Genomic DNA, 223,852 nt, shown 5'->3' with positions numbered 1-223,852 from the left:
ATCTCCGGGCGAGAAACGCGTGAGGGCCGGCGGTCCGCCGCCCGGACCTTGCGGCAGGGCGGGGCCGGTGCCGCGTACTTAAGGCGCGGAGGCCGGCCGTGAACCGGGAGGCGATCGAAGCCTTCGCGGCCGAGTCGCGCGGCGGCGCCCGCCTGCTCGGGCTCGACCTCGGCACCAAGACCATCGGGCTCGCCCTCTCGGACGTGCAGCGCCGGATCGCCTCGCCGCTCGAGACGATCCGGCGGGTGAAGTTCACGCCGGACGCCGCGGCGCTCGCCGCCATCGCGACCCGGCACGGCGTCGGCGGGCTGGTGGTCGGGCTGCCGCTCAACATGGATGGCAGCGAGGGCCCGCGGGTGCAGTCGACCCGGGCCTTCGTGCGCAACCTGAAGCCCATCCTGCCCCTGCCGGTGCTGTTCTGGGACGAGCGGCTCTCCACCGCGGCCGTCACCCGCACCCTGCTCGAGGCCGACGCCTCCCGGGCGCGCCGGGGCGAACTCGTCGACAAGCTCGCCGCCGCCTACATCCTGCAGGGCTGCCTCGACCTGCTGGACGGGCTCAGGGACGAGGGCGACGCCGGCGACGGCTGAGGCGGGCCGGCCGGAAGCGCGGCGAGGCGCACCGCCGGCGAGGTCCAGATCATCAGCGCCTGGAGCCCGAAGGCCAGGACCGCCAGGACGAGGCAGGCCTCGGCGCCGGCGAGCCCGCCCACCAGCGCCGCCAGCGCCGCGCCGAGCGGCCGGGCGCCCTGCGTCATCACACTGAGGCCCGAGACGCGGCCGAGGAGGTCCGCCGGCGTCACCGCCTGGCGCAGGGTCGTGGTGCTGATCACCCACAGGATCGGGCCGGCGCCGAGCAGGAACAGGCCGAGCCCCGCCAGCGCCGGGCTCGGCACCAGGATCGTCAGCGCCACCGTGGCGGAGGCGGCGAAGCCCGCGAGCGGCCCGATGCCCACCACGGTGCCGAAGCGCAGGCGGCGCAGGATCGCCGGGGCGAGGAGCGCGCCCACCATCATGCCGAACCCGTAGAGGCCCAGGATCACCCCGATGCCGGCGGCGTCGCTGTGCAGGTGGCGGGCGGCGTAGGGCACGAACACCGCGAGCAGCAGGAAGAACGCGGTGTTGAACACGATCTGGGTTGCCAGCACCGGCCGCAGCAGCGGATGCCGGAACGCGAAGGCGGCGCCCTCGCGGATCTCGCGCGCCGGATGGCGGCGGGGCGCCGCCGGGCGCGCCGGCTCGGCGAGCCCCGCGAGCGCCAGGGCGGCCGCGAGGGAGAGCGCCACCGCCACCCCGAAGGCGGGCGCCGCCCCGGTCCAGCCGACGAGGGCGCCGCCGAGGGCCGGCCCGCCCGCGAAGGCGACCGTGCGGGCAAGCTCGATGCGGGCATTGGCGGCGCCGAGGCCGGCGGGCGGGACGAGCGCCGGCACCAGGGCCGGGCCGGCGACGCTGAACACCACCGTGCCGCAGGCCGACAGGAAGCCGAGGCCGGCGAGAAGCGGCCAGCTGGCCTGGCCGGTCGCGGCCAGGAGAAGGATCACCGCCAGGGCCGCGGCCCGCACCAGCTCGGCCGTGGCCATCAGGCCCCGGCGCGGCAGCCGGTCGGCGAGGAGCCCCGCCGGGATCGCCGCGACCAGGAACGGCAGGGTGAGCGCCGTCTGGAGCAGCCCGGCCTCGCCCTCCCCTACCCCGAGGCCGAGCACGGCGACGATCGGGATCGCCGCGAGCGCGATCTGCTCGGCGGATTGCGCCGCGAGGTTGGCGGCGGCGAGGCGCGTGAAGGCGCGGGGCATGGGGGTGCGGGGCAAGGGGGTGCGGGGCATGCGGATGGGGAGCATGGAATTCGGTCCGGCGGAAGGTCGAGCGGGACCGTGAAGGATTTCCATGGGCGGCCGAAACCCGGTTCTTGCGCTCCAATCCCCGCCGGCCGGCTCTCCCCGGGGCGCGCGACCGGCCGCACCCACGGATCGCGGAATCCTCGATCTCAGGCAGCGCGTTACCCCGCACAGCGGCTTGATGTCGATCACGGACAATCAGTTATTCCGCCGATTTTTTCGTCGTCGCGAACGGTCAAAATAAATAATTTTTACCGCTTCGCTTGCGATTTATCGGAATTTGAATTATTGATCAGGGATCGATTTTTGGCCTGACCACCGAGCCGCTCGCCGCGTTCACGCCGGCGCCCGCTCTGCCACTCTCTCCAAACCTGTCGATTGAGACGAGACTCGGCACCGTCGATCGCGTGCCGTGCTCCTGGATACGCTTGCAGACTATGGATACGACAATGAACATCGGCACCGTGAAGTGGTTCAACGTGCAGAAGGGCTTCGGCTTCATCCAGCCGGATGACGGCGGCAAGGACGTCTTCGTGCACATCTCCGCCGTCGAGCGGTCGGGCATGCAGACCCTGTCCGAGGGGCAGAAGATCTCCTACGAGATGGAAACCGACCGCCGCAGCGGCAAGCAATCCGCCGGCAACCTGCGCGCCGCGTAAGCGCGCCACGATGGGATGCGGATCGACCGATCCGCATCTCCCGTCCTGCGCCGGAGCGCAGGCCCGATCTCCAACGGATTATTCTGGGTGAATTTTACCTTCCGTTCGCATTCCACGTTCCCCGACGCAGCGATCGAACCCGCTACGTTCCAGGTGCAGCAGATCTGGCAGCAGGTCGACGACCAGCAGCGCGAGGTCAGCCACCTCATCGACCGGACGTACCGGTATCACTCGGTCCGGGAACTGCGCTGGCACCTCGCCGACCGGTTCGCACGCCCGATCCGCTCCCTCGCCCTGAGCCGGGTCTGAGCGATGGGCCAATTCAAGGAAGCACCGCTCGGCGACCGGCTGGGCACGGCCGCTGCGGCCCGGCAGGCCATGCTGGGCCGGTTCCAGGTGCGGCGCGCCGCGGACGACCCGGCCCTGGCGGCACGGCGCGCCGAGCGGCAGGCGGTCGCCATGGCGCGGACCGCCCGCCTGGCCGAACGCGCGGCCGAAAGGGCCCTCCAGGACGCCGCACGGCTCGCCCAGGAGGCCGAGGCGAAGGCCGAGGAGGCCCGCCAGCGCGACCTCGCGGCGGCCGAGGAAACCCGACGCGCCGCCGAGGCGGCGCTGGCCGCCGAGGCGCGACAGGCCGACCAGAAGGCGGCGCGGGATGCCCGCTACGCAGCCCGCAAGGCGCGCCGGCGCGGCTGACCGGACGCAGGTCCAGAGTCCCGAGAGGATCGTTCCATGTCGCACAAGTTCAAGCTGCACCAGCGCGTGCAGATGGTCCGGTCCGGATCGTCCGACGCCTTCGCGAGCGATGTCGACGTCTTCGAGATCGTGCGGCTGATGCCGGAGGACCGCAGCGGGGAAGCCGCCTATCGCATCAAGTCCGTGCGGGGCGAACGTGCGGTCCGCGAGAGCGAGATCGTCGCCCTGCGCTGAAACCGCGGGCGGGACGCGAACGCGATCGGCAGCGGGCCGCCGCGCGGCCCGCTGCCGATCGTCGTCGCTCCGGAATGCCGCGCGTCAGTTGCAGCCTTCCTTGTGCACGGTCTTCGAATTGCCCATCCCGTCCTCCTTGTGGACGGTCTTCGAGCCGCAATCGACGCTGCCGGTGGTGATCTCGCGACGCTCGACGATCCCCTCGCGATGCTCGACCGCGATGCCGGGCGCCCGGTCGCGATGGATCACGGTGGTCTCCTCGGCCTTCGCCGACATCGACAACCCGGCCAGGATGACGGCAGCCGCACCAGCAGCGAATACAGTCCGCATGGGTGATCTCCTCTGTTCTTATGGGACTAACAACGCCGGCTCCGCAGGTGAGTTCCGGTCTTTTCGGACCTGCATCGACCCCAATAGCCTGTCTTGAAATTCTTTCTCATCGGGCGGCGCGGCGTACACCGCCGCGACCGTGCGGGCCCCGCCAATAGACTGGTGAGTGCGTGACCGGCGGGGCCGCCGCCGGGGGCTGCCGGCGATCCGCCTGATGATGCTGCGTGCGAAGACGACGCCCGGAGACCCGATGCGTCTGACGATTTCCGCCTGATCCGTTCGAATAAAGATCGAGCGAGTCCCCCTCCCCAGGCGATCCCGGGCTTGCCCGGCATCGCCTGGGGAGGGGATCCCGCGTCTTGCTCGTCTGTGAATAGATCAATCTGAAATCGTATCACTTCGTCGGATCGACCAGCGTCAGCTTGCCGGTGAAGGGCTGGTCCTGCTTCGTGGTGGCGGTGCAGCCATAGGTGTACTCGCCCGGCGCGATCGTGCGCAGGCGGATCTCGCCCTTGCCGTTCGGCTTGACCAGGTAGGCGTCGTTGCTCGCCACGTGGACCACGTCGCCGTCGTGGTGCAGCACGTTCTTGTTCTGGAAGATCTGCGGCGCGGTGAGGGAAACCTGCGTGCTCGTCTGGTTGGTCACGTGCAGGTCGACGTTGCTCTGGGCCGGCAGGCGCAGCTCGGCGGGCGCGCAGCGCGGCACGCCGTTCTCGCTCGTGATCGTCACCTCGACCGGCGGCATCGCATCGGTCTTCGGCGGCGGCAGGTCGTTGGCGGCGCGCGCGCCGCCCGACAGGGCAGCGGCGAGCAGGGTGGCGGCGGCGGCGGCGCGGAGGGACGGGATCATCGGGGTCTGGCTCCTCTCGGGGGGTATGGCGTGAGGCCAGAACGCCAGGTTGCGCCTGATGTTTCCTCGCCCGAGGCGCTCCGCCCGCGGCGCGATGCCCGCCTGGGTCGATGCCGGCCCCTCGTCTCGCGCAGGACGATCAAGCGATAACAATTTTCCCCCGGGCGGACTTGCGGGAGACCGACCATCTCCGGATGAAGCGGACAATGCCGCGCTTCGTCCATTGCGTCGGCGCTGCGTTGCAGCAAGGATGCGCCCGAACGACCACGGGGACCCGAGTGATGATCATCGACCGCCGCGACGCCCTCAAGCGGGCCGGCCTCCTCGCGCTCGGCACCGCGGCCTGGACTCCGGCGGCGCTGACGCGGGCCGTCCTGGCGCAGACTGCGCAGGCGCCGCGGCGCGGCGGCGTGCTGACGGTGCAGCTCAACGGCGAGCAGCGGGTGCTCAACCCGGCGATCCGCGCCTCGACCGGCGTCTACGTCATCACCTCGAAGATCGTCGAGCCGCTGGTCGACCTCGACCAGGACGGCAAGCCCGCGGGCGTGCTCGCCACCGCCTGGGAGGCGTCGCCGGACGGCAAGACCGTGACCTTCCGCCTGCGGCCCGGCGTGACCTGGCACGACGGGAAGCCCTTCACCTCCGCGGACGTGCAGTACACCGCGATGGAGATGTGGAAGAAGTACCTGAACTACGGCACGCAGCTGCAGCTCTACCTCGAGGCCGTCGACACGCCCGATGCCCACACGGCGGTCTTCCGCTACTCCCGGCCGATGCCGCTCAACCTGCTGCTGCGGGCGCTCTGCGACCTCGGCTACGTCGCGCCCCGGCACGTCTTCGAGGGCACCAACGTGCTCGAGAACCCGGCCAACACCGCGCCGATCGGCACCGGCCCGTTCAAGTTCGTCGCTTACGAGCGCGGCCAGCACGTCATCGCCGAGCGCAACCCGGCCTACTGGCGCGAGGGCTTTCCGTATCTCGACCGGATCGTCTGGCGCTTCATCACCGACAAGGCGGCGGCCTCCGCCGCGCTCGAGACCGGCCAGGTCCAGCTCTCGACCTATAACGCGCTCGCGCTCGCCGACCTCGACCGGCTGAAGTCGGACAAGCGCTTCACCGTGTCGAGCAAGGGGCTGGAGGCCAACGCCTTCAACAACACGCTCGAGTTCAACACCCGCCGCAAGGAGCTGGCGGATGTCCGGGTGCGCCGGGCGATCGCCTACGCCATCGACGTGCCGTTCTTCATCGAGAACTTCATCTACGGCCTCGGCAAGCCGGCGACCGGCCCGATCCCGTCCTCCTCGACCGCCTTCTACCCGGACAACGCCCCGCCCTACGCGTTCGACCCGAAGAAATCGGCCGCCCTCCTCGACGAGGCCGGGTTCAAGCGCGGGGCGGGCGGCACCCGCTTCTCGCTCAAGCTCGTGCCGATCATGAACGGCGAGGACGTGCCCCTGCTCGCCACCTTCATCCAGCAATCGCTCCAGGCGGTCGGGATCAAGGTCGACATCGTCAACCTCGACACGGCGGGCGCCCTCTCCACCGTCTACCGCGACTGGAACTTCGACCTCGCCACCGGCTGGCACCAGTATCGCGGCGACCCCGCGGTCTCGACCACGGTGTGGTACCGCTCCGGCTCGCCGAAGGGCGCGCCCTGGACCAACCAGTACGGCTGGCAATCCGACCTCGTCGACCGCCTGACCGACGAGGCGGCGAGCGAGCTCGACCCGGGCAAGCGCAAGGCGCTCTACGCCCAGTGGGTCAAGGCGGTGAACGACGAGATCCCGGTCTGGATGATGACCGAGCGCACCTTCCTGTCGGCGACGAGCAAGCGCCTGCACGGCGACCACAACACCCCGCGCTGGGGCTCGGGCGACTGGCACGACGCGTGGATCGAGGGGTGAGACACGCGTTGACGAAGGGCGCGGCGCCCGAGGCCCACCCATGACCATCCTCCTCCTCGCGCTGCGCCGCCTCGCCGCCAGCCTGCCGACGCTCCTCGTCATCCTGGCGGGGCTCTTCCTGCTGCTCCAGCTCGCCCCCGGCGACACCGTCGACGCCCTGATGGCCCAGATGGGCGGCGGCGACCCGGCGACCGCGGAGGAGCTGCGCCGCTATTACGGGCTCGACCTGCCGGCCGCCGCCCAGCTCGCCCGCTACCTGTGGCGCCTGGTGCAGCTCGACCTCGGCCAGTCGGCGATCTACGGCAAGCCCGTCGCCACGGTGATCGCCGAGCGGCTGCCCGTGACCCTGCTGCTGATGGGCGCCTCGCTCACGCTCGCCTTCCTCGGCGGGACGCTGCTCGGCATCCTCGCCGCGCGGCGGATCGGGCACTGGCCCGACACGCTGATCTCGACGCTGGGCCTCGTCTTCTACGCGACGCCCTCGTTCTGGTTCGGCCTGATGGGGATCGTGCTGTTCGCGATCCGCCTCGGCTGGCTGCCGGCCGGCGGCTTCGAGGAGGTCGGCGCCGGCTACACGGGCCTCATCCGCATCCTCGACATCGCCCGCCACCTCGTGCTGCCGACGCTGACGCTGGCGCTGGTCTTCCTCGCCACGTATCTCCGGATCATGCGCGCCTCGATGCTGGAGGTGATGAGCCTCGACTACGTCCGCACCGCCCGCGCGAAGGGGTTGGGCGAGACCGGCGTGATCGTGCGCCACGCGCTCCGCAACGCGCTGCTGCCGATGGTGACGCTGGTGGGGCTGCAGGCCGGCACGATGCTCGGCGGCTCGGTGGTCGTCGAGAGCGTGTTCGCGTTGCCCGGCCTCGGGCGGCTGGCCTACGAATCGGTGGTGCAGCGCGACCTCAACACCCTGCTCGGCATCGTGTTCGTCTCGGCGCTCCTCGTCATCACGGTCAACTTCGCGGTCGATCTCGTCTACGGGCGGCTCGATCCGCGCATCGCGGCGGGGCGCTAGAGGCCATGGCGGCTCTCCGGCGCTACCTGCGCAACCCGGCGGCCTTGCTCGGCGCCGTCCTGCTCCTCCTCGTCATCGCGGTCGCCCTCGCCGCGCCTCTGCTGTTTCCCAAGGACCCGCTCGGCCTCGCCGGGCGGCCGCTGCAATGGCCCTTCGTCAACCCGAAGGTCTGGCTCGGCACCGATGCGAGCGGGCGCGACATCGCCGCCCAGGTCTTCCACGGCGCCCGGGTCTCGCTGCTGATCGGGCTCGTCGCGACCGTGATCGCCATCGCGATCGGCATCGCGGTGGGCGCGGTGGCGGGCTTCTACGGCGGGATCGTCGACGACGCCTTGATGCGGGTCACGGAAGCGTTCCAGACCCTGCCGAACTTCCTGCTGCTCCTCGTGCTGGTGGCGGTGTTCGGCTCGGACATCGCCACCGTCACGGTGGCGATCGGCCTCGTCTCCTGGCCGGCCCCGGCCCGGCTGACGCGGGCCGAGTTCCTGACCCTGCGCAACCGCGAATTCGTCCAGGCGTGCCGGGTGCTCGGCATGGGCGATGCCCGCATCATCGCCCGCGAGATCCTGCCCAATGCGCTCCCGCCGGTGATCGTCTATGCCAGCGTGGTGATGGCAGTGGCGATCCTGCTCGAGAGCGCGCTCGCCTTCCTCAACCTCTCCGACCCGAACGTCGCCTCCTGGGGCAACCTGATCGGCGCCGGGCGGGGCGTGCTGCGCACGCAATGGTACGTGTCGGCGATTCCCGGCGTCGCGATCCTGGTGACGGTGCTGGCCGTGTCGCTGGTCGGCCAGGGCCTCAACGACGCCCTCAACCCGCGCCTGCGCGGCCCCGCCCCGGTGAAGGCCGCGCCATGATGGATCGCTCCGCGGGCCCCCTCCTCTCGGTGGAAAACCTGTCGGTCCGCCTGCCGCCGGGGGCCGACCGCAGCCACGCGCTCGCCGGCGTCTCCCTGTCGCTCGCCGCCAACGAGATCCTGTGCGTCGTCGGCGAGTCCGGCTCGGGCAAGTCGGTCCTCGCCAACACGGTGATGCGCCTCTTGCCCCCCGGCGTCAGCCCCGATGCCGGCCGGGTGCTGTTTCAGCGCCGCGACCTCGTCGCGGCCTCCGAGGCCGAGATGCGGCGCCTGCGGGGTGCTGCGATCGGCATGATCTTCCAGGAGCCGATGACGGCCCTGAATCCCCTGCGCCGGGCCGGCGACCAGATCGCCGAGACCTTCCGCATCCACACCCGCCTGAGCGCCCGGGAGATCCGCGAGAAGACCCTGGCGCTGCTGACCGAGGTGCGGATGCCGGATCCGGCCGCCGCGCTGCGGGCCTACCCGCACGAGCTGTCCGGCGGGCAGCGCCAGCGGGTGATGATCGCGATGGCGCTGGCGCTCGAGCCGGCGCTCCTCATCGCCGACGAGCCGACGACGGCGCTGGATGTCACCACCCAGGGGCGCATCCTCGGGCTGATCCGCGACATCCAGAAGCGGCGCGGCATGGGGGTGCTGTTCATCACCCACGATTTCGGCGTGGTGGCGGAGATCGCCGACCGGGTCGCGGTGATGCAGGCCGGGCACCTGGTCGAGGTCGGGCCGGCGGAGGGCGTGCTCAACCGGCCGCAGGCGCCCTACACGCAGGCGCTGATCGCCGCGGTGCCGCCGCTCGTGCCGCGCGCCGCGCGCGCCGGCACGGCGGCGCCGGCGATCCTGACGCTCGACGGTGTCTCCAAGACCTACCGCAAGGGCGGCGGGCTGTGGCCGGGCCGGGCCCGGGTCACCCACGCGGTGAAGAACGTGAGCCTGTCGCTGCCGCGGGGCACGACGCTCGGCATCGTCGGCGAATCGGGCTCCGGCAAGTCGACGCTGGCGCGCTGCATCGTGCGGCTGCTCGATCCCGACACCGGCACGATCCGCCTCGGCGACACCGATCTCGCCGCGCTCTCGCGCCGGGCGATGCGCGCGGAAGCCCGCCGGGTGCAGATGGTCTTTCAGGACCCCTTCGCCTCGCTCAACCCGCGCCGCCGCGCCGGCGAGCTGGTGGCCCAGGGGCCGATGCTGCGGGGCGTCCCGCGCGCGGAGGCGCTGGCGAAGGCGCGCGCGCTGTTCACCCTCGTCGGGCTCGATCCCGCCGCCATGGACCGCTTGCCCCATGAATTCTCCGGCGGCCAGCGTCAGCGCATCGGCCTCGCCCGGGCGCTCGCCGTCGACCCCGAGGTGCTGGTCGCCGACGAGCCGGTCTCGGCCCTCGACGTCTCGGTCCAGGCGCAGGTCCTGGCCCTGCTCGACTCCCTGCGCGACCGGCTCGGGCTCTCGATGCTGTTCATCACCCACGACCTTAGGGTCGCCGGCCAGATCTGCGACCGCATCGCCGTGATGAAGGACGGCGCCGTCGTCGAGGCCGGCCCGACCGCGGAGGTCTTCACCGCCCCCCAGGCCGCCTATACCCGCGCCCTCCTCGATGCGGTGCCCGGCCGTGCCTGGATCCCGGGGCGCCCGCACGCCCCCGCCGCCTGAGAAGGAAACCCCATGGCCCTCACCCTCGACCACCTCGTCATCGCGGTCGCCGACCTCGACGCCGCCTTCGCGGATTATTCCAGCCTCGGCTTCACGGTGATCCGCGGCGGCGAGCACCAGAACGGCATCACCCACAATGTGCTGGTGGTGCTGGAGGACGGCGCCTACCTGGAGTTGATCGCGTTCAAGAAGCCCGAGCCCGGCAACCGCTGGTCAGAGGTCTATCACCGCGCCGGCGAGGGCTTCCTCGACCACGCGCTCCTGCCCGGCGACATCGATTCCGACGTGAAGGCGGCACAGGGGCGCGGGCTCGACATCGCCGATCCGGTCGCGGGCGGCCGGTTCCGGCCGGACGGCGCCCGCCTGGACTGGAAGACCGCCCGGGCGCCGGGCTCCGACGTGCCGTTCCTGTGCGGCGACGTCACGCCCCGCAGCCTGCGGGTGCAGGAGGGCGACGTGCGCCGGCACGACAACGGCGTCACCGGGGTCGCCTCCCTGACGGTGGCGGTGCGCGACGTCGAGGCCTCGCGGGCCCGCTACGCGGCGCTCCTCGGCACCGGGGCCGAGGCGCCGGTCGTCGAGGCCGAGATCCTCGGGCAGCCGGCCCGCGCCGCGACCCTGCCGCTCGGGCACGCCACCACCGTCACCCTGGCGAGCCCGACCGGCCCGGACGGGATTCTCGCGGCAGCGCTGGCGGCGCGGGGCGAGGGCCCGGTCGCGGCCGCCTTCCGGGGGAGCGGAACGTCGGGCGACCTCGACCTGCGGCTCACCCACGGGGCGCGGCTCGCGATCGTGGCGGCCTGACCGCCCGCATGGCCTGACCGGCCGCGTGGCCTGACCGGAAGCCGGCCCTCAATGCAGGGTCGGCAGGGCCGAGGCGAAGGGCACGACGAGGACACCCTCGTCGCGCTCGTCGCCGACGCAGACGAACCAGTCCGAGAAGTCGACCGGCCCGTAGGCGCTCGCCATCATGGTCCGGGCCACGTCAAGGGCGTGGTCGCGGGCCTCGTCGAGGTCGCCGACATCCGCGCCGCGCAGGTCGAGAAAGAGTTCGTCGGCGTAGCCGCAGTGGAAATAGAGGTGGGTCATGGCTGGATACTGCCCTGAAGATCATGGCGGCATCCTGCCGGGGATGAGGCGGCCGCGTCCGTGCGCCGCGTCACATGCGCGCGCGGGCCGGTTCCTGGTGCCGGCCGGCGAGGCCGCGGCCGATCTCCAGGAGCAGCATGTCGGCGAGGCTGCGCAGGAACGGATCGCCGCACTCGTCGACGGCGCGGCGGACGGCGAGGCCGTGGCCGGCGGCGCGCTCGAGCGGGTGGAGGTCCCCGGCGGTCATGTCGATGACGACGCCCCGTCCCTCGGCGGGCCGGCCGGCCTCGTCATGGGCGCAGCGCCCGCAGGACAGGACCCAGCGGACCGCGCCCTCCGCCGACAGGAGGCGGTAGGGCACGACGTAGGACCCGCCCTCCTCGGCCGCCTGCGCGATGCGGGTCGAGACCGTCTCGCGGTCCTCCGGATGGATGCGTTCGAGCAGGAGCGGGATCGGCGCGCCGCGACGCAGGCTGACCGGGTCGACTCCGAAGAAGGCCGCCATGCGGGCATCGCCGCACAGGATGTTCCGGCCGATGTCCCACCGCCAGGTCGCGACCGCGTCCTGCGCCTCGCAGGCCGCCGCCAGCCCTCCGGGCGGAGGCTCCGCCCCTCCCGCTCGTCTTCCCAGCACGCATACCTCCGCCGGCACGTGTTCCAGGGCCGGGAAAGCTGCCCGACCAAGGGGAACTCCTGCAACCCATACGAGCATCAGTAGGTTTATGCCCGTTCGGCGTCAAGCATGAGGGTTCGGCTCGGCGGCAGCGCGGAGATTCCGCCGCGCCGGCGTCCAGTCCAGGCGACCCGCGGCGGCGGCGCATCGCCGGACCGGGCGGCCGAGAGTTTCGGCGGGTCAGTCGAATTGTATCGGTCGGCGCATGATAGCTCACGCCCGCGCCCGCCTGTGCAGGATCGATGCTGCGGCCGGGCTCGCGCGAAGCCGGTCAGGATCGCCTCTCGCGCCCCGCGCCACCCGGGACCTGCGCGGGCGACATCGCTTCAGCGATTGCAGCCGACGCAGATGCCGGCATCGATCCGGTCGTCCTCGCGCTCCTGACGCGTGCGGTCGTCGATCCGGCGCTCGAGGCGCGCGTCGCCGCTGCCGGGCCGCGGCATCGTGCGGCCGACCGAGCTGGTATTGGGCGCCGTGATGGTGGAGCGGGGCCCGCTCCCGGTGCCGGTCTGGTCGGGCAGGCCCTGTGCCGAGGCCGGAGACGCGGCGGCGAGGCCGACCAGGACGGCGAGGGCGAACGAAGGTTGAGCGCGCATGGCGGGCTCCTGCTGCGAGAGGGTCCCGGGGCCGGCGTGCGGCCGCACGCTCGATCCACCCCCGCTCAGTCTAACGCGGCAGGGCAGCGGCCGTTGCGCCGCACCCGACCGGATCAGGTGCGCCGCCGGGGCTCCGGGAGATCGCGGTGATCGGCGCGGTAATCGGAATGACGACCGAACACGCCGGCGACGACCAGGACGGCAACGAGCCCGAGGGCGATCAGGAACACCTGCATACCAGCTCCTTCGCGCGGAGACGGGTCGCGACCGGACCCCGCGCCACTCCCTTTCAAGATCCACGCCACCTTCTGCGGGTGGCCATAGCCGCCGCTCCGTGACACCGGGACGACAGGCCGAGCACTCTGCCCGGAAGGCGGACGGGATGCCAAGACGTCATCCCCCGGACCGCCTCATCCGTTGGTCCAAGATCTGCTGGTCCAAATTCGTGGGTCCAGAATCCGTTCGCCCAAGCCGGACCCGCCCCAAACCGACCCTGAGCCGATCCTGCGCCGAGCCGGGCGGGAACGCCGGCTGCCCTCTGCCGTTGCCCCGGTCCCACGCCGTCGAGAGACCGGAAACCCCATCATGCCGACTCGCCCCACGCTCCTCGCACTCGCCTCCCTGGCCGGCCTCCTCGCGCTCGCCGACACCGCTTCCGCCCAGGGCATCAACAACGGCACGGGTGCCGCCCCGTCCTCGAGCGGCAATACCGGCTCCGGCATGGCGAGCCAGCCGCCCGGCACCGGCATCGGCGGCAACAACCCGGGCAGCATGGGCTCGACCGGCTCGCAAGGGTCGAGCGGCGGCAATATGGGGCCCGGCCCGACGGTGCAGCGCGACGGCCCGACCGGCAGCGGCGCGCCCGGCACCGGCCCGGGCGCGCAGAAGACCGGCACGGCGCGCTGAGGCGCCGCGCCGCCGGTCCGCGCCGGCTGCCATTGTCGCCGCGGACCGCCGCCCCTACGAGATGACGGCAATCAGGCTCGCAGGGGGACCGCTCATGCGCATCACCGCCATCCGCGACAGCGTGGCGCCGATCAAGTCGGAGATCGCCAACGCCTGGATCGACTTCTCGACCATGACGGCGAGCGTGGTCGCGGTCGTGACCGACGTCGTGGTCGATGGCCGCCCGGTCGTCGGCTTCGGCTTCAACTCGAACGGGCGCTACGCGCCGCAGGGGCTCCTGCGTGAGCGCTTCATCCCGCGCCTGCTCGCGGCGGCGCCCGAGGATCTCCAGGACGAGGACGGGCTGATCGACCCGCACCGGGCCTGGGCCGCGATGATGAAGAACGAGAAGCCCGGCGGCCACGGCGAGCGCTCGGTGGCGGTCGGCGTCCTCGACATGGCCCTGTGGGACGCGCTCGCCAAGGCGAAGGGCGTGCCGCTCTGGCGCCTGCTCGCCGACCGCTACCGCGGGGGCGAGGCCGACCCGACCGCCTGGGTCTACGCCGCCGGCGGCTACTACTATCCGGGCAAGGGCCTCGACGCCCTCAAGGACGAGATGCGCTCCTATCTCGACCGCGGCTACAGCACCGTGAAGATGAAGGTCGGGCTGGTGCCCCTCGCGGAGGATGTCGCCCGGATCGAGGCGGTGCTCGGCGTTCTCGGCGGCGACGGCTCCCGGCTCTGCGTCGACGTCAACGGCCGCTTCACCCTCGAGGAGGCGATCCGCTTCGGCCGCGTGGTCGCGCCCTACGGCCTGCGCTGGTACGAGGAGCCGGTCGATCCCCTCGACTATCTGGCCCATGCCGCCCTCGCCACGACCTATGACGGCCCGCTCGCCACCGGCGAGAACCTGTTCTCGCACCAGGACGCCCGCAACCTGATCCGCCACGGGGGCCTGCGGCCGGACCGGGACATCCTGCAGTTCGACCCCGCCTTGTCCTACGGGCTCGTCGAGTACCTGCGCACCCTCGAGGTTCTTCGCGCGCATGGCTGGTCGCCGCGCCGCTGCGTCCCCCATGGCGGGCATCAATTCGCCCTCAACATCGCGGTGGGCCTGGGCCTCGGCGGCAACGAGAGCTACCCGGACGTCTTCGCCCCCTTCGGCGGCTTCGCCGATTCGGTGCCGGTCAACGACAGCCGGGTGGCGATGCCGGACGTGCCCGGCATCGGCTTCGAGGCGAAGAGCGCGCTCTACGCGGTGATGCGTCCGCTGGAGCGGGCGTGAGCGCCCGGCCCGCCCTCCTCTCCGACCTGCCGTCTCTCCTGGCGCTCTTCGCCGCCTCCGAGGTCAGCGCGGTGGCCGAGCCGCCGGCGCGGGCCGAGCGCCTGTGGCGGGAGACGCTGGCCCATCCGGGCGTCACCGTGTTCGTGTCCGAGGAGGGCGGGTGCATGCTTGCGACCTGCATGCTCGTCACCGCCCCGAACCTCCTGCGCGGCGGCCGGTCCCACGGCTTCCTGGAGAACGTCGTCACCCATCCCGCTCACCGGGGCCGCGGGCATGGCCGCGCCGTCGTGCGGGCGGCCCTCGCGCAGGCCTGGGCGAGCGGCTGCCATCACGTCCTGATGCAGAGCGGGCGGGCCGATCCGCGGGTGCACGCCTTCTACGAGAGCCTGGGCTTCGTGCCGGGCCGACGGACCGCCTATGTCGCGCCGCGGCCCGCAGGCCCGGCCGGCTGATCGCCGGCAGGTCTCGACGGGCGCCTAGGACACCGCCCCGGCGAACTTCTCCAGCTGGCCCCACGCCTCCGGCCCGTACTTGCCCTTCCACTCGGTGTAGAAGCCGGCGGCGCGCAAGCGATCCTGGAACGGCGCGGCCGGCGCGTCGTTGATCGCGAATCCGGCCTTGCCCAAGGCCTCGCGCATCGCCAGGCCCTGGCTCGCGATGTCCCGGCGCTGGTCGAGGGCGGCGGCGTTGAAGTGGCGGGCGAGCACCGCCTTCGCGTCCTCCGGCAGGCGCGACCAGGTCCGGTTGCCGGACATCAGCCAGAACCCGTCCCAGATGTGGTTGGTGAAGGACAGGTACTTCTGCACCTCCGCCAGCTTGAAGCTCGTGATGATGGCGAGCGGGTTCTCCTGGCCGTCCACCACCTTCGTCTGCAGGGCCGAATAGGCCTCCGAGAAGTTGAGGGCGACGGGCGCGGCGCCGAGCGCCCGGAAGGCGGAGGTGAACAGCGCGCTGTTCGGCACCCGGAGCTTCAGGCCCTCGAAATCGGCCGGCCCCCGGATCGGCCGTACGCTGGTCGTGGTCTGGCGAAAGCCGTTGTCCCACATCCGCTCGAACGGCACGAGGCCGGCCTTGGCGATCTCGCCCCGGATATAGGCACCGAGCTCGCCGTCGACCGCCGGCCAGACCTTGTCGTAGCCGCTCCACGCGAAGGCGATGTTGATCAGCGAGGCCCGCGGCACCAGCGTCGCGAGGTTCGAGGAGGATTGCGCGAACATCTCGAGGGCGCCCGAGCGCAGCTGGCTCAGCATGTCGGTATCCGAGCCGAGCTGGCCGTTGGGGAAGATCGCGACCTCGACGGCGCCGTTCGTCTCCTTCGCCACCCGCTCCGCCGCCTCGCGCAGGCGGATCGTCGCCGGGTGGGTGTCGGGGGTGACCACGCCGCATTTGAGCCGCAGGCCTCCGCCCTGTGCCCGGACCCACGGGGCCGGGAGGATCGCCGCGGCGGCGCCGGCGAGCAGGGTGCGGCGCGTGAGGTGGTGCATGGTGTCGGCCTCCCGGATGTCCCGCGCGTCCGCGGCTGCGCTCCCGCGCCGATGCACCGCGGAGCGTTCTGATTCGATGAGAACCCTAGGCAGGTTCACCGGCCTGCGCCACCGCCCGGGCCGAACTCGCTCAGCACCAGGTCGACGAAGCGGCGCAGCTTCGCGGTCGGGCGGCGGTCGCGCAGGGTCAGGAGATGCATCGGCCGCGACGGCGCCTCCCAGCCCGGCAGGACGCGCACGAGGCGGCCCGAAGCGAGGTCGTCGCGCAGGGCCGTCTCGACGCCGAGCACGATCCCGAAGCCGTCGAGGGCGGCGCGGAGCAGCGCCCGGAAGTCGTTGATCCGCAGCCGCCCGGCGGCGGGCGCCTCGACGGTGTCGCCGGCCCGGGTGAAGCGCCAGAGCGAGTCGCGGCCGCGCGGCCAGTGGGCGAAGTCGAGGCATTGATGCCCGGCCAGGGCCTCGGGCGAGTCCGGCGCGCCATGCGCCGCGAGGTAGGACGGCGCCGCGCAGGCCACCAGCCGGTAGGGCGCGAGCGGCCGGGCGACGAGGGCCGAGTCACCGAGCGGGCCCAGCCGGATCACCGCCTCGAACCCCTCCTCGACGAGATCGACCATACGGTCGGTGAGGCTGAGATCGACCTCCGTCTCCGGCCAGTCCCGCAGGTAGCGGGTGAGGAGCGGCACCAGGCTGTGGCTGCCGAAGGTCACCGGGGCGTTGATCCGCAGGGTGCCGCGCGGATGGGCCCGCGCCGCCTCGGCCAGGGCGTCCGCGGCTTCCGCCTCGGCCAGGACCACCCGGCAGCGCTCGTGATAGGCGCGGCCGAGCTCGGTCAGGCTCTGGCGGCGGGTGGTGCGGTTGAGGAGCCGCGCCCCGAGCCGGCTCTCGAGGAAGACCACGTGCTTGGCCACCATCTGGGGCGACATCCCGAGGGAGGCCGCCGCCGCCGCGAAGGAGCCGAGATCCGCCGCGGCCACGAACACCGCCATGCTGGTGAGCCGGTCCAAGATTGCCACCTCCTGGTTGGGAATGTCACCGCATACCGGCGATTTATCGCGAAACAACGCTGAGTTACGCAAGGCGCATCGTCAACCGCACGAGGAGAGACGCCATGCGGATCGGGATCATCGGGGCCGGCTATGTCGGCCGGGCCGTCGCCCAGCACGCCGTCGCGCACGGGCACGCGGTCATGGTGGCCAATTCCCGCGGGCCGCGGAGCCTGTTCAGCCTCGGCGTCGCCCTGGGCTGTCGGATCGGGACTGCGGCGGAGGCGGCGGCGTTCGGCGAGGTCGTGGTGGCGGCGATCCCGCTCCACGCCTACGAGACGCTTCCCGGCGCGGAGCTCGCCGGCAAGGTCGTGCTCGACGCGATGAACTACTACCCCGAGCGGGACGGCCCGATCGCGGCCCTCGACGCGCGGCGGGCGACGACGAGCGGGCTCGTGGCCGGGCACCTGCCCGCGTCCCGGATCGTCAAGGCGTTCAACGCCATCACGGCGCAGGACCTGGAGGCGGACGGCCGGCCGGCGGGTGCGCCGGACCGGCGGGCCCTGCCGCTCGCCGGCGACGACGCGGCGGCCAAGGCGGCGGCGGCGGAGCTGGTCGATCAGTTCGGCTTCGATCCGGTCGATGCCGGCAGCCTGGCGGAGAGCTGGCGCTTCGAGCGGGCGAAGCCCGCCTATTGCGTCCCCCTCGACCGCGACGGCCTGCGCCGGGCCCTCGCGGCGGCCGAGCGCGACCGCGAGGTCGCGCCGGGCTCCTGGCGGAAAGACCTCCGGCGCACGGCCCCGGCGGGCGCGGCAAGCTGACCGGTCACCGCCCCCCGAGCGCCCGGGCCGGCGCGGTGGCGAGGTCCACCGCGCCCTCGGCGGTGGTGCCGATGCTCTCGCCGAGGCTGCGCAGGTGCTCGCCGTAGGTCTCGCGGCTCTGGGGATCGACCACCGCGACGGGGGCCGAGACCGCGAGGCCGGCGGCGGTGCCGACCGTGGCGGCGGCGCCCGCCGTCATCTGGACGATGCGGTCGCCGAGGCCGACGCGGGAATCGGTGATGGTCTGGCCCTGCGCCAGGCGGTTGCCCAACAGCGCCACGAGCTGCGGGCTGCCGGCGAACTTGCCGTGGTTGAGGGCGTCGTCGCCCTTCATGGCGGTCAGGTTGAGGACCGCGATGTTCTCGCGGGCGAGCTCGCTGCGGTAGGGCTCGCTCGTCGGGTCGATGGCGCCGAGGCGCGCGCCGGAACTGCCCCAGACCAGGCGCGAGACCGCGAGCGCGTTGTCGTCCTGGGATACGAACAGGCTGAGCCGCGGCCGGGACGGGCCCATGTCGCGAAAGGCCTCGCGGGCGAGGTCGACGTCGACGTCGGGGGCGGCCAGCACCACGTCGCGGATCTTCTGGGCGACGCGCCCGTCGCGGATCGCCATCTGGCGCAGGGATTCGAGCACCAGCCAGTTGCCCATCGAGTGGGCCAGCACCGTGACCTCGCTCACCTCCGGGCTCCGGGACAGGCGCCGCAGCACGGCCTCGAGGGCGTTGCGCGAGTAGTTGGTGCTCTCGCGGTCGTAGCCGTAGGCGAGCACGCTGCCGCGGGACGGCCAGGTGAACAGCACCGGCACCACCTCGGCCCGGGTGTCGTGCACGATCTGGGCGAAGCGGTAGACCGCGTCCTCGAAGCGGTTGTTGAAGCCGTGGACGAAGACGAGCACGTGACGCTTCCCCGTGCGCGCGGCGCTGCGGCGCAGGCGGTCGGTGGCCTCCGGCTGGTCGAGGGCCTCGGCCTTGAGGGTCACGAAGTCGGTGGCGGGGTTGCCGGGCAGCTCCTTGGGCCACTGAACCGTGCCGGGCCGGCGCACCGAATCCGGCGGGATCGAGACCGTGATGTCGGCATAGGACAGGGCCGGCCCGCGGTCGCCCGAATACATCTCGCCCGGGTTGGCGGCGGTCTTGCGCGTGGTCGCGACCAGCATCTCGACCCGGGACGCCCCCGGCACCGTGGCGGCCACCGGCGCCAGCACGCCCCGCGGCGTGCCCGCGCAGGCGCCGAGCCCGGCCGCCAGAGCGATCACCGCCGGCACCCGGCCCCGCACCGAACGTCCCCTCACCAAAAGCTGCTCCTCACCTTAGCGCTCCCCGGCGGGGAACCCTGCGGCACCCGGCGAGTCCTTGCATCCGATTCTCGAGGATACGTCTTAACGATGAGCCAAACCGATGCGGCGCCAATGGGGCGGCGGGGCCGTGGCGGCGATCCCGCGCCGCTTGTGGCCGCCGGGGCACGCTTCCGCCGAACCCGGCCCCCGGCCGGTTTCCAGGACGGCCGGAAATGCTCTAGAGGCTGCCGTCGCACTCCCCCGGCGCTCCCCTGGCGGACCGGGATATCCCGCCGCGTCGGTCCATGGTCGCCCCCCTCCCCCTCTCGATCTTCCTCATCGCCCACAACGAGGCCGACCGCATCGGCGCCACCCTCGCGGCTCTGCGCGACCTGACCGACGACCTGATCGTGGTCGATTCCGGCTCGACCGACGGGACGCGGGAGCTCGCCGCCTCCTTCGGCGCCCGGGTGATCCGGCGCGACTGGCCCGGATACGGGCCGCAGAAGCGCTTCGCCGAGGAGCAGTGCCGGCACGTCTGGATGCTGAACCTCGACGCCGACGAGGTGGTGCCGCCGGAGCTCGCGGCCGAGATCCGCCGGCTGTTCGAGGCCGGCGAGCCGCCGCACCCGGCCTACGCCATCGGCATCGCCGAGGTGTTCCCGGGCGAGACCCGGCCGCACCGCCTCGCCTACACCCTGTGGCCGGTGCGGCTCTACCGCCGCGACCGCGGCCGCTACTCGCCCTCGCCGGTGCACGACCGGGTCGATCTCGACGCGGGCGCGACGGTCGGGCGCCTCAGGGCGGTGATCCACCACTTCTCGGTCCGCTCGCTCGGCGACCAGCTCGACAAGCTCAACCGCTATTCCGACCAGCAGGCCGACGACCTCGCGGCCCGCGGCGTCGAGATCCCGACCTGGCGCCTGTTCGTCGAGCTGCCGGGCAACTTCCTCAAGGCCTATTTCGGCCGTCGCCACTGCGTGCGCGGCGCCTACGGCTTCCTGACGGCGATGAACTACGCGATCTCGCGCCACCTGCGGGTGGCCAAGCATTACGAGCGCCGGATCGGCGCCGGCAATCCCCGGCCTCCGGGTCGACGCGGAGGGCGCTGACTGTCGTTCGGTTAACCTGTGTTGGGGCGGGGCCGGGGGTGCGGTGCGAGGCTGGCGGCCCTTCCGACGGCAGATCGCGCGACGCGCCGGCTGCCGCCCCTCCGGCGACAGGCATGCCCCCGGCGCAGACACGAGCCCAAAAGGCGCCAGGCGGGGCCGGGCCAACGCACGACATCGTGGTGATCGGCGGCTCGGCCGGGGCGGTCGCGCCGCTGCGGGCGATCCTGGCGGGCCTGAGGCCGGGGAGCGAAGCGGCCTATTTCGTGGTCCTGCACACGGCGAGCGGCGGGAACCTCGCGGCGCGCATCGGCCCGGCGCCGGGGCCGCTCCCCCTGGTGCCGGCCGAGGACGGCATGGCGATCCGGCCGGGCCGCGTCTATCTCGCGGCGGCGGACCGGCACCTCCTCGTCGAGCCCGGCACGATCCGCCTCGGACGCGGCCCGCGGGAGAATACCAGCCGGCCGGCGGTCGACGCGCTGTTCCGCTCCGCCGCCCTCGCCTACGGGCCGCGGGTCGTCGGCGTGCTGCTGAGCGGCCTGCTGCACGACGGCGCGGCGGGCCTCGACGCCATCAAGGCCTGCGGCGGCCTCGCCCTGGTGCAGGATCCGGACGAGGCCGAAGAGCCCGGCATGCCACGCAGCGCGCTCGCCACGGTGCCGGCCGATGCCTGCGCGCCGAGCGCGGGCCTCAGCGCGGCGCTGAGCGATCTGATGGCCCGGCCGGCCGGCCCGCGCGGCGCGGGGCCGGAGGACCTCGCCCTCGAAGTCGCGATCGCGGCGGGCCGCACGACCTCGGGCGAGGCGATGGGGCGGGCGGCCGACCCGGCCCCGATCACCTGCCCGGATTGCGGCGGGGTGCTCTCTCAGGTGCGGGCCGGGCGCGTGCTGCGCTTCCGCTGCCAGGTCGGCCATGCCTATACGGCCGAGGCCCTGGCGGACACGCAGGAGGACACGCTCGGGGACGCGCTGCGGCTGGCCCTGCGCATCGTCAAGGAGCGGGCGGAGCTGGTCGGCCGCATGGCCGGCGACGCCCGTCGGCGCGGCAACACCCTGGTGGCCGGCATGTACGAGGAGCGGGCCCGCGAATACGACGGCCACGTGCGCACGATCCGGCGGGCCCTGACGGTGGAGTCCGACGATCGAGAGGCCGGGGCGGAGCCGGAGACCGGGCCGGCCGGCGGCCCGGCCTGACGCAAGGGCCCCCGGACGAAAGTCGGGGATCGTCGCGCCTCGGCCTGACAGCACTGTCCTGGATGCGTATCATCGTGAACGGTAAACGCTCACCGTCCGCCGCCAGACACCGGAGACGATCCCTCTTGGCCAGGAAGACCCGCGCGGAATCGGGAGCCCCCCGGGAGGGGGGCAGGGAGAGGGGACGGTCGCCGGAGCGGCTGGTGGTGGTCGGCGTCGGCGCGTCGGGGATGGCGGTCGAGTCCCTCGAACGCTTCCTCGCCCATCTCCCGGAGATGCCGGACGTCGCCGTCGTGGTGGCGCTCCAGCAGCGCGAGACCTTCGACGCGGCACGCTGGCGCACGGTCCTGTCGCGGGCCTCGACCCTCGCGCCGGCCCCGGTCGAGGAGGGCGCCGCGGTCGAGCCCGGCCGGATCTACCTCCTGCCCGAGGAGGGCATCGTGACCCTGGCCCAGGGGCGGTTCCGCCTCGGGGGGCCGGGCGATGCCAACGGACGGGGCAGCCTCGACACCTTCCTGGTGGCCCTGGGCGAGGATCGGGGCGCCGGGGCCGTGGCGGTGGTGCTCGCCGGAACCGGCAGCGACGGCACCCTCGGGGTCACCGCCGTCAAGGAGGCGGGCGGCCTGACGCTCGCCGAGCCCCACGGCGACGAGGGTCCCTCCGCCAGCAGCGCCGCGGCGCTCGCCGACCACGTCGTGTCCCCCGAGCAGATGGCGGACCGGATCCTGGCCTATGCCCGCCATCTCGGCCGCGGAACCGACGCCGAGCGGAACGCGGAAGCCGAGATCGCCGGCGAGGCGCTGATCCGCATCGCCACCATCCTGCGCAACAAGACCGGGCACGACTTCCACGGCTACAAGCAGAACACCTTCCTGCGCCGCGTCCACCGGCGGATGCAGGTCGTGCAGATCGAGTCCGTCGAGGCCTATGTCGAGTTCCTGCGCACCGATCCGGACGAGGTGCAGAACCTGTTCAACGACCTGTTGATCGGGGTGACGCAGTTCTTCCGCGACCACCGGGAGTTCGAGCTGCTCGAGACCGAGGTGATCCCGCGGCTCTTCTCCGGCAAGGGCTCGGGCGACCAGGTCCGGGTCTGGGTGCTCGGCTGCGCCACCGGGGAGGAGGCCTACTCGATCGGCATCCTGATGCGCGAGCACATGGCCAAGCTCGACGTGGTGCCGCAGGTCCAGATCTTCGCCACCGACATCGACGGGCGGGCGCTGGCCTCCGCCCGGGTCGGGCGCTACACCGAGGCGGTGGCCCGCCAGGTCCGTCCCGACCGCCTCGGCCGCTGGTTCGTCAAGGAGGGCGCGACCTACTGCGTCGTCAAGGAGCTGCGGGAGATGTGCATCTTCTCGCAGCACAACGTGATCAAGGACGCTCCGTTCTCGCGCCTCGACCTCGTCTCCTGCCGCAACCTCCTCATCTACCTCAACGGCGACCTGCAGAACCGGGTCATCCCGCTGTTCCACTTCGCCCTGCGGGCGGGCGGGTTCCTGTTCCTGGGCAATTCCGAGAACGTCACCCGGCACGCCAAGCTGTTTTCCCCGGTCGACCGGCGCTACCGCATCTTCCGGCGCCTCGAGAGCGCCACCCGGGTCCTGCCCGAGTTCCCCCTCACGGTGGTGGCCGACCGGCGCCAGGCGGAAGGCGGCGGCGCCTTGCGGCCGCGGGCGATCGAGAGCAGCCTCGCCCGCCGGGCCGAGCGGGTGGCGGAGCGCTACGCCCCGGCCTACGTGGTGGTCGACGAGGCCTACGACGTCCTGCACTTCTCCGGCCGCACCGGGCGCTACATCGACCCGGCGACGGGAGCGGCGAGCCTCAACCTGCTCAACCTCGTCCACCGCGACCTGCGTCTCGACCTGCGCGCCGCCCTGCTGAAGGCGGGCGCCGAGCACCGGACCGTGAAGGCCGAGCGCACCGCCATGGGCACCAACGGCGAGCGGCGCCTCGTCACCCTGGTGGTCGAGCCGGTGCCCGGGACCGACGGCCCGCCGAGCTTCGTCGTCCTGTTCCAGGAGGGCGAGACCCTCGACGGCGACGGTACCGAGGAGCCGACCCCGACCTTCCTGCGCGACGAGCACGTGCAGCGCCTCGAGAGCGAGCTGCGCCTGACCCGCGAGCGCCTGCAGGCCACGATCGAGGAGCTGGAGAGCACCAACGAGGAGCTGAAATCCTCCAACGAGGAGTACCAGTCGATCAACGAGGAGCTGCAATCCGCCAACGAGGAGCTCGAGACCTCGAAGGAGGAGCTGCAATCCGTCAACGAGGAGCTGCAGACCGTCAACGGCGAGCTCGGCCACCGGGTCAACGACCTGGGCCGCGCCAACAGCGACCTCAAGAACCTGCTCGAGAGCACCCAGATCGCCACGGTGTTCCTCGACAACGAGTTCCGGGTGAAGAACTTCACCCCGGCGGTGACCGACATCTTCCACCTGATCGAGTCCGACCTCGGCCGGCCGATCACCCACATCGCGGCGCGCATCCTCTATCCCGAGCTGCCCGGCGACGTGCGCAAGGTGCTGCGCACGCTCGGCACCATCGAGCGCGAGGTCGGCAACCCGGAGACCGGCTCGCGCTACCTCGCCCGGGTGCTGCCCTACCGGTCGATCGACAACTTCATCGCCGGCGTCGTCATCACCTTCCTGGACATCACCGCCACGGCCCGGGCCGAGCGGGCCCTGCGCGAGAGCCAGGAGCGCTTCCGCCGGATGGAGCGCATCGTCCCGGCCTTCCTGTTCACCGCCGACGCGGAGCTCAACTGGCTCTACGTCAATTCGCGCTTCTACGAGCATACCGGTCTCGAGGACGGACGGGCGCTGGGCCTCGGCTGGATGTCGGTGGTGCACCCGGACGACGTGGAGGAGAACCAGCGCCGCTGGCAGCGGGCGGTCGCCAGCAGCGAGGCGTTCGAGCACGAGTTCCGCATCCGGGCGGCTTCCGGCACCTATCGCTGGTTCACCGCCCGGGCCGAGCCGACGGCCGACCCGGATGGCGGCGCGGTCACCTGGTTCGGCTCCTGCACCGACAGCCACGAGCGGCGGATGGCCGAGGACCGCCAGCGCCTGCTGCTCACCGAGCTGCAGCATCGGGTGAAGAACATCCTGGCGGTGGTGCGGTCGGTCGCCAACCGTACCGCCGAGGGCACGGGCTCGCTCGCCGATTTCGTGATGCATTTCGACGGCCGGCTCGGGGCGCTGGCCCGCACCCAGAACATCCTGACCCGCAGCCCGGACGCCGCCACCGACCTCGCCGAGCTGATCGGCGAGGAGGTGCTGTCCCACGCGGTGCGCGACGGGGGCCAGGTGACCCTCGACGGTCCCGAGGTGCGGCTGCCGCAGAAGACCGCCGAGACCCTGGGCCTCGTGCTGCACGAGCTCGTCACCAACGCGATCAAGTACGGCGCGCTCGCCCGGCCCGAGGGGCGGATCGCCATCGGGTGGCGCCTCTACGGCGTGGGCGCCGAGCGGCGCCTGCGGCTCGAATGGCAGGAGAGCGGTGTCACGCTGCTCGCGGCCGCACCGACCCGCCGCGGCTTCGGGCGCGAGCTGATCGAGCAGGGCCTGGTCTACGAGTTCGGCGCCACGACCGCCCTGGAATACCGCCCGGGCGGCGTGCGCTGCGTCATCGAGCTGCCGCTCGGCGCCTCGCGCCCGCCCGGCGATCCGCCCGCGGAGGCCGACGATGCCGGTTGAACCCCTCGCCCACGTGCCCGCCGGGCCGGACGCCGTGGCGCGCCGGCTGTCCGGCTACGCGCCCCTGAACCCCGACGACGAGGCGCTGCTGCGGCAGATCACCGCCCGTCCGGCGCTGGTGCCGGCCCGCACCGAACTCGCCCGCGACGGCGAGGCGGCGCCGCGCCCGCAGGTGCTGGTGGAGGGCTGGGCCTGCCGCCAGCGCTTCCTGGCCGATGGACGGCGCCAGATCATCGTGGTGCTGCTGCCCGGCGACCTGATCGGCATCGGCGAGCGCCGGCGCCCGCTGCCCTACGGCTCCGTGACCACCCTGACGCCCGCCCAGGTGAGCGAGGCCGGCTGCCTGCGCGAGCGCGCCGCGTCGTCCGGGACCTCGCCGGAGGGCGAGACGGGCCTCGCGGCGGCGCTGCGGCAGGCGCGGGAGATGGAGGAGCTGTGGCTCGTCAACCAGGTGGTTCGCCTCGGCCGCCAGACCGCCTACGAGCGCGTCGCCCACTTCCTGCTCGAGCTGCGCGAGCGCCTCGCGGCGGTGGACCGGGTGCAGGACAACCGCTTCACCTTCCCGATCACCCAGGAGGTCCTGGCCGATGCCCTCGGCTTGAGCGTGGTGCACATGAACCGCACGATGCAGCAGCTGCGCCGGGACGGCCTGATCGAGCAGCGCGCGACCGCGATCACCCTGCGCGACGTGCCGGCCCTCCGCTCGGTCGCCGATTACGGCGGCGGCCAAGGCGCCTGACTGCCCTCCACGACGATCGCTGCGCGCCGTGGATCTTCACATAAGTGATGGATCGGCGCGCGAAAGCGAAGCAACCTTGCAAGTGTTGCGGCAATTCTTGCCCGACCGTCCCTGTTGGCCCGGTCTCGACCGGGTGGACGACCAGCGGGGATGTTGCTGAGGCCCCCAAGTCGACTTCACCGCCCTGCTCGCTCCCGCCGGCAGGGCCTCTTTTTGCGCGCAAGGCCCCGCGGCCGCCCGCACGCCCGGAGGGCGACGAGGCCGCCGTGAGAGGCACCCGACGGGCGACGATGCCGCGTTGCCACCGGCCCGGATCCTTCCCATCCTGCCCATACGTCCTCGACGCCGCGCGGGGTCCGTCGCGGGCGGGACGGCGGCATCTCGTTCAGGCGTCCTCGGCGGAGATGGCCTCGGCCGGACGGTGAGGGGGGGATCGGGCGTGGAGGATTACCGGGCCGAATTGCTGCGCCAGGTCCGCCTCGGCGACATCGCCACCGGCGAGGCGGCGGGCGCCTGCCTGCCGGGCCTGCTGCGCCGGCTGCGCCACCACGAGGTGCGGGCCGGCGCCGCGCCCCACCCCTTCCGCCTGTACCATCTCTGGCGCCGCAACAGCCTGCGCCGGCAGGTCGCCGAGGCGCGCTGGCACGTCGAGCAGGGCCGCGCCGCCCGGATGGGCGAGCTCGCCTCGCGGCGCTGAGAACGCCCCGCGCCGTTCCAATCATGATCCGCCGGTCTCGCGCGACCGGTGCCGAAGCGGGGACCGCTCCGGCGGCGATCATGGTGCGAGAACGGGAGCCTGAGCCGCATCGCGCCGCGCCGGGCTGCTCACGCGCAGCTCTCCGCGATCAGCCGGCGCACGAAGCCCGCGCACTCGGCCAGCTCCGCCGTCTCGACGTACTCGTCGGCCTTGTGGGCGCGGGCGATGTCGCCGGGGCCGATGACCACCGAGGGGATGCCGCCGAGGCTCTGGAACAGGCCGGCCTCGGTGCCGTACGACACCTTGGCGTGGCCGTTGCGGCCGGCGAGCCGCTTGGCCAGGGTGACAAGGGGCGCGTCCGGGGCGATGTCGAGGCCCGGATAGTCGATCACCGGCTCGACCGCGATGCCGCAGGCGGGGTCGCGCGCCTGCATCTCCGGCACCAGCACGTCGTTCGCGTAGGCCAGCACCGCATCGGCGAGGCCGCGCGGGTCGTCCGCGGCGATCGCCCGGAACTCGAACCCGACGGTGCAGCGGTCCGGCACGATGTTGAGCGCGGTGCCGCCCTGCACCAGGGCGGTGAGCCCCGTCGTGTGCGGCACGTCGTAGAGGTCGTCCCGGGCGCCGTCGCGGGCGAGCCCCTCGGCGGTCAGCCGCACCCGATCGATGAAGCGGGCCGCGTACTCGACGGCGTTGACGCCGGCCGGCGCCAGCGCCGAGTGGCAGGCCCGCCCCCGGAAGGTGACCTTGGCGCCGTACTTGCCCTTGTGGCCGGTCACCACCGCCATGCCGGTCGGCTCGCCGACGAAGCAGCCGAGCGGCGCGATCCCGCGCGCGCGGAGATGGGCGATGAGCGGCCGGACGCCGAGGCAGCCGACCTCCTCGTCGTAGGACACCGCGAGGTGCAGCGGGCGCGCGAGGGGGGCCGCCGCCATCTCGGGCAGGAGCGCCAGGCAGACGGCCAGGAACCCCTTCATGTCCGAGGTGCCGCGGCCGTAGAGGCGCCCGTCGACCTCGGTCAGCCGGAACGGATCGTGGGTCCAGTCCTGGCCCTCCACCTGCACCACGTCGCTGTGGCCGGAGAGGACGTAGCCCGGCCGGTCGGCCGGCCCGACGGTGATCCACAGGGCCGCCTTCTCGCCCGTCCCGTCGACGACCCGCTCCACCGCGGCGCCGTGGCGGCGGCAATACGCCTCGACGAAGTCGACGAGGGGCAGGTTCGTGGCGGAGCTGACCGTCTCGAAGCCCACGAGCGTCGCGAGAAGCTCGGTGGCGAGGTGGTCCTTGGGATCGAGGAGAACCTTGGGATCGGGACGGGGGGACGGCGTCATGACGGGCGTGGCGACCTGGCGGAGGGAGGCGGGATCGGGACGAAGCGCGGCGCGTGCACGGCCGATGCCACCGCGCGACGGCCGTCGCGCCTCTTCCTTATGCCGCGTTCCGGAGAGCGCGGACAGCGGGCGCGACGCGCGTCCGGTACGGGGATGCCCCGCCTACTGGGTGAGATCGAGGAAGTGCCGGCCTTCGCGGTCGTCGATCTCGATGATCCACAGATCGGAGTCGAACCGGATCTCGCGGGCGAGCCGGGTTTCGACGTCGGGCGGCAGGGCCTCGCGCATCAGGGTCTCGAAGCGGCGTCCGCCCTGCTCGCCGCCCTCGAACAGGGACTGGGGCGCCGGGCCGTAGAGGTCGGCCCGCCCGTCGAGGCGGTCGACCTTGACGAAGATCGCTCCCGCCTCCGGCGCGCCGCGCCGGCGCTGCACCGCGCTCACCCCCTCGACCGCGCAGCGCCGCAGGTGGGCGGCGACCCAGAAATCGGAGCGCAGGCGGGCCATCGGGCAGGAGATCCTCGAGAGGGCGTCGGGTATCCGGGTGCCTCATAGGACAGCGCCCGATCGCGGGGCAATCGGGCGCTGCATCGGGCGATCGCTATCGGGTGCCGGCCGGCGTCACGACGCCGGCGCGGTGGCCGCGTCGAGGGCGGCCACGTCGGCCCGCTCGCGCCAGTCCTCGACGCCGTGCTGGCGGGCGAAGCGCAGGGCGGCGGCACGGACCGCCCGCTCCGGATCCCGGGCGCGGGTGATCTCCACGGTCCCGACGGTGAACGGGACCCCGAGGATCTGCTTGGCGAACAGCACGCGGTACTGCGACATCGTCCGTCTCCCTAGGCGATGGACCGCGTCGACGACGGAATGGGTACCCGCTCAAGGTTCCCGAGGCGACCTCGCCGCAGCCGATCGGCCGGGCCGGGTGCGGGGCGCCCCAACGGGATGCGCCCTGCCCACGAGGGAACCGATCGATCGCGATCGGAGGAAAAGTATCGGCGCCTGTCGCGCCGGAGCAAGCCCGTATTTCAGACTGCCCTCCTCTCCATGTGGCGATGATCTCCGCTAGCGGAAGGCGCCTCACGGGCGTGTGATCGCGGCGCGGTCTCCTGGCGTCTCACCCCGGCTGCCCATGCGCCTCCGTCATGTCCGCAGGGCGGGGCCGCCGTGCGGGGCTGCCCCGTGCGGCACCGCAAAAACCCGCTATCTCGTGCCGCACGAACCGCCCGACCGCGCTCACGCAGGACGCGTCATGCCTCCGTTTCCCGCCGCGACCCGCCTGAGCCTCGGCCTGATCGCCGGCGGGGCGGTGGCCAACATCTACTACAACCAGCCCCTGCTCGGCCTCCTGGTCCAGGCCTTCGGCCACGACGCCTCGGTGCTGGTGCCGACCGCGACGCTCGCCGGCTACGGCCTCGGGATCCTCGCCCTCGTCCCGCTGGGCGACGCCCTGCCGCGGCGCAGCCTGATCGTCGGCCAGCTCCTGCTGCTCGCCGCCGTGCTGGTCCTGGCGGCGGCGAGCACGAGCCTGCCGGTCCTGGTGCTGGCGGGCTTCCTGATCGGGGTGCTGTCGACGGCGGCGCAGCAGGCGGTGCCGTTCGCGGCCGAGCTGGCGCCGGACGCGGTGCGGGGCCGGGTCGTCGGCCAGGTGATGACCGGGCTGCTGCTGGGCATCCTGCTCGCCCGCACCGCGAGCGGCTTCGTCGGCGCCTTCGCCGGCTGGCGGGCGGTGTTCGCCGGCGCGGCCGGCCTCGCGACGGCGTTCGCCGGCCTCGCCTGGTTCGGCCTGCCAAAGGTGCGGCCCGCCGCGCGCCTCGGCTACCGCGCGCTGATGGGGTCGATCCTCGACCTGGTGCGGCGCGAGCCGGTCTTGCGCCGGGCCGCCCTGTCGCAGGCGCTGCTGTTCGCCGCCTTCAACGCGTTCTGGACCACGCTCGCGCTCCTCGTCGAGGCGCCGCCCTTCGGGCTCGACCCCGCGGGAGCGGGCCTGTTCGGGGTGATCGGGGCGGCGGGCGCGCTATGCGCGCCGATCGCCGGGCGCTTCGCCGACACGCGCAGCCCGCGGCCGGTGCTGATCGGCGGCGCGGCGCTGACGCTCGCCGCCTTCGCGGTGTTCGGGCTCCTCGGCGGCCGCTCGCTCGCCGCCCTGGCGGTCGGGGTCCTGCTCATCGACATCGGCGTCAACGCCGCGCTGATCGCCAACCAGACCCGGGTCTACGCCCTGGCACCCGGGGCGCGGGGGCGGATCAACACCGTCTTGTTCACCGCCATCTTCACCGGCGGAGCGATCGGCGCCTCGGCCGGGACGCGGGCCTTCGCGGCGGGCGGCTGGCCGGCGCTCTGCGCGGTCGGCGGCGCCTTCGCGGCGGCGAGCCTGCTGGTGCCCCTGCTGGAGCGCCGCCCGCGCCCTAGGTCCTGAGGAGCCCTCCAGACCGAGCCCGCCCCTGTCCAGCGCCGCCGCCCGCCTGCTCGCCATCGACACGATCTACCTCGAGCCCGCCGCGACGGAGCACGCCCGCGGCCGCGAGATCCTCGACCGGTTCCCGGACGCCCGGCGGATCGAGGTCGCCTCGCACTGGAACATCCCGGAGCTGCACGGCAATGCCGGCTCGGTCGAGGACTGGGTGCGGATCAAGCGCTCGACCCTGGTGCTCGGGGTCAAGAAGGGACTGACGTCGCGGCCGAACGGGCGCAGCGCCCATTTCATCGCGCCGTCGAGCTCCAACGGCTGCGCCATGGCCTGTGCCTATTGCTACGTGCCGCGCCGCAAGGGCTACGCCAACCCGATCACCCTGTTCGTCAACACCCCGGCCATCGGCCGGGCGATCCGCCGCCACGCCGCCGCGCAAGGCCCGCTCCCAGCCCCCGACCAGATCGACGACCGGCTCTGGGTCTACGACATCGGCGAGAACGGCGACCTCTCGGTCGACGCGCTGGCCTGCGACAGCGTGCGGGACCTCGTGGCCTTGTTTCGCGACGTCCCGAACGCCAAGGCCTCCTTCGCCACGAAGTTCGTCAACCCGGACCTCCTCGCCTACGCCCCGGCGGGCAAGACCCGGATCCGGTTCTCGCTGATGCCCGAGCGGATCGCCCGGGTGGTGGACGTGCGCACCTCACCGATGCCGGAGCGGATCGCCGCGATCGACGCGTTCGTGGCGGCGGGCTACGAGGTCCACGCCAACTTCTCGCCGGTGATCCTCTACGAGGGGTGGGAGGAGGACTGGCGGGCGCTGTTTCGCGCCCTCGACGCCGGGATCGGCGCGGCCGCGAAGGCGCAGCTCAAGGCCGAGATCATCTTCCTCACCCACAACGCCGCCCTGCACGCGGTGAACCTGCGCTGGCACCCGAAGGCCGAGGCGCTTCTCTGGCGCCCCGACATCCAGGAGACCAAGCGGTCCGAGGGCGGGATGGAGAACCTGCGCTACCGCACCGGCTGGAAGGGCCGCTGGCTCAGCCGGTTCAAGGCGCTGCTGGCCGAGGAGCTGCCCTATTGCGGCGTGCGCTACGCGTTCTGACGGCAGCCCTGGCTCCGCGTCACTGCGGTGGGCCCGGTCAGTGCGTCCAGGGCGCGGTGCGGTTGTACTTGAAGTTGTCCGAGTAGGAGAGGCCCTTGCGCAGGGGCTGGTGCGGCTCCTCGACCCGGTAGGCGATCCCCTCGCGGGTGGCGTAGGCGATCGCCTCCTCCTTGGTGTCGAACTCGAGCCGCACCTGCTGCAGCATGTCGGAGGACGAGGTCCACCCCATCAGCGGCTCGGTCTCCCGCGGGCTCGCCTGCTCGAACTCCAGCGTCCACTGCTTGGTCCGGGCGAGGCCGGACTGGCTCGGATCCTTGGCAGGGCGGAAGATGCGGGCGGTCGACATCGCGGGCTCTGATCCGTGGAGTGGATGGTCGGGGCGGCCGGATTCGAACCAGCGACCCTCTGGTCCCAAACCAGATGCGCTACCAGACTGCGCTACGCCCCGACGCGTTCACGTGCTCCCGGTTCGTAGTGAAAATCCCCTCGAGGCGCAAGACGAGTGCCGCGGCTGCGGCCGGGCGCGAAAGCGCCGCATCGGCGCGCCTTGTGGGCGCGGGCCCCGGGGGTTAGGGCCGGCCGTGGGGCCCGTCCTGGCGGCCCGCCGGAGACGTCAGAGGCGATGATCGGCAAGCTGAAGGGGGTGGTCGATTCCTACGGCGAGGATTTCGTCATCCTCGACGTGCACGGCGTCGGCTACGTGGTGCATTGCTCGGCCCGCACGCTCCAGCGCCTGCCCAGCCCCGGGGAGGCGGCCGACCTCGCCATCGAGACCCACGTGCGCGAGGACATGATCCGCCTCTACGGCTTCCGGTCCGACGCGGAGCGCGAGTGGTTCCGCCTGCTCCAGACCGTGCAGGGCGTCGGCACCCGGGTCGCCCTCGGGGTGCTCTCGGTTCTGGAGCCCGGCGACCTCGCCACCGCCATCGCCACGGGCGACAAGGGCGCGATCGCCCGGGCGCCCGGCGTCGGCCCGCGCCTCGCCGCCCGGCTGGTGGCGGAGCTGAAGGACAAGGCCCCGGCTTTCGCCCCGGTCGACCCGGCCCTGATCCAGCTGACCGGGGCGGTGGAGGCCAACACCGCGCCCCAGCCGGTGGCCGACGCGATCTCGGCCCTCGTCAATCTCGGCTACCCGCAGGTCCAGGCCTCGGCGGCGATCGCGGCAGCGCTCAAGAGCGCCGGCGAGGGCGCGTCGGCCCTCGAGGCCAAGACCCTGATCCGGCTCGGCCTGCGCGAGCTGGCGCGCTGAGGGCCCGCAGGCTCTCGCTCAGGGATGCGGCTCCGGGAAGCCGTGGCGCCGGTGCAGCGCCTGCAGGATCGCGTCCTTGTCATCCACGAAGCGCAGGCTGCCGTGGCGGCCGGTCGCCAGGATGTCCGGCGCGTCCGGAGCGAGGACGAGGAGGGGCAGCGACTGGTGCGCCTCCCCCACGAGGGCGACGAGCGCCCGCCGCGGCCGCGGCCAGGGCAGGCGCGTCACGTCGAGGCGCCGCGCGAGGTCCGGGAAGCTCCCGAGGACCCCGTCCAGCAGGGCGCAGTGCCAGCAGTAGAACCGGCGGCCCGGATAGGCCGGGTCGGCGAAGCCGGGCTCCAGCAGGAAGAGATGGTCGCGGCCCGTGTCGCTCACCGTCCCGGCTCACACGTCCTGGCGCGGCAGCATCCGGTCGAGGAGGCCGTCGCGGCGCACGACCAGATGCCAGGCCGTCGCCAGCACGTGCAGCACGACGAGCGTGTAGACCGCATACTGGCCGGCGAGGTGGACCTGGTCGGCGAGGTCGGCCAGGTCCTTGTTCTTCTCGATGAAGGGCGGGATCGGGAAGAGGTAGAAATACTGGATCGTGCTGCCGAAGGCGGCCGAGAGCAGGAGCCCGCTCAGCGGCATCAGCAGGAACACGAGGTACAGCAGCCAGTGGTTGATCCGCCCGAGGATCGTCAGGGCCCGGGGCACGTAGACCTCGGGCGGTGCCGGGTGCCAGGCGCGCCACAGGATGCGGACGGCCACGATGACGAGAATCGTCAGGCCGACCGACTTGTGCATCTGGAAGAAGAAGCCCTTGGACGCGGAATCCCGCGGCAGGCTCACGGCGATCCAGGCGAGCGGCAGCACCGCCAGGACCAGGGCGGCGGTGAGCCAGTGCAGGGCTTGAGCGATTGCGGTGTATCGCGGCTGCTCGACGCGGGCGATCTTCACCGGCGCGCGGGTGGACAAGTCGAGCATCCGAGACGTTCCCCAGGGTCGCGTCGTCGCCACGGCCCGGGGACGATCGCGCCGACAGGCTAGACTGTCGGCTGGGCGCGGTCACCCTGGAATATCCCGAAAAGTCGGGGATAGACGCCGGGTGGCGTCAGATCGCCGCCGCCGGGTCGCCGCCGAGGGGGTTGCCCTCGTCCTCGTTGCGGGTGTCGCGCCGGCGCCGGCGGCGCCCGCCCCCGGCGAGCGACTGGGCCAGCGCCCGGAACGGCGCGGTCAGGCGGCGCACGTCCTCGGCCCGCTCCATGAAGCGCTCGCCGTTGCGGATCTCGCGGTCGAGGGCCGCCATGGTGCGGGCGAGCGCCGGGTCGTCGTCGTCGAGCCACGTCTCCATGGTGCGCGCGAAGGCGATCACCACGCCCTGGAGCTTCAGGCGGCCCAGCGGCCCCTCGGTGCTGATGCCGGCCGAAGCCAGCATGAAGCGCTGCGAGTTGAGCGCCACCTGGTTGAGGGCCGCGAGCGACAGGGGATCGCCGCGCAGCGCGAAGGCGATGCGGCGCAGGGCCGGCTTGTAGGGATCCATCGCGTCGAGGCGGCGCATCAGCACGTCGAACAGCCGCTCGCGGGTCGGCTCGTCCGCGAGGTCGTCGCTCGCGCCCTCCAGCACCTGCTTGTCGATCATCCGCGAGAAGCCGCCGAGCACCGCGCCCTTCGACGGGTAGCAGTCGCGGAACTCGGCGAGGCTCACGCCGGCCTCGCGGGCGATGTCGGCAATCTCGATGTCGCTCCAGGGCTGCTCGGCGGCGAGCCGCATCAGCGCCTCGACGATCGCCTCCCGCGGCGGCAGGCGGGCGGCTTCCGGCTGCGCGCCGGACGTCGCATCGTCAGACGTCTTGCCGTCGGACACCTTGGGGGTGCGGGCCATGGATGGACGCTCCGATACCGGTTGAGGCGGACGGGAGGGCGAGACAGGCCGTCCCGGGGCGGATCGTCCGCCCTTTTCCGCTATCTAGGTATCGTCCGCATCTCCGGGCAGGGGCCGCGGCGACGCGCCCGCCCCGGGCGCGTCAGCCCGCCAGCTCCTCGGCCCGCCGCTTGGCCGCCGCCACGGCGTCACGCATCAGGGGCTCCAGGCCGTCCGCCGCCATCAGCACGCCGAGGGCCGCCGCCGTGGTGCCCCCGGGCGAGGTCACGTTCCGGCGCAGGGTCGCCGCCTCCTCGGGGCTCTGGCCGAGGAGTTCGCCCGCCCCCGCCACGGTCTGCCGGGCGAGGCGCCCGGCGACCTCGGCCGGCAGCCCGGCGGCGACGCCCGCCGCCGCCAGGGCCTCGGCGAGGAGGAAGACGTAGGCGGGCCCGGAGCCCGAGACCGCCGTCACGGCGTCGATCAATTCCTCGCCCTCGAGCCATTCGACGAGGCCGACGCCTGCGAGCAGCGCGTGGGCGGTGCGGCGCTGCTCCTCGCGGGTCTCCGGCGAGGCGGCGGCACCGGTGGCCCCGCGGCGGATGCTCGCCGGCAGATTCGGCATCGCCCGCACCACGGCGCGCGCGCGGGGCAGGCGGGTCTTCAGGTCCGCGATGGTCTTGCCGGCGAGCACCGAGACCACGAGGGTTTCGGGTCCGACGAGCGGGGCGAGCGCCGCGGCGGCGGCCTCCAGGCCCTGCGGCTTGATCGCCAGAACCAGGGCCTCGGGCTCGGCGGGCGAGGCCGGATTGAGGGCGACGCCGTGGGCGGCGCAGAGCTCCGCCATGGCGGGCGCCGGGCTGGGGTCGATCACGGCGACACGCGCGCCCGGCAGCCCGTCGGCGAGCCAGCCCTCCAGCAGGGCGCCGCCCATCTTGCCGGCGCCGACCAGGACCAGCGAGGCCGGGAGGGAAGCCTTGCCGGGCGCCGGCCCGCTCACGCCTCGCCCTCGGTCTCGAACAGCACGGCGTCGAGGGCCTCGCGGGCGGTCTTGCCGGCCCAGATCACGAACTGGAACGCCTGGAAGTAGCGCTCGCAGGCCTCGACCGCGGTCTTGAGCATCGTCTCGCACTGGCCGTGCGTCGGCTCGGCGCCGCCGGTGAGCAGGAGAGCGTGGCGGAACATCACCACGTGCTCGCTGTTCCAGAGGTCGAAATGGCCGACCCAGAGCTGCTCGTTGACCAGGGAGACGAGCCGCAGCACCTCGTTGCGCCGTCGCTCCGGCACCTTCAGGTCGAAGGCGGAGGCGACGTGCAGCGCCTCCACGTCCTCGATCCACGTGAAGGCGACGTGGTACTCGGCCCACTGGCCGGCCACCGCCACCGACATCTCGTCGGTCTCGGCCCGATCGAAGATCCAGTCGCGCAGGGAGGCGAGGCGCTCGACGACATCGAGCGGGTGCTCGGCGCGGGTCAGGTCGTCGATGTTGAGCTGGGTCATGGCGATCCAAGTTTGGCTCGTCCGAGCGGGAAAAGCTGCGTCAGCGGACGCCGCGGCGTGTCGTCTTCAAGGCAGATCGCGACCCGAGCACGGTCAGGACGTGCAGGCGATAAGCTCAGTTTCCGACTTGTCTTCCCCCAGAGCGGCTGCGAATCAGTGCGTCACCCACTATAGCCCGGGCGAGTCCGCGGACTCAAAGCGGAAAGCCGAGGCGCCGGCGGCACGCCGCCGGCTATCCACCGAAGCTTCCTGTGCACAAGGGCGCACGGCAGCCGGCCGGGCGGTCAGGCCGTCGCGGTGCCGCCGGAGGCCGCGCCCCTGGCCTTGGCGGAGGCCGGCTTCTCGGACGGCTTGGCTTCGGACGGCTTGGCTTCGGACGGTTTGGCCTCGAGCGCCGCGACGCGGGCCGCGAGCGCGTCGTTCTGGGCGCGCAAGGACGCGACGAGGTCGCGCAGCACCTCCACCTCCTCGCGAGTGGCGACGTCCATGTCCCGCAGCATGCGCTCGATCTGCGCCTTGACCATGGTCTCGGCCTCGCGGCGCACGCCCTGGGCCGCGCCGGCCGCGTCGGTCATCAGGCGGGCGAAGTCGTCGAACAGGCGGTTCTGCTGCATGAGGATCCTCCGGGGCTGGTCCCGGCGCACAGGTTTAGTGCATTTCGCGGCCGAATGGGCCCCGGTCCGGGCTCCCCTTCGCGCGGAAATGCGGCACCATCACGAAGGCCGGCTGGCCCGCGCGGCACGGACGGCGATGCCGCAGGTGTCCGCCGGTTGCGCGACGATGTCGCGTGCCGGGTCCAGCAACACACGGATGCATATTGATGGCTTCAAGCAAAACCCTGTCTCGGGCATAAGGCGGGACCGTGAGCACGACACCGCACATCCTGATCGTCGAGGACGATCGCGAGATCAGCACGCTGGTCGCCCGCTATCTCCGCGGCAACGATTGCCGCGTCTCCATCGCCGGGGACGGCCGCGAGATGGATCGGCTGCTGGCCGATTCCCGCGTCGACCTGATCGTGCTCGACCTGATGCTGCCGGGGGAGGACGGGCTGTCGATCTGCCGGCGCCTGCGCGCCGCCTCCGGCATGCCGATCCTGATGCTCACGGCCAAGAGCGAGGAGATCGACCGGATCGTCGGGCTCGAGATCGGGGCCGACGACTACCTGGCCAAGCCCTTCAACCCGCGCGAGCTGCTCGCCCGCATCCGGGCGATCCTGCGCCGCGGCGCGGCGGCCCAGGGCCGGGACGACGAAGGGGTGCGCCGCCACGCCTTCGCGGGCTTCGTGCTCGATGCGGGCCTGCGCCAGCTCCTCAACCCGGAGGGCGCGCAGGTGGCGCTCACCGGGGCGGAGTTCGACCTCCTGCACGCCATGTGCCTGCGGCCGGGCCGGGTGCTCTCCCGCGACCAGCTCCTCGACCTGACCCAGGGACGCGCGCCCGGTCCGTTCGAGCGCAGCATCGACGTGCTGGTGAGCCGCATCCGCCAGAAGATCGAGCGCGACCCCCGCAACCCCGAGATGATCAAGACCATCCGCTCGGGCGGCTACCTGTTCACCCCCGAGGTGGTGTCGACGTGACCGGGCGGGGGCCCCTGCCCAAGCGCATCGCCGGGCAGCTCGCGCTGCTGGTGGTGGCGGCGATCGTGGTGACCAACCTCGTGGTGACCGTGGCCTTCGTGCTGCTGCGGCCGGAGCTGCGCCGCTCCGACGAGCGGCCGAGCGCGCTCGCCAACCGCCTCGTCACCGTCGTCCACATGGTGGCGGCGGCCCCCGCGGACGACCGGGCCGACGTGGTGGCGGCGGCCCGCCACAGCGCCTCGGCCCTCCACCTCACCCTGCTGCCCTCCGACACGCCGAACGCGCCGTCCCCGTCGAGCGCCGACGTGCCGGAGATCACCGGCCTGCGGGCCGCCCTGGGCGCGGGCTACGGGGTCGCGGCGGAGCACATGCCGGCGGGCGCGCTGCATCTGCGCATCGCCGGCCCCGACGGCCTGCAGCTCGCCGCCGACCTGCCGCCCCTGCCCCTGCCCCACCCGCCGCTCACCAGCGCGGTGCTCATCACACTGGTCTTCCTCGCCCTCTCGCTCACCCTGCTGTCGATCTGGGCGACGCGGGCGCTGACGGCGCCGCTCGCGCGGCTGGCCGAGGCGGCGGAAGCCTTCGGCACCGCCACCGAGCCGCGGCCCCTGCCCGAGCGCGGCCCCGAGGAGGTGCTGGCGGTGTCCCGGGCCCTCGGCCGGATGCGCGACCGGGTGCTGCGGCTGATCGACGACCGCACCCACATGCTGGCGGCGATCAGCCACGACCTGCGCACCCCGATCACCCGCCTGCGCCTGCGGGCGGAGTTCCTGGACGACGAGGCCCTGCGCCGGCAGTTCCTGCGCGACCTCGACCAGATGAACGCGCTGGTCGAGGCGGCCCTGTCCTTCGTGCGCGACGGCCAGTCCCGCGAGGGCCTCGGCCTCGTCGACCTCGCCTCGGTGGTGCAGACCGTCTGCGACGGCTTCGCCGATATCGGCGAGGCGGTGCGGGCCGAGGAAGTACGGGACGAGGACCTGCGGCCGGCCCTGGTCCGCGGCTCGTCCGGCGAGCTGCAGCGGGCGTTGACCAACCTGATCGACAACGCCGTGAAATATGCCGGCGGCGCTACCGTGCGCCTCGTCGAGACGGGCGCGCAGCGCGTCGCGGTCGAGATCCTGGACGAGGGGCCGGGCATCCCGGAGGAGGAGCGCGCCCTGATGCTCCAGCCCTTCGTGCGCGGCGACCGCGCCCGCACCCTCAACGAGGCCGGCGGCTTCGGCCTCGGCCTGTCGATCGCGAGCGCCATCGCGCAATCGCATGGCGGCGTGTTCACCCTCGAGAACCGGGTGCCGCAGGGCCTCTGCGTCCGCCTCGAACTGCCGCGGGCCGCCGGCGCGGTGCCGCGCCAGCCGGCGACCCGGGCCGCCTGACGAGCCGCGGCCCGAAACATCCGGCCAAGATGTAACCCGCCATTGCGCCATGCTGCGGCGCAACGGCCGGAAACGCTCGGCCTCCGGCGGCGCAAGAACTCTTAAGCTTCGGGGGCGGCAGGCTGGCGCGCGTCGGGGACGGTCGACCGTCCCCGCCATGCGCGATCCCCCTACCCGAGATCCCCCGATGACGACCCTCTCCGCCTCCGGCACCGCCACGCAGCCGCTCGGTTCGCCTCCCGTCAACGCGCCCAAGTCGGGGGCGCACAAGCAGCGCCTCCTCGACCGGATCTCGGCGCAGCAGCAATCCGGCGCCCTCAGCGACACCGATGCCGGCGCCCTCGCGAGCGCCGTCCAGGACATCGACCAGGCGATGCAGGGCGCCTCCGGCTCCGGCGGCGGCAACCGCCTCGATCCGTCGCAGGCCAGGAGCCGGATGGACGACCTGATCGGCGCCGAGGTCGACAAGGGCACCCTGACGAGCGGCCAGGCCACGACGCTCAAGAGCCTGCTGTCCTCGCACAAGCCCAGTGGCCCGGGTGACCCGGAGGGTGCGGGCGGTCCTCCGCCCGCCGACGCGGCGGAGGGCACAGCCGCGACGGCGGACACCTCCTCCGCTACCGCCGCGAGCGCGAGCGACCTGCTCTCGAGCTTCCTCAAGCAGCTGCAGGACGCGCAGTCGCTAACCCAGGCGAGCGGCTACGGCGCGACCGGCAGCGGCGTCGCGGCGACGACCAGCCAGGCGGCGGTGTTCGACTTCCGGGTCTGAGCCCGCGGGACGGCGCCCTCGCGGGATCCCCGGCTTTCTGGGGGAGAGCCGAGGATCGCGCGGGGCGCCCCCGAGCCTCGCCGTTTGCCGGCGCCCGCGTCATGACCGACACTCGGGCCCTGCGACCGCCACAGGACCCGATCATGCGCCTCCTCCACGACGGCTACTTCGACCAGGGCCTCGACGCCGACCCGGAGCTCGCCGCCTCGATCCGGGGCGAGCTCGTCCGGCAGCGGGACGGGATCGAGCTGATCGCCTCGGAGAACATCGTCTCGCGCCTGGTGCTGGAGGCGCAGGGCTCGGTCCTCACCAACAAGACCGTCGAGGGCCTTCCCTACGCGCGCTACTACGGCGGCGCCGAGCATGCCGACGCGATCGAGGCCCTGGCGATCGCGCGGGCGACGCGGCTGTTCGGCTGCCGCTTCGCCAACGTGCAGGCCCATTCCGGCTCGAACGCCAATGCGGGCGTCTTCCTGGGCCTGCTCGCGCTCGGCGACACGATCCTGTCGATGGGGACCGAGGCCGGCGGCCATATCAGCCACGGCCACCCGGCGACCCTGACGGGGCGCGACTACCGGATCGTGCGCTACGGCGTCGACCGCGACAGCGAGCGGGTGGACCTCGAGGCGGTGGCCCGTCTCGCCCGCGAGCACCGCCCCCGGATGATCGTCGCCGGCGGCTCGGCCTATGCCCGCGCCCTCGACTTCGCGGGGTTGCGCGCCATCGCGGACGAGGTCGGGGCCTTCCTGATGGTCGACATGGCGCATGTCGCCGGCCTCGTCGCCACCGGACTCTACCCGCATCCCTTCCCGCATGCCCACGTGGTGACCTCGACCACCTACAAGTCGCTGCGCGGCGCCCGCGGCGGCCTGATCCTGTGGGACGACCCCGCCCTGTCGGACCGGATCAATCACGGCCTCTTCCCGGGGGTGCAGGGCTCGGTGATGATGCATGAAGTGGCCGCCAAGGCGGCCTGCTTCGGCGAGGCTTTGCGGCCCGAGTTCAGGGCCTACAACCAGGCGGTCCTCGACAACGCCCGGGCGCTGGCCGGGAGCGTGGCCGAGGGCGGGATGCGCCTCGTCGCCGGCGGCACGGATTGCGGGCTGATGCTGGTCGATCTCACGCCGCTCGGCCTCACCGGCGACGTGGCGGCCAAGGCCCTCGAGGCGGCGGGGCTCGCGGTCAACAAGAACCAGATCCCGTTCGACACCCGCCCGCCCGAGGCCCCCTCGGGCCTGCGCCTGTCCTCGAATGCCGGCACCGCCCGGGGCTTCGGCACCGAGGAATTCCGGCAGGTGGGCCGCTGGATCGCCCGGGTGGTCGCCGCGCCCCACGAGCGGGCCGGGCTGGCGGCGGTGCGGGGCGAGGTCCTGGCCCTGTGCCGGCTTTTCCCGATCTACGGCGAGGCCTGAGCCCCGTCGACGACGCCGCCGATCAGGTTGCGCCCGAGCAGGAACTCGGCGCTGAAATCGGTGCGGATCAGCGGCTCCATCGCCACCGGCCTGGCCAGGACCTCGGCCTCGGCGCGGCGCGCTGCCAACGCGGCGGTGCGGTCGACGGCGCGGAAGCGGATGCGCGTGCCGCCCTGCGCCTGGGCGAGCCGTCCGAGATCGGGGCCGATCACGGTGGCGATCTTCGGGTAGCCGCCGGTGGATTGCCGGTCGGCCATCAGGACGATCGGCCAGCCCTCGCCGGGCACCTGGATCGCCCCCATGGCGATGCCGTCCGAGACGATGTTGTAGCCCTTGGCGTGGGTGAGCGGCGTGCCGTCGAGGAAGCAGGCCATGCGGTCGCCCTTGGTGGTCACCGTCCAGGGCCCGGCCAGGAAGGCGGCGATCTGATCCTCGGCGAAGAAATCGTCCTGCGGGCCCAGCAGCACCCGGATCTCCTCCGGCGGCCGGACGAGCCAGGGCGCCAGGAGGGCGTGGGGATCGGCCGGGCCGGGGCGGCTCTCCGCCACCGCCAGCCGGTCGCCGGCCCGCAGCGCCCGGCCGTCGAGGCCGCCGAAGCCCGAGCGGGTATGGGTCGCGGTCGAGCCGAGGGTCGGCGCGAGGTCGAGACGGCCGGCTACCGCGAGATAGGCCCAGGCCCCGGCGCGGCCCGCCCGCAGGGTGAGGCTGCTGCCCGGCTGGAGCGTCAGCGCGCAGGCCGGCGGCAGGGATGCGCCGTCGAGGCCGATCCGGAACGCGCCGCCCGCGACGGCGACCCCGAGGGGCCCGCCCTCGGCCGTCACCTCGACGCCGCCCAGCGACACCTCGAGCGCGGTGGCGCCGAGGGGATTGCCGAGCGCCCGGTTGGCGGTGGCATGGGCGAGCGGGTCCATCGGCCCGGCGGCGGTGATGCCGTAGCGCAGGTAGCCGTGGCGGCCGCCATCCTGCAGGGTCACGCCGGGGCCGGCCGACAGGATGCTGAGACGCGGGGTCATGCGGCCTCCTGGCGATGGGCGACGACCTCGCCGGACGCGGCGCGGCGCTCGAGGGCCGCGAAGGTGGCGGCGTCGATGGGGTCGAAGCGCAGGGTGTCGCCGACGGCGACCGGAAAGGGGTCTGGCCGGTGCGGCGCGTAGAGCCGCTCCGGCGTGCGCCCGACGACGTACCAGCCGGTCGGCATCGGGAAGGTGCCGACCGCCGCGAGGCCGCCGCCGATCAGGAGGGCGTTCTCCGGGTGCGGCGGGCGCGGCGTGGCGCGGCGCGACACCGCCAGTGCCGAAGGCAGCCCGCCCAGATAGGCGAAGCCCGGGGCGAAGCCGTACATGTAGACCCGGTACTCGGCCCCGGCATGCAGGGCGGCGACCCGCTCGACTGTCAGCCCCGTCGCCTCCGCCACCGCGGCGATGTCCTCGGCGAAAGCCGGGTCGTAGCAGCAGGGCAGCGTCCAGATCGCGGCGCCGGCCCGCGCCGCGCCCGGCCGGGCGGCGAGGGACAGGATCCGCTCCGCCAGCGCGTCCCGGTCGAGCACCAGGGGATCGTAGTGGATCATCAGCGAGCGGTAGGTCGGGACCGTCTCGCGCAGGCCCGCCGGCGGCTCGGCCCGGAGCGCGTCGTCGAGGGCGAGCACCCGGTCGTGGATGGCCGGATCGACGGTGGTGCCGAACTCCGCCACCAGGGCGGCCTCGCCGGCGTCCAGAAGGCGGGGCGTCTCCATCGGGTCAGGCCCGGAACGGCGCGAGGCGCACGCCGGCGCTCTCGAGCCGGGCGCGGACGGCCCGCGCCGTCGCGACCGCATGGGCGGAATCGCCGTGGACGCAGACCGAGCGGATCGGCGTCGGCAGGCGCCGGCCGCTCGCCGCGATGATCGCCCCCTCCTGCACCATGGCGAGCACCCGGTCGGCGGCCTCGGCCTCGTCGGTGATCATCGCGCCGGGCTGGCCCCGGGGGATCAGGAGCCCGGCCTCGGTGTAACCGCGATCGGCGAAGATCTCCTGGTGCACGTCGAGGCCCTGCGCCTCGCCGGCCGCTCCTTGCGCGGTGAGCGCGATGGCGAGCAGCGCCAGCGACGGGTCGACCGCCTTGACGGCCCTGGCGATGGCATCCGCCACGTCCCGCTCCACCGCCGCCAGGTTGGCGAGCGCCCCGTGCGCCTTGACGTAGGTGAGGCGGTGGCCCGCATAGGCCGCGAGCCCCGCCGCCGCCCCGACCTGGTAGGCGACCAGGCGCTCGATCTCGCCGGGGGTGAAGGGCAGCACCCGGCGGCCGAAGCCCCAGAGGTCAGGATAACCCGGATGGGCCCCCACCGCGACGCCGCGCTCCCGCGCGATCGCGAAGGCGCGGGCCATGATCTCGGGGTCGCCCGCATGCAGGCCGCAGGCGACGTTGGCGGAGGTCACCACCTCGAGCATCGCCGCGTCGTCGCCGCAGCGGTAATCGCCAAAACCCTCGCCGAGGTCCGAATTGAGGTCGATGGACAGCATGCGGGCACTCCGGGAATTCGACGGACGCCCGTTTCCTGGCACCGCCCCGCCGCCCCTGCAACCCGCGGGCCGCGCCGGCCCGGTTTGTTCCCCATGCGTCCCGTTCCGGCCGGAGCGCCTGACGCTTTCGCCGACGTTCAGGCCGCTCCCGTGCATGCTTGCCGGTTCACAGCGCGCTCACAACGCCAGGGCGCCCGTTTCCGAAGTCAGAGCGCCAGGGCGCCCGTTTCCGAAGTCAGAGCGCCAGGGCGCTCTTGGCCAGCCAGAGCACGCCCCAGCCGAGCAGGCCGAACCACGCCAGGACCAGCGGGACGCCGACCGCCAGGGCGAGCATCACGGCGACCTGACGCAACCTGGTCTCGTACGATGCGAGGATGCTTGCGGCCTGTCCCACTGCGGAGGCCTTCGTGTCGAATTGAGTCATCGCTGCTGGTCCCGGAGACGTCATGGCACCACGGTGGCAAGCGGCGGGCCCAAGATGAGGGAACGAAGCAAACGCGGATCGGGGCGTCGTGCCGGCCCGGGAACGAGGGAGGACGGATCCGGTTCCCCTGCGAAGGTATGTCAAGGTGACGCAGAGTGCCGGGCCGGGCCGCATCGGTCCCGGGATGGACCGGCGTGAGACAGCCGCGCAGCGTCCCGGCTCCTGAATCCCGCTCCGGCCCGTGGACGCCGCCGATCCGCCCCGCTACCTTCCGTCAACACGGTCAGGTTGCGACGGCCCCGCTCGGCTGCGGCCCGGCACCGTTCCGCGGCCGCGACGCCGGGCAGGCCCTGCCTGCCGATCCGGAGGTGCGATCATGCGTGTCGGGATGCACCGGTCAGTCGGCCTCGCCCTCGTCATCGGCCTCCTGTGCGCGCCGGCGGCGCGGGCGCAGGACCAGGCCGCCCCGGGCGGGCGTCCGTGGAGCGACCCGCCGGCCAAGCCCGCCGAGGCCCCGGCGGCGGAGGTGAAGACGCCGGCGCCGCCCGTCCCCGCCGCGAAGCCGGCGCGCATCGCTGCCACGCCCGCCCGGACCGCGCCGCGGCAGCGAAGCGCGGAACGGTCCGCGCCCGTGAGACGGGCCGCCGCCTTCCGCCGGGAGCGGGTGGCGTCGCGGCCGGTCCGGAGATCGGTCGTCGCGGCGCCGCCCCGGGCCGCCTTCCGGCCCGCGGAGCCGCGGCCGGTACGGTTCGCCCGGCCCCTGCCGCCGCCGGACCTGCACGGCGACCGCGACATCGACCTCTGGGTCGATGCCCGCGCCGACCGGATCCGCCGGGCCCGGGACGGCGGCTTCCTGGTGATGCGCCGCACCACCATCGAGGACCCGATGGGCCGCCGGATGCAGATCCTGCGCCCCTTCGACGACGAGGACGAGTAGCGCGCGCTCACAGCCACGGCCGCAGCGCCAGGTGGCCGCCCAGCAGCAGCAGGCCGACCAGGAAGGCGCGCCGGAAGGTCGGGGCGGAGACCCGGCCCCGCAGCCACTGCCCGGCGGCCATGCCGATGAGCGCCGGCGCCAGGGTGGCGAGGGAGGCGGCCCCGGCCGCCAGCGGCAGCGCGCCCTCCCGGGCGAGGCCGGCGGCGAGCGCCACGGTCGAGACCGTGAAGGACAGCCCGAGCGCCTGGATCAGCCCGTCCCGGTCGAGGCCGAGGGCCTGGAGGTAGGGCACCGCCGGGATCACGAAGACCCCGGTCGCCCCGGTGACGAGGCCGGTGAGGAGGCCGACCACCGGCGACAGCCACGGCTCGGCGCGCGCCGGCACCCGTACCGTCAGGCCTGCGAGCCCGACGAGGGCGTAGGCGACGAGCGCGGCGCCGAGCGCGCCCGCCGGGCCGGGCCCCCTGGTCCCGGCGATCAGCCCGGCGCTCGCCAGGGTGCCGAGGGCGACCGCCGCCATCATCGGCCACAGCCGCCGCAGCAGGCCGCCGAACCGCGGACCGGCGAGGAGCTGCCAGACATTGGTGACGAAGGAGGGCACGATCAGCAGGGCCGCGGCTTCGGCCGGGCTCATCACGGTGGCGAGGAGCCCGACCGCCACGGTCGGCAGGCCGAGGCCGATCACGCCCTTGACGAAGCCGGCGAGCAGGAAGGTGGCGAGGATCGCCGCCCAGCCGAGGGGGCCGGCGCCCCCCGAGAGGAGATCGGTCACGGGATCGCGTCAGTCGCGGCCGATCATGTCCCGGAGCATCGTCTCCGGGCTCGGCAGCGGGCGGGCGACGGTCTCGGCCGCGTCCCGCGGCGAGACCGATGCGTCGACCGGACGCCCCTCGAGGAGGAGGCCGGCGGCCAGGATCGCAAGGGCGAGGGCGACGAGGCCGACCGGGCCCGGCCCCCCGGTCTTGAGCGGAATGCGCGGCGGCACGGGGCTGGTCCTCCGGTTGGGATGCCGCCAGCTTGAGCAGTGGCGCAGGGTGCGACAAGCCGTAAGGGGCGAACCTTGCCTTCGTGCGGGCCAGAGGCCCGCGCCCGGGATCAGCAGGCCGTGCCGCCGGCGAGATCCCGCAGCAGGCGCATCGCCTCCTCCGCCCGCGCGACCGGCACGAACAGGTGATCGTGGTGGACGGCCGAGACGGCGTTGACGGCGATGCCGGCCTCGGCGAGGCGCTGCGTGACCGCGGCGAGGAAACCGACGGCCGCCAGGGAGGAATGGACCGCGAGGGTGATCCAGCGGCACGGGAAGGCGCCCGGCAGGCCGGCCCGCGCGGCCTCGTCCTCGGTAAGGATCAGGGTCAGCCCCTCCGCCTCGCGAAAGGTTAGCACGGGGGCGAGGCCCGCCGGCACCCTCCCGTCCGCCACGAGGACGAAGACGTAGGTCCCGGGCCGCAGCTCCGGCCGCATCCCGGACAGGAGACGCCGCAGGTCGGTCTCTCCGCTCACGCCGGCGAGCCGACGGCCAGGGGCTCCAGCACCCGCCGCAGGGTTTCCGGCAGCGGCACCGGGCGCTGCGTGACCCGGTCGACATAGACGTGGACGAAGTGGCCCTGCGCGGCGGCCTCCTCGTCGTCGTTGCGAAACAGCCCGACCTCGTAGCGCACGCTCGACGTGCCGCGATGCGCCACCCGGATCCCGGCCGTGACCCGGTCCGGGAAGGCCATCGAGCGGAAATAGCGGCATCCCGTCTCGACCACGAGGCCGATCACCGGGCTTCTCGCAATCTCGAGGGCGCCGTCGGCGATCAGCACGCTGTTCACCGCCGTGTCGAAGAAGGCGTAGTAGACCACGTTGTTGACGTGGCCGTAGACGTCGTTGTCGGCCCAGCGGGTGGTGATCGGCACGAAACGCCGGTAGGCGGCGCGGGTCTCGGGGGGCGTGCGGCCGCTCAACGGATTGCCTCGTGGAGGTTCGGGGAGTGCCGGAACCTAGGCCGGCCCGGTGCCGCCGATCAAGCGACCCTTACGCCCCGAACGTCTCAGGGTCCGGCCCCATCCGCCCGGCCGGATCGTCGAGGCCGGCGATCCGGGCGAGGTCGTCGGCGTCGAGGCTGAAGCCCGACACCTCGCGGTTCTCGCGGATGCGGGCGGGCGTCGCCGATTTCGGGATCGCCACGGTGCCGGCGTCGAGGTGCCAGCGCAGGACCACCTGGGCCGGGGTGCGGCCGTGCTTCCCGGCGATCGCCTGGATGACGGGATCGTCCAGCACCCCGCCGCGGCCGAGCGGCGCCCAGGCCTCGGTGACGATGCCGGCCTCCCGGTGGAAGGCGCGGAGCGCGGTCTGCTGGAAGCGCGGATGCAATTCGACCTGGTTGATCGAGGGCGTCGAGCCGGTGGCGTCGATGACGCGCTTCAGGTGCTCGACCGTGAAGTTGCAGACGCCGATCGAGCGGGCGCGGCCGTCCTCGCGCAGGCGCATCAGGGCGCGCCAGGTGTCGACAGTCGCCCCGCGCTGCGGCACCGGCCAGTGGACGAGGTAGAGGTCGACATGGTCGAGGCCGAGGCGGGCGAGCGATTCCTCGCAGGCCCGCAGGGTCTCGTCGTAGCCGTGGCGGTCGTTCCAGACCTTGGTGGTGACGAAGACCTCCTCGCGCGGCAGGCCCGAGGCGGCGATGGCCCGGCCGACGCCGGCCTCGTTGCCGTACATCGCCGCGGTGTCGATGAGGCGGTAGCCGGCCTCCAACGCCGCCCCGACGACCGCCGGGGCCTCCTCGTCGGCGAGCCGCCACACGCCGAAGCCGAGCTGCGGGATGCGCTTTCCGTCGTTGAGGGTCAGGACGGCGTCGGACATGATCGGGACCTCGCGCAGGGACGAGGTCCGATCTGGAGCCGACGCCCCGGATGTCGAGCCCGGCCCTACTTCACCAGCGGGCAGCCGCCCTCGCCCATCGGCCGGAAGGCCTGGTCGCCCGGCACGGTGGCGAGCAGCTTGTAGTAGTCGTACGGGCCCTTGCTCTCGGCCGGGGCCTTCACCTCGAACAGGAACAGGTCGTGCACCGCGCGGCCGTCCTGGCGCACCGTCACGGTGCCGAACAGGGGATCGTTGATCGGCTTCTCGCGCATCGCCGCCACGACCTTCTCGCCCTCGATCGTGCCGGTGTCGCGCACCGCCCGCAGGTAGGCCAGGGTGGAGGAGTAGACGCCGGCGTGGTTCTCGGTCGGCATCCGGCCGTTCATGCGCTCGCCGAAGCGCTTGGCGAAGGCGCGGGTGCCGTCGGTGCGGTCCCAGTAGAAGGCGCTGGCGAGCTGCAGCCCCTGCGCCGCCTTGAGGCCGAGCGCGTGGGTGTCGGAGAGCTGCACGAACAGGGCGGCGAGCCGCATCTCCGGCATCACCCCGAACTCCGCCGCCTGCTTGACGGCGTTGATCATGTCGGCGCCCGTGTCGGCGAGCGCCAGCACCTGCGCCCCCGAGCCTTGCGCCGAGAGCAGCGGCGAGGCGAAGTCGCCGGCATTGAGCGGGTGCTTGCTCGAGCCCTTGACGGTGCCGCCGGCCGCCTTCAGCGCGACCGTGGCGTCGCGCTCCAGCGCGTGGCCGAGCGCGTAGTCGACGGTGACGAAGTACCACGATGCGAGCCCGCGCCCGGCGATCGCCCGGGCGGTGGCCGACCCTTGAGCCCAGGTGTCGGAGACCCACTGCACCGTCGTCGGCGCGCAGGCCTTGCCGGTGAGGTCGGAGGTGAGCGCGCTCGAGGCGAGCGCCACCCGGTGGCGCTCGCGCATCAGGTTGGAGACCGCCAGCGCCACCGCCGAGTTCGGCAGGTCGACGATGGTCGAGACGCCGTCCTGGTCGAGCCAGCGCCGGGCGGTGGCCAGCCCGATATCGGGCTTGTTCTGGTGGTCGGCGGAGACGACCTCCACCTTGAGCTCGCCGGCCTCCTTGGCGAAGTCCTCGACGGCGAGCTGCGCCGCGGTCACCGAGCCGGTGCCGGCCTGGTCGGCGAAGGGCCCGCTCATGTCGCTGAGCACGCCGATCTTGATCGGCGCCTTGGCATCCTGCGCGAGGGCGGACGTTCCGCAGGCGAGGGCGGCGGCGAGCGACAGGGCGAGGCCGGCGGCGCTGGCGGCCGTTGAGCGGAACGACATCGGGGAGACCTCCAGAGTTTCTTGTCGGGGCGTGTTCGCGGCGTATCCCGGCCGCATCGGGGCCCTGTATGTCAGGCGCCCGGGGCGGCGTCGATGCGGATCGGGCGGCGTGGTCGAGAATCCTGTTGTCGCTTGGAGGTGGGTGGACCAGTCGGTGCCATCCCTGATTCGAGCATGCGCCGGCACGTCTGACCGGACGCGGCGCGGATCCCCGGCTTCTGGTCGCGGCCGTTGCTTTCACGAGGCTCAGGCAAGAATGGCGACCGGCTCCCACACGTGACCCTCACCCCCTCTGCGCATCGGTTTCACACATGTCGGTCTGACAGGTCTCGCCTTTGAAAGTAGCGCGCCTCTCCTCCCCAGGCGATCTCGGGCACGCCCGAGATCGCCTGGGGAGGGAAAAGTGCGCGTCCTCACAATGGGCTGGGCTTCAGAAGCGATGGGTGAATCTGCAAGCCCCTCTGTGGCGGAGGGTTGGGGGCGGTCAGCCGATGGGGACGATCTCGTCCGCTGCCACCATTGCTCCTTCGTGATCGAACCGCTAAGCTTCCGTCCGACGGTTCCCTTCGGGGATCAAAAGGGAACGCGGTGAGGGCTTGCCCGAGGCCGCGGCTGCCCCCGCAACTGTGAGCGGCGAGCCTTCCATCACCTGAGTCACTGGGGACCTGAACCCTCCCTGGGAAGACGATGGCGGGCGCTGACCCGTGAGCCAGGAGACCTGCCGTCAGCCGTGGTCACACGCGAGCACGTCGGGCGGGGTGTCCTGATGGGTGTCGAGGCGTCGGCGCAGGCCGTCGTCGCGCCGTCGTTCGCGGTGACGTGCCACAGCCTCGTGCCGTCCCGCCATGCCTGCCGCCGCCCTCCCCCGACCCGCCGGTCCGGCGCGCGTCCCGCGCCCGGCTCGCCCGCCGCGTCGGCCTGGAATGCAGATATGTAACTTTATAACGTTACATATCTGGCGAGAGCGGGTAGGGATGGGGCGACTGCCTGCTTCGGACTCTCTCATGCCCGCGCGCCGCGCCCGCCGCTCGACCACCTTCGCCGCCAGCCTCGCCGCTCCGCTCTTCGCCGCCGCGCCCGGCGCCGCGGACGACATCGCCCTCGACGTCATCGAGGTCGCGGGCGGCCGCAACCGCGAGGCCGCCCTGGGCCTCAACCTTGCGACGACCTCGCGCTCCGGCAGCCGCCTCGGCCTGACCCCGCTCGAAACCCCGGCGAGCCTCGACATCATCGCGGGCGAGACCATCCGGGCGCGGGGCCAGACCACGATCGAGGAGGCGGTGACCCAGAACGCCGTCGGCATCACCAGCGTCGCGGCGCCCGGCAACGGCAACCTCGCCTTCACGGCCCGGGGATTCGCCGGCCCGAGCTCGGTGCAGCAGCTCTATGACGGCACGCGGCTCTATGTCGGGGCCGGCACCGTCACCTTCCCGTTCGACACCTGGTCGGCGGAGCGGATCGAGGTGCTGCGCGGCCCGGCCTCGGTGCTCTACGGCGAGGGCGCCATCGGCGGCATCATCAACGTGGTGCCGAAGAAGCCGGTCTTCTCCCCTGTCGGCGAGGCACGGGCGGCGATCGGCCAGGACGGCGTCGCGCGCCTCGCCCTCGACAGCGGCGGGCCGGTCAGCGAGGCCATGGCCTACCGGTTCAACCTCAGCGGCAACCGGGCCGGCGGCTGGGTGCGGCCGGACGGGGATTTTCGCAATCTCGCCCTCTCGGCCGCATTGACCTGGCGGGCGACGCCCGACCTGAGCGTCACGCTCTCGCACGACCTCGGCCACAACGAGCCGACGCGCTACTGGGGCTCGCCGCTCGTCGGCACCCGGGTGCCCGACCGGCTGCGCTTCACCAACTACAATGTCCAGGACTCGCAGATCGCCTGGTTCGACAACTGGACTCAACTGCGCACCGAGTGGAACCCGAGCCCGGACATCACGGTGCGCAACACCGCCTACCGCCTGTCCACCGAGCGGCACTGGCGCGACGTGGAGCAATACACCTACCAGCCCGCGACCGGCCTGATCCGGCGCGACGACTACATCGAGATCGTTCACCGCGAGGAGCAGATCGGCAACCGCCTCGATGCGACCTTCCGGGGCAGCCTGTTCGGCCTCAAGACCACCTCGCTCGTCGGCTTCGACGTCAATCACATCGACTTCCGGCGCGACAGCAATGCGCCCTTCGGCGGCGAGAGCTTCGTCGATCCGTTCATCGTCGCGCAGGGCCGCTTCATCAACCTCGCGGGCACCCGCACCGACATCGTCTCGCGCACCCGCCAGGCCTCGGTCTTCGCCGAGAACCGGCTCGAGCTGACGCCCCAGCTCGCCCTCGTGACGGGTGTCCGCTACGACGCGCCCACCGTGTCGGTGAGCCGGCCGCTCGCGGCATCCCGCTTCGAGAAGACCTTCGACTCGGTCAGCTACCGGGTCGGCGCCGTCTACACGCCGGTGCCCGACTTCGCGCTCTACGCGCAAGTCGCCACCGCCGCCGACCCGCTCGGCAGCCTGGTCACCACCAGCGTGGCGCAATCCCAGTTCGGGCTCGCCACGGGCGAGCAGGTCGAGGCCGGCGCAAAGGGCCTGTTCGACAATGGTCGCGGCGAGTGGACCTTCGCCGCCTACCACATCCGCAAGGACAACCTGCTGACCCCGATCCCCGACCGGCCGACGGAGGTCGCCGCGGTCGGCAGCCAGTCGTCGCGCGGCGTCGAGGTCGCCTTCGCCTACCGGCTGTCGGAGGCCTGGCGCATCGAGGCCAATACCGCCCTCTTGCGGGCCCGCTACGACAATTTCTCGCAAACGATCGACGGCGCGCTGGTGTCGTTCGCCGGCAGGGTGCCGGTCGACGTGCCCCAGCGGGTCACCAATGTCTGGCTCAGCTTTGCCTTCGCGCCGGGCTGGGTGGCACGGCTCGGCGTCAACGACGTCGGGCCGGTCTTCAGCGACTTCGCCAACGCGGTGCGCCGGCCGGGCTACACGCTGCTCAACGCCACCCTGGACTGGCAGGTGACCCCGACCTCGCGCCTGTCCCTGCGCGGCACTAACCTCACCGACCAGCTCTACGCGGTGTCGGGCAACAGCAATTCCTGGCTGCTCGGCCGCCCGCGCTCGGTCGAGCTCGCCTACCACGTCACGTTCTGATGCGGACCGCGGTCAAGCGCCTGAAACGGTGGCTGCATCTCGGCCACCGCTGGCTCGGCATCGTCACCGGGCTCCTCGTCGTCGCCTGGCTCGTCTCGGGGCTGGTGATGCTGTTCGTCGGCTTCCCGGCCCTCACCGAGGGCGAGCGGCGGGCGGCCCTGCCGCCGCTCGCCCTCGCGGCCGTGCGGCTGACGCCGCAGGAGGTCCTGGAGCGGGCAGGCCTCGCGGGCTTTCCGGCCCGCTTCACCCTGGCGATGCGGGGATCCGAGCCCGTCTATTGGATCACCGGTCCCGAGGGGCGCCGCCGCGCGCTCTCGGCCGTGACCGGTGATCCCGTCCCGCCGCTGACCCCGGAGGGCGCCGTGGCCCTCGCCGCCACCCACCCGGCGGCCAGGCAGGTCAGGGATCTCGGCCCGGTGACCCGCGACCAATGGACCGTGACCGCGCGCTACGACCCGCTGCGCCCGTTCCGGCGCGTGGCCCTCGGCGACCCGGCCGGGACCGAGCTCTACCTGTCGGTGCCGACCGGCGAGCTCGTCCTCGACACCACCCGGGCCGAGCGGGCGTGGAACTGGATCGGCGCCGTGACCCACTGGATCTACCTCACGCCCCTGCGGGCCCGGGAGGGGCTGTGGCGCGACGCGGTGCTCTGGCTCTCCGGCCTCGCCCTTGCGGCGGGGGCGAGCGGCACGCTCCTGGGCTTCCTCCGGCTGATGCGCGGCCGGCTGACCCCCTATCGCGGCTGGGCCGCCTGGCACCACCTCGCGGGGGTGGCGGGCGGGCTCGTCCTCGTCACCTTCCTGCTGAGCGGCTGGCTGTCGATGAACCCGCGCGGCTGGTTCGGCCCGCGCGCGCCCGACGCCGCCATGCGGGCGGCCTATGCGGGCCAGGCGGCACCGGTCTTTCCCCTCGGCCTCGACGCCCTCGCGCGGGCGCCGGCCGGCACCCTGGCACTCGATCTCGCCTGGATCGGCGGCCGGCCGCTCGTCACCGCGCTTGGACGCGAGGGCGCCGGCCCGTGCTGCGGCACCGCCCTGACGGAGGAGGAAGTCGTCGCAGCCGGCCGGGCGATGCTGCCGGGGGCGGCGCTCCGGTCGGCGACCCGCCTCGAGGCGCCGGACGATTACTGGTACGACCGGAGCGGGACACCTCCCCTGCCGGTCCTGCGCCTCGGCTTCGACGATCCGGCCGCGACCTGGATCCACCTCGACCCCGTCACCGGCGCGATCCTGGGGCGGATCGACCGCAGCGGGCGGGCGAGCCGCTGGCTGTTCGACGCGCTCCACACGCTCGATGCCGGTCCGCTGGCGCGGCATCCGGTGGTACGGCAGGCCGTGGTCGGCGCGGCGAGCGCCCTCGGCCTGGTCATCGCGACGAGCGGCGTCGTTCTCGGCTGGCGCCGGCTACGCCGCCGCCACGCCTGACCGCGCGAACAATCCCCACCGATCTGGCGCGACGGACGACAATGCGCGAGCAAATCGCGATCACAAGGACGCCGAGCCCGCAGCCAATTCGGCCGAACCCACGAGGGTCCGACCTCCCGAATGCATCACCGGTCCACGCCCTGTTCGATCGAATACGCTGCCGGTCCCGACCGTATCGATCGAAAAGACGGTGACAGGTGGGAACGCGATCGGATCACAGGATGGGATGGGCCTCGGTGCAGATCGATTGATCGAATTGAGCACGATCGTCTGGGCTGAGGACAACACTCATAGACGCCGGCGCGCAAGGCAGGCCGGGTTCGACCCGGCGCGATGATGAGGCTGTCGCGGCTCACGCCACCATCGGTTGCATTGTCCCGATTCGACTGTGGTTGGCTTCGGTCTCTGGACGGCTCGACGTGCCGACGGTTGCCGGCGTTCGACCAGAGCGCGCGCTGAACCATGCTATACAACCAAGAAACAAATCTAGTGGTGAAGCAACACGCCAGTCGAGGCTATGACCCGGCAAGCTATGCCACTGTGACGACACGCGAAAATCTCGGAATGGGTGCATCGGATTCAGACACCGATAACTTTCGCACTGCATACTTGCGCCACCGAAGCCGCTGGACGAGCCGGGATGGCCCTGTACCTGAAGCAATTTCCTCGATTCCTGGCCGAGCGCCGCGGACCGGTGATCCTCGGCCTGCTCGTGGTCGCGCTCCTGTGGCTGGGCGTGGCGGTCAAGCACGGGAGCGACGTCAGGAGCGCGCTGCAGGATTCCGAGCGCACCACGCACAACTTCGCGATGGTGTTCGAGGAGAACGTCCTGCGCTCGATCGGCGAGATCGACAAGTCGCTGCTCTATATGCGGCGCAGCATCGAGAACCGCGCCGGCCGGGAGGATTACGGCACGATCGCCAACACGACCGATCTCCTGAGCGAGATCATCGTGCAGGTGGCGATCATCGGACCCGACGGGGTGATGCGGGCGACCAATGCCGGGCCGCAGCCGCCCCCGCCGACCGACCTCAGCGACCGCGACCATTTCCGCGTCCATGTCGAGAGCCCGGACGACATCCTGTACATCAGCCGTCCGGTGATCGGCCGGGCGAGCGGGCGGGTCTCGGTGCAGTTCAGCCGGCGCTTCCGCGGGCCGGACGGCCGCTTCGGCGGCGTCGTGGTGGCCTCGCTCAACCCGAGCCACCTGACCAAGTTCTACGACAAGATTGACCTCGGCACTCCGGCCTCGATCTCGCTCATCGGCAGCGACGGGGTGGTGCGCTCGAGCGGCGGCGTCGGCGGCGGCTTCGGGGTCGGCGCCGACCTCACCCGTACGGAGACCTACGCCAAGATCCGCTCCGGCCGCTCCGGCACCATCACCGTCGAGCGGCCGGACGGGGCCGAATCCCGGCTGGTGACGATCCGCAAGGTGCGCGAGCATCCCCTCTGGGTCAGCGTCAGCGTGCTGGAATCCGAGATCTACCGGGACGCCCGCGCCACCCTGCGGATCGACGCCGTGGTGGCGGCCCTGCTGACGCTCCTCGTCGGGGTCGCGGTCGAGAAGCTCCTGCGCATCGAGGCCAAGCGCTCCGAGGCCGAGGCCCGGGTCGCGCGCCTGGCCTCCCTCGACCCGCTGACCGACCTGCCGAACCGCCGCGTCTTCCGCGCTTCCCTCGAGGCGCGGGCCGAGGCGGCGCGGACGGCACCCGACGCCGCCTCCTATGCGGTGATGTTCCTCGACCTCGACCGCTTCAAGCTCGTCAACGACACGCTGGGCCACAAGGTCGGCGACAGCCTGCTGCAGGCGGTGGGCGACCGGCTCGCGGCCGCCATCGAGCCCGGCCAGGTGCTGGCGCGCCTCGGCGGCGACGAGTTCGCCCTGCTGGTGCCCCGGGCCGGCGACAGGGCCGCCCTGGAGGCGATTGCGCAACGCATGGCCGACGCGGTCGCGCCACCCTTCGAGATCGGGAGCCACCAGATCCGCTCGAGCGTCAGCATCGGCATCGCGGTGGGGCCCGAGGACGGCGGATCAGCCGACGACATCCTGATCGCCGCCGACCTCGCGCTCTACGCCGTCAAGGCGGGCAAGCGCGGCACGTTCCAGTTCTACGACCGGCAGATGAGCGCGGGCCTGGAGGAGCGGCGCCAGCTCGAGGCCGACCTTCGCCGGGCGATCGAGCGGGAGGAGCTGGAACTGCACTACCAGCCCTCGGTCGTCCTCAAGACCGGCGAGATCGCCGGGTTCGAGGCGCTCGCCCGCTGGCGCCACCCGGTCCGGGGCAACGTGCCGCCCTCGCTGTTCATCTCGATCGCCGAGGAATGCGGCCTGATCCACGCGATCGGCGAGTGGTCGCTCACTGAGGCCTGCCGCCAGGCCGCGACCTGGCCCGAGCGGCTGAAGATCGCCGTGAACCTGTCCCCGGTGCAGTTCGCCGGTCCCGACCTCGTCGGGATGGTACGCGGCGTGCTGGCCCGGACCGGCCTGCCGGCTCATCGCCTCGAGCTCGAGATCACCGAGCAGATGCTGCTCGACAGCGGCGAGGCGACGCTCGCGACCCTGCGCGACCTCAAGGCGCTCGGCCTGCACGTCGCGATGGACGATTTCGGCACCGGCTACTCGTCGCTCAACTACCTGAGGAGCTTCCCGTTCGACCGCATCAAGGTCGACCGCAGCTTCGTCACGGGCCTCGGCACCGGCGCCCCGAACACCGCGATCGTCCGGGCCGTCATCGACATCGCCCGGGTGCTCGGCATGCGCACCACCGCCGAGGGGATCGAGACCGCCGAGCAGCACCAGGTGCTGGCGCTCCTCGGCTGCGACGAGGTGCAGGGCTACCTGTTCAGCCGGCCCGTCCCGGCCGAGGAGGCGCGGGCGCTGATCGCCCGCTGGTGCGCCGAGAACCGCAAGGCCAAGACCCTGGCGGCGTGAGCGGTCTCGTTCGCCCTGCCGATCGTCGAGCGCTTGGTCTCAGAGCCTGTTTGACTGCCGAGAACGGTATCACATGGGCCAGATCTATCCCGTTCACGACCTCATCCTGAGGTGCGACTGAAAGGAGCCTCGAAGGAGGGCTCCAGACATCACAGTGGTTGCTGGAAGCCTCCTTCGAGGTCAGTCGATCTTCAATCGACTGACTCCTCAGGATGAGGTTGAGGGTGGGATAAATTTGCCAGGCACGTCAAACAGGCTCTCACACGGCCACGTTTCACAGCATCATTCCGGACTCCGCTGCGCGGCCCCGGAATGACCCTGTGGATCTCCATCGCCGGTCGCGGGCGTGGCGGAGGTCCTACCGCGTCACCGGCTTCTGTCTGACCGACGCCCATTTGCGCAGCCCCCGCCCGATCGCCCCGCCGGGGAGCCGCAGGCGCGCGTGGCCGCCCCGCCTGGTCCAGGTCTCGTGCCAGAGGAGCAGCCCGCCCGCCGCCACCACGATCGCCCCGCCGGCGACGAGGTGCAGATTCGGCACCTCGCCGAAGACCAGGAAGCCGAGGCCCATGCCCCAGACCAGCATCAGGTAGTAGAACGGCGAGACCGCGGTGGCGGGCGCCGAGGCCAGCGCCCGGGTCCAGAGATACTGCGCGCCGACATTCGAGGCGCCCAGGAGCCCGAACAGGGCGGCGTCGGGCAGGCTCGGCCAGCGGAAGCCGAAGACCAGCAGGGCCGCATGCGCCGCCGCCATGACGGCCATCTGCCAGATCAGCAGCGTGCCGGCCTTCTCGGTTTTGGCCATGCCCCGCACCGCCACCGTGACGGTGCCGTACATCACGGCGTTGCCGAGCGCGAACAGCGCCCCGACCTGGAGCGAATCGGCGCCGGGATGCGTCACCACCAGCACCCCGAGGAAGCCGACCAGGAGCACGCCCCAGCGCACCGGGTCGGAAGCCTCCTTGTGCCAGAGGATCGCCACGACGGCGGCGAAGAGCGGGGCCGAGAACCCGATCGCCGTCACCCCTGCGAGCGGCATCAGCCCGAGCGCCAGCACCGTGAGCGTCTGCGAGATCGCCTGCGACAGCCCGCGGGCGACGTGCGCCCCGGGCTTGGCCGTACGGAACACCGCGAGGCCCGTCGCCGGCAGCATGAAGGCGCTGACCAGCCCGAAGGCGATCGAGGAGCGCAGGAACATCACCTCGCCGACCGGGTAATGCGCGACGAGGTGCTTCGAGAACGCATTCGACAGGGTCAGCAGCAGCGTGGCGCCGATCATCAGCGCGATGCCGAGGGGGACGTTGTCGGCGGCGGAACGGACGGTCTTCGGCCCGTCGGCCGGCGGGCAGGCGGCGTTCTTCATGGCGATCTCCGACGCAAGGCGAAACGGCGTGCGGCGGCCCCCGCGGGGCTCCATCCCGATCAGGCGGCGGGCTGGGCGACCGGCCTGGATTCCGACTTGGCGGCGGATTGGGCGTCCATGAACCAGGGCTTGACCCCGACGCCCCGGCGCAGGGAGTACATGTAGAAGATCGGCATCGTGGCCGGGAAAAGGTCGCGGAACTCGCTGCCGTTGAAGGTGACGAAGACCGCCTCCGGGAAGGCGGCCGCGACGGCACGCTTCTCGACCATGTTCATGCGGTGGTAGTCGAGTGCGCCCTGCTCGGTGGAGCCCTCGCCGCGGTACCACTTGGCCGCGCAGGCGATCAGGCTCGCCAGGATCTCGCCGGAAGGCTCCTCCCCGGGCATGTCCGCACCGATCTCTCGGGCGAACGCGACGACGTCGCTGAGCCGGGTGCTGGCGAATCCGCGGGCTTGCGCTGCGGCATCGATGGCGCCGAAATAGGCATCCGCCGCCTCGGCCGGGTGGCCGTTGAGGGAGGCGTGGGTGTCGGTGAAGATCAGACGGAACACCGCCCCTGGCGCGTAGGCCTGGCGCACCCGCTCAGCGAGCTGGCCGAGATAGTCGAGGCAGGCGAGGTCGGGCGCGGCGATCCCGGCGCGCGGGCCCTTGCCCCAGTACAGCACGAATTCGAGCGGGCGCCCGGCCCGGGCCGCCGCCTCGACCACCGGCACCAGCCGCTCGGCGTTGCCGGGCTGCTCGCGCTTGAACGCCCAGGTGTTGAACGACTTGATGATCAACTCAGGATTGAATTTTGCGGTCGGAATCGCGCCGTTCCGGGATTTCTTTCGTCCAGATTCCGTCATCTCGGGCCAGGCAACCGATTGTACAAGACCGGTTCCCCTACGATACCCCTGCCGCATCTCTTTCGCCCCCTGCTCGCCCGTCACCGTAAAACCAGCAATAGACTTGTCCAGAGTGCACATGTTTGGCGCCTGCTCGTCGTCCCGGATGCGCGATAAGTGGGTTAACGACTTGCTAAAGTCAATCGAATTGCTACCAAATAGTTAACGTGATCGCAGAGATGCATCTTCGCCGGCTAGGGACCTTGGCCTTGCCGGAACGCGCGCGTCCAACCGCTACGAGCATGGCCGCGCTGGACGCGATCTTGCCTTACGGTCACGGTCGCACCGTGATGGGGCGGCGCCTTCGCAAGGCGCGACGAGGGAGGCTGACGGGGAGGCTCATGGACCTCAACAGCATCACGGACGTGGTGGCGCCCCGCGCGCGGGACGCCCTGCCGGCCTGGCGGCCGGGCGATGCCTGGCTCGCCGGCGGGACCTGGCTCTTCTCCGAGCCGCAGGACGGGATCGGCCGGCTGGTCGACCTGCCCTCCCTCGGCTGGGACCCCATCCGGGTGACGGCGGAGGGGCTGGAGATCGCCGCGACCTGCACCATCGCGGCCCTCGACCGGGTCGAGCTGCCGGCGCCGTTCACGGCCGCGCCGCTCATCGGCCAGTGCTGCCGGGCGCTCCTCGGCTCGTTCAAGGTCTGGAACGCCGCGACGGTGGGCGGCAACCTCTGCCTCGCCCTGCCGGCCGGGCCGATGATCGCGCTCGCGGTCGCCCTCGACGGCACCGGCCTGATCTGGACGCCGGACGGCGGCGAGCGGCGCCTTGCCGTCCGCGACCTCGTGCGCGGGCCGCAGGACACGGCCCTCGCGCCCGGCGAGATCCTGCGGAGCATCCATCTGCCGAAGGCGGCGCTCACCCGCCGCACCGCCTTCCGGCGCCTCTCCTTGAGCCCCAACGGCCGCTCGGGCGCGCTGGTGATCGGGACGCTCGACGCCTCCGGCGCCTTCGCGCTCACGGTGACGGCCTCGACCCGGCGCCCGGTGCGGATCGATACGCCCGGCCTGCCGGACGCCGACGCGCTCCGGGCGGCCCTCGCCGGCGCGGTCCCGGACGGGCTCTGGTACGACGACGTCCACGGCGCACCGGACTGGCGCCGTCACGTCACCGGCCTCCTCGCCGAGGAGGCCCGGGCCGAGCTCGCGGGAGGCGGCGCATGAGGCTCACCGTCAACGGCCACGCCCACGAGGTTTCGCCCCGGCCGGGGCAGTGCCTGCGCACCCTGTTGCGCGAGCTCGGCTGGTTCGGCGTCAAGAAGGGCTGCGACGCGGGTGATTGCGGCGCCTGCACGGTGCACCTCGACGGCGAGCCGCTGCATTCCTGCCTGGTGCCGGCCTTCCGGGCGGCCGACCGGAGAGTGACCACGATCGAGGGCCTCTCCGGCCCCTGCGCGCCGGGCGACGGCGTGCCGGAGCATCTCCACCCGGCGCAGGCCGCCTTCGTCGCCGCGCAAGGGTTCCAGTGCGGCTTCTGCACCCCCGGGATGGTGATGACGGCCTGCGCCCTCGACCAGGGCCAGGCCCGCGACCTGCCGGCCTCGCTCAAGGGCAATCTCTGCCGCTGCACCGGCTACCGGGCGATCGCCGACGCGATCGCGGCGATCCCTGGCGTGATCGCGGCGATCCAGGGCGGGATCGCGGGGAGCGCCGGGTCGGTGAGACCGTCCTGCGACCGCAGCCCGCCGGCCCCGGCCAGCGCCGCCGTGGTGAGCGGCCGGGCGCGCTACACCCTCGACCTCGACCTCCCCGGCGCCCTGCACCTGAAGGTGCTGCGCTCGCCCCACCCGCATGCCCGGGTGCGGCGCATCGACCCCGCCGCCGCCCTGGCTTTGCCCGGCGTGGTGCGGGTTCTCACCCACGCGGACGCGCCGGACCGGCTCTTCTCGACCGCCCGGCACCAGAACCCCGCCGACGACGCCAGCGACACCCGCGTGCTCGACCCGGTCCTGCGCTTCGTCGGCCAGCGCGTCGCGGCGGTGCTCGGCGAGACCGAGGCGGCGGCGGAGGCCGGCTGCCGGGCGCTCACCGTCGAGTACGAGGTGCTGCCGGCCTGCCTCGATCCCAAGCGCGCCCTCGATCCCGACGCCCCCCTCGTCCACGGCGCGCGGCCGACCGGGGAGGACGCTCCCCCGCTGCACCCCCACCCCAACCTCGCCGCCGAGGCGCATGGCGCGATCGGCGACGTGGAGGCCGGGTTCGCCGCGGCAGACGTGGTGCACGAGGGCACCTACACCGCGCAGCGGATCCAGCACGCCCATCTCGAGACCCACGCGGCTCTCGGCTGGCGGGACGCGGACGGGCGCCTCGTCATCCGCTCCAGCACCCAGGTGCCGTTCCTCACCCGCGACGCCCTCTGCGCCCTGTTCGATCTCCCGCGCGACAGGGTCCGGGTCGAGTGCGGCCGGGTCGGCGGCGGCTTCGGCGGCAAGCAGGAGATGCTGACCGAGGACCTGGTGGCGCTCGCGGTGCTGGCCACCGGCCGGCCGGTGCGCTGGGAGCTGACCCGCACCGAGCAGTTCACCGCCACCACGACCCGCCACCCGATGCGGGTGCGGGTGCGCCTGGGCGCACGGGCCGACGGCACCCTGACGGCGATCGCCCTCGACGTGCTGGCGAATACCGGCGCCTACGGCAACCACACCGGCGGCGTGCTGCATCACGGCTGCAACGAGGTGATCGCGGTCTATCGCTGCGCGAACAAGCGGGTCGACGGCTTCTCCGTCCACACCCACACCCTGCCGGCCGGCGCGTTTCGCGGCTACGGCCTGAGCCAGACCATCTTCGCGGTGGAATCCGCCATGGACGAGCTCGCCCGGGCGCTGAACCTCGATCCGTTCGAGCTGCGCCGCCGCAACGTGGTGCGGCCCGGCGACCCGCTGGTCTCGACCAGCCTCGAGCCGCACGACGTGCAGTACGGCAGCTACGGCCTCGACCAGTGCCTCGACCGGGTGGCGGCGGCGCTCGCCTCCCCCCCTCCGCCGTCGCCGCCGGGCTGGCGCACCGGAACCGGCATGGCGCTCGCCATGATCGACACCATCCCGCCCCGGGGCCACCACGCCGAGGCCCGGATCGCGCTCGACCGAGACGGCCGCTACGCCCTGCGCGTCGGTACGGTCGAGTTCGGCAACGGCACCTCGACGGTGCATGGCCAGATCGCGGCGGAAGCCTTGAGCACCACGCCGGACCGGATCGTCCTGCACCAGGGCGAGACCGATGCGGTCGCGCACGACACCGGCGCCTATGGCAGCACCGGCATCGTGGTGGCGGGCCAGGCGACCCTGCGGGCCGCGCAGAACTTGGCCGAGACTCTGCGCGCCCGCGCCGCCGCCCGCCTCGGCGTCGATCCGGACACCTGCCGGCTCGACGGCGACGCCGTCGCGGCCGGGGACGCCCGGATCCCGCTCGCCGCTCTCGGCCCCGCGGAGGCGGTCGGCCACGCCGACGGCAGTCCCCGCTCGGTCGCCTTCAACGTCCAGGGCTTCCAGGTCGCCGTGCGGCCGGAGACCGGCGAGGTGCGCATCCTCCGGAGCGTCCACGCCGCCGATGCGGGCCGGGTGATGAACCCGGTGCAGTGCCGCGGCCAGATCGAGGGCGGCGTCGCCCAGGCGCTCGGCGCGGCGCTCTACGAGGATCTGCGGATCGACGCGGAGGGCCGGGTCGCGACCCCGAGCTTCCGCACCTACCACATCCCGGCCATCGCCGACCTGCCCCGCACCGAGGTGATCTTCGCCGACACCCACGACGCAATCGGGCCGCTCGGCGCCAAGTCGATGAGCGAGAGCCCGTTCAACCCGGTGGCGGCGGCCCTGGGCAATGCCATCCGGGACGCGACCGGCGCGCGGCTGACCGCGACGCCGTTCACGCCCGACCGGATCTACCAGCAGGTGAGTGCCGCAGGGGGCGGCGAGGAGGAGCGATGGACCTGAAGCGCGACGACGGCCTAACCCGGCAAGGTGACGCCTCGCGAGGCGGATTTCTGGAGCGCACCTTCGCGCTCTCGGCCCACGGCACCACCGTGCGCACGGAGCTGCTCGCCGGGCTGACCACCTTCCTGACGATGGCCTACATCATCTTCGTCAACCCCAACATCCTGGGCGATGCCGGGATGCCGAAAGGGGCGGTGTTCGTCGCGACCTGCCTCGTCGCGGCGATCGGCTCGCTGGTGATGGCGTTCTACGCCAACTACCCGATCGCCCTCGCCCCCGGCATGGGGCTCAACGCCTACTTCGCCTACGTGGTGGTGCTCCAGATGGGCTACACCTGGCAGGCGGCGCTCGGGGCGGTGTTCATCTCCGGCCTGTGCTTCATGATCGTCACGCTGACGGGCCTGCGCCGGATCATCGTCGAGGGCATCCCGCGCTCGATGCGCATCGCCATCACGGTCGGCATCGGGCTGTTCCTGGCGATCATCGCGCTGAAGAGCGCCGGCGTGGTGGCGGCGAGCCCGGCGACCTTCGTGACGCTCGGCGACCTGCACAAGCCGAGCACGGTGCTGGCGGTCCTCGGCTTCCTGATCGTCGCGGTCCTGTCCGTGCGCAAGGTGCGTGGCGCGCTGCTGGCCGGCATCCTGACCGTCACGGCGCTGAGCTTCATCGTCGCCGACAACACCTTCCAGGGGGTGGCCTCGCTGCCGCCCTCGATCGCCCCGACCTTGTTCGCCCTCGACATCTCGGGGGCGCTGTCGGCGGGCCTGCTCAACGTGATCCTGGTGTTCTTCCTGGTCGAGCTGTTCGATGCCACCGGCACGCTCATGGGCGTCGCCAACCGGGCGGGCTTGCTCACCGAGGGCAAGATGGAGCGCCTCGACAAGGCCCTGATGGCGGATTCATCCTCGATCTTCGTCGGCTCGCTGCTGGGCACCTCGAGCGCCACGGCCTATCTGGAGAGTGCGTCCGGCGTCGAGGAGGGCGGCCGCACCGGGCTCACCGCCGCCACCGTGGCCCTGCTGTTCCTGGCCTGCCTGTTCTTCGCGCCGCTGGCCGGCTCGGTCCCGGCCTACGCCACGGCCCCGGCCCTGTTCTACGTCGCCTGCCTGATGCTGCACGAGCTGGTCGACCTCGACTGGGACGACCTGACCGAAGTGCTGCCGGCCTGCGTGACGGCGCTGCTGATGCCCTTCACCTACTCGATCGCCAACGGCGTCGCCTTCGGCTTCATCACCTACGCGGTGATCAAGCTGCTCACCGGCCGCGTCCGCGAGGTGAAGCCGGTGGTGTGGGTGATCGCGGGCGTGTTCCTGTTCAAGTTCGTGGCGTCCGGCAGCGCGCATTGACGGGCGCCGCCGGAAACCCTCCCCCCTCTGCGGGGGAGGGTGCCCCGCGGAGCGGGGCGGGAGAGGGGACGCCGCTTCCGGAGAGGTCGTGACCTCGATGAAGGGCGCCACGGCCTTCATCGTCGCGCTGCCCCTCTCCCGGCTCACTGCGTTCGCCACCCTCCCCCGCAGAGGGGGGGAGGGTTCTCGCGGCCGTCCTGAAACGGGCGCTCTCAGTACTTCCGCACCAGGCTCACCAGCCGGCCCTGGATCCGCACCCGGTCCGGCCCGAGCACCCGGGTCTCGTAGGCCGGGTTGGCGGCCTCCAGCGCGATCGACGAGCCGCGGCGGCGCAGGCGCTTGAGGGTCGCTTCCTCGTCGTCGATCAGCGCCACCACGATGTCGCCGGTATTGGCGGTCTCCTGCCGGCGGATCACCACGAGGTCGCCGTCGAGGATGCCGGCCTCGATCATCGAGTCGCCGCGCACCTCCAGGGCGTAATGTTCGCCGCTGGCGAGGAAGTCCGGCGACATCGCCACGGAGCGGCTCTGGCTCTGGATCGCCGAGATCGGCGTGCCGGCGGCGATCCGGCCCATGACCGGCACGCTGACCGCGTGGCCGTTCTCGTCCGGCGCCGTCGCCATCGCGGGGATGCCGGCCGGCCGCTTCGGCTCGTGGGCACGCCCGCCCTCGACGACGCTGGGGTTGAAGCGCACCACCTCGGCGCCGGTCCCCGGGGTCGCCGGTCCCGCCGCCGCGTCGGGCAGGCGGATCACCTCGATCGCCCGCGCCCGGTTCGGCAGGCGGCGCAGGAAGCCCCGCTCCTCCAGCGCCGTGATCAGGCGGTGGATGCCCGATTTCGACTTGAGGTCGAGGGCGTCCTTCATCTCGTCGAAGGACGGGGGTACGCCCGTCTCGCGCATTCTCTGCTGAATGAAGCGGAGCAGGTCCAACTGCTTACGCGTGAGCATGTGACACTCTCATCCCCGCGCTGCCGCGCTCCGGAAACAAATCGCGAACATGGTAAGCGTTCCGCAAGTGTTCCGCAAGCGGGTCTGCAACGGCGGCGCGAGACCGCAGCAACGGGTGTGATGGGCCGGGATTTCGCGGGGCGCAGCCGGCGCGGAGTCTTCCGCCGCGCCGGCTCAAGGCCTACGCCTCACCCCCGCCCCTTGCGCCCCTTGTATTTCGGCCGCTGGCCCGGGAAGCCCTGCGTCGAGCGGCCGGTCGGACGCTCGGCATAGGTGAAGGGCACCTCGCGGTCGGTGCCCGGGCCCATGTCGTCGAGGTCGGGCTCGCGGATGCGGGTGCCTTCGTCCGAGACACCCTTGCCGCCCGGGCCGTAGCCGAGGGGCTCCGCGCCCAAACTCTCCGGTCCCCTGCGCTTGCGCCTGGCGCCGAAGCGGCCAGCCTCGCGCTCGACCTCCGCCTGGCCGGCCATCGGGTCGTCCGCGATGGCGAGCTCGGTGGCCTGGAGGCGCTTGAGCTCGTCGCGCAGGCGCGCGGCCTCCTCGAAGTCGAGGTCGGCGGCAGCCGCCCGCATCCGCTTCTCGAGGTCGGCCATCACCGCCTTGAGGTTGTGGCCGACCGTGACGGCGGACTTGGCGAGCCCCGTATCGACCTGGACGTGGTCGCGCTCGTAGACGCTCTCCAGGATGTCGGCGATGTTGCGCTTCACGCTCTGGGGCGTGATGCCGTGCTCGGCGTTGTAGGCGAGCTGCTTCTTGCGCCGGCGCTCGGTCTCCGCCATCGCCCGCTCCATCGAGCCGGTGATCTGGTCGGCGTAGAGGATGCAGCGGGCCTCGGCGTTGCGGGCCGCCCGCCCGATGGTCTGGATCAGCGAGGTCTCGGAGCGCAAGAAACCTTCCTTGTCGGCGTCGAGGATGCCGACGAGGGCGCATTCCGGGATGTCGAGGCCCTCGCGCAGGAGGTTGATGCCGATCAAGACGTCGAAGGCGCCGAGCCGCAGGTCGCGGATGATCTCGATCCGCTCCAGGGTGTCGATGTCGGAGTGCATGTAGCGCACCCGCACGCCGTTCTCGTGCAGGTACTCGGTCAGGTCCTCGGCCATGCGCTTGGTGAGCGTCGTCACCAGCGTACGGTAGCCGGCGGCCGCCACCTCCTTCACCTCGCCCAGGAGGTCGTCGACCTGGGAGCGGGCCGGGCGCACCTCGATGACGGGATCGACGAGGCCGGTCGGGCGGATGACCTGCTCGGCGAAGACCCCGCCGGTCTGCTCCAGCTCCCACTTCGCCGGCGTCGCCGAGACGTGGATCGATTGCGGGCGCATCGCGTCCCATTCCTCGAACCGCAAGGGTCGGTTGTCGAGGCAGGAGGGCAGCCGGAAGCCGTATTCGGCGAGCGTCGCCTTGCGGCGAAAGTCGCCCCGGTACATGCCGCCGATCTGCGAGATCGTGACGTGGCTCTCGTCGGTGAAGACGAGGGCGTTGTCGGGCAGGTACTCGAACAGGGTCGGCGGCGGCTCGCCCGGCTTGCGGCCGGTGAGATAGCGCGAATAGTTCTCGATGCCGTTGCAGGCCCCCGTCGCCTCGATCATCTCGAGGTCGAAGGTGCAGCGCTGCTCCAGGCGCTGGGCCTCGATGAGCCGGCCCATCCGGGTCAGCTCCTCGACCCGCCACTTCAGCTCGTCCTTGATGCCCTTGACCGCCTGCTGCAGCGTCGGGCGCGGCGTCACGTAGTGGCTGTTGGCGTAGACCTTGACGAACTTCAGCGTGTTGATCGTCTTGCCGGTGAGCGGATCGAACTCGGCAATCGACTCGATCTCGTCGCCGAACAGGCCGATGCGCCAGCCGCGATCCTCCAGGTGGGCCGGCCACAGCTCGATCACGTCGCCGCGCACCCGGAAGGTGCCGCGGGCGAAGTCGGACTGGATGCGCTTGTACTGCAGCGCCACCAGGTCGGCCACGAGCTGGCGCTGCTCGATCTTCTCGCCGAGGCTGACCGTGAACGACATCGCCGTGTAGGTCTCGACCGAGCCGATGCCGTAGATGCACGAGACCGAGGCGACGATGATGACGTCGTCGCGCTCCAGCAGCGCCCGGGTGGCGGAGTGGCGCATCCGGTCGATCTGCTCGTTGATCGACGACTCCTTCTCGATGAAGGTGTCGGAGCGCGGTACGTAGGCCTCGGGCTGGTAATAATCGTAATACGAGACGAAGTACTCCACCGCGTTGTCGGGGAAGAACGACTTGAACTCGCCGTAGAGCTGGGCCGCCAGGGTCTTGTTGGGGGCGAGGATCAGGGCGGGACGCTGGGTCTCCTCGATGACCTTGGCCATCGTGAAGGTCTTGCCCGAGCCCGTCACGCCGAGCAGCACCTGGTCGCGCTCGGCACCCTTCACGCCGGCGACGAGCTCGGCGATGGCGCGGGGCTGGTCCCCCGCCGGGGTGAAGTCGGATTTCAGCCGGAACGGGACGCCGCCTTCGGATTTCTGCGGCCGCTCGGGGCGGTGAGGGCGCCACAGCTCGCCGTTCTTGAACAGCGGGTTGCCCTCGGTGAGGAGCTTGGTGAGGGCATCGACCGTGGCCGAGACGCCCTCGCTCGCCAGGGACGCGCGCTCCTCCACCGCCTCCGCGTCCGGCTCGCGCAGGCCGAGGGCCTGGGCCAGCGCCGGATCCACGTCGGCGGCCGTGCCGTGCGCGAAGGCGGCCTGCGGCGCCTCGCCGAAGCCGTCCGGGGCCGGGGCTGCCGCCCGCCGGCCCGGGCGGGCGGACTTGTCCGCGCGCTTGGTCCCGGGCCCGTGCTTGCCCTCGGACGCGGTCTTGCGCGGGCGCCCAGGGGCGGGCGGCGCGGGCGGCTCGACGGCGGGCAGGCGCTCCCGGTTCAGCGCCGGGTTCAGCAACTCGGCGAGGAAGGGGTCCAGCGGCTTCAGCTCGGGCTTCGAGGCCTTGCCGGTCGACGGGCGGGGCTTCTTCGGGGCGGGCATGATTCCGATATGGCAATCCCGGCCGGGGCCGGAAAGAGCCTTTGTCAGCGCACCTTGGTCAGCGCACCTTGGCGACCGCCAGGACGCTGCCCTCCAGGAGCACGAAGCCGATGCCGGCTTGACGCAGGGCCCCGATGGCGGCGTGGCGGCTGCGGGCCGCCGTCCCGTCGCCCCCCTCCTCCAGGCGCCGGACGGTCGAAAGGGAGAGGCCGCTGGCGCCGGCGAGGTCCGCCATCGACCAGTCGAGCAGGCCGCGGGCGGCGCGCAGATGCGCGCCCTGGACCGCCTGCTCCAGGCCGCGCCGGACCTCGCCCGACGGTGTCGGCCGGACCCCGTCGACCCGGGAATTCAGGCTGACCCAGCTCTCGATCCGGCCCTCCCCGTCGCGCACCGGCACGAAGACGCCCCGGAACCGGCCGGACTCGCCGCCGACGAGGGCCAGGTGCTGCTCGGCCACGAAGGGCTTCTCGGCGGCGAGCAGGGCCGCGATGTGGTCGCGGGCGCGCTCGCGCTCCTCCGGGACGATGACCCGGGTCCAGTCGTCGTGAAAGTCCTGCTGTTTCAGGCCGGTGAGGCTCAGGAGCTCCCGCGACGCGATGCGCAGCGAGGATGAGTAGGGCGAGGCGTGGGTCCAGGCCTGCGCCTGTTCGAACAGGGCCCGCCGGCGCCGCTGGTCCTCCCGGCGGAGGCCCGCGAGGCGCTCGGCATCGGTCACGTCCATCATGACGCCGGCGACCGCCCGCGGCCTGCCGTCCGGCGTGAAATAGGCGGCGCCCCGGTTCGCCATCACCCGCAGCGACCCGTCCGGCCGGATCACCCGCACGGTGTGGTCGTTGAAGATCCCGGCCCGCATCACCTGGAGGTTGCTCTCGATGATCGGCCGGTCCTCGGGATGGACCAGGCCGAGAAAGAGGCCGTAATCCGCCCGCACCGCACCCGGCTCGAAGCCGAGCAGCCGGAACAGCCCCGGGGACCAGGCCTGCTCGTCGGTGGCGAAGGTCCAGGTCCAGCTGCCGGTCAGACCCTGGGCCTCGATCAGGCGGAGGAACTCCCGGTCCGGGAAGTCGAGGATGTCCGCGCCGGCATCGGGCTGCCGGATCGCGTCCGCCGGGGGACCGGAGGGCGGCACGCGCCGGGTCACGACAGCCTCGCGGCGGCCGGCGCCGCGGCGGCGAGATCCGGGATGGCGGGCTCTCCGATGGTCGGCGCCTCGGGCAGCGGATCGTCGATCCCGAGCGGGGCGGGCAGGTCCCGGTCCCAGGGCGGGTCGGCGAAGCGGCGCGCCGCGAACTCGACCATCACCCGGACCTTGGCGGGCGGGCGGCGGCGGGAAGGCATCACCGCGTGGATCGGCAGCGTCGGGATCGGCCCGAGATCGAGCGCCACCAGGCTGCCCCGGCGCAGGGCCTCGGCGACCAGGAAGGTCGGCTGGTAGATCACCCCGAGCCCGGCGGCGGCGGCCGCCACCAGGGCCGCGCCGTTCGAGGCGCGCAGCGAGCCCGCGACCGTCGCGGTGCCGCCCTCGAAGCGCCAGCCGTCGCTGCTCGCCAGGGTGTAGCCGAGGCAGTTATGCGCGGCGAGGTCCGCCGGGCGGCGCGGACGGCCCTGCGCCGCCAGATAGGACGGCGCGGCGCAGACGCACATCCGGCACCGCGCCAGCGCCCGCGCGACCAGGCTCGAATCCCGCAGGTCGCCGATCCGGAGCGCCAGGTCCCAGCCCTCCTCGATCAGGTCGACCGGCCGGTCGTTGAGGCCGAGCTCCACGGTCAGCGCCGGATAGGCCCGGCCGAACTCCGCCAGGGCGGGGGCGACCTGCAGCACCCCGAACGAGACCGGCACGTTGAGCCGCAGGGTGCCGCGGGGCTCCGCCGCCTCGGCGCCGGCCGCCGCCTCGGCCTCGTCGATCTCGGCCAGGATGCGCTCGCAGGCCTCGAGGTAGCGCCGTCCGGCCTCGGTCAGGGTCATGCGGCGGGTGCTGCGGTGGAAGAGCCGCGCCCCGAGCCGGTCCTCGAGGGCCGCGACGTGCTTGGTGACGCCGCTCTGCGACATCCCGAGGGCCCGCGCGGCGGCCGAGAGACTGCCGGTCGCGGCGACGCGGACGAAGATGTGCATACCGGTCAGCCGATCGGGCATGACGCGATCTCACTCTCTGGGTGTGAGGTGCTGGTCAGGGATGCCGGATTTCCCGACGTTTCGAAAGGGTGCAGTCTGCGCAGGACGCCGGGCGAGGCCGCGGGCGCCCATGCCGGAGGCAGGACCATGACCCAACCGATCGACCCGCGCACCCGCATCGGGCACGTCCACCTGCGGGTGGCCGACCTCGACCGGGCGCTGGGGTTCTATTGCGGGGTGCTCGGCTTCGCGCTGACGCAGCGCTACGGCCCCCAGGCCGCCTTCGTGTCGGCGGGCGGCTACCACCACCATATCGGGCTCAACACCTGGGACAGCGCCGGCGGCTCTCCGCCGCCGCCCGGCAGCACCGGGCTCTACCACGTGGCGATCCTCTACCCGACCCGGGCGGCGCTCGCCGACGCGCTGGCCCGTCTCGACGCCGCCGGCATCCCGCTCACCGGCGCGAGCGACCACGGCGTCAGCGAGGCGCTCTACCTCGACGATCCGGACCGCAACGGGGTGGAGCTGTACTGGGACCGGCCCGAGGACGCATGGCCGCGGGACGCCGCCGGCGGCCTGCAGATGGTGACCCGCCGCCTCGACCTCGCGTCCTTGCGGGCGGAGGCTACCCGGCGCTAGCGGTTCCGGCCTCGGGATTGCGGAAATACGGCTCGACCGGGCCCTTCAGCTTCACGGTCATCGGGTTGCCGAAGCGGTCCTTGGCATTGCCGGCGGCGAGACGGACCCAGCCCTCGCTCACGCAATATTCCTCGACGTTGGTCTTCTCGACGCCCTTGAAGCGCACGCCGACGCCGCGCTCGAGCAGGGCGGCGTCGTGGAAGGGGCTGCGCGGGTCGGTGCTGAGGCGGTCGGGCGGGGTGTCGGTCATCACAGGGGACCTTTCGGGATTTCCGGGCGCCCCAGGTAGCCGCTCCGGGCGGCGCTGCCAATCCGCCTGCCGCCGCCGCTGCACTTTGGAACTTACATAATTCGGAGCATAATATAGATGACCGAGTCGAGATAGAAATCTTCCAATATTTCGATCTGATCTTGAGAATGAGCGCGGCTTGCGGCATTGAAGGCGTGCCGACCCCCGGCACGATCCGACATTGAGGCCGCGATGGCGCGAGCGTTGATCCTGATTCACGGCTGCGCGGGCTGGATGGCGGACGCGCTGCTGCCGGTCCGGGAGGGCTGGCCGCCGGTCGGCCTGCCCTGGGAGCGGCTGGTCGGCCTGCTCAGCGAGACGAGGAGCACGCGATGATGATGCATCAGCGGGAGCGCCTGCGGGCCGAGGCCGAGGCGCGGGGTCAGTCCGCCCTCGAGCACGCCCTGACGGCGGCGTTCTGGGAGGCGCTGGAGCGGGGGCCCCTGCCGCCGATGGCGGCGCTCGAGGCCGCCGCCCGCACGGTGGGGACGCTCTACCGCCAGATCGCCTCCCTGCACGGCCCGGCGCCCCGCTGCGGCTGCGGCTGGCAGCCCGAGCCGGACGAGGACCTGATCCGCCTCGAGGCGATGCTCGCCGCGGCCCTGATCGAGCGGCCGCGGCCGGCGCTCGCCGACCTGCCGGTGGCGGGGCGGGCCTGAGGCGGGCTTCCGGCCGGGGTCGCGGGCTGCGAGCCGGGTCGCCCGATGGCCTCGGCGTCGAGTCCCGCGCCGGAGCGGCGACCGCTCCGGCGCCGGAGGGTCAGCGCGGCGCCGTGCCGTCCGGCCGGTTCGACGGCATCCCGCCCGGGGCGGCCGGGTAGGCGGTGCTCGGCACCGAGCCGGTCTGGCCGACCGAATTGCTCGGAGCCGTGGTGCGGCTCGCATCCGCCGCGCCCGAGGGCCCGGGCGCGGCCGGGCAGGGCGCGCCCGACGGGCAGGCCGCGTGGTCGGTGGCGACCGGGCGGCCGTCCCGCCCGGCGGCCGGCTGGCCGCCGGGGCTGCCCGGATAGGCCGCGGCCCCGCCGGGCTGCGGCGCCGGGGCGGCGGGGGTGGCCGAGCCCTGGGCGAGGGCCGGGCCCGGGGCAAAAGCCGCGAGCAGGGCGAGCACGAGCGGGCGCATCAGATCTCCCGCCGCTGCATCGCGCCGGCGATGTGGTCGGCCTGGCGCAGGGCGAGCGCCACGATGGTGAGGGTCGGGTTGCAGGCGGCCCCCGAGGTGAACTGGCTGCCGTCGGAGACGAACAGGTTCTTCACGTCGTGGGTCTGGCCGAACTTGTTGACCACGCCGTCCCGGGCCTTCGCGCTCATCCGGTTGGTGCCCATGTTGTGGGTGCTCGGATAGGGCGTGACCGGGTAGGTGACGGTGGCGCCGACCGCCTCGTAGATCGCCGCGCCCTGCCTGTAGGCGTGGTTGCGCATCGCGACGTCGTTGGGATGGTCGTCGAAGTGCACGCTCGCCACCGGCATGCCGTGCTTGTCCTTCACCGCGGGGTCGAGGGTGATGCGGTTCGTCTCCTGCGGCATGTCCTCGCCGACGAGCCACATCCCGGCCATGCGCGGGTACTGCTCCATGGCGCTGGTGAAGGAGCGGCCCCAGGCGCCGGGATTGAGGAACGCCGCCATGAACGGCACGCCGAGGGAGAGGGTCTCCATCTCGTAGCCGCCGGCGAAGCCGCGCTTCGGGTCGTGCCGGGCCTCGTCGCGGACGATGCCCGCCATGGTGGTGCCGCGGTACATGTGCACCGACTTCTCGAACACGCCGTAGACGCTGCCGGTCATGTGGCGCATGTAGTTGCGGCCGACCTGGCCCGAGGAATTGGCCAGCCCGTCCGGAAACAGGTTCGAGGCGCTGTTGAGCAGGAGCCGCGGGCTCTCGATCGAGTTGCCGGCCACCGCGACGATGCGGGCCTTCTGGCGCTGCAGATTGCCCTTCTCGTCGGCGTAGACCACGCCCGTCACCTTGCCGGACGCGTCGTGCTCGATGCGGATGACCATGCAGTTCGGGCGGACCTCCAGGTTGCCGGTCTCCTCGCCGCGGGGGATCTCGGCGATGAGCGTCGACCACTTGGCGCCCGACTTGCAGCCCTGGAAGCAGAAGCCGATCTGCTGGCACGCGCCGCGGTCGTGGCGCTCCTGGCTGTTGATCGCCATGCGGCCGGTATGGACCTCCTTGTAGCCGACCCGGCGCGCCCCGGCCTCCAGCACCTTGAAGTTGTTGTTGCCCGGCAGGCCCTGGATGCCGTTGGTGCGGGTCACGCCCATCCGGTCCTCGGCCTTCTCGTACCAGGGGTCGAGCTCGGCCCGGGTGATCGGCCAGTCGAGGAGGTTGGCGCCCGGCATCGCGCCGTAATGGTCGCGGATGCGGAACTCGTGCTCCTCGAAGCGCAAGGACGCGCCGGCCCAGTGCACCGTCGAGCCGCCCACCGCCTTGACGATCCAGGCCGGCAGGTTGGGGAAGTCCCGCGCCACCCGCCAGGAGCCGGAGGTGGTGCGCATGTCGGTCCAGGCGAGCTGCGCGAAGCTCGCCCACTCGTCGTTGACGAAATCCTCCATGTTGTGGCGGGCGCCCGCCTCGAGGATGACGGTGCGGATCCCCTTGAGCGCCAGCTCGGTGCCGAGCGTGCCGCCGCCGGCGCCCGAGCCGACGATGACGACGAGGCCGTCGTCGTTCAGGTCGAATGTGGCCATGGTTTCCTCCGGTCCGCGCGGCCGGTCGCGGCCGGGCCGGCGCGGTTATTCGTTGATTGTTCTTCGGTTGACGATGGATCTCAGCGGCGGGCGCGGCCGGTCAGACCTTCGGCAGCCAGTCGATGTCGTTGAAGCCGCGGTTGATGTAGCCGCCCTTGTCGGCGGACGGGCCCTCGTAGCCGAATTTCGGCCACAGCTCGGGCTGGTTGTAGAGCGACACGACCAGGTCGGAGCGGATCTTCTTGAAGAAGTCGGTGTGGCTGACGCCCTCGAGCACGGCGACGCGGTCGGCCTCCCAGCCGATCTGCACGTAGTTGAGCTTGTGGCGGGCCTGCGCATCCTCGTCGAGGCGGCGCACCCCCTGCGTCAGCAGCGCCTTCACGGCCGGATCGGCGGCGGCCTTGCCGTCCCAGGGCTTGATCGCCGTGATGTAGTAGACGTCGGCGAGGAAGTCGTGCGGGTAGATGTCCCGCGCCATCTTCACCAGGGTCTTCAGCTCGGCCGGCGCCAGCGCCGCGCCGTTCTCGGCCCAGGCCTCCGAGACCTGGAGCCCGGCGCCGGTGGCGATGGCCGCGGCGGGCGCCGCCACGGCGGCGGTCTGCAGGAAGCCGCGGCGGCTGAACCGGGCGCGCGGATCGACTTCTCTCATCGGGTGTCTCCTCTCTGGATATTTTTCTGGTGTCGGTGCCGTCCGGCCCGGGGCGCGTCTTGGCGCGCTTCCCGGCCGGCGGTGTCGGGATGCGTCAGCCGAAGCGGCCGCCCTTCTGGATCACCTCGATCTTGTAGCCGTCCGGATCGGTGGCGAAGAAGAAGCGGGCGAGCGTCTTGCCCTGGTGCTGGAAGTCCTTCACCGGGGTCGCCGGCAGGCCCTCCCGGGTGAAGCGGGCGTGCTCGGCGTCGACGTCGTCCACCACCACCGCGAGGTGGCCGTAGCCGTTGCCGATCTCGTAGGGCTCCGAGCGGCCGAAATTGACCGTCAGCTCCAGCTCGAACGGCGAGGACGGGTGGCGCAGGTAGACGAGGGCGAAATCGTCGAAGCCGATGCGCTCGGCGAGCTCGAGGCCGAAGGCGCGGGCGTAGTAGGCGCGGGAGCGCTCCTCGTCGAGGACGCGGATCATCGAGTGGACGGGCTTGGCCATCGGCGGCAGGGACCTCGTTGCGCTTGCGGGCCGCGCGACCGCGGCCGCCCGGGTGTCGTCGGGCCTTAGACTAGCTCCAGGGAAGGCGCCGGGGTGGTAGCGGGATGTGACGCGCCCCGCCCGCGGGGCGGCTCCCGCGCCATCGGCGGAACGCGCCGCGCCAGACGAGCTGCCCGACGGCGCGTCGCACCGGCTATCTCCCCCAGAGAAATTTCCCGGCTTACGCGGCCTGCCGCCGTTTCCGATCAGATTTCATTCCATCTTGTCGCGTGCGCGAGGACACATCGCGGCGGTGCTGGCCCACCTATATCCCGATCACCGCAACGGATGCAGGCCATGAACACCGACCTGCATCGGCAACAGGAGACTGAATACCATATGAAGACCCGCATCGCCGCCGTCGCCACCGCGCTCGTCCTTGGCGTCGCTCCGATCTCGTCCGCCATGGCATTCAGCGCCAACTCCCCCGCCCGCCCATTCTGGAGCCAGACCGTCGAGGGCCGGGACGTCGAGACCACCGGCTCGCTCGGCTCGGCCAATACCAGCGTGCCGTTCTACGGCGCCTGCCCGATGAGCTCGGCCGCCGAGGGCAACGCCAACCAGCAGAACTTCCCGGTCAAGCAGTACGGCCAGACCGCCGGCGGGTATCGCTGCTGAGGGGGCCAGCGATGAGCGAGATGCGCTTTCTGCGCGCCGTGTCCTACGGCATGATCGGGGTTCTGGTCGGCGGCCTCGCCATGACGGTCATCGGCACCGCCAACGCCCTGTTGAACCTGTAACCTCGACGAAGAACCGCCTCCGGGCGGTTCTTTGCGGTCGGGCGGGACCGGCCACGGGCCGTCCGGGACGGAACCGCGGGCTGCCGGGCGCTTTGCCCAGCGGAACCCCCGGAGATCGCCATGCCCCTGCTCGTCCGCCTCGTTCCCGCCCTCCTCCTTGCGGGCAGCCTCGCGGCCGGCCCCGCCCTGGCGATCTCGGACCGCCGCGACCAGCCGACCCGGGCCGATGTCCCGGAGGGCGGCCGCGGCGATCCCGGCGTGGCACCGCCGCAGGCGCTCAAGCCCGACACCAAGGTGATGCCCGGCGGGACCGGCCTGACCGGCAACACCGGCGAGCGGACCGACCCCCTCGACCGCCTCGATCCCCGGGACCGGCGCGCCACCGGCGGCGGCGACGGCGCCGGGGACCGCCGCTGAAGGCAACCGCGGCGGTCGATCGCGGTTAACCAGCGCGCAATGTGGCGCGCGAGGGGAGAGGCGCGATGGGTCTGCTCGATCAGGTCATCGGTTCCGTGCTCGGCAACGTCCTCGGGGGCGGGGGCCGACACGAGGGGGGCCAGCACGGGGGCGGCTCCGGGGCGATGTCGCCCCTCGTCAAGGCGCTGCTGATGCTGCTCGCCGCCAAGGCGATGCAGGGCGGCTTCGGCGACATCTTTGGCGGCGGACGCCGGCCGGCCCCGCAGGGCGGGCCCGAGGACGGCTACGCGCCCGATCCCCGCGGCTACGGCGCGCCCGATCCGCGGGACGAGGCGCCCCGCGGGCGGCGCGGCGAGGATCCGAACAATCCCTATTCCGACCTCGCCGGGATGCTCGACGGCCCGGGCGGCCCGTCGCCAGGTTCTGGACCCTCCCCTGCCGGCGGCGGGATGCAGAACCCGTTCGACCAGGGCGCCGGCCCCTATTCCCGCCTCGACCGGGAGCAGCCGGACGACGCGCCGGGCGGCGGCGGCCTCGACCAGCTCATCGACCGCTTCCGCCAGGGCGGCCTCGGCGAGCTGATCGAGTCGTGGATCGGCCCGGGCCACAACCGGCCGATCCAGCCGCATCAGCTCGCCCAGGCCCTCGGGCCCGACACGGTCGACACCCTGAGCCGCCAGACCGGGCTCGGCCGCGACGACCTGCTGGCACAGCTCGCCCAGGTGCTGCCGGGGGTGATCGACGGCCTGACGCCCCAGGGCCGGCGCCCGAGCCACGACGAGATGCGGGGCTGGTGACCCCTGCGGGGCGTCCGGGTACGTTTCCGGACGCCCGTGAGAAGAAGGAGGTCGCCGCGATGGCCTACGAACTCTACTACTGGCCGGGCATCCAGGGCCGGGGCGAGTTCGTCCGCCTCGCCCTCGAGGAGGCCGGCGCCACTTACGTCGACGTCGCCCGGGACGAGGGCATCGACGCCCTGATGGCGGGCCTTGCGGCGGAAGGGCCGGGGCGCCCGCCCTTCGCGCCGCCCTACCTGCGCGACGGCGACCTGGTCGTCGGCCAGACCGCCGCGATCCTGCTCTATCTCGGGCCGCGCCTCGGCCTCGTCGGCGAGAGCGAGGCCGACCGGATCTGGACCCACCAGATCCAGCTCACCCTCGCCGATGCCGTGGCGGAGGCCCATGACAGCCACCACCCGATCGCCTCCGGCCTCTATTACGAGGAGCAGTGGCAGGAGGCCGCCCGCCGGGCCGCCGACTTTCGCGAGAACCGGATCCCGAAATACCTGGGCTGGCTCGAGCGGGTGCTTGGCTCCAACCCTGCCGGTCCCCGCCACCTCGTCGGCGACCGCCTGAGCTACGCCGACCTCTCGCTGTTCCAGCTCGTCGAGGGCCTGGCCTACGCCTTTCCGCAAGCGACCGAGCGGGCCCTCGCCGTGACCCCGAAGGTGGTCGCCCTGCACAGGCTCGTCGCCGCCCGGCCCCGCATCGGTGCCTATCTGGGGAGCGACCGGCGCACACCCTTCAACGAGGACGGGATCTTCCGGCGCTACCCCGAGCTTGACGGTTAGGCGGGAGTGAAGCGACCGCAGCGTGACGGGAAATTGTCCAGGCGGTTGCCCGCGGCCCTCCCGGCTGTCTCTCCCTCGCCACAGCCCCGGGGGCCCTGTCAGACTTCTCTAAACCATTGATTTTCTAGGTATTTATGGAAGCGTCGTTGCCTCGATGCAACAGCCTGTGTTCGTAAGTGAACACCTTACGGCTACGCTTAATGGAAAATTAACCATCTGGGCGCCAGAGTCGCCTTAACAAATCGTACACCAAACCGCGCCTCAACGCGGAAGCCAGGCCGAAACGCGAGTCCACAGCGAGAGCCCGGCAGCAATCAAAAATCATCGACTCCAACAAACCCGTCACCATGACTGGAGACGGGACAAGACAACTCGTCAAAAAATCTTGGGGGCTGACGTGTACATCGTCGTCGACGAGCGGGAAAACGTGGCTGCGCACTACGTGGAGGGCTTCGGGGTGGAGGGCGTGGCGGCCCGGGGGCTGGACGTGCGGGACGTCCGGACCTGGATCGACGCGACGCCGGCCGGGGACCTCGAGGCGATCCAGGGCTTCGTGATCGGCGACTTCGCCGACCGCACGGCGTTCACGGCGGCCCTGCGCAGCCTCTCCCGGGCGCCGATCATCGCGCTCAACGAGACGCGCTCCCTGGAGCAGACCCTCGCGCTGTTCACCGCCGGCATCGACGACGTGGTGCGCAAGCCGGTCCACGTCCGCGAGATCATCGCCCGGGCCGGTGCGATCCGCCGCCGCACCAACCGCAGCGAGGTCAAGCCCGCGAGCACTCCCGACCGCAGCGGCCGGCTCACCGTCCACACCGACGGGCGTGACCCCGAGATCGACGGCGAGAGCCTGATGCTGCCCCGGCGCGAGCGCGACATCCTCGACTACCTCGCCCGCAACCGCGGCCGGCCGGTGAGCAAGGGCCAGATCTTCAAGGCGGTCTACGGCGACCTCGACACCGCCGTCGACGAGAGCGTGGTCGAGGGCCACATCAGCAAGCTGCGCAAGAAGCTGCGGATGCGCCTCGGCTACGACCCGATCGAGGCCAAGCGCCTGGCCGGCTACACCTTCGTCGGCTGACGCGACACCCGCCATCACGGGAGCGCGGCTCGACTCCCGGCCGTCGCCCCCTCCCCCGTCCACGCCGCCCTGAGCACGAACACCCGGATCGCCGAGGAGAGGTTCTGCTCGCCCCGTTCCGCGTCGATGCGGCCGACCAGCGACTGGACCGAGAGGTCGCGCGCGGCGGCGATCTGGCGCAAGGCCTCCCAGAACGGCGCCTCGAGGGAGACGCTGGTGCGGTGGCCGGCGATCACCAGGGAGCGCTTGAGGAGCCCGCCCTCGGGCAGCGGACCCGGCGGCGGATCGCGCCCGGGCAGGCTCATGCCTCGGGATCGGGCGTCTCGAGCCGGTGCCCCTCGTGCCGGGCCTTCTCCAGGCTCTTGCGCGCCTCCTCCCGGGTCTTCGCCGCCTTGGGGCGGCCGAAGACGACCCGGTTCTCGGTGGCCTGAGCCTCCCTGGCGGCGCGCTCGCGGGCCTTGCGGACCTGCTTCAGGTTGATGATCTCGGCCATGCCCCGATCCTCCGCGCCCCGCCACGATGATGGAACGCCCCGCGCAGCGTTCGGCTGCACGGGGCGGGCTTCAGCTTGCGCTCATTCGGCGCTCGGCGCCAGCATGTCCTCCGGGCGGACCACCGCGTCGAACTGCTCCTCGGTGACGTAGCCGAGGCGCAGGGCCTCCTGCTTCAGGGTGGTGCCGTTCTTGTGCGCGGTCTTGGCGATCTCGGCGGCCTTGTCGTAGCCGATGGTCGGCGCGAGCGCGGTGACGAGCATCAGCGAGCGGCTCATCAGGTCGGCGATGCGGTCGCGGTTCGGCTTGATGCCGACGACGCAATTGTCGGCGAAGCTCACCGCCGCGTCGGCGAGGAGCCGCACCGATTGCAGCACCGCGTTGGCGATCACCGGCTTGTAGACGTTGAGCTCGAGATGGCCCTGGCTGCCGGCCATCGACACGGTGGTGCCGTTGCCGACCACCTGGCAGCACACCATCGTCATCGCCTCGGCCTGGGTCGGGTTGACCTTGCCGGGCATGATCGAGGAGCCGGGCTCGTTCTCGGGCAGCGAGATCTCGCCGAGGCCGGAGCGGGGCCCCGAGCCCATCAGCCGGATGTCGTTGGCGATCTTGAACAGGCCGCTCGCCAGCGCGTTGAGCGCGCCCTGCGTGAACACCAGGGCGTCGTGGGTCGCCAGCGCCTCGAACTTGTTCTCGGCCGAGGTGAAGGGCAGCCCGGTCAGCTCCGCCACCTTGGCGGCGAATTTTTCCGCGAAGTCCGGGTGCGCGTTGAGGCCGGTGCCGACGGCGGTGCCGCCCTGCGCCAGCGCCAGCACGCCCGGAAGCGTCGCGCCGACGCGGGCGCCGCCGAGCGCCACCTGGGCGGCGTAGCCGGAGAATTCCTGGCCCAGCGTGACGGGGGTCGCGTCCTGCAGGTGGGTGCGGCCGATCTTGACGATCTCGGCGAAGTCACGCGCCTTGGCGTCGAGGGCGGCGTGCAGGTGCTGGAGGGCCGGCATCAGCCGGTCGTTGATCTCGCGCGCCACCGCGATGTGCATCGCGGTCGGGAAGACGTCGTTCGAGGACTGGCCGCGGTTGACGTGGTCGTTCGGGTGCACCGGCGACTTGCCGCCGCGCTGGCCCCCCAGGCGCTCGTTGGCGAGGCTGCCGATGACCTCGTTGGCGTTCATGTTCGACTGGGTGCCGGAGCCGGTCTGCCAGACCACCAGCGGGAACTCGCCGTCGTGCCGGCCCTCCACCACCTCGGCCGCCGAGGCCGCGATCGCCTCGGCGAGCTTCGGATCGAGCACGCCGAGGTCGCGGTTCACGAGCGCCGCGGCCTGCTTGACGAGGCCGAGGGCGTGGACGAGGGGCGCGGGCATCCGCTCGGTGCCGATGCGGAAATTCTGGATCGAGCGCTGGGTCTGGGCGCCCCAGTAGCGGTCCGCCGGGACTTCGATCGGCCCGAACGTATCGGATTCCGTGCGGGTGGCTTTCTCGGTCGGCGACATCATGGCCTCTTTGGCGGTGCGAAACGGCGCCTACTTAAGCCAAGAGCGGCGATTGCGCGATGCCCCGACGGGGTCCGAATCACGTGCGCCGCATCGGCCCGTTCCTCGAGGAGTCCGGATGCTCTCGCGCGCGGCGGCCGTGGCCGCCCCCTTCCGTCCTGCCGTGCCCCCGCCGCGCACCGAGCCGATGGGGCTGTTCAGCTTCCTGCGCGCGGCCCGCGCCAACCCGCTGACCACCTGGTACGCCGAGCATTTCGAGCAGCCGATCGTCGCCGGCGAGGGCGCGCTGGGGCGCGTCACGGTGATCAGCGAGCCCTCCGCGATCCGCCACGTGCTGGTCGACAACGCCGCCAACTACCGCAAGGACGACCTGCAGCGCCGGGTGCTGGCACCGGGCCTCGGCAACGGGCTCCTCACCGCGGAGGGCGACGAGTGGCGCCTCCAGCGCCGCACCCTGGCGCCGATCTTCTCGCCCCGCCACGTCGCCGGATTCGAGGCGCCGATGTCGGAGGCCGCCGCCCGCCTCGCGCGCCGGCTCAAGCGCCGGGACGGCCAGAGCGTCGACGCGGCCCTGGAGATGACCCGCGTCACCCTCGACGTCCTCGAGCGCACGATCTTCACCCACGGCCTCGCCCGCGAGCCCGACGCGCTCGGGCGCGCCATCACCCGCTACTTCGAGGCTCTGGGCCCGATCGATCCCCTCGACGTGTTCGGCATGCCGAACTGGGTGCCGCGGATCGGCCGGCTCAAGGCGCGCCCGGCGCTCCGCTTCTTCGCCGAGGTGGTGGACGAGCTGATCGAGCGTCGCCGCGCCCTCGTCACCGCCGGGGAGGTGGCGCCGCACGACCTCCTGACCCTGCTCCTCAAGGCGCAGGATCCGGAGACCGGCCGCGGCCTCTCCGATCTCGAGGTGCGGGCGAACCTCGTCACCTTCATCGGCGCCGGCCACGAGACCACCGCCAACGCGCTGACCTGGACGCTCTACTGCCTGTCGCAGGACGAGGCGGCGCGCGAGGCCGTCGAGGCCGAAATCGACGCGGCCTTCGCGGGGAGCCCGGCCCCGGGCACCGACGTCCTGCCCCGCACCAGGGCGGCGCTCGAGGAGGCGATGCGGCTTTTCCCGCCGGTGCCGTTCATGAGCCGGCAGGCCCTCGCCGAGGACCGGATCGGCCGGATCAAGATCCCGCGCGGCTCGCTGGTGACGGTCGCTCCTTACGTGCTGCACCGCCACCGCCGGCTCTGGGACGAGCCCGACGCCTTCGTGCCCGAGCGCTTCCTGCCGGAGAACCGCGCCCGCATCGACCGCTTCGCCTACCTGCCGTTCGGGGCCGGCCCGCGGATCTGTATCGGCGCGAGCTTCTCGGTGATGGAGGCGACCCTGGTGCTCGCCCACGTGCTGCACGCCGTGCGCCTCGACCGCTCGCCGGAGGCCGGACCGGTGGTGCCGCTGCACCGGGTGACGCTGAGGCCGGAGGGCGGGTTGCGGATGCGGGTGACGGCGCGGGGGTGAGACAACTCCGCCGACATTTCACACACGCTCCATGTCATTCCGGGGCCGCGAAGCGGAACCCGGAATCCAGACGCTCAGGTGATCCAAGAATGAGCGGAGAACGTGCCGCTCCATCCTGAGCCACTTGCGTGTCTGGAACCCGGGCTCCGCTCTGCGGCCCCGGAATGACGTGGAGAATGCCAGAAACGTGCCCGGTAGACCGAGCAGCCGCCGCGCGCGCTCAGCTCTTCTTGCGGAACGCGTCCAGGCTGACCACCGAGGCGCCCTCCTGCGGGGCGTCGGTGCGCTCGGCGGCCTCGTCGGTCTTGGCCTCCGCGTCACCCGCCTCCTTGGCGGGCGGCTTCGCGTCGGCGGCCTTGGCGGCGGCAGGCACGATCTTCGGCAGGTTGCTGCCGATGGCCGGGACCTTCGGGGCGGCCTCGCTCGGCTCCGAGCCGGCGCCGCGGATCGCCCGCAGGGACGAGGTGCCGGCCGGCGCCGCATCCTCGCTGGTGGCGGTCCCGTCGCTCAGCTCGAACTTGAGGCCGAACTGCACCGAGGGGTCGAAGAAGCCCGTCACCGCCTCGAACGGCACCAGCAGCCGCTCCGGCACGCCCGAGAAGGACAGCCCGACCTCGAAGGTGTGCTCGGTGACGCCGAGGTCCCAGAACTGGTGCTGGAGGACGATCGTCATGTCCTGCGGGTACTTCTCCCGCAGGCGCTGCGAGATCCGCACGCCGGGATAGTCGGTCCGGAACGAGACGTAGAAATGATGCTCGCCGGCCAGGCCGTCGCGAGCCGCGTCGCCCAGAACCTTGCGCACGACGTTGCGCAGGGCGTCCTGCACCAGGAGATCGTAGCGAATCAGATCGTCTGCCATCAACCGTCGCTTGCCTGGCGCCGCATCGCTCGCGGGGAAGGGAATTCGAAGTGGAGGCTTCTGTTGCCAGGTGCCTCCGAACCCCGCCTATGCGGTGCTACCCGCTAGGACTTCGTTTGGTCTTGGGGACCGCTTACGCGGCCACCGCCACCGGAGCAAAGTTGTCGTTGGCAACTATTGCATTGGCCCGATAACGGCGGAACCATGCCGAGCGAAAGCTCAACCTTTACGCCCTCGTCGATCCTATTTCGCCCCCGCCGAAACCCGGACCGTGCCGGACGATTCGGGCTTGGGTGGAGGCGCCGGGTACCGCCCCCGGGTCCGATAGGTTTATTTCGAAGAACGTTTATCGCCATAGCCGGCCTCGCGACCGGCAAGGCGAATATAGAGGGTCCCGTGCCGCTTTTGAAGCCCGCCGCGCGCCAATCTGCGTCCGTTTCGCGAACCGATGCGCCGGCGCCCCCGGACGGGGAGCCGGACGGGGCGATCCGGCCCGCCCGCGGCCACCGGCCCGGGTGGGCCGTGGCCGGCGCGATCCTGCGGGTGCTGCTGCTTCAACTGGCCGCGTTCGCGCTCGTGTTCGGGGCCGTCGCGGCGTCGAGCCGCCTGCCCGTCCCGCCGCGGGCGCTCCTGCCCTTTCCGGGCTTGAGCGGGAACGAGCGGGCGCTCCTCGCCCTCACGGTGCTGCCGCACGCGGCCCTCGCCCTCCTGGTCCTCGCCGCGTCCCGGCTGCGGCCCGGCGCGCTGGGTTTTCGTCGGCCCGCCCTGCCCCGCCGGGCGGTGCTGCTGATCCTCGCCTGGCCGCTTCTGCAGATCGCCTGGACCGCGGGGCTGCTCGTCGCCTCCGGGCAGGCGCCGGCCCGGGCCTGGCGCCTGTCGCCCTTCCTCACCGGCGGGGTCTTCTGGATCTGGGCGCTGTGGCTCGTCGTGCTGGCGCCGCTCGCGGAGGAGATGCTGTTTCGCGGCGACCTCGTCGGGCGGCTGCGCCGGGTCCTGTCCCCGGCCGCGACGGTCGCCGCCGCCACGCTCGTCTTCGTGCTCTGCCACGCCGAGCGCGGGCTCCTGCAGCCGGTCTCGGTCCTGCCCCTCGGGGTGGCGCTCGCCGTCCTGAGGCTGTGGACCGGCAGCCTGTGGCCCTGCATCGCGCTCCACGCGGCGAGCAACGGCGCCGTGGTGCTGGCGCGGGTGTGGACCACCGGCTGATTCCCGGATCCGGGCGCTCACGCTCGGCCGGCGCGCGCGCTATCCTGCCCGGCTCCTAGCCTGGGCGAGGCGGGAACCGTTTCGCCGCCCGGGCATAGGCCCCCCTGGAGCCCGCCGGGCGCCGCGAGGCGCCCCGGGCCGTTGTCTCGCGGAGGATGTCCGCCATGCGCCCCTATCACGATCTCCTCCAGCGCATCCTCGACGACGGCGTCGAGAAGCACGACCGGACCGGCACCGGCACCCTGTCGGTGTTCGGCCACCAGATGCGCTTCGACCTCGCCGAGGGCTTCCCGCTGGTGACGACGAAGCGTCTGCACCTGAAGTCGATCATCCACGAGCTGCTGTGGTTCCTGGCCGGCGACACCAACGTCGCCTACCTGCAGTCGAACGGCGTGACGATCTGGGACGAGTGGGCCGACGAGCACGGCGACCTCGGGCCCGTCTACGGCCGGCAATGGCGGAGCTGGGCCAAGCCGGACGGTGGCAGCGTCGACCAGATCGCCTGGGTGCTCGACGAGATCCGCCGCAACCCCGATTCGCGCCGCCTCGTCGTCTCGGCCTGGAACCCGGCCGACCTCGACCGCATGGCGCTCGCGCCCTGCCACTGCCTCTTTCAGTTCTACGTCGCCGACGGCCGGCTCTCGTGCCAGCTCTACCAGCGCTCGGCCGACGCCTTCCTGGGGGTGCCGTTCAACATCGCGTCCTACGCGCTCCTCACCCAGATGATGGCGCAGGTGCTCGACCTGATGCCGGGCGACTTCGTCCACACCCTCGGCGACGCGCATCTCTACTCCAACCACGTGAACCAGGCCCGCGAGCAGCTCTCCCGCGACATCCGCCCGCTCCCGCGCCTGCGCCTCGACCCCTCCGTGCGCTCGCTGTTCGACTTCCGCTTCGACGACATCGCCATCGAAGGCTACGACCCGCACCCGGCGATCCGGGCGCCGGTGGCGGTGTAGGCATGCCCCCGCCCCGCCTCACCCTGATCGCCGCGGTGGCGAGGAACGGCGTCATCGGCCGCGACAACGCGCTGGTCTGGCGCCTGCGCAGCGACCTGCGGCGCTTCCGCGCCCTCACCATGGGCAAGCCGGTGGTGATGGGGCGCAAGACCTGGGACTCGATCGGCCGGCCGCTGCCGGGGCGGCGCGCGATCGTGCTGACCCGCGATTCCGCCTGGCAGGCGCAGGGCGCGGAGCGGGCGGCGAGCCTCGAGGAGGCCCTGCGGCTCGCCGGCGACGCGCAGGAGGTGATGGTGGCGGGCGGGGCCCAGATCTACGCGCTGGCCCTGCCGCGGGCGGATCGGCTGTACCTCACCGAGGTCGACGCGGCGCCCGAGGGCGATGTCCGCTTCCCCGCGATCCCCGCCGGTTTCGAGGAGATCGCCGCCGAGTCCCAACCGGCCGGTCCGGAGGACGACCACGCCTGTCGCTTCGTCACCCTCGCGCGGCACGTCTGAGGCGGGCAAACCATCTCAACGCGCGGGTGCGGCGATGGAACTCCCGCGGCCGGGCGGAAACCTTGAGAATTGGGCCGGCGCCGGAGGTTGCTTTCGCGGGGGCCGCAGCCGATATCGCAAGGGAGCGAGTGCCTGAGCAATGCGAGTGCCGCGCGGGACGCGAGAGACAGCGCGGGGCGTGCCGGCCGGGAAAGGACGTGGGCGAGCATGCCTTGGAGCAATCAGAGCGGCGGCGGCGGCGGAAGCGGCGGCAACGGGGGCGGTCCCTGGGGTAACCGCGGCGGCAATGGCGGCGGGCCCTGGGGCGGCGGCTCCGGCGGCGGTGGCGGCGGTCCGTGGGGCGGCGGCGGCTCCGGCGGCGGCAACCAGCCGCCGGACCTCGAGGACCTGCTGCGGCGCAGCCAGGACCGGCTCAAGAACCTGATGCCCGGCGGCGGCTCGGTCGGCACCAAGGGCGCCATCCTGGCGGTGCTGGTGGTGCTGGTGCTGTGGCTGCTCACCGGCTGGTACACGGTGCTGCCGAGCCAGGTCGGCATCAACACGGTGTTCGGCCGCTATACCGGCCAGTCCGGCGAGGGCCTGCGCTACAACTTCCCCTATCCGGTCGGCGCCGTCGTGAAGCCGAATGTCGGCGAATCGCGCAGCATCCAGGTCGGCTACCGCTCGGGCGCCGGCGCCCAGCGCTCCCGGGACGTGCCCGAGGAGAGCCTGATGCTCACCGGCGACGACAACATCGTCGACATCGACTTCGACGTGCAGTGGCGCGTCAACCCGGCCAAGGCCGAGGACTTCGTGTTCAACCTCCAGAACCCCGAGGGCACCATCAAGTCGGTGGCCGAGAGCGCGATGCGCGAGGTGGTGGGCCGACGCCAGATCCAGGCGATCCTGACCACCGAGCAGTCGAGCGTGGCGCAGGAGGTCCAGCAGATCATCCAGAAGGCGCTCGATTCCTACGGCGCCGGCGTCCTCATCAACGTGGTGCAGCTCCAGGGCGTGAGCCCGCCGGCCGAGGTGCGCCAGGCCTTCGTCGACGTGAACGCGGCCCAGCAGGACGCGGCGCGCGCCCGCAACGAGGCCGAGACCTACGCGAGCCGCGTGGTGCCCGAGGCGAGAGGCCGCTCGTCGCAGGTCCTGCAGCAGGCCGAGGCCTTCAAGTCGCAGGCCACCGCCGAGGCGACCGGCCAGGCCCAGCGCTTCCGCGAGGTCTACGAATCCTACAAGCTGGCGCCCGCGGTCTCCCGCGAGCGCATGTTCCTCGACACCATGGAGAAGGTGCTGGGCGGCGTGAACAAGGTGATCATCGATCAGGGCCATGCGGCGGGCACCGGGGCGGCCGCCGCCGGCGTGGTGCCGGTCCTGCCGCTGCAGGACTTCGCCAATGCGGGCCGTCCCGGCACCGCGGCCCAGGGGAGCGCGCGATGAACGGCAACGTCCTGCGCACCGGCCTCGTCGTCCTCGGCGTCCTCGTCCTGGTGCTGATCTACGCCTCGGCCTTCACCGTGAGCCAGACCCAGCAGGCCCTGGTGCTGCAGTTCGGTCGCGTGCGCACCGTGCTGAACCAGGCCGGCACCGACCGGCCGGGCCTCTACTTCAAGCTGCCGTTCTTCGAGAGCGTGACGGTGTTCGAGAAGCGGCTGCTCGACCTCGACCTGCCGGTGCAGACCGTGCTCTCGGCCGACCGGCAGAACCTCGAGGTCGACGCCTTCGCCCGCTACAAGATCAGCGACCCGCTGCGCTTCTACCAGTCGGTGAACAACGTCCAGGTCGCCAACCAGCGCCTGTCGAGCTTCACCAACGCGGCGATGCGCAACGTGCTCGCCAGCGCCTCGCGGGACGCCATCGTGCGCACCCAGCGCGAGGCCCTGATGAACCGCATCCAGGAGGAGGTGAACCGGCAGGCGAAGAATCTCGGCATCGAGATCATCGACCTGCGGCTGACCCGCGTCGACCTGCCGGCGGCCAACTCCCAGGCGGTCTACCAGCGCATGCGGACCGAGCGCGAGCGCGAGGCGGCGGACCTGCGGGCCAACGGCGCCCAGGTGGCGGCGACCATCAAGGCCCGCGCCGACCGCGACGTGACGGTGCTGCTGGCGGAGGCGAACCAGAAGGCCGACCAGCTCCGCGGCCAGGGCGAGGCGGACCGCAACCGCATCCTCGCCGACGCCTTCGGGCAGGACCCGGACTTCTTCGCCTTCTACCGCTCGATGCAGGCCTACGAGAAGGGCCTGAGCGGGCCCGAGACCCGGCTGGTGATCAGCCCCGGCTCGGAGTTCTTCCGCTACTTCAACGACCCGCAGGGTCGGGCCCGCCCGGCCGCGGCGCCGGCCCCCGGCCAGTAGCCGGCGGCGCCGGCCGAGCGGGGCCGGGACGCGACGATGTTCGAGCGCCCCGCCCCGGCGGGGCGCGCTTTTGTGACTGTGACGGCGGGCGCGGTGCCGCCCGCGCCGCGGAGACGACACAATGCGACCGGAGGGGGGAACCAGGAGAGCGGCGAGCGCCGCCCGCCGGCGGCGGCAGCGCCGCGTTCGGCCGTGAAGGATCTCGTCGCCGCCCTCGGCCTGGCGCTCGCCATCGAGGGCCTGCTCTGCGCCGCCTTCCCGGCGGCGATGCGCCGGGCGATGCAGGAGGCCTCCCAGACCCCGATGGAGCGGATGCGCCTCGTCGGCCTCGCCTCCGCGGCGGCGGGGGTCGTCGTGGTCGGCATCGTGCGCCTCCTGCTCGGCTGAACGGCCGCGGGTGGTTTGCCGGGACTTGAACCGGTTCGCCGGGAGACGATCTTAAGGGACGCTTCCGGCCCGACGCCGGGGCCGCCCGGGCGCTGCGGGGTTCCACCGCCGGTGCCGGGCCGTACGATTTCGATTCAGGACGATCCTGCCCAACGAGGTTCACACGATGGCCGCTTCCTCGCGCCGTAACCCCGCCTTCGCGAGACGGCGCCTGCCCGCCCTCGCGGGCGCGCTCCTCGCGCTCTCCGTCGGCACCGCGGCCCTCCCGGACGTCGCCCTGGCCAAGGGCCCCGAATCGCTCGCCGACCTCGCCGACCAGGTGACGGACGCGGTGGTCAACATCTCGGCCTCGACCACCGTCGAGGCGCGCGGCCGCACCCTGCCGCAACTGCCGCAGGGCACCCCGTTCGAGGACCTGTTCGAGGAGTTCTTCAACCGCCGCGGCCAAGGGGGCGGTCAGGGCGGGGGAGAGAGCCAGCCGCGGGCGCCGCGCCGCTCGAACTCGCTCGGCTCCGGCTTCATCATCGATTCCGCCGGCATCGTGGTCACCAACAACCACGTCATCGGCGATGCCAACGACATCCAGGTGATCCTGCATGACGGCCGCAAGCTGAAGGCCGAGATCGTGGGCAAGGATTCGAAGATCGACCTCGCGGTGCTGCGGGTGAAGCCCGATCCGGACCGGCCCCTGAAGTCGGTGCCGCTCGGCGATTCCGAAAAGATGCGGCCGGGCGACTGGGTGATCGCGATCGGCAACCCGTTCGGCCTCGGCGGCTCGGTCTCCGCCGGCATCGTCTCGGCGCGCGGCCGCAACATCGAGTCGGGTCCCTACGACAACTACATCCAGACCGACGCGGCCATCAACAAGGGCAATTCGGGCGGTCCGCTGTTCAACATGAACGGCGAGGTGATCGGCATCAACACGGCGATCCTGTCGCCGACCGGCGGCTCGGTCGGCATCGGCTTCGCGGTCCCGACCGCCACCGCCGGCCCGGTGATCGACCAGCTGCGCCAGTTCGGCGAGGTGCGTCGCGGCTGGCTCGGCGTGCGGATCCAGAACGTCGACGACACCACCGCCGAGGCGCTCGGCCTCAAGGGCGGCGCCCGCGGTGCCCTGATCGCCGGCGTCGACGACAAGGGCCCGGCCCGCACCGCCGGCCTCGAGGTCGGCGACGTGATCACCAAGTTCAACGGCGTCGACGTCAAGAGCTCGAGCGACCTGCCCCGCATCGTCGCCTCGACCCCGGTCGGCAAGGTCGTCGACGTGACCACCGTCCGCAAGGGCCAGGAGCAGACGAAGCAGGTCACCCTCGGGCGCCTGGAGGACACCGACAAGCCGCAGCAGCAGGCGAATCTCAGCCGCCCGCAGCCGGAGGCCGACGTCACCCGACAGGCGCTGGGCCTCAACCTCTCGGGCCTCACGGACGAGGCGCGCAAGCGGTTCGGCGTGAAGGACAGCGTCAAGGGCGTGCTGGTCACCCGGGTCGACCCGAACTCCAACGCCGCCGACAAGCGCATCCAGCCCGGCGACGTCATCGTCGAGGTCGGCCAGGAGGCGGTGAACGCACCGGCCGACGTCACCCGCCGCATCGACCAGATCAAGAAGGACGGCCGCAAGTCGGCGCTCCTCCTCGTGTCGAACAAGGAGGGTGAGGTGCGGTTCGTGGCGCTCAGCCTGGAGTGAATCCCGGCTTTTCTGCGAGCGCGTCAGGTTCGGGCGCTTCCCCGCTCCTGATGGACCTACGATCCCCACTTCACCGCTGGGGTTCAACCAATTCCCCTCCCCCTTGTGGGGAGGGGAAGCGAGCCACCTTCAAGCGGAAGAACAATCAGGCCGAATTGTGTGAATCCAGTAGCCTGCGTGGAAGAAGGGGTTCTCGCGTCTTCCCCTATGTTTTGATGGCACGAAGACAATAGCAGCGAACTCTATTTGACTGAGCGAAGTTAGCGCCCTCACGCCCCCGCCCGATACCGCTCCGGCCGGCTGCCATCCTCGTCGGTAAACCCGTAAGTCCGCGCCAGGTCGGCCACGTGCAGCACCTGGCCGGCATGGGCCCCAATGCCGGGATCCCCCGCGAGCGCCGCGAGCGCGCGACCGGCATAGAGCGGGCTCTCCCCGGCCTCCCCCGCCATGCCGGCCTCCACCACCCGCTCGGTGCGCACGAGGCCCGGGGCGAGGGCCAGCGCCGTGACGCCGTAGGGCCTCAGCTCCTCCGCCATGCCCAGGGCGATGCGGTTGGTGGCGGATTTGGCGAGGTCGTAGAACAGGTCGCCGAGATAGCTGTCCGTGCCGAAGGAGACCAGCGCCAGGAGCCCGCCCTTCGCCGAGACCATGGCGGGCGCCACCGCCCGGGCGAGGATCAGGCCGGCGAGCGGCCCGGTGTCGAGGCCGTGGCGCAGGGGCGCGAGGCCGCGGCGCCAGAAGGCGGTGCCCCAGGCGGCGCCGTCGGGGTAGCGCACGCCGTCATAGCCCTCGTTGCCGCCCCAGACGCTCGACACCGCGACGTCGATGCGGCCGAAGCGGCGCAGCACCCAGCGCACCATCGCGTCGACCTCGGCCTCGCGGGTGTGGTCGCAGAGGTAGTGGTGGCCGCGCCCGCCCGCGAGGTCGACCTCCCGGGCGGTGTCCTCCAGCGCCTCGGCCCGCTGGTCGGTGCGCGCGCCCGTCTCGCTGGAGCGGGCGGTGACCACCACGGTGGCGCCGGCCTCCCCGAGGGCGCGGGCGATGCCGCGCCCGACCCCGCGCGAGGCGCCGGCGACGAGGCAAACCCTGTCCGACAGGTCCGGGATGCCCGGCGGCCTCACTCGGCCGCCCGCGATGCCGCGCCGCGGGACAGGAAGCGCCGGAACGCCTCCTGCGCCTCGGGTGAGCGGAGCGCCGCCTCGAAGGCTGTCGCCTCCGCATCCATGGCGGCCTGCACCGCCTCGCGGTCGCCGCGGATCAGCCGGCGGGCAGCGGCCAGCGCCTGGCGGGGCTTGGCGGCGAGCTTCGCGGCTTGCGCCAGCGCGTGTTCGAGGAGGCCGTCGGCCGGCACCACCGCGTTGGCGAGGCCGAGGCGCACCGCCTCGTCGGCCCCGAAGGCCTCGCCGAGCAGCAGCAGCTCCGTCGCCTTCGTCAGCCCGACCCGGCGCGGCAGCAGGTAGCTGGAGGCCGCCTCCGGCACGAGGCCGAGATCGACGAAGGGCATCCGGAAGGTCGCGGCCGGCGCGACGTAGACGAGGTCGCAATGCAGCGTCAGCGTGGTGCCGACCCCGACCGCGAGGCCGTCCACCGCCGCCACCATCGGGGTGCGGGTCACGGCGAGCTGGCGGACGAAGCGCAGGGACGGCGCTTCGCCGAGGGCGCGCTCGGCCCGGGCGACGAAGTCGGCGATGTCGTTGCCGGCGGTGAACACGCCGTCAGTTCCGGCGAACACCACGGCGCCGACGCCCGACCCGTCCCGGTCGGCGCTCTCCAGCGCCTCGCGCATGGCGTCGTACATGGCGCCGGTCAGCGCGTTCTTCTTCTCGGGCCGCGCGAGCCGCACGAGGCGGACGCCGCCGGGTTCGTCGGAGATGCGGACGTGCTCGGTCATGGGGACCTCGGGGTGTTGGGCTCGGATGATCGACCGGATGACGATCTCCGGCGGCGGTCGGAGGAGTGTCGATCTCCCGCCCAGGACCTCATCCTGAGGTGCTGGGCGATCGGAGATCGCCCAGCCTCGAAGGAGGGCTCCAGTGATCGCGGAGCCTTCTGGAGCCCTCCTTCGAGGCCGCTATCGCGGCACCTCAGGATGAGGTTCCGGGTGGGAGAACCTGGTTGTCGCGTGGCGGTCCGCCCTCACCCGGCGAGCGCCAGCACCCCGTCCTGCAGGAAGCCGCCGCCGCCGGTCACCGTCTCCTCCAGCCCCCGGGCCGCGGTGGCGAGGTTCTCGGCGAAGAAGCGGGCCAGCGCGATGCGGGCCGGATGGGCCGGGTCGGTGTCGCCGCCCTTCACCGCCGCGTTCGCCGCGAGCGCGCCCTGCGCCAGGCAGACGCCGCCCTGCGCGAGGCCGAACAGGCGCAGGTATGGGGTGGCGCCGGCGAGCGCCTCCTCGGGCCGGTTCGAGCCCAGGGCCTTGAGGAGGTAGCTCGTCGCCCGGTCGAGGGACTCGACCGTCTCGCGCAGGCGCGGCGCGGTATGGCCGAAGGCGGGGCCGCCCTCCTTCAGCACCCGCTCGACGACGAGGCGCATGGCGCCGATCTGGCCGCGCACCACCGCGCCGTCCTCGAGCGGCAGCTTGCGGGTGACGAGGTCGATCGCCTGGATGCCGTTGGTGCCCTCGTAGATCGCCGCGATGCGGGCGTCGCGCAGGTGCTGGGCGGCGCCGGTCTCCTCGACGAAGCCCATGCCGCCGTGGACCTGGATGCCCAGCGAGGCCACCTCGATGCCGATGTCGGTCGAGAAGGCCTTGGCCACCGGGGTCAGCAGGGAGGCGCATCCTTGAGCGGCCTTCCGGCCCGCCTCGTCCGGCGCCCGGTGGGCGCGGTCGATCGCTTCCGCCGTGAGGTAGCAGATGCCCCGGGAGGCGCCCGTCAGCGCCTTCATGGTCAGCAGCATGCGCTGCACGTCCGGGTGCTCGATGATCGGGCTCGCGCCCTCGCTGGCCGCGCTCGCCCGGCCCTGGCGGCGGTCGCGGGCGTAAGACAGCGCCTGCTGGTAGGCCCGCTCGGCGATGGCGACGCCCTGGAGGCCGACGCCCAGGCGGGCGTTGTTCATCATCGTGAACATGCAGGCCAGGCCCCGGTTCGGCTCGCCGACGAGCCAGCCGGTGGCGCCGTCGTAGACCATGGTGCAGGTCGGCGAGCCGTGGATGCCGAGCTTGTGCTCGATCCCCGCACATTTGAGCGCGTTGCGCGTGCCGTCCGGCAGCACCTTCGGCACCAGGAACAGCGAGATGCCGCGGGTGCCGGGCGGCGCGTCGGGCAGCCGGGCCAGCACCAGGTGCACGATGTTGTCGGTGAGGTCGTGCTCGCCCCAGGTGATGTAGATCTTCTCCCCTGAGATCCGGTAGCTGCCGTCGCCGGCGGGCTCGGCCCGGGTGCGCATCACGGAGAGGTCCGAGCCGGCCTGCGGCTCGGTGAGGTTCATGGTGGCGGTCCACTCGCCCGAGACCAGCTTCTCGAGGTAGCGCGCGCGCAGCTCCTCGCTGCCGTGCCGGCTCAGTGCCTCGACGCCGCCGGCGGTGAGCAGCGGCCCGAGGCCGAAGGCCATCGCGGCGGAGTTCCACATCTCGATGCAGGCGGCGTTGAGCAGCACCGGCAGGCCCTGGCCGCCATACTCGACCGGGCCCGGCAGGGCGTTCCAGCCGCCCTCGGTCCAGGCCCGGTAGGCCTCGCGGTAGCCCGGCGGCATGGTGACCACGCCGTCCTTGAGCGGGGTGCCGTGGCGGTCGCCGATCGTGTTGAGGGGCGCCACCACGTCGTTGGCGAAGCGCCCGGCCTCCTCCAGGATGGTGTCGACGAGCTCGTCCGAGAGGTCGCCGTGCAGGCCCTCCGCGATGGCGCGGTCGAGCCCGGCCACGTGCCGGAGGGTGAAGGCCATCTCGGCCACGGGCGCGCGATAGGTCATCGAAGGCTCCTCCCCGGGGAGCGGCAGCGTCCCCGGTCCCGCCGCGCGGGCTCCCGGGAGCCACCCTTTGGATTTGACGTGACGCCGCCGCCGACGCTACGGCCAGCGGCATGGTGACGGATAGTTTAGACGTGAACGATGCCCGCGGGTCAATGCCGCAGGCGGCGACGCGGCGCCTCGCCGCTGATCGCGCCGGCATCGCCGAGGCGGGGGCCCTGCTGCGGGCGGGGAAGCTCGTCGCGATCCCGACCGAGACCGTCTACGGCCTCGGCGCCGATGCGGGCAATCCGGCGGCGGTGGCGGGGATCTACGCCGCCAAGGAGCGGCCGCGGTTCAACCCGCTGATCGCCCACCTGCCCGATCTCGCGGCGGCCTGGCGGGAGGGGCAGTTCGGCCCGGACGCCCTGAAGCTGGCGGAGGCGTTCTGGCCCGGCCCCCTCACCCTGGTGGTGCCGGCGGCCGAGGGCGGACGGGTCTGCGATCTCGCCCGGGCGGGCCTGCCGAGCGTGGCGCTCCGGGTCCCCGGCAGCGCGCTCGCCCGGGACATCCTGGCGGCGGCGGGCTGCCCGGTGGCGGCGCCCTCCGCCAACCGCTCCGGCCGGGTGAGCCCAACCGACGCCGATCACGTGCTCGGCGACCTCGACGGGCGGATCAGCGCCATCCTCGACGGCGGGCCCTGCCCAGTCGGGGTCGAATCGACCATCGTGGCCTGCCTGGACGGTCGGCCGGTGCTGCTGCGCCCCGGCGGCGTGTCGCGCGAGGCGATCCAGGCGGTCTTGGGCCGGCCGCTCGCGGCGCGGGGCCCCGCCGGGGCGGCGCCGGTCTCCCCCGGCCTCCTCGCCTCGCATTACGCGCCGCGTGCGGCGGTGCGGCTCGATGCGGTGCGCATCCGGCCCGGCGAAGCCGCCCTGCTGTTCGGCCCCGTCCCGCCGGAGGGGATCGACGAGGCTTCGGCCGCGCTCAACCTCAGCCCAGGCGGCGACCTCGCCGAAGCGGCCTGCCACCTCTTCGCCTCCCTGCGCCGGCTCGATGCGAGCGGCGCGGCGACGATCGCGGTGGCACCGATTCCGGGAGACGGCCTCGGCGAGGCGATCCGCGACCGGCTCGTCCGCGCCGCCGCCCCGCGGTGACGCCCATACCCATCCCACTCGCCCATCCCACCCTCGACCTCATCCTGAGGTGCGAGTGAAACGAGCCTCGAAGGAGGGCTCCAGCAATCGCAGAGCCTTCTGGAGCCCTCCTTCGAGGCCCGCTGACGTGGGCGCCTCAGGATGAGGTCGCGAATGGGAGATGGGGAGGAAGCGAAGCCGCTCGACCGAGCACCGTCCGAGGCACCGAATTTTTTTCGAAACCCGCGGAACCGGTCCCGCGGGGCCCGCGTTGATAGGGCCTAGAAGGTCACCTAAGCCCCCATCGACCTTCCGCCTCCGAGGCCCGGCATCGCCGGGCCTTTTTCTTGACCGGGAGGCCTCAGCCCGCGAGCTTCGCGGCGATGCCGGCAACGTGGCGGCCCTGGAAGCGGGCGCCTTCCAGCTCGACCGCGCTCGGCTGGCGGCTGCCGTCGCCGCCCGCGATGGTGGAGGCGCCGTAGGGCGAGTTGCCCATCACCTCGGTGGTGCCGAGCTGGCCCTGGAAGCTGTAGGGCAGGCCGACCACCACGAGCCCCAGATGCAGCAGCACGGTGTGGACGCTCAGGATCGTCGATTCCTGGCCGCCATGCTGCGAGGCCGTCGAGGTGAAGACCGAGCCGACCTTGCCGACCAGCGCGCCCTTCGCCCACAGGCCGCCGGTCTGGTCGATGAAGTTCTTCATCTGCGAGGCCATGTTGCCGTAGCGGGTCGGCGTGCCGATGATGATCGCGTCGTAGGACGGCAGCTCGTCGACGGTGGCGATCGGCGCCGCCTGGTCGAGCTTGTAATGCGATTGGCGGGCGATCTCCTCCGGCACCAGCTCGGGCACCCGCTTGACCACAGCCTCGGCCCCCGCCTCGCGGACGCCCTCGGCCACGGCCTGGGCCATCTGCTCGATATGGCCGTAGGTCGAGTAGTAGAGGACCAGAACCTTCGCCATCGCGTGAACTCCCGTTGAGGCCCCGTCCGGGCTGCCGGGAGGGAACATCGTGGATCGCGCTCCCGCGCGAAATGGCCTATGATGCAAACCCGTGCTTGCGCGCGTGCAAGCTCAGGAGGCCGACAGCGTGACCGCCGCCCTCGCCTGGGACGATTTCCGGCTGGTGAAGGCCATCTCCGACCAGCGCGGCCTGACCCAGGCCGCCGAGCGGCTCGGCATCAACCATTCCACCGCCTTCCGGCGCCTCGGCCAGATCGAGACGGCCCTGCGCACGCCCTTGTTCGAGCGCCACCGCACCGGCTACGTGCCGACGCCCGCGGCCGAGGAGATGACCCGGATCGCCGCCCGGATGGAGGAGGACGTGCTCGCCTTCACCCGGCGGATCGAAGGGCAGGGCCTGAGCCCGGCGGGCGAATTGCGCATCACCACCGCCGCCTCGCTCCTCACCGGCCTCTTGACCCCGATCCTCGCCGCGTTCTGCGCCCGCTGCCCGGAGGTGCGCCTCGACGTGGTGGTGTCCGAGCAGGCGCTGAACCTCGCCAAGCGCGACGCCGACGTGGCGCTCCGCGCCACCAACGACCCGCCCGACACGCTGGTGGGCCGGCGCCTCGCCACGATCGCCTGGGCCCTCTACGGCCGGGCCGACCGCGACGGGGGCGTGCCGCTCGCGGCCGAGCGCTGGGTCTCGCCGGCGGCCCGGCTCGGCGCCGCCGCGGCGGCGCGCTACGTGCAGGAGCGGACCGACCCCGCGCGCATCGTGCTGCGCCTCGACACGGTGCAGGGCCTCGCCGACGCGGTCGAGAGCGGGATCGGCATCGGTCCCCTGCCCTGCGTCATCGGCGACCGCCGGCCCGGCCTGGTGCGGCTCTCCGGGCCGGAGCCGGACCTCGATGCGGGCTTGTGGCTCCTCACCCATCCGGACCTGCGCCGGGCCGCCCGGGTGCGGGCCTTCCTCGACTTCGTGGGCAGTGCCATCGCCCGCGAGCGCGACCTGATCGAGGGCCGCCTGCCGCGTCAGCGGACCGAGACGATCTCGACCTCGTGACCCGCCACCGTGACGGTATCGCCCGCCTGCTTGCCGGTGAGCGCGCGGGCGAGCGGCGCCACGTAGGCGATGGTGCCCCTGGCCGGATCGGCCTCGTCCTCGCCGACGATGCGGAAGGTCTGCTCGGGCCCGTCCTCGCGGGCGATGGTGACCGTCGAGCCGAAATGCACCGTGTCGCCGGGGGGCTGCTCGACGACCTGGGCCGAGTTGCGCCGGGCGGTCCAGTAGCGCAGGTCGCGGTTCACCCGCGCGAGATCCGCCTTGCCGTCGGGCGGCAGGCCGGCATGCTCCGCGTGCAGCCGGTCGAGCTCCGCGTCGATGAGGGCGAGGCCCTCCGGCGTGACGAAGTTCGGGTGCGGGGAGACGGGACGGTCGGGGAGATCCTCGAAGGCCTCCCCGCCCTCCTTCTCGCGAACGAAGGCGATGCTCATGAAACAGGCAATGCACGGAGAGCCGTCAAGGTTCCGCGCCGGGCGCCTTGGCGATCACGCGTGATCGCTCTCAGGCGATCGTCACCACCACGCGCCCGCGGGTGCGCCCGGCCAGGATCTCCGGGCCCCGGTCGATCACCTCGGCGAGCGGCACCGTCGTGGTCATGGCCGAGAGGGCGGCGGGATCGAGGTCGCGGGCGATCCGGGCCCAGGCCTCGCGGCGCAGGGGCAAGGGCGCCATCACGCTCTCGATGCCGTAGAGCGCGACCCCGCGCAGGATGAACGGCGCCACCGAGGTCGGCAGGTCCATGCCGCCGGCGAGCCCACAGGCTGCGACGGCGCCGCCGTACCGGGTCATCGCCAGGGCATTGGCGAGGGTCGTGGAGCCGACCGCGTCGACCGTGGCGGCCCAGCGTTCCTTCGCCAGGGGCTTGCCCGGCTGGCTCAGCTCCTGCCGGTCGATGATCTCGGCTGCGCCGAGCCCGCGCAGATACGCGGCCTCCTCCTCGGCCCGCCCGGTCGAGGCGACGACGTGCCAGCCGGCCTTCGCCAGGAGCGTGACTGCCACCGAGCCGACGCCGCCGGCCGCCCCCGTCACCAGGGCGGGCCCGGCCTCGGGGGTCAGGCCGTGGCGCTCGAGCGCCAGCAGGGCCAGCATCGCGGTGTAGCCGGCGGTGCCGACCGCCATCGCCTGCTCGGGGGTGAAATTGGCGGGTAGCGCCACCAGCCAGTCGCCCTTGACCCGGGATTTCTCGGCGTAGGCGCCGAGATGGGTCTCGCCGGTGCCCCAGCCGTTCAGCACCACGGCGTCGCCGGGCTTCCAGTCCGGGTGGGAGGAGGTCTCGACCACACCGGCGAAGTCGATGCCGGGAATCATCGGCCAGCGCCGCACCACCGGCGCCTTGCCGGTGAGCGCGAGACCGTCCTTGTAGTTGAGGGTGGAGTGGGTGACCCGGACGGTGACGTCGCCGTCCATCAGCTCGGATTCGTCGAAATCCTTGAGCGCGACGCGTTGCCCGCCCTCGCCCTTCTCGATCACCACCGCCTTGAAGGTACCCACGCTCCGCCTCCCTGTCGCGCGCGGCTCGCGGGCCGCCGTCGCCTGCACAGGGTTGTGGAGCGGGAGTCCCGCGGCGGCAAGGCGGCCCGGGGATCGACCCGGGCCGCGTTGCGGCTCAGTAGCCGTCGTAGACGCTGCCGCCGCCGAAGACGAGCCCGGTCCCGGCGCCGACCGCCGCGGCGCCGAGGCCGATGCCGGCGCCCGCGAGGCCGAGGCCCGCACCCACGATCCCGCCCCCGGCCGGGCCGGCGCCGTAACCACCGCCATAGCCGCCACCGCCCGCCGGCACCCAGCCGGAGCGGCCGGGCTCGACGAGCACGCGGCGCTGGTAGGAGGCGTAGGCCGGCGGGATCACCTGCGGCACGACCTGGGCCGGACGCACCAGGACCCGGCGGGTCTGGGTCGCGTAGCGGGCCGGGATCGTCACCCAGCAGCCCACGGGCTGGCCGTAGGCGTCGACGGAGGTCTGCCAGACGCGGCGGGGCGGCGAGACCAGCACCTGCTCGGAGACGGTGTCGTAGACCGGCGGCACGACGTGGCTGACCGTGCGCGGCGGGCGCACCATCACCTGCTCGGACACGGTGCCGTAGACCGGCGGCGTCGAGACGTGGCGGTAGCAGTCGGTGGTGCAGCCATAGCCGCCGGCGAGGGCGGGAGCGGCGACGAACAGGCCTGCGGTGAGGGCGGCTGCGGCGGTGACACGGGCGACCGGGGCGGTCATGATCGGGCTTCCTCGGGGGGTGGGTGATTGAGGGCACGCGACGCTCGCCAGCGCCACGCTTGCCCCGAGAGAGAAGCCGTTCGGAGCCCCGTCAGGCAAGCCGAAAGCCCGAAGAGGGTAAAATTGCCCTCGGGATTTATTACGTATTTCGGCGAATTGCGGAGGCGTTCGCGCAAGCCTGAGAGTCGATCGGATCGCGGGACTCGGGAACCCTTGGATTATCGTCAACCGATATAGTTGACGTAAACCATGCGGCGGAAGCTGGTAGAGTCGGAGATTGGCGATGCGGGGGTCGGACGCCGAAGGCCGCTGGTCCTCACAGGGTCCGCACGGCATCGCGGACCCTGACCGACGTCGCAGCATCAATGATGTCGGACTGGCGAGCCGACGCACGGATCGCAACCCGGCGCGTCACCCCGGCGCCCGCCACGGGCGAGAACCCGGGTGCCGTGATTGCCGGCCCGTCAGGCGGCGGACGGCGACCCGCGTGCGACGGTACGACCGGCGGTCATGGGTCCCGGGTCCCGCCGCGGCGCTTGCGGATGTCGGCGCACGGCGCCATCCGCGCATGACGATCTGCGCGCGGCGAGCTCCGCTCGATGATGGTCGACCGGTGTTCAGCTCGAACCCCCGACCAGACTGGACGTAGACTCAGGTCTGGCCCGGCCGCAGCTGGTAGAAGATGTGGCGGCCGATCACGTCCATCTTGCGCAGGCGGCGCGACCAGCGCGGCTTGACGTAGTCGGCGTGGTAATGCGTCGCCCCGCCGACATCGGCGAGGTAGGTCCGGCCCTCGACCACCGACTGGGCGATGCGGGTCGCGGTCTGCCAGGACGCGTCGTCGGTGATGCGCAGCGACTTGCCCTCGCAGGCGAAGGAGAACTGGCAGCCCATGTAGCGGTGGCGGTTCTGGTAGACCACGCCGCAGATGTTGGACGGGTAGAGGCCGCTCTTGGCGCGGTTGAGCACCACCTGGGCCACGGCGGCCTGGCCCTGCTCGGGCTCGCCGCGGGCCTCGAAATAGACCGCCTCGGCGAGGCAGCGCTGCTCCTTCTCGGCGTTCTCCGGGGTGATGAGGTCGGCGTAGCGGCGCCGGGCATCCTCGCTCGGCGGGGCCTCCGGGTTGATGCGGGCCGCCGTGGTGACGCCGGTGCGGGCGTCGCGGTCGAGGCGCGGCGAGATCTGTCCGCCGGCGGCGATCTCGACCGGCGTCGCGTCGGCCGGGGCCGGGGTGGTCGAGGACAGGGCGACCGCCCGAGGGACGGCCGGGGTGGTGCCCTCGCGGCTGGCGTCGCGCGCCCGCGTCGGGGCCGTCTGCCCGCCGGCCGTCGCCCCGCGGGTCGGGGCCGAGGCGCCGGCCGCCGGCGAGCTGGCGCCCGCCTCGCCGCCGGTCTCGGCGAAGGGCACGAAGCCCTCCTGCGGCTCGAGGTCCGGGTTCCAGGTCGCGGCGCCCGGGGTGAAGGTCGAGGCGACGCTCGGGCCGTTGCTGCCGAGCCAGCCGGCGGTCAGGGAGGGCGGCCGGACCGCGCCGCCGACCCGCGCCGGCACCAGGGCATCGCCCTTGAGCGCGGGCTGGGCCAGGGGCCGGGTGCGGGCATCCGCCTTCAGGTCCGGGCGCAGGGGCTCGGCGTCGAGGGCGAGGCGCAAGGTCCCGTTGAGGCTCACCGGCGTGATCAGGCCGCGCCCGGGCAGCGGCGGCATCCCGCGGGGGACGAGGCGCGCGACGGCGTTCGAGCCGAGCGAGCTCTCGTAGCCGGCCGAGGCGGTGAACGAGACCAGGACGCCCAGGCCGACGGCCCAGGGCGCGGCGGCCGCGGCGAGCCAGCGCATCCCCTTCGTCCGTCGAACCTGGCGCTTGCGCACGTCGCGACCCCCTCGGCACGAGCCTGCCCGGCCCGCGCGGGACCGACATCACGCGCTGAGTGTCGCGGGGTATGGTTGAGCGTTGGTTAAGCCGATGCGCGAGCGCGCAGGCGCCCGGCGAGGTCGGCCGCCCGCGCGGCGTAGATCACCGGCAGCGGCGCGGCGACGCCGCGCACCGTCACGGTCTCGACCGTGAGGCCCGGCTGGTCCCGGAGGTCGTCGAGGCCGATGCCGGCGCGCCCGGCCGCCTCGGCCGAGGCGACGAGCTGGACGTCGGCGGCCTTGGCGAGGGATTCGAGCCGGCTCGCCAGGTTCACCGCCGGTCCGATCACCGACATGCCGCGGCTCGCGCCGTAGCCGAGGCGGCCGAGCACCAGGGGACCGGCATGGAGGCCCATCGCCATCCGGAGCGCCGCCGGCAGCTCGGCGGCGAGCTGGCGGTTGAGCTCGGCCACCGCGCCGTCGATGCGGCCGGCCGCCGTGAAGGCCGCCCGGCAGGCGGGTCCGGTCCCGTCCGGATGGGTGAACAGGGCGAGGAGCCCGTCGCCGGCATAGCCGCCGATCCAGCCGCCGGCGGCCTCGATCTCCCGCCCCGCCGCCTCGAAGAAGCGGTTGAGGATGAACACCACGTCGAAGGGCAGCTTGCGCTCGGCGAGCGGGGTGAAGCCGCGGATGTCGACGAACAGGATCGCCACCTCGCGCTCGATGCCGGCGACGTCCGTGTTCGCGAGGTGCTTGTCGGCGGTCTCGGAGCGGCGCGGGTCGAGGATCCGGATCAGCGCCACGTCGCCGGAGGGGCGCGCCTGGCAGGCCAGCCGCACGTTGGCGGGCGCGCCGATCGCCCGCAGGGCCGCGGCTTCCTGGGGGCCGGGGCTCGAGAGGTTCTCCTCGCCGCTCACCACCAGCACCCGGCAGGTCGAGCAGCGCCCCCGCCCGCCGCAGACCGAGACGTGGGGCACCCGGTTCGCCCGGCTGATCTCGAGGAGCGTCGGTCCCTCCAGGCTCCTCACCGTGGGACCGCCGACATAGGCCACGCCGAAGCGCCGGGCCCGCAGGGTCGCGGCCGCCCGGATCAGCACCACCCCGAGGGCGAGGGCGACGGCGGCGTAGATCGCGCCGGTCACGGTGTCGCCCCAGGCGGCGATCGCCGGGTCGAGGGGCGGGACCTGCCAGCGGGCGTCGAGGTCGGGCGCATCGAAGCGGCGCGCCAGCAGCGTGTCGCGCTCCATGATCCGCCCCTGCGTGACGAGGCCGGCGAGCGCCGCGGCCGGCAGGCCGAAGGCCGGCACGGCGAGCAGCGGCGCCATCCGGCGATAGACGGGCGAGAGCCGCAGCCAGGCATGCAGGCCGAGGCAGCCGTGCAGCCAGACCACCAGGAGGAGAGCGGTCTGGTAGCCCATGCCGTCGGGCCAGATGCGGACGATCACGTAGGCGTAGTTGGTCCGCGTGCCGTCCACCAGGTTGGTGATCCGCGTCCCCAGCACGTGCGGCACGAGCAGGAACGGGATCGCGAAGCCCAGAACCGTCTGCGCCGCCTCCCAGGGCGGCATCCTGAGCGTCCGCCGCTCGGCGAGCCGCACCAGCGCGAAGGCGGTGTGGATGAGGAGGGAGAGGCCGAGGACCAGGCTGCCGGGGACCGAGCGGGTGATCGCGGTCCGCCAGCGGGCCACGTCCATCATCGTGTCGAGCCCGACGAGGCCGAGCGCGTGGTTGGCGAAATGCGTGCCCGCGAAGGCGAACAGGACCAGCCCCGAGACCAGCCGCAGGCGCTGCGCGACGGATCCGCGCCACAGGCGGGCACCGGCCTCCGGATCGGGACGGCCGGCGGGAGGCGGCTCGCGCATGGCTTTGCTCTCGTGGCGCGGGTTCCCCCTCTCCCCGCGGGCGGGGAGAGGGCCGAGCCCTCGTTCAGAGGGCTCGGCGAGCCCACAGGGCGAGGGTGAGGGGGTGTTTCCGGACGTGCCACATCCGGCAACGCCCCCTCACCCTCGGCTAACGCCTCGCTGCGTTCCCTGGACGGGAACGCAGCCCTCTCCCCGCCCGCGGGGAGAGGAGAATGCGCCCGGCCCGAGGTGCGAACCTACGAGCCTCGTATTCGCTCACGCCTCGCCGCGGCCCTTCACCTTCAGCGCCGCCTGCGCCGCTGCGAGCCGCGCGATCGGCACGCGGAAGGGCGAGCAGGAGACGTAGTCGAGGCCGGTGTCCTGGCAGAAGGCGATCGAGGCCGGGTCGCCGCCGTGCTCGCCGCAGATGCCGAGCTTCAGCTTGTCCCGCACCGCCCGGCCGCGCTCGGCGGCGAGGCGCACCAGCTCGCCGACGCCCTCCTGATCGATCGACACGAACGGGTCGGAGGCCAGGATGCCGCGCTGGGTGTAGGGCCCGAGGAAGCGGCCGGCATCGTCGCGGCTGATGCCGAGCGTCGTCTGGGTCAGGTCGTTGGTGCCGAAGGAGAAGAACTCCGCGGTCTGGGCGATGTCGCCTGCGCGCAGGGCCGCCCGCGGCAGCTCGATCATCGTGCCGACCTGGTACTCGACGTTCGTGCCGGTTTCGGAGGCCACCGCCTTCGCCATGGCGTCGATGCGGGCCTTGACGAGGTCGAACTCGGTGCGGGTGAAGACCAGCGGCACCATCACCTCGGCCATGATCGGCGTGCCGGTCTGCTTGGCGGCCTCGACGGCGGCCTCGAAGATGGCGCGGGCCTGCATCTCGGCGATCTCCGGATAGAGGATCGCCAGACGGCAGCCGCGGAAGCCGAGCATCGGGTTGAACTCGTGCAGCTCGTTCATCCGGCGCCGCACCTTGTCCTCCTGGACGCCGGTGGCGGCGGCGACCTCGCCGATCTCCTTGTCGGTGTGGGGCAGGAACTCGTGCAGCGGCGGGTCGAGGAGCCGGATCGTCACCGGCAGGCCCGACATGATGGTGAACAGCTCGACGAAGTCCTGGCGCTGGTAGGGCAGGAGTTTCGCCAGCGCCGTGCGCCGGCCTTCGGCGTCGTCCGCCAGGATCATCTCGCGCATCGCCACGATGCGCTCCTCCTGGAAGAACATGTGCTCGGTGCGGCACAGGCCGATGCCCTCGGCGCCGTACTTGCGGGCGGTGCGGGCGTCGAGCGGCGTCTCGGCGTTGGTGCGGACCTTCATGGTGCGGACCTTGTCCGCCCATTCCATCAGCGCCGCGAAGTCGCCCGACAATTCGGGCTCGACCATCTTCACCGCGCCCTGCATAACCTGGCCGTTCGAGCCGTCGATGGTGATGCGGTCGCCGGCCTTGAGGGTGACGCCGCCGACCGACAGGGTGCGGGCGGCGTAGTCGACCCGGATCGAGCCGGCGCCGGAGACGCAGGGCTTGCCCATGCCGCGGGCGACGACCGCCGCGTGCGAGGTCATGCCGCCGCGCGTCGTCAGGATCCCCTCCGCGGCGTGCATGCCGTGGATGTCCTCCGGCGAGGTCTCGACGCGGACCAGGATGACCTTGCGCTCGGCCTTCCTGGCGGCCTCGGCCTCCTCGGAGTTGAAGACGATCTCGCCGGACGCCGCGCCCGGCGAGGCCGGCAGGCCGGTGGCGATCACCTTGCGCTCGGCCTTGGGGTCGATGGTCGGGTGGAGCAGCTGGTCGAGGGAGGCCGGCTCGACGCGGCCGACCGCCTCCTCGTGGGTGATCAGGCCCTCGGCCGCGAGTTCCACGGCGATGCGGAGCGCGGCCTTCGCGGTGCGCTTGCCGTTGCGGGTCTGCAGCATCCAGAGCTTCCCGGTCTCGACCGTGAACTCCATGTCCTGCATGTCGCGGTAGTGGTGCTCGAGCAGGCCGTAGATCCGCACGAGCTCCGCGTAGGCCTCCGGCATCGCCCGCTCCATCGAGGGCTTGTCGGAGCCGGACTCGATGCGGGCCGCCTCGGTGATGTCCTGCGGGGTGCGGATGCCCGCGACCACGTCCTCGCCCTGCGCGTTGATCAGGAACTCGCCGTAGAGCGCCTTCTCGCCGGTGGAGGGGTTGCGGGTGAAGGCGACGCCGGTGGCCGAGGTCTCGCCCATGTTGCCGAACACCATGGCCTGGACGTTGACCGCGGTGCCCCAGCTCGCCGGGATGTTGTGCAATTCGCGGTACTTGTTGGCGCGGGGGTTCATCCACGAGCCGAACACCGCGCCGATCGCGCCCCAGAGCTGGGCCTGCGGGTCCTGCGGGAAGTCCTCGCCCAGCTCGCGCTTCACCAGCGCCTTGTACTCGCCGATGAGGTGCTTCCAGTCGGCGGCGGACAGCTCGGTGTCGAGGGTGAGGCCCTTGTCGTCCTTGTAGCGCTCCAGCACTTCCTCGAAGGAGTGGTGCTCCACGCCCAGCACCACGTTGGAGTACATGGTGATGAAGCGGCGGTAGCTGTCATAGGCGAAGCGCTCGTCGCCGGCGCCCCGGGCGAGCGCCGCGACGGTGGTGTCGTTGAGGCCGAGGTTGAGCACCGTGTCCATCATGCCGGGCATCGAGGCCCGGGCGCCGGAGCGCACCGAGACGAGGAGCGGCGACTCGGAATCGCCGAAGCGGCGCCCGGTCAGGCCGCCGACCGCCTCCAGCGCCGCCGCGACCTCGCCCTCGAGCTCGGGCGGGTACTGCCGGCCGTGGTCGTAGTAGTAGGTGCAGACCTCGGTGGTGATGGTGAAGCCCGGCGGCACCGGAAGACCGAGATTCGACATCTCGGCGAGGTTCGCGCCCTTGCCCCCGAGCAGGTCGCGCATCGACGACTTCCCTTCGGCCTTGCCGTCGCCGAAGGTGTAGACCCACTTCGTCATGTCTCTCGTCCGTTCGTAGCGGCTGCCGCCTGACGTTCCCGCCGGGTTGGACCATCCGCAACCCCAACGCAAGCTGAACGGCATCAGCGTCCAGGGCTGTCGGGAGCGTGACGATCCTCGCGCCCGGTCGGGACGCCTGGTGATCCCGCGAATGTAGCGCCCGGCGGTCCGGCGGCGACCGTCAGGCGAGCTGGACGATGAGCCCGTTCTGGATCGTCACCCGGCGGTCCATCCGGGCGGCGAGATCCAGGTTGTGGGTGGCGATCAGCGCCGCGACCCCGGAGGCGCGCACCAGCGAGACCAGGATCGCGAAGACGTGGCCGGCGGTCTGCGGGTCGAGGTTGCCAGTCGGCTCGTCGGCAAGCAGCAGTCGCGGGCCGTTGGCGAGCGCCCGGGCGATGGCGACGCGCTGCTGCTCGCCGCCGGACAGCTCCGCCGGGCGGTGGCTCAGGCGCTCCTTGAGGCCGAGGAAGGCCAGCAGCTCGGCGGCGCGGGAGCGCGCTTCCCTCGCCGGCAGGCCGCGGATGAGCTGGGGCAGCACCACGTTCTCGAGAGCCGAGAATTCCGGCAGCAGGTGGTGCGACTGGTAGACGAAGCCCATCTCCTCGCGCCGCATCCGGGTGCGGGCGGCGTCATCCATCCGGGCGCTCGGCTGGCCCCCGATATAGACCTCGCCACCATCCGGCCGCTCGAGCAGGCCGGCGACGTGGAGCAGGGTCGACTTGCCGGTGCCGGAGGGCGCGACCAGCGCCACGATCTCGCCGGGCCAGATCGCGAGGTCGGCGCCGCGCAGGATCTCGAGATGTCCGGTGCCCTGGCTGTAGCGCCGCTCGACCTGGGACAGGAAGAGCGCCGGAACCGGCTGCTGCGGGATTGCGTCCATCGGGCGTCAGGCGCCCTGCGTCAGGGAACGGGGAGCAGGGCGGAGGTGGGAGACGGGCAACGGCATCCTGACGGTACTCGGGTACGGGGCCGGGCGACGATCGGCCGAGACGGAGGATCAGCCGTAGCGCAGGGCCTGCACCGGGTCGAGCCGGGCGGCACGCCAGGACGGGTAGAGGGTGGCGAGCAACGACAGCACCGTCGACATCGCCACCACCGCCACGACCTCGCCGGCATTGGTCTCGGACGGGATCTCCGACAGGAACCGCACCGTCGGGTCCCAGGCGCCCGGAAACAGCGTGCGCTGGATCACCGTGAGGTTGGCCGAGAACACCAGCCCGAGGACGAAGCCCGCCAGGGTGCCGAGGATGCCGATCGAGGCGCCGGTGATCAGGAAGACGCGCATGATCGCGCCCCGCGTCGCCCCCATCGTGCGCAGGATCGCGATGTCGCTCGACTTGTCCTTCACCAGCATGATCAGGCCGGAGACGATGTTGAGCGCCGCCACCAGCACGATCAGGGTCAGGATGATGAACATCACGTTCCGCTCGACCTCGAGTGCGGAGAAGAAGGTGCGGTTGCGCTGGCGCCAGTCGGTGATCAGCACCGGACGCTCGGCGGCGAGTTCCAGCTCGCCCCGGGCCTCGCCGACGGCATCGGCGTTGTCGAGGAAGATCTCGATCACCGAGACGTCGCCGTCGCGATTGAAGAATCCTTGCGCCTCGGTGAGGGGCATGTACACGAAGGTGCCGTCGAACTCGGACATGCCGACCTCGAACACCGCAGCGACGGGGTAGCCCTTGATCCGCGGCGCGGTGCCGAACGGCGTCGTGGCGCCCTTCGGGGTCGCCAGGGTGATGGTGTCGCCGGCCTGCAGGCCGAGGGATTCGGCGAGCCGCTTGCCGATGGCGACGCCGCCGCCGGTGTCGAAGGTCTCCAGGGTGCCGCCCCGGATGGTGCCGGCGACGGAGGGAATCTTCTTCAGGTCCTCGGCCCGCACGCCGCGCACCAGCACGCCCGAGCCGCCGAACTGCGACGAGGCGAAGGCCTGGCCCTCGACCATCGGCAGGGCGAGGTGGACGCCCGCCACCTTGCCGAGCCGGTCCGACAGGTCGGCGAAGTCGGTCAGCGGCCGGTCGATCGGCGCGACGAAGATGTGGCCGTTGATGCCGACGATCTTGCTCAGGAGCTCCTTGCGGAAGCCGTTCATCACCGAGAGCACGATGATGAGGGTGGCGACGCCCAGCATGATCCCGAGGAACGAGAACAGGGCGATGACCGAGACGAAGCCCTCTTTCCGCCGGGTGCGCAGGTAGCGCCCGGCGATCGTCCACTCGAAGGGCGCGAACGGCACGGTGCCCCCGTGCGATCGGTGAGGCCCTCCGGGCCGATGGGCGCGCAGGCCGAACCGGGGCAGGCGCTCGCGGATCGCGGCGAGGGCCATCGGCTCAGGCCGCCCGGTTCTGGCGCAGGAACGCCGGCACGGCGTCGGGCGCAACGGTCTCGCGGGCGCCGGTGGCGCGGCGCTTCACCTCGACCTTGCCCTCGGCCAGGCCCTTCGGGCCGACGACGACCTGCCAGGGCAGGCCGATCAGGTCGGCGGTGGCGAACTTGGCGCCCGGGCGCTCGTCGCGGTCGTCATACAGAACGGTGAGGCCGGCCTCCTCCAGCTCGCCCTGGAGCTTGGCGCAGGCCGCATCCGTGGCGGAGTCGCCGACCTTGAGGTTGAGGAGCGCGACGTCGAACGGCGCCACCGCGTCCGGCCACACGATGCCGGCCTCGTCGTGGCCCGCCTCGATGATCGCCGCTACCAGCCGGCTCGGGCCGATGCCGTAGGAGCCCATATGGACCGGGCGCTCCTGCCCGTCCGGCCCGGTGACCTTCGCGCCCATCGGCTCGGAGTACTTGGTGCCGAAATAGAAGATGTGGCCGACCTCGATGCCGCGGGCGGCCATCCGCTCCCCTTCCGGCACCTCCGCGAAGGCCGCCGCGTCGTGCATCTCGGAGGTCGCGGCGTAGCGCGAGGTCCAGTGATCGACGGTGGCCTGGAGGCCGGCGACGTCGTCGAAGTCGGTCCTAGCGTCCGGCGTCGGGAAGTCGAGATAGGCGCGGTCGCAGAAGACCTCGCTCTCGCCGGTCTGGGCCAGGATGATGAACTCGTGGGAGAGGTCGCCGCCGATCGGCCCGGTCTCGGCCCGCATCGGGATCGCCTTGAGGCCGAGCCGCGCGAAGGTGCGGAGATACGCCACGAACATCTTGTTGTAGGAATGCCGCGCGCCGGCCTGGTCGAGGTCGAACGAGTAGGCGTCCTTCATCAGGAACTCGCGCGAGCGCATCGTGCCGAAGCGGGGCCGCACCTCGTCGCGGAACTTCCACTGGATGTGGTAGAGGTTCTTCGGCAGATCCTTGTACGAGCGCACGGCGGAGCGGAAGATCGCCGTGATCATCTCCTCGTTGGTCGGCCCGAACAGCATGTCGCGCTCGTGCCGGTCCTTGATGCGCAGCATCTCCTTGCCGTAGGCGTCGTAGCGGCCGGATTCGCGCCACAGGTCCGCCGACTGGATCGTCGGCATCAGGAGTTCCACCGCGCCCGAGCGGTCCTGCTCGGCCCGGATGATGTCGGTGACCCGGTTGAGCACCCGCAGGCCGAGCGGCAGCCACGCGTAGATGCCGGCGGCCTCCTGGCGGATCATGCCGGCGCGCAGCATCAAGCGGTGCGAGACGATCTCGGCTTCCTTGGGCGTCTCGCGCAGGATGGGCAGGAAATAGCGGCTGAGACGCATGTCGGACCTTGGCGTGGCAGGCGTGGCTTCGCGGGCGCCTCCCCGCCGCGGGGGCATCTCCCCGCCGCGGGGGACCCCCCCGGGACCGCCCTTTTGCACGCTTCCGGTCCCGTTCGCAAAATATGAAACGCGCCGGGCCCGCGCGGGTGGGGGTGGGACGCGCGTCTGCCGCGGGTCGGAGCAGGAAAATGCGCCGGCCATGCAAAAAAACGCATCAACCTGCTCGGAGGCAGGTGACAATGCGAATTCTTCTTCCTATAAGCGGCATCGCGATGATGCGCAGGCAGGCCGAACGGCGCCGCGCAAGGTCCGAGTCTCGGGAGGAAAAACCAGCTTCAAAGCCCGAACGGGTGAATAACAGAGCATAGGCTGGTGAAAACATTCAGAAAGCTACAAAGCAAGGCTTCCGAGCCTTGCTTTTTTATTTTGCACTTCCGTGTTCAGGGGCGATGCTGCATTGTGCCGGTCGCGACCTTGAACGGCCGCGACCTGCTACAATCCGGCGAGCGGGAAGGCCGCCACTGCCGCGATGAACACGACGTCGGACACGAGCGTGGTCCAGACCGCCTTGCGGCGCATCTGCGGCCGATGCGGCGCCCCGGGATCCTGTCCGGGCACCACGACCTCGCTGCCGTCCGGCGCGGCCCGGAACGGCAGCACCGCGAAGAGCAGCGTCCACCATACCACGAAGTAGAGGGCGCCCGCCCCGAACCCGCTGAGGCGAAAGCCCCACACCGCGAGCGCCAGCGCCGGCAGCATCAGGGCGATGCAGACCGCGAGGGTGCGGGGGATCGAGGCGGTGGCGCGGTCGAGGATCCGGGTGAGGGTCACGCCTGCTCCAGCTCGACCAGGGTGCCGAGGAAGTCCTTCGGGTGCAGGAACAGCACCGGCTTGCCATGGGCGCCGATGCGCGGCTCGCCCGAGCCGAGGATGCGGGCGCCCTCCCGTTTCAGCCGGTCGCGGGCCGCCAGGATGTCGTCGACCTCGTAGCACACATGGTGGATGCCGCCGCCCGGGTTGCGCTCCAGGAAGGCGTTGATCGGCGAGTCGGTGCCCAGCGGCTCGAGCAGCTCGATCTTGCTGTTGGGCAGCTCGACGAAGATCACGGTGACGCCGTGCTCGGGCTGCGGCAGCGGCGGCGACAGCACCGCCCCGAGGGTGTCGCGATACACCTTCGCGGCGGCCTCGAGATCCTTCACCGCGATGGCGACGTGGTTGAGCCTGCCGATCATGGGGATGTTCCTCCGTCTCCCTGGGGCGTTGTTGGTTCTAGGGTGCGGTGCGGGGTGGCGCTACGGCAAGGACCGTCTTTGCGCGCAGACGGTGACACGAGAAGCGCCGGTGATCTCCTCCCCCCTCTGCGGAGGAGGGTGGCGAGCGCAGCGAGCCGGGAGAGGGGACGCCGCTTCCGGAGGAGTCGCAACCGTGATGAAGGGCGACACCCGGACCGGCGTCGCGCTGCCCCTCTCCCGGCCCCCGCTGACGCAGGGCCCCCCTCCCCCGCAGAGGGGGGAGGGTCAGGGTGCCCTCACACCTCCACCACCATCACGTGGCAGGCGGGCTTCTTGCCCCAGACCTCGTTGACGGCCGAGCGGATCGCCCGGTCGACGGCGTTCTCCACCGCCTCCGAGTCCCGCCGCTTGACCCGCGACAGGCCGTTGACGGTCCGCTCGACGGCGTCGCCGACGACGTCGATGATGACCTCGCCCTTGCGGCCGTAGCTCGGCAGGCCCATCAGGTCGATCGAGGGCTCGCCCTTCAGCTCGCCGTTGCGGTCGAGCGCGATCGCCACCGAGACGATGCCCGTGAAGGCGAGCTTGCGCCGCTCCGGGATCGCGCGGTCGTTCGAATCCACCAGCACGTTGCCGTCCTTGAAGATCCGCCCGCTCTTGACGTGGGTGACGATCTCCGGCTCGCCCGGCGCGAGGCGGATCAGGGTGCCGTTGCGGGCCTTGACCACCGTGTCGACGCCCTGCTTGCGGGCGAAGGTGGCGTGCTCGGCCAGGTGCAGGGCCTCGCCGTGCACCGGAACCGCGATGCGGGGCTTGGTCCAGCGATACATCGCCGCCATCTCGTCGCGCCGCGGATGGCCGGAGACGTGGACGAGCTCGGTGCGGTCGGTGATGACCTCGATGCCGGCCTCGATCAGGTCGTTGATGATCGCACCGACCGCCCGCTCGTTGCCGGGGATCGCCCGCGAGGAGAAGATCACCCGGTCGCCGGGCGTGAGGGCGATCTCCGGATGCTCGTCACGGGAGACGCGGGCGAGCGCCGCCCGCGGTTCGCCCTGCGAGCCGGTCAGGAGCGCCACGGTCTTCTCCCGCGGCAGGTAGCCGTAGGCCTCGGCGCCGCGGATGTCCGGCAGCCCGTCGAGGTAGCCGCACTCGCGGGCGACGTCGATCACCCGGTCCATGGCGCGACCGACCGCCACGACGTCGCGGCCGCAGGCCTGGGCGGCGAGGCAGACGGCGCGCATGCGGGCGACGTTCGACGCGAAGGTCGTGACCGCGACCCGGTGCGGGGCGTTGCGGATCAGCTCGGCGAGATGGCTCGCCACCTCCGCCTCGCTCGGCGAGCGGCCCTCGCGGGTGACGTTGGTCGAATCGCAGACCAGCGCCAGCACGCCCTCCTCGCCCAGTCGCGAAAACGTCTCCTCGGAGGTCGAGTTGCCGGCGACCGGCGTGTCGTCGAGCTTCCAGTCGCCGGTATGCAGCACCAGGCCGAGCGCCGTGCGGATGGCGAGCGCGTTCGACTCCGGGATCGAGTGGGCCACCGGCACGTACTCGATCGAGAACGGCCCGAGGTCGAGGCGGCCGTCCGCCGGCACCTCGCGCAGGTCGACCTTCGGGGCGCCCGGCTCGCCGAGGCGGCGGGCCTCGATCAGGTTCTTGGTGAAGCGGGTGGCGTAGACCGGCACCTTCAGCTTGGGCCACAGCTCGCCGATGGCGCCGATATGGTCCTCGTGGCCATGGGTGATCAGGATGCCGAGCAGGTTCTCGCGCTGCTCCTCGGCGAAGCTCAGGTCCGGATACATCAGGTCGACGCCCGGCATGTGCTCCTCGCTGGCGAAGCCCATGCCGAGGTCGACCATGATCCACTTGCGGTGCTTCGGCGGCCCGAAGCCGTAGAGCGCCGCATTCATGCCGATCTCGCCGACCCCGCCGAGGGGCACGAAGATCAACTCATCTCCCTTGTTCGACATCACGTACCATCACTGCACGGACCGCCGTCGCGGTCCCACTCAAGGAACGGCCTCGTCTGCCGCCACGGTCGCGGCGCCGTCATGTTGCGTGTGCGGCCGGGAACGGCCGCGCGGCGGCGGCGCCGGAAGGCGCCCCGCCGGAAGATTCCGCGCTGTCCGGGGGACGTCGTCGCCGTTCCGGCGCCGCTCCGCTCCCCGTCGGTCCCGTCAGGCCGCGGTGGCGGCCGTCCCGAAATGCACCTCGCCGGCGGTGACCGCGACGCGGTCGCCTTCGGCCAAGCGGACGACCAGCCTGCCGCCCTCGTCGATCGTCTCGAAGATCCCGGACACCATGCGCCCGCCGGTCTGGACGCTCACCGGCCCGTTCAGGCCTGCGGCCGCCGAGAGCCACGCCTCGCGGATGCCGGCAAACCCCCTGCCCTCGTCCCAGATCCGCTCCGCCTCGACCCAGGCACCGGTGAGCAGGCGAAACAATCCCGGCGCATCGACGGCGTAGCCGGCTTGCGCCAGGGACGTCGCCGCGTAGGGCAGCCCGTCCGGCGCGCCCGCGACGTTGACGCCGACCCCCACGGTCACGAAGGCGCCGCGGCCGGGCAAGGTCTCCATCTCGAGCAGGATGCCGACGAGCTTGGCACCGTCGAGGAGCACGTCGTTCGGCCATTTCAGCCGGAAGTCGGGAGCGCGCCCGTCGGTTCCCGGGCCGCAGGCGCGGCGTAGCGCCCGCTCCACCGCGACGCCGGCGACGAAGCCGAGCGTCGCGACCCTGTCCGGGGCAAGGCCCGGCGGGACCGGCCAGAGCAAGCTGGCGGCGTGGTTGCCGGCGACCCAGCTCCAGCCCTTGCCGCGCCGGCCGCGGCCGCCGGTCTGTTCGCCCGTGACGACCCAGAGCGGCCCGGGCTCGCCGGCGCGCGCGCGCGCGAGGGCCTGCGTGCTCGTCGAGCCGAGGCTGTCATGGACCTCGATACGGTATCCCGCGGCCACGGCCGCGGGGTCGAGCACGAAGGTCATGCCGCTAGAACAGCGACCGGGCGGCCGTTCCGGCGAGGCCCACCAGCGGCGCCGGCACGAGCCAGAACAGCAGCACCACCACGCTCGACAGGCCGAGCACGATGCGCAGCCCCGGGCCCATCGGCTCGTAGGCCTCCGCCGGCTCGTCGAAATACATCACCTTGACGAGGCGCAGGTAGTAATAGGCGCCGATCACGCTGGTCACCACGCCGATCACCGCCAGGGTCACGAGGTTCGCCTTGATGGCCGCGGCGAAGACGTAGAACTTGGCGAAGAACCCGGCGAGCGGCGGGATGCCGGCGAGCGAGAACATCATCATGGCGAGCAGGAACGCCACGAAAGGATGGGTGCGCGACAGGCCCGAGAGGTCGTCGATGGTCTCGTACATCTGGCGGCCGCGGCGCAGGGACAGGATCACCGCGAAGGCGCCGAGCGTCATGGCGAGGTAGATCGCCATGTAGATCACGACGCCCCGGATCCCCTCCTGCGTGCCGGCGGCGAGGCCGATCAGGGCATAGCCGACATTGGCGATGGAGGAGTACGCCATCAGGCGCTTGAGGCTGCGCTGGCCGATCGCCGCGAAGGAGCCGAGCGCCATCGAGGCGATCGACACGAACACGATGATCTGCTGCCACTCGGGCGTCACCGTCGGGAAGGCGCCGACGAAGACCCGCACCGCCATCGCCATCGCGGCCATCTTCGGGGCCGAGGCGAAGAAGGCGGTGACCGGGGTCGGCGCGCCCTCGTAGACGTCCGGCGTCCACATGTGGAACGGCACGGCGGCGAGCTTGAACGACACGCCGGCGGCGACGAACACGATGCCCAGCACCACGCCGAGGCCCGAGCCCTCGCGGAGCGCCGTGACGATGTGCGGGAACGAGACGCTGCCGGTGAAGCCGTAGACCAGCGAGGCGCCGTAGAGCAGCATGCCGGAGGAGAGCGCGCCGAGCACGAAGTACTTCAGGCCGGCCTCGGTCGAGCGCAGGTCGTCGCGGTGGAACGAGGCGATGACGTAGGCCGCCAGGCTCTGCAGCTCGAGGCCCATATAGAGCCCGATCAGGTCGTTGGCGGAGGCCATGACCATCATGCCGATCGTCGAGAGAACGATCAGGATCGGGTACTCGAACCGGGCGATGCGCTCGCGCTCGAAATGCTCCTTGGCGAGCAGGATCGCGGCGGCCGAGCCGATCAGGGTCAGGGCCTTCATCACCCGGGCGAAGCCGTCGACGATGAAGGAGCCGTTGAAGGTGGTGACCTTGGTGCCGAAGGGCTGGCTGACCACCGCGAACAGCGCGAGGATCAGCAGGATCAGGGCACCGACGCTGACGCCCTCGGTGGAGCGCTCGCCCTTGAAGGCGCCGTAGAGGATCAGCACCAGGACGCCGACCGACAGGATCAGCTCCGGCAGGGCGGGCCCGATGGCGGGCAGGACGATCTGAGCGGCGTTCATCGCGAGAAACTCAGTGCGGGACCGGCAGGGCCGCCGCGGCGGTCTGGGTCGTGGAGAGGGCGGCGCGCATGCCCTGCATCAGCGCGTCGGTCGAGGGCGCGAAGACGTCGAGGATCGGGCCGGGATGGACGCCGTAGTAGATCGTCAGCACCACCAGGGGGGCGAGGATCAGCATCTCGCGGCGGTCGAGGTCGGTGATGCCCTGGAGGCTCGGCTTCTCGAGCTTGCCATACACCACGCGGGCGAAGAGCCACAGCGCGTAGGCCGCCGACAGGATGATGCCGAAGACCGAGAAGAACGACACCATGGGGTTCGCCCGGAAGGCGCCGAGCATCGCCAGGAACTCGCCGACGAAGCCGGAGGTGCCCGGCAGGCCGACATTGGCCATGGTGAACACCATCATCGCCACCGCGTAGAGCGGCATGCGCTTGACGAGGCCGCCATAGGCCGCGATCTCGCGGGTGTGCATCCGGTCGTAGATCACGCCGACGCAGAGGAACAGCGCGCCGGACACGATGCCGTGCGAGATCATCAGGAACAGGGCGCCCTGGATGCCCTGCTCGGTCATGGTGAAGAGGCCGAGCGTCACGAAGCCCATATGGGCCACCGACGAGTAGGCGATGAGCTTCTTGATGTCCGACTGAACCAGCGCGACCAGCGAGGTGTAGATGATCGCCACGACCGACAGCGCGTAGACCAGCGGCGCGAAAGTGTGCGAGCCGTCCGGGAACATCGGCAGCGAGACCCGGATGAAGCCGTAGCCGCCCATCTTCAGGAGGATGCCCGCCAGGATGACCGAGCCGGCGGTCGGCGCCTCGACATGGGCGTCGGGGAGCCAGGTATGGACCGGCCACATCGGCATCTTCACCGCGAAGGAGGCGAAGAAGGCGAGCCAGAGCCAGATCTGCATGTTCGCCGGGAACCGGGTCTGCAGCAGGGTCGGGATGTCGGTGGTGCCGGCCTGCCAGTACATCGCCATGATGGCGAGCAGCATCAGCACCGAGCCGAGCAGGGTATAGAGGAAGAACTTGAACGACGCGTAGATCCGGCGCTTCCCGCCCCAGATCCCGATGATCAGGAACATCGGAATCAAGCCGGCCTCGAAGAACAGGTAGAACAGCACCAGGTCGAGGGCACAGAACACGCCGATCATCGTGGTCTCGAGGACCAGGAATGCGACGAAGTACTCCTTCACCCGGTGCTCGATCGAGAGCCAGGAGGCGCCGATGCAGAACGGCATCAGGAAGGTGGTGAGCAGCACCAGCGGCATCGAGAAGCCGTCGACGCCGAGCTTGAACCGGATGGTCTCGGTCAGCCAGGCATGAGTCTCGACGAGCTGGAACTGCGCGGTCGCGGTGTCGTAGCGGCCCCAGGCGACCAGCGACAGCAGGAAGGTGGCGAGCGTGGTGATCAGCGCCGCCCAGCGGGCATTGCGCTGGACCGCCCTCTCGTCGCCGCCGAGCGTCAGGATGAAGGCGGCGCCGACGAGCGGCAGGATGAGGAGGCCGGAGAGGATCCCGAGGCCGAGCATGATTCTCTGTTCTCCGGTCAGGTCAGTGGGCGGCCGCGGAGACGCCGGTGAAGAGGTACCAGCTCACCAGGGCGGCGACGCCGACCAGCATGACGAAGGCGTAGTGGTAGACGTAGCCGGTCTGCAGGCGGACCACGCCGCGGGTCACGTCGACGACGCGGGCCGCGATGCCGTTCGGCCCCATCCCGTCGATGACGCGGCCGTCGCCGACCTTCCACAGGAACTCGCCGAAGCCCTTCGCCGGGCGGACGAAGATCCGGTCGTAGATCTCGTCGAAGTACCACTTGTTCAGCAGGAAGCGGTACAGCAGCGGCTGGCTCTCGGCGAGCTGGTGCGGCAGCTCCGGCCGGCGGATATACATCCAGAAGGCGAGCAGGAAGCCCAGCACCAGCATCACGAAGGGCGCGTTCTGGACCCAGCCCGGCGCGTTGTGGATGTCGTGCATGATGTGGTTGTCGGGGCCGTGCGCCAGCGCGCCCTTCCAGAACTCGTCCATGCCCTCGCCGATGAACCGGTTCTTGAACACCAGGCCGGCGAAGAGCGCGCCCGCGGCGAGGATCGCCAGCGGGATCGTCATCACCCGCGGGCTCTCGTGCGGGGTATGGGCGTGGTCGTGGTGCTCGATCGCCGAATGCGAAGGCGACTCGAGGTCATGGCCCTTGTCGTCGTGCGCGACGCCCTCGTGGTGGCCCGGCGCGCCGTCGGCCTCGGCGGAGGCGTGGGCAAGCACCGGATGCTGCGCGGCATGCGCGTCGGCGTGGTGGTCGTCATGACCGTGCGCATGGCCGTGCGCGTTCTGCCAGCGGGCCTGGCCCTCGAAGGTCAGGAAGAACAGGCGCCAGGAATAGAACGAGGTGAAGAAGGCCGCGATCACGGTCGCCAGGAAGGCGAGCACGTGGCCGGGCCGGGTCGACATGTAGGCCGCCTCGATGATGGCGTCCTTGGAGTAGAAGCCGGCTGTGAACGGGAAGCCGATGAGCGCCAGCGTCCCGATCGCCATCATGGCGGTGGTGAAGGGGATGTAGCGGCGCAACGCCCCCATGTTCCGCATGTCCTGCTCGTGGTGCATCGCGTGGATGACCGAGCCGGCCCCGAGGAACAGCAGCGCCTTGAAGAAGGCGTGGGTGAAGAGGTGGAACACGCCCGCCGCGTAGGCGCCGACGCCGAGCGCCACGAACATGTAGCCGAGCTGCGAGCAGGTCGAGTAGGCGATGACCCGCTTGATGTCGTTCTGCACCAGGCCGACGGTGGCGGCGAAGAAGGCCGTGATGCCGCCGATCACCGTGACGACAATCAGGGCGTTGGGTGCCGCGTCGAAGAGCGGCGACAGGCGGGCGACCATGAACACGCCGGCGGTCACCATGGTGGCGGCGTGGATCAGCGCCGAGACCGGGGTCGGGCCCTCCATCGCGTCCGGCAGCCAGGTGTGGAGCAGGAACTGCGCCGACTTGCCCATCGCGCCCATGAACAGCAGCAGGCAGCAGAGGGTGAGCGCGTTCCAGTCGTAGCCGAGGAAGTGGAACGTCGCGTCCTTGAGCTCGGGCACCTTCGGGAAGATGCCGTCGAAGGCGACCGCGCCGAACAGCACGAAGCAGAGGAAGATGCCGAGCGAGAAGCCGAAATCGCCGACGCGGTTGACGATGAACGCCTTCATCGCCGCGGCGTTGGCCGAGGGCTTCTCGTACCAGAAGCCGATCAGGAGGTATGAGGCGAGGCCGACGCCCTCCCAGCCGAAGAACATCTGGACGAGGTTGTCCGACGTCACCAGCATCAGCATGGCGAAGGTGAACAGCGACAGGTAGGCGAAGAACCGCGGCCGGTGCGGGTCCTCGTGCATGTAGCCCATCGAGTAGAGGTGGACGAGCGCCGAGACGCTGTTGACCACCACCAGCATGACCGCCGTGAGCGTGTCGGCCCGGAACGCCCAGTCGACCACGAGGTCGCCGGCGGTGAACCAGGTCGCGACGTGGTGCTTGGTGGCGCCGTGGCCGTGGCCGCCGGTCACCTCGAAGAAGGCGATCCAGGACAGGAGCGCCACGAAGACGAGGATGCCGGTGGTGACCACCTCGCTGGCCCGCGGGCCGATGCGGCGCCCGAACAGGCCGGCGACGAGGAAGCCGATCAGGGGCAGGAAGACGATCGCGTGGTACATGCTCGGGTCCGGCCTCGCGTGGCGGTTGCCGCTGCGGCTCTGGTGGGTTCGGAAGGGCGATGGGCGCGAGGCCCGCGTCAGCCCTTCATCATGTTGACGTCCTCGACGGCGATCGACCCGCGGTTGCGGAAGAACACCACCAGGATCGCGAGCCCGATCGCGGCCTCGGCGGCGGCCACCGTCAGCACGAACAGGGCGAAGACCTGGCCGACGATGTCGCCGAGATGGGTCGAGAACGCCACCAGGTTGATGTTCACCGCGAGCAGGATCAGCTCGACCGACATCAGGATGACGATGATGTTCTTGCGGTTGATGAAGATGCCGAGCACCCCGAGGGTGAACAGGATCGCCGCGACGGTCAGGTAGTGGCTCAAACCGATCATCGTGCCTCTCGACCGCGGGCGGCCGCCTTCGTGTCGCGAGGCGCGTCCCGCCCCGCCGCTCTTGCCATCAGCTTGGCTGCGGGGCTGCCTGCCCCGAGCCGCAACTCGTTTCGGACCCCGGCGCCCGTCAGACCTCGACGCCCTGCCCGGTCGGGACCTGGCGGACCTCGACGGCGCTGGCCTGGGTGCGGGCGTTCTGGATCGCGATGTCCTGGCGCTTGACGCCGGGCCGGTCGCGCAGGGTGAGCACGATCGCGCCGATCATCGCGACCAGCAGGATCAGCCCGGCGATCTGAAAGAAGAAGAAGTAGTTGGTGTAGAGAACGAGACCGAGCGCCTGCGTGTTGGTGACCGTCTCACCGCCCGGCGCCACCGCCAGGGGTCCGTGCACCAGGCCGGGATCGATCGCCCAGGAGCCGACCACGAGGAGCAGCTCGATCAGGAACACCGCGCCGATCAGGCCGCCGACCGGCAGGTAGTCCTGGAAGCCCTGGCGCAGCTCGGCGAAATCGACGTCGAGCATCATCACCACGAACAGGAACAGCACCGCGACCGCGCCGACATAGACCACGACCAGGATCATGGCCAGGAACTCCGCCCCCATCAGCACGAACAGCCCGGCGGCGTTCACGAAGGCGAGGATGAGGAAGAGCACCGAGGTGACGGGGTTGCGCGAGGCGATCACCATGAAGCCGGAGGCGACGGTGATCGCGGCGAACAGATAGAAGAAGGCGGCGGCTGCGGTCATGCGCTGAATTCATGCCGCCTGGCGGCGGCCTCCTGCCCGACCCCCGGAGCGTCCCGGCGGCTCGTCTATAGAACCCGCTCCCGCGGCGCACAACCGGGGGAGCGGCGAATGTCTCGTCCGGCGAAAGGAGGGCGCGGCGCCCTCCCGGTTCAGCGGTAGGGGGCGTCGGCCGCGATGTTGCGGGCGATCTCGCGCTCCCAGCGGTCGCCGTTCGCCAGGAGCTTGGCCTTGTCGTAGAGCAGCTCCTCGCGGGTCTCGACCGAGAACTCGAAGTTCGGCCCCTCCACGATGGCGTCCACCGGGCAGGCCTCCTGGCACATGCCGCAATAGATGCACTTCACCATGTCGATGTCGTAGCGGGTGGTGCGCCGGGTGCCGTCGTTGCGGCGCGGGCCCGCCTCGATGGTGATGGCCTGGGCCGGGCACACCGCCTCGCACAGCTTGCAGGCGATGCAGCGCTCCTCGCCGTTGGGGTAGCGCCGCAGGGCGTGCTCGCCGCGGAAGCGCGGGCCGCGATGGCCCATCTCGAAGGGGTAGTTGATCGTCGCCTTGGGCTTGAAGAAGTAGCGCATCGCCAGGGCGAACCCGGTGACGAACTCCTTCAACAGCAGGCCGCGGGCGACCTGGTCGAGCTTCATGGCTCGTTCTCCGACGGTTGGGTCTCAGGAGACCGGCGCGAGGCCGGTCAATTTCAGGACGAAGGCGACGACGAAGACCATGACGAGGGAGAGCGGAAGGAACACCTTCCAGCCCAGCCGCATGAGCTGGTCGTAGCGGTAGCGCGGCACCATGGCCTTCACCATGGCGATCATGAAGAACAGGAAGCTGGCCTTCAGGGCGAACCAGATCAGGCCCGGCACCCAGGTGAAGGGCGCGAACGGGATCGGCGAGAGCCAGCCGCCCAGGAACAGGATCGTGCCGAGGGCGCACATCGTGACGATGGCGACGTACTCGCCGAGCATGAACAGCAGGTACGGGGTGGAGGAGTATTCCACCATGTAGCCGGCGACGAGCTCGGACTCGGCCTCGGGCAGGTCGAAGGGCGGGCGGTTCGTCTCGGCGAGCGCCGAGATGAAGAACACCACGAACATCGGGAAGAGCCAGAGCCAGTACCAGCCGAGGATGCCGAGCGCGGTGTCCTGCGCCCGCACGATCTGCGACAGGTTGAGGGAGCCGGCGCACATCAGCACCGTGATGATGACGAAGCCGAGGGAGACCTCGTAGGACACCATCTGCGCGGCCGAGCGCAGGGCGCCCAGGAAGGCATACTTGGAGTTCGAGGCCCAGCCGCCCATGATGACGCCGTAGACGCCGAGCGACGAGATCGCGAAGATGTAGGTCATGCCGACATTGATGTCGGCGATGGCCCAGCCGTCGGCGAGCGGGATCACCGCCCAGGCGGCGAGCGCCAGGGTGGCGAAGATCAGCGGGGCCAGGAGGAACAGGCTTTTGTTGGCGCCCGCCGGGATCACCGGCTCCTTCAGCACGAACTTCAGGAGGTCGGCGAAGGACTGGAACAGGCCCCAGGGGCCGACCACGTTCGGGCCGCGGCGCAGCTGCACCGCCGCCCAGATCTTGCGGTCGGCCAGCAGCGCGTAGGCGATGAAGACGAGCAGCGCCACGAGGAGCACCACGCTCTTCAGCGCCACGAGGAGGACGGTGCCGAGCACCTCCCAGACGGTCATCGGTCGGCGCTCCTCATTCGGCCGCTTCGAGGGCCCGCCCGCGGGCGAGACCCGAGCACTCGGCGAGCACCCGCGAGGCGCGGGCGATCGGGTTGGTGAGATAGAAGTCGGCCACCGCCGGCCGGAACGGCTCGCGGCCGGGCTCGCCCGGCAGGCCCGCGAGCGCCGTCAGGGCCGCGGCGCCATCGCTCGCCGCCACCTGGTCGATGCCGGCGAAGTGCGGGTGGGCGGCGTAGAGCGCCTTGCGGAGCGCCGGCAGCGAGTCGAACGGCAGGCGGTGGCCGAGAACGTCCGACAGGGCGCGCAGGATCGCCCAGTCCTCGCGGGCGTCGCCCGGCGGGAAGGCGGAGCGGTTGGCGAGCTGCACCCGGCCCTCGAGGTTGACGTAGGTCGCCGACTTCTCGGTGTAGGCCGCGCCCGGCAGGATCACGTCGGCCCGGTGGGCGCCCTTGTCGCCGTGGGTGCCCTGGTAGATCACGAAGGCGCCCGGACCGATCTCGACCTCGTCGGCGCCGAGGTTGAACAGCACGTCGAGCACGCCGGCCTTGGTCATCTCGGCGAAGGTCAGCCCGCCCTCCCCCGGCACGAAGCCGAGATCGAGGGCGCCGACGCGGGCGGCCGCGTTGTGCAGCACGCCGAGGCCGTTCCAGCCCTCGGCCTTCGGCCCGAGGCCCTGGACGAGCTTCGCCACCGCCGCGAGGAGCGCGGCACCGTCCGGACGGGCGAGCGCCGCCTGGCCGACGATGACGAGCGGCCGCTCGGCGCCCTTGAGGGCTTCCGCGAAGCTGTGGCGGCCGGCAGCCACCTCGGCCAGCGTCTCCGGCCCGGCACCCAGAAAGGTGTGGGGGTAGGTGAGGTCGGCGTCCTCGCCGATCACGCCGATCTGGATCGGCGAGAGCCGCCAGCGCTTGCGGATGCGGGCGTTGAGGAGAGAGGCCTCGGTGCGCGGGTTGGCGCCGACGATCAGGATCGCGTCGGCCTGCTCGATGCCGGCGATGCCCGGCCCGAAGGTGTAGGCGGCCCGGCCCCAGGCCGGATCGATCATCGCCCCGTCCTGGCGGCAATCGAGGTTCTGCACCTTGAGCGAGCCCATCAGGGTCTTGAGGGCGAAGATCTCCTCGACGCCCGCGAGATCACCGACGATGGCGCCGACGCGCTTCGGATCGGCGCCCTTGAGCTTTGCGGCGATCGCCCCGAAGGCCTCGGCCCAGGTGGCCGGGCGCAGGCGGCCGTTCTCGCGCAGGTACGGCCGGTCGAGGCGCTGCAGCCGCAGCCCGTCGACGACGTGGCGGGTCTTGTCGGAGATCCACTCCTCGTTGGTCGCCTCGTTCACCCGCGGCTCGATCTGCATCACCTCGCGGCCGCGGGTGTCGACGCGGATCGCCGAGCCGACCGCATCCATCACGTCGACGGACTCGGTCTTGTTCAGCTCCCAGGGGCGGACGTTGTAGGATTGCGGCTTGTGGACCAGCGCGCCGACCGGGCAGAGGTCGGCGACGTTGCCCTGCAGCTCCGATTCCATCGCGCGCTCGAGGTAGGAGGTGATCTCCATGTCCTCGCCGCGCCCGATGGCGCCGAGATCCGGCACGCCGGCCACTTCCGCCAGGAAGCGGACGCAGCGGGTGCAGTGGATGCAGCGGTTCATCGCGGTCCGCACCAGCGGGCCGATATACTTCTCCTCGACGGCGCGCTTGTTCTCGCCGTAGCGGGTCGAGTCGACGCCGTAGGCCATGGCCTGGTCCTGCAGGTCGCAGTGGCCGCCCTGGTCGCAGATCGGGCAATCGAGGGGATGGTTGATGAGGAGGAACTCCATCACCCCCTCGCGGGCCTTCTTGGTCAGGGCCGACTTGGTCGACACCGCCGGCGGCTCGCCGTTCGGGCCCGGGCGGCAGTCGCGCACGGCCCAGGCGCAGGAGGCGACGGGCTTCGGCGCCCCTTTCAGCTCGACCAGGCACATGCGGCAATTGCCGGCGATCGACAGCCGCTCGTGGAAGCAGAAGCGCGGGATCTCGGCGCCTGCGACCTCGCAGGCCTGCAGGAGGGTGTAGTCCGGCGGGACATCGACCTCGATGCCGTCGACGAGGATCTTGGTCATGCGGTCATCTTCTCAGACATGGGTCTCGATGCGGGCGAGGCGACGCTCGATCCGTTCGAGACGCTGTCCCAACCGGTCGAGGCTGCGGTCGGCGGCCGCGAGCTGCGTGCCGACGCTCACCATGCGTTCGTTCAGCTCCCTGATGTCCGCCGCGACGCCATCAATCTTTCGGTCGATGCCGATCACGAGGTCAAGGATGGAGGTCGGCGCGTGCGTCACGGCTTTCCCTCCAGGCGTTCGACACGGTCGGTGAGGTCGCGCAGGCGCTCCTCGACCCTGTCGTGGCGGATACTGGCGTGGGCGGCGAGGCCGAGGCCCGTGATCATGCTCTCGTGCGTCTCGTCGACCCGACCCTCGATGCGGATCAGGCGGCGCGACTGCTCGTCCTGCACGGCGCGCACCTCCGCGAGGGCGGCGCGCATGTCGCGCAAGAGGCTCAGGACCAGGTTGTCGGGCTCGGCCGCCATCCTCGCCTCACTCCGCTGCCATCGGCACCGGGGTCGGGTGCGGGTTGGCGGTGTAGCGGTCGATGCGCTTCTCGATCTCGGGGCGGAAGTGCCGGATCAGGCCCTGGATCGGCCAGGCCGCGGCGTCGCCGAGCGCGCAGATCGTGTGGCCCTCGATCTGCTTCGTCACGTCGAGCAGCATGTCGATCTCGCGCTTCTGCGCCCGGCCCTCGGCCATGCGCAGCATCACGCGCCACATCCAGCCGGTGCCCTCGCGGCACGGCGTGCACTGGCCGCAGGATTCGTGCTTGTAGAAGTACGAGATGCGGGCGATCGCCGAGACCATGTCGGTCGACTTGTCGAACACCATCACGGCGGCGGTGCCGAGGCCCGACTTGAGGTTGCGCAGCGTGTCGAAATCCATCGGCGCGTCGATGATCTCGGCCGCCGGCACCAGCGGCACCGAGGAGCCGCCGGGGATCGAGCAGAGCAGGTTGTCCCAACCGCCGCGCATGCCGCCGCAATGCCGGTCGATCAGCTGGCGGAAGGTGATCCCGAGCTCCTCCTCGACGTTGCACGGCCGGTTGACGTGGCCGGAGACGCAGAAGAGCTTCGTGCCGGTGTTGTTCGGCCGCCCCAAGCCCGCGAACCAGGCGCCGCCGCGGCGCAGGATGGTGCCGGCGACCGCGATCGACTCGACGTTGTTGACCGTCGTCGGGCAGCCGTAGAGGCCCATATTGGCCGGGAACGGCGGCTTCAGCCGCGGCATCCCCTTCTTGCCCTCCAGGCTCTCGATCAGCGCCGTCTCCTCGCCGCAGATGTACGCACCGGCGCCGTGATGGACGTAGATGTCGAACGGGTAGTCGTGGACGTTGCTCTGGCCGACGAGGCGGGCGGCGTAGGCCTCGTCCACGGCGCGCTGGAGCGCATGCTTCTCAGCCACGTATTCGCCGCGGATGTAGATGTAGCAGGCATGCGCGCCCATGGCGAAGCACGCGATCATGCAGCCTTCGATCAGGAGATGCGGATCGTGCCGCATGATCTCCCGGTCCTTGCAGGTGCCGGGCTCCGACTCGTCGGCGTTCACCACCAGGTAGTGCGGCCGGCCATCCGACTTCTTCGGCATGAACGACCACTTCAGGCCGGTGGGGAAGCCGGCGCCGCCGCGGCCGCGCAGGCCCGATTTCTTCATCTCCTCGATGATCCAGTCCCGGCCCTGCTGCAGCAGGAACTTGGTGCCGTCCCAGGCGCCGCGTTTCTGCGCGGCCTCGAGACCGGGGGAGTGGAGACCATAGAGGTTGGTGAAGATCCGATCCTGATCGGCGAGCATGGCGATCGTCCTACAGGCCTGCTGTGAAAGGGTGCATCATAGCGATTCGTTACGGCTTCGCCTTCGGGCCGGGCGGACCCTTGTCGACGGCCTTGTCGTCCGGGGTGAGGCCGACGGGCTTGGCCTGCGATCCGTCGGTCTTCCCCGGCGCATTCGCCGGCTCGGCGCCCGCCTCCGGCGTGGTGCCCTTGGCGCCCGCGACCGGGCGGCCTTCCTCGGGCTTCGACGGCGTCTCGGTGTAGGAGCGGCCGCTCTGCGGTGCGGGCTCGGCCTCGGGGCCGGTCCGCGGGACCGCGACGGTCGTGCGCTCGGGCGCCGACTGGCCTGCCTCGGCGGCGGTATCGACGGGGGGCTTGCCGTCGGCGGCGCGCTGGGCCGGCGCCGCGGCGGCCGGGCTCTCGGTGGCGCGGCCGGCATCGGGCTTGGCCGCCTTCGGGCTCGTCGCGGCGGAGGCCTCGGTGCGGGCCTTCTCGCCGGTCGTGTCGGCGCCGGCCTCCTTCAGCCCCTGCTCCTCGAAGCGCTTGCGCCAGGCGCCGACGCGCGAGCCGTCGAACAGCGTCTCGTCCTGCAGGGTCGTGACCGCATCCTTGGGCTCGGAGGAGACGCGGCCGGTCTGCGAGCCGGTCTTCACCGGGCGGCCCGCCGCGAGGTCGTCCATCAGCTTGCCGAGGGACTCAGGGGTGAGGTCCTCGTAATAGTCGTGGTTGATCTGCGCCATCGGGGCGTTGCAGCACGCGCCAAGGCACTCGACCTCGAGCCAGGAGAAGTTGCCATCCGGGCTGACATGGCCGGAGGGGCCGAGGCGCTCCTGGAGGTACTGCTTCAGTTCGCGGGCGCCGCAGACGTCGCACGGGACCGTGCCGCAGACCTGGATCCAGTAGCGGCCGACCGGCTCTAGGGCGAACATCGTGTAGAAGGTCGCGACCTCCAGCACCCGGATGTGGGGCATGCCGAGCTGGTCGGCCACCGCCTCGATCGCCTTCTGCGGCAGCCAGCCGCCGTTCTGCTCCTGCGCCTTCCACAGGAGCGGGATGACGGCCGAGGCCTGGCGCCCCTCCGGGTACTTGGCGATCTGCCCCTTGGCCCACTCGGCGTTCTCCGGCGTGAACGCGAAGCTCGCGGGCTGCTCGGATACGGGGGCTAGTCTGCGGTTGGCCATGTCTCACACGTCTCCGACGGGCGCGTCGTCGAGCGCCCTCACCGGTCCACCTCGCCGAACACGATGTCGAGCGTGCCGAGGATGCACGACACGTCCGCCAGCATGTGGCCGCGGCACATCCAGTCCATCGCCTGGAGATGGGCGAAGCCCGGAGCCCGGATCTTGCAGCGATACGGCTTGTTGGTGCCGTCGGCGACGAGGTAGACGCCGAACTCGCCCTTGGGCGCCTCGACCGCGGCGTAGACCTCGCCGGCCGGCACGTGGAAGCCCTCGGTGTAGAGCTTGAAGTGGTGGATGAGCGCCTCCATCGAGCGCTTCATCTCGCGCCGCGGCGGCGGCGCCACCTTGCCGTCCTGCGTGGCGATCGGCCCCTGGCCGGCCGGCTCGCGCAGCTTGGCGATGCACTGCTTCATGATGCGCACCGACTGGCGCATCTCCTCCATGCGGATGACCTGGCGATCGTAGGTGTCGCCGTTCTTCCCCACGGGGATGTCGAACTCCATCTCGGCATAGGCCTCGTAGGGCTGCGACTTGCGCAGGTCCCACGGGATGCCCGAGCCGCGCACCATCACGCCCGAGAAGCCCCAGGCCAGCGCCTCCTCGACGGTCACGATGCCGATGTCGACGTTGCGCTGCTTGAAGATGCGGTTGCCCATCACGAGGTGGTCGAGGTCGTCGACCACCTGCGGGAAGGTCTCGCAGAACTTTTCGATGTCGTCGATCAGGCTCGGCGGCAGGTCCTGGTGGACGCCGCCCGGCCGGAAGTAGTTGGCGTGGAGCCGCGCTCCCGAGGCGCGCTCGTAGAAGATCATCAGCTTCTCGCGCTCCTCGAAGCCCCAGAGCGGGGGCGTGAGGGCGCCGACGTCCATCGCCTGCGTGGTCACGTTGAGGAGGTGCGACAGGAGCCGGCCGATCTCGCAGTAGAGCGTGCGGATCAGCTTGGCGCGGCGCGGCACCTCGATGCCGAGCAGGCGCTCGATGCCGAGGCAGAAGGCGTGCTCCTGGTTCATCGGCGCGACGTAGTCCAGCCGGTCGAAGTAGGGCGTCGCCTGGAGGTAGGTCTTGACCTCGATCAGCTTCTCGGTGCCGCGGTGGAGGAGGCCGATATGGGGATCGACCCGCTCGACCACCTCGCCGTCGAGCTCGAGCACGAGGCGCAGCACGCCGTGCGCCGCCGGGTGCTGCGGCCCGAAATTGATCGAGAAGTTGCGGATGCTGTGCTCGCCCATGTCGGCTCAGCCTTTCGCCGGTGCCTTGTCGGCCTTCTCGTCGCCCGGCAGCACGTAGTCGGTGCCTTCCCAGGGCGACAGGAAGTCGAAGTTGCGGAATTCCTGCGTGAGCCGCACGGGCTCGTAGACCACCCGGGCCTCGTCCTGGTCGTAGCGGACCTCGACGAAGCCGGTGAGCGGGAAGTCCTTGCGGAGGGGGTGGCCCTCGAAGCCGTAATCGGTGAGCAGCCGGCGCAGGTCCGGATGGCCCGAGAACAGGATCCCGTAGAGGTCGTAGGTCTCGCGCTCGTACCAGTTCGCGGCCGGGAAGACGGGAATCGCCGACGGGACCGGCGTGCGCTCGTCGGTCTGCACCTTCACGCGGATGCGCCGGTTATGGCGCATCGACAGCAGGTGGTAGACGACGTCGAAGCGCTTCGCCCGGCCCGGATAGTCGGCGCCGCAGATGTCGATGAAGGTCGAGAAGGCGCAAGAAGGATCGTCGCGCAGGTGGGTCAGCACCCGCAGGATCTCGGCGCCCTCGACGACCAGCGTCAGCTCGCCGAAGGCGATGGCCCGGTCGGTGATCGCCGCGCCCAGGGTCCCGGCGAGCGTGTCGGAGAGCGCCTGGAGCGGCGCGTCGCCGGCTTCGGTCTGGGTATGGGCCCGGATGGTGATGCCGTTGCTCATGGTGCCGCCTTCAGCGCTCGATCGTGCCGGTGCGGCGGATCTTCTTCTGCAGCAGCAGCACCCCGTAGAGCAGCGCCTCGGCGGTCGGCGGGCAGCCCGGGACGTAGATGTCGACCGGCACCACCCGGTCGCAGCCGCGCACCACCGAGTAGGAGTAGTGGTAGTAGCCGCCGCCGTTGGCGCAGGAGCCCATCGAGATGACGTAGCGCGGCTCCGGCATCTGGTCGTAGACCTTGCGGAGCGCCGGCGCCATCTTGTTGGTGAGTGTCCCGGCGACGATCATCACGTCGGACTGGCGCGGCGAGCCGCGCGGGGCGAAGCCGAAGCGCTCGCAATCGTAGCGCGGCATCGACATCTGCATCATCTCGACGGCGCAGCAGGCGAGCCCGAAGGTCATCCACATCAGCGAGCCGGTGCGGGCCCAGGTGATGAGGTCGTCGGCGGTGGTGAGCAGGAAGCCGCGGTCGGCCAGCTCGTCGCTGATCGTCAGGAAGGTCGGGTCGTTGGCGCCGATCGGCTGGCCGGTGGAGGGATCGAGGATGCCCTTGGGCTGGGGCGCGATCTCGGGGGCGCGGACGGTGGTGAGAGCCATGGTGGGGTCCGGTGCTTCTCGTCTCGGAGGGCGGCTTCAGGCGGTGCTTCTAGTCCCACTCGAGGGCGCCCTTGCGCCACTCGTAGACGAAGCCGACGGTGAGCACGCCGAGGAAGAGCATCATCGACCAGAAGCCGAACCAGCCGAGGTCCCCGAACGTGATCGCCCACGGGAACAGGAAGGCAACTTCGAGGTCGAAGATGATGAACAGGATGGCGACGAGATAGAAGCGCACGTCGAACTTCATGCGCGCGTCGTCGAAGGCGTTGAACCCGCACTCGTAGGCCGAGAGCTTCTCCGGGTCCGGGCTGTTATAGGCCACCAGGAAGGGGGCCACGAGGAGCGCCGCGGCGATGAAGAGGGACACGCCGATGAAGATCACCAGCGGCAGGTAATCCGACAGGAGGCCGTTCATCGAGCATCCTCAAGGGTTGGCACGAACCTTGGCGCGTGCCCGCGCCGCGGGCCGCCGGGGCCGTTCTCGGAACGGTTCCAAAGCCCGGAGAGTGCCGCGAGGCTTAAACGAGCGGGTATGACGAAACAAGGGGCGTTCGCACCGCACAAACCGCGAACGCCTGCACGCAAGATAGGGGCTCGCGCCCCCGGCACAACGCCGGGAAGCCGGCCCGAACCGGGGAGGATCGTCGCAGGCCCCTTCCCCTTCCCGGGTGTTTTCAGGGGCCTGGCCGTGATGCTGCGTCGCAGCGAAGCGCGTCAGCCGTCCGACAGGATCAGGGCCCAGAAGCGCTTGTAGCGGCTGCCCGGGGCGTCCACCCGGGCGATGCCGACGCGCTTGACCTGCGGCATGAGCATGTTGCGGTTATGCTCGGGCGAGACCTGCCAGCGCCTGAGCACCTCGTCGAAGGTGGCCGAGCCGGCGCTCAGGTTCTCGGCGGCGTAGCGGCCGCCGAAGCCGGCACGCTTGAGCCGCGCGTCGAAGGTGCCGCCGACCTCGTGCGAGAGGAAGCCGGCCCTGGCATTGGCCTCGGCCTGGAACGAGGCGGCGCGGATCAGCGAGGAATCGATCGCCACCGGCCCGAGGCCGTGGCTCGCGCGGTAGCGCGAGATCGCGGCCGCGGCCGCGGCCTCGTCGAGGATCACCGGCGTCGTCGGCAGGTCGGGCGCCGGCAGGATCGCCGAGCCGCTGCACCCGGCGAGCGCGAGGCCGAGCATGAGGAGCGCAGCCCGCGGGAATGCACCGCGGGCCTGCGCCGCGCGGCGCAGGGCGCGAGCCGTCAGGGGGAGCGGGGTCGTCGGCATCTCTGGCGATTCCTGGACAGCACGGCCATGCGAGAGCGCGCACCTGTCGGCGGATTGTGGAGATTTTTGGGGTGGGCCGGCTTGGGTGTTCACGGTGCGCGTCGACGTCGTCACGCTGCAACAGGAGGGCCGTCGAGAGCGGGTGTGGCAAGCGTGCAGAGATCGGGTTTGGCGCGGGCGACGGGGCTCGAACCCGCGACCTCCGGCGTGACAGGCCGGCACTCTAACCAACTGAGCTACGCCCGCGCGGCGTGCTCGCGTGACCCCGGCAGCCAGAGCTGCCCATCCTCGGAAAGGGGACAATGGCGCGGACGACGGGGCTCGAACCCGCGACCTCCGGCGTGACAGGCCGGCACTCTAACCGACTGAGCTACGTCCGCCCGGCGTCTCGCAGTGCTGCGATGGCGGGGGTGTATGGGGAGCCCCCTACCCTGTCAAGCCGCCGGCTCGAGAAAGTCGGGCGAGGACGAGACGGGTGCCCGAACCCTTGCGCTCGCGGCGCTCGCCCCTTAACCATGCCGGCTCCCGGGCGGTTAGCTCAGTCGGTAGAGCATCTCGTTTACACCGAGAGGGTCGGCGGTTCGAGCCCGTCACCGCCCACCAGGGACTTTCGGGTCGTCCTGCAGAGCCTCAGGCTGAGCGATCCGGCCGCGTTCCGACGCGCGACAGCCGGAATGTTCCGATGCCTTTCCGGCAATTCCGATTTCTCCGGTTTCGTGCGGGGCACAGGCGAGCGTCCGCCCGGCCGCCGGCCGGATACGCCCTCGACCGCACGGTGACGAGGCTCGGGTGCGCGCTGGCCGCACTGCCCCGCTACGGTCGTCTCTCAGGCATGGTCCTTGCTCATGGCAGCCTCCTTGCTCATGGCCGCCTCTCGCTGCTACAGCCTGTTAGTGCAATGCACGAAGCAACCGCGAAGTGCTTGGGCAACCTCGCAGGCGCGTGGATGCGGACGCGCAAAGGCCACCGCTGTCGTCCCGATGCGTCCGTGCGTTTGCGGCTGTCGGGCGGGAGCCTGTTCTCTGCGATGGCGAGTCCTCAGGAACATGCGTTATGCCCATCAATCTGGTTGATAATGGCAACAACAATACGGTCATAATCGATGCACAAACAAAAAGTCGCTGCTCGGGGATAATCATTCTTAATGGCGATAATAATTATGTTAATATCCAAGAGTGGGTGAATTCTTACGAATTCATGATGGATATAGGCCACAACTGTAGTATATTTGTTGGCAAAAATGCTCAACTCGCTCGCCTTAATATCTATGCGAAACATGACTCGACAATAAATATTGGCGAAAATACAGGTTTCACAAATAAGGCTGTATTGCATGCGGCAGAAAGTTTTGATATTTCCATAGGAAGAAATTGCATTATCGCTGATGGATTTTTTGCGACCGTGAGCGATCTTCACTCTATCATCGATATAAATACCAACACGAGACTGAATTATGGAAAAGATATTACCATTGAAGATCGCGTCTGGATTGCGGAATCGGTCAGACTGTTGAAGGGCTCCCACATTGGAGCGGGCTCAATCGTCGGTATCGGTTCGATAGTTACAGGTGCCATTCCTCAGAATTGTTTAGCGACCGGCGTCCCCGCCTCCGTCAGAAAGACGCAGGTTACATGGGATTACAGATTGCTCTGATGATCGATCACGAGAATTTATAGTCGGACTCTACGTTCGTATCTCTCTGGGGAGATGCCGATCGTCGGAGACGGTATCCCGTCCGCGACGGTGCCGCGGATGCGCTGGTCGGAGTTGCCGGCACAGTCGCCGGGAGGGCGCTGCCCGCGATGGTCGCCGTCGCGCCGGACGCCGTTCGTGGCACACCGTCCGGTTCACGCCTGCACGCCGTGGCGACCGACCTGGCACGGTTCCGGGCTCGGTCCGACGGGCGACCGCCGCCAGGGCAGACCTGTCCGGGCGCCCTCAGCGAGCGCTACCTCGCGAACCGGCTCTCGCGAACCCACAGGCGGCGCCACGCCGATCCGCGGTTGACCCCGGGTCGTCCCATGACGCACTGGTCGAGCGTCTTCGCACCATCCTCCCCAATCCAGCCTAAGCAAGATGGATGAATACCGTGACGATGCGTTCCATCGTCATGCTGGACGCGGGCAGCCCGGCAATCGAACGCCTCTGATTCCGCAGGCAAGAATCACCTTTGGGCATAGTCCCACTACATGTCGGGGAAGGCGATCTATAAATTTTTCAACCGATCGTTGCTGGTGCGCAGTGGAGGTCGATGCTAGAAGCACGCCTGAGGGAGAGGCAATAGGATATGAATATAGTCTCAGGCGAAGATGCAAAAGCGGCTGCAGATGAACTGGTTAAGGAGCTGCTGAAAGCCGCCGACAAAAATGAGGAATTCGCAATTACACCGGAACGTGCTCGGCAACTCGCGGCTGTCTTGCATTTTCTGCTTCAGGGTGAAAAAAATTGGATTTGAGAGTGGATGTGTTGCCTCTCAAGGCTATCGCACGCTAGAAAGTTGTGCGTGACCAGACATGACTGGCATCCGCGCGGACAACGTCGCTCTCAAGATGCAATCGGAGCTTGCATCTACGTGGGTGATGGCCCCTGCCGACGAACCGTTGATACTGGATAAGTCTCACTTCATTGTCCGGCACACAGCATCTTCCTCGCAGCGGGTGTTCATCGGCGTGGTGGCGTAACGGGCTGCTGCGCCTTACGGCGCAAGGACCATGCGGGCGTGCAGTGACCATCCGAATCCGCGTCGCCCGAGGATCTGCGCGACCGATACCGCAGCGCTCGTGAGGCTGCCTGTCACCGGCTCCGGGCGGAAGCCGGACCAGGGCACCAGGCCAGGCAGGGACGAGGTGGGCGAGAGGGTCGCCGCACCGGGAACGAGCAGGCCGGCGACACGAGCGGATTGGGCGCCCTCGAGCCACAGAGGTCCCGTATACCGCCGACAAGCCAGCGGACCGGACGCGAACAAGCATCGGCGCAGGCCGCAGCGCGCCTCGAGCGATTTCCGACGAAGCGAGGTCCGGCCCGTCGTCGACAAGGCAGCAGGAACAAAGGACTTGCAGCGCCCGATTGCGGCGCCACGCTACACGACGGCGCGATCCGGGGCGGTGACGGACGCCGTATCCCCAAACCCCGTCCCGAGGCGTCAGCGGATCAACGCTCGACTGACCTCGAAGGAGGGCTCTTAGGGATCGCGCAGACGTCCGGAGCCGGGGATCGAGAATCCCGATGGTTCAGGCAAGCGCGGACGGCAGCCCACGTCACGCGCTTGCCTGCGAGCGTCTCGGCTCCCTGCGGCAATCCGGGCTCCGCCTGCGCGGCCCCGGCATTGCCGCGGACGGGAGCCGCAAGAGCGGACGGGCGTCCGGCGGTCATCGATCCTGATGCCGTCCTTCGGCGCGTCCCGCGCCCGCCGAGGCCCGGCGGCCCCGCCTCAGCGATACGCCGCCGCGATGCCGAGAAAATCCTCGGCCTTCAGGCTCGCGCCACCCACGAGCGCCCCGTCGACATCGGCGACGCCCATCAGCTCAACCGCGTTCGACGGCTTGACCGAGCCGCCGTAGAGGATCCGCACCCGAGCCCCCTCGGCGCCGAGCCGCGCCCGGAGCTCCTGCCGGATCAGGGCGTGGACCTCGGCGACGTCGTTCGTGGTCGGGGTGAGGCCGGTGCCGATCGCCCAGACCGGCTCGTAGGCGATCACCGTGTCGGCCGGCGTGGCGCCGTCGGGCAGCGAGCCGGCAAGCTGGCCGCGCACGATCGCGAGGGTCCGGCCGGCCTCGCGCTCCTCGCGGGTCTCGCCGACGCAGATGATCGCCACGAGGCCCGCCCGGCGGGCGGCGAGCGCCTTGGCGCGGACGTCCGCGTCGCTCTCGTGGTGGTAGGCCCGGCGCTCGGAATGCCCGACGATGGTGTAGGCGGCGCCCAGATCCGCCAGCATCTCGGCCGAGACGTCGCCCGTATAGGCGCCGCTCGCCTCGGCATGCACGTCCTGGCCGCCGACCTTGACGGGCGAGCCCGCGAGCGCCGCCGCGACCGCTCCCACCAGGGTCGCGGGCGGGCAGACCAGCACGTCGATGTGCTGGGCGAGGCCCGCGTCGAGGCCGTCCCGGACCGCCTCGGCCACCGTCAGCGAGGCCTTGAGGCCGTTCATCTTCCAGTTTCCCGCCACCAGCGGGCGCGGCCGTTCGGTCGTCATGTCTCTCCCCATCGTCGTCGAGCGCTGCCGGGTAACAGGTCCGCGGACGGGCGGCAAACCCGGCCGGGACGGTCGGCGAAACGCGCGGGAACCGCCGCCCTTTGCCTTGCGGCGCTTATGCGGTATCGCGGCCGGATCCGGGCGCCGCCCCCTCGCGGGCGGCGTCCTCACGGGTTTTCCGAGGATCGCGATGCTCCAGGGGTTCCGCGCCGCCAGCCAGAGCTGGCTCGGCAAGATCGTGGTGACGGTGGTGTTCGGCCTCCTGATCGCGGGCCTCGCCATCTTCGGCATCGGCGACATCTTTCGCGGCGGCGGCAGCAACAACGTCGCGACGGTCGGCAGCACGCCGATCCCGGCCGAGGCCCTGCGCACCGCCTACCAGAACCAGATCCAGCGCCTGTCGCGCCAGAGCCGCCGGCCGATCACGCCGGACCAGGCCAAGGCGCTCGGCCTCGACCGGCAGGTGCTGGCGCAGCTGATCACCGAGGCCTCCCTCGACCAGAAGACCCGGGATCTCGGCCTGCGCATCCCGGACGCGGCCGTGATCCGCCTGATCCAGGAGGAGCCGGCGTTCAAGGGCCCGGGCGGCGCCTTCGACGTCAACACCTTCCGGGACACCCTGCGCCAGGCCGGCCTGACCGAGCAGGGCTTCGTGCAGGAGCAGCGGGCGGTGGCGGCGCGGCTCCAGCTCGCCGAGGCCATCACGGCCGAGCTGCCGGTCTCACTCGCGGCCCGCGAGGCGATCCACCGCTACACCTCCGAGCGGCGCGCTGCCGCGTCCTTCACCCTGCCGGAAGCCGCTGCCGGCGAGATCCCGGCCCCGAGCGAGGACGAGGTCACGACCTTCTACACCGAGCGCAAGAGCGCGTTCCGGGCGCCCGAATACCGCGCCGTGACCCTGCTGATCCTCGACCCCGCGACGCTCGCCAAGCCCGACGCCGTGCCGGAGGCCGAGGCGCGCGCCCGCTACGAGGCGGAGCAGACCCGCTTCGGGACCCCTGAGAAGCGCGCGATCCAGCAGATCGTCTTCGCCAACGAGGCCGACGCCACGGCGGCGCTCGCCCGCATCCGCAGCGGCGAGGTGACCTTCGACCAGGTCGCCACCGAGCGCGGGCTCGACGCCAAGGCGCTCGACCTCGGCACCTTCGCGAAGTCCGAGCTGTTCGACCCGGCGGTGGCCGAGGCCGCCTTCGCGGCCGAGCCGAACGCCGTGAGCGAGCCGGTCAAGGGGCGCTTCGGCGCGGTGCTGCTGCGGGTGACCAGCGTCCAGCCGGCGGCCCGCAAGCCGTTCGAGGCGGTGGCGGGCGAGGTCCGCACCGAGATCGCCCGCGACAAGGCCCGGGACGGGCTCGAGAAGGTCCACGACGCGATCGAGGACCAGCGCGCCGGCGCCAAGCCGCTCGCCGACATCGCCCGGGAGCAGGGCCTGTCCCTCGTCACCGTGCCGGCGGTGGACGCGCAGGGCCGCGACCCGCAGGGCAAGGCGGTCGAGGCGGTCCCCGACAAGGACGCGACGCTCGCGGCGATCTTCCGCAGCGACATGGGGGCCGACAACGAGGCCCTGCGCACCCGCTCGGGCGGCTATCTCTGGTACGACGTGACCAAGGTCGACCCAGCCCACGACAAGCCGCTGGCCGAGGTGCGCGACGCCGTCGTGGCGCAGTGGAAGGCCGACGAGGTCTCGCGCCGGCTCGCCGCGAAGGCCCGCGAGGCGACCGAGCGGCTCGACAAGGGCGAGGCGATCGAGGCGGTGGCGACCTCCCTCGGCCAGGAGGCCAGGACCGTGACCGACCTCGCCCGCGGCCGCGGCAAGGACGGGCTGACGGCGGAGAGCGTCGCGCGCGTCTTCGCGACCCCCGTGGCGAAGGCCGGCGCGGCCTCCGGCGAGGGGACCGCCCGGGTGGTGTTCAGGGTCACCAGCGCCACCGTGCCGGCCTTCGTGCCGGGGGCCGCCGGCGCGGTCTCGGTGGAGCAGCAGTACCGCACGGCCCTCGCCGACGACGTGCTCGCCCAGTACATCGCCGACGTGCAGAAGCAGGCCGGCGTCTCGGTGAACGAAGCGGCGTTCCGGCGCGCCATCGGCGGCGAGTACTGATGCTCACCGCCCCCTCCCCCGAGGCCGCGGCGGCGGCCTACGCGGAAGGCCGCCCGGTCCTCCTGCGCGCCACCCTGGTGGCCGACCTCGAGACGCCGGTCGCCGCCTTCCTCAAGCTGAAGGCCGGCCGCGAGGGCGCCGCCTTCCTGTTCGAATCGGTCGAGGGCGGCGCGGTGCGCGGCCGCTACTCGATGATCGGCCTCGATCCCGACCTGATCTGGCGCTGCACGAAGGGCCGGGCCGAGCGCGCCGCGGCGCCCGACCTCGCGGCCTTCGCGCCCGACGACGCCGCACCCCTCGACAGCCTGCGGGCGCTGATCGCCGAGAGCGCGATTCCCGCTGAAGCAGGCCTGCCCCCGATGGCGGCGGGCCTGTTCGGCTATCTCGGCTACGACATGGTCCGGGAGATGGAGCGCCTGGCCCCGCCCCACCCCGACCCGATCGGCGTGCCGGACGCGATCCTGGTGCGCCCGACCGTGATGGTGATCTTCGACGCGGTGCGCGACGAGATCGCCCTGGTGGCGCCGATCCGGCCGGCGGCGGGCGTCTCGGCACGAGCTGCCTACGAGGCGGCGCTCGCGCGGCTGGAGCGCGCCGCCGACGCGCTGGACGGTCCGCTGCCGCTCGAGGCGCGGCAGAACCCGGCGGAGATCCCCGCCCCCGCCCCGGTCTCGAACGTCGCCCCCGACGAGTTCCTGGGCATGGTGGCCAGGGCCAAGGAGTACATCGCCGCCGGCGACATCTTCCAGGTGGTGCTGTCGCAGCGCTTCGAGGCGCCGTTCGGGTTAGGGCCGTTCGCGCTCTACCGGGCGCTGCGCCGGGTCAATCCGGCGCCGTTCCTGTGCTACCTCGATTTCGGCGGTTTCCAGATCGTCTGCTCATCGCCCGAGATCCTGGTGCGGGTGCGCGACGGGGCGGTGACGATCCGGCCGATCGCCGGCACCCGCCGCCGCGGCGCGAGCCCGGAGGAGGACAGGGCGCTCGCCGACGAGTTGCTCGCCGACCCGAAGGAGCGCTCCGAGCACCTGATGCTGCTCGACCTCGGCCGCAACGACGTCGGCCGCGTCGCCGAGATCGGCAGCGTGCGGGTGACGGATTCGTTCTTCCTCGAGTTCTACAGCCAGGTCATGCACATCGTGTCGAACGTCGAGGGCCGCCTCGATCCCCGGCACGACGCGCTGTCGGCGCTGGCGGCCGGTTTTCCGGCCGGCACGGTCTCGGGGGCCCCGAAGGTGCGGGCGATGCAGATCATCGACGAGCTCGAGCGCGAGAAGCGCGGGCCCTATGGCGGCTGCATCGGCTATTTCGGCGCCGACGGCCAGATGGACACCTGCATCGTCCTGCGCACCGCCATCGTCAAGGATGGCCGCATGCACGTCCAGGCCGGCGCCGGCATCGTGCACGATTCGGATCCCGCCTCCGAGCAGCAGGAATGCGTCAACAAGGCCAGGGCGCTGTTCCGCGCCGCCGAGGAGGCGGTGCGCTTCGCCGCCCAGGCGCGGCGGGGGCAGTAGCGGTCTGGGCTCGGGCGCCCGATGACGATGCTTTGCGAGCGGCAGACGATCGCCGGTCGCAGGCGGCGCTGAAGGAGGCCCGCATGGCACCGCTCGAGCAGGAAACAGCGACCTACCGCGCCAAGCTGCCGGAGCTGCTCGGCCGTGCCGGGCGCTTCGTCCTGATCAGGGGCGACGCGATCCTCGATCTGTTCGACGCCCACGCGGATGCGCGTCAGGCCGGCCAAGCAGACTTGCGTCGGCAAGCCAAATCAAGTCTGCTTATTTTTTGATGTGCCACGGTTTCTTATCGCAAATCCAGCGGATAATTTTGTGATACTTGCTTCGGACGGCCGGGGCGACTGAACATCCACCGGCCCGGATGACGCGCCGATGTGGATGGGCCCGGATGGCGAAGCGGCCGCGTCCGCCGGCACATCGGTCCGGCAGGCCGGGCAGTTCACGCCGAAGCGCCGGTGCTGCGCGGCCACCGGCCTGACGGGCGGCAGGTCGATGCGCTCGTGCGGGCTGACCATGTCGGCCGGCAGGGCGTCGGGCAGCGGCTCGCCGCCGGCCGACGGGCAGGCGGGCCGCCGCTCCACGACCTGATCCGGATCCCGGCTCAGAGCCCGCTCGCGCCCGTCGTGCCCAGGCTCGGACCCGCCGGAGCGGGACGTCTCGCGCCGTTCCTTGCGGTCCCTCGCCGACGGCTTGGAGGAAGTGCGCGAGGTCTTCTCCGGCCGGTGCGGCTGTCAGCACCCGCTCGATCGGCTCCGCCTCGCTCGGGCGCTCCGGATCGCCGCAGCCCATCCCCAAAGGGAAGCACACAAGACAGGCATCGCAAGGGGCTGCTCACAGCCACCCGCGACTCCGCCCAGCGCCGCCGGCGCCAAGCCCCCCAAGTCCCCAAGCCCTCAAGTCCCCAGGGTCATCGCAGATTTTTGGTCATTGCAGATTTTTTCGCATTCTGGATGGCGATGCGCTTTCCGACTTTAAATTATCGTTCCTTTCGTCACTCTTGCGAAGAGAAGTTTTTTGCTGGTGAGAACTCATGAAATTTTTGCTCGTTCACGGCTCCTGGCACGACGGCGACGCTTTCTCGGCGGTCGCGGACAAGCTGCGCGCCCAGAGCCATGACGTCTATACCCCGACCATTGCCGGCCATGGCAAAGGGGCAGACAAGGCGGTGAACCACGCCGATTGTACCGCATCCATCGTTCGCTACATCCGGGACAACGACCTCGACGATTTCGTCCTGCTCGGGCACTCCTACGGCGGAACCATCATCTCCAAAGTGGTGGAGCAAGTCGCCGACCGTGTCAGGCGGCTCGTGTTCTGGAACGCCTTCGTGCTCAATGACGGCGAGAGCCTGCTCGATGCGGTTCCGCCGCATTATCGCGAGATGTTCACCAGTCTCGCCAAGTCCTCACCCGACAACACCGTGTCGATGCCGTTCCCGGTCTGGCGAGAGGCCTTCGTCAACGACGCGGATCTTGAGACCGCGCGGGCCACCTACGCTCTGCTCTCCCCCGAGCCGTTTCAGCCTTTTGCCGACAAGCTCGACCTGAAGGGCTTCTACGAGATCGTCAAGGGCGGCCGGGTGCCCTGCTCGTACATCAACGCCACGGAGGACGCGGCGCTGCCGCAGGGCCCGGACTTCGGATGGCACCCGCGCATGTCGAACCGGCTCGGCTTGTTTCGGCTGGTTCAGGTCAGCGGCAGCCACGAGCTGCTGTTCACCGCGCCCGACGTGCTCGCCGAGGCCATCATCCGAGCCGGACGCGACTGACCTGCAGTGCCCGCCCGGCGAAGCCCTGCGGGACCATCCGATGCTTCGACACATTCGACAGCCGACGGTGCTCGCCCGCGCGAGGCCGGATCTATGCGGAAAGGAAGGACAGAGATGCCATGTTCCCAATCCGGTGAGCCGGCGGTGCAGCCCGTGGGCAGGCCCAGGCGACGCCGCCGGACGACGTGTGCCAGTGCCGCCTTCGCCGCGCTCGCCGGCTTCGCCGGGTCCGCTCATGCCTATGACATGCCGGCTCTCAACCTGGGTTTCACGAGCTTCTTCGACGGCGCGCCGCCGTCCGGGCCGGGCTGGTATCCGTCGCAGTACCTTCAGGTTTACTCGGCCGGGCGTCTCACCGACAATCGCGGGCGCAGTCTCGGACTTCCCCGCGAGGACGTGACGGTGATCGCGGAGCTCACCCAGCTGATCTACGTCTCTCCGATCAAGGTCGGGCCCGGCACCTTCGGCCTCAACCTCATCCTGCCCGCTCTCCCGCATGCCGCCGTGAATGACGGCTTGAACGGTGCGGTGCTCAAGGCACGGGAGGGTGTCGGCGACCTTCTGGTCGGCCCTTTCTACCAAGGCGATCCGGTGATGGGTCCCAACGGCCCGATCTTCATGGGCCGCATCGAAGCCTCGGTGATCCTCCCGACGGGGCGATACGATCCCACCGCGGCCGTCAACCCCGGTTCGAACTACCTGTCCTTTGATCCATACGTCGCCGGGACCCTGTTTCTGACGCCCGATTGGAGCGTGTCGGGCAGGTTCCACTACCTCTGGAACGCCAGAAACGACCGGCCTAATGTGTCGTTCGGACCTGCTATCTCGACGACGCAGGCAGGCCAAGCGCTCCATGCGAACTTTGCGACAGATTACAAACTGACGAAAGATCTCGTTGTCGGAGCGAACGGCTACTGGCTGCAGCAGATCACCGATACATTGGCCAATGGCGTCGCCGCTCGCGGGCACCGCGAGCGCGTCTTCGCGTTGGGGCCGGGAGCCCTGTGGTCGATCAACGCGGATAACTTTCTCTTCTTCAACGCTTATTACGAGTTCGGTGCACGCAATCGACCGGAGGGTCAACGCTACATCATGCGCTATGTCGGCCATTTCAATTGAATTGTTCGCCGCTGAAATCCTAGCAGAATCGCGTGGCGGGTTTCTGCCCGGTCGCTCGTTCCTGCATCATTGTCGTCGCTGAACCGGTGACCCTTGCGGCGGATGATGCGCCCGCCGGTCTCGCGCACGAGGGCGTCTCGTCATAAGGATCGCGGGGACGGTCGGTCACCATGAAGCCGGGTGCGGCTCCGGAGGAGCCGCGTCCCGAAACGTCGTCGCTGTCTCGACCGAGCCCCTTCCCAAGGGCAGCCTGGGCGAAGAAGATCAATGTCCGGCGACGCCCGAGCGGGGGCGGTATTCGGTCCGTCGGATCGCGTCGCATGCAATCACGAGACCTCGCACGAGACCTCGCACGAGGTGGGTGCGGGGCAGGACAATCGAAGGCCGCCGGCCAATGCGGAAGAGGCTTGCCCCCCATCATCGCGCGCTGGTGACGTCCGAGACCTGCGATCCGGATGATGCCGTGTCACGTGTAGCCGAGGTGTTTTGCCCGCACAGACTGAGGATCCACCGGCTGGACGCGCCCTTCAAGTGTGACCTGACGGTCAGAAATATCGCCCCCTTGAAGATCGTCGATTTATCGTATGGCACGTCGGTTCAGGTTGAGCCGGAGAACTTCGGAACGTTTTTCCTGATCACGTCGACGCTCACCGGTGACGGCACCGCATTCTCGGGTGCCCATGAGCAGTCCCTGTGCGCCAGGCAAACCGTCGTGTTCTCGCCGGATGCACCAATCCGATTCCATTTCGGCCCTCGCTTCAAACAGAAGACTCTGCACATCCGCAAGGACGTCTTCGAGCAGGCTTGGATAAGATTTTTCGACAGGCCCATGCCGACGACACTGAATCTTGCCCCGTGCGTCCTTCCGGAAAATTTCTCGACCCCGTGGGACATGTTCATGGGCTTCGCCGATTCACTGCTTCAGTTCGAATCGCTTCGCACGACCGCCGCGCAACGTGCGACGGATGCGGCGATGGATCTGATCCTCGAAGCGATGCAGGCCCGCTTCTCGGAGGCGCTCGCAGGAATCCCGGCCGCCAAGCCCGCCCAGTTGCGCCGCGCGGAAGAGTTCATCGTCCATCATGCCGCCGAGCCGATCTCGTCCCGACGCATCGCCACCGCGGCCGGATGCAGCTATCGCGCCCTGCAGATCGCATTTCGCCGCCACCTGGGCACGACGCCGAAGGCGTTCTTGACTGACGTCAGATTGTCCCTCGCCCGGACAGAGATCACATCTGGCCAGTTCGTCAGCGTCACCGAAGTTGCGATGCGATATGGATTCTACCATATCGGACGCTTCAGCAAATTGTACAGGGACCGATATGGCGAGCTTCCGTCCGAAACGTTCAGGAGAAGCAAGAATGCCTGACCGTCCAGTCGGTCTCCTCTGACCGACCGGCAATCGGTTCCCATCCGCCTCGATCAGGCCGGGTGTCTGCGGCGGCCTTGTCCTGGCGGCCCTGCTGCGGCCGCGAGGCATCGACGGGCTCATCGGGCGCGACGGCCTCGCGGATTGCATCCTGATCGCGAACGGCCCGATCGGGATCGCGACGCTGGCCTCCCGACGCCGCAGAGCTGATCCGTCCTCTTGACCGCGCGGCGCGCGAAGCCCCACACCGCCCCGCAAGAGGCGCGCATCCATGTCCGACATCCTGGTCATCGACAACTACGATTCCTTCACCTGGAACCTCGTCCACCTGATCGGGCCGCTGGCCGGCGCGATCGACGTGGTGCGCAACGACGCGATCACCGTCGCGGAGATCCGGCGGCGCGCGCCGGACGCCCTGATTCTCTCGCCGGGCCCGTGCACGCCGAGCGAGGCGGGGGTGTGCCTCGACGTGGTGCGGGACCTGAGCGACGAGATCCCGATGCTCGGCGTCTGCCTCGGCCTGCAGGCGATCGGCCAGGCCTTCGGCGGCGAGGTCGTGCGGGCGCCCGCGCCGATGCACGGCAAGGTCTCGCGCGTGCAGCACCGGGCGACCGGGCTGTTTCGCGGCATCAACGGGCCGTTCTCGGCGACGCGCTACCATTCGCTGATCGTCGACCGGGCGACCTGCCCCGACAGCCTCGTGGTGACCGCGGAGGCCGACGGGCTGATCATGGCGCTGGAGCACGCGGAGCGGCCGGTGCACGGGGTGCAGTTCCACCCCGAGAGCATCCTGTCGCAGCACGGGCAGACCCTGGTGCGCAATTTCCTCGACCTCGCGGCGGAATGGAACACCGAGGCCCGGAATCCCAAGACCCCACATGTCATGCCCCGGGGTGACAAGCGCGGCCGAGATGTGCATTGACGGACCGGGCGTAGGCCCACACTGAGATCAGGCTCTTCATCGTCATGGACTCGTTCAAGCCCTACCTGGCGAAGGTCGCCACGGGCGCCGCGCTGACGCGCGAGGAGGCCCGCCGCGCCTTCGACCACCTGCTCTCCGGCGAGGTGACGCACGCCCAGGCCGGCGCCTTCCTGATGGCGCTGCGGGTGCGCGGCGAGGCGGTGGACGAGATCGCGGGCGCCGCAGGGGCTTTGCGCGAGCGCATGACCCGCGTCGTCGCGCCCGCGGGCGCGATCGACATCGTCGGCACCGGCGGCGACCATTCGGGCAGCTACAACGTCTCGACGCTCGCGGCGATCATCACCGCGGCCTGCGGCGTGCCGGTGGCCAAGCACGGCAACCGCGCCGCCTCGTCGCGCTCGGGCGCCGCCGACGTGCTCGCGGCGCTCGGCGTCGGCATCGGCCTCACCCCCGACCACCTCGCCCGCTGCCTGGCCGAGGCGGGCCTGTGCTTCATGTTCGCCCAGTCGCACCACGCCTCGATGCGCCACGTCGCACCGGTGCGGGTCGAGATCGGCACCCGGACGCTGTTCAACGTGCTCGGGCCCCTGTGCAACCCGGCGGGGGTCGCCGCCCAGCTGCTCGGCGTCTACGCCCCCTCCCTCGCCGAGCCGATGACCCGGGTGCTCGCCGAGCTCGGCAGCCGCCGGGTCTGGACCGTGCACGGCTCGGACGGGCTCGACGAGATCACCACCACCGGCCCGACCGCCGTGGTGGCGCTCGAGGACGGGGCGATCCGCCGCTTCACCATCGACCCGCAGGAGCTGGGGTTTCGCCTCGCGGCGCCCGAGGAGCTGCGCGGCGGCGATCCCGCCAACAACGCGGGCGCCCTGCGGGAGGTGCTCGACGGCGCCCGCACGCCCTACCGCGACATCGGGGTGCTCAATGCCGCGGCGGCTCTGATGGTGGCCCAGCGCGTTGACAGCCTGCAGGACGGCGTCGCCCGCGCGGCCCAGGCGATCGATACCGGAGCGGCCAGGGCGGTCCTGGAGCGCCTGGCGACCGTCTCCACCGCGTGACCGCGGCGTCTCCCGGCGCCCGCTCGACCCTCGATACGCTCCCGACGGGAGGACACGGCCTTGTCCGACACCGAAACGACGTCCCGCGAGGACGAGGCCCGGCCGCGCCCGGCCGACGTGCTCGCCCATATCGAGGCCTACAAGCGACGCGAGATCGCGGCGGCGAAGCTGCGCGTGCCGCTGGCCGAGCTCGAGAAGCGCGCCGCCAAGGCGGACCCGCCGCGGGGCTTCGCCGACGCGATCGCCGCGCAGGTGGCGCAGGGCCGCTTCGCCCTGATCGCCGAGATCAAGAAGGCCTCGCCCTCCCGCGGCCTGATCCGCGCGGATTTCGACCCGCCGGCGCTCGCCCGCGCCTACGAGACGGGCGGCGCCGCCTGCCTGTCGGTGCTGACCGACGAGCCCTCGTTCAAGGGCAAGCCCGAGTACCTGACGGCGGCCCGCGCCGCCTGCGCCCTGCCGGTCCTGCGCAAGGACTTCCTTTTCGAGCCCTATCAGGTCGTCGAGGCCCGGGCCTGGGGCGCCGACTGCATCCTGGTCATCATGGCGAGCCTCGACGACGAGGAGGCGGCGGCGCTCGTCGAGACCGCCCACGACCTCGGCATGGACGTCCTGGTCGAGGTCCACGACGAGGCGGAGCTCGCCCGGGCGCTGCCCCTCGGCACGCGGCTCATCGGCGTCAACAACCGCGACCTGCGCACCTTCGAGGTCTCCCTCGACAACGCGGTGCGCCTGAGCCCGCTGTTGCCGCCGGACCGGATCCTGGTCGGCGAGAGCGGCATCGGCAGCCACGCCGACGCCCAGACCCTGGCGGCGGCCGGCATCCGCACGCTCCTCGTCGGCGAGAGCCTGATGCGGCAGGACGACGTGGCGGCGGCGACCCGCCGGCTGCTGTTCGGCGATCAGGCCTGAGCCGCGCCAGGACCGGGGCCATCGGCGGTCAGGAACCCGATCAGGGCCGCGTTGACCGCCGCCGGCTCCTCGTGCTGGAGCCAGTGGGTGGACTCGGGGAAGTACCGCACCGACCCTTGCGCGCAGAGCCGCAGGCTCTCGGCGGCGAGGCCGCGCTCGAGCGCGGTGTCGCGCTCGCCCCACAGCACCAGGACCGGCGGCCGGACCGGCTCGGTGGCCGGCTCGCGGGGCAGCCGCAATCCGCGGTACCAGTTGAGCATCGCGGTGATCGCGCCGGGCCGGCGCCAGGCGGCGGCGTAGAGGTCGAGGTCGTGGGCGCTGAAGGCACCGGGCCGGCTCGACCGCGTCAGGGCCCGGCGCAGGGCCGCGCAGTCGCCGGCGCGCAGGAGGGCCTCCGGCAGCCCGGGCAGCTGGAAGAACCCGACATAGAGGCTGCGCAGGGTCTGGCTCGGGTGCCGGCGGGCATAGGCGCCGAAGATGTCGGGATGCGGCGCATTGAGGATCGCCACCCGCTCGATCCGGTCGGGGAAGCGGGACGCCGCCCACCAGGCGACGACGCCGCCCCAATCGTGCCCGACGAGGCGCAGGCGCTCCTGCCCGAGGGCGTCGGCGAGGCCGATCACGTCGCCGGCGAGGTGGTCGAGGTGGTAGGCCGCGATGCCGTCCGGCCGGCTGCTCTGGCCGTAGCCGCGCTGGTCCGGGGCCACCACCCGCAGGCCCGCCGCCGCGAGCGGGCCGATCTGATGCCGCCAGCCCCACCAGGTCTCGGGAAAGCCGTGCAGCAGCACGGTGAGCGGACCGTCCGCCGGACCGGCCTCGGCGATGTTCAGGGTCTGGCCGCGGACCGGGATGCGCCGGGTCGTGGGGTCCCGGGCTTCGGGTTCCTCGCGCGTCATCGCGGCGGCCTCCTGGCGTGTCGCACCCGGCCGGAGCAGAACGCGCCCAGGCCGGGTCCGGGTCCCAGGCCGGCGCACCGTTGCACCGGCGCACCACCTGCGTCGCGGATGCCACAAAACGCGTGCGCGCCCTTGCCAGTTCGACCGGCAGGGCTTAATTCTGATCGGGCAACGCGGCGATGGCGTCGCAGCGTTGCTGCCCTCTTTGGGCGTTTCCTCCCTAGACTTGGGCCACACCGCGCGTGTGGCCTTTTTCTTAGGTGGCAGGGCTTCTGTCAACGGCCAAGCCGCCCCGACGGCAGTCGGAATCCGCCGATTTTCGGGCGACGCCGCAGGGTTTTGGTCCGGGCCCGCCGGAGCGGTCGCGCAATCCGGCCCTCATCACACCCTGGCGGGCACGATACCTCCGGCGGGCGTGCGGCGGCGCACAGCGAGGCTCCGGCCAGGAGCCTAGGGGTCACCGCCATCACGCCAGCGGGGAGGCCCGGCCATGATCAGACAGCGTTTCGACGACATCCGGTTCATCGCGACCCTCGCGGCGGTCGCCGTCGCCGGCAGCCTGCTCGCCGGCCTGTTCAGCTGACGGCCGAGGATTCAGCCCCGGCGAGCATGGACGCGAGGGCGGCCCGGTCCGGAAGGGCATCGAACACGCCCTCGCGGCGGACCACGCAGGCGCCGCAGGCCGCCGCCCGGCGCAGGCTCTCGGCGAGGGGGCGCCCCTCCGCGAGGCTCACGGCGAGGCCGGCCGTGAAGGCGTCGCCGGCGCCGAGGCTGTCGCGGGCCGCGACCTGAAAGGCCGGCTGGACCAGCATGGGTCCGCCCGCCGGCCGGGCGAGCGCCCCGTCGGCCCCGCGCGTGATCACGACGAGGTCCGGTCCGCGGGCGAGCAGGGCCCCGGCGAGGGCGTCGAAGGCGGCCGGTTCCCCCCTCCCCTCCGGGACCGGGACGCCGAGCGCAGCCCCGAAGGCGGCCGCCTCGACCGCGTTGACGACCAGGATTCCGGTCGTCGCCAGGATTTCCGGCGGCGGCATCCGGAACGGCGACGGGTTGAGCAGGGTGCGCACGCCCGCGCCGTGCGCGATCCGGAACGCCTCCGCCACGGCCTCGTCCCCGGCCTCGAACTGCGCCAGGACGAGGGCCGCGGCGGCGATCCGGCCGCCCGCCGCCCGGACCTCCGGGGGCCCGAGGCGGGCATTCGCTCCCGGATAGACCGCCAGGCAGTTCTCACCCGCAGCGTCGGTGAAGCCGATGCCGGCCCCGGTCGGCCCGGGGAAGCGGTGCAGCATCGCGACCGGCAGGTCGGCCCGGCGCAGGGCCGGCTCGGCGAGGCTCGACAGCGCGTCGTCGCCGATGCCGAACAGACCGTCGACCGCGGCGCCGAGGCGGCGCGCGCCCACCGCGAGGTTGAGGCCCTTGCCGCCCGGCTCGAGCAGGAAAGCCTGTGCCTGCAGGGACTCTCCGGCTCGCGGCAGACGGTCAACCGTGGCAGAACAGGCGGCCACGAAGCTGCCGAGGACGAAGAGGGCCGGACTGGCCGCCATGTCGACGCTCATGCCGCATCTCCGTCCCGTCGCCCGCGCCGCACCGTTGCGCGGCCGTCGCACCGATTGACCTGCCGATGCCCGAGCATCCGCCCGGAGCCGGCCCGGGCCATCCTGCCCTCACCAGCCTCGTGCGGCTACGGCACGATACCGCGAGGCCGCTCTATCAGCAGCTCGAGGAGCAGCTGCGCGCCCTGATCGAGGACGGCACGGTGGCGGGCGGCACCACCCTCCCGGCGGAGCGGCCCTTCGCGGAGGCGCTCGGCGTCAGCCGCACCACGGTGCAGCGCTGCTACGATTCCCTGCGCCGGCAGCACTATCTCAGCGCCCATGGCCGGCACGGCTTCATCGTCGAGGCCGGGCGCACCCGGCTCAGCCCGGGCATGGACCGGCTGAAGGGCTTCACCGAGGAGATGCGCGAGCTCGGCCGCGTGCCCTCGACGGAGATCGTCGAGCGGCGCGTGGTCCAGGACCGCTCGATCGCCTCGCTGTTCGGCCTGCCCTCGACGGCGCCGTTCCTGAAGCTGGTGCGCATCCGTTGCGGCGACGGGATGCCGCTGTCGCGGGAGGTGGCGTGGTACGACCTCACGGCGGTGCCGGCGCTTGCCGAGGGCGACCTCAGCGGCTCGGTCTACGCCTTCCTGGGCGCCCACGGGGCGGCCCTGGTGCGCTGCCGCCAGACCATCGAGGCGGCGACCCCGGACGAGGCCGAATGCGCGGTGTTCGGCTTCACCCAGCCGCTTCCCTGCCTGCTGATCAAGCGCCGGTCCTACGCCCGGGACGACCGCATGATCGAGTATGTCGAGGGCCTGTTTCGCGGCGACGCCTACGCCTACCGGCTCGACCTCCGGGCCTGAGCCCGCATCCCGCTCCCGTCACGGGTGGCGGAACGCCGCGACGGCGGGCGGTCTCAGGCGGACCCGCAGCGGGCGATCCGGCTCGCGACCGGCACGGCGTCGTCGGCGCATGCCACCGGCAGCTGGAACGCCGCCACCAGGGCGACGAGCTGGCTCTGCTGCTTCGTCCCGGTCTTCAGGAAGATGCGGGCGACGTGGGTGCGCGCCGTCGTGACGCTGATGCCGAGCTCGGCCGCGATCTCCGCCAGGGAGCCGCCGCGGGCGAGCGCCGCCCCGAGCTGCGCCTCGGCCCGGGTGAGGCCGAACAGGGTGCGCAGCTGCACCTCGACACGGCCCTGGGCCCGCAGCAGGCGCGCCACCACCACCGCCCGGCCCGGCGCCTCGGCGTCGAGGAGCGGCGAGACGCAGACCGAGACGCCCGGCTCGTCGCCGCTGCGCCCTTCCAGGTGCAGGAAGCCGCCGGCCTCCCCGGCCCGGCCGTCGCAGGCGGCCTGGATCAGGGCGTGGAGACGGGACCGGCCCTCCGCCGCGCGGGCACCGAGGCAGCCGCCCGCCTGCTGGCCGGTCAGGGCGCCTTCGGGCCGTTCGAGGAGATCCGCCGCCTCGCGGTTGGCGTGCAGGATGCGCCCCTGCCGGTCGACCACCAGGACCGCGAGGGCGAGCGCGTCGAGGGCGGCCTCCGCCGCCGGCTGCCAGACGGTCACGGCGCGGTCGTCCCGATGACGCGGCTGCGCCGCCGACCGCCCTTGTTCCGCGCGGGTCCGCTCCGTGAGCACGCGTGCATCTTCCGCCCCCGGCAAATCATCGCGAGCGGGCGGGCCGCGACCCGCCCTGATCCATATAAGTACCAAAATCTCTGCCGCACAAGACTGTTTTTTAGGCTCCTGCTGCCCGGCTTAAGTCAAACATGATTGTTCGATTCGGAGAAGGATGCTTGACTTCCGAAGCCGGCATCAGATCGAGGCCGGGATTGGCCTCATCCGTTCGGAGAGGCGGGAGCCACCTTTGCGGATGGTCCGCCGGCGCGGGAAGATCCGGATGCCGCAGCGGCCAGGCGAGGGCGTCTGCCTGCGCGCTGCCGGGCGGCAGGCGCGAGCATTGTCACGGACGCCATCGGCCATCCGCGAAGTCCTCGGCCCATCCGCACGGCGGACCAGCGACGGTTTCATCTCTGCCGCAGGAAGGCCCGATTTCCGGCGCGGCGGCGACGGAGGAAGACCGGATTCGGTCGACGCCGTCAGGCGCGAGCGCGGCCGGCGCGGCCGGATCCCGGGCGGCGCCAGATCAGCCGGCCGATCGCGGTGCCGGCGCGGCGGCAGACCAGTGCGGCGGCCAGGAACCAGGCGAGGCCGAGCCAGAGACCCTGGAGGATCGCGAGAAGGCCCGATCCCAGCACCAGGGCGCCGCGGCCGAGCAGCGCCAGAACCGCGCGGGTGCGCCCGCCCAGGCCCTCGGACAGCCGGGCGACGCGGCGCAGGTCGTCGGCATTCTCCGCCACCGCCAGGGCCTGCAGGGTGCCGCGGGCGCCGAGGCGGGCCTGGATCCGGGCCGATTGCTCGCCCAGAGCCCGGATCTCCCGGAGCGGCCCGGGCCGCAGCACGCCCTTCGCCCCCTGGCGCAGGCCTGCGAGGTCGAGCCGGCCGGCGGCCGCGGTGGCAAGCCCCAGGGCCTCGCGGTTGATCGCCGCGCCGGCGCTGCGCGTCAGCCGCGCGGCGAGCGGCCGCGACAGCTTGCCGGTGCGGGCGGCGAGCTTCAGGGTCGTGGTGCCGGCATGGACCGGCACGCTGGTGCCCAGCGACACGATGGTGGCGCCGGTGAGCGCGAGGCCCGCGGCGGCGAGGCTGAGCATCAGCGGGTCGTAGGCCTCGCCGCGGGCGAACCGCCCGCCCTCGCGCCAGATGTCGCGCAGGTCGCCGTAGCCGACGAGGTCGCCCGCCACCGCCCCGGCGAGGCCCGCCATGCCGGCCCCCTCCCCGCTGACGAAGCCGGTCGCCGCCTCGGTGACGGCCCGCCGCGGCGCGCTCGCCGCCAGGGCCGCGACGCTCGCCCGCCGCTCGGGCGAGACCGGCACGCCCCGCTCCGCCGCGAGCGCCAGGAAGCTCTCCGCCAGGTCGTCGTCCCCCGCCGCGACGGCCGCGTCGAGGCCGCGGCCGATCCCCTCGGCGTCGGCGACCGCCGGCAGGCGCAAGGCGGCGAGCGCCGCCGGGTCGTCGGCGGCCTCGCGCAGGCGCCAGGCCTGGCCCGCTCGGGGCAGCAGGACGGGGGCCGCCGCCGCGAGGCCGGCGACGCCGAGGAGGAGCAGCGCCCCGGCCGCGCGCCGGCGCCATCGCGGATCCGGCGCAGGGGCCTCCATGGCTCTAGCCGGGCTCGACCTGCGGGGCGTGACCGCCGAGTTCGTCGACCAGCACCCGGGTGTTCTCCGAGTAGTCGACCGGCACCGCCACGAGGTGCACGCCGCCCGCCGCGAAGGCCGCCTCGAGGGTCGGGGCCAGGGAGTCCGCCGACGTGACCCGGTGGCCCTTGGCGCCGTAGGACTCGGCGTACGTCACGAAGTCCGGGTTGCCGAAGGTCATGCCGTAATCGGGGAACTTGTCGACCGCCTGCTTCCAGCGAATCATGCCGTAGGCCCGGTCGTCCAGCACCAGCACCACGAGGTCGAGGTTCAGGCGCACCGCCGTCTCGAGTTCCTGGCTGTTCATCATGAAGCCGCCGTCGCCGCAGACCGCCATGACCCGGCGCCCCGGATGGACGAGCTTGGCCATCATCGCCGAGGGCAGCCCCGCCCCCATCGTGGCGAGGGCGTTGTCGAGGAGCAGCGTGTTGGCGACGTGGGTGCGGTAGTTGCGGGCGAACCAGATCTTGTACATGCCGTTGTCGAGGCAGACGATCCCGTCCTCCGGCATCACCGCCCGCACGTCGTGCACGAGGCGCTGCGGCGTCACCGGGAAGCGGTCCTCCTCGGCCCTGTCGTTGATGCGCGCGAGGATGCGCTGGCGCATGTCGAGCAGCCCCGGCTCCGGGTCGAGCCGTCCGCCGAGGCGGTCGGCCAGCGCCGTGACGGTGGCGCCGATGTCGCCCACCACCTCGGCATCGGGGTGGAAGACCTGCTCGACGCTGGCCGAGACGTAGCCGACATGGATCACCCGGGGCCCGCCCGCGACCCGGCCCATCAGGAAGGGCGGCTTCTCGACGGTGTCGTGGCCGATCGAGAGGATGAGGTCGGCGCTGTCGATCGCCTCGTGGACGTAGTCGCGCTCCGACAGGGCCGCCGTGCCGACATAGAGGTTCGAGCCGCCGGTGACCGCGCCCTTGCCCATCTGGGTGTTGAAGAACGGGATCCGGGTGCGGCGCACGAAGTCGGAGAGCGGCTCGACGAGGCGCGGCCGGTTGCCGGCGGCCCCGATCATGATCAGCGGGCGGCGCGCCTGCAGGATCATCGCGGCGGCGCGCTCGATGGCGGCGGGGTTCGCCACCGGCCGGTCGATCGGGTGCGAGGGCACCAGGGCGACGTCGGCCTCCTCGGCGGCGATGTCCTCCGGCAATTCGAGATGGACTGGGCCCGGCCGCTCCTCGGTGGCGACCCGGAAGGCGTCGCGCACGATGGTCGGGATCGAGGCGGCGGAGACGATCTGGCGCGCCATCTTGGTGAGCGGGCGCATCGCCGCGATCACGTCGACGATCTGGAACCGGGCCTGGCGGGCGCTCATGATCGGCTTCTGGCCGGTGAGCATCAGCATCGGCATCGCGCCGAGATGGGCGTAGGCCGCTCCCGTCGTGAAGTTGAGGGCGCCGGGACCGAGCGTCGAGATGCAGACGCCGGGCCGGCCGGTGAGGCGCCCATGGGTCGCCGCCATGAAGGCGGCGGCCTGCTCGTGGCGCGTCAGCACCAGCTCGATCTTCGACGAGCGCAGGGATTCGACGACGTCGAGATTCTCCTCGCCCGGAATGCCGAAGATCCGGTCCACGCCCTCGTTCTCGAGGGCGGCCACCAGCAGATCGGATCCCTTGGTCATGCGGCGCTCCCCAGGTGGTGTCTGGTCGTCGACGGTGTCTGATACCGCGTCCGCTCGATCCGTCCCAATGATCCTGGAGCGCGTCGCCCCCTTCCCGTGTGGGATCGGCGACCCCGCGCCAGTTCGATCGGAGGAGACGCAAGGGCCGTCGCGCAAGCCGCCGTTGCAGGACTGAGCGGACACCATGTCCCTGCACCCTCGGCCACATCCTGAGGCCCAGGATGGCGAAAACTCCAGTCCCTCCCGAACGATTTCCTCCGTCCGACCCCGCCCTCACTCTTGCTGGCGCGGGCGCCGGGGCGGGCGGGCAGCCATCGCCGCGGAGGCGAGCGCGTCCACCGGGGCGCCGGCGGCCTTGCTGCGGGCGGGGGCGCGGGTCGGCGCGGGCGCCGGCTCGCCCGCCGGCACCTTGGCGGACGACGACCGGGCGGACGACGACGACTTGGCCGACGACTTGGCCGACGACGACTTGGCCGGGGCCTTCGCGGGTTTCGGCTTGGCCGCCGGTGCCGCGGCCGGCTCGAGGTCGGCGGCGAGGGCCATCAGGTGGCGGCGGTGGGCCAGAGCCGGCCCGTCCTTGAGGTCCGGATGGTGCTTGTCGAGGCGGGTGACCAGGGCCTTGACCTCGGCGTCCTTCAGCCCGTCGACGATCAGCGCCAGGGGCTGCGGCCCGAGCGCGTTGCGCACGGCACGCAGGCCCGCGAGGTCGAGGGACTTGGCCTTCAGCTGCTTCGTCACCAGGGCGTGGGCGGCCTTGGTGACGTCGCCGCGGATCGCCGGGAAGGCCTCCGGCGCTTCCGCGATCGCGCACAGGACCGCGAGGCCGTCGATCTCAAGCGCCATCAAGAGCCTCCTTCAGTTCGGCCACCACCGGCGTGATCACCTCGCCGATCAGGTCGCGGCTGCTGTCCCGGTACTTGTTGGCGAAGGTCTGATACTCGAGGGTCAGCGCGTTCGCCAGGGCCGCCGATTGCGGCACCCGGGTCCTGAACAGTCGAAAGCGCGCGCCTTCCGCTGCGGCCCCCGCCTCCAGGGTGGCGTAGGTCGTCGCCTGCTGCCTGGTGTTCTGCCAGCGGGTGATCAGCACGTGGGGCGGGCGCTTGGGCGCCAGCATGCTCTCGGAGGCGCTGCCGACGCCCCAGATCGTCTCGTAGAACGCCTTGAGGCCGTAGGTCGACAGGAAGTCCGAGATGCAGGCGACCACCACGAGGTCGCTCGCCCGGATCGCCACCTCGGTCATCGGCGAGATCCCGGGCGCGCAGTCGAACAGCACGTAGTCGTACTGCTCGCGCAGGGGCGCGAAATCCTCCTGGAACAGCTTCCACAGGTGGCCCTCGATGGCGTGCATCGAGAACTTGCGCTTGGTGAGCGCGTAGATGATCTCGCGCTCGACGATGCGCAGCGACGGGCCGGAGGCGATGAGGGAGATCGGCAGCGGCTCGCCCAGATGCGTGGTGCTCGAGACGTAGCCGCGGATGAAGTCGGTCAGGGCGGCCTTGTCGCGGTCGACGATGCGCAGGCCGAGGTAGTAGTCCAGGGTGCGGCCCCCGGTGATCATCTCGGCCAGGATGCCGTCGCCGGCAAAGCATACCGAGGCGCTGGCCTGGGGATCGAGGTCGATCACCAGCACCGAGGCGCCGCCGGCGGCGAGCGCGTCGGCCAGCATCACCACGCTGGTGGTCTTGCCGACGCCGCCCTTCATGTTGGCCACCGCGACGAGCTTGCCGGTCATGCGCGCATCCCCCGTCGCGATCCGGCCTCGGGCCGCGGGGCGGTGGCGCGGGTCCGCAGCGGAACCGCGGCGGGCGGGCGGAACGGGGCCATCGGGGCTCTCTTCACGGCGGGTCCCCTTTCCATCACCCGCCTTCGAGACGAGTCAAGGCCGGGGCACCGCCTCAGCCCCTCGAGCAACGGGTGTAGGTCGCAGCACCCCGCTCGCTCGACCAGGTCAGCCGGCTTCCCGCCACCGTCAGGCGCACCCGCGAGGTCCATTGGCGCCCGGCGCTGCGGCAGGAGGCCGTCATGGTCCAGGCCCGGCCGTCGCGCCGCGTGTCCCGGAACAGGCACACGGTCTTGCCGGCCCGGGCGCTGCCCGGCCGGATGACCGCCGGCAGGAAGCCGCGGCGGGCGGAGCGGCGGCTGGCGCAGGCGGCGACGCTCGGACCCCAGACGCCCGCATAGGCGGGCGCGACCTCCTCCTCGTCGGCCGCCTCGACCGGACGACGGCTCTCCCTCACGGGCGCCTCGGGCGCGGCCCGCGGCGGCTCGGCACGGGTCTCCTGCCGGATATCCTGCTTGGGCCGCGGCGCCGCGGCCCGGGGCGCAGCCGGCGGCCGGAGCTCCTCCGGATCCTCGTCGGGGGCGAGGTCGTGGGCGGGAGCGGGCTTCACCGGGCCGAACCCGGAATCCCGGGGCGATTCCCGCACCACCGTCGCGCCCTCCTCCGGGGCGCCGTCGCGGGCGCCGTAGCGGCCGGGCGGCTCGCGCCAGCCATTCGCCGGCGCGCCGGCCTCCGGCGGCACGGCCTCCGCGGGCGGCGGCCGGCGACGGAAGAGGGGAACCGAGGAGCGGTAGGGCTTCGAGAGGACCGGCGGGTCGGCGGGCATCTCCAGGTCCGACTGGGCGACGGCGCGGCCGAACCCGATCATGCCGGCCGCGCCGGCCAGCACGAGCAGGCCAGCCGCAAACAGGCCCGCGCGGTGAAACGCCCTCATGATGCCCCCAGCGTCCCCCGGCCGGTGCCGGCGGTCAAGTCTTAGAGCGCTCTCAAGCCGTTGTGGACCTGCGTTCGGGGCCGGAGAGCGCATCGAATCTCGGGCGTCACCCGATGGCCACGTCAGTGGCCGAAGACCGTCAGCGCCCGAAGATGCCCTTCAGGAACTGCGCCGTGCGGTTGCGCTTGCGCTTGCGCTCGAGCTCGGCCGCGTCCTTCACCCAGGCCACCTGCACCACCCGGCGCTCGCCCTCGAAGGGCCGGTGGCCGTGCCAGGAATTGTCGGCCCGCAGGAAGGCGAACATCGTCCCCATGGTCGGCGGCACCTCGACCGCGTAGGGCTCGAAGCGCTCGCCGTCGTAGAGCACGCGCAGCCGCCCGGCCTCCGGCGCGTCCCACTCGTCGTTCATGTAGACGAGGAGCGTCATCACCTTCGAGGGGCCGTCGGTGTGGATCGCGCCGTATTTCGGCTGCGAGCGGCGCATGATCGTGGTGAGGCGCGGGCAGGAGACGAGGTCGATGCCGAACTTCTCGCTCAGCACCTGCGAGAAGGCGTCGCTCTCGAGCTCGTCGATCAGGTCCTTGAATCGGCCGGTCAGCTGGACCTCGTCCACCGTGAGATAGCCGGGCTTGGCGATGGCCGGGAAGTCGCGCTTGAGGTCGGCGATCGCCTCGGGGCGCAGGACCCGCTCGCCCAGGAAGTACCGGTAGGGATCGTGCGCGAGCGGCGCCGCGCGCACCGCCTCGACGTCCAGGATCGAGAGGGCCGGGCTGGAGGTGGCCGGGCTGGAAAGGGCGGACAGGGGCATCGCCGACATGGGGATGATCGCACTCGTCTTGCGTGCGGCCGTCATCCGGGCCGCGGGGGACTGGGACAGACCATCGGGGCGGATTGCGGCGGCGCCGGGGCACCACGGCCTTGCGCGCCGCCGTATCGCACGCGACGGGGCCCGATTCCCGGTCCTGCGGTCACGTCTCGGCGAGCGGGCGCCCCCGTGCGGCGGTGCGGCGTGCCGGCCCGTCCGGAGGACCCGGGGTTTTCGATGGCCCGGGTTTCGGATGACCAGGGTTTCGGATGACCAGGGTTTCACTTGCCACGGCGACGGCGCCATGGTCCTGCCACGGGGCTGACCCATCACCGGGCTGATCCTTGGCGATCCGGTCGGCGGGCCGACGTTGCGGGCTTCTCGCGCGGCGCGCTCGATCCGCCCCGACTCACCGGCTCGCCGCAGGGCGGGCCCGCTTAAGGCCGGCCCGCGCGGGCCGGCCCGGAGACCGCGATGCACGGCTTGAAGCAGGCCCTCCTGCAGATCTGGCGCCTGGCCTACCCCTACTACACGACCCGCGAGGTCACGACGGTGCGGCTGTGGCCGCTGCCGGCGGTGCAGATGCAGGAACGCTGGGTCGCGCTCACCATGGCGGCCCTGGTGATCGGCATCGAGTTCGCCCAGGTCGCCATCAACGTGCGCCTGTCGTACTTCAACCGCGACTGGTTCAACGCCATCCAGGGCAAGGACGCGACGGCGTTCTGGTCGCTGCTGTTCTCGGTGTTCTGCCTCTGGGCCGCGGTCTACGTGGCGAGCGCGATCATCCAGTACGTGATCCAGTCGTTCCTGCGGATCCGCTGGCGGGCCTGGATGACCCGGCACTACGTCGACCGGTGGCTCGGCAACGACACCCATTACCGCATGGGCTTCTCGGGGGCCCAGGCCGACAACCCCGACCAGCGCATCGCCGACGACATCGACCAGTTCACCCAGACCACCCAGACGCTGACCATCAGCTTCCTGTCGGCGGTCTCGAACCTGGTCTCGTTCTCGGTGATCCTGTGGAACATCTCGGCCGCCTTCACGGTGCCGGGGACCGACTGGCACGTGCCGGGCTTCCTGGTCTGGGGCGCCTTGATCTACTCGGCGCTCGTCACCTGGATCACCCACCGCATCGGCCGGGCGCTCGTCGGCCTCAACTTCCAGCAGCAGCGCCGCGAGGCGGATTTCCGCTTCTCGCTGGCCCGCCTGCGCGAGTACGGCGAGCAGGTGGCGCTGCTGGGCGGCGCCCGCGCGGAGAAGGTCGCGCTGGCTGAGCGCTTCGGCGCGCTGATCCAGAACTTCTACGCCATCGTCGACCGCCGCAAGAAGCTCGCCGCCTTCACGGTCAGCTATCAGCAGGTCAACGTCGTCATCCCCTACATCCTGGTCGCGCCCTACTACTTCGCCGGCCAGATCCCGCTCGGGGTGATGACGCAGACCGCCGGCGCGTTCTCGCGGGTCGAGAGCACGATGTCGTTCTTCATCACGTTCTACGTGACGCTGGCCGACTACAAGGCGCAGGTCGACCGGCTCACCACCTTCGACGCCGCCATGGGCCGGGCCGACGCGCTGGCGGCGGAGAGCGCCCTCTCGGTCGTGCCGGCGGGCGGCGCGTCCCTGCACCTCAAGGGCCTCGCCCTCGACCTGCCGGACGGGCGGCGCATCGCCGAGGCGCCGGACCTCGCCTTCCGGCCCGGCGAGACGACGCTGCTGACCGGCCCCTCGGGCTCGGGCAAGTCGACGCTGTTTCGCGCCATCGCGGGCATCTGGCCGTTCGGCGAGGGCTCGGTGACGACGCCGGAGGGCGCCCGCCTGATGCTGCTGCCGCAGCGGCCCTACCTGCCGATGGGGACGTTGCGCGCCGCCGCCACCTACCCGGAGCCCGCCGGGCGCCACGACGACGCGGCGATCCGCGCGGCCCTCGAGGCGGCGCGCCTGCCCCACCTGGCCGGGCGCCTCGACGAGGAGGCGCCCTGGGCCCAGGCCCTGTCGCTCGGCGAGCAGCAGCGCCTCGCCATCGCCCGGGCGCTGCTGGCGAGGCCCGACTGGCTCTTCCTCGACGAGGCCACCGCCGCCCTCGACGAGCCGACCGAGGCGGCGCTCTACCGCATGCTGCGCCAGGAACTCCCCGACACGACGCTGGTCTCGATCGGCCACCGCTCGACGCTCACCGCCTTCCACGACCGCCGGATCGACATGACCCGCCGGGAGGACGGACGCTACGTGCCGACGGAACTGGTCGCGACGGTGCCGGCGCAGTGAGGCAGGGTTTCTGAGAGCCTATTTGACTGATCGGTAGAGTTTCATCCCATCCACGACCTCATCCTGAGGTGCGAGCGAAGCGAGCCTCGAAGGAGGCCTCCAGAAGTCTCCGAGAGAACTGGAGACCTCCTTCGAGGCCGCTCCGCGGCACCTCAGGATGAGGTTGAGGGTGGGATAATTTTGCAAGGCACGTCAAACAGGCTCTGAGATCAGTATCCGACGACAAGGACGCGGCGCGGGATCGCCCGTGTCGCCGGACGATCAGGATCCCGGCCCCGTTCACCGGACCAGCGCCAGCGCCAGCGGCACCAGCACCGCGGTGAGGAACGCGTTCAGCCCCATGGCGATGCCCGCGAAGGTGCCGGCGACCTCGCTGACCTGGAAGGCGCGGGCGGTGCCGATGCCGTGGGCGGCGAGGCCGGCGGCGAAGCCGCGGGCGCGGTAATCCCTGATCCCGAGGCGGTCGAGGAGCGGCGTCACCATGATGGCGCCGAGGATGCCGGTGAGGATCACCAGCACGGCGGTGAGCGTCGGGTCGCCGCCGAGGGCCGAGGTGATGCCCATGGCGACGCTCGCGGTCACGGATTTCGGCGCGAGCGCGATCAGGATCGGGTCCGGCACGCCGAGGAGCTTCGCGGTGCCGATTCCCGCGACGAGGGCGACCGTGGAGCCGACCGCGAGCGCCGCCAGCATCGGCACCAGCACCCGCGTCACCGTCTTGCGGTGCTCGTAGAGCGGGATCGCCAGCGCCACCGTGGCGGGGCCGAGGAGGAAGTGCACGAACTGCGCGCCCTCGAAATAGACCGAATAGGGCGTGCGGGTGAGGACCAGCACGAGGCCGACCATCCAGATCGCGTGCAGCACCGGGTTGGCCAGCGGGTGGCGCCCGGTGGCGGCGGAGATCCGGTCGGCGATGACGTAGGCCGTGAGCGTCACGGTGAGCCACAGGAGCGGCGTGCGCGACAGGAACACCCAGAGGGCGAACTCGCCGGTCACCGGCCGGTCCAGCGGGCGACGGTCGAGAAGGTGTAGACGGTGGCGACGAGGGCCAAAGCCGTCGAGACCACGAGGGCCACGGCGAGCGCGACGCCGTGGGCGGCGAGCACGTCGAGCCGGCCGATCACGCCCGCGCCCGCCGGCACGAACAGCAGCGACAGGTGGGCGAGCAGGCCCTTGGCCGTCCGCTCGAGCGTGCCGTCGGTCAGCGGCGCCGGCAGGCCGCCGGGCCGACGGTCGCGCAAGGCGAGCACCGCGAGGAGCAGCGCCATGCCGACGACCGGGCCCGGGACCGGCAGCGCGAAGGCGCGGGCGACGATCTCGCCCGCGAGCTGGCACAGCAGCAGCAGGGTCAGGCTGAGGATCATGCCGCGCCCTGCGGGCGCCCCGCCCCGGCGAGCCAGTGGTCGAGGAAGGCGTCGAGCCAGGCCACGACGCGGCCGTCATGCATCAGCCGCCCCTCGATCTGCCGCGCCCGGTCCTGCGCGCCGGGCAGGCGCAGGCGCTCGGCGGCCCGCACGGTCCAGCGGCAGATCATCGCGTGGGTGACCTCGGGGTGGAACTGGAAGCCGAAGGCCGCCGGCCCGACCCGGATCGCCTGGGTCGGGAAATCGTCCCCGGTGGCGAGCGTGTCGGCCCCGGCCGGGCAGGTGAAGCCCTCCCGGTGCCAGTGATAGACGTGGGACGGCCAGGGCTGGCCGATCTCGCCCGCGAAGGCGCGCCCGGCCTCGGTCGGCAGGAGCGGGTAGTAGCCGATCTCGGCCCGGCCCTCCGGATGGGCGCAGACCGTGGCGCCGAGGCACTTGGCCAGCATCTGCGCCCCGAGGCAGAGGCCGAGGAACGGCCGCTCCTCGCGCAAGGGCACCTGGATCCAGTCGATCTCCCGGCGCACGAAGTCGTCGCCGTCATTGGCGCTCATCGGGCCGCCGAAGATCACCGCACCGGCGTGATCCTGCATCGTCTCGGGCAGCGGGTCGCCGAAGCGGGGGCGGCGGATGTCGATCGGATGCCCGCGCTCGAGGAAGAGCCGGCCGAGGCGGCCGGGGGTGGACTGCTCCTGGTGCAGGATCAGCAGCACGGGCTTGCGCCCGCGCTCCTGCGTCATCGACGGAGTCATGATCTCAGGGCTCACCGGGCCGGCACCTGCTGCGCCGGCAGGCCCGCCAGGGCGACCGCCCGCGTCGCGGTGATCGCCGCGTCGTCGAAGCCGAGGAGCTGGCCGACGCGCCAGACGAGGTCGTCCTCGAACTCGTGCACCTGCCCGTCGGCGGCCGCGACCGCCCAGGCGAGGCCGAGCAGCCCGCGCCGCTCCTCCTCCGGCAGGTCGCGCCCGATCATCTCGACGAGTTCGGCCACGTCGCGGGTCTCGTCGTCGAAGCTGATGGCGCGCTCGATCAGGGCCTTCGCCTGCGCCTCGGACGGGGCGAAACGGTGGGTCAGGAGCCGGGCGAGCCGGTCGCGCTCCACGGCCGCGAGGGTGCCGTCGACCCGCGCCACGTGGACGAGCAGGGCCGCGGCGGCGAGGTGCTGCTCCGTCTCGTCGTCGAGCGGCGAGGCGGGCGCGCCGAACATCTCGGCGGCGTAGGCGCGAAGGCGGGCGATCAGGGGCATTGGGAGGATTGGGTTTTTCGGCCCGCCTATGGTCGGGATTCGACGGCCCAGCGTCAAGCGCCCCGGGCGCCGGCTCCGGCCCTTCAGCCGTGCACCGGCGGTCTGCGTCGGCCCGCGCGGGTCCCTTGCGCCGCAGGATGTGGCGCGCCCCACCTTGCCAAGGCGCGACGCCCCGGGTAAGAGGCCCCCATCGATCGCCGGCACGCCCGGCCCGGTCGGCGCCGCAATAGCTCAGCTGGTAGAGCACCTCATTCGTAATGAGGGGGTCGGGGGTTCGAATCCCTCTTGCGGCACCATTTTTCTTCTTTGTAAATCAGACACTTAGCTGCCTGCGAGATGTTTGGCTGCTTACCAGCGGTTTATGTTGGTAAGCACCTGGTAAGCAGCCGCGATCAGGGCTGTTCATCGGCTGAGGAACGCAGCGCGCCAGTACATCGGCGAGCTACTCTCACAGCTGAGCCAGTCTGTCGCACCGCCCATACCGCTACCATTGCCACACGGGTCCAACGGGGCTTCAGTTATTCTCTGCCGCGCCGGCCTCGGCGGCCTCCAGACCGCGAGGGCTTCACCGTTCGTCCGATTGGGCGGAGTGATGTGGGTACGGAACATCTCGAGGAATGGCTTCAGACCCTTGTCCCGGACCTACCTGCGCTCTGGTGGTTTGTTCAAGGCATACGCATGTGCCTGCGAGATGGTAGCGTCGAGAATCAGAAGGAGGTCCAGATTGCGCTTGGCTCCGGTAGCGTTAGATATAACGATAGAATTCGAAAGGCTAAATGGACGGGAGAGTTCCCCTCACAGCAGCTCTTCACTGGGGAACTAGGGGTCGGAGGTTCGAATCCTCTCGCTCCGACCAATGAAAATCAAGCATTTAGCTGACGATGCAGGGGCTGCTGGCTTCCGGAGATCCGGGGTTAGGAAGCCAATCGGAAGCCACCTCATCCTTCATACGCTTAGGCAGCTGGCTTACCTCTGATCGGTGCAGCGGCTGAAAAGCGCGCCGACCATTTTGTTAGCCGCGCTCAATTAGCCGAGCCTACCAGCCGAAACCTACGCAAACGAGTGGTGGATGACGCTGCAGCGACCTCCGGCCGGCAAGTGGCGGCGCGCTTCTGGATCGAGCTCGTGACCTTGATCCACTGGATAGTCGCCCTCACAGCGACTGGAACGGTGGTGGCCCGTCCGCAAAGGTGAACGTCAGGGTCGAATCACTCGGTTTCGGTCCTCGAGTTTGATCATGAAGGTAGCGTGCGCCATCCAGCCGTCGAAGTAGGGATCCTCGGTTTGGCCTAGGTAGCGCCCGTCGTCGGGTGCGAACCGGTCGAGGGTCTCGGTCACCCCGACACGGGTGACCACGATGCAGTTGACGCGATGGCGGGAAGCGGCGACGCACAGGCGGCCGCCTTCCGTTGAGAAGCGATCGAGGCGCGCCTTTCCCGAGAGCGGATGGAGGGAGACAATCACCTTCCGCTCGAGCCCCTGGAAGCGATTGGCTGTCTCGATATTGACCGCCGAGAAGGCGTTCCCGAGCGCGCCGCGCAGCGCCGAGACCTGATGCCGTCGAAAGGCGACCACACCGATGTCCTCCGGCCGGAGCAGGGCCGAGCCGTCGTCGTCGTGGACCATGAAGCGGCGGGTGGTGAGACGGCGGACTAGCTCCGCGACGAGGTCGACTATCTCTGGGTCGACCACAGGCATGATCCCGGCCGGCAGCGCAATCATTGACAGGGAGCCGGCCGCGAGTGCGCGGTCCAGGAGTCGATCGGCCGGCGTGGCTCCATGGGCGGAGGCGTCGATGTAGCGCTGGCCGGCGGCCGCGACGCCATCGAAGGTATGCCCCGGATAGAACGCGGGTTGCACGACGTCGACCGTATCCTGCGGCAGGCGGCGCGAGAGCGGTAGGTGGAAGGCTCTCGCGGTGTTGGCGGCGAGCATGGCCTTCGGGGCGGCGACGTGCGGGCCCTGCGGGTCCCTCGCGAAGTGGCGTGTCGACGACCTCGTGATGGGATCGATCTGGCCGGGATCCCCGATCGCGATACGCCGGTGGGCGAGCTGCCCGGTCCTGAGCATGTCGACGTTCTTTACCTGGTATGCCTCGTCGTAGAGCGCGAAATCCCGGTCGAAGGGGAGCCCGTCGATCTCGCAGAATTTTGCGACGGTCCCGATGGTGACCGGGGCGGTGAGCCGCTGGGTATCCGAGACGACTGTTACATTCGCCAAGCCGGCCAGGGACGCCGGGACGCCCCCGCTGCTGGCGACGAACCGGTCGACCGCGATCTGGGGAAACGCTTTCGCGATCCGCGCAGTCACGTCGTCCGCTTGGTCGTTGGACGGGCAAGCGATCATCACGGTCTTTTGGAGATGCATGACGCAGAGCGCCGATATGTCCTCGAGGAGGCGGGTCTTGCCGGCGCCCGGCGGACTCTTGACCACAATGTCCTCCTGGGCGTGCGCGACAGCGTTGAGTACGTCGTTGATGACGGAGTCGGCGCGGGAGATCAGGGCGGCGCTCATGGTCTCGTCCTCCCACGGGCGGTCGGTTGCAGGCGTCGCGCCCGTTGCACGATTGAGAGGAGATCATGTTGGACGGGAACGGGGCCCGAGACCTGCGGCAGCACCCGGTTAGACCTGAAGCGATTCCAGGCGATATCCATTGTACGGTGGATCCGGAAGTTGTCGGTCATGGGGGTCGCGATCTCGATTGTGTCGCCAATCGCTGGCTGTCCAGGCTTCGTCTTGCCGGCGGTGAGCTCGGCCTCGATCCGCGTGCCGGCCTGGGTCTGGCCGTAGGAGCGGATCTTGAAGCCGAACTCGTAGGGCCCGAGGAGCACGAGCTTGTCGCCTGGGCGGATGGACAGACGATCCTGCGTGCTCAGGAGCTCGTAGATCACCGTGATGGCCTTCTTGTTTTGCGTAATCGTGCGGTTCAGAACCTCGGCCACGACGATCTCGCCTCGGAGGCGAGCCGCGCTCCGTTCGCCGCTTACCGACCGCATGGCGAGGCCGCCCACGAGATCCTCGGCGAACTCGCGCTCCAGGAATTGCGCGGTCCCATAGAGATGCGCCAGACCCCGGGAGATGTTGTTCGCGGGATTGGACGCGTACGTTCGGTAGCGATCGAACCGGCCGCGGTCGGCAGCCTGGATCGTCCTCGCGACGGTGGAGTCGGGAAACACGCGGATGGCCGCGAGCGCCTGGATCATGAGCTCGTGGCGGCGCTTGACCTCCTCGACCAAGATCGCATCGATCTCATCCTCGAGGCGCGCAGCCTCGGCTGCATCATGGATGCGCCGCGCCGTACGATAGGCTTCGAGCCGGGGGACAAGCTCCTCGTTATCGAGCTCGGGCGAGGTAGCGGTCGAAGCGGGATAGGCTTCGGCCTCCCTGACGCGATGATGGATTCGCCCGTCAGCCGGCTTCAGCCACTCGAGGACAACGCCGAGATGCTGGTCGGCGTGATCGTCCTGCCCGGTCGCGTATAGCCGCCCGAGCGCGGTGGGCAGGTCAAACACGAGCGAGCTGTCAGCCCGCTCAAACGAACTGTCCGCGACGTAGATCCGGCGCCCAAGATCCTTGAGCGCCTGCCGTGAGGGCGGCGCGAACGTCATGCGATCGATCACGGCGAGAGCTAGGCGCGAGGCGCCCAACGACGGAGTGACGATCTGAGGGAGAAGCAGGGGATCCGCGTCCCAGGCCGCCACGATAGACTGCATGAAGCCTGCGGCCCGCTCGAGCATGTCGTACTGGCCCGTCCGGTTGCGCGGCTCGTGGCAGATGGCGATCTGGAGGTCGTTCGCCCCGGTCGCGACCCCGAGGGCGAAAAGGGAGGGGGATTCGCCCGCGAGCTCGATTGGGATCACCATCATCGGCATGTCAGAAACCGGGAACGGCCTTTCGCGCGTGATGGGCTGGGCCGTGCCGGCCTCGTCGGCGAGCATCCGGGCGATGGACTTGATGTCGTTCATGCGACGGCCCTCTGGAGTTCGGTCATGCCCTCTTGGAGCCTGCGCTGGATGTCCGCCTCGACGGGGTTGCCCGGTGGCGCGCCGTGCATGAGTTCGCGAGCCCGCCGCACGCTCCCAACCGCGCCGACGAGTTCCTCGACCGATGTCCCCAGTGCGCGAGGAGACGAGGCCGCCCGCGCCTCGTTGAGGCACACCTGCCAAAGCGGGCAGAAGGACCGGCACCCGCCCATGAATGTGGAGGGCAGTTGCAGGACGTTGCCGGCCTGGTCGAGCGCCTTGCCCGGCCCGAGGATCTGGACAACGTCGCTTAGGGAGCGAGGACGCTGGGCAAGCATGCGCCGGGCGGTCGCGATGTCGCGATCGATAGACTGAAGGGTCGTGACCGCGTTCATGCTGCCGGGGCGCCTGAAGATGAGCGCGGCCTCGGTAAGTATCGTATGGTGAACGCCCGCGCTGCGCATCACTTCCTCCAGGCCAACCGTGTAGACGCCGGCCTGGGCCGCTGCCGTTGCGACGTCCTGCTCGTCAGTGAGGTGGGCCAGGTCCGAGAAGGATTTCGCCTCCCCGACACGGTAGACGGGATCGTTGCCGCGGGCATAGAGCACGTCCGGTCTCAGGATGACCTCCTCGCCGCCGGTGCCCAGCGAAAGGCGCAGGTTCGCCTGCAGGATGAGGTTCGGCGCGTTGGCGCGGCCCGCAGCGCGCGCGGCGATCGCCTGCTCCGTCACCTTGATGGCGCTCCGCTGGGCCATGCGCCGGATGCGCGCATCGCTCGAGTTGAGGCCTGGGATGTTGTTAATGTTGAGGACCGACACGCGGCTCGGCCCGAGCAAGCCGGCATCCTGCAGGGAGGCGATGAGCCGAGCGGCGCCGTTCGCGTAGAGCTGAGCCTCGAAGGACGACCCTTGGCGCAGAGCGAAGCCCGACTGCTCAGCCGAGACCGAGAAGCCGAACACCTCATGCACGAGGGTGGCCGGGGCGATCCCCGACATTAGAATGGCACGTAGCCGGACGCAGGACGGGTTCTTGGCCGAGAGGACCAGCCGACGAGCGTCAATGTTGGCGTGGGGAAGGATCCCGCGCAGGTTCTTGGCGACATCATGCATGGACACCACCATCAATCACGTCGAGCCCGATCGGACGGCCGAACATCTGCCACTTCTCGCTCAGGCGTGCCGCTCTCGCGGCGGCGTCCTTCCGCTCGGCGAGATCTCGATCGGCTATGTCGTCGAGCGCGACCTTGGCGGCCTCACTGATCTGGAGGGCCTGTTCTTCGACTGCCTCGGAGCTAGGAATGACGAAACGGAAGTCCCGGGCTAGCGAGAGCACGAGCTCCAGCCAGACGGCATTTCCGCCATTGACCCAGTGATGGCGGGCGCGAAGGAGAATCCGCAGCGCATCGGCGCGGTCGCTCAGCGAGCCCATGATCCGCTGTTCGAGCGGCCATGAGGACAGCGCGACGGTCCGAGGCCGTGCCGACAAGTCGAAGGCGTTGAAGGCAGGCACGATCATTAGGGTGCGACGCCCGTTCATCCAGGCTCGCTCATCCCCCTTGCGCATCGACGAGAACTGACTCGCCTTTACCTCGACCTTCCAGATCCGATCGACAACCAGCGAAACAGTCGCCGGCGACGCCGGAGCGCCCAGGGCATGCAGAGCCTTGAGCACGTACTCGCGCTTTTGGAGACCTTTCGGCTCGAGCTTAAGGTCATCGTCGGGTGCAACAACGGTATCAATCGGCTCCTCGCCCTGCGAAGGAATAGGCAGCGGAGCGTCGAGATCGATAACTCGCCTGGACGGGGTAGTGGGAACAGGCAGTGGGTCCGGCCGCTCTTCGAAATTGAGCATCCGCCGCGATGGCGTGAGCGGCAGCGGTAGCGGATCAGTCCGGTCGGACAGGTCGATCGCTCGACGCCGCGTCGCCTTCGCGGCTTCCCTCAGCCCCTTGAGCTCGGTCAGAAGAGCTCTGGCCTCCCCGATCGCAGCCTCAATGGCCTCCTGTCTATCGGAGGGCGAACCCTCGATCTCGCTGCGCAAGGCAGCGAGCTTGGCCTCTAGGGTGTCGAGCGTCTTGCTTATCGAGGCCATAGTCACTCGCAAAATAAGCGTTACGCGTTTCGTAAGCGTTACGCGTAATGCTGTCAACGAGGTGTCGGCTATGATCTCTCTTTGCCCCTTATGGACGCCCGGCCGCGCCCCTGGCATCAGCGCCTCGGCACCACTGCGCCGGATCGCTGAGCAGGGCGAGCATCCGGGCGATGACCTGGTGAGTCGAGGCGGGGCGGCGGTCCTTGAGCTCAAGGTCCCGGTCCCCGCCGCGCATCCATCCGACCTGCGAGCCGTCCCCTCGTGAGCGCCAAGCGAGGGCTCGGCGTCGCCGACGTCCTCAAGATTCGGATTGCCGTCCATCGTGTCGAGGATGGCAATGATGCGTTCTGCGACCAATTCGAGGTTGGCGCGCATGGTCGGGCTGACGGGCATGGCACGGTCTCCGGGGTTAGTGGGTAGCGGCGCGGCGGGCGGCATGCGCCACCGCCCAAGCGGTCTTGAGCCCGTGCGCCATCGCGGTGCGCCAGCAGCCGCGGGCGATGCAGCCGTTCAGGACGGCCCGGGTGTAATGGACGGCGAAGGTCATGATGGCGCGGCGATCGAAGCCGCCCGCCGCCGTCCAGAGCCCGGCCTTGGTGCCGCTCGCGGCCCGCAGGGCCTCCACCCTGGCGGCCTGGACGCTCTCCAAGTAGGTGCGCCGAGCCACCGCCGGCCGGCTCAAACCGAAGCTCCTGCATCGCGATGGACCATGAGATGGTGCGGCGGGCAGCCATGGCGTTTCGCTTCTCATCAACATTTTATGTTGATATGGGTACGCGCGGCCGATAGGGGTCGTCGACAGAAAATGTTGATCGATGATGAATGCCGCTCAGTGCCGGGCCGCTCGGGCCCTCCTCAACTGGACGCAGCCGCAGCTCGCGGAGGCCGCCGGTGTCGGCCTGTCCACCGTGGTCGATTTCGAGAAGGAGCGCCGCGCGGTTTCGGCGGAGGCCATGGGGAAGCTGATGGCCGCTCTCCAGGGCGTCGGCGTGGAGTTCACCAACGGTGGCAAACCGGGCGGTGTCCGCCTAGCTCGCGAGGGCGCATGATCATGACGGCGCTTGACACACTGAATCGCATGATGATCGGCCCGCAGTCGCCAGGCTCTCATGACCGACTGACCGTTTTCCTAGAGTGGGCCGATGCTTACGCTCGCGAGTCGTCCGACTTTTGGATCGGGTTCCACCAAACGTGGAGCGATTGCGACGACACGTGGAGCCAGCGGGATGAGTTGCTGGAGATGGTGCGCCTGCATGGCAAATGGCTTGAAGAGCGACCGTGCGACTTCCTGCAGGAGGACGGCGATAGAGCCTTCTATGCATCCCTGCCGGACCGCATCACGATCTATCGAGGGTGCGACATGGACCGGGTGATGAGTCTCGCTTGGACAACGGACAAGGCCATTGCTCTCGGCTTTGCCAAGGGACACAGGGGGATATCGGTGCCGAACCCGGTGCTCGCCTCAGCCTTTGTTCGAAAGCATAGCATCCTCGGTGCCTATCAGGAGCGCCAGGAGCATGAAATTCTTGTGGACCCCTCGCGACACCTCACCAACATACGGGTGCGGTTTGTGTGAGACCCAAACCGCACCCGTTGAAACAACAGATAAGCGGGATCACGTGAGATTTGCTCGACTGAACCCGAGTGGCGCTGGTGGAGGCCACGGGCCTGAACGTCGTTACTGTCCGCGCCTTCGAGAAGGCCGGGGTGGACTTCATCCCGGCGAACGGCGGTCGACCTGGGGTGCGTCTGCGCGATCACAGATGACCCCGGTGCGCTGCAAGCATCCCTCACGGGCTGCGGAGCGGTTGGGCTGCCGTTGATCTGCGGCGGCGGACGGTCCTGGTGGGCCGCCATTACAAATGGTGGAATGAATAGGGGGCTAATCATCACTGGCAGGGTGGGCCTGACACGGGGAGCGTTGGTCTCGGGCTCTGCGCCGCAGACAGGACCTTCCACCCTGCGTAGCGTCTATCCCTGAATCGGACGAACCGAAAAATCCCTTTTAAATCAAATACGTCTAGCCGTCTAACCGTCTACCCCATTTTTCGATGCAGCAATTTTCAAATCACCCTTCTCGAATTTTGACCCTAGACGGGTAGACGGCTAGACGGCTAGACGGTCGATCACTCATCGCGCGGCCCACCCTGCCACTGGATCCGGCCAGTTTTCGTTCAGTGTTGATCTCGTGCCCGCGCTGCTAGCGCCCAGAACGCTGTTCGAAAGAAGAGGCCGGTGCAGCGCGAGCATGAGGTTGAAGGCCCGACTAAGCCGACCGTGGAGTTTCAAAGCACCTTAGCGTGGCAGAAGGGATCATCTTCTGCCACACCCTATCAACGCGTGGGCATGTTAGCGCGTTTTCAGCACTGGCGGTACCGGTCCTCTGAAGCTTTCGGCCTCGATGCTGTCGAGAAGGGCAGCCAGATCCAAACGCCTCACAACAAGCGTGTCCTTGATTCTGCGAGTTTGCAGCCAGTCATCAGCGATCAGCGCATCGAGCGTTGATCGATCCACGCCAATGTGGCGCGCCGCATCATCAAGGTTGAATGAGAGATTGTCAGGTGCTTCGTTCAATGCAGAGCTGTATGTAGAGCCCGAGGCTGAGGCGATAAAGTCCTCTGTGCTTGCGTATCTGCGCTTTGGTTTAGGCGGCTCTTTTTCGGCGAGTGGTGTCCGTTTAACTATCATGCTAGCTCCTATTCATGGTCAAATCAGTGTGCCGCAATATTTGCTTTTCGCAAATTGGCGTTAATATCAATTTAAATAGTTCATCCGTCCTATCACTCTCGTGCTCGGGTCAGATTAGATTGTACGGTAGCGTACTCTATTCACCAGCCGCCACCTACTTGATGAGCTGCTTGATCGCACCTCCCCGCTGGATGTTCTCGCCGATGTAGTGGACGACATCGTTGGGGCCGGGAGGGGGCACCTGGTCCCGGTCCACCACATAGCCGCTGGTCTCGGCCCGGGCCGAGTTCCTGAACTAGGCCGGTTCCACCGGAGGCGCCTTCGCCATTACGCCCGCACCCATGGCGTTCATGCGATTGAGCGTGTCCCTCCCGATCACGTTCACCGCACTCCGCTTCAGGACGAACTCACCAGGCATGAGGGTCCGGGGAACGCTATCCCGGTTCGGCACCCCGCCCGTGACCAATCCGCTGGTGACCATGCCGGGCCGCATGCGGCCTCCTGAGCTGGACCCACGCCGAGTTTGCCACCGCCGCCTCGGTGGGCTTGGCCCCCGTCCGTCAGTTCGAGGCATAGAGCGCAGAGCCTCGTGCTGCCAGCCTAACGGTGATCAGGCAGGCGCTCGAGGCTGCCGGGATGGACTTCATCCCGGCGAACGCCGGTGGACCAGGCAGTGCGTCTACGCGAGCAGCCCTCACCGGCTGCGGAGCGGTAGGGCCGCCGTCAATCTTCATCCGAAGGTGCGGGACCATTGGTTCAACATCGAAACCACATCGCACCACGGTGGTGGTGCCGGTGCGCCGGCCGAGACCCCGCCCGGTGTACCGGCAGCAAGGCTCAAGCCATGTGGATCTCAAGGGGCGAAGCCCCCTATCAGATGGATCTCATGCATCGAAGCCCCCCTCTTGGATGGATCGACGCCTACAGCCCATCAATCGGCATGGCCCTACTCCGAGAGCCAAGCTGAAGCACGGCTATTGACGCATCAAGATCGATGTCAAGAAGGGGTGGGTATTTTTTCACGGCGATTGCGCAACGAGCAATGCACTATCCGACTTCTACATTCCGGAAAAATTTCACTATTTCGATGCTAGTAACAGCACCGGCGATGGGCAAGCCAATCCTCTGCGGAGCAGTGATCGGGTGACCACTCCAGACCCCGCGAACCTTCCTGCGCTTCCAAAGTTGATGCGGGTCAACTGCGGTCCCTATGTCAGATGTCGCACAATAGCCTGTATCTCACCGACGCCAACATCCCGACCCGAAGCTTCGGCAGCGACCACGACCCGGTGCTCGATGGCGTTACCCGTGGGCTCGAGGCGCTGTTTCCGCCTGTCTACCAGGATCGGGATCAAGAACTGGTGCGGGATGACCGCGACGGACGATTAGGTGGACCAGATCAAAACCTGATAAGCTTGACCGTGTGAAGTGCTGCTTAGGGTGGAAGGAAGCTCCTTGGTGTGCGGGCAACCGAGCGTCAGCAGTGCGCTAATTGCGGACCTTCGAGCTATGACGCCTGAATGGCCGCCCTTAGCCCAACATCGGACCTTCAAAATTCACCGATAGGGCGGCAGCCTCCGCACATCCGCAAACAGTCTACGCCCTGCCAAGGGTCTGACACTTGGCACGCCTGACCGCACGACTTCTGACGACATGCCGCCTCATACTGTCGCGCCTTGGCATCGGCACGTCGATGCCAAGGTGTTGGGCGCATCGGCGCCGACGTCCGTTCGGGCTTGCCTTGCGCCATCAAACGGCTCTGTTCGAAGGCCCGGCGGTGTCAGACTCACCTCACGACCAGCGGCTCGCCTCTCCTCCAAGCCAATGTCTCCGGCGTCCGGCATCCGTCAAAACATCCAATCGAGCGCGATCCCGTACAAGTCAGCTCGAGGCAGCCCCGCTAGACAACGAGGACGGTCGCACTCACGGCCGCTGACGAGAAGAGTCCACGGATGCGCCTCCCGCCGATCGCCCCCGCCGACCTTTCCCCGTTACAGCGGCCGCTCTACGACGACATGAGGTCGGGCGTGAGCGCCAAGTACGACCTCTTCACCACCACGCGAGCAGACGGCGCACTCCTCGGGCCCTGGAATGCGTGGCTGTACCAGCCTGAGGTCGGCGCGGCCTTCTGGACCGTCACCCAGGCGATGACCGCATTCAAGATCCTGCCCGATGCGGTGCGGCAGGTCGCGATCCTGGCGGTCGGCGCACGGTTCGGCGCGGCCTATGAGATCTACGCGCATGGAGCGGTCGCGCAGGCTCGCCACGCGATGAGCAACCAGCGCCTGTCGACGCTGGCCGCGGGCGAGCGGCCGCCGGATCTCACGGACGAGGAGGCGACGGCGTTCGACGTCGCCCGCGCGCTCATTGGCGGCGGGATCCTACCGGAGCCAACCTACCGGCGCGCCGTGGCGCTGTTTGGCCAAGCGGGTGCCAACGAACTGATCTACCTCGTCGGTCACTACTGCTTCGTCTCGGTGACCCTGAACGGCTTCGCGATCCCGGTTCCCGAGGAGGAACCAATTGGTTCGGGAGAGCAGGCATGACCGGGCTTCGCGGCCACGGCACGTCGGCCGGCAAAGTCCGGCGCCTCGGCGGCGCCTGCGCCCTGGCCCTCTGCCTGGTCCTGGCGGCGCCGTCCGGCGGCCTGCGTGCGGCGGCGCCCCAGGTGGCGGAGCAGGCACCGGGCTTCTACCGCATGATGCTCGGGCGCTTCGAGGTGACAGCCCTCCTCGACGGCACCCACACCTTTCCGATCCCGACCGTGCTCCAGCGGCCCCGCGACGGTGGCGGGCCACGCGCCCTCCTCTCCGAGGTCCGGCCGGGTGAGGCGGAGAGCCGGCTCGCGCGAGACTTCCTCGCCCTGCCGTTCGAGGGCTCGATCAACGCGTTCCTGATCAATACCGGCTCACGGCTCGTCCTGATCGATGCGGGCGCAGGCGACCTCTATGGATCCTGCTGTGGCAAGCTCGTCGCGAACCTGCGCGCCGCCGGCTACGCGCCGGAGGCGGTCGACGAGGTGCTGCTGACCCACTTGCACGCCGATCACGTCGGCGGGGTCATGCACGACGGCAAAGTCGTCTTTCCGAACGCGACGGTCCGGGTCAGCCGCCGCGACGCCGATTACTGGCTGGACCCGGCCAACGAGGCGGCGGCTCCACCCTTCCTGCTGCCGATGTTCCGGGGCGCCCAGGCCGCGCTCAAGCCCTACCGCGACGCCGGGCGGCTCATTCCCTTCGACGGCGAGGGCGAGATCCTGCCGGGCTTCGTCGCGGTCGCGACCCCGGGCCACACGCCGGGGCACATCTCCTACCGCGTGACGAGTGGAACTGAGACGCTGCTGGTCTGGGGCGACATCGTCCACGTGGCGCCGATCCAGCTCCCCGATCCGCAGGTCACGGTGACCTACGACACCGACGGCGCGGGCGCCGAGGCCCGGCGCGAGGCGCTCTTCTCGGAGGCGGCCCGCACCGGCGCCTGGATCGGCGCCGCCCACATCTCCTTCCCGGGACTCGGCCACATTCGGGCCGAGGACGGGAGGTTCGGCTGGATCCCGGCCAACTACACCACCGTGTTCCATGCCCAGCCGCCCGGAGACGCGCGGTGACGGTAGGCGAGTCCCCGCTCCCGGTATCGGTCCGGAGCCTCGGTTCGGTCGAGGAGGGACGGGCGTGACCGACCTCGCCTTCACGACGGTTCTGCTCTCCGCCGGGATCAGCATCGTCACCGGCTTCCTCGGCGCGCTGCTCAGCCAGGGCTGGGTCCGGCGCCAGGAGCGCCGCACCTACGGACTCGCCCTGCTGGCTGAGATCAAGTCGATCCAGCGCAGCCTGCTGCGCTACGAGGCACGCTTGAACCGGGCGGGGACCATCGTCGAGGGCCGGGAGGCCGCGGCCCTGCGCCTGTGGCGCCACGACCTCGCGGTCTTCGCCAACAACTCCGGGCGCATCGGGCTGTTCTCGTCGCGCACCGCGGTCGAGCTCATCGAGTTCTACCATCAGATCCGCTGGCTCGAGGAACGAGGAAGCGAACTCGACGCCCCGGTGGCACGGACGAACGGTCTGCCCGACTGGCTCTCCGGCCAGCGGGAAGCCATCCACCGCACCAGCTCCCGGACGCGGGCGCTCACCCGGTCGCTGCGGCGGGAATTGCCGCCGACGCTCGCCGACGCCATCCGGGGGCTGGGTCGCGGCGCAGGGAGGAGGCGCCGGGCCCGGGCTGCGGCGGGCAGTGTCCTTGCACGGGCAAGCGCTCGCGGAGATGGCCTCGACAGTGCGAATCATCACGGCCCTGCCGGGAGCCGGCGGGGCGCCGGATGAGGGCCGCTCAACGCTGGCGTGGAGCATCAATGCCGAGCTCGCCCGCCATCCGCACGAGGTCGGCGAGCGACCGGGCCTCCATCTTCTCCATCACCCGCCGCTTGTGCACCTTGGCGGTGATCTCCGAGACGCCGAGCTCGGCGGCGATCTGCTTGTTCATCAGGCCGCCGATCGCGAGGGCGAACACGTCGCGCTCGCGGCCCGTGAGGGAGGCGAGCCGGCCGGCGAGCGCGCCTCGGGCGGACTCTGCCGCCAAGGACGCCGCGTCGAGGGCGAGGGCGCGGTCGATGGCCGCGAGGATGTCGTCGTCCTCCGCGGGCTTGGTCAGGAACTCGACCGCCCCGCCCCGCATCGCCCGCACGGTCATCGGGATCGTGCCATAGCCGGTCAGGAAGATGATCGGGATCGTGGTGCCGGACGCCTGGAACCGGGCCTGGACGTCGAGGCCGTCGTCGTGCGTCAGGCGAACGTCCAGGAGGATGCAGGCCGGCCGCTCGACGTCCGGATTGGCGAGCAGGTGCGACGCGTCGGGGTGTCCGATGGCCTTGAGCCCGGCCGAACCGCAGAGGCGCACGAGGGCCGTTCGCAGGGCCGCGTCGTCATCGACGATGTAAACAGTGCCGGTCTGCATCGGGATCGGGGTGAACGCGTCGCCGGCGGAGGGCCCGCCGGTAGCGAACTTGCGCCGGAAGCGGGGCTGCCGGGGTCTAACACGAAATCAGGGCGTGTCGAACACGCGAGCGAGGCAGCGTTCCAGCTCCTCTGCCTCGAACGGCTTGGCGAGATACGCGAAGGCCCCGCAGGCGAGCGCGCGCCGGCGGTTCGCGTCGCTCGGATAGGCCGTGACGAGGATGACCCGCAGCCGGGGACGGTGCAGCCGCAACTGGCGCAGAAGGTCGAGGCCGGAGAGGCCCGGCATCTGCAGGTCGGTGACGACGCAGCCCGGTTCGACGGCACCGAGGGCGGCGAGCAGGTGGCCGCCGGTCTCGAACGGCATCGGGGCATAGCCCAGGGACCCGACGAGCCGGGTCAGGGCAAGGCGGATCGCCGGGTCGTCGTCGACGATCGCGACGGAGCGGGGGGTCAGGCCGGAGACCGGCATGCGGTCGGAAGCCGGACGTGGAAGGCGGCCCCGCCACCCGGCGCGTCGTCGAGCCAGAGGTCGCCGCCATGGGCGTCGATGCAGCTGCGGCAGATCGCCAGTCCCATGCCCATCCCGCCGGGCTTCGTCGAATGGAACGGCTCGAAGATGCGAGCCCGCTGCTCCGGGGGCACGCCCGGGCCGGTATCGCTCACCGTGACGCGCACAGCGCCGGGATCGCCCCGCACGGTGATCGCGACGTCCCGGCGGCCGCTCGACCCCGCCATCGCCTGGGCGGCGTTGACGAGCAGGTTGACGAGCACCTGCTCGATCTGGACGAGGTCGCCGGTGACCGGCGGCAGGTCGGGATCGGCGGTGATGAGGACCGCGGCGCCGTTGGCGCGCAAGTCCCGCTCGGCGAGCAGCGTCGCCTCTCGGGCCGCCTCGACGAGATCGACGGGCGCGAGCGCGAGGGAGGCCGTGCCGAACAGCGAGCGGGTGCGGGCGACGACGTCGCGGGCCCGCCGTGCCTCGGAGACGACATCCTCCAGGGCAGCCGTCACCTCGGCGAGGTCCGGGTCCGGCCGCTTCAGCCAGCGTAAGGAAGCCTGGGCGTTGGCGGCGATCGCCGCGAGCGGCGTGTTGACCTCGTGGGCGATCGACGCGCTCACCGCCCCCACGGTGATCGAGCGGGCGGCCCGGGCGAGGTCGCCCTCGGCGGCAGCGAGCCGCGCCTGCGCCTGCTTGTAGGCCGTGATGTCGAGGGAGGTGATGAGGAGGTCGCAGAACTCGGCGCGCTCGCGCGGCAGCATGGCGGTGAACAGTACGTCGCTCTGCTGGCCGGCCGCCCGAACGATATGGGCCTCCGAGCGGAAGAAGCGGTCGCCGCGACCGAGCGCGACGAGCCACTGCACGAAGGTCTGGTCGGTCTCCGGCAGCAGCCGGTCGAGCGGGCCGACGAAGGCTGCCTTGTCCGGCGCGCCGGTCTCCTCGAGCGTGAAGGCGTTGACGTCCTTGATCAGCACCCGGCCGCAGAGCTCCCGCAGTTCGGAGGGCCGCGCCGCGAAGTAGCCCTCGATGTCGGTGACGCCGGCGAGGCGCAAGGCGGCAATGGCCTCGCCCACCGCGCTCCAGTCCTCGCGCCACATCGAGATCCCGGCGCGCTCGAAGATCGCGGAGAACTGCGCTTCGCTCGCCCGCAGGGCGCGCCGGAGCCGCGCGACGTGCAAGGTGCCGAGGAACGCAGCCAGGACGCCCGCGACGAGGATGCCCGCCATCGCGACGGATGCCGGCGGCCCGGCGGCCAGACCCCACCCGACGAGGAGCACCGGGACCAGGACCGCCAGGACCGCCTTCGCGCCGTCCTCGACGAGGTCCGGCCAGCGACGGCGGTGGGCCGAGAGCATCCAGGCCGGCAGCGCGTCGGCGGCGGGGGAGCCGTCATTGGCGGAGGCGAGGCTCGGCCATCGCGAGAAGACCTGCCCCAGGCTTCCCCGCCTGAAGCCTTCCTGCTCCGTGCCTCCCTGCCCCAAGCCTCCCTGCCCCAAGCCTTGACTCATGCGGTCCTCCGCCCGGGACCCGGTTCCTGGGCCTCCTCCGATGCCGCTTCGGCGACGTCCGACCACCGTCGGCGCGCGCCGGCCCGCTTGTGGCGGTCATGAGTGGCGAGGCTCTAGGCGAACCCGGCGCCCGTGTCGCCGATACGGGTGTATAATAGCGTAGCCGTACCGCGGCTTGGACATTGTCGCGCATGGATCTGCATCGGCACGGCGCGTTCAAGTTTCCCAATGCGGGCCTCGTCGCCTCCTCGCAGGGGCGGGGCTGGTCGGGCGTCGCGGCGGAGCTGCGCTGCCATCCGCCCGGAGAGCTGCCGGCGATCGTGCCGACGCAGATGGAGATCACCATCGCGACGCGGCGCAGCCCCGGCGCCTATGTCAGCCGCAAGGGGGCGGGCCAACGCCAGCGCACCGCCGTGGAGGCGGGAACCGTGTGGTTCTGCCCGGTCGGCGTGGCCGAGGACGACATCGGCATTTCCGGCGCCCTGCACGACATCCTGCACGTCTACCTGCCGGTCGAGCGCTTCGCCCACATGGCTGAGCTCTACGGCGACCCTCGCATCCGCGCCGACGCCGTCCGCTACCTCGCCGATGTCGACGACGACCTGGTGCGCCAGCTCGGCCTCGCGATCGGCCGCGAGCTCCAGTCCGAGACCTCCGCCGGCCGGATGCTGGTCGAAGCGGCCTCGCTGTCGCTGGTGGCGCGGGTGGCGCAGATGTACGGGCACGACCGCCCGGATCGGTCCGAGCCTGAGGCCGGCTCGACCTGCCAGGCTCGGATCCGCCGGGTGACGGACTTCATCCGCGACAACCTCGACCGCGACCTCACGGTCGCCGAGCTCGCCGAGGTTGCCTGCCTGAGTCCGTTCCACTTCTCGCGGCTGTTCAAGGCGGTCACCGGGAGCACGCCGCACAGCTTCGTCAGCGCCGCGCGGCTCGAGGAAGCGCGGCGTCTCCTGTCCAGGACCGCGACGCCCCTCGGCGAGATCGCCCATCGGTCGGGCTTCTCCGGACAATCCGCATTCAATATTGCCTTCAAGCGGGCGACCGGCTGCACGCCCGGGGACTATCGGCGGCAGCAGAGCGCGTAACAGCAAGCACCGCAAATACCAAAGCAGGAATCGAAAAGACCGTCGCTCTCGCCTCTGGGATCATGCACCCGTAGCCTCCGGGTGCTGGAATGATTCTCGATTACACCTCTTCATCGTCTCGCACGCCCGCGCTGCCGCCTCGGACCGGGCGCGCGTCACCTGGCCGGATGTCCGGCCTGAACGGCACGCGCATGGCCGACCATATCGGGGTTCGCGCGAGCGGGACGCTGACGGCCACGCACCGGACCGGCCATTCCCTGGTCGTCACCCGCCTCCAGGGCCTGCTCGCGCCCGGCACCGAGACCCCGCCGCTCAAGCAGGAGGCCGCCTTCAGTATCGTGGTGCAGGTGCGGCCGCTGCAGCAGCACGCCTTCACCGTGGGCGGGCGGCAGGTTCATGCCGGCGCCGTGCCGGCCGACGCCGTCAGTGTCGTGAGCCTCGCCGATTGCCCGCGCTCGATCATGAGCGGCCCCCTCGACGCGGTTCAGTTCTACGTGCCGCACGCCCTCGTCGACACTGTTGCGCGGGAGAACGACGTCCCGCCGCCCTCGCACCTTGCCTGGCCGCGGGCGGATCGCGACCCGGTCGCGGCAGGCCTCGTCGCCCTGCTGCTGCCGGCGCTGGCCGAGCCCGATCCGGCGCGGGCGATGTTCGTCGAGCACACCGCCATGGCCTTCCTCGCCCACGCGCTCGATCGCTACGGCGACGGTGCTGCCGCTGCGGCGCGGCCGGTCCGCAGCGGCCTCTCGCCGTGGCAGGAGCGCCGCGCCCGGGAGATCCTGCACGCCCGGTTCGCCACAGCCCTGACGATCGCCGAGGTCGCCGAAGCCTGCCGGTTGTCGCCGAGCTACTTCGCGGCGGCCTTCCGGCGCAGCACCGGCCAGTCGCCGCACCGCTACCTGTCGGACCTCCGCATCGCCGAGGCGAAGCGCCTGATGCGCGATGCCGCGCTGCCGCTGGCCGAGGTGGCACTGCTCTGCGGCTTCGGTGACCAGAGTTACTTCACGCGGGCGTTCTCGCAGGCCGCGGGGACGAGCCCGGGGCAGTGGCGGCGAATGAACCGGAATGAGGGCGGCGCAAATTAGGAGATCCGCGGCGCGAACTCCGCCACGCCGGCCGCATCACCTCACGCCTCCAGACGCTCGGCGAGAAACCGGATGAACAGCCGCACCTTGGCCGGGACCATCCGGCGCGTCGGGTAGACCGCCCAGATCGCCAGCGGCTCCGGCTCGCCCTCCTCCAGTTGCACCTGCCTGAGGAGCCCGCACGCGACCTCCTCGGCCACGTCCCAGCGCGACAGCATCGCGATCCCGAGGCCGCCGAGGCAGGCCTGGTGCAGCCCCTCGATGGTGTTGGCGGTGAAGCGGCCCGTCGCCCGTACCGAATGCTGCTGCCCGGCCACCCCGAGCGCCCAGTGGCCGGCGCCCGCCAGCGCCAGGCATTCATGGGTCGCGAGATCGGCTGCCCGCACCGGCATCCCGGCCTTAGCAAGGTAGCCCGGCGTCGCGAAGAGGCCGCGCGGGCTCGCCCCCAAGCGACGCGCCACCAGGCTCGACTCGCTCAACCGGGCGATGCGGATCCCGAGGTCGAGCCCCTCCCCGACCAGGTCGAGGACGCTGTCGGTGAGGACGAGATCGACCCGGACCTCCGGGTGGCCCTGCATGAAGGCGACGAGCGCCGGGGCGACGACCTTGCGGCCGAAGGCCGTCGAGGCGGTGAGGCGCAGCCGCCCTGTCGCGCCGGCCTCAGCCGGACGCACGCTGGCAAGCGCCGCGTCGCGCTCCTCGAGCAGGGCCTGGGCATGGGCGAGGAAGACCTGCCCCTCGTCGGTGAGGGAGAGCGAGCGGGTCGTGCGGTGCAGGAGGCGCACCCCGAGTTCGCGCTCGAGGCCCGACAGGCTGCGGGTCGCGGCCATCGGGGTGATGTGCAGGCGCCGCGCCGCCGCCGCAAGGCTGCCGGCGCCGACCGCCTCGGTCAGGACGGAGAGAGCGAGAAAGTCCAAAATAACGCGCCACGTTACAATCGCATATCGTGCGACGCTACTACACCGTGCGGCGTGACGGAATAACTTGTCGGCGGACCGGCACTGGCGAACGGATCGGCCGGCCGATGGAGAAGGACCATGTCCGCTCAAGCCGCGGCCGAGAGGCCGGCGACCCATGTGACGCCCCGGGCGCGCACCTTCGCGATGGCGGCCGCCGCCGGCCTCGCGGTCGCCAACATCTACTACAACCAGCCGATGCTGGCGCTGATCGAGCGCGACCTGCCGGGCGAGGTGACGGCCTTAATCCCGACCGCGACGCAGCTCGGCTACGCGGCGGGGCTTTTCCTGCTCGTGCCCCTCGGAGACCTCGTCGAACGGCGCCGGCTCATCGTCGGCCAGTTCGGCGTGCTGGCGGCGGCCCTCGCCCTCGCGGCGGCGGCGCCGAGCGCGGGTCTCGTCGTGCTCGCCTCGCTCGCCGTCGGGCTCTCGGCGACGGTGGCGCAGCAGATCGTACCCTTTGCTGCGCACCTCAGCCCGCCCGAGCGGCGCGGCGCCACGGTCGGCACGATCCTGTCGGGGATCCTCACCGGCATCCTGCTCAGCCGCACGCTCGCCGGCTTCGTCGCCACCCATGCCGGCTGGCGCGAGATGTTCTGGCTCGGCGTGCCGCTCTCCCTCGCCGCCGGCGCCCTGATGGCAACGACCCTGCCGCGGAGCCGGCCCGAGGCGGCCCTGAGCTACGGGCAGCTGCTCGCCTCCCTCGCCGGGCTGTGGCGGGACTTTCCGCCGCTGAGGCTCGCCGCGGTCACGCAGGCCCTGATCTTCTCCGCCTTCACGGTGTTCTGGACCGTCCTGGCGTTCCGTCTCGCCGGCCCGCCCTACGGCTACGGCGCCGACATCGCGGGCCTGTTCGGGATCGTGGGCGCCGTCGGCATCGCCGCCGCGCCGCTCGCCGGACGCGTCGCCGATCGCAGCGGCCCGGCACGAATCGTCGCGACCGGAGCGGTCCTGACGCTCGTCTCATGGGCGGTCCTCGGGCTCTCGCCTTCGCTCATCGCCCTCGTGGCCGGGGTGATCCTGCTCGATTTCGCCATGCAGGCGGCACTCGTCGCCAACCAGCACGTCGTCTTCGCCCTCAAGCCGGAGGCGAGAGCGCGACTCAACACGATCCTGATGGGCGCGATGTTCCTCGGCGGCTCCGCCGGCTCGGCGTCCGGCACCGCCGCCTGGCAGGCGGGCGGCTGGCCGGCGGTGGCGGGTCTGGGCCTCCTCCTCGGGGCTCTGGCGAGCATGATCCAGCTCGTCGCGCTGCGCCGCCGCTGAGGGCGCGCGAATGTCCAAAACCACCCGCGATCCGACAAGCCCGGCCGCTCCGGACCGTGCTCCGATCCCCCGCCAGGAGGTGACGCCATGCGCACGAGACGCGTGATCGCCGGTATCGGGATTGTCGGCCTCGCCGCGGCCGGAGCGGCGCTCGCGCTCGCCTGGCAGCCCGAGATCGCGCCGGTCCCGCCACCGGCGCCCGCCTCCTTCGACCCGGCGCTGGTGCGGCGCGGGGCCGACCTCGCCCTGATCGGCGATTGCCGCACCTGCCACACGGCACCGAACGGTGCCGCCTTCGCCGGCGGCCTGCCCCTGCCGACGCCGTTCGGGACGCTGTACTCGACCAACATCACCCCGGATCCGGACACCGGGATCGGGCGCTGGTCCGAGGCCGCGTTCGCCCGCGCCCTGCGCGAGGGGGTCGACCGCGAGGGCCGCCACCTCTACCCGGCGTTCCCTTACGACCATTACAGCGCCACCAGCGACGACGACGTGCGGGCGCTCTACGCGTTCTTCATGACCCGCCCGGCAGTCGCCGCGACGCCGCCGCCGAACGAACTCCCCTTCCCGCTCAGCGTGCGCCTGACGCTCGCAGGCTGGAAGCTGCTGTTCCTGCGTCCCCGGGACCTCGCGCCCGATCCGACGAAGGACGCGGCCTGGCATCGCGGCCGCTACCTGGTCGAAGGTCTCGGCCATTGCGGCGCCTGCCACTCGCCGCGCAGCCTCCTGGGGGCCGAGGTCGTATCGCGCGCCTACGAGGGTGGCGAGGCCGAGGGCTGGCGGGCCTACGCCCTCGGCGCCGCCTCCCGCGCGCCGGTGCCGTGGGACGAGGCGGCGCTGACGCAGTACCTGCGCGAGGGCTTCCACCCGCTGCACGGCGTCGCCCGCGGGCCGATGGCGCCGGTGGTCGAGAACCTGGCCGAGGTGCCGCGGGAGGAGGTCGTGGCGATGGCGCGCTATCTCGCCTCCCTGGGCGCCGGCTCGGGCACGGCCACGCCACCTCTCGCCCCCTCCTCCGGTCCGGGCAAAGCACCGCAGGCGGCCGGCGCGCAGGCCGCGATCGAAGGGGCCGGCACCGACCTCTACGCGGCCGCCTGCGCGGCCTGCCACGAGGGCGGTCGGCCGCCGCCCTTCGGCGGGATCTCGCTGGCGCTCTCGACCGCGATCACCGGCGAGAGCCCGCGCAACCTGGTCAACGTGATCCTGGAGGGCCTGCCGGCGCGGGGCGGGACGGGCCAGCCGATCATGCCGGGCTTCGGCGCCGTCTTGACCGACGCCCAGGTGGCGAGCCTCGCGGCCGGCCTGCGCCGGCGCTTCGGCGGCGGGGCTCCCTGGCCCGATCTCGAACCCGCGATCCGCGAGGCCCGGGCCGCCCGCCGCCTCGCGGCGCGCCCGGCGGCGGCCATGACGCCGGCAATGACGCGATGAGGCCGACCATGACGAGCATGATCCTCAACGGCGAGCGGCGCGCGGTGCGCGCGGCGCCCGACACGCCCCTCCTCTACGTGCTGCGCGAGGAGTTCGGGCTCAACGCCGCCAAGTTCGGCTGCGGCCTCGGCCAGTGCGGCGCCTGCACGGTGGTGATCGACGGAGAGGCGGTCTTCTCCTGCGTCACGCCCGTCCTGCTGGCCGAGAATCGCCAGGTCACGACCCTCGAAGGGCTCGGCACGGCGGAGGCGCCGGGCCCGCTGCAGCGCGCCTTCATCGACGCGCAGGCGGCCCAGTGCGGCTACTGCATCCCCGGCATGATGATGCGGGCCCACGCCCTCCTCACGCGCGACCCGGATGCGTCCGACGACGCGATCCGGGCCGAGCTCGAGCCGCATCTGTGCCGGTGCGGCACCCACATGCGCATCCTGCGCGCCATCCGCCGGGCGGCGGACGCGATGCGGCCGCGCTCCACCGCGGAGGCCGGACGATGACCCTGTCGCGACGCACGGTGCTCGCCGGCACCGGTGCCCTTGTGCTGGCCTTCTCTCTCGCGCCCGCGCGCGCCCAGACCGAGACCGGCAAGGGCGAGGGGCCGAGGAAGCGCGGCCTGCCCGGCAGCCTCGACGACACCCCGCGCCTCGATTCCTGGATCCGCGTCGCGCCCGACGGCGCGGTCACGGTCCTGACCGGCAAGGCCGAGCTCGGCCAGGGATTGAAGACGGCGCTGCTCCAGATCGCCGCCGAGGAGCTGAAAGCTCCCCTCACGCGCCTGTCGCTCGTGACCGCCGATACCGGCCGCACCGCCGACGAGGGCTACACGGCGGCAAGCCACTCGGTGCAGGATTCCGGTACCGCGATCCGCCACGCCGCCGCCCAGGTTCGAGCCCTGCTGATCGCCGAGGCGGCCGGGCGGCTCGGCGTCCCGGCGGAGCGGCTGCGGGCCGAAGACGGGGCGGTCCTCGGGCCCGGCGGCGCCCGGATCGGCTACGGCGACCTCGTGACCGACGCGCTTCTCACCGCCGAGGCGCAACCCGCCTCCTCCCTCACGCGCGCGGCCGAGTACGCGGTGCTCGGGCGGCCGGTGCCCCGCATCGACATCCCCGCTAAGGTGACGGGCGGCGCGGCGTACATCCAGGACCTGCGCCCGCCCGGCCTGCTGCATGCCCGTGTCGTGCGGCCTCCGAGCTATGGCGCCGTCCTGATCGAGGTCGATGCGGCGGCGGTCGAGCGGCTTCCGGGCGTGGTGAAGGTCGTCTGTGACGGGACCTTCCTCGGCGTCGTCGCCGAGGGCGAGTGGTCTGCGATCCAGGCGATGCGCCGGCTCGCTGCCTCTGCCCGCTGGCGCGAGACGGCGGCCCTGCCCGATGCCGCAGCCCTGCCGGACGCCCTGCGCGCGCTGCCGAGCCGGGATTCGACCATCTTGGAGCGGGGTGCGGCCGGCGGAGCCGGTACGGTCGTCGAGGGGACCTTCACTCGCCCCTACCTCGCCCACGGTTCGATCGGTCCATCCTGCGCCATCGCGGAGTGGCAGGACGGCGGCGTGACGGTCTGGAGCCACAGCCAGGGCGTCTTCCCGCTGCGACGGGCGCTCGCCGGTCTCTTGCACCTGCCCGACGACAAGGTGCGGTGCATCCACGCCGAGGGGGCGGGCTGCTACGGCCAGAACGGTGCCGACGACGCGGCGGCCGATGCCGCGCTCCTGGCGCGCGAGGTGCCGGGCCGCCCGGTCCGGGTGCAGTGGATGCGCGAGCAGGAGCATGCCTGGGAGCCGTTCGGGCCCGGGATGGTGGCGAGCGTGCGCGCCGCTGTCACGCCGGACGGGAAAGTCGCCGCCTGGACGCACGAGGTCTGGAGCCCGTCGCACATGATGCGGCCAGGACCGCCCGGCGCGCTGCTCGCAGCCCGGGAGATCGCAGAGCCGTTCCCGCCGGCCCCACCCGTGGCCCTCGCCCAGCCGGAGGGCGGAGGCGACCGCAACGCGATCCCGCTCTACGCCTTCCCGAATGCGAGGGTGGTGCACCACTTCCTGCCCGAGATGCCTTTGCGCGGCTCGTCGATGCGCTCGCTCGGCGGCTACCTCAACGTGATGGCCATCGAGAGCACGATGGACGATCTCGCCCGCGCCGCCGGCCTGGACCCGGTCGCCTTCCGGCTTCGGCACCTGACGGATGCGCGTGCGGGCGCCGTCGTCGCGGCGGCAGCGCGGCGCTTCGGCTGGGAGGGGCGATCCGCCCGCGCCGGCGGCGGATTCGGCTTCGCCTTCGCCCGCTACAAGAATCTCGAAGCCTATTGCGCCGTCGCGGTCGAGATCACCCTCGACCGTGAGACCGGATGGGTGGCCATCGAGCGAGTCGTCGCCGCGGTCGATACCGGCGAGGTCGTCAATCCCGACGGGGTCGCCAATCAGATCGAGGGCGGCATCCTCCAGGCCGCGAGCTGGACGCTGTTCGAGCGCGTCGCCTTCGACCGCACCCGCGTGACCTCCGTCGACTGGTCCGCCTACCCGATCCTGCGCTTCAGCGCGGTGCCACGTAGCGTCGAGGTCCACATCGTGGCGCAGGCGGACCAGCCGTTCCTCGGCGTCGCCGAGGCGGCCCAGGGGCCGGCCGGCGCCGCGCTCGCCAACGCAATCCGGGATGCGACAGGCCAGCGCCTGCGCGACCTGCCGCTCACGGCGGGCCGGATCAAGGCCGCACTCGGCGCCTGACGACGGAAGGAAAGATGCGATGGCAGACTTGTTCGACCCCGTCCGCCTCGGCGGCTTCACGCTCGCGAACCGCATCGTCATGGCCCCAATGACGCGCTCGCGCGCCGACGCGCAGGGCGTCATCAACGCTTCGGCCGCGCGATACTACGCCGCTCGGGCCGGCGCCGGATTGATCGTCTCCGAGGGCGTGAACGTCGATCCGATGTCGAACGCCTTCGACCGCGCGCCGGGCCTGTGGACGCGCGCCCAGGTCGAGGGCTGGCGGCCGATCGTCGAGGCGGTGCACGCGGAGGGCGGCCTCATCGTGGCGCAGCTCTGGCACGGCGGCCGGGCGAGCGCGCGGGGTCTGCTCGGCGGTCACGAGCCCCTGTCGCCGTCGGGCGTGAACGACGATCTGGGCGCGCTTCAGGTCTGGGGACTTCTCGCCAACGGCGCCTACGTGCGGATCGCGGCGACGCATTCCCGCGCCATGACGGGGTCTGAGATCGCAGCGACGGTCGAAGCCTACCGCCTCGCGGCCGCCCATGCCCGCGAGGCCGGTTTCGACGGCGTGGAGATCCACGGCGCCAACGGCTACCTGATCCCGCAATTCCTCTCGCCTATCACCAACCGGCGCACCGACGCGTATGGCGGCGATGCGCAGGGGCGCGCCCGCTTCCTGCGGGAGGTGGTGGCCGCGGTGACGGACGCGGTGCCGCCGGATCGCGTCGGTCTCCGGCTCTCGCCCTTTGCCACCTACAACGACGTCCGCGATCCGGATCCCGCCGAGACCTACGGCCCGCTGGTGTCCTGGCTCGCCGGGGCCGGTCTCTCCTACCTGCACCTCGCGGATACCAACGCTTGGACCGGAGCCCCCGACTACGACCGGATGCTGGCGCTGTTTCGCCCGCTCTACCCGGGCCCGCTGATCGTCAATGGCGGCCTCACTCCGGAGCGAGCCGCCGCGATCGTGGCGCAAGGCGAGGCCGAGGCCGTCGCGTTCGGGCGCCCGTTCGTGGCCAATCCCGACCTGCCCGCCCGCATCCGTGCCGGCGGTCCCTACAACGCTCCGCGACCGGTCGGCGTCTATGGCGGCGACGAAACCGGCTACACCGACTACCCGACGCTCGCTGCCGGACAGGCGAGCCGCGAACGATGACGCGATCTGGTGCGCGGATCACCCTGTAACTGCGGCCCACGATCCCGCGATCCGATACGCATGGATAACTTCATTCCCGCGCTGACTTGGGAGAAATTTGTGTCCAGACCTTGCTAGACCTTCTCGATGACGGCCCATGGCAGCAGAGTCCGAGACACGGCGCATGGCGCCATCCTCGCATCAGGCCGGGCCACGGCAGGGCCTGCACGGCGAACGCCTCGCCCGGCATTTCGGAATCCGGGCGACCTCTTCGCTCCCGGTCGGGCGTGGCCGTCTCGCGCCGCTCGTCCTGACGCGGCTCCAGGGGCAGGTGATACCCGACGCGGTCACGGCGCCACTCAGACCTGAGGCCGCCTTCAGCATCGTGATCCAGCTCCGGCCGCTGCAACACCACGACTTGCGGGTCACCGGCCGCGTCCGGCACGCGGGAATGGTCCCGGCCGGAGCGGTCAGCGCGCTGAGCCTCGGCGACACGCCCCGCTCCACCATGCGTGGCACCTTCGACGCGATGCAGCTCTATCTGCCCGACGCAGTCCTGCACGATGTCGCCGCGGAGGAGGGCTTCGCCCGGCCCGTCGGCCTGTCCTGGCCCCGCGACCGGGTTGATCCCGTCGCTCTCAGTTTGGTGAAGTTGCTCCTCCCGGCGATCGAACGGCCGGACCCAGCACGCGCGGTCTTCGTCGACCATCTCGTGCTGGCCTTCCTGGCCCACGTGGCTCACCGCTACGGGCAGGTCCCCACGCGGGTGAGCCCCCGGCGCGGCGGGCTCGCGCCCTGGCAGGAACGGCGCGCCAAGGAGGTGATGCGGGCCCGGCTTGCCAGCTCGATGACGATCACCGAGGTCAGCCGCGCGTGCGGACTCTCCCCGAGCTACTTCGCCGCCGCCTTCCGGCGCAGCACCGGGCGCTCGCCGCATCAGTACCTGTCGGCCCTGCGGATCGATGAGGCGCGCACGCTCATGATGACGACGGGACTGCCGCTGGCCGACATCGCCCTCTCTTGCGGCTTTCACGACCAGAGCTACTTCACCCGGGTCTTCTCCCGTGCGGTCGGGACTAGCCCCGGACAATGGCGGCGCCTGCACGCACCGCATCCGCTCGCGCTCTCATTGATGCAGCCGCACGACGAGGATGGGCTCCTTGACGATCGGGGCACGTCGTAGCGGAGCCGGCGGAACCCGAGTCGGGCCGGTCGAGAACGACCGTCGCAGTTTCATCGCTCAACACGGCGATCCACCTTCCCTCGACTCCGCGAGGACCGGGGGAAGGTGGATCGCCAAGAAGCCAACGAACGCCGATACCCTGGGGCAGGCCACCTGTCCGCCCGGCCAGACGGCGGAGACCTCCCGGGTGTTTGCAGTCTCGTCGGCCAGGACGATCCGCAGTTCTCCCCTCCTGACATGCTCGCAAGCCCAGAACTCCGGGACGCAGGCGATCCCGGCCCCGCCGAGGGCCGCGGTCAGGAGCATCTCGCTGTGATCGACGATAAACCGGGGTCTGAGCCGGGCGCTGCGCCGCGCGGGATCGGGACCCAGGGGCCAGACGTCGAGCTGGCAGGACGAGGCGTTCCTACTGCGCAGGCAGTCGTGCCGCTCGAGGTCGTCGAGATCGACCGGCACACCGTGGCGCTCCAGGTAGCCCGGGGCCGCGACGAGAACACGCCGGAAGCTCCCGAGTCGGCGCATGCGCAATCGCGAGTCCTTGAGAATGCCGATTCGCACGGCCGCCTCGAACCCCTCCTCGACCATGTCGACGACGCGGTTGGTGTAGTTGAGTTCGAGCTCGAGCCCGGGATGGGTCTCCATGAACGACAGGAACAGCCGGTGCCACTGCCGGCTCACCAGGGGAACGCTGACGCGCAGCTTCCCGCGGAGGTCTCCGCTGCGTGATCCGGCAAGCTCGCGCTCGGCCGCGGCGACCGCCTCCATGATCCCGCGACAGCGGTCGAGGAACTGCGCGCCCTCGGCCGTTAGGCTGAGGCTGCGGGTGTTCCGGTGGAACAGCCGGACCTCCAGCTGCTCCTCTAGGCGCGCGATCGTCTTGCCGATGGCTGACGCGGTCAGTCCGAGTGCCCGCGCGGCCGCCGCGAAGGAGCCGGAATCGGCGACCTGCACGAACACCGACAATCCCGCAAGCTTGTCCATCGCCACCCCGTCGCTCCGAACGGCCGCAGGCCCACGAGGCCACGTAGAAGCGATCCTGCACCACCGTACGGCTAAACCGGACGCCGTGCCGCGCAGGGCGGGATCGATGACCCGCCGGGACCGTCCACGGCATGACCTCGATGGCATGCGGGACACTGCGTCACAAGGCACTCGCCGGCTGGAAGGCGCAACACCTTCAGTTTCGGATTCACGGCCGATGCGTGCGCCGCCACAGCCCTGGGCTGGTGCCGACCTCCCGCGTGAAGGTGCGCGTGAAGTAGCTCTGGTCTCCAAAGCCGCAGAGCAGCGCGATGTCCGACAGGGGTAGGTCCGAGTTGCGCGCCAGCTCCTTGGCGTGCGCGATCCGGATGGCGGTGAGGTATTCGTGCGGGCGCTGTCTGGTGCTCCTGCGGAAGGCACGCGCGAAATGGCTCGCCGTCAAGCCGCATTCTCGCGCGATGCCGGCGATGGTCAGTCGCGTCGCGAAGCGGGCGTGCATGATCTCCCTGGCCCGGCGTTCCTGCCAACCTGCCAATCCGCCGATGGCGGACGTGGCCGGCTGCATTCCCCCGTAGGCGCAGGCGACATGGGCGAGCAGGCCGAGGCAGAGCTGCTCGACGAACAGGTCGTTGGCGGGACTACCCCCGCGAAGGGCGGGGATTAGAAGACGCGACAGGGGCGCCGCAACGGGATCGGGCATTTGCCGGCACCACGCCAGCGTGGATACCGGACGCGCGTCGTTCTCCCGGGCGAACGCGTCGAGGGCCGCACGCGGAATGTAGTACTGCACGGCGTCGATGTCGCCGCGGATCGCGCACTCCACAGGCTCGCGCAGATCGAGCACGCTCACGGTGTCGGCTGCGAACGCGCCGCCGAAGACACAATAGCCCTGGCGCCAGCGCTCGTGCCGTTCGATGCTACGCATGAAATGGACGATGCTGAATGCGTCCTCTTCGGCCGTCGGCGCGATCCGCTCGTTCCCGGAGCGGGAGCCGATCAGGCGCGTTACGCCGATCCACATGAGGCCGTCGCGGTGGACGCGGCGAGGCGTGCAGGCTGCGACGCCCAGATACCCTGCGAACCGCTCTCCGAGGAACGGGTCCGGAGGAGTGGATCCCGGCCGCATCAGACGGTTCTGAGCACGATCGTCATTGCGGCGGGTATGGACGCCTGCTCGGACATGAAAAACGATCCACCGATCCGAACAGATCGGACTAACCGTCCGCACTGCTGCTTATCGGCCCCAGTCGCCGGGTGGGCGGCACCCCGGCTCCCGGGCGAGGCGGCCGCTACGGCAGAGGGATTCCGCACAAGCCGCATCGCGATCGTCCAATCCGCCCGCCCGCCCCGAACCTATCCTGCGCGCCGCCACCCAGGGGAAGCAGGACATGCCGACGATCAAGACCGAGGACGGAACCGAGATCTACTACAAGGACTGGGGCACCGGGCAGCCGGTCCTGTTCAGCCACGGCTGGCCGCTCTCGGCGGACATGTGGGACGCGCAGATGCTGTTCTTCGCCGAACGCGGCTACCGCACGGTGGCGTTCGACCGGCGTGGTTTCGGCCGGTCGGGCCAGCCCTGGGGCGGCTACGACTACGACACGATGTCGGACGACATCGCGGCGCTGATCGCGGCTTTGGACTTGCGGGAGGTCGTGCTGGTCGGCTTCTCGATGGGCGGCGGGGACGTGACCCGCTATATCGCCCGGCATGGCTCGGGGCGGGTCGCCAAGCTCGCTCTGGTCAGCGCCGTCACACCGATCTTCGGCAAGACCGCCGACCATGATGGGCCGGACAAGTCCTTCTTCGATGCCCTGAAGGCCGGGATCGTCAAGGATCGGGCGCAGTTCCTCGATGATTTCAACCCAGTCTTCTACGGCACCAACAAAGGCATGACGGTCTCGCAGGGTGTCTTCAAGCAGACATTGCAGATCGCCCTCATGGCCTCGATCAAGGCCACGGTGGATTGCGCCACGGCCTTCGCCGAAACCGACTTCCGGCCCGACATGCAGAGGATCGACGTGCCGACCCTGGTGGTCCACGGCGACGCCGACCAGGTCGTGCCGTTCGAATCCACCGGCAAACTCGCCGCCGAGATGATCCGTGGCGCGACGCTCAAGGTCTATCCGGGCGCCCCCCACGCCACGGCGACGACCCATGCTGATCGCCTCAACGCCGACCTCCTGGCCTTCATCGAGGGTTGACGGCTCCGCGGCGCGGCTTGTTACCCGGGACCTCCTGTTCGGCGAGCCGATAGACCTCCAGCGGCTCGCCGACGCCGCGCAGCGGGAAACTCCCAAGGCAGGCCAGCGACGTGGGCGCGTCGAGGAGCGCCGCGAAGGCACCCGAGACCAGCACGTCCGCGTCGAGCGCCTTCGTCAGCCCCTCCAGCCGGGCGGCGACGTTGACGGCCGGGCCGATGACGGTGAAGTCGAGCCGGGTGCGCGAGCCGATGTTGCCGTACATCACCGCGCCCGCATGGACCCCGATCCCGTAGCCGAGAGCGTCGAGACCTTGGGCCGCGCGGACCCCGTTGAGGTCGCGCATCGCTCGACGGGCCTCGTCGGCGGCTCGCAGGGTCGCGACGCCTGCATCCGGCCGGTTGAGGGGAAAGATCGCTAGCAGGCCGTCGCCCATGAACTTCAGGATCTCGCCGCCGTTGCGCTCCACCGGGCAGCACACCGCATCGAAATAGTCGTTGAGGAGCGCGATCACGTCGTCGCGCGGCCACAGCTCGGAGATCCGGGTGAAGCCGCGCAGGTCGACCACCATGATCGCCGCCGCGACGGTGACGCCGCTGCCCCGCCGCGTCGCGCCGTTCAGGATCATCTCGCCCGCATGCGGCCCGACATAGGTATCGAGGAGGAGGCGGGTCAGGCGGTTTCGGTGGCGCACCTCGGTGACGACGGCCAGAGCCGGAAGAAGGTCCGTCAGGAGGGCGATCTCGGCCTGCGTGAACCCGTCCGGCCGGTCGCTCGCGAAGGAGGCCACGTGGCGCCGGCCCAGCGTGTAGCGCATCGGCCATGCGACGAGGTCGGTCAGGCCCTCGACAGTCATTAGTCCGGCGACTTCCGGGTGCGCGTCCTCGCCCGTCTCGTCCTGGCGGTGTCGCACCATCTCGGCACCGGCGAGGATCCGCGCCGCCGGGCTGCCACGAAAACCTTCCATCCCGAACTGCCCGTAATCGAGATTGCGCGAGCGCGGCGCATGGCAGCCCTTCCGCCACAGGATCTCGATGCCGAGCCATTGCGGATGGTTGGTGCGCAGGTGCAGCGTGGCATACGCGACCGCAACGCCGTCGCGGCGCAGCCGGTCGCAGAAGACCGCGAAAACGTCATCGAGAAAGCGCACGTCCACCGCGTCGTGCAAGAGCCAGCGCAGCAGCGCTTCGCGCAGGCCGGGCAGAGGTGCCTCGCCTCTATCGTGATGCTCGATCATGGCCTTCCCGGTCGGCCCGCCTGCCGAGGCCGCGTTCGCAGCCAAAGGATCTGGCGGTGGGCGCCCCTGGGTCTTGTCGATTCTCGCGGTGTTTTGTCGGTCCGGGAGACTGCGCCCGGACCGGGCTCCCCATCAGGCCCGCGGTGGGATGAGACACCCCGCGCCTCGTCGGCGATGGCATCGAGCCCGACCGGGAAAGGTTCCCCGCAACGCACCTTTGGGACGCCGCGACAGCGCATTCGTCCAAGCTGCGCGCAAAGCCTCCAATCCGCGTGTCCCCGGCGGGACTAGAAACCGGCAACGCCACCGGCCCGAGAGCGGTGGCGCAACGGTCACCGTCCGCCAGGACGAGCGTAAGGAGCCCGACTCATGGCTATCAAAGCGACGCCGACGCCCGGAAAGCGCCTCGTCTCGCCGCACGATCACACACTAATCATGATCGACTTCCAGTCGCAGATGTCCTTCGCGACGAAGTCCATCGACGCCGTGACTCTGCGCAACAACGTCGCCCTGGTCTCGCGCGCGGCCGCCGGGTTCGGCGTGTCGACGGTGCTGACGACGGTGGCCGAGAAGAGCTTTTCCGGGCCGATGTTCGAGGAGATCACCTCGGCCTTCCCGGAGGAGAAGCTCCTCGACCGCACCTCGATGAACACCTGGGAGGACGCCGCCGTGGTGGCCCGGGTGTCGGAGATCGGCAAGGACCGCCTGGTTTTCGCCGGCCTGTGGACCTCGGTCTGCATCGTCGGCCCGACCCTCTCGGCCATCGACCAGGGCTACGAGGTCTACGTCATCGCGGATGCGTGCGGCGACGTCTCGGACGAGGCGCATGAGCGCGCCATGCAGCGGATGATCCAGGCCGGCGTGCAGCCGATGACCTCGCTGCAATACATGCTCGAGCTGCAGCGCGACTGGGCCCGCACCGAGACCTACGAGATGACCACCGGCATCGCCAAGAAGTACGGCGGCGCCTATGGGCTCGGCATCATCTACGCCAAGTCGATGTTCGGCGCGTCCGAAGGCCACTGAGACACGGCCGGCGCGCGATGCTGCCGTACATCCTCTCCCTCGGCGCCGGCCTCGCGGTCGGCGTCGCCTACGGGCTGATCGGCGTGAAGTCGCCTGCGCCGCCGATCATCGCCCTCGTCGGCCTCCTCGGCATCCTGGCCGGCGAGATGGCCGTCTCTTACTGGCGCGGCCACCCGGCCGTCCTGTCGAGCCTGCTCCACCGCAAGAGCTTCGCCGTCGAGCGCGAGGCTTCGAGACGCCCGCCGGCCTGACTTGAGGCCGGCGGCCCCCTTCACGTCCGACCGAGGAGCTTCGATTGAGCGCTGTGGCTCACCCCGACCTGATCCTGCGCGGCGGCCTCGTCACCACGCTCGATCCGGGCAATCCCGCCGCCTCCGCGGTCGCGATGACGGACGGCGCCTTCACGGCGGTCGGGTCCGACCGCGAGGTCATGGCGCTTGCCGGGCCGGAGACGCGGGTGGTCGACCTCAAGGGCCGGCGGGTGCTGCCCGGCCTCATCGACAATCACCTGCACCTGATCCGCGGCGGGCTCAACTTCAACATGGAGCTGCGCTGGGACGGGGTGCGCTCGCTCGCCGACGCGATGGCGATGCTCAAGCGCCAGGTGGCGGTGACGCCGCCGCCGCAATGGGTCCGGGTCGTCGGCGGCTTCACCGAGCACCAGTTCGCCGAGAAGCGCCTGCCGACGCTGGAAGAGCTGAACGCCGTCGCCCCCGACACGCCGGTCTTCCTGCTCCACCTCTACGACCGGGCGCTCTTGAACGGCGCAGCTTTGCGAGCCGTCGGCTACACCAGGGACACGCCCGAGCCGCCGGGCGGGTCGATCCTGCGCGATTCTGCCGGCAACCCGACCGGGCTGCTGCTCGCCAAGCCCAACGCCGCGATCCTCTACGCCACCCTCGCCAAGGGGCCGAAGCTCCCCTTCGAGTACCAGGTCAACTCGACCCGCCACTTCATGCGCGAACTCAACCGGCTCGGCGTGACCGGCGCGATCGATGCCGGCGGCGGGTTCCAGAACTATCCGGAGGATTACCGGGTCGTCCAGACGCTCGCCGAGGCCGGCCAGCTCACCGTACGGCTCGCCTACAACCTGTTCACCCAGAAGCCGAAGGCCGAGAAGGAGGACTTCCTCGCCTGGACGAAATCGTCCCGCTACAAGCAGGGCGACGACTATTTCCGCCACAACGGTGCCGGCGAGATGCTGGTCTTCTCGGCGGCCGATTTCGAGGATTTCCGCCAGCCGCGGCCCGACATGGCGCCCGAGATGGAGGGCGAGCTCGAGGGGGTGGTGCGGGTGCTGGCCGAGAACCGCTGGCCCTGGCGCCTGCACGCCACCTACGACGAGACGATCTCCCGCGCCCTCGACGTGTTCGAGCGCGTCAACCAGGACATCCCGCTCTCCGGCCTCAACTGGTTCTTCGACCATGCCGAGACGATCTCGGAGGCCTCGATCGATCGGATCGCCGCGCTCGGCGGCGGCATCGCGATCCAGCACCGGATGGCCTACCAGGGCGAATACTTCGTCGAGCGCTACGGCCACGGCGCCGCTGCCGCGACCCCGCCGGTGGCGCGGATGCTCGAGAAGGGCGTGCCGGTCTCGGCCGGCACCGACGCGACGCGGGTCGCCTCCTACAACCCTTGGGTCGCGATCTCCTGGCTCGTCACTGGCCGCACGGTCGGCGGGATGCAGCTCACGCCCCGCCGCAACTGCCTCGACCGCGAGACGGCGTTGCGGATGTGGACCGAGAAGGTGACCTGGTTCTCGAACGAGGAGGGCCGGAAGGGCCGCATCCAGGTGGGCCAGCTCGCCGACCTGATCGTCCCGGACCGCGACGTGCTGTCCTGCGCCGAAGCCGAGATCGCCGATACGGTGAGCGACCTCACGGTGGTGGGCGGCAAGGTGGTGTACGCGGCGGGCCTCTTTGCCGCCCTCGACGAGACGCCGCCCCCGCCGGCGATGCCGGACTGGTCGCCGGTGCGCACCTTCAAGGGCTACGGCGCCTGGGGCGAGCGCCCGGTCCGGGCGGAGGCGGTGGTAGCACGGGAGGCGAGCGCGTCCTGCGGCTGCGCGATGTCGTGCGGGCTGCACGGGCACGCCCACGCCACCGCCTGGTCGTCGCAGGCGCCGGTCTCGGACCTGAAGAGCTTCTGGGGCGCTCTGGGCTGCGCCTGCTGGGCCGTGTGAGGCGCTGCCCCGAACCCTCCCCCCCTCTGCGGGGGAGGGTGGCCTGCGGAGCAGGCCGGGAGAGGGGAACCCCGTTTCCGGAGAGGTCGCGAGCGTGGTGACGGGCGCCATGTCCGGCACCGTCGCGCTGCCCCTCTCCCGGCCCCTGCTAACGCAGGGGCCACCCTCCCCCGCAGAGGGGGGAGGGTTCAGGGGCGCTTCACCGACTCCCTAAAATCCCTTTTACGGCCAACCGCCTGGAGCCCCCATGATGCGCATCCTCGCCGCCCTCCTCGCCTCCGCCCTCCTCGCCGGCCCGGCCGCGGCCCGGGACGCCGCGTACGAGCACACGGTCGCCGTCGCCCCGCAATACGACACCACCCACGTCTACGTCGCCCCCGAGGACGTCGACCGCTTCGTCGCGAGCTTCACCGCGACCTTCGGCGGCAAGAGCACCAAGCAGGTCGTCGCGACCGTCACGCCGACGCCGTCGAGCACCACCTCGCAGCTGATCCAGACTCCTTTCGGCACCGTCTCCCTGTTCGGCTTCAAGACGCCGATCCCCTACCCCTTCGGAGCCGAGCGCACGGGCTACCTCGTCACCGACATGGATGCGGCGGTGGCGGCCGCCCGCGCGGCCGGGGCCGCGGTGATCGTCCAGACCTTCCCGGACCCGATCGGCCGCGACGCGGTCATCCAGTGGCCGGGCGGCGTCAACATGCAGCTCTACTGGCACACCACGAAGCCCGACTACGCGCCCTTCGCGACGGTGCCGGAGAACCGCGTCTACGTCTCGCCCGACAGCGTCGAGGCGTTCGTCGGGGGATTTCGCCGCTTCTCGCAAGGACGCGTGGTCTCGGACGAGCCCAAGGCCCCCGGCGTCGAGATCGGCCGGCCGGGCGACACCTACCGGCGCCTGCGCCTGACCTCGGAGTTCGGCCGCCTGACCGTGCTGGTGACCGACGGCCACCTGCCCTATCCCTACGGCCACGAGACCACCGGCTACGAGGTCGCCGACCTCACCGACACCCTCGCCAAGGCGCAGGCCTCCGGCGCGAGCGTGCTGGTCGCGCCTTATTCGGCCGGCGACCGGAAGGCCGCGATGGTGCGCTTCCCCGGCGGCTACGTCGCGGAGATCCACGCATCCGGCGCGGCGGCGCAGTGAGCGGCACACGGCCGGGCGCGGTCGTCGCGCTCTGCGTGCTCCTCGGCGCGGGCGCGCGCGCCGAGGATGCGACGTCCGACGCGGTCACCCGTCCGGCGACGAAGACGAACCGCTGGGCCGAGGACTGGTCGGGGCTCGCCGACCCGGCCAAGCGCATCCAGCCTTTCGACGACCTGAAGTACATCCCGCTCTTCGCGGCCGACCCGAAGAGCTACCTGTCGCTGGGCCTGACCCTGCGCGAGCGCTTCGAGAGCAACCGCACGCCCGCCTTCGGCATCGGCGGGCCGCGGGGCGATGCCTACCTGCTCCAGCGCCTGCAGATCCACCTCGACGCGCACTTGGACGAGAATTGGCAGATCTTCGCGCAGATCGAGGACGTGCGGGCGCCCGGCAAACGCGTCGTCACCTCGGTCGACGAGAACATCCTCGATCTGCGCCTCGCCTTCCTGTCCTACAGCCGGACGACTGAGGACGGGACCTTCAAGGCGCGGGCTGGGCGGCAGGACTTCGCCTTCGACCTGCAGCGCTTCGTGTCCTCGCGCGACGGGCCGAACGTGCGCCAGTCCTTCGACGCGCTCTGGGCCGACTGGGAATCCGGGCCGTGGCGGGTGCTCGGCTTCGTCAGCCAGCCGGTGCAGTACCGGTTCAATGAGCCCTTCGACGATATCTCCACCCGGGCCTTCGCTTTCAGTACCCTGCGGGTCGAGCGCAAGGTCTTCGGCGATCAGGAACTCTCGGCCTATTGGGGTCTCTACGAGCGCGACGGCGCCCGCTTCCTCGACGCCACCGGCAACGAGAGGCGCCACGTCCTCGACATCCGCTATGCGGGCAGCGCCGGCGGGTTCGACTGGGACCTCGAGGCGATGGGCCAGTTCGGCCGCGTTGGCCGCGACGACATCGCCGCTTGGGCCGTCGGCAGCCGCGTCGGCTACACGCTCGCGGATCTCCCCTGGCAACCGCGCCTCGGCCTCCAGGGCGACGCCGCGTCGGGCGATCGCCGCCGCGGCGACGGCGTCCTCGGCACCTTCAACCCGCTGTTTCCGAACGGCTACTACTTCACGCTGGCGGGTTACACGAGTTACGCCAACCTCCTCCACCTCAAGCCGTCGTTGACCGTGCACCCGGCCGCTGGCCTCGCGGTCAGCGCGGCTCTGGGGCTGCAATGGCGCCAGACCACGTCCGACGCGATCTACGTCCAGCCGAGCAACCCGGTGCCCGGCACGGCCGGACGCGGGCATCTGTGGAGCGGCGCCTACGGCCAACTGCGGGCGGATTACGTCTTCGCGCCCGGCCTCACCGGTGCGGTCGAGGCGGTGCGCTTTGCCGCCGGCGACACGATCCGCCGGGCCGGAGGAAAGGACGGCGCCTATCTCGGCGTCGAGCTGCGCTACGCTTGGTGACGCGCCCTCCCCTCGAACGGATCACGTCCCCATGCGTCCTTCTCTCGCCCAGATCCTGAGCTTCGTCGGCGGCTACGTCGACACGCTCGGCTTCCTATCGCTCCAGGGCCTGTTCACCGCCCACGTCACTGGCAACTTCGTAACCTTCGGCGCCGCGATGGTGCACGGCGCCACCGGTGCCTGGGCGAAGCTTCTGGTGCTGCCGGTCTTCTGCATCGCAGTTCTCCTGACCCGCCTGGCGAGCCGCCGCCTGGACGAGACGGGCCGGCCGGCCCTGCGTGTGCTGCTCGCCGCCCAATGCACCTTCTTGTTCCTCGGAGCGGTCCTCGCTGTGGCTCTCGGACCCTTCGCTGATGCCGATCGTCCGGCGGCGCTCCTTACCGGCATGGTGCTGGTCGCCGCGATGGCGGTCCAGAACGCTGCGCACCGGGCGCATCTGCCTGAGGCTCCGCCCTCGACCCTGATGACCGGGACGACGACGCAGATCATGATCGATCTCGCGGACCTTTTGCGGGGCGTACCCGCTGAGCACGCGGCAAGGAGCCGGATCGCTCGAATGAGCGCCGCCGTCGCGGCCTTCGCTCTCGGCTGCGGGCTTGCGGCTCTGCTCTACTACCTCGTGGGGCTCGCGGCTCTCGCCCTCGCTCCTGCGCTGATCCTCGTCGCCGCCACGGATCCCGCTTCAGCGAAGGCTACGTGATCCAGCGCCGGCGATACGTCTAAAACACCGGGCAATTCTGAAAGACCGCAGCCTGCGCCGTGCCATGCTGGCTGCACGCTGCGAAATATAAAGAGGGACGGAGCATGACGTCGATCACGCATCACACCATCCGGGCAAACGGCATCCGGCAGCACTACCTCGAGGCCGGGTCGGGCCCGCCCGTCGTGCTGCTGCACGGCTTCCCGGAAACGAGCTACGCCTGGCGCTACCAGATCCCGCCACTCAGCCGACAATACCGCGTCATCGCACCAGATCTACGGGGCTACGGCGAGACCGACAAGCCGGCGAGCGGGTACGACAAGCGTACGATGGCGCAGGACCTCGTCGCCCTCCTCGACGCTCTCGGGATCGACAGAATCGCCCTCGTTGGGCATGACCGTGGTGCCCGCGTCGCCACGCGGTTCGCCAAGGACCATCCTGGTCGCCTCGACCGCCTAGTCGTGATGGACAACGTGCCGACCCGAATCGTGGCGCGCAGCATGAACGCTCAGGTCGCCCGTGCCTACTGGTTCTTCCTGTTCCATCTCGTGCCCGACCTGCCAGAGGCGCTGATCGCGGGCCGCGAAGACATTTGGTTACGCCACTTCTTCTCGGACTGGTGCTTCAACCCGCATGCCATCTCAGGCGCTGACTTCGATGCGTACGTCGCCGCCTACAAGGCACCCGGGGCTGTGCGTGGCGCAATGGCGGACTACCGCGCCAACCAGGAGGACACGGCGCAAGATCTCGTCGACGCCGACGTGAAGATCTCCTGCCCGGTGCTGTCGCTGTGGGGCGCCGATTTCGGCGCCGTCGGCAAGACCTTCGACATGGCGGCCGTGTGGGCCGAGATGGCGAGCGACCTGCGCACCGCGGCGATCGCGCGCTGCGGCCACCTCCCCCACGAAGAGCAGCCCGAGGAGGTCAACCAACTGCTCCTCGACTTCCTGGCTGGCTGGAAGACATGATCTCGTTCGCTTCGCTGCATGAAGAGGGCAGAGCCGTGCGGCGAGAACGTGGTCACAGCGCCTTTCGGCGTAAGATGCTTGGGCGTCAGTATGGCAAAGATAGATCCCTACAGGAAAGACGCGGAGTGCCTTCGAACAACTGACCGCAAGGATGGCCGAGAGACGTAGCCGACATCCCGAAACCGCTGTCATAGCCACGGCTCTTGGGGCCGCTTCTATCCGCCGAGCGGACATCCGAATTGATATGTCGCAGGGTCCGGAAGGGGGCACCTCCGGGCGTAGCTCCTGGTGGGGTTTCCGCCCCTCCACCTTGGGGCCGATGGCGCTCTTCTATTCCCGGGCCACCTTGAGCCAGGGCGAGGACGCCGGCTTCCTGGACCACCAGCTGCCGGGCGAAGCACGGGATGCCTTCTCGACCAAGACCACGCGCACGCCGTTGCCCTCGATGCGGTCCAGCAGCGCCGAGAAGCCCGGCCGGGCCTCGATGGGGTCGGCGCCGGACACTGCGGCGTCGTAGAACTCGGCGACAACCTCGAAGCCCTCCCGCTTAGCGAAGGCCTGAATGGCGGCGCGCTGCCGGGTCTCGCTGTCCTTGTCGGTCCCAACGTTGGCCGCCGAGCTGGTACGCAGGTAGGCAACAGCCTCTTGCCTCACCCGCTTCCTTCTCGCCGCAAGAAGGAGGGGGTGTTTTTCTAGAGAATTCACGCACCCCAATGAACACTATCCGCCATTTATACTTCCAGAAATTTTTGGTTTTACCTGGATGATAATAGGGAAGCGAGGTAACCCCGAAACCCAGCAGGGGTGAAGGTCACGCTACCAGGGAGGCGGGGGCCGGCGGCGCGGGCATAGAGCGCGGCGAGCTTCCGCACCTCGGTCGGGTCCGTCACCTCCTGCCCGAGGTCGCGCGCGAGGCTGAGCCTCCAGGTGGTGGCGGTGTCGAGCTGGTCCCCGCGCCGGGCCGCGAGCCAGGCTTGCACGTCGCTGACCATGTAGTAGTGCGGCCGACCCGGTGCGGGCCGGAACCAGGTGGAGGGCAACTCGGTCGGGCCGATCCCGCGGCACCGCCACGTCGCGAACAAGCCGCGATCTAGGCGGAGGGTCGCGGTGAGGGAGCCGGTGGAGACGGGTGACCACCCGAACAGGCCCGGGAATACCACCTCGTTAGCTGGCGGGAGAGACGCCAGAGTGGCGAGGGGTTTGATGATAGTAGCACTGGAGGGCATCGAGGGAGCCAACATGTTCGCCTCTCAAAAAGTGACCAATGACCAATGACCAACGAATTTTTACATCGACTCAGAAGCTGAAAGTGCCGTTGAGCGGCGCGCCGCGCCCCCCTTCCTGGCGGAACCGATGCGATTTTTCGTCGGTCATTGGTCGTTGGTCAGCTTCAGGCCACATCTCGACGTCCCTCAGCCTGCGCCTCCACGATGGCAGCAACCGGGCTGTAGAGCCCAACCAGCTGCTTAGCCGTCATCGCTTCGATGCGCTCGTGGTCGCGCCATACCCACAAGCGGAGCCGCTTGCCGCGAAGCATTGGACGCTTGTCCAGAGGGCGATCACCCAGGGCCGTGAACAGCTCCTCGACCTGCTGCCGGTTTACAATCGTCTTGAGCCGCTTGCGCAGCTCATCGACAACATCCTGAGCTGTAAAGACCGGCGCAGCGAATGGCCCGTCCTCATCGTCGCGCATGGCGCGAAGCTCCTGCTCAAGACCGGTAGCGGACAGCCGCTCCAGCCGCCGCTTACCTTCTGTTTCAGGGGGGAAAGCCTTCGGGTTCCAGCCCTCCAAATCGATCGTGTCGAGGTAGGCTCGGAAAGCCGAAACGATAGTCGGATCCTTCACCGCGGCGAAGAGCCGATCATAGTAGGCCGGTTCGCGCGGTTGTGCCTCATTACGAACGACGAAGAGGCGCCGGTCCCCTTTTTCCAGCTTCAGCGGCAACAACTGGTTGGTGAAGATCAGCGTGGCGCGCGCGGTCCGGGCGCTGTAAGCATCGATGCCTTTGCGCTCTACATCTTGCTCTTCAGCATCGATCCACCGTTTGAGCTTGTTATACCCTCCGACCTTGTCGGAGATATCCAACTCGTCCAGGATCAAAGCTTGACGGTTAGCCAGCTGCGCAACGAAACGCCCATCGACGACGCCGCCAAAGACAACCTTCACGTTGTGGACGCCAACCAGCATGCCGATCAGTTCTTCGATCGCCTTCTTACCGAGCCCTTGACGTGTCTGGAAGACGAGGGCGTGCGCGATCTTGACGATCGGGTGCCGAACCAGGTGAGCGATGTAGGCCAGGACGTGCGCACGCTCAGCCTGGATCGGTACTACCAGTTCGAAGTGGTCGAGGATGATCTTGATACGCTTGTGGAGAGTGTCGAGATCCATAGCTTCGGTTGAGGCCGAAACTCCGCCGGGGTTCCACACGTTGAGAATTGACTTCTTGCCCTCCTGGATGAAGCGTTCCGTCACACCGGCGCGGTAATCATGCTCATCCACCCGGCGGGAGAATTTCGACCGCTCGAACACGGTGTTAACGTCAATAGGATCGGGGATGAGGTGCGCGAACGACCGGTTGAAATCCTTGCTGGTCTTGTCCATGCCGTCCACATGGTTGAAGAACAGCCCAGTCTTGGTGTCGAGCACCCATTTGCTCTGTAGCGAAAGCAAGCCTGCCTCCAGGCTGGCGAGGGTGTTCGGCGAACCGACGTGAGGATTGCCTGCGAAGTGGCAACGGCTGCACTCGTAACAGCCGTTCAACGCGATCGTCTCACACTTCTTCGGACCAAATTCTCGGGCCCGCTCCAACTTGTCATCAGACTGGCCCTCAACGTACCGGGCATCTTGCTTCGAGATGATGTGGAAGGCCAGTTCACCCGCCTGCCCGAGGTGCGCCAGTAGGTCAACGAGGTCCTTCCACATCGGCTCGGGGATCATCTTCTTCTCACCGCGCTCCGCAAGAGCGACACACTTGGCGGCGAAGCCGCAGGCGGTCAGGACGTTGATGACTTCTTGCATCCCATCGATGTTCTGCGCTCGCAGGGTTTGGATGATGTCGCCGTCCTCGGCGCTTACGCTGTCCGCGCAGGCCGGCGCTGACGTCAAGCTCTTGCCAGCCTGCGGGAGAGCAAATGCCTCCAACTCCTCCAAGCTGTACCGCTCCTCCCGTCGCAGCAAGTAGCTGACTGTGACACCGTACTTCGCGTTGACTAGGCCGGGCACGCGCAGGATGCGTGACAATTCACCGATAGCGTCCAGCTTCAAACCTGCTTTCAGAAAAGGGACACGCGCGGCGCTCTCGAACGCCTTCATGGCAGCGCCAACGCGCGCGCGATCAGCTTCGGTACGGATGACGAAGGGCTTACGGAACAGCCACATAGCGTACAGACCACCCCCTGAAGCGAGGATCATGCTCGGCATCGGGGCGCCCGCTTCATCCAGCAGCTTCGCGGCAGCTTCGGGCGTTCGTGGCAGGTTCTTGGCGGCGTGCTCACCCCCGGCGAAGTCGATATCGAGAGCGAAACCCGGCACCACTGCGGCGCTCTTAATCGACCGCGTGAGATGGCCCTTGTCGTTCTTGGCCTTCTCGGGGTCGTGGGTCGCCCAAGCGATGTACGTGCTGTGAGAGAGCGACTGCGCGAAGGCGTATGCAGCGGCCTCGTCTCGCTGCGAAATAGCGTCGAAGTGCTTGTGCCGCCAGCGGTCAGCAGCCAGCTTCTCGACGACGACTAAGTTGCCCGTTACGCTCTGGTCAAAGAGCTGGTTGAGGTAGTCCAGCGCAGTCAGGTAGTTGCGCTCCGCGGTTTCCTGATCCATATTGATCATTGTTAGCAGTCCTTCAAAAAATCGTTTGGGGGCCAGGTGTTAGTAGCACCTGGCCCCTTCGTTTTGTCTGGTCACGTAGCTCAGCGGCGCTTCGCCTGCTTGGGATATGCTGTGCCCTGCGGGACCGGACGCAGCGGCGAGGGCATGACCAGGTAATCGGTCCGGGGCGGGTCACTGGGGCCGCCGCAGTTCGGGCCGTTGAAGCCCGGCCCGTCGCTGTGCTCGTGGTGCCCACTGCAGTAGGGGCACCCGACGATCTGGCTGATGATCCTGTTCCCGTGCATGTCCTTGGTCTCGCGGCGCTGGAGCACCATCGCCATGAGGTGGACTACCTCCCCATCCGGGGTGTCGCAGACGATCTCTCCGATGTAGTACCGGCCGAATTTCATGGTCGAGTGCTCCCTTAATTTGCTATCTTCTTCTGCACATCGGTGATGCGCACTCGAACTGCTCCGCCAATCCGAACAAGCTCGAAGTGGCGTCGAACAGAGCGGACGCTGATGTTCAAAACCTTCGCAGCCTTGGGCAGGCTCATGAGAAGCTGTTCATCACCGAACACTTTGACGTTGTTCATGAAGAACTCCCCCAACGAAGCTGGTCGATCTGGCTATAAGAGGCCAGCGCATCTATGAAATGGGGATGGTAATACTGGCCTGCAAGGGACAGAAGTTGACAGGAAGTGCTAGCAGCTCACCGTCAACTTCAACCGCGATCGACTTCGACGTTCTTGCTTTCCACCGGCTCGGGCGTATCCGCGATATGCCCCGGAAATTCCATGGCATCTCCACGGCAATCCATTGGAGAACGACATGGTTTCAATCTTGAAACTATGTCGTTTCCATATTGAGGCCGCGTAGAGCGGGAGGCCGGCGACGGCGCTTCAGGAGAAGTTGGCTTCTCGCGCGATGAGCCAAGCGTCGAGGTCCGCACGGCGAACACCGAGGCACCGCTCGCTGAGCCGGATCACGCGCGGCCCGCGGCCCGCCTTGAGTAGGCGGCGCATCGTGGAGACCGACACTCCAGCCTCTTGGCAAGCAGCTTGGAAGCGAATGACAGCTCGTTCAGAAGGGATGACGGACGTATCGCCCGTCGTCATGCCGCGCATGACAATCTCCAATTCAACGTCGCGCTGGGTTATGAGCCTCGCAGGACAAGCCTCACCGCAACCCACATCCAGCGCGCAAGCCAGGATTACTGATTTTCGATGATATTTGGTAACTAGATAACTAGGTAACTGGAGATTTGGTAACTAGGAAATTTGGAAACTTCATTTGATATAGGCGCTCTCTGGCGCTAGGCAAGAGGAGAAGCGATCATGGGGCGTCGATTAGCGCCATGACGTGCGCCGCCCACAGGTCCAGCGCCTCCCGCTTCTCCCTCGCGTAACTCGCGCGGTTGTAGATGCCCGCCACGCCCGCCTTATGGCCTGAGACGTGGTTCAACACCGCCTCGACCACGTGGGGGAGAACGCCCAACTCCGCCATGCCGGTGGCAGCGGTCCGGCGCAGGTCGTGGAGGGTCCAGCCGGTGACGCTCGAGCGGGTGTCCAGCCGGGCCTTGCACCGGGAGAAGCCCGAGAAGCCGTTCGCTCTCAAGCCGAACAGCAGGTCCCGCCCCGCGCGGTGGGGGACATTGGCCAGGATGTCGAGCGCCGTCTGGGACAGCGGCACATCATGCGCCCGGTGGTTCTTGGACCGCGCACCCGGCAGCGCCCACAGCGCGGCCGGCAGGTCCAGCTCGCTCCAGGCGATGGCAGCCACCTCCTCCCGCCGCGCGCCCGTCAGAATCAGCAGCCGGACGATGCGGCCGAAATCGTCGTCCTCGCAGGCCTTCCACACAGCCACCAGCTCGGGTGCGCTCAGCACCCGCTCGCGGGCCTTGGCCGGTGCCGGTCGGTTCGAGCCCGACACCGGATTGGCTTCCGCGATCCCCTCCCCCACTGTCCAGGCGAAGAACGCGGACAGCACGGCGCGAGCCCGGTTGGCGGCCTGCGGCCCCGACCCTTTGGTGATCGCGGCAAGCTGAGAAGCCACGTCGGCCCGCTTCACTTCAGTCACGGGCTTGTTGTGCAGTCCCTTGAAGTGGCCATTGAGGTGCTGCCGGGCCGCTTCGATGCTCCGGGGACGGAGGCGGCCTTCGGCGTGCGCGATGTACCGTGGCACCAGCTCGCCGAAAGTCTCCACGGGCTTCGTCTTGGCCTTGGTCTTCTCGGCCCGCGGATCGTCGCCGAGCCGGACCCGCGCGAGTAGGTCGCGAGCGGCATCGCGCGCCTTCGGCAACGGCATCACCTCGACACGCCCCAAGGTGGTTCGCCGGCTTTTGCCTGCGCCGTCGCGGTACTGCACGACCCATTGGCGCGAACCGCCTTCGCTGACCTTCACGCCAAAGCCGGGCGTCGCTTCGTCGAAGACCAGGACATAGCGCTTCCCGGTCGGCGCCTTGAGGGCCGCGACCGACTGGCTGGTGAACCTCACAGGCGTGATCCTGGTAAGCATCTGGTAAGCAGGAGGCCGTATCCTCCTGACCTGCCCCGATTCTAAAGTTATCGGGTCCACGCCACAAGCCCTTGGAATTTCGAGGTCTTGCGGCGCCCCTGATGCTTACTGACACCTCCTGAACCCTATGCTTCGAGAATTCGTAATGAGGGGGTCGGGGGTTCGAATCCCTCTTGCGGCACCATTGCCTCCTCGGACAGCCGGACGGACAGGTCGCCGCGTGACGCGCGGGCGCTGCGGCGTTCGCCCCTCGCCCACGGCATGAGATGAGAGCGATTCGCCGTTCCCCCGCGCCCGGCGCCGCCCTGGCGTCCTGGACCGAACTCGACGCCGGCCCGATCCCCGGCCGGAGCGGTGCCCTGCGCCTGATGCGGCGCGAGGACGAGTTCCTGATCGTGGTCGCGGGCATGGAGCTGATGGGCAGCCATCGCAGCGGCTCCGAGCAGGCGCTCGCGACCCTCGCCTGCGCGGGCTTGCGCGACCATCCGGCGCCCCGGGTGCTGATCGGCGGGCTCGGCATGGGCTTCACCCTGCGGGCGGCCCTGGCCGCCCTCGGGCCGCAGGCGCGGATCGTGGTGGCCGAGCTGGTGCCGGCGGTGGTGGCCTGGGCTCGCGGTCCCCTGGCGCCCATCTTCGGCGGCTGCCTCGACGATCCCCGGGTCGAGATCCGCGAGGCCGACGTCACCCGGGTGATCCAGTCCGGACCCGAGGCCTTCGACGCCATCCTGCTCGACGTCGACAACGGCCCGCGCGGCCTCGTCAGCCGGGCGAACGACCGGCTCTACGACATCTGGGGGTTGAAGCGGGCGCGCTGGGCGCTGCGGCCGGGCGGCCTTCTCGGCGTCTGGTCCGGCTGCCCGGACCGAAAGTTCAAGGCGCGCCTGCAGCGCACCGGCTTCGCGGTCACGGAGCACCGCATCCGCGCCGAGCGTCCCGGACGCGCCCCGCACGTGGTCTGGATCGCGACGCGCCCGGCCGGGGACGCCTGAGATCGGCCGGGGTCCATCGTCCTGAAAGATCCGTCGTCCTGAAAAGACTTGCGGCGTTCGTTCGCCGTCGCCGCTCATCTGTCGCCGTCCACGGCGACGCGCGGGGAAACACTTGCCGATCCGCCCGGCCGTGATAGGCACCATACGGCCAAGCTTCGCACAGCGCGCCGTCCCGGGCTGCCTCCTGCCATGCGTCTTCTCGGAACCGCCCTCCTCCGCGGTCTCATCCTCCTCGTGCTCGCGCTGGCGCTGCCGGCCGCGGCCCAGACCGACGACCCGCGCCGGGCCGAGCTGCGGGCCGGCATCGCGTCGGCCCGGGCCGAGGCGACGCGGCTGCAGGGCGAGTTCAAGGGGCTGCTCGGCGTGCGCGACCGGGCCGAGGGCCTGATCGCCGAGGCCAAGGCGTTGCGCCAGGAGGCGGAGGCGGACCGGACCCGGCTCCAGGGCCAGCTCGCCGAGATCGGCCGCGCCGCGGTCCCGGACGCCGTCGGCGCCGAGAAGCGGCAGGCCGAGACCGAGCTGGCGCAGGCCGAGGCGCGGCTGCGGCAGGACGGCCAAGCCTTGCGCGCGGCCGAGGACCTGCTGAACGCCGTGACCGAGATGCGCCGGTCGCTGTTCGCCCGCCGCCTGCTCGCGGTCAGCCCGAGCCCGCTCTCCCCCGGCTTCTGGGGCGAGCTCCTCGATCGCGCCGTGCCGCAGGTCGGCGACCGGCTGGCGGAACTCGGCAAGCGGGTGGACGAGAACGCCCTGGACGAGGACATCCTCGGCGTCGTCGTGCTGCTGCTCCTCGCCCTCATCCTCTACGGCATAAGCCGTGCGGTGGGGCGGCGCCTGGCGCGGCGCTGGCGGCGTTTCACCGCCCGCGCCGGGATCGGTCCGCGGCGGGCGGCGGCGGTCCACGCGCTCATCGACCTCGGCATCGCGGTGGCGCCGGTGCCGGCGGCGATCGCCCTCCTGATCCTGCTCGACGACAGCCTGGACTTCTCCCCCGGAAGCCCCGATTCGCTGGCGGTGCGGGTGGTGGGGTCGGCGGCCGGCGTGCTGCTCGGCAACGGCATCCTGCGGGCGATGGTCGCCCCGCGCGATCCCGCGGTACGCCTCCTCGCGGTCGACGACGGGGCGGCCCGGATCGTCCACCGCACCGGCACCGCGATGCTGCTGGTCTACGCCGCCAACCTCGTCTTCGCCGAGTTCACCGTCACGGCCCATTTCGCGGTGGTGATCAGCGAGGCCGCGACGATCCTCGCCGTGCTCGCCTGCTGCGGCCTCCTCGCCGGCGCCCTGGTGCGCCTCGCCCATGCCGAGCCGCCGGACGAGACGCCGGACATGCCGGCGGCGGCGCCGGCCGGCATGCTCGGCGCCCTCGCGCCTTTGGCCTGGGCGGTGACGGTGAGCGCCGCCGCCTGCGTGCTTCTCGGCTTCACGGCGCTGGGCGGCTTCCTCATCGGGCGCTTCATCGTCACCGGGGTGCTGGTGGCCCTCGGGTGGATCGTGCTGATCTGCGTCGACACGCTCCCGGTCGGCGCCGACGACGTCGTCCGCTCACCCCGGCTCGCCAAGCTGTGCCGGACCTTCACGATCCGCCCGGGCACCCTGGCGCTCGCCTCGATCGTGGTCTCAGGCCTGCTGCACGCGCTGGTCGTCGGCGCGATGGCGTTCGTGGTCATCGGCCCGTGGAACCTCGCCTATGGCGAGCTGAACCCGTTCCAGGACGCGTTCCTGGGCACCACCGTCGCGGACCTGCGCGGCTGGCTCGGCGCGGCCGGGCTCGCGCTCCTCACCTTCGGGGCGGGGGTGCTGGCGACCCGGCTCGCCACCGGCTGGCTCGACCGGCGCTTCCTGCCCCACACCCGGCTGGATGCCGGCGCGCGCTATTCCGTCATCACGGTGGTGGGCTATGGCGGCCTGGCGCTCACCCTCGTGACGAGCCTGGGCCAGCTCGGGGTGAACCCGCAGAGCCTCACGGTGATCGCCGGCGCCCTCTCGGTCGGCATCGGCTTCGGCCTGCAGAGCATCGTGTCGAACTTCGTCTCGGGCCTGATCGTCCTCGCCGAGCGGCCGGTCCGGGTCGGCGACCTCGTCACCGTGAAGGGCGAGGAGGGCCGGGTGAAGAAGATCAGCGTGCGCTCGACCCTGATCGCCACCAGCGACCGCACCGACCTCGTGGTGCCGAACACCGACCTCATCACCTCGATCGTCCGCAACAAGACCCTGACGGACGACAGCCTGCGCCTGCGCGTGCCGCTGATCCTCGACAAGGAGACCGACATCGAGGTGCTGCACGAGATCCTGCTCAAGGTCGCGGAGCGCCACCCCAACGTGGCGCAGAGTCCGGCGCCGACCGCCCTCCTGATGCGCATCGGCGAGCACGGCCTCGAATACGAGGTGCGCTGCTTCCTCATCGATCTGGCGGCCGGCGACGCCACCCGCAGCGAGCTGAACGCGGTCTGGCTGACGCTGTTTCGCCGTGCCGGCATCAAGCTCGGCGGCCCGCCGCCAGCCTGACGCGCCACCAGGCTCCCTCGACAGGGCCGCCACGACAGGGCCCTCGTCCCGAACGCGGTGCGCATCTCTCCGAAACACGACCCGGCCCAAACCCGACTTGGCCAAAACCTGACCTGGCCAACGCCCGACCTGGCGCATGGCGCGGGGCCGGTCGCGTCAGGCCCGGCCTGTCCGTGCGGCCGCCCTGACCAGGCGCAGCACGTCGCGGCGCGCGTCGGGGTCCGAGATCCGGTTGAAGGCACGCAGCAGCGCAAGGGCCTGCCGCTCCACCAGCAAGCCGTCCTCAAGCCCGTACCCGATCGGGGCGTCGGTCGGCGTGACGTCGTCCGCCTGATCGGCGGCCGGATTGATCGGGACGCCGAGCAGCGTCTCGATCTCGCGCAGCCGGCGCACCGACAGGCTCCCTCCCCCGGCGGCGTCCCGGCGCGCCAGGATGGGGCGCCGGCAGGGATCGAACACGCCATCGGACATCGGCAACTCCCGTCTGGATCGCAGTGCGCCCTGCATCACGCGCGCCGGGCCGCGCCACGCGGGCACGGACCCATGCACCGTCCTCGAACCGGCACAATCCTCGGACCGTCCTTCATCACGAACGGCAGATTATTGTCCCGGACGTTCGTAGACAAACAACATGCGAGAGTTCACCACGATGTGATGTCCGTGACGGCGATTGCGGCGCCATGGTCCGGCTGGTGGCGCAAGCGCCGCCGCCGATAGCCATCACCCATTCCCGACCGGCATGCCTCCCCCGGCCGTCATCGCCTTACAGAGAAGGCCAGCCCCCGAGGATCGCGAGCAGACCGACCGATGACGATGTCACTGAGGCGTTCCGGCCAGGCGTCGCTGCCGCTCCTCGTCGCGGTGACCATGACCGGGACGGTGGCCCTCCACATCTTCGTGCCGGCGCTCGCCGCGGCGGCGGCGGATCTCGGCACCACGCCGGTCGCCGCGCAGCTGACGATCACCCTCTACCTCGTCGGCCTCGCCTGCGGGCAGCTGGTCTACGGGCCGCTCTCGGACCGGTTCGGCCGCCGCCCGGTCCTGATCGCCGGCCTGTCGCTCTACCTCGCGGGGCTGCTCCTCGCGATCCCCGCCACCTCGATCGAGGTGCTGGTCGTCGCCCGGGTGATGCAGTCGCTCGGGGCCTGCGGGTCGCTGGTCCTCGGCCGGGCGATGGTCCGGGACGTCTCGACCCCGACCGACGCGGCGCGCAAGATCGCGATCCTCACCATGGCGATGACGCTGACGCCGGCGCTGGCCCCGGCGATCGGCGGCCTCGTCGCCGGCGCCTTCGGCTGGCGGGCGGTGTTCGTGGTCCTGGCCGCCGTGGTGGCGGGCCTCGGGGCGCTGGTGGTGCTGACCCTGCCGGAGACGAACCGGCGCCCGATCGCCCTGCCGGGGATCGGCGCCGTGGCGGGCGCCTACCTGCGGCTGCTGCGCAGCCCGGCCTACCGGGCCTACGTGATCGCCGGGGCCTGCGCCGGCACCAGCCTCTACGCGTTCCTGGCGGTGGCGCCGTTCCTCCTCGTCGACCGGCTCGGCCGCTCGTCGCAGGAGGTCGGGCTCGACTGCCTGATCGTGGTGGCCGGGATGGTTTTGGGCTCCGCGGTCGCCGGGCGGATCGCCGGGCGGGTGCCGATCCGGCGCGCCGCCAAGGTCGGCAACGGCCTCTGCCTCGCCGCCGCCCTGACGCTGCTCGCGGTCGACCGCACGGGACAGCTCACCGTCGTGACGCTGCTCGCGCCCCTCGTGCTCTACGCGGCCGGCATCGGGCTTCTCGGCCCGAACGCGGTGGCGGGATTGATGAACGTCGATCCCCACGCCGCCGGCTCGGCCTCCAGCCTCTACGGCTTCCTGCAGATGGGGCTCGGCGCCCTGTTCACCCTCGCGGTCGCCGCCTGGCACGACGGTTCGGCGACGCCGGTGGCCGCCACCCTGCTCGCCGCCTCCGGCATCGCCGCCCTGTCCCTGAGCAGGGTCTGACGCCGACCCGCACCCTGTGAACGGACGTTAACCCTTCCTTAACTCGGCGATTGCCCCGGCGGCCGCGCCGTGCGACCAACTCGTTAACGAAAGCTTAACGGGTGCGGGTCGGATGCGTAGCACGGGTCGCCGGAATGGAATCGGGGCCGCGCGGGCCGTGGCGGTGATCGCCGGGCTGCTGGCGACGGGGAGCGGCGCCGGCAGCCAGACCCTGGCCGGGCTGCCGCCTGTCACGGTGCCGGCGGTCGCGGCCGGCGAGGCCCGGCCGGTCCCGGCCTGGACCGAGTTCTGCGCCCGCTACGCCCAGGAATGCGCGGTGGATCCGAGCGAGTCGGCCCAGATCACCCTGACGCCGCGGCTGTGGCACGCGATCACGACCGTCAACCGCCAGGTCAACACCTCCCTGCGGGCCGTGACCGACCAGGAGCACTGGGGCGTGCCGGACCGCTGGGACCTCGCCGAGGACGGATCGGGCGATTGCGAGGACTTCCAGCTCCTCAAGCGCAAGCTCCTGGCCGAGGCCGGCCTGCCGCGCCGCGCCATGCGGATGACCGTGGTGATCGACGAGAAGGGCGAGGGCCACGCCGTCCTGATGATCCGCACCGATCGCGGCGACCTCGTCCTCGACAACAAGACCAGTGCCGTGCTGCCCTGGCACAAGACCGGCTACACCTACATCAAGCGCGAGGCCGAGGCCGGCACCCGCTGGGTTTCCCTCGGCCGGGCGGTCTCGCCGGTCGTCACCGCGAATCGCTGAGGCCGGCGCCGAACCGGGCGGCCAGGGCCTCGCTCGCCAGGGCGGCGCTGCCATTGGTCCAGGGCAGCGGCAGGACCACCCGCACGCCGGCCGCCGGCATGGGCGCCACGGGCCGCGCCAGGGGCGCGGTGACCGGGACCGGGTCGAGCGCCGGCCGCAGGGTGAGCGCCACGGCCTGCCGGCCGCCCTGGCTCACCAGCACGCCCGAGCAGATCGCGACGATGAGCGCGGCCTGGATGCCCAGCCGCCGTATTGTCCGTGTCATCTGTGCACTCGCCTGTCCTGCGGCGACGTGTTTCGTCCATCGCTCGCGTGGACATCATCATCGAGCGCCGCCGCTTAACGACCGGTCGTCACGGGTTCGCGTGGGATGCCCGACAGCATGCGACTTTCTGCGATGCTGAACGGAGGGCTTACACTACCCTTCATCAGTGCGTAACCTTGATAGCCGGCGAAGGTGCAGGATCGCCCGGCGGCTGGGGTGGGCCGAGGCCGGCTCCCGCGCTATACTTTCGCCGATGACGAAGAGCGCGGAGCGTGTGGTGATGCGGATGGGGGAGCCGGCGGGCCGGAAGCTGTCGCACCTCGTCCTGTGCGGCCTGGTCGCGATCCTCCTCCTCCCGGAGCCGGCCCGGGCGCAGTACTACGACGACGGCTACGCCCCGCGCCGCGCCGACGGTCCTTACGGGTACGGCTATCGCCGGCGCGATCCGGGCTACCGGCCTGCTCCCGAGCCGCAGCGCCAATTCTACTGGCCCTGGGAGGACCGGCCCTCCGGGCCGCCGCAGGTGCAGCAGGATCAGGGAACCCCCGCCTCTCGCGGCGCCTACCGCACGCCCCGCCCCCGCCGGGAGCGCGACGTGGTGCGCGAGCGCGACGTGGTGCGCGAGCGCGAGGTGGTGCGCAGCCGCGAGGGCCGCTCGGTACAGCGGCCGAAGCCCCACCCGGCCCCGGTCGCGGCGCGGCCGGCGGCCCCGAAGCCCAAGACCGATCCGCGCACGCAGATCGCCGTCTTCGGCGATTCCCTCGCCGAGCTCCTGGGCCAGGGCCTCGACACCGTCTACGAGGCGAACCCGGACGTCGTGGTGATCCGCCGCGCCAGGGGCGACAGCGGCCTCGTGCGCCGGGACGTGGTCGACTGGCCCAAGGCGGCGGAGGACTACCTCAAGTCGAACCCGAAGGTGTCCTACGCCGTCGTGATGGTCGGGGCCAACGACCGCCAGCCCCTGCGCGACGGCGACCAGACCCTCGACGCCCTGAGCGAGCGCTGGCGTGCGGTCTACCGTGATCGGGTCGACGCGCTCCTGAAGGTCTTCACCGACCGCAAGGTGCCGGTGATCTGGGTCGGCGAGCCGCCGATGAAGAGCGAGACCCTGTCGGCCGACATCACCTCGCTCAACGAGATCGTCCGCGACCGCGTGCAGCGGGCCGGCGGCGTCTATGTCGACATCTGGCCGGCCTTCGTCGACGAGAACAACCGCTACGCCGCGACCGGGCCGGACCTCGAGGGGCAGCAGGCGCGCCTGCGCACCTCGGACGGCGTGCACTTCACCCAGGCCGGGGCCCGCAAGGCCGCCCACTTCGCCGATGTCGAGATCAAGCGGCTGATCGAGGCGACGACCGGCACCCCGGCGCTGCCGGACGCGGTCTCGTCCCTCACCCCGGAGGCGCCGCCGCCGGCACCCGGCACCGCGAAGCTCGACGACGACGCGGCGATCGACCGGCTCATCACCGCGATGGTGCCGAGCCTGCCGGAGCCGCCGGGCATCCCGGCCCTGCCGGTCAAGCCCGCCGCCGGCCCGGTCCTGCCGTTGACCCGCAACGAGGTCGCCCCCGGCGGCCAGCTCGTGACCGGCCGGCCCCGGGTCGACGGCGATGCCGGCTACACCCTGGAGCGCAGCCTGACCCGCGGCGCCGCCCCCCCGCCCCAGCCCGGCCGGGCGGACGACTTCCGCTGGCCGCGGGGGTGAGGGACTATCGCGCCCGGCCGGCCGTCCAGTCGACAGCAGCGTCGAACAATGCGAGGCCCGCCGGCGTCAGGTTCGCGAAGGTCTCGTTGTCGAGGAGGAACATGGTGCGGCGGGCCGGCGCGATCGACTCGTAATCCATGGTCGCACCCTTCTCGTAGCCGAAGACGACCGCCTGATCCGGCTCGCCCGGCACCGTGGCGATGATCGATGCTCCGAGTCCGGGCTTGCCCCAGTTCATCGGCGCGTCCCTGACGTAGACGGTGTTGATGCCGGCGGGCAGGCCGCCAGCGAGGGCGTGCGGGGCGTTGACGAGCCAGACGAAGTGTTCCGCCGGCGCCTTGCCGAAATCCCGGCCGGCCTTCTTTCCGGTCATGCCCATGTCGTCGAGGAGATCGCTCTCCCAGGTCAGGACCGGCACCGGCAGGTGGCGATAGGCACCGAGCAGATCGCGGCTGCGGATGTTCGAGGACAAGAGCACGAGGTCGTAAGAGGCCGCCTGCGCCGGCGGATCATATTGGCTGCCCAACGTCACCCGATAGCCGCGGCCTTCGAGATGCACCTTGACGGCACGGTCAGCCTGCACGCGCGGGTTGTCCGGCTTGACGACGATCAGCACGGCGGGCGCGCGCTCCTGCGCGACGGCGGCGGAAGGGAGTGCCGCGAGGAGCGCGACCGCCAGTCGGAAGCGGCGGGACATCGGACCTACATCCGCGCCGTGATCGTCGCCAGGACCGAGAACGGCGCCCCCGGCAGGTTGTTGAACTGGTTGAACGGCTGCTCGATGTAGCGCGCGTCGGTCAGGTTCCTCAGGTTCAGCGAGAACCGGGCGTGCTCGTCGAGGTCGTAGAACACGGCCGCGTCGACGCGGGTATAGGCGCCGACCTTGTAGGTATTGCCGATGTCGCCGAAGCGCGAGCCGACATGGGTCACGCCGAGGCCGAGACCCAGGCCGCGCCAGGCGCCTTCCTGGACCTGGTAGGTGGTCCAGACGCTGCCGCTGAACAGCGGCGCCGCCTCCAGCCGGTTGCCGACCGCGTAGGTGGTGTCCCGCGTCACCCGGGCATCGGTGTAGCCGACGCCGCCGATGACCTTCCAGCCCGGCAGGATCGTCCCGGCGAGGTCGGCCTCGACGCCCTTCGAACGCTGCTGGCCGGTGATCACCGAGAAGTTGGTGTTGATCGGATCGTTGGCCGCGACGTTGTTGCGGGTGATGTCGAACACCGAGGCGGTCAGGCTCAGGTCCGGGGAGACATCGAAGCGGGTGCCGACCTCGATCTGCTCGCCGGTCTCCGGCGGCGGGTTGGTCACGCCGAGGACGTTGGCGGTCTGCGGCTTGAACGAGGTCGTGTAGCTCGCGTAGAGCGCCAGCGGCTCGGCGACGCGGTAGATCAGGCCGACCCGCGGCGAGACGCCGGACAATTCCTGCTCCGGCGGGATGGACCGGGTGGTCGACGTCCGGCTGAGATAATACTGCGTGCCGGTGTCGTAGCGCACGCCGAGCAGGAGTTGCAGGCCGTAGCCGAGGTCGATCTGGTCCTGGGCGTAGAGCCCGGTCAGCGCGTTCTTCTGCTTCAGGTCGCTCTGGAACGTAAGGGCGCTCGGGAGCGCCGAGCCGACGATCGGGTCGAGGAAGCTCACCGAGGCGAGGGAGCCCTGAGTGGAGAAGGCGCGCCGGTAGCCGTTGACGTACTCGACGCCCAGGAGCGCCGTGTGCCGCAGGCCGAGCCAGTCGAACTTGGCCACCAGCTCGGTCTGGCTGTCGACGGCGGCATAGGTCGAGGCGACGCCGCTGAAGCGCCGGGTGACCTGGGTGCCGTTGGCCGAGAGCCCGGTCGCCCGGGCGGTGAAGACGTCGAAGCGGCCACCCTGGGCGTTGATCACCTGGCGCAGCATCAGCTGCTCGTTGACATCATGCTCGATCTTCAGCGTGCCGAAATTCGCGTTGGCATTGTAGCGCGAGAACGGCTCGCCGTAGTAGCGCGCGACGTTGTCGAGCGGCACCCGCCCGTTCCGGGCGATCAGGCCCTCGTCGTAGACGCTGTCCTGCCGGGTGAACTCGCCGATGAACGAGACCCGGGTGTCGGGGCTCGGGTTCCAGGTGAAGGCGGGGGCGACGAAATTGCGGGAATTGTCGCGGCCGGCGAGGTTGCGGAAGGTCGGATCGACCTGCGTGCCGAAGCTGAGGCGCGCCGCCAGGCCGTCGGTGCCCGGCACCGCGCCCGACACCGAGCCTTGCACCCGCCGGAAGCCGAAGCTGCCGCCCTGGATGCTGGCGTCCGCCGTCGGCACCAGCGTCGGCTGGCGGGTCACGATGTTGATGACGCCGCCCGGATCGCCGCGGCCGTAGAGCACCGAGGCGGGCCCCTTCAGCACCTCGATCCGCTCGACATCGGCGAGGTCGCGCTGGACGGGGGAGAAGTTGTTGGCCTGGTTCATGAACACGCCGTCGACGGCGTAGGTCTGGGTCCGGAATCCGCGGATGATGAAGGTGTCGCTGCGGCCCTGGATGGTGCCGCCCGGCTGCACGTTGCTGACGTTGAACAGCGCGTCGGTGAGCCGCGTCTCCTGGCGGTCGACCAGCACCTCGCGCGGCACGACGTTGACGGTCTGGGGCACGTCGCGCAGCGGCGTATCGGTCTTGGTCGCGGTGGCGGTCCGGGTCGCGCGGTAGCCCTGGACCGGGCCATAGGCGGTCTCGGCAGCCGGCTGCGGCGCGCCCGCGACCGTGATCGTGTCGAGGGCGATGGTCTCGCCGGATTCCTGCGCCCCCGCGCCGCCGGCCACGAGACCGGAACCGACGCCCGCGAGCAGCCAGAGGAGCAGCGGCGTGCGACGCCGGCTGGCGGAGCAGGGACGTGAGCGCACGGAAACCTCGGGCAGAAGAAGCGGCCTACCCGCGGCGTAATCGCGCAACGTTCGGCGATCAATCGCTGCGCCGGGGCAAGATTTGGAACCGTTCCAGGCCCGGTCGCAATCACCCTTGGTGTTGCGTCAATGCATCTTCCTCAGCATTCGATGCTGCGTCAGGGCCGTGGATAACTCGCTTCGCGTCCTGCGAATTGGAATAGATCCAAGGAGATCGTCGATTTCGACGGGCATCCGTGTCGGGGGCCCGGGATTTCTCGACGTCATCCCGGCGCCGCGCATGGGATTGCTGCCCGGCATCCTCCTCCGAGACGAGAACGGGACCCGCTCCGGACGGGGCGGGTCCCGCTGCTCGGCCTCAAGGCTCCTGGCGGCCGGAAACGCATTCCTGCCGCCGCGCCGCTCCTCACACCGGCAGGGTCGTCGCCCCCATCAGGGCCTCGTCGATGGCGCGGGCCGCCTGCCGGCCCTCGCGGATCGCCCAGACCACCAGGGACTGGCCGCGGCGCATGTCGCCGGCCACCCAGACCTTGTCGTTCGACGTGCGGTACTGCGTGTCGTCGGCCAGCACGTTGCCGCGCTTGTCGCGGGCAACGCCGGACTCTTCCAGCAGGCCCTTGGCCACCGGGCCCGCGAAGCCGATCGCCATGAAGACGAGATCGGCCGGCAGCAGGAACTCGGAGCCGGCGATGGGCTTCCTCGCCTCGTCGACCCGGGCGCAGACGACGCCCTTCACCTTGCCCTTCTTGTTGCCCTCGATCCGCAGGGTCGCGGCCTGGAACTCGCGCTCGGCGCCCTCCGCCTGGCTCGACGAGGTGCGCATCTTGGTCGCCCAGTAGGGCCACACGGTCAGCTTGTCCTCGCGCTCCGGCGGGCGCGGGCGGATGTCGAGCTGGGTGACCGAGAGGGCGCCCTGGCGGAAGGCGGTGCCGACGCAGTCCGAGGCCGTGTCGCCACCGCCGATCACCACGACGTTCTTGCCGGCGGCGAGGATCGGGGTCTCGGCGGTCTCGGGCTCCTGACCAACGCGGCGGTTCGACTGGACGAGGTAGGGCATGGCGAAGTGCACGCCGTCGAGCTCCTGGCCCGGCAGGCCGGGATCGCGCGGCGCCTCGGCGCCGCCGGCGAACAGCACGGCGTCGAACTCGTTGTGCAGGCTGGCGAAGGAGCGGGTGACGCCCACGTTGACGCCGTAATGGAACTGCACGCCCTCGGCCTCCATCTGCCGCACCCGGCGGTCGATGTGGCGCTTCTCCATCTTGAAGTCGGGGATGCCGTAGCGGAGCAGGCCGCCGGCCTTCGGCTCGCGCTCGAAGACGTGGACGTCGTGGCCGACGCGGGCGAGCTGCTGGGCCGCCGCGAGGCCGGCGGGCCCCGAGCCGATCACCGCCACCTTCTTGCCGGTCTTCACCTCGGCCGGCTCCGGCACGACCCAGCCCATGCTCCAGGCCTTGTCGGCGATCGCCTGCTCGATGGTCTTGATCGCCACCGGCTGGTTCTCGAGGTTGAGGGTGCAGGCCTCCTCGCACGGGGCCGGGCAGATGCGGCCGGTAAATTCCGGGAAGTTGTTCGTGGAGTGGAGGTTGCGCGCCGCCTCCTCCCAGTCGGCGTTGTAGACGAGGTCGTTCCAGTCCGGGATCTGGTTGTGGACCGGGCAGCCGGTCGGGCCGTGGCAGAACGGGATGCCGCAATCCATGCAGCGCGCCGCCTGCTTCTTCAGGTCGTGCTCGTCGAGCGGCAGGGTGAATTCGAGGAAGTGGCGCACGCGGTCGGCCGCGAGCTGATACTTCTGCTCCTGCCGGTCGAACTCGAGGAAGCCTGTGACCTTGCCCATCGGGAGAGTGCTCAGTTCGTGAAGTGGTCGGGCCGGCGGCGGGTCTTAGGCGACCCCGGCGACGGTGGCGGAAGTGGGGAGCGCGTCCCCGCAACGGGTGAGCCAGGCCCGGATGGCGGGCCGGCCCGAGAGATCGAATCCGCCCTCGTCGGCGAATTGCGTATAGGCGAAGAGCGCGACGTCCGCGATGGTGACGGCCCCGCCCACGAACCAGTCGGCGGCGGTCAAGTGTCGCTCCATCCGGTCGAGGGCGGCCTCGCCCCCGGCGACCCGCTTCGGGTCGCGGGTCTCGGCGGGTTCGCCGCGGTAGCGCATGTGGAAGCGGCAGACCGCGATCGTCGGCTCGTGGCTGTACTGCTCCCAGAACAGCCACTCGTCGATCTTGGCCTGTGTCCACGGATCCTCCGGCAGCAGGGCGGAGCCGCGGGCGAGATACCGGATGATGGCGTTCGACTGGGCGAGGCAGCGCCCGTCCGGGAACTCGACCCCCGGCACCTGGCCGGCGGGGAAGCGGGCGAGGTACTCGGGCGTGCGGCTCTCGCCCTTCATGATGTCGACCGGGACCCAGGCATAGGGGAGCTTAAGGTGATCGGCGACGTACCGCACCTTCAGGCAGTTGCCCGACATCATGTCGCCGTAGACCTTCACCGTGGCCTCTCCTTACGTCCCCGCTCGTCGACAAGGCTCCACCGGAACCCTCCCCCCTCTGCGGGGGAGGGTGCCCCACGGAGTGGGGCGGGAGAGGGGACGCCGCTTCCGGAGAAGTCGCGACCTCGATGAAGGGCGCCCGCTAGATCGGCGTCGCGCTGCCCCTCTCCCGGCTCTCTCCGTTCGCCACCCTCCCCCGCAGCGGGGGGAGGGTTTTCCGCGTCGGTCCCCGGACCGACGGATTACTCCGCCGCCACCGGCATCCGGGCCCGCTCCATCTCGCGCAGGGCCCGCCGGTACTCGACCGGCATCACCTTCACGAACTTGGTGCGGTAGGTGTCCCAGTTGTCGATGATCGCCTTGGCGCGCACCGAGCCGGTATACTTCAGGTGGTTGTTGATGAGCCCGACCAGGCGCTCCTCGTCGTGGCCCGACATGTCGGCCAGGATGTCGATGCGCCCCTTGGTCTCCAGGTCGCCGTCCTGGTGGAAGCGGCGCATGAACTCGTCCTCCTCCTCGACCGGCTCGAGATCGACCATCGACAGGTTGCAGCGCTTGGCGAAGGAGCCGTCCTCGTCGAGCACGTAGGCGATGCCGCCCGACATGCCGGCCGCGAAGTTGCGGCCGGTCTCGCCGATCGACACGACGACGCCGCCGGTCATGTACTCGCAGCCGTGGTCGCCCATGCCCTCGACCACCGCGATGGCACCGGAGTTGCGCACCGCGAAGCGCTCGCCGGCGGCACCCCGGATGTAGGCCTCGCCGGCGATGGCGCCGTAGAGCACCGTGTTGCCCACCATGATGGTGCGGTCCGACGGCGAGCCGAGCGCGTCCGAGGGCCGGATGATCAGCTTGCCGCCCGACAGGCCCTTGCCGACATAGTCGTTGGCGTGGCCGGTCAGGCTGAGCGTCACGCCGGCGGCGAGCCACGCGCCGAAGCTCTGGCCGGCGGTGCCGGTGAGCTTCACCGTGATGGTGTCGTCCGGCAGCCCCTCGTGGCCGTGCGCCTTGGCGACCATCCCTGAGAGCATCGCGCCCGCCGCCCGGTCGGAGTTGCGGATCGTGTCCTCGACGGTCGTCGCCGTCCCGGTCTCGATCGCGTCGCCGATGGCGGCGATGAGCCGCCGGTCGAGGACCTGGTCGATCGGGTGCTTCTGCGCCTCGACGTGGCGGAGCGCGACCGTCTCCGGCACGTCCGGCTTGTGAAACAGCCGGGTGAAGTCGAGGCCCTTGGCCTTCCAGTGCGAGATCGCCGCGAGCTTGTCGAGGTATTCCGAGCGCCCGATCAGGTCGTCGAGCTTCGTGACGCCCAACGACGCCATCAGCTCGCGCACCTCTTCGGCGACGAAGAAGAAGTAGTTGATGACGTGCTCAGGGGTGCCCTTGAAGCGCTTGCGCAGCACCGGGTCCTGGGTCGCCACGCCGACCGGGCAGGTGTTGAGGTGGCACTTGCGCATCATGATGCAGCCGGCCGCGATGAGCGGCGCGGTCGAGAAGCCGAACTGGTCGGCACCGAGCAAAGCCGCGATCAGCACGTCCCGGCCGGTGCGGATGCCGCCGTCGGCCTGGAGCGCCACCCGGCCGCGCAGGTGGTTGAGCACCAGCGTCTGCTGGGTCTCGGCCAGCCCGATCTCCCAGGGACCGCCGGCATGCTTGATCGAGGTGAGCGGGGCCGCGCCGGTGCCGCCGTCGAAGCCCGAGATGGTGATGTGGTCGGCGCGCGCCTTGGCGACGCCGGCCGCCACCGTGCCGACGCCGACCTCCGCCACCAGCTTGACCGAGACCTCGGCCGCCGGGTTGACGTTCTTGAGGTCGAAGATCAGCTGGGCCAGGTCCTCGATCGAGTAGATGTCGTGGTGCGGCGGCGGCGAGATCAGGCCGACGCCCGGGGTCGAGTGGCGGACCTTGGCGATCTTGGCGTCGACCTTGTGGCCGGGCAGCTGGCCGCCCTCGCCGGGCTTTGCTCCTTGAGCCACCTTGATCTGCATCATGTCGGCGTTGACGAGGTACTCCGCCGTGACACCGAAGCGGCCGGACGCCACCTGCTTGATCGCCGAGCGGCGCGAGCGGCCGTCCGGCAGCGGCCGGTAGCGCTCGCGCTCCTCGCCGCCCTCGCCCGAGTTCGAGCGGCCCCCGAAGGAGTTGACGGCGATCGCCAGCGTCTCGTGCGCCTCCTTCGAGATCGAGCCGTAGGACATCGCGCCGGTGGCGAAGCGCTTGACGATCTCCACCGCCGGCTCGACCGCGTCGATCTCGACCGGGGTGCGGCCGAGCTCCGCCGCGCTCTTGATCCGGAAGAGGCCGCGGATCGTCTTGAGGTGGTTCTCCTGCTCGTTCACCATCCGGGCGAAGGCCCGGTAGCGCTCCGGCAGGTTGAGCCGCACGGCGTGCTGGAGCGTCGCGACGGTGTCGGGCGTCCAGGTATGGGCCTCGCCGCGCAGGCGGTAGGCGTACTCGCCGCCGACGTCGAGGGCGGTGCGGTAGACCGGCGCGTCGCCGAAGGCGTCGCGATGACGGCGCGCCGTTTCCTCGGCGACCTCGGCCATGCCGATGCCCTCGATGGTGGTCGCCGTGCCGAAGAAGTCGCGCTCGACGAAGGCCGAGTTGAGGCCGACCGCGTCGAAGATCTGCGCGCCGCAATAGGACTGGTAGGTCGAGATGCCCATCTTGGACATCACCTTGAGCAGGCCCTTGTCGATCGACTTGATGTAGCGATAGACGATCTCGTCGTCCGAGATGTCGGGCGGCAGCTCGTCCTTCATCGAGAGCAGGGTCTCGAAGGCGAGGTAGGGGTTGATCGCCTCGGCGCCGTAGCCGGCCAGGCACGCGAAATGGTGCACCTCGCGCGGCTCACCCGATTCGATCACGAGCCCGACCGAAGTGCGAAGCCCCTTGCGGATCAGGTAGTTGTGCACCGCCGCGGTGGCGAGCAGAGCCGGGATCGGGATCCGGTCCGGGCCGACGGCGCGATCGGACAGCACGATGATGTTGTAGCCGCCGCGCACCGCCGCCTCGGCGCGGTCGCAGAGGCGGTCCAGCGCCCCCTCCATCGCCTGCGCGCCGGTCTCGGCCGGATAGGTGATGTCGAGGGTCTTGGTGTCGAAGCGGTCCTCGAAATGGCCGATGCAGCGGATCTTCTCCAGGTCCGCGTTGGTCAGGATCGGCTGGCGCACCTCGAGGCGCTTCTTGCGCGAGGTGCCCTCGAGGTCGAGGATGTTCGGCCGCGGCCCGATGAACGAGACGAGGCTCATCACGGCCTCCTCGCGGATCGGGTCGATCGGCGGGTTGGTCACCTGCGCGAAGTTCTGCTTGAAGTAGGTGTAGAGGAGCTTGGGCTTGTCGGAGAGCGCCGAGAGCGGCGTGTCCGTGCCCATCGAGCCGACCGCCTCCTGGCCGGTCACGGCCATCGGCTGCATCAGGAGCTTGAGGTCTTCCTGGGTGTAGCCGAAGGCCTGCTGGCGATCGAGCAGCGACACGTCGGTGCGCGATTCCCGCGGCTGCACCGGCCGCAGGTCCTCGAGCACGATCTGGGTGCGCTTCAGCCAATCCTTGTAGGGGTGGGCGGCGGCGAGCTCGCTCTTGATCTCCTCGTCGGAGACGATGCGGCCCTTCTCGAGGTCGATCAGCAGCATCCGGCCCGGCTGCAGGCGCCAGGACGAGACGATCGTCTCGTCCGGGATCGGCAGCACGCCCATCTCGGAGGCGAGCACCACGAGCCCGTCCTTGGTGACGAGGTAGCGGGCGGGCCTGAGGCCGTTGCGGTCGAGGGTCGCGCCGATCTGGCGGCCGTCGGTGAAGCAGAGCGCGGCCGGGCCGTCCCACGGCTCCATCAGGGCGGCGTGGTACTCGTAGAAGGCGCGCCGCTCGTCGGTCATCAGCGGGTTGCCGGCCCAGGCCTCGGGCACCAGCATCATCATGGCGTGGGCGAGCGGGTAACCGCCCTGGACCAGGAACTCCAGCGCGTTGTCGAAGCAGGCGGTGTCGGACTGGCCCTCGTAGGAGATCGGCCAGAGCTTCGAGATGTCGTTGCCGAACAGCTCGGAATCGACGCTGGCCTGGCGCGCCGCCATCCAGTTGACGTTGCCGCGCAGCGTGTTGATCTCGCCGTTATGCGCCACCATCCGGTAGGGGTGCGACAGCCGCCAGGTCGGGAAGGTGTTGGTGGCGAAGCGCTGGTGCACCAGCGCCAGGGCCGAGACGAAGCGCTCGTCCTTCAGGTCGAGGTAGTAGTGGCCGAGCTGGTGGACCAGCACCATGCCCTTGTAGACGATGGTGCGCGAGGACAGCGAGACGGGATAGAAC

Annotated in this window: 209 protein-coding genes, 5 tRNA genes, 1 other RNA gene and 1 riboswitch (1 of these 216 cut by a window edge); of the genes, 93 read left to right on the top strand and 122 right to left on the bottom strand. The window is 70.9% G+C overall.

Annotated features, from left to right (window positions below):
- Nucleotides 1–98: 98 nt before the first annotated feature.
- The gene (gene ruvX, locus EU555_RS02150) at nucleotides 99–590 is read left to right on the top strand and encodes a Holliday junction resolvase RuvX (protein ID WP_135412781.1); all 492 of its coding nucleotides are present in this window, start codon (nucleotides 99–101) and stop codon (nucleotides 588–590) included.
- On the opposite strand, the gene EU555_RS02145 is transcribed toward ruvX, so the two are convergent.
- Nucleotides 521–1,837 (bottom strand): MFS transporter, encoded by a 1,317-nt coding sequence (locus EU555_RS02145; protein WP_245524088.1) that lies wholly within the window; start codon nucleotides 1,835–1,837, stop codon nucleotides 521–523. The two genes, ruvX and EU555_RS02145, sit on opposite strands and share 70 nt — an antisense overlap.
- Before the next feature lie 446 nt (nucleotides 1,838–2,283).
- Here EU555_RS02145 and EU555_RS02140 point away from each other — a divergent pair, with 446 nt between their 5' ends.
- The 4 genes from EU555_RS02140 to EU555_RS02125 all read left to right on the top strand — a co-directional run bounded on the left by EU555_RS02140 (nucleotide 2,284) and on the right by EU555_RS02125 (nucleotide 3,423).
- A complete protein-coding gene (locus EU555_RS02140; RefSeq protein ID WP_135412780.1) occupies nucleotides 2,284–2,493 on the top strand; it encodes a cold-shock protein in 210 nt (69 codons plus the stop codon).
- 87 nt (nucleotides 2,494–2,580) lie between these two features.
- A complete protein-coding gene (locus EU555_RS02135) occupies nucleotides 2,581–2,802 on the top strand; it encodes a hypothetical protein (RefSeq protein WP_135412779.1) in 222 nt (73 codons plus the stop codon).
- 3 nt (nucleotides 2,803–2,805) lie between these two features.
- The gene (locus EU555_RS02130; RefSeq protein ID WP_167858411.1) at nucleotides 2,806–3,189 is read left to right on the top strand and encodes a DUF6481 family protein; all 384 of its coding nucleotides are present in this window, start codon (nucleotides 2,806–2,808) and stop codon (nucleotides 3,187–3,189) included.
- Nucleotides 3,190–3,225: 36 nt separating this feature from the next.
- On the top strand, nucleotides 3,226–3,423 hold the full coding sequence (locus tag EU555_RS02125) for a hypothetical protein (protein WP_135412778.1): 198 nt from the start codon (nucleotides 3,226–3,228) through the stop codon (nucleotides 3,421–3,423).
- An 84-nt stretch (nucleotides 3,424–3,507) separates the two neighbouring features.
- Here EU555_RS02125 and EU555_RS02120 read toward each other — a convergent pair whose 3' ends face one another.
- Both EU555_RS02120 and EU555_RS02115 read right to left on the bottom strand, forming a co-directional pair.
- Nucleotides 3,508–3,753 carry a hypothetical protein gene (locus EU555_RS02120; protein WP_135412777.1) on the bottom strand — a complete coding sequence of 82 codons (246 nt, stop codon included), beginning with the start codon at nucleotides 3,751–3,753 and terminating at the stop codon, nucleotides 3,508–3,510.
- A gap of 394 nt (nucleotides 3,754–4,147) precedes the next feature.
- Nucleotides 4,148–4,603, bottom strand: a complete 456-nt coding sequence (locus tag EU555_RS02115; RefSeq protein WP_135412776.1) for a cupredoxin domain-containing protein — start codon at nucleotides 4,601–4,603, stop codon at nucleotides 4,148–4,150.
- A gap of 281 nt (nucleotides 4,604–4,884) precedes the next feature.
- Here EU555_RS02115 and EU555_RS02110 point away from each other — a divergent pair, with 281 nt between their 5' ends.
- From EU555_RS02110 to EU555_RS02090, 5 genes are read left to right on the top strand one after another with little or no spacing between them, the layout of a single operon-like run.
- A complete protein-coding gene (locus EU555_RS02110; protein WP_135412775.1) occupies nucleotides 4,885–6,507 on the top strand; it encodes an ABC transporter substrate-binding protein in 1,623 nt (540 codons plus the stop codon).
- 40 nt (nucleotides 6,508–6,547) lie between these two features.
- Nucleotides 6,548–7,525 (top strand): ABC transporter permease, encoded by a 978-nt coding sequence (locus tag EU555_RS02105; RefSeq protein WP_135412774.1) that lies wholly within the window; start codon nucleotides 6,548–6,550, stop codon nucleotides 7,523–7,525.
- 5 nt (nucleotides 7,526–7,530) lie between these two features.
- Nucleotides 7,531–8,382, top strand: coding sequence for an ABC transporter permease (locus EU555_RS02100; RefSeq protein ID WP_135412773.1), 852 nt, complete (start codon nucleotides 7,531–7,533; stop codon nucleotides 8,380–8,382).
- Nucleotides 8,382–10,025 (top strand): ABC transporter ATP-binding protein, encoded by a 1,644-nt coding sequence (locus tag EU555_RS02095; protein WP_135412924.1) that lies wholly within the window; start codon nucleotides 8,382–8,384, stop codon nucleotides 10,023–10,025. The genes EU555_RS02100 and EU555_RS02095 overlap by 1 nt, the downstream gene beginning before the upstream one ends.
- Before the next feature lie 12 nt (nucleotides 10,026–10,037).
- Nucleotides 10,038–10,829 (top strand): VOC family protein, encoded by a 792-nt coding sequence (locus EU555_RS02090; RefSeq protein WP_135412772.1) that lies wholly within the window; start codon nucleotides 10,038–10,040, stop codon nucleotides 10,827–10,829.
- A gap of 48 nt (nucleotides 10,830–10,877) precedes the next feature.
- Here EU555_RS02090 and EU555_RS02085 read toward each other — a convergent pair whose 3' ends face one another.
- The 3 genes from EU555_RS02085 to EU555_RS02075 form a co-directional block, all read right to left on the bottom strand.
- A complete protein-coding gene (locus tag EU555_RS02085) occupies nucleotides 10,878–11,114 on the bottom strand; it encodes a DUF6894 family protein (RefSeq protein WP_135412771.1) in 237 nt (78 codons plus the stop codon).
- A 70-nt stretch (nucleotides 11,115–11,184) separates the two neighbouring features.
- A complete protein-coding gene (locus tag EU555_RS02080) occupies nucleotides 11,185–11,748 on the bottom strand; it encodes a PAS domain-containing protein (protein ID WP_167858410.1) in 564 nt (187 codons plus the stop codon).
- 365 nt (nucleotides 11,749–12,113) lie between these two features.
- Nucleotides 12,114–12,383, bottom strand: a complete 270-nt coding sequence (locus EU555_RS02075; protein ID WP_135412769.1) for a hypothetical protein — start codon at nucleotides 12,381–12,383, stop codon at nucleotides 12,114–12,116.
- A gap of 585 nt (nucleotides 12,384–12,968) precedes the next feature.
- Between EU555_RS02075 and EU555_RS02070 the strand changes: the two genes are divergently transcribed.
- The 3 genes from EU555_RS02070 (at nucleotide 12,969) to EU555_RS02060 (ending at nucleotide 15,005) form a co-directional block, all read left to right on the top strand.
- On the top strand, nucleotides 12,969–13,289 hold the full coding sequence (locus EU555_RS02070; protein ID WP_135412768.1) for a hypothetical protein: 321 nt from the start codon (nucleotides 12,969–12,971) through the stop codon (nucleotides 13,287–13,289).
- A gap of 94 nt (nucleotides 13,290–13,383) precedes the next feature.
- A complete protein-coding gene (locus tag EU555_RS02065) occupies nucleotides 13,384–14,553 on the top strand; it encodes a mandelate racemase/muconate lactonizing enzyme family protein (RefSeq protein ID WP_135412767.1) in 1,170 nt (389 codons plus the stop codon).
- Nucleotides 14,550–15,005: a GNAT family N-acetyltransferase gene (locus EU555_RS02060; RefSeq protein ID WP_135412766.1), complete on the top strand. Its 456-nt coding sequence runs from the start codon at nucleotides 14,550–14,552 to the stop codon at nucleotides 15,003–15,005. The genes EU555_RS02065 and EU555_RS02060 overlap by 4 nt, the downstream gene beginning before the upstream one ends.
- A gap of 24 nt (nucleotides 15,006–15,029) precedes the next feature.
- On the opposite strand, the gene EU555_RS02055 is transcribed toward EU555_RS02060, so the two are convergent.
- Both EU555_RS02055 and EU555_RS02050 read right to left on the bottom strand, forming a co-directional pair.
- A complete protein-coding gene (locus tag EU555_RS02055) occupies nucleotides 15,030–16,037 on the bottom strand; it encodes a TRAP transporter substrate-binding protein (RefSeq protein ID WP_135412765.1) in 1,008 nt (335 codons plus the stop codon).
- A gap of 95 nt (nucleotides 16,038–16,132) precedes the next feature.
- Nucleotides 16,133–17,041 carry a LysR family transcriptional regulator gene (locus EU555_RS02050; protein ID WP_135412764.1) on the bottom strand — a complete coding sequence of 303 codons (909 nt, stop codon included), beginning with the start codon at nucleotides 17,039–17,041 and terminating at the stop codon, nucleotides 16,133–16,135.
- Nucleotides 17,042–17,145: 104 nt separating this feature from the next.
- On the opposite strand from EU555_RS02050, the gene EU555_RS02045 reads away from it, so the two are divergent.
- The gene (locus tag EU555_RS02045) at nucleotides 17,146–17,841 is read left to right on the top strand and encodes an NADPH-dependent F420 reductase (protein ID WP_135412763.1); all 696 of its coding nucleotides are present in this window, start codon (nucleotides 17,146–17,148) and stop codon (nucleotides 17,839–17,841) included.
- 4 nt (nucleotides 17,842–17,845) lie between these two features.
- On the opposite strand, the gene EU555_RS02040 is transcribed toward EU555_RS02045, so the two are convergent.
- Complete coding sequence (locus EU555_RS02040; RefSeq protein ID WP_245524086.1) at nucleotides 17,846–19,129, bottom strand: alpha/beta hydrolase; 1,284 nt, start codon at nucleotides 19,127–19,129, stop codon at nucleotides 17,846–17,848.
- A gap of 290 nt (nucleotides 19,130–19,419) precedes the next feature.
- Between EU555_RS02040 and EU555_RS02035 the strand changes: the two genes are divergently transcribed.
- The 5 genes from EU555_RS02035 (at nucleotide 19,420) to EU555_RS02015 (ending at nucleotide 26,547) form a co-directional block, all read left to right on the top strand.
- Complete coding sequence (locus EU555_RS02035; RefSeq protein ID WP_135412761.1) at nucleotides 19,420–20,226, top strand: glycosyltransferase family 2 protein; 807 nt, start codon at nucleotides 19,420–19,422, stop codon at nucleotides 20,224–20,226.
- A 113-nt stretch (nucleotides 20,227–20,339) separates the two neighbouring features.
- Nucleotides 20,340–21,416, top strand: a complete 1,077-nt coding sequence (locus EU555_RS02030) for a chemotaxis protein CheB (RefSeq protein ID WP_135412760.1) — start codon at nucleotides 20,340–20,342, stop codon at nucleotides 21,414–21,416.
- Between the two features lie 203 nt (nucleotides 21,417–21,619).
- Nucleotides 21,620–25,111, top strand: coding sequence for a CheR family methyltransferase (locus EU555_RS02025; RefSeq protein ID WP_281041267.1), 3,492 nt, complete (start codon nucleotides 21,620–21,622; stop codon nucleotides 25,109–25,111).
- Complete coding sequence (locus EU555_RS02020; RefSeq protein WP_135412758.1) at nucleotides 25,101–25,850, top strand: Crp/Fnr family transcriptional regulator; 750 nt, start codon at nucleotides 25,101–25,103, stop codon at nucleotides 25,848–25,850. Before EU555_RS02025 ends, EU555_RS02020 begins: the two co-directional genes overlap by 11 nt.
- Before the next feature lie 439 nt (nucleotides 25,851–26,289).
- Nucleotides 26,290–26,547: a hypothetical protein gene (locus EU555_RS02015; RefSeq protein ID WP_135412757.1), complete on the top strand. Its 258-nt coding sequence runs from the start codon at nucleotides 26,290–26,292 to the stop codon at nucleotides 26,545–26,547.
- A 128-nt stretch (nucleotides 26,548–26,675) separates the two neighbouring features.
- Here EU555_RS02015 and argE read toward each other — a convergent pair whose 3' ends face one another.
- From argE to EU555_RS02000, 3 genes are all read right to left on the bottom strand, one after another.
- Complete coding sequence (gene argE, locus EU555_RS02010) at nucleotides 26,676–27,878, bottom strand: acetylornithine deacetylase (protein ID WP_135412756.1); 1,203 nt, start codon at nucleotides 27,876–27,878, stop codon at nucleotides 26,676–26,678.
- 162 nt (nucleotides 27,879–28,040) lie between these two features.
- Nucleotides 28,041–28,382, bottom strand: a complete 342-nt coding sequence (locus tag EU555_RS02005) for a DUF1491 family protein (protein ID WP_135412755.1) — start codon at nucleotides 28,380–28,382, stop codon at nucleotides 28,041–28,043.
- Between the two features lie 114 nt (nucleotides 28,383–28,496).
- A complete protein-coding gene (locus EU555_RS02000; protein WP_135412754.1) occupies nucleotides 28,497–28,700 on the bottom strand; it encodes a hypothetical protein in 204 nt (67 codons plus the stop codon).
- Nucleotides 28,701–29,124: 424 nt separating this feature from the next.
- Here EU555_RS02000 and EU555_RS01995 point away from each other — a divergent pair, with 424 nt between their 5' ends.
- Complete coding sequence (locus EU555_RS01995) at nucleotides 29,125–30,291, top strand: MFS transporter (RefSeq protein WP_245524084.1); 1,167 nt, start codon at nucleotides 29,125–29,127, stop codon at nucleotides 30,289–30,291.
- A 46-nt stretch (nucleotides 30,292–30,337) separates the two neighbouring features.
- Nucleotides 30,338–31,387: a spore photoproduct lyase family protein gene (locus tag EU555_RS01990; protein WP_135412752.1), complete on the top strand. Its 1,050-nt coding sequence runs from the start codon at nucleotides 30,338–30,340 to the stop codon at nucleotides 31,385–31,387.
- A gap of 37 nt (nucleotides 31,388–31,424) precedes the next feature.
- On the opposite strand, the gene EU555_RS01985 is transcribed toward EU555_RS01990, so the two are convergent.
- Complete coding sequence (locus EU555_RS01985; RefSeq protein WP_135412751.1) at nucleotides 31,425–31,733, bottom strand: ETC complex I subunit; 309 nt, start codon at nucleotides 31,731–31,733, stop codon at nucleotides 31,425–31,427.
- A gap of 25 nt (nucleotides 31,734–31,758) precedes the next feature.
- A tRNA-Pro gene (locus EU555_RS01980) sits at nucleotides 31,759–31,835 on the bottom strand.
- Nucleotides 31,836–32,009: 174 nt separating this feature from the next.
- On the opposite strand from EU555_RS01980, the gene ruvA reads away from it, so the two are divergent.
- Entirely contained in the window at nucleotides 32,010–32,636 is a 627-nt protein-coding gene (gene ruvA, locus EU555_RS01975) for a Holliday junction branch migration protein RuvA (RefSeq protein ID WP_135412750.1), read from the top strand.
- 18 nt (nucleotides 32,637–32,654) lie between these two features.
- On the opposite strand, the gene EU555_RS01970 is transcribed toward ruvA, so the two are convergent.
- From EU555_RS01970 to EU555_RS01945, 6 genes are all read right to left on the bottom strand, one after another.
- Complete coding sequence (locus tag EU555_RS01970; protein WP_135412749.1) at nucleotides 32,655–33,011, bottom strand: DUF3088 domain-containing protein; 357 nt, start codon at nucleotides 33,009–33,011, stop codon at nucleotides 32,655–32,657.
- Between the two features lie 9 nt (nucleotides 33,012–33,020).
- On the bottom strand, nucleotides 33,021–33,602 hold the full coding sequence (locus tag EU555_RS01965) for a cytochrome b (protein WP_135412748.1): 582 nt from the start codon (nucleotides 33,600–33,602) through the stop codon (nucleotides 33,021–33,023).
- A gap of 127 nt (nucleotides 33,603–33,729) precedes the next feature.
- A complete protein-coding gene (locus EU555_RS01960) occupies nucleotides 33,730–34,500 on the bottom strand; it encodes a TetR/AcrR family transcriptional regulator (RefSeq protein ID WP_245524083.1) in 771 nt (256 codons plus the stop codon).
- A 142-nt stretch (nucleotides 34,501–34,642) separates the two neighbouring features.
- Nucleotides 34,643–35,476 (bottom strand): pyrroline-5-carboxylate reductase, encoded by an 834-nt coding sequence (gene proC / locus EU555_RS01955; RefSeq protein WP_135412747.1) that lies wholly within the window; start codon nucleotides 35,474–35,476, stop codon nucleotides 34,643–34,645.
- The gene (locus EU555_RS01950; protein WP_048445402.1) at nucleotides 35,473–35,976 is read right to left on the bottom strand and encodes a type III secretion system chaperone family protein; all 504 of its coding nucleotides are present in this window, start codon (nucleotides 35,974–35,976) and stop codon (nucleotides 35,473–35,475) included. Before EU555_RS01950 ends, proC begins: the two co-directional genes overlap by 4 nt.
- A gap of 284 nt (nucleotides 35,977–36,260) precedes the next feature.
- Entirely contained in the window at nucleotides 36,261–36,590 is a 330-nt protein-coding gene (locus EU555_RS01945) for an accessory factor UbiK family protein (RefSeq protein WP_135412746.1), read from the bottom strand.
- 248 nt (nucleotides 36,591–36,838) lie between these two features.
- On the opposite strand from EU555_RS01945, the gene EU555_RS01940 reads away from it, so the two are divergent.
- The 4 genes from EU555_RS01940 to EU555_RS01925 all read left to right on the top strand — a co-directional run bounded on the left by EU555_RS01940 (nucleotide 36,839) and on the right by EU555_RS01925 (nucleotide 41,109).
- On the top strand, nucleotides 36,839–37,555 hold the full coding sequence (locus tag EU555_RS01940) for a response regulator (protein WP_135412745.1): 717 nt from the start codon (nucleotides 36,839–36,841) through the stop codon (nucleotides 37,553–37,555).
- Nucleotides 37,552–38,928 (top strand): ATP-binding protein, encoded by a 1,377-nt coding sequence (locus EU555_RS01935; RefSeq protein WP_135412744.1) that lies wholly within the window; start codon nucleotides 37,552–37,554, stop codon nucleotides 38,926–38,928. The genes EU555_RS01940 and EU555_RS01935 overlap by 4 nt, the downstream gene beginning before the upstream one ends.
- Before the next feature lie 187 nt (nucleotides 38,929–39,115).
- Nucleotides 39,116–39,697, top strand: a complete 582-nt coding sequence (locus EU555_RS01930; RefSeq protein WP_135412743.1) for a hypothetical protein — start codon at nucleotides 39,116–39,118, stop codon at nucleotides 39,695–39,697.
- A gap of 143 nt (nucleotides 39,698–39,840) precedes the next feature.
- Complete coding sequence (locus tag EU555_RS01925) at nucleotides 39,841–41,109, top strand: serine hydroxymethyltransferase (protein WP_135412742.1); 1,269 nt, start codon at nucleotides 39,841–39,843, stop codon at nucleotides 41,107–41,109.
- Here the strand turns inward: EU555_RS01925 and EU555_RS01920 are convergent.
- From EU555_RS01920 to EU555_RS01910, 3 genes are read right to left on the bottom strand one after another with little or no spacing between them, the layout of a single operon-like run.
- Complete coding sequence (locus EU555_RS01920; protein ID WP_135412741.1) at nucleotides 41,094–42,122, bottom strand: 5-oxoprolinase subunit C family protein; 1,029 nt, start codon at nucleotides 42,120–42,122, stop codon at nucleotides 41,094–41,096. The two genes, EU555_RS01925 and EU555_RS01920, sit on opposite strands and share 16 nt — an antisense overlap.
- Nucleotides 42,119–42,841 (bottom strand): 5-oxoprolinase subunit B family protein, encoded by a 723-nt coding sequence (locus EU555_RS01915; protein WP_135412740.1) that lies wholly within the window; start codon nucleotides 42,839–42,841, stop codon nucleotides 42,119–42,121. The genes EU555_RS01920 and EU555_RS01915 overlap by 4 nt, the downstream gene beginning before the upstream one ends.
- A gap of 4 nt (nucleotides 42,842–42,845) precedes the next feature.
- Entirely contained in the window at nucleotides 42,846–43,607 is a 762-nt protein-coding gene (locus EU555_RS01910) for a 5-oxoprolinase subunit PxpA (protein WP_135412739.1), read from the bottom strand.
- 800 nt (nucleotides 43,608–44,407) lie between these two features.
- Here EU555_RS01910 and EU555_RS01900 point away from each other — a divergent pair.
- Complete coding sequence (locus EU555_RS01900; RefSeq protein WP_135412737.1) at nucleotides 44,408–44,968, top strand: hypothetical protein; 561 nt, start codon at nucleotides 44,408–44,410, stop codon at nucleotides 44,966–44,968.
- 7 nt (nucleotides 44,969–44,975) lie between these two features.
- On the opposite strand, the gene EU555_RS01895 is transcribed toward EU555_RS01900, so the two are convergent.
- The 6 genes from EU555_RS01895 to EU555_RS01870 all read right to left on the bottom strand — a co-directional run bounded on the left by EU555_RS01895 (nucleotide 44,976) and on the right by EU555_RS01870 (nucleotide 49,104).
- On the bottom strand, nucleotides 44,976–45,740 hold the full coding sequence (locus EU555_RS01895; RefSeq protein ID WP_245524082.1) for a sulfite exporter TauE/SafE family protein: 765 nt from the start codon (nucleotides 45,738–45,740) through the stop codon (nucleotides 44,976–44,978).
- Between the two features lie 9 nt (nucleotides 45,741–45,749).
- Nucleotides 45,750–45,953 carry a hypothetical protein gene (locus tag EU555_RS01890; protein ID WP_135412736.1) on the bottom strand — a complete coding sequence of 68 codons (204 nt, stop codon included), beginning with the start codon at nucleotides 45,951–45,953 and terminating at the stop codon, nucleotides 45,750–45,752.
- Nucleotides 45,954–46,063: 110 nt separating this feature from the next.
- On the bottom strand, nucleotides 46,064–46,468 hold the full coding sequence (locus tag EU555_RS01885) for an ACT domain-containing protein (protein WP_135412735.1): 405 nt from the start codon (nucleotides 46,466–46,468) through the stop codon (nucleotides 46,064–46,066).
- The gene (locus EU555_RS01880; protein ID WP_135412734.1) at nucleotides 46,465–46,914 is read right to left on the bottom strand and encodes an acyl-CoA thioesterase; all 450 of its coding nucleotides are present in this window, start codon (nucleotides 46,912–46,914) and stop codon (nucleotides 46,465–46,467) included. Before EU555_RS01880 ends, EU555_RS01885 begins: the two co-directional genes overlap by 4 nt.
- Nucleotides 46,915–46,984: 70 nt before the next feature.
- Nucleotides 46,985–47,812 carry an aldo/keto reductase gene (locus EU555_RS01875; RefSeq protein WP_135412733.1) on the bottom strand — a complete coding sequence of 276 codons (828 nt, stop codon included), beginning with the start codon at nucleotides 47,810–47,812 and terminating at the stop codon, nucleotides 46,985–46,987.
- Nucleotides 47,813–47,877: 65 nt separating this feature from the next.
- Nucleotides 47,878–49,104, bottom strand: coding sequence for an ABC transporter substrate-binding protein (locus EU555_RS01870; protein WP_135412732.1), 1,227 nt, complete (start codon nucleotides 49,102–49,104; stop codon nucleotides 47,878–47,880).
- Between the two features lie 540 nt (nucleotides 49,105–49,644).
- Nucleotides 49,645–49,844: riboswitch (cobalamin riboswitch) on the top strand.
- A gap of 264 nt (nucleotides 49,845–50,108) precedes the next feature.
- Here EU555_RS01870 and EU555_RS01865 point away from each other — a divergent pair.
- The 3 genes from EU555_RS01865 to EU555_RS01855 all read left to right on the top strand — a co-directional run bounded on the left by EU555_RS01865 (nucleotide 50,109) and on the right by EU555_RS01855 (nucleotide 56,600).
- Entirely contained in the window at nucleotides 50,109–52,244 is a 2,136-nt protein-coding gene (locus tag EU555_RS01865) for a TonB-dependent receptor (RefSeq protein ID WP_135412731.1), read from the top strand.
- On the top strand, nucleotides 52,244–53,668 hold the full coding sequence (locus tag EU555_RS01860) for a PepSY domain-containing protein (protein ID WP_135412730.1): 1,425 nt from the start codon (nucleotides 52,244–52,246) through the stop codon (nucleotides 53,666–53,668). The genes EU555_RS01865 and EU555_RS01860 overlap by 1 nt, the downstream gene beginning before the upstream one ends.
- Nucleotides 53,669–54,308: 640 nt before the next feature.
- On the top strand, nucleotides 54,309–56,600 hold the full coding sequence (locus tag EU555_RS01855) for a putative bifunctional diguanylate cyclase/phosphodiesterase (RefSeq protein ID WP_135412729.1): 2,292 nt from the start codon (nucleotides 54,309–54,311) through the stop codon (nucleotides 56,598–56,600).
- 358 nt (nucleotides 56,601–56,958) lie between these two features.
- On the opposite strand, the gene EU555_RS01850 is transcribed toward EU555_RS01855, so the two are convergent.
- Entirely contained in the window at nucleotides 56,959–57,960 is a 1,002-nt protein-coding gene (locus EU555_RS01850; RefSeq protein WP_205820741.1) for a DMT family transporter, read from the bottom strand.
- A 59-nt stretch (nucleotides 57,961–58,019) separates the two neighbouring features.
- The gene (locus EU555_RS01845; RefSeq protein WP_135412727.1) at nucleotides 58,020–58,739 is read right to left on the bottom strand and encodes a hypothetical protein; all 720 of its coding nucleotides are present in this window, start codon (nucleotides 58,737–58,739) and stop codon (nucleotides 58,020–58,022) included.
- 446 nt (nucleotides 58,740–59,185) lie between these two features.
- Here EU555_RS01845 and EU555_RS01840 point away from each other — a divergent pair, with 446 nt between their 5' ends.
- Genes EU555_RS01840 through EU555_RS01830 form a run of 3 tightly spaced genes read left to right on the top strand, consistent with a single transcriptional unit; the run spans nucleotide 59,186 to nucleotide 64,121 of the window.
- Nucleotides 59,186–60,010 carry an FAD binding domain-containing protein gene (locus EU555_RS01840; protein WP_135412726.1) on the top strand — a complete coding sequence of 275 codons (825 nt, stop codon included), beginning with the start codon at nucleotides 59,186–59,188 and terminating at the stop codon, nucleotides 60,008–60,010.
- Nucleotides 60,007–62,775: a molybdopterin-dependent oxidoreductase gene (locus tag EU555_RS01835; RefSeq protein WP_135412725.1), complete on the top strand. Its 2,769-nt coding sequence runs from the start codon at nucleotides 60,007–60,009 to the stop codon at nucleotides 62,773–62,775. The genes EU555_RS01840 and EU555_RS01835 overlap by 4 nt, the downstream gene beginning before the upstream one ends.
- Complete coding sequence (locus EU555_RS01830; RefSeq protein ID WP_135412724.1) at nucleotides 62,766–64,121, top strand: NCS2 family permease; 1,356 nt, start codon at nucleotides 62,766–62,768, stop codon at nucleotides 64,119–64,121. The genes EU555_RS01835 and EU555_RS01830 overlap by 10 nt, the downstream gene beginning before the upstream one ends.
- Nucleotides 64,122–64,333: 212 nt before the next feature.
- Here EU555_RS01830 and lexA read toward each other — a convergent pair whose 3' ends face one another.
- The 4 genes from lexA to EU555_RS01810 form a co-directional block, all read right to left on the bottom strand.
- Complete coding sequence (lexA, locus tag EU555_RS01825) at nucleotides 64,334–65,071, bottom strand: transcriptional repressor LexA (protein WP_135412723.1); 738 nt, start codon at nucleotides 65,069–65,071, stop codon at nucleotides 64,334–64,336.
- A gap of 188 nt (nucleotides 65,072–65,259) precedes the next feature.
- Nucleotides 65,260–68,046: an excinuclease ABC subunit UvrB gene (uvrB, locus tag EU555_RS01820; protein WP_135412722.1), complete on the bottom strand. Its 2,787-nt coding sequence runs from the start codon at nucleotides 68,044–68,046 to the stop codon at nucleotides 65,260–65,262.
- A 58-nt stretch (nucleotides 68,047–68,104) separates the two neighbouring features.
- Nucleotides 68,105–69,187, bottom strand: coding sequence for a PAS domain-containing protein (locus tag EU555_RS01815; RefSeq protein ID WP_135412721.1), 1,083 nt, complete (start codon nucleotides 69,185–69,187; stop codon nucleotides 68,105–68,107).
- Nucleotides 69,184–70,179, bottom strand: a complete 996-nt coding sequence (locus EU555_RS01810; protein ID WP_135412720.1) for a LysR family transcriptional regulator — start codon at nucleotides 70,177–70,179, stop codon at nucleotides 69,184–69,186. The genes EU555_RS01815 and EU555_RS01810 overlap by 4 nt, the downstream gene beginning before the upstream one ends.
- Before the next feature lie 126 nt (nucleotides 70,180–70,305).
- Between EU555_RS01810 and EU555_RS01805 the strand changes: the two genes are divergently transcribed.
- Complete coding sequence (locus EU555_RS01805) at nucleotides 70,306–70,797, top strand: VOC family protein (RefSeq protein WP_135412719.1); 492 nt, start codon at nucleotides 70,306–70,308, stop codon at nucleotides 70,795–70,797.
- Here EU555_RS01805 and EU555_RS01800 read toward each other — a convergent pair.
- Nucleotides 70,784–71,047, bottom strand: a complete 264-nt coding sequence (locus EU555_RS01800; protein WP_135412718.1) for a DUF3297 family protein — start codon at nucleotides 71,045–71,047, stop codon at nucleotides 70,784–70,786. The two genes, EU555_RS01805 and EU555_RS01800, sit on opposite strands and share 14 nt — an antisense overlap.
- Before the next feature lie 231 nt (nucleotides 71,048–71,278).
- Here EU555_RS01800 and EU555_RS35990 point away from each other — a divergent pair, with 231 nt between their 5' ends.
- Together EU555_RS35990 and EU555_RS01795 are read left to right on the top strand one after the other, a co-directional pair.
- On the top strand, nucleotides 71,279–71,422 hold the full coding sequence (locus tag EU555_RS35990; RefSeq protein WP_167858409.1) for a hypothetical protein: 144 nt from the start codon (nucleotides 71,279–71,281) through the stop codon (nucleotides 71,420–71,422).
- Nucleotides 71,419–71,745, top strand: a complete 327-nt coding sequence (locus EU555_RS01795) for a hypothetical protein (RefSeq protein WP_135412717.1) — start codon at nucleotides 71,419–71,421, stop codon at nucleotides 71,743–71,745. The genes EU555_RS35990 and EU555_RS01795 overlap by 4 nt, the downstream gene beginning before the upstream one ends.
- Nucleotides 71,746–71,845: 100 nt before the next feature.
- On the opposite strand, the gene EU555_RS01790 is transcribed toward EU555_RS01795, so the two are convergent.
- The 4 genes from EU555_RS01790 to EU555_RS01775 all read right to left on the bottom strand — a co-directional run bounded on the left by EU555_RS01790 (nucleotide 71,846) and on the right by EU555_RS01775 (nucleotide 74,912).
- Nucleotides 71,846–72,205, bottom strand: a complete 360-nt coding sequence (locus EU555_RS01790; protein WP_135412716.1) for a hypothetical protein — start codon at nucleotides 72,203–72,205, stop codon at nucleotides 71,846–71,848.
- The gene (locus tag EU555_RS01785; protein WP_135412715.1) at nucleotides 72,205–73,773 is read right to left on the bottom strand and encodes a GMC family oxidoreductase; all 1,569 of its coding nucleotides are present in this window, start codon (nucleotides 73,771–73,773) and stop codon (nucleotides 72,205–72,207) included. Before EU555_RS01785 ends, EU555_RS01790 begins: the two co-directional genes overlap by 1 nt.
- Before the next feature lie 100 nt (nucleotides 73,774–73,873).
- Nucleotides 73,874–74,422, bottom strand: coding sequence for a twin-arginine translocation signal domain-containing protein (locus EU555_RS01780; RefSeq protein ID WP_135412714.1), 549 nt, complete (start codon nucleotides 74,420–74,422; stop codon nucleotides 73,874–73,876).
- Nucleotides 74,423–74,516: 94 nt separating this feature from the next.
- Entirely contained in the window at nucleotides 74,517–74,912 is a 396-nt protein-coding gene (locus EU555_RS01775) for a VOC family protein (RefSeq protein WP_135412713.1), read from the bottom strand.
- Between the two features lie 378 nt (nucleotides 74,913–75,290).
- Here EU555_RS01775 and EU555_RS01770 point away from each other — a divergent pair, with 378 nt between their 5' ends.
- From EU555_RS01770 to EU555_RS01750, 5 genes are all read left to right on the top strand, one after another.
- Nucleotides 75,291–75,569, top strand: coding sequence for a hypothetical protein (locus EU555_RS01770; RefSeq protein WP_135412712.1), 279 nt, complete (start codon nucleotides 75,291–75,293; stop codon nucleotides 75,567–75,569).
- A 242-nt stretch (nucleotides 75,570–75,811) separates the two neighbouring features.
- Nucleotides 75,812–76,108 carry a hypothetical protein gene (locus tag EU555_RS01765; protein WP_135412711.1) on the top strand — a complete coding sequence of 99 codons (297 nt, stop codon included), beginning with the start codon at nucleotides 75,812–75,814 and terminating at the stop codon, nucleotides 76,106–76,108.
- 65 nt (nucleotides 76,109–76,173) lie between these two features.
- Nucleotides 76,174–76,905 carry a YidB family protein gene (locus EU555_RS01760; RefSeq protein WP_135412710.1) on the top strand — a complete coding sequence of 244 codons (732 nt, stop codon included), beginning with the start codon at nucleotides 76,174–76,176 and terminating at the stop codon, nucleotides 76,903–76,905.
- Nucleotides 76,906–76,964: 59 nt separating this feature from the next.
- Entirely contained in the window at nucleotides 76,965–77,678 is a 714-nt protein-coding gene (locus tag EU555_RS01755; RefSeq protein WP_135412709.1) for a glutathione S-transferase, read from the top strand.
- 397 nt (nucleotides 77,679–78,075) lie between these two features.
- Nucleotides 78,076–78,759, top strand: coding sequence for a response regulator transcription factor (locus EU555_RS01750; RefSeq protein ID WP_135412708.1), 684 nt, complete (start codon nucleotides 78,076–78,078; stop codon nucleotides 78,757–78,759).
- A 14-nt stretch (nucleotides 78,760–78,773) separates the two neighbouring features.
- On the opposite strand, the gene EU555_RS01745 is transcribed toward EU555_RS01750, so the two are convergent.
- From EU555_RS01745 to fumC, 3 genes are all read right to left on the bottom strand, one after another.
- Complete coding sequence (locus EU555_RS01745) at nucleotides 78,774–79,064, bottom strand: ribbon-helix-helix domain-containing protein (RefSeq protein WP_135412707.1); 291 nt, start codon at nucleotides 79,062–79,064, stop codon at nucleotides 78,774–78,776.
- On the bottom strand, nucleotides 79,061–79,252 hold the full coding sequence (locus EU555_RS01740; protein WP_135412706.1) for a DUF4169 family protein: 192 nt from the start codon (nucleotides 79,250–79,252) through the stop codon (nucleotides 79,061–79,063). The genes EU555_RS01745 and EU555_RS01740 overlap by 4 nt, the downstream gene beginning before the upstream one ends.
- 81 nt (nucleotides 79,253–79,333) lie before the next feature.
- Nucleotides 79,334–80,743 (bottom strand): class II fumarate hydratase, encoded by a 1,410-nt coding sequence (gene fumC / locus EU555_RS01735; protein ID WP_135412921.1) that lies wholly within the window; start codon nucleotides 80,741–80,743, stop codon nucleotides 79,334–79,336.
- 118 nt (nucleotides 80,744–80,861) lie between these two features.
- Between fumC and EU555_RS01730 the strand changes: the two genes are divergently transcribed.
- A complete protein-coding gene (locus EU555_RS01730) occupies nucleotides 80,862–82,253 on the top strand; it encodes a cytochrome P450 (RefSeq protein ID WP_135412705.1) in 1,392 nt (463 codons plus the stop codon).
- Between the two features lie 220 nt (nucleotides 82,254–82,473).
- Here EU555_RS01730 and EU555_RS01725 read toward each other — a convergent pair whose 3' ends face one another.
- Entirely contained in the window at nucleotides 82,474–83,112 is a 639-nt protein-coding gene (locus tag EU555_RS01725; protein WP_135412704.1) for an SspB family protein, read from the bottom strand.
- A 49-nt stretch (nucleotides 83,113–83,161) separates the two neighbouring features.
- Nucleotides 83,162–83,526, bottom strand: a transfer-messenger RNA (tmRNA) gene (gene ssrA, locus EU555_RS01720).
- A 108-nt stretch (nucleotides 83,527–83,634) separates the two neighbouring features.
- Here ssrA and EU555_RS01715 point away from each other — a divergent pair.
- The 7 genes from EU555_RS01715 to EU555_RS01685 all read left to right on the top strand — a co-directional run bounded on the left by EU555_RS01715 (nucleotide 83,635) and on the right by EU555_RS01685 (nucleotide 90,181).
- Nucleotides 83,635–84,315 carry a CPBP family intramembrane glutamic endopeptidase gene (locus tag EU555_RS01715; RefSeq protein ID WP_135412703.1) on the top strand — a complete coding sequence of 227 codons (681 nt, stop codon included), beginning with the start codon at nucleotides 83,635–83,637 and terminating at the stop codon, nucleotides 84,313–84,315.
- Between the two features lie 164 nt (nucleotides 84,316–84,479).
- Nucleotides 84,480–85,274 (top strand): thymidylate synthase, encoded by a 795-nt coding sequence (locus EU555_RS01710; RefSeq protein ID WP_135412702.1) that lies wholly within the window; start codon nucleotides 84,480–84,482, stop codon nucleotides 85,272–85,274.
- Nucleotides 85,275–85,276: 2 nt separating this feature from the next.
- Nucleotides 85,277–85,771 carry a dihydrofolate reductase gene (locus EU555_RS01705; RefSeq protein WP_135412701.1) on the top strand — a complete coding sequence of 165 codons (495 nt, stop codon included), beginning with the start codon at nucleotides 85,277–85,279 and terminating at the stop codon, nucleotides 85,769–85,771.
- Between the two features lie 207 nt (nucleotides 85,772–85,978).
- On the top strand, nucleotides 85,979–87,193 hold the full coding sequence (gene hflK / locus EU555_RS01700) for an FtsH protease activity modulator HflK (protein WP_135412700.1): 1,215 nt from the start codon (nucleotides 85,979–85,981) through the stop codon (nucleotides 87,191–87,193).
- Nucleotides 87,190–88,110 carry a protease modulator HflC gene (gene hflC, locus EU555_RS01695; protein ID WP_135412699.1) on the top strand — a complete coding sequence of 307 codons (921 nt, stop codon included), beginning with the start codon at nucleotides 87,190–87,192 and terminating at the stop codon, nucleotides 88,108–88,110. Before hflK ends, hflC begins: the two co-directional genes overlap by 4 nt.
- Nucleotides 88,111–88,302: 192 nt before the next feature.
- Entirely contained in the window at nucleotides 88,303–88,497 is a 195-nt protein-coding gene (locus tag EU555_RS01690) for a DUF2065 domain-containing protein (protein WP_135412698.1), read from the top strand.
- A gap of 166 nt (nucleotides 88,498–88,663) precedes the next feature.
- Nucleotides 88,664–90,181, top strand: a complete 1,518-nt coding sequence (locus EU555_RS01685; RefSeq protein ID WP_135412697.1) for a DegQ family serine endoprotease — start codon at nucleotides 88,664–88,666, stop codon at nucleotides 90,179–90,181.
- A gap of 269 nt (nucleotides 90,182–90,450) precedes the next feature.
- Here EU555_RS01685 and EU555_RS01680 read toward each other — a convergent pair whose 3' ends face one another.
- The 3 genes from EU555_RS01680 to EU555_RS01665 form a co-directional block, all read right to left on the bottom strand.
- Nucleotides 90,451–91,302 (bottom strand): SDR family NAD(P)-dependent oxidoreductase, encoded by an 852-nt coding sequence (locus EU555_RS01680; protein WP_135412696.1) that lies wholly within the window; start codon nucleotides 91,300–91,302, stop codon nucleotides 90,451–90,453.
- Complete coding sequence (locus EU555_RS01675; RefSeq protein ID WP_135412695.1) at nucleotides 91,299–92,072, bottom strand: enoyl-CoA hydratase-related protein; 774 nt, start codon at nucleotides 92,070–92,072, stop codon at nucleotides 91,299–91,301. Before EU555_RS01675 ends, EU555_RS01680 begins: the two co-directional genes overlap by 4 nt.
- A gap of 245 nt (nucleotides 92,073–92,317) precedes the next feature.
- A complete protein-coding gene (locus EU555_RS01665) occupies nucleotides 92,318–94,087 on the bottom strand; it encodes an acyl-CoA dehydrogenase family protein (protein WP_135412694.1) in 1,770 nt (589 codons plus the stop codon).
- A 152-nt stretch (nucleotides 94,088–94,239) separates the two neighbouring features.
- On the opposite strand from EU555_RS01665, the gene EU555_RS01660 reads away from it, so the two are divergent.
- A complete protein-coding gene (locus tag EU555_RS01660; RefSeq protein WP_135412920.1) occupies nucleotides 94,240–95,217 on the top strand; it encodes an L-threonylcarbamoyladenylate synthase in 978 nt (325 codons plus the stop codon).
- Between the two features lie 340 nt (nucleotides 95,218–95,557).
- Here the strand turns inward: EU555_RS01660 and wrbA are convergent, their stop codons facing one another.
- Nucleotides 95,558–96,157: an NAD(P)H:quinone oxidoreductase gene (wrbA, locus tag EU555_RS01655; protein WP_135412693.1), complete on the bottom strand. Its 600-nt coding sequence runs from the start codon at nucleotides 96,155–96,157 to the stop codon at nucleotides 95,558–95,560.
- A 127-nt stretch (nucleotides 96,158–96,284) separates the two neighbouring features.
- Between wrbA and EU555_RS01650 the strand changes: the two genes are divergently transcribed.
- Nucleotides 96,285–97,202: a LysR family transcriptional regulator gene (locus EU555_RS01650; protein WP_135412692.1), complete on the top strand. Its 918-nt coding sequence runs from the start codon at nucleotides 96,285–96,287 to the stop codon at nucleotides 97,200–97,202.
- On the opposite strand, the gene greA is transcribed toward EU555_RS01650, so the two are convergent.
- From greA to EU555_RS01490, 32 genes are all read right to left on the bottom strand, one after another.
- A complete protein-coding gene (greA, locus tag EU555_RS01645; protein ID WP_135412691.1) occupies nucleotides 97,172–97,633 on the bottom strand; it encodes a transcription elongation factor GreA in 462 nt (153 codons plus the stop codon). The genes EU555_RS01650 and greA overlap by 31 nt on opposite strands.
- A 70-nt stretch (nucleotides 97,634–97,703) precedes the next feature.
- Nucleotides 97,704–98,693: an acrylyl-CoA reductase (NADPH) gene (gene acuI, locus EU555_RS01640; protein WP_135412690.1), complete on the bottom strand. Its 990-nt coding sequence runs from the start codon at nucleotides 98,691–98,693 to the stop codon at nucleotides 97,704–97,706.
- A 115-nt stretch (nucleotides 98,694–98,808) separates the two neighbouring features.
- Entirely contained in the window at nucleotides 98,809–99,414 is a 606-nt protein-coding gene (locus EU555_RS01635) for a hypothetical protein (protein ID WP_135412689.1), read from the bottom strand.
- A 651-nt stretch (nucleotides 99,415–100,065) separates the two neighbouring features.
- Nucleotides 100,066–101,244, bottom strand: a complete 1,179-nt coding sequence (locus EU555_RS01630; protein WP_135412688.1) for a cell wall hydrolase — start codon at nucleotides 101,242–101,244, stop codon at nucleotides 100,066–100,068.
- A 119-nt stretch (nucleotides 101,245–101,363) separates the two neighbouring features.
- Complete coding sequence (locus tag EU555_RS01625) at nucleotides 101,364–103,121, bottom strand: adenylate/guanylate cyclase domain-containing protein (protein WP_135412687.1); 1,758 nt, start codon at nucleotides 103,119–103,121, stop codon at nucleotides 101,364–101,366.
- A gap of 255 nt (nucleotides 103,122–103,376) precedes the next feature.
- Nucleotides 103,377–106,055: a pyruvate, phosphate dikinase gene (gene ppdK / locus EU555_RS01620; protein WP_135412686.1), complete on the bottom strand. Its 2,679-nt coding sequence runs from the start codon at nucleotides 106,053–106,055 to the stop codon at nucleotides 103,377–103,379.
- 181 nt (nucleotides 106,056–106,236) lie between these two features.
- A complete protein-coding gene (locus tag EU555_RS01615; protein ID WP_135412685.1) occupies nucleotides 106,237–106,938 on the bottom strand; it encodes an ABC transporter ATP-binding protein in 702 nt (233 codons plus the stop codon).
- A gap of 117 nt (nucleotides 106,939–107,055) precedes the next feature.
- The gene (locus EU555_RS01610) at nucleotides 107,056–108,381 is read right to left on the bottom strand and encodes a lipoprotein-releasing ABC transporter permease subunit (protein WP_135412684.1); all 1,326 of its coding nucleotides are present in this window, start codon (nucleotides 108,379–108,381) and stop codon (nucleotides 107,056–107,058) included.
- Between the two features lie 4 nt (nucleotides 108,382–108,385).
- The gene (gene proS / locus EU555_RS01605; RefSeq protein WP_135412683.1) at nucleotides 108,386–109,720 is read right to left on the bottom strand and encodes a proline--tRNA ligase; all 1,335 of its coding nucleotides are present in this window, start codon (nucleotides 109,718–109,720) and stop codon (nucleotides 108,386–108,388) included.
- Nucleotides 109,721–110,212: 492 nt separating this feature from the next.
- Nucleotides 110,213–110,551 (bottom strand): DUF1467 family protein, encoded by a 339-nt coding sequence (locus tag EU555_RS01600; protein WP_425375069.1) that lies wholly within the window; start codon nucleotides 110,549–110,551, stop codon nucleotides 110,213–110,215.
- Nucleotides 110,548–110,952: a methylmalonyl-CoA epimerase gene (gene mce, locus EU555_RS01595; protein WP_135412682.1), complete on the bottom strand. Its 405-nt coding sequence runs from the start codon at nucleotides 110,950–110,952 to the stop codon at nucleotides 110,548–110,550. Before mce ends, EU555_RS01600 begins: the two co-directional genes overlap by 4 nt.
- A 296-nt stretch (nucleotides 110,953–111,248) precedes the next feature.
- Nucleotides 111,249–112,922 carry a ribonuclease J gene (locus EU555_RS01590; protein ID WP_135412681.1) on the bottom strand — a complete coding sequence of 558 codons (1,674 nt, stop codon included), beginning with the start codon at nucleotides 112,920–112,922 and terminating at the stop codon, nucleotides 111,249–111,251.
- Nucleotides 112,923–113,129: 207 nt separating this feature from the next.
- Nucleotides 113,130–113,930, bottom strand: coding sequence for a biotin--[acetyl-CoA-carboxylase] ligase (locus tag EU555_RS01585; protein WP_135412680.1), 801 nt, complete (start codon nucleotides 113,928–113,930; stop codon nucleotides 113,130–113,132).
- Nucleotides 113,931–113,934: 4 nt separating this feature from the next.
- On the bottom strand, nucleotides 113,935–115,380 hold the full coding sequence (gene nuoN / locus EU555_RS01580; RefSeq protein ID WP_135412679.1) for an NADH-quinone oxidoreductase subunit NuoN: 1,446 nt from the start codon (nucleotides 115,378–115,380) through the stop codon (nucleotides 113,935–113,937).
- 10 nt (nucleotides 115,381–115,390) lie between these two features.
- Nucleotides 115,391–116,911, bottom strand: coding sequence for an NADH-quinone oxidoreductase subunit M (locus EU555_RS01575; RefSeq protein WP_135412678.1), 1,521 nt, complete (start codon nucleotides 116,909–116,911; stop codon nucleotides 115,391–115,393).
- 22 nt (nucleotides 116,912–116,933) lie between these two features.
- On the bottom strand, nucleotides 116,934–119,063 hold the full coding sequence (nuoL, locus tag EU555_RS01570; protein ID WP_135412677.1) for an NADH-quinone oxidoreductase subunit L: 2,130 nt from the start codon (nucleotides 119,061–119,063) through the stop codon (nucleotides 116,934–116,936).
- Nucleotides 119,064–119,140: 77 nt separating this feature from the next.
- Nucleotides 119,141–119,446: an NADH-quinone oxidoreductase subunit NuoK gene (gene nuoK, locus EU555_RS01565; protein ID WP_048425446.1), complete on the bottom strand. Its 306-nt coding sequence runs from the start codon at nucleotides 119,444–119,446 to the stop codon at nucleotides 119,141–119,143.
- Nucleotides 119,447–119,573: 127 nt separating this feature from the next.
- Nucleotides 119,574–120,194, bottom strand: a complete 621-nt coding sequence (locus EU555_RS01560; protein WP_135412676.1) for an NADH-quinone oxidoreductase subunit J — start codon at nucleotides 120,192–120,194, stop codon at nucleotides 119,574–119,576.
- Nucleotides 120,195–120,343: 149 nt separating this feature from the next.
- Nucleotides 120,344–120,832, bottom strand: a complete 489-nt coding sequence (nuoI, locus tag EU555_RS01555) for an NADH-quinone oxidoreductase subunit NuoI (protein ID WP_048447551.1) — start codon at nucleotides 120,830–120,832, stop codon at nucleotides 120,344–120,346.
- A gap of 24 nt (nucleotides 120,833–120,856) precedes the next feature.
- The gene (gene nuoH, locus EU555_RS01550; protein WP_135412675.1) at nucleotides 120,857–121,879 is read right to left on the bottom strand and encodes an NADH-quinone oxidoreductase subunit NuoH; all 1,023 of its coding nucleotides are present in this window, start codon (nucleotides 121,877–121,879) and stop codon (nucleotides 120,857–120,859) included.
- Nucleotides 121,880–121,892: 13 nt separating this feature from the next.
- Nucleotides 121,893–123,974, bottom strand: coding sequence for an NADH-quinone oxidoreductase subunit NuoG (gene nuoG / locus EU555_RS01545; RefSeq protein ID WP_135412674.1), 2,082 nt, complete (start codon nucleotides 123,972–123,974; stop codon nucleotides 121,893–121,895).
- A 12-nt stretch (nucleotides 123,975–123,986) separates the two neighbouring features.
- On the bottom strand, nucleotides 123,987–124,193 hold the full coding sequence (locus EU555_RS01540) for a hypothetical protein (RefSeq protein ID WP_135412673.1): 207 nt from the start codon (nucleotides 124,191–124,193) through the stop codon (nucleotides 123,987–123,989).
- Nucleotides 124,190–124,441, bottom strand: coding sequence for a hypothetical protein (locus EU555_RS01535; protein ID WP_135412672.1), 252 nt, complete (start codon nucleotides 124,439–124,441; stop codon nucleotides 124,190–124,192). The genes EU555_RS01540 and EU555_RS01535 overlap by 4 nt, the downstream gene beginning before the upstream one ends.
- 7 nt (nucleotides 124,442–124,448) lie before the next feature.
- A complete protein-coding gene (gene nuoF, locus EU555_RS01530; RefSeq protein ID WP_135412671.1) occupies nucleotides 124,449–125,750 on the bottom strand; it encodes an NADH-quinone oxidoreductase subunit NuoF in 1,302 nt (433 codons plus the stop codon).
- A 49-nt stretch (nucleotides 125,751–125,799) separates the two neighbouring features.
- Nucleotides 125,800–126,909, bottom strand: a complete 1,110-nt coding sequence (gene nuoE / locus EU555_RS01525) for an NADH-quinone oxidoreductase subunit NuoE (RefSeq protein ID WP_135412670.1) — start codon at nucleotides 126,907–126,909, stop codon at nucleotides 125,800–125,802.
- Nucleotides 126,910–126,947: 38 nt separating this feature from the next.
- Nucleotides 126,948–128,138 (bottom strand): NADH-quinone oxidoreductase subunit D, encoded by a 1,191-nt coding sequence (locus EU555_RS01520; protein ID WP_135412669.1) that lies wholly within the window; start codon nucleotides 128,136–128,138, stop codon nucleotides 126,948–126,950.
- 6 nt (nucleotides 128,139–128,144) lie between these two features.
- Nucleotides 128,145–128,807 carry an NADH-quinone oxidoreductase subunit C gene (locus EU555_RS01515; protein ID WP_135412668.1) on the bottom strand — a complete coding sequence of 221 codons (663 nt, stop codon included), beginning with the start codon at nucleotides 128,805–128,807 and terminating at the stop codon, nucleotides 128,145–128,147.
- A 10-nt stretch (nucleotides 128,808–128,817) separates the two neighbouring features.
- A complete protein-coding gene (locus tag EU555_RS01510) occupies nucleotides 128,818–129,399 on the bottom strand; it encodes a NuoB/complex I 20 kDa subunit family protein (RefSeq protein ID WP_135412667.1) in 582 nt (193 codons plus the stop codon).
- Between the two features lie 49 nt (nucleotides 129,400–129,448).
- Entirely contained in the window at nucleotides 129,449–129,814 is a 366-nt protein-coding gene (locus EU555_RS01505) for an NADH-quinone oxidoreductase subunit A (RefSeq protein WP_048453080.1), read from the bottom strand.
- A 299-nt stretch (nucleotides 129,815–130,113) separates the two neighbouring features.
- The gene (locus EU555_RS01500; protein WP_135412666.1) at nucleotides 130,114–130,659 is read right to left on the bottom strand and encodes a CAP domain-containing protein; all 546 of its coding nucleotides are present in this window, start codon (nucleotides 130,657–130,659) and stop codon (nucleotides 130,114–130,116) included.
- A 169-nt stretch (nucleotides 130,660–130,828) separates the two neighbouring features.
- Nucleotides 130,829–130,905, bottom strand: a tRNA-Asp gene (locus EU555_RS01495).
- Nucleotides 130,906–130,962: 57 nt separating this feature from the next.
- Nucleotides 130,963–131,039 (bottom strand) — tRNA-Asp (locus EU555_RS01490).
- Nucleotides 131,040–131,186: 147 nt separating this feature from the next.
- Between EU555_RS01490 and EU555_RS01485 the strand changes: the two genes are divergently transcribed.
- From EU555_RS01485 to EU555_RS35985, 3 genes are all read left to right on the top strand, one after another.
- Nucleotides 131,187–131,262 (top strand) — tRNA-Val (locus tag EU555_RS01485).
- 450 nt (nucleotides 131,263–131,712) lie between these two features.
- Entirely contained in the window at nucleotides 131,713–132,312 is a 600-nt protein-coding gene (locus EU555_RS01480) for an acyltransferase (protein WP_135412665.1), read from the top strand.
- A gap of 634 nt (nucleotides 132,313–132,946) precedes the next feature.
- Nucleotides 132,947–133,114 carry a hypothetical protein gene (locus EU555_RS35985; protein WP_167858408.1) on the top strand — a complete coding sequence of 56 codons (168 nt, stop codon included), beginning with the start codon at nucleotides 132,947–132,949 and terminating at the stop codon, nucleotides 133,112–133,114.
- Nucleotides 133,115–134,089: 975 nt separating this feature from the next.
- On the opposite strand, the gene tpiA is transcribed toward EU555_RS35985, so the two are convergent.
- Complete coding sequence (gene tpiA / locus EU555_RS01475; RefSeq protein ID WP_135412664.1) at nucleotides 134,090–134,851, bottom strand: triose-phosphate isomerase; 762 nt, start codon at nucleotides 134,849–134,851, stop codon at nucleotides 134,090–134,092.
- Between the two features lie 190 nt (nucleotides 134,852–135,041).
- On the opposite strand from tpiA, the gene EU555_RS01470 reads away from it, so the two are divergent.
- From EU555_RS01470 to EU555_RS01460, 3 genes are all read left to right on the top strand, one after another.
- Nucleotides 135,042–136,946 (top strand): peptidylprolyl isomerase, encoded by a 1,905-nt coding sequence (locus tag EU555_RS01470; RefSeq protein WP_135412663.1) that lies wholly within the window; start codon nucleotides 135,042–135,044, stop codon nucleotides 136,944–136,946.
- Nucleotides 136,946–138,460 (top strand): anthranilate synthase component I, encoded by a 1,515-nt coding sequence (gene trpE, locus EU555_RS01465; protein WP_135412662.1) that lies wholly within the window; start codon nucleotides 136,946–136,948, stop codon nucleotides 138,458–138,460. Before EU555_RS01470 ends, trpE begins: the two co-directional genes overlap by 1 nt.
- Before the next feature lie 83 nt (nucleotides 138,461–138,543).
- Entirely contained in the window at nucleotides 138,544–138,732 is a 189-nt protein-coding gene (locus EU555_RS01460) for a hypothetical protein (protein WP_135412661.1), read from the top strand.
- Here EU555_RS01460 and EU555_RS01455 read toward each other — a convergent pair.
- The gene (locus EU555_RS01455) at nucleotides 138,712–139,041 is read right to left on the bottom strand and encodes an IS66 family transposase zinc-finger binding domain-containing protein (protein WP_167858407.1); all 330 of its coding nucleotides are present in this window, start codon (nucleotides 139,039–139,041) and stop codon (nucleotides 138,712–138,714) included. The genes EU555_RS01460 and EU555_RS01455 overlap by 21 nt on opposite strands.
- Before the next feature lie 449 nt (nucleotides 139,042–139,490).
- Between EU555_RS01455 and EU555_RS01450 the strand changes: the two genes are divergently transcribed.
- From EU555_RS01450 to trpC, 6 genes are all read left to right on the top strand, one after another.
- Nucleotides 139,491–140,228: an alpha/beta fold hydrolase gene (locus EU555_RS01450; RefSeq protein ID WP_135412659.1), complete on the top strand. Its 738-nt coding sequence runs from the start codon at nucleotides 139,491–139,493 to the stop codon at nucleotides 140,226–140,228.
- A gap of 144 nt (nucleotides 140,229–140,372) precedes the next feature.
- A complete protein-coding gene (locus EU555_RS01445; protein WP_245524081.1) occupies nucleotides 140,373–141,347 on the top strand; it encodes a SphA family protein in 975 nt (324 codons plus the stop codon).
- Nucleotides 141,348–141,741: 394 nt separating this feature from the next.
- Nucleotides 141,742–142,716: an AraC family transcriptional regulator gene (locus EU555_RS01440; protein ID WP_135412657.1), complete on the top strand. Its 975-nt coding sequence runs from the start codon at nucleotides 141,742–141,744 to the stop codon at nucleotides 142,714–142,716.
- Nucleotides 142,717–142,987: 271 nt separating this feature from the next.
- On the top strand, nucleotides 142,988–143,638 hold the full coding sequence (locus EU555_RS01435; protein ID WP_135412656.1) for an anthranilate synthase component II: 651 nt from the start codon (nucleotides 142,988–142,990) through the stop codon (nucleotides 143,636–143,638).
- 44 nt (nucleotides 143,639–143,682) lie between these two features.
- Entirely contained in the window at nucleotides 143,683–144,696 is a 1,014-nt protein-coding gene (trpD, locus tag EU555_RS01430; protein WP_135412655.1) for an anthranilate phosphoribosyltransferase, read from the top strand.
- A 60-nt stretch (nucleotides 144,697–144,756) separates the two neighbouring features.
- Entirely contained in the window at nucleotides 144,757–145,605 is an 849-nt protein-coding gene (gene trpC, locus EU555_RS01425) for an indole-3-glycerol phosphate synthase TrpC (RefSeq protein ID WP_135412654.1), read from the top strand.
- Here the strand turns inward: trpC and EU555_RS01420 are convergent.
- Both EU555_RS01420 and EU555_RS01415 read right to left on the bottom strand, forming a co-directional pair.
- Nucleotides 145,596–146,501 carry an alpha/beta fold hydrolase gene (locus tag EU555_RS01420; RefSeq protein WP_135412653.1) on the bottom strand — a complete coding sequence of 302 codons (906 nt, stop codon included), beginning with the start codon at nucleotides 146,499–146,501 and terminating at the stop codon, nucleotides 145,596–145,598. The two genes, trpC and EU555_RS01420, sit on opposite strands and share 10 nt — an antisense overlap.
- Nucleotides 146,502–147,076: 575 nt before the next feature.
- On the bottom strand, nucleotides 147,077–148,054 hold the full coding sequence (locus tag EU555_RS01415; protein WP_135412652.1) for a PfkB family carbohydrate kinase: 978 nt from the start codon (nucleotides 148,052–148,054) through the stop codon (nucleotides 147,077–147,079).
- 65 nt (nucleotides 148,055–148,119) lie between these two features.
- On the opposite strand from EU555_RS01415, the gene EU555_RS01410 reads away from it, so the two are divergent.
- The gene (locus EU555_RS01410) at nucleotides 148,120–148,899 is read left to right on the top strand and encodes a GntR family transcriptional regulator (protein WP_135412651.1); all 780 of its coding nucleotides are present in this window, start codon (nucleotides 148,120–148,122) and stop codon (nucleotides 148,897–148,899) included.
- Between the two features lie 53 nt (nucleotides 148,900–148,952).
- Here the strand turns inward: EU555_RS01410 and EU555_RS01405 are convergent, their stop codons facing one another.
- From EU555_RS01405 to EU555_RS01375, 7 genes are all read right to left on the bottom strand, one after another.
- Entirely contained in the window at nucleotides 148,953–149,603 is a 651-nt protein-coding gene (locus EU555_RS01405; protein WP_135412650.1) for a helix-turn-helix transcriptional regulator, read from the bottom strand.
- A 533-nt stretch (nucleotides 149,604–150,136) separates the two neighbouring features.
- The gene (locus EU555_RS01400; protein WP_135412649.1) at nucleotides 150,137–151,252 is read right to left on the bottom strand and encodes a hypothetical protein; all 1,116 of its coding nucleotides are present in this window, start codon (nucleotides 151,250–151,252) and stop codon (nucleotides 150,137–150,139) included.
- Nucleotides 151,253–151,256: 4 nt separating this feature from the next.
- Nucleotides 151,257–152,912: an acetolactate synthase large subunit gene (locus EU555_RS01395; protein WP_135412648.1), complete on the bottom strand. Its 1,656-nt coding sequence runs from the start codon at nucleotides 152,910–152,912 to the stop codon at nucleotides 151,257–151,259.
- Between the two features lie 273 nt (nucleotides 152,913–153,185).
- Nucleotides 153,186–153,755, bottom strand: a complete 570-nt coding sequence (locus EU555_RS01390; protein WP_135412647.1) for a hypothetical protein — start codon at nucleotides 153,753–153,755, stop codon at nucleotides 153,186–153,188.
- A complete protein-coding gene (locus tag EU555_RS01385; RefSeq protein WP_135412646.1) occupies nucleotides 153,745–154,644 on the bottom strand; it encodes a ParA family protein in 900 nt (299 codons plus the stop codon). The genes EU555_RS01390 and EU555_RS01385 overlap by 11 nt, the downstream gene beginning before the upstream one ends.
- A 163-nt stretch (nucleotides 154,645–154,807) precedes the next feature.
- Nucleotides 154,808–155,626, bottom strand: a complete 819-nt coding sequence (locus EU555_RS01380; protein ID WP_135412645.1) for a hypothetical protein — start codon at nucleotides 155,624–155,626, stop codon at nucleotides 154,808–154,810.
- A 139-nt stretch (nucleotides 155,627–155,765) separates the two neighbouring features.
- On the bottom strand, nucleotides 155,766–156,443 hold the full coding sequence (locus EU555_RS01375) for a 2OG-Fe(II) oxygenase (protein WP_245524080.1): 678 nt from the start codon (nucleotides 156,441–156,443) through the stop codon (nucleotides 155,766–155,768).
- Nucleotides 156,444–156,905: 462 nt separating this feature from the next.
- Between EU555_RS01375 and EU555_RS01370 the strand changes: the two genes are divergently transcribed.
- The gene (locus EU555_RS01370; RefSeq protein ID WP_135412644.1) at nucleotides 156,906–158,696 is read left to right on the top strand and encodes an ABC transporter ATP-binding protein/permease; all 1,791 of its coding nucleotides are present in this window, start codon (nucleotides 156,906–156,908) and stop codon (nucleotides 158,694–158,696) included.
- Between the two features lie 279 nt (nucleotides 158,697–158,975).
- Here EU555_RS01370 and EU555_RS01365 read toward each other — a convergent pair whose 3' ends face one another.
- From EU555_RS01365 to EU555_RS01350, 4 genes are read right to left on the bottom strand one after another with little or no spacing between them, the layout of a single operon-like run.
- Nucleotides 158,976–159,692, bottom strand: coding sequence for an LrgB family protein (locus EU555_RS01365; RefSeq protein ID WP_135412643.1), 717 nt, complete (start codon nucleotides 159,690–159,692; stop codon nucleotides 158,976–158,978).
- Complete coding sequence (locus tag EU555_RS01360; protein ID WP_135412642.1) at nucleotides 159,689–160,060, bottom strand: CidA/LrgA family protein; 372 nt, start codon at nucleotides 160,058–160,060, stop codon at nucleotides 159,689–159,691. The genes EU555_RS01365 and EU555_RS01360 overlap by 4 nt, the downstream gene beginning before the upstream one ends.
- Nucleotides 160,057–160,797, bottom strand: a complete 741-nt coding sequence (locus EU555_RS01355) for a glutamine amidotransferase (protein ID WP_167858406.1) — start codon at nucleotides 160,795–160,797, stop codon at nucleotides 160,057–160,059. The genes EU555_RS01360 and EU555_RS01355 overlap by 4 nt, the downstream gene beginning before the upstream one ends.
- 23 nt (nucleotides 160,798–160,820) lie before the next feature.
- A complete protein-coding gene (locus tag EU555_RS01350; protein WP_135412640.1) occupies nucleotides 160,821–161,303 on the bottom strand; it encodes a tellurite resistance TerB family protein in 483 nt (160 codons plus the stop codon).
- A gap of 220 nt (nucleotides 161,304–161,523) precedes the next feature.
- Between EU555_RS01350 and EU555_RS01345 the strand changes: the two genes are divergently transcribed.
- Nucleotides 161,524–161,599: transfer RNA gene (locus tag EU555_RS01345), tRNA-Thr, on the top strand.
- Nucleotides 161,600–162,500: 901 nt separating this feature from the next.
- Here the strand turns inward: EU555_RS01345 and EU555_RS01340 are convergent.
- The 5 genes from EU555_RS01340 to EU555_RS01315 are packed head-to-tail and all read right to left on the bottom strand — an operon-like array spanning nucleotide 162,501 to nucleotide 168,038.
- Nucleotides 162,501–163,817, bottom strand: coding sequence for an AAA domain-containing protein (locus EU555_RS01340; protein WP_135412639.1), 1,317 nt, complete (start codon nucleotides 163,815–163,817; stop codon nucleotides 162,501–162,503).
- Entirely contained in the window at nucleotides 163,814–165,268 is a 1,455-nt protein-coding gene (locus tag EU555_RS01335) for a hypothetical protein (RefSeq protein ID WP_135412638.1), read from the bottom strand. The genes EU555_RS01340 and EU555_RS01335 overlap by 4 nt, the downstream gene beginning before the upstream one ends.
- Complete coding sequence (locus tag EU555_RS01330) at nucleotides 165,265–166,386, bottom strand: hypothetical protein (protein ID WP_135412637.1); 1,122 nt, start codon at nucleotides 166,384–166,386, stop codon at nucleotides 165,265–165,267. The genes EU555_RS01335 and EU555_RS01330 overlap by 4 nt, the downstream gene beginning before the upstream one ends.
- A complete protein-coding gene (locus EU555_RS01325; protein ID WP_205820732.1) occupies nucleotides 166,367–167,749 on the bottom strand; it encodes a hypothetical protein in 1,383 nt (460 codons plus the stop codon). Before EU555_RS01325 ends, EU555_RS01330 begins: the two co-directional genes overlap by 20 nt.
- A gap of 16 nt (nucleotides 167,750–167,765) precedes the next feature.
- Nucleotides 167,766–168,038 (bottom strand): hypothetical protein, encoded by a 273-nt coding sequence (locus tag EU555_RS01315; protein WP_135412635.1) that lies wholly within the window; start codon nucleotides 168,036–168,038, stop codon nucleotides 167,766–167,768.
- A 133-nt stretch (nucleotides 168,039–168,171) separates the two neighbouring features.
- Between EU555_RS01315 and EU555_RS01310 the strand changes: the two genes are divergently transcribed.
- On the top strand, nucleotides 168,172–168,405 hold the full coding sequence (locus tag EU555_RS01310) for a helix-turn-helix domain-containing protein (RefSeq protein WP_342636457.1): 234 nt from the start codon (nucleotides 168,172–168,174) through the stop codon (nucleotides 168,403–168,405).
- Entirely contained in the window at nucleotides 168,402–168,932 is a 531-nt protein-coding gene (locus EU555_RS01305; protein ID WP_135412634.1) for a hypothetical protein, read from the top strand. The genes EU555_RS01310 and EU555_RS01305 overlap by 4 nt, the downstream gene beginning before the upstream one ends.
- 773 nt (nucleotides 168,933–169,705) lie before the next feature.
- Here the strand turns inward: EU555_RS01305 and EU555_RS01300 are convergent.
- On the bottom strand, nucleotides 169,706–170,044 hold the full coding sequence (locus EU555_RS01300; protein ID WP_135412633.1) for a hypothetical protein: 339 nt from the start codon (nucleotides 170,042–170,044) through the stop codon (nucleotides 169,706–169,708).
- Nucleotides 170,045–171,261: 1,217 nt separating this feature from the next.
- Here EU555_RS01300 and EU555_RS01290 point away from each other — a divergent pair.
- The 4 genes from EU555_RS01290 (at nucleotide 171,262) to EU555_RS01275 (ending at nucleotide 174,363) form a co-directional block, all read left to right on the top strand.
- Complete coding sequence (locus EU555_RS01290) at nucleotides 171,262–171,471, top strand: hypothetical protein (protein WP_135412632.1); 210 nt, start codon at nucleotides 171,262–171,264, stop codon at nucleotides 171,469–171,471.
- Nucleotides 171,472–171,996: 525 nt separating this feature from the next.
- Complete coding sequence (locus tag EU555_RS01285; RefSeq protein WP_135412631.1) at nucleotides 171,997–172,590, top strand: carboxymuconolactone decarboxylase family protein; 594 nt, start codon at nucleotides 171,997–171,999, stop codon at nucleotides 172,588–172,590.
- Nucleotides 172,587–173,651 carry an MBL fold metallo-hydrolase gene (locus tag EU555_RS01280; protein WP_135412630.1) on the top strand — a complete coding sequence of 355 codons (1,065 nt, stop codon included), beginning with the start codon at nucleotides 172,587–172,589 and terminating at the stop codon, nucleotides 173,649–173,651. The genes EU555_RS01285 and EU555_RS01280 overlap by 4 nt, the downstream gene beginning before the upstream one ends.
- 64 nt (nucleotides 173,652–173,715) lie before the next feature.
- A complete protein-coding gene (locus EU555_RS01275) occupies nucleotides 173,716–174,363 on the top strand; it encodes a hypothetical protein (protein WP_135412629.1) in 648 nt (215 codons plus the stop codon).
- A 7-nt stretch (nucleotides 174,364–174,370) separates the two neighbouring features.
- On the opposite strand, the gene EU555_RS01270 is transcribed toward EU555_RS01275, so the two are convergent.
- The 3 genes from EU555_RS01270 to EU555_RS01260 form a co-directional block, all read right to left on the bottom strand.
- Entirely contained in the window at nucleotides 174,371–174,994 is a 624-nt protein-coding gene (locus EU555_RS01270) for a response regulator transcription factor (RefSeq protein ID WP_135412628.1), read from the bottom strand.
- Between the two features lie 87 nt (nucleotides 174,995–175,081).
- Nucleotides 175,082–175,465 carry a response regulator gene (locus tag EU555_RS01265; protein ID WP_135412627.1) on the bottom strand — a complete coding sequence of 128 codons (384 nt, stop codon included), beginning with the start codon at nucleotides 175,463–175,465 and terminating at the stop codon, nucleotides 175,082–175,084.
- Nucleotides 175,447–177,003 carry a sensor histidine kinase gene (locus tag EU555_RS01260; protein ID WP_135412626.1) on the bottom strand — a complete coding sequence of 519 codons (1,557 nt, stop codon included), beginning with the start codon at nucleotides 177,001–177,003 and terminating at the stop codon, nucleotides 175,447–175,449. Before EU555_RS01260 ends, EU555_RS01265 begins: the two co-directional genes overlap by 19 nt.
- Before the next feature lie 191 nt (nucleotides 177,004–177,194).
- On the opposite strand from EU555_RS01260, the gene EU555_RS01255 reads away from it, so the two are divergent.
- Nucleotides 177,195–178,091 (top strand): helix-turn-helix domain-containing protein, encoded by an 897-nt coding sequence (locus EU555_RS01255; protein WP_135412625.1) that lies wholly within the window; start codon nucleotides 177,195–177,197, stop codon nucleotides 178,089–178,091.
- A 167-nt stretch (nucleotides 178,092–178,258) separates the two neighbouring features.
- Entirely contained in the window at nucleotides 178,259–179,176 is a 918-nt protein-coding gene (locus EU555_RS01250) for a helix-turn-helix domain-containing protein (RefSeq protein ID WP_245524079.1), read from the top strand.
- 41 nt (nucleotides 179,177–179,217) lie between these two features.
- Here EU555_RS01250 and EU555_RS01245 read toward each other — a convergent pair whose 3' ends face one another.
- On the bottom strand, nucleotides 179,218–180,093 hold the full coding sequence (locus tag EU555_RS01245; protein WP_167858405.1) for a LysR family transcriptional regulator: 876 nt from the start codon (nucleotides 180,091–180,093) through the stop codon (nucleotides 179,218–179,220).
- A gap of 120 nt (nucleotides 180,094–180,213) precedes the next feature.
- On the opposite strand from EU555_RS01245, the gene EU555_RS01240 reads away from it, so the two are divergent.
- The 6 genes from EU555_RS01240 to EU555_RS01215 all read left to right on the top strand — a co-directional run bounded on the left by EU555_RS01240 (nucleotide 180,214) and on the right by EU555_RS01215 (nucleotide 187,836).
- Nucleotides 180,214–181,398 (top strand): MFS transporter, encoded by a 1,185-nt coding sequence (locus tag EU555_RS01240; RefSeq protein ID WP_205820731.1) that lies wholly within the window; start codon nucleotides 180,214–180,216, stop codon nucleotides 181,396–181,398.
- Between the two features lie 87 nt (nucleotides 181,399–181,485).
- Nucleotides 181,486–182,826: a c-type cytochrome gene (locus EU555_RS01235; RefSeq protein WP_135412623.1), complete on the top strand. Its 1,341-nt coding sequence runs from the start codon at nucleotides 181,486–181,488 to the stop codon at nucleotides 182,824–182,826.
- A gap of 8 nt (nucleotides 182,827–182,834) precedes the next feature.
- Nucleotides 182,835–183,320 (top strand): (2Fe-2S)-binding protein, encoded by a 486-nt coding sequence (locus EU555_RS01230; RefSeq protein WP_135412622.1) that lies wholly within the window; start codon nucleotides 182,835–182,837, stop codon nucleotides 183,318–183,320.
- Nucleotides 183,317–185,536: a xanthine dehydrogenase family protein molybdopterin-binding subunit gene (locus tag EU555_RS01225; RefSeq protein ID WP_135412621.1), complete on the top strand. Its 2,220-nt coding sequence runs from the start codon at nucleotides 183,317–183,319 to the stop codon at nucleotides 185,534–185,536. The genes EU555_RS01230 and EU555_RS01225 overlap by 4 nt, the downstream gene beginning before the upstream one ends.
- A gap of 19 nt (nucleotides 185,537–185,555) precedes the next feature.
- Nucleotides 185,556–186,674: an alkene reductase gene (locus tag EU555_RS01220; protein ID WP_135412620.1), complete on the top strand. Its 1,119-nt coding sequence runs from the start codon at nucleotides 185,556–185,558 to the stop codon at nucleotides 186,672–186,674.
- 163 nt (nucleotides 186,675–186,837) lie between these two features.
- Complete coding sequence (locus tag EU555_RS01215; RefSeq protein ID WP_135412619.1) at nucleotides 186,838–187,836, top strand: helix-turn-helix transcriptional regulator; 999 nt, start codon at nucleotides 186,838–186,840, stop codon at nucleotides 187,834–187,836.
- A gap of 57 nt (nucleotides 187,837–187,893) precedes the next feature.
- On the opposite strand, the gene EU555_RS01210 is transcribed toward EU555_RS01215, so the two are convergent.
- Nucleotides 187,894–188,817 carry a LysR family transcriptional regulator gene (locus EU555_RS01210; protein WP_135412914.1) on the bottom strand — a complete coding sequence of 308 codons (924 nt, stop codon included), beginning with the start codon at nucleotides 188,815–188,817 and terminating at the stop codon, nucleotides 187,894–187,896.
- Nucleotides 188,818–189,025: 208 nt separating this feature from the next.
- On the bottom strand, nucleotides 189,026–189,838 hold the full coding sequence (locus EU555_RS01205; RefSeq protein WP_135412618.1) for an AraC family transcriptional regulator: 813 nt from the start codon (nucleotides 189,836–189,838) through the stop codon (nucleotides 189,026–189,028).
- Between the two features lie 367 nt (nucleotides 189,839–190,205).
- On the opposite strand from EU555_RS01205, the gene EU555_RS01200 reads away from it, so the two are divergent.
- A complete protein-coding gene (locus EU555_RS01200) occupies nucleotides 190,206–191,021 on the top strand; it encodes an alpha/beta fold hydrolase (protein ID WP_135412617.1) in 816 nt (271 codons plus the stop codon).
- Here EU555_RS01200 and EU555_RS01195 read toward each other — a convergent pair.
- The gene (locus EU555_RS01195; RefSeq protein WP_135412616.1) at nucleotides 191,008–192,255 is read right to left on the bottom strand and encodes an adenylate/guanylate cyclase domain-containing protein; all 1,248 of its coding nucleotides are present in this window, start codon (nucleotides 192,253–192,255) and stop codon (nucleotides 191,008–191,010) included. The two genes, EU555_RS01200 and EU555_RS01195, sit on opposite strands and share 14 nt — an antisense overlap.
- A gap of 375 nt (nucleotides 192,256–192,630) precedes the next feature.
- Between EU555_RS01195 and EU555_RS01190 the strand changes: the two genes are divergently transcribed.
- The 7 genes from EU555_RS01190 (at nucleotide 192,631) to EU555_RS01155 (ending at nucleotide 199,678) form a co-directional block, all read left to right on the top strand.
- Nucleotides 192,631–193,281 (top strand): hydrolase, encoded by a 651-nt coding sequence (locus tag EU555_RS01190; RefSeq protein ID WP_205820744.1) that lies wholly within the window; start codon nucleotides 192,631–192,633, stop codon nucleotides 193,279–193,281.
- Between the two features lie 17 nt (nucleotides 193,282–193,298).
- Nucleotides 193,299–193,532 (top strand): DUF1427 family protein, encoded by a 234-nt coding sequence (locus EU555_RS01185; RefSeq protein ID WP_135412614.1) that lies wholly within the window; start codon nucleotides 193,299–193,301, stop codon nucleotides 193,530–193,532.
- Between the two features lie 53 nt (nucleotides 193,533–193,585).
- Nucleotides 193,586–195,466, top strand: coding sequence for an amidohydrolase (locus EU555_RS01180; RefSeq protein WP_425375077.1), 1,881 nt, complete (start codon nucleotides 193,586–193,588; stop codon nucleotides 195,464–195,466).
- A gap of 247 nt (nucleotides 195,467–195,713) precedes the next feature.
- A complete protein-coding gene (locus EU555_RS01170; protein WP_135412612.1) occupies nucleotides 195,714–196,610 on the top strand; it encodes a glyoxalase in 897 nt (298 codons plus the stop codon).
- A complete protein-coding gene (locus tag EU555_RS01165; RefSeq protein WP_425375068.1) occupies nucleotides 196,607–198,010 on the top strand; it encodes an alginate export family protein in 1,404 nt (467 codons plus the stop codon). The genes EU555_RS01170 and EU555_RS01165 overlap by 4 nt, the downstream gene beginning before the upstream one ends.
- Before the next feature lie 31 nt (nucleotides 198,011–198,041).
- The gene (locus EU555_RS01160; RefSeq protein ID WP_135412611.1) at nucleotides 198,042–198,710 is read left to right on the top strand and encodes a YoaK family protein; all 669 of its coding nucleotides are present in this window, start codon (nucleotides 198,042–198,044) and stop codon (nucleotides 198,708–198,710) included.
- 104 nt (nucleotides 198,711–198,814) lie between these two features.
- On the top strand, nucleotides 198,815–199,678 hold the full coding sequence (locus EU555_RS01155) for an alpha/beta fold hydrolase (protein ID WP_135412610.1): 864 nt from the start codon (nucleotides 198,815–198,817) through the stop codon (nucleotides 199,676–199,678).
- Between the two features lie 330 nt (nucleotides 199,679–200,008).
- Here EU555_RS01155 and EU555_RS36790 read toward each other — a convergent pair whose 3' ends face one another.
- From EU555_RS36790 to EU555_RS01125, 6 genes are all read right to left on the bottom strand, one after another.
- On the bottom strand, nucleotides 200,009–200,332 hold the full coding sequence (locus tag EU555_RS36790; protein ID WP_245524078.1) for a recombinase family protein: 324 nt from the start codon (nucleotides 200,330–200,332) through the stop codon (nucleotides 200,009–200,011).
- A 101-nt stretch (nucleotides 200,333–200,433) separates the two neighbouring features.
- Nucleotides 200,434–200,718, bottom strand: a complete 285-nt coding sequence (locus EU555_RS01145) for a hypothetical protein (protein WP_135412609.1) — start codon at nucleotides 200,716–200,718, stop codon at nucleotides 200,434–200,436.
- Between the two features lie 350 nt (nucleotides 200,719–201,068).
- The gene (locus tag EU555_RS01140; protein WP_135412608.1) at nucleotides 201,069–203,504 is read right to left on the bottom strand and encodes a primase-helicase family protein; all 2,436 of its coding nucleotides are present in this window, start codon (nucleotides 203,502–203,504) and stop codon (nucleotides 201,069–201,071) included.
- 80 nt (nucleotides 203,505–203,584) lie between these two features.
- Nucleotides 203,585–203,893 carry a hypothetical protein gene (locus EU555_RS01135; protein ID WP_135412607.1) on the bottom strand — a complete coding sequence of 103 codons (309 nt, stop codon included), beginning with the start codon at nucleotides 203,891–203,893 and terminating at the stop codon, nucleotides 203,585–203,587.
- A gap of 14 nt (nucleotides 203,894–203,907) precedes the next feature.
- Nucleotides 203,908–204,078 carry a helix-turn-helix domain-containing protein gene (locus EU555_RS35980; RefSeq protein ID WP_167858404.1) on the bottom strand — a complete coding sequence of 57 codons (171 nt, stop codon included), beginning with the start codon at nucleotides 204,076–204,078 and terminating at the stop codon, nucleotides 203,908–203,910.
- 739 nt (nucleotides 204,079–204,817) lie between these two features.
- Nucleotides 204,818–205,978, bottom strand: coding sequence for a tyrosine-type recombinase/integrase (locus tag EU555_RS01125; RefSeq protein ID WP_135412606.1), 1,161 nt, complete (start codon nucleotides 205,976–205,978; stop codon nucleotides 204,818–204,820).
- 287 nt (nucleotides 205,979–206,265) lie between these two features.
- Here EU555_RS01125 and EU555_RS01120 point away from each other — a divergent pair, with 287 nt between their 5' ends.
- Together EU555_RS01120 and EU555_RS01115 are read left to right on the top strand one after the other, a co-directional pair.
- The gene (locus tag EU555_RS01120; protein ID WP_425375067.1) at nucleotides 206,266–206,988 is read left to right on the top strand and encodes a spermidine synthase; all 723 of its coding nucleotides are present in this window, start codon (nucleotides 206,266–206,268) and stop codon (nucleotides 206,986–206,988) included.
- A gap of 189 nt (nucleotides 206,989–207,177) precedes the next feature.
- On the top strand, nucleotides 207,178–209,493 hold the full coding sequence (locus EU555_RS01115) for a DUF3772 domain-containing protein (RefSeq protein WP_135412605.1): 2,316 nt from the start codon (nucleotides 207,178–207,180) through the stop codon (nucleotides 209,491–209,493).
- Between the two features lie 156 nt (nucleotides 209,494–209,649).
- On the opposite strand, the gene EU555_RS01110 is transcribed toward EU555_RS01115, so the two are convergent.
- On the bottom strand, nucleotides 209,650–210,030 hold the full coding sequence (locus EU555_RS01110) for a hypothetical protein (protein WP_135412604.1): 381 nt from the start codon (nucleotides 210,028–210,030) through the stop codon (nucleotides 209,650–209,652).
- A 270-nt stretch (nucleotides 210,031–210,300) separates the two neighbouring features.
- Between EU555_RS01110 and EU555_RS01105 the strand changes: the two genes are divergently transcribed.
- Together EU555_RS01105 and EU555_RS01100 are read left to right on the top strand one after the other, a co-directional pair.
- On the top strand, nucleotides 210,301–211,476 hold the full coding sequence (locus EU555_RS01105) for a multidrug effflux MFS transporter (protein WP_425375066.1): 1,176 nt from the start codon (nucleotides 210,301–210,303) through the stop codon (nucleotides 211,474–211,476).
- Nucleotides 211,477–211,588: 112 nt separating this feature from the next.
- The gene (locus EU555_RS01100) at nucleotides 211,589–212,233 is read left to right on the top strand and encodes a transglutaminase-like cysteine peptidase (RefSeq protein ID WP_135412603.1); all 645 of its coding nucleotides are present in this window, start codon (nucleotides 211,589–211,591) and stop codon (nucleotides 212,231–212,233) included.
- Here EU555_RS01100 and EU555_RS01095 read toward each other — a convergent pair.
- The gene (locus EU555_RS01095; RefSeq protein WP_135412602.1) at nucleotides 212,217–212,498 is read right to left on the bottom strand and encodes a hypothetical protein; all 282 of its coding nucleotides are present in this window, start codon (nucleotides 212,496–212,498) and stop codon (nucleotides 212,217–212,219) included. The two genes, EU555_RS01100 and EU555_RS01095, sit on opposite strands and share 17 nt — an antisense overlap.
- A 280-nt stretch (nucleotides 212,499–212,778) precedes the next feature.
- Between EU555_RS01095 and EU555_RS01090 the strand changes: the two genes are divergently transcribed.
- A complete protein-coding gene (locus EU555_RS01090) occupies nucleotides 212,779–214,203 on the top strand; it encodes an SGNH/GDSL hydrolase family protein (protein WP_135412601.1) in 1,425 nt (474 codons plus the stop codon).
- Nucleotides 214,204–214,207: 4 nt separating this feature from the next.
- Here the strand turns inward: EU555_RS01090 and EU555_RS01085 are convergent, their stop codons facing one another.
- The 5 genes from EU555_RS01085 to gltB all read right to left on the bottom strand — a co-directional run.
- Nucleotides 214,208–214,900, bottom strand: coding sequence for a response regulator (locus tag EU555_RS01085; RefSeq protein ID WP_135412600.1), 693 nt, complete (start codon nucleotides 214,898–214,900; stop codon nucleotides 214,208–214,210).
- A 5-nt stretch (nucleotides 214,901–214,905) separates the two neighbouring features.
- The gene (locus EU555_RS01080) at nucleotides 214,906–216,933 is read right to left on the bottom strand and encodes a TonB-dependent receptor (protein ID WP_245524104.1); all 2,028 of its coding nucleotides are present in this window, start codon (nucleotides 216,931–216,933) and stop codon (nucleotides 214,906–214,908) included.
- Nucleotides 216,934–217,474: 541 nt separating this feature from the next.
- Complete coding sequence (locus EU555_RS01075) at nucleotides 217,475–218,902, bottom strand: glutamate synthase subunit beta (RefSeq protein WP_135412598.1); 1,428 nt, start codon at nucleotides 218,900–218,902, stop codon at nucleotides 217,475–217,477.
- A 45-nt stretch (nucleotides 218,903–218,947) separates the two neighbouring features.
- A complete protein-coding gene (locus tag EU555_RS01070; protein WP_135412597.1) occupies nucleotides 218,948–219,550 on the bottom strand; it encodes a glutathione S-transferase family protein in 603 nt (200 codons plus the stop codon).
- A 242-nt stretch (nucleotides 219,551–219,792) separates the two neighbouring features.
- On the bottom strand, nucleotides 219,793–223,852 hold the 3' portion of the coding sequence (gene gltB, locus EU555_RS01065) for a glutamate synthase large subunit (protein ID WP_135412596.1). It continues 632 nt past the right edge of the window; the window shows 4,060 of its 4,692 coding nt (coding positions 633–4,692); the start codon falls outside the window, past its right edge — the gene reads right to left on this strand; the stop codon is at nucleotides 219,793–219,795.

The organism is Methylobacterium nonmethylotrophicum (genome assembly GCF_004745635.1).
Lineage (GTDB): Bacteria > Pseudomonadota > Alphaproteobacteria > Rhizobiales > Beijerinckiaceae > Methylobacterium > Methylobacterium nonmethylotrophicum.
This window is presented reverse-complemented; position numbering and strand designations above follow the sequence as displayed.

Bases quoted from the DNA above. Each gene is read 5' to 3' on its own strand.
- EU555_RS02145 (WP_245524088.1), bottom strand. From the start codon at position 1,837: ATGCTCCCCATCCGCATGCCCCGCACCCCCTTGCCCCGCACCCCCATG.
- EU555_RS02140 (WP_135412780.1), top strand. From the start codon at position 2,284: ATGAACATCGGCACCGTGAAGTGGTTCAACGTGCAGAAGGGCTTCGGC.
- EU555_RS02130 (WP_167858411.1), top strand. From the start codon at position 2,806: ATGGGCCAATTCAAGGAAGCACCGCTCGGCGACCGGCTGGGCACGGCC.
- EU555_RS02125 (WP_135412778.1), top strand. From the start codon at position 3,226: ATGTCGCACAAGTTCAAGCTGCACCAGCGCGTGCAGATGGTCCGGTCC.
- EU555_RS02120 (WP_135412777.1), bottom strand. From the start codon at position 3,753: ATGCGGACTGTATTCGCTGCTGGTGCGGCTGCCGTCATCCTGGCCGGG.
- EU555_RS02115 (WP_135412776.1), bottom strand. From the start codon at position 4,603: ATGATCCCGTCCCTCCGCGCCGCCGCCGCCGCCACCCTGCTCGCCGCT.
- EU555_RS02110 (WP_135412775.1), top strand. From the start codon at position 4,885: ATGATCATCGACCGCCGCGACGCCCTCAAGCGGGCCGGCCTCCTCGCG.
- EU555_RS02105 (WP_135412774.1), top strand. From the start codon at position 6,548: ATGACCATCCTCCTCCTCGCGCTGCGCCGCCTCGCCGCCAGCCTGCCG.
- EU555_RS02100 (WP_135412773.1), top strand. From the start codon at position 7,531: ATGGCGGCTCTCCGGCGCTACCTGCGCAACCCGGCGGCCTTGCTCGGC.
- EU555_RS02095 (WP_135412924.1), top strand. From the start codon at position 8,382: ATGGATCGCTCCGCGGGCCCCCTCCTCTCGGTGGAAAACCTGTCGGTC.
- EU555_RS02090 (WP_135412772.1), top strand. From the start codon at position 10,038: ATGGCCCTCACCCTCGACCACCTCGTCATCGCGGTCGCCGACCTCGAC.
- EU555_RS02085 (WP_135412771.1), bottom strand. From the start codon at position 11,114: ATGACCCACCTCTATTTCCACTGCGGCTACGCCGACGAACTCTTTCTC.
- EU555_RS02075 (WP_135412769.1), bottom strand. From the start codon at position 12,383: ATGCGCGCTCAACCTTCGTTCGCCCTCGCCGTCCTGGTCGGCCTCGCC.
- EU555_RS02070 (WP_135412768.1), top strand. From the start codon at position 12,969: ATGCCGACTCGCCCCACGCTCCTCGCACTCGCCTCCCTGGCCGGCCTC.
- EU555_RS02065 (WP_135412767.1), top strand. From the start codon at position 13,384: ATGCGCATCACCGCCATCCGCGACAGCGTGGCGCCGATCAAGTCGGAG.
- EU555_RS02055 (WP_135412765.1), bottom strand. From the start codon at position 16,037: ATGCACCACCTCACGCGCCGCACCCTGCTCGCCGGCGCCGCCGCGGCG.
- EU555_RS02045 (WP_135412763.1), top strand. From the start codon at position 17,146: ATGCGGATCGGGATCATCGGGGCCGGCTATGTCGGCCGGGCCGTCGCC.
- EU555_RS02035 (WP_135412761.1), top strand. From the start codon at position 19,420: ATGGTCGCCCCCCTCCCCCTCTCGATCTTCCTCATCGCCCACAACGAG.
- EU555_RS02030 (WP_135412760.1), top strand. From the start codon at position 20,340: ATGCCCCCGGCGCAGACACGAGCCCAAAAGGCGCCAGGCGGGGCCGGG.
- EU555_RS02020 (WP_135412758.1), top strand. From the start codon at position 25,101: ATGCCGGTTGAACCCCTCGCCCACGTGCCCGCCGGGCCGGACGCCGTG.
- argE (WP_135412756.1), bottom strand. From the start codon at position 27,878: ATGACGCCGTCCCCCCGTCCCGATCCCAAGGTTCTCCTCGATCCCAAG.
- EU555_RS02005 (WP_135412755.1), bottom strand. From the start codon at position 28,382: ATGGCCCGCCTGCGCTCCGATTTCTGGGTCGCCGCCCACCTGCGGCGC.
- EU555_RS02000 (WP_135412754.1), bottom strand. From the start codon at position 28,700: ATGTCGCAGTACCGCGTGCTGTTCGCCAAGCAGATCCTCGGGGTCCCG.
- EU555_RS01995 (WP_245524084.1), top strand. From the start codon at position 29,125: ATGCCTCCGTTTCCCGCCGCGACCCGCCTGAGCCTCGGCCTGATCGCC.
- EU555_RS01985 (WP_135412751.1), bottom strand. From the start codon at position 31,733: ATGTCGACCGCCCGCATCTTCCGCCCTGCCAAGGATCCGAGCCAGTCC.
- ruvA (WP_135412750.1), top strand. From the start codon at position 32,010: ATGATCGGCAAGCTGAAGGGGGTGGTCGATTCCTACGGCGAGGATTTC.
- EU555_RS01965 (WP_135412748.1), bottom strand. From the start codon at position 33,602: ATGCTCGACTTGTCCACCCGCGCGCCGGTGAAGATCGCCCGCGTCGAG.
- EU555_RS01960 (WP_245524083.1), bottom strand. From the start codon at position 34,500: ATGGCCCGCACCCCCAAGGTGTCCGACGGCAAGACGTCTGACGATGCG.
- EU555_RS01950 (WP_048445402.1), bottom strand. From the start codon at position 35,976: ATGACCCAGCTCAACATCGACGACCTGACCCGCGCCGAGCACCCGCTC.
- EU555_RS01945 (WP_135412746.1), bottom strand. From the start codon at position 36,590: ATGCAGCAGAACCGCCTGTTCGACGACTTCGCCCGCCTGATGACCGAC.
- EU555_RS01930 (WP_135412743.1), top strand. From the start codon at position 39,116: ATGACGACCCTCTCCGCCTCCGGCACCGCCACGCAGCCGCTCGGTTCG.
- EU555_RS01925 (WP_135412742.1), top strand. From the start codon at position 39,841: ATGCGCCTCCTCCACGACGGCTACTTCGACCAGGGCCTCGACGCCGAC.
- EU555_RS01920 (WP_135412741.1), bottom strand. From the start codon at position 42,122: ATGACCCCGCGTCTCAGCATCCTGTCGGCCGGCCCCGGCGTGACCCTG.
- EU555_RS01915 (WP_135412740.1), bottom strand. From the start codon at position 42,841: ATGGAGACGCCCCGCCTTCTGGACGCCGGCGAGGCCGCCCTGGTGGCG.
- EU555_RS01910 (WP_135412739.1), bottom strand. From the start codon at position 43,607: ATGCTGTCCATCGACCTCAATTCGGACCTCGGCGAGGGTTTTGGCGAT.
- EU555_RS01900 (WP_135412737.1), top strand. From the start codon at position 44,408: ATGCGTGTCGGGATGCACCGGTCAGTCGGCCTCGCCCTCGTCATCGGC.
- EU555_RS01875 (WP_135412733.1), bottom strand. From the start codon at position 47,812: ATGTCCGACGCCGTCCTGACCCTCAACGACGGAAAGCGCATCCCGCAG.
- EU555_RS01870 (WP_135412732.1), bottom strand. From the start codon at position 49,104: ATGTCGTTCCGCTCAACGGCCGCCAGCGCCGCCGGCCTCGCCCTGTCG.
- EU555_RS01865 (WP_135412731.1), top strand. From the start codon at position 50,109: ATGCCCGCGCGCCGCGCCCGCCGCTCGACCACCTTCGCCGCCAGCCTC.
- EU555_RS01860 (WP_135412730.1), top strand. From the start codon at position 52,244: ATGCGGACCGCGGTCAAGCGCCTGAAACGGTGGCTGCATCTCGGCCAC.
- EU555_RS01855 (WP_135412729.1), top strand. From the start codon at position 54,309: ATGGCCCTGTACCTGAAGCAATTTCCTCGATTCCTGGCCGAGCGCCGC.
- EU555_RS01850 (WP_205820741.1), bottom strand. From the start codon at position 57,960: ATGAAGAACGCCGCCTGCCCGCCGGCCGACGGGCCGAAGACCGTCCGT.
- EU555_RS01840 (WP_135412726.1), top strand. From the start codon at position 59,186: ATGGACCTCAACAGCATCACGGACGTGGTGGCGCCCCGCGCGCGGGAC.
- EU555_RS01835 (WP_135412725.1), top strand. From the start codon at position 60,007: ATGAGGCTCACCGTCAACGGCCACGCCCACGAGGTTTCGCCCCGGCCG.
- EU555_RS01830 (WP_135412724.1), top strand. From the start codon at position 62,766: ATGGACCTGAAGCGCGACGACGGCCTAACCCGGCAAGGTGACGCCTCG.
- lexA (WP_135412723.1), bottom strand. From the start codon at position 65,071: ATGCTCACGCGTAAGCAGTTGGACCTGCTCCGCTTCATTCAGCAGAGA.
- uvrB (WP_135412722.1), bottom strand. From the start codon at position 68,046: ATGCCCGCCCCGAAGAAGCCCCGCCCGTCGACCGGCAAGGCCTCGAAG.
- EU555_RS01810 (WP_135412720.1), bottom strand. From the start codon at position 70,179: ATGCCCGATCGGCTGACCGGTATGCACATCTTCGTCCGCGTCGCCGCG.
- EU555_RS01805 (WP_135412719.1), top strand. From the start codon at position 70,306: ATGACCCAACCGATCGACCCGCGCACCCGCATCGGGCACGTCCACCTG.
- EU555_RS01800 (WP_135412718.1), bottom strand. From the start codon at position 71,047: ATGACCGACACCCCGCCCGACCGCCTCAGCACCGACCCGCGCAGCCCC.
- EU555_RS35990 (WP_167858409.1), top strand. From the start codon at position 71,279: ATGGCGCGAGCGTTGATCCTGATTCACGGCTGCGCGGGCTGGATGGCG.
- EU555_RS01795 (WP_135412717.1), top strand. From the start codon at position 71,419: ATGATGATGCATCAGCGGGAGCGCCTGCGGGCCGAGGCCGAGGCGCGG.
- EU555_RS01790 (WP_135412716.1), bottom strand. From the start codon at position 72,205: ATGCGCCCGCTCGTGCTCGCCCTGCTCGCGGCTTTTGCCCCGGGCCCG.
- EU555_RS01785 (WP_135412715.1), bottom strand. From the start codon at position 73,773: ATGGCCACATTCGACCTGAACGACGACGGCCTCGTCGTCATCGTCGGC.
- EU555_RS01780 (WP_135412714.1), bottom strand. From the start codon at position 74,422: ATGAGAGAAGTCGATCCGCGCGCCCGGTTCAGCCGCCGCGGCTTCCTG.
- EU555_RS01775 (WP_135412713.1), bottom strand. From the start codon at position 74,912: ATGGCCAAGCCCGTCCACTCGATGATCCGCGTCCTCGACGAGGAGCGC.
- EU555_RS01770 (WP_135412712.1), top strand. From the start codon at position 75,291: ATGAAGACCCGCATCGCCGCCGTCGCCACCGCGCTCGTCCTTGGCGTC.
- EU555_RS01765 (WP_135412711.1), top strand. From the start codon at position 75,812: ATGCCCCTGCTCGTCCGCCTCGTTCCCGCCCTCCTCCTTGCGGGCAGC.
- EU555_RS01760 (WP_135412710.1), top strand. From the start codon at position 76,174: ATGGGTCTGCTCGATCAGGTCATCGGTTCCGTGCTCGGCAACGTCCTC.
- EU555_RS01755 (WP_135412709.1), top strand. From the start codon at position 76,965: ATGGCCTACGAACTCTACTACTGGCCGGGCATCCAGGGCCGGGGCGAG.
- EU555_RS01745 (WP_135412707.1), bottom strand. From the start codon at position 79,064: ATGAGCCTGCCCGGGCGCGATCCGCCGCCGGGTCCGCTGCCCGAGGGC.
- EU555_RS01740 (WP_135412706.1), bottom strand. From the start codon at position 79,252: ATGGCCGAGATCATCAACCTGAAGCAGGTCCGCAAGGCCCGCGAGCGC.
- fumC (WP_135412921.1), bottom strand. From the start codon at position 80,743: ATGTCGCCGACCGAGAAAGCCACCCGCACGGAATCCGATACGTTCGGG.
- EU555_RS01730 (WP_135412705.1), top strand. From the start codon at position 80,862: ATGCTCTCGCGCGCGGCGGCCGTGGCCGCCCCCTTCCGTCCTGCCGTG.
- EU555_RS01725 (WP_135412704.1), bottom strand. From the start codon at position 83,112: ATGGCAGACGATCTGATTCGCTACGATCTCCTGGTGCAGGACGCCCTG.
- EU555_RS01710 (WP_135412702.1), top strand. From the start codon at position 84,480: ATGCGCCCCTATCACGATCTCCTCCAGCGCATCCTCGACGACGGCGTC.
- EU555_RS01705 (WP_135412701.1), top strand. From the start codon at position 85,277: ATGCCCCCGCCCCGCCTCACCCTGATCGCCGCGGTGGCGAGGAACGGC.
- hflK (WP_135412700.1), top strand. From the start codon at position 85,979: ATGCCTTGGAGCAATCAGAGCGGCGGCGGCGGCGGAAGCGGCGGCAAC.
- hflC (WP_135412699.1), top strand. From the start codon at position 87,190: ATGAACGGCAACGTCCTGCGCACCGGCCTCGTCGTCCTCGGCGTCCTC.
- EU555_RS01685 (WP_135412697.1), top strand. From the start codon at position 88,664: ATGGCCGCTTCCTCGCGCCGTAACCCCGCCTTCGCGAGACGGCGCCTG.
- EU555_RS01675 (WP_135412695.1), bottom strand. From the start codon at position 92,072: ATGACCGAGCACGTCCGCATCTCCGACGAACCCGGCGGCGTCCGCCTC.
- EU555_RS01665 (WP_135412694.1), bottom strand. From the start codon at position 94,087: ATGACCTATCGCGCGCCCGTGGCCGAGATGGCCTTCACCCTCCGGCAC.
- EU555_RS01660 (WP_135412920.1), top strand. From the start codon at position 94,240: ATGCCGCAGGCGGCGACGCGGCGCCTCGCCGCTGATCGCGCCGGCATC.
- wrbA (WP_135412693.1), bottom strand. From the start codon at position 96,157: ATGGCGAAGGTTCTGGTCCTCTACTACTCGACCTACGGCCATATCGAG.
- greA (WP_135412691.1), bottom strand. From the start codon at position 97,633: ATGAGCATCGCCTTCGTTCGCGAGAAGGAGGGCGGGGAGGCCTTCGAG.
- EU555_RS01635 (WP_135412689.1), bottom strand. From the start codon at position 99,414: ATGACCGCCCCGGTCGCCCGTGTCACCGCCGCAGCCGCCCTCACCGCA.
- EU555_RS01630 (WP_135412688.1), bottom strand. From the start codon at position 101,244: ATGCGCTGGCTCGCCGCGGCCGCCGCGCCCTGGGCCGTCGGCCTGGGC.
- EU555_RS01625 (WP_135412687.1), bottom strand. From the start codon at position 103,121: ATGCGCGAGCCGCCTCCCGCCGGCCGTCCCGATCCGGAGGCCGGTGCC.
- ppdK (WP_135412686.1), bottom strand. From the start codon at position 106,055: ATGACGAAGTGGGTCTACACCTTCGGCGACGGCAAGGCCGAAGGGAAG.
- EU555_RS01615 (WP_135412685.1), bottom strand. From the start codon at position 106,938: ATGGACGCAATCCCGCAGCAGCCGGTTCCGGCGCTCTTCCTGTCCCAG.
- EU555_RS01610 (WP_135412684.1), bottom strand. From the start codon at position 108,381: ATGGCCCTCGCCGCGATCCGCGAGCGCCTGCCCCGGTTCGGCCTGCGC.
- proS (WP_135412683.1), bottom strand. From the start codon at position 109,720: ATGCGTCTCAGCCGCTATTTCCTGCCCATCCTGCGCGAGACGCCCAAG.
- mce (WP_135412682.1), bottom strand. From the start codon at position 110,952: ATGATCGGCAGGCTCAACCACGTCGCCATCGCGGTGAAGGATCTCGAG.
- EU555_RS01590 (WP_135412681.1), bottom strand. From the start codon at position 112,922: ATGTCGAACAAGGGAGATGAGTTGATCTTCGTGCCCCTCGGCGGGGTC.
- EU555_RS01585 (WP_135412680.1), bottom strand. From the start codon at position 113,930: ATGACCTTCGTGCTCGACCCCGCGGCCGTGGCCGCGGGATACCGTATC.
- nuoN (WP_135412679.1), bottom strand. From the start codon at position 115,380: ATGAACGCCGCTCAGATCGTCCTGCCCGCCATCGGGCCCGCCCTGCCG.
- EU555_RS01575 (WP_135412678.1), bottom strand. From the start codon at position 116,911: ATGCTCGGCCTCGGGATCCTCTCCGGCCTCCTCATCCTGCCGCTCGTC.
- nuoL (WP_135412677.1), bottom strand. From the start codon at position 119,063: ATGTACCACGCGATCGTCTTCCTGCCCCTGATCGGCTTCCTCGTCGCC.
- nuoK (WP_048425446.1), bottom strand. From the start codon at position 119,446: ATGATCGGTTTGAGCCACTACCTGACCGTCGCGGCGATCCTGTTCACC.
- EU555_RS01560 (WP_135412676.1), bottom strand. From the start codon at position 120,194: ATGACCGCAGCCGCCGCCTTCTTCTATCTGTTCGCCGCGATCACCGTC.
- nuoI (WP_048447551.1), bottom strand. From the start codon at position 120,832: ATGAAGCTCGACCAGGTCGCCCGCGGCCTGCTGTTGAAGGAGTTCGTC.
- nuoH (WP_135412675.1), bottom strand. From the start codon at position 121,879: ATGACCGTCTGGGAGGTGCTCGGCACCGTCCTCCTCGTGGCGCTGAAG.
- nuoG (WP_135412674.1), bottom strand. From the start codon at position 123,974: ATGACCAAGATCCTCGTCGACGGCATCGAGGTCGATGTCCCGCCGGAC.
- EU555_RS01535 (WP_135412672.1), bottom strand. From the start codon at position 124,441: ATGGCGGCCGAGCCCGACAACCTGGTCCTGAGCCTCTTGCGCGACATG.
- nuoF (WP_135412671.1), bottom strand. From the start codon at position 125,750: ATGCTCGCCGATCAGGATCGGATCTTCACCAACCTCTATGGTCTCCAC.
- nuoE (WP_135412670.1), bottom strand. From the start codon at position 126,909: ATGGCCAACCGCAGACTAGCCCCCGTATCCGAGCAGCCCGCGAGCTTC.
- EU555_RS01520 (WP_135412669.1), bottom strand. From the start codon at position 128,138: ATGGGCGAGCACAGCATCCGCAACTTCTCGATCAATTTCGGGCCGCAG.
- EU555_RS01515 (WP_135412668.1), bottom strand. From the start codon at position 128,807: ATGAGCAACGGCATCACCATCCGGGCCCATACCCAGACCGAAGCCGGC.
- EU555_RS01510 (WP_135412667.1), bottom strand. From the start codon at position 129,399: ATGGCTCTCACCACCGTCCGCGCCCCCGAGATCGCGCCCCAGCCCAAG.
- EU555_RS01505 (WP_048453080.1), bottom strand. From the start codon at position 129,814: ATGAACGGCCTCCTGTCGGATTACCTGCCGCTGGTGATCTTCATCGGC.
- EU555_RS01500 (WP_135412666.1), bottom strand. From the start codon at position 130,659: ATGCCGACGACCCCGCTCCCCCTGACGGCTCGCGCCCTGCGCCGCGCG.
- EU555_RS01480 (WP_135412665.1), top strand. From the start codon at position 131,713: ATGCCCATCAATCTGGTTGATAATGGCAACAACAATACGGTCATAATC.
- EU555_RS35985 (WP_167858408.1), top strand. From the start codon at position 132,947: ATGAATATAGTCTCAGGCGAAGATGCAAAAGCGGCTGCAGATGAACTG.
- tpiA (WP_135412664.1), bottom strand. From the start codon at position 134,851: ATGACGACCGAACGGCCGCGCCCGCTGGTGGCGGGAAACTGGAAGATG.
- EU555_RS01470 (WP_135412663.1), top strand. From the start codon at position 135,042: ATGCTCCAGGGGTTCCGCGCCGCCAGCCAGAGCTGGCTCGGCAAGATC.
- trpE (WP_135412662.1), top strand. From the start codon at position 136,946: ATGCTCACCGCCCCCTCCCCCGAGGCCGCGGCGGCGGCCTACGCGGAA.
- EU555_RS01460 (WP_135412661.1), top strand. From the start codon at position 138,544: ATGGCACCGCTCGAGCAGGAAACAGCGACCTACCGCGCCAAGCTGCCG.
- EU555_RS01450 (WP_135412659.1), top strand. From the start codon at position 139,491: ATGAAATTTTTGCTCGTTCACGGCTCCTGGCACGACGGCGACGCTTTC.
- EU555_RS01440 (WP_135412657.1), top strand. From the start codon at position 141,742: ATGCGGAAGAGGCTTGCCCCCCATCATCGCGCGCTGGTGACGTCCGAG.
- EU555_RS01435 (WP_135412656.1), top strand. From the start codon at position 142,988: ATGTCCGACATCCTGGTCATCGACAACTACGATTCCTTCACCTGGAAC.
- trpD (WP_135412655.1), top strand. From the start codon at position 143,683: ATGGACTCGTTCAAGCCCTACCTGGCGAAGGTCGCCACGGGCGCCGCG.
- EU555_RS01420 (WP_135412653.1), bottom strand. From the start codon at position 146,501: ATGACGCGCGAGGAACCCGAAGCCCGGGACCCCACGACCCGGCGCATC.
- EU555_RS01415 (WP_135412652.1), bottom strand. From the start codon at position 148,054: ATGAGCGTCGACATGGCGGCCAGTCCGGCCCTCTTCGTCCTCGGCAGC.
- EU555_RS01410 (WP_135412651.1), top strand. From the start codon at position 148,120: ATGCCCGAGCATCCGCCCGGAGCCGGCCCGGGCCATCCTGCCCTCACC.
- EU555_RS01400 (WP_135412649.1), bottom strand. From the start codon at position 151,252: ATGGAGGCCCCTGCGCCGGATCCGCGATGGCGCCGGCGCGCGGCCGGG.
- EU555_RS01395 (WP_135412648.1), bottom strand. From the start codon at position 152,912: ATGACCAAGGGATCCGATCTGCTGGTGGCCGCCCTCGAGAACGAGGGC.
- EU555_RS01390 (WP_135412647.1), bottom strand. From the start codon at position 153,755: ATGGCGCTTGAGATCGACGGCCTCGCGGTCCTGTGCGCGATCGCGGAA.
- EU555_RS01385 (WP_135412646.1), bottom strand. From the start codon at position 154,644: ATGACCGGCAAGCTCGTCGCGGTGGCCAACATGAAGGGCGGCGTCGGC.
- EU555_RS01380 (WP_135412645.1), bottom strand. From the start codon at position 155,626: ATGAGGGCGTTTCACCGCGCGGGCCTGTTTGCGGCTGGCCTGCTCGTG.
- EU555_RS01375 (WP_245524080.1), bottom strand. From the start codon at position 156,443: ATGTCGGCGATGCCCCTGTCCGCCCTTTCCAGCCCGGCCACCTCCAGC.
- EU555_RS01370 (WP_135412644.1), top strand. From the start codon at position 156,906: ATGCACGGCTTGAAGCAGGCCCTCCTGCAGATCTGGCGCCTGGCCTAC.
- EU555_RS01360 (WP_135412642.1), bottom strand. From the start codon at position 160,060: ATGATCCTCAGCCTGACCCTGCTGCTGCTGTGCCAGCTCGCGGGCGAG.
- EU555_RS01355 (WP_167858406.1), bottom strand. From the start codon at position 160,797: ATGACGCAGGAGCGCGGGCGCAAGCCCGTGCTGCTGATCCTGCACCAG.
- EU555_RS01350 (WP_135412640.1), bottom strand. From the start codon at position 161,303: ATGCCCCTGATCGCCCGCCTTCGCGCCTACGCCGCCGAGATGTTCGGC.
- EU555_RS01340 (WP_135412639.1), bottom strand. From the start codon at position 163,817: ATGAGCGCCGCCCTGATCTCCCGCGCCGACTCCGTCATCAACGACGTA.
- EU555_RS01335 (WP_135412638.1), bottom strand. From the start codon at position 165,268: ATGAACGACATCAAGTCCATCGCCCGGATGCTCGCCGACGAGGCCGGC.
- EU555_RS01330 (WP_135412637.1), bottom strand. From the start codon at position 166,386: ATGGTGGTGTCCATGCATGATGTCGCCAAGAACCTGCGCGGGATCCTT.
- EU555_RS01325 (WP_205820732.1), bottom strand. From the start codon at position 167,749: ATGCCCGTCAGCCCGACCATGCGCGCCAACCTCGAATTGGTCGCAGAA.
- EU555_RS01310 (WP_342636457.1), top strand. From the start codon at position 168,172: ATGATGAATGCCGCTCAGTGCCGGGCCGCTCGGGCCCTCCTCAACTGG.
- EU555_RS01305 (WP_135412634.1), top strand. From the start codon at position 168,402: ATGATCATGACGGCGCTTGACACACTGAATCGCATGATGATCGGCCCG.
- EU555_RS01300 (WP_135412633.1), bottom strand. From the start codon at position 170,044: ATGATAGTTAAACGGACACCACTCGCCGAAAAAGAGCCGCCTAAACCA.
- EU555_RS01290 (WP_135412632.1), top strand. From the start codon at position 171,262: ATGTCGCACAATAGCCTGTATCTCACCGACGCCAACATCCCGACCCGA.
- EU555_RS01285 (WP_135412631.1), top strand. From the start codon at position 171,997: ATGCGCCTCCCGCCGATCGCCCCCGCCGACCTTTCCCCGTTACAGCGG.
- EU555_RS01280 (WP_135412630.1), top strand. From the start codon at position 172,587: ATGACCGGGCTTCGCGGCCACGGCACGTCGGCCGGCAAAGTCCGGCGC.
- EU555_RS01270 (WP_135412628.1), bottom strand. From the start codon at position 174,994: ATGCAGACCGGCACTGTTTACATCGTCGATGACGACGCGGCCCTGCGA.
- EU555_RS01265 (WP_135412627.1), bottom strand. From the start codon at position 175,465: ATGCCGGTCTCCGGCCTGACCCCCCGCTCCGTCGCGATCGTCGACGAC.
- EU555_RS01260 (WP_135412626.1), bottom strand. From the start codon at position 177,003: ATGAGTCAAGGCTTGGGGCAGGGAGGCTTGGGGCAGGGAGGCACGGAG.
- EU555_RS01255 (WP_135412625.1), top strand. From the start codon at position 177,195: ATGGATCTGCATCGGCACGGCGCGTTCAAGTTTCCCAATGCGGGCCTC.
- EU555_RS01250 (WP_245524079.1), top strand. From the start codon at position 178,259: ATGTCCGGCCTGAACGGCACGCGCATGGCCGACCATATCGGGGTTCGC.
- EU555_RS01240 (WP_205820731.1), top strand. From the start codon at position 180,214: ATGTCCGCTCAAGCCGCGGCCGAGAGGCCGGCGACCCATGTGACGCCC.
- EU555_RS01235 (WP_135412623.1), top strand. From the start codon at position 181,486: ATGCGCACGAGACGCGTGATCGCCGGTATCGGGATTGTCGGCCTCGCC.
- EU555_RS01230 (WP_135412622.1), top strand. From the start codon at position 182,835: ATGACGAGCATGATCCTCAACGGCGAGCGGCGCGCGGTGCGCGCGGCG.
- EU555_RS01225 (WP_135412621.1), top strand. From the start codon at position 183,317: ATGACCCTGTCGCGACGCACGGTGCTCGCCGGCACCGGTGCCCTTGTG.
- EU555_RS01220 (WP_135412620.1), top strand. From the start codon at position 185,556: ATGGCAGACTTGTTCGACCCCGTCCGCCTCGGCGGCTTCACGCTCGCG.
- EU555_RS01215 (WP_135412619.1), top strand. From the start codon at position 186,838: ATGGCGCCATCCTCGCATCAGGCCGGGCCACGGCAGGGCCTGCACGGC.
- EU555_RS01210 (WP_135412914.1), bottom strand. From the start codon at position 188,817: ATGGACAAGCTTGCGGGATTGTCGGTGTTCGTGCAGGTCGCCGATTCC.
- EU555_RS01205 (WP_135412618.1), bottom strand. From the start codon at position 189,838: ATGTGGATCGGCGTAACGCGCCTGATCGGCTCCCGCTCCGGGAACGAG.
- EU555_RS01200 (WP_135412617.1), top strand. From the start codon at position 190,206: ATGCCGACGATCAAGACCGAGGACGGAACCGAGATCTACTACAAGGAC.
- EU555_RS01195 (WP_135412616.1), bottom strand. From the start codon at position 192,255: ATGATCGAGCATCACGATAGAGGCGAGGCACCTCTGCCCGGCCTGCGC.
- EU555_RS01185 (WP_135412614.1), top strand. From the start codon at position 193,299: ATGCTGCCGTACATCCTCTCCCTCGGCGCCGGCCTCGCGGTCGGCGTC.
- EU555_RS01170 (WP_135412612.1), top strand. From the start codon at position 195,714: ATGATGCGCATCCTCGCCGCCCTCCTCGCCTCCGCCCTCCTCGCCGGC.
- EU555_RS01160 (WP_135412611.1), top strand. From the start codon at position 198,042: ATGCGTCCTTCTCTCGCCCAGATCCTGAGCTTCGTCGGCGGCTACGTC.
- EU555_RS01155 (WP_135412610.1), top strand. From the start codon at position 198,815: ATGACGTCGATCACGCATCACACCATCCGGGCAAACGGCATCCGGCAG.
- EU555_RS01140 (WP_135412608.1), bottom strand. From the start codon at position 203,504: ATGATCAATATGGATCAGGAAACCGCGGAGCGCAACTACCTGACTGCG.
- EU555_RS01135 (WP_135412607.1), bottom strand. From the start codon at position 203,893: ATGAAATTCGGCCGGTACTACATCGGAGAGATCGTCTGCGACACCCCG.
- EU555_RS35980 (WP_167858404.1), bottom strand. From the start codon at position 204,078: ATGAACAACGTCAAAGTGTTCGGTGATGAACAGCTTCTCATGAGCCTG.
- EU555_RS01120 (WP_425375067.1), top strand. From the start codon at position 206,266: ATGAGAGCGATTCGCCGTTCCCCCGCGCCCGGCGCCGCCCTGGCGTCC.
- EU555_RS01115 (WP_135412605.1), top strand. From the start codon at position 207,178: ATGCGTCTTCTCGGAACCGCCCTCCTCCGCGGTCTCATCCTCCTCGTG.
- EU555_RS01105 (WP_425375066.1), top strand. From the start codon at position 210,301: ATGACGATGTCACTGAGGCGTTCCGGCCAGGCGTCGCTGCCGCTCCTC.
- EU555_RS01100 (WP_135412603.1), top strand. From the start codon at position 211,589: ATGCGTAGCACGGGTCGCCGGAATGGAATCGGGGCCGCGCGGGCCGTG.
- EU555_RS01095 (WP_135412602.1), bottom strand. From the start codon at position 212,498: ATGACACGGACAATACGGCGGCTGGGCATCCAGGCCGCGCTCATCGTC.
- EU555_RS01090 (WP_135412601.1), top strand. From the start codon at position 212,779: ATGCGGATGGGGGAGCCGGCGGGCCGGAAGCTGTCGCACCTCGTCCTG.
- EU555_RS01085 (WP_135412600.1), bottom strand. From the start codon at position 214,900: ATGTCCCGCCGCTTCCGACTGGCGGTCGCGCTCCTCGCGGCACTCCCT.
- EU555_RS01075 (WP_135412598.1), bottom strand. From the start codon at position 218,902: ATGGGCAAGGTCACAGGCTTCCTCGAGTTCGACCGGCAGGAGCAGAAG.